General features: G+C 62.7%; 160 protein-coding genes, 2 tRNA genes, 1 other RNA gene, 1 pseudogene and 1 riboswitch. Of the genes and pseudogenes, 101 read left to right on the forward strand and 63 right to left on the reverse strand.

What is annotated here, in order from left to right; translation table 11 throughout:
- Window positions 1-180, forward strand: a 180-nt coding sequence (locus AC3WLT_RS12155; protein WP_492592000.1) for a hypothetical protein, incomplete at its 5' end; no start/stop codon positions are given.
- Window positions 181-208: 28 nt separating this feature from the next.
- Here the strand turns inward: AC3WLT_RS12155 and AC3WLT_RS12160 are convergent.
- Complete coding sequence (locus AC3WLT_RS12160) at window positions 209-685, reverse strand: hypothetical protein (RefSeq protein WP_492592001.1); 477 nt, start codon at window positions 683-685, stop codon at window positions 209-211.
- A 530-nt stretch (window positions 686-1,215) separates the two neighbouring features.
- On the opposite strand from AC3WLT_RS12160, the gene AC3WLT_RS12165 reads away from it, so the two are divergent.
- The 6 genes from AC3WLT_RS12165 (at window position 1,216) to AC3WLT_RS12190 (ending at window position 8,407) form a co-directional block, all read left to right on the forward strand.
- Window positions 1,216-1,626, forward strand: a complete 411-nt coding sequence (locus AC3WLT_RS12165) for a GreA/GreB family elongation factor (RefSeq protein WP_492592002.1) — start codon at window positions 1,216-1,218, stop codon at window positions 1,624-1,626.
- 190 nt (window positions 1,627-1,816) lie between these two features.
- Window positions 1,817-1,935: riboswitch (TPP riboswitch) on the forward strand.
- Window positions 1,936-2,179: 244 nt separating this feature from the next.
- Complete coding sequence (gene thiC / locus AC3WLT_RS12170) at window positions 2,180-4,111, forward strand: phosphomethylpyrimidine synthase ThiC (RefSeq protein ID WP_492592003.1); 1,932 nt, start codon at window positions 2,180-2,182, stop codon at window positions 4,109-4,111.
- 295 nt (window positions 4,112-4,406) lie between these two features.
- Complete coding sequence (locus AC3WLT_RS12175; RefSeq protein WP_115105211.1) at window positions 4,407-4,619, forward strand: YMGG-like glycine zipper-containing protein; 213 nt, start codon at window positions 4,407-4,409, stop codon at window positions 4,617-4,619.
- 229 nt (window positions 4,620-4,848) lie between these two features.
- On the forward strand, window positions 4,849-5,313 hold the full coding sequence (locus AC3WLT_RS12180) for a hypothetical protein (protein ID WP_492592004.1): 465 nt from the start codon (window positions 4,849-4,851) through the stop codon (window positions 5,311-5,313).
- Window positions 5,314-5,512: 199 nt separating this feature from the next.
- Window positions 5,513-7,111 (forward strand): L-lactate permease, encoded by a 1,599-nt coding sequence (locus AC3WLT_RS12185; RefSeq protein ID WP_492592005.1) that lies wholly within the window; start codon window positions 5,513-5,515, stop codon window positions 7,109-7,111.
- A 369-nt stretch (window positions 7,112-7,480) separates the two neighbouring features.
- On the forward strand, window positions 7,481-8,407 hold the full coding sequence (locus AC3WLT_RS12190; protein ID WP_492592006.1) for a DMT family transporter: 927 nt from the start codon (window positions 7,481-7,483) through the stop codon (window positions 8,405-8,407).
- Between the two features lie 96 nt (window positions 8,408-8,503).
- On the opposite strand, the gene AC3WLT_RS12195 is transcribed toward AC3WLT_RS12190, so the two are convergent.
- Together AC3WLT_RS12195 and bamC are read right to left on the reverse strand one after the other, a co-directional pair.
- The gene (locus AC3WLT_RS12195) at window positions 8,504-8,656 is read right to left on the reverse strand and encodes a hypothetical protein (RefSeq protein ID WP_492592007.1); all 153 of its coding nucleotides are present in this window, start codon (window positions 8,654-8,656) and stop codon (window positions 8,504-8,506) included.
- Between the two features lie 202 nt (window positions 8,657-8,858).
- Entirely contained in the window at window positions 8,859-10,091 is a 1,233-nt protein-coding gene (gene bamC / locus AC3WLT_RS12200) for an NlpB/DapX family lipoprotein (RefSeq protein ID WP_492592008.1), read from the reverse strand.
- A 564-nt stretch (window positions 10,092-10,655) separates the two neighbouring features.
- Between bamC and AC3WLT_RS12205 the strand changes: the two genes are divergently transcribed.
- The 3 genes from AC3WLT_RS12205 to AC3WLT_RS12215 all read left to right on the forward strand — a co-directional run bounded on the left by AC3WLT_RS12205 (window position 10,656) and on the right by AC3WLT_RS12215 (window position 14,482).
- On the forward strand, window positions 10,656-11,123 hold the full coding sequence (locus AC3WLT_RS12205; protein WP_492592009.1) for a DUF2844 domain-containing protein: 468 nt from the start codon (window positions 10,656-10,658) through the stop codon (window positions 11,121-11,123).
- 49 nt (window positions 11,124-11,172) lie between these two features.
- Window positions 11,173-12,456, forward strand: coding sequence for a DUF3443 domain-containing protein (locus AC3WLT_RS12210; protein ID WP_492592010.1), 1,284 nt, complete (start codon window positions 11,173-11,175; stop codon window positions 12,454-12,456).
- Window positions 12,457-12,610: 154 nt separating this feature from the next.
- On the forward strand, window positions 12,611-14,482 hold the full coding sequence (locus AC3WLT_RS12215) for a glycosyl transferase family 1 (RefSeq protein ID WP_492592011.1): 1,872 nt from the start codon (window positions 12,611-12,613) through the stop codon (window positions 14,480-14,482).
- A gap of 122 nt (window positions 14,483-14,604) precedes the next feature.
- Here AC3WLT_RS12215 and AC3WLT_RS12220 read toward each other — a convergent pair whose 3' ends face one another.
- The gene (locus AC3WLT_RS12220) at window positions 14,605-15,216 is read right to left on the reverse strand and encodes a hypothetical protein (protein WP_492592012.1); all 612 of its coding nucleotides are present in this window, start codon (window positions 15,214-15,216) and stop codon (window positions 14,605-14,607) included.
- A 174-nt stretch (window positions 15,217-15,390) separates the two neighbouring features.
- Here AC3WLT_RS12220 and AC3WLT_RS12225 point away from each other — a divergent pair, with 174 nt between their 5' ends.
- Together AC3WLT_RS12225 and leuA are read left to right on the forward strand one after the other, a co-directional pair.
- The gene (locus AC3WLT_RS12225) at window positions 15,391-16,260 is read left to right on the forward strand and encodes a class I SAM-dependent methyltransferase (RefSeq protein WP_492592013.1); all 870 of its coding nucleotides are present in this window, start codon (window positions 15,391-15,393) and stop codon (window positions 16,258-16,260) included.
- Window positions 16,261-16,522: 262 nt separating this feature from the next.
- Window positions 16,523-18,241: a 2-isopropylmalate synthase gene (gene leuA / locus AC3WLT_RS12230; protein WP_492592014.1), complete on the forward strand. Its 1,719-nt coding sequence runs from the start codon at window positions 16,523-16,525 to the stop codon at window positions 18,239-18,241.
- A gap of 49 nt (window positions 18,242-18,290) precedes the next feature.
- Here the strand turns inward: leuA and AC3WLT_RS12235 are convergent, their stop codons facing one another.
- The 8 genes from AC3WLT_RS12235 to AC3WLT_RS12270 all read right to left on the reverse strand — a co-directional run bounded on the left by AC3WLT_RS12235 (window position 18,291) and on the right by AC3WLT_RS12270 (window position 28,425).
- Window positions 18,291-19,058 (reverse strand): amino acid ABC transporter ATP-binding protein, encoded by a 768-nt coding sequence (locus AC3WLT_RS12235; RefSeq protein WP_492592015.1) that lies wholly within the window; start codon window positions 19,056-19,058, stop codon window positions 18,291-18,293.
- Window positions 19,058-19,735, reverse strand: a complete 678-nt coding sequence (locus AC3WLT_RS12240) for an amino acid ABC transporter permease (RefSeq protein ID WP_492592016.1) — start codon at window positions 19,733-19,735, stop codon at window positions 19,058-19,060. The genes AC3WLT_RS12235 and AC3WLT_RS12240 overlap by 1 nt, the downstream gene beginning before the upstream one ends.
- 22 nt (window positions 19,736-19,757) lie before the next feature.
- Window positions 19,758-20,540 (reverse strand): amino acid ABC transporter substrate-binding protein, encoded by a 783-nt coding sequence (locus tag AC3WLT_RS12245; RefSeq protein ID WP_492592017.1) that lies wholly within the window; start codon window positions 20,538-20,540, stop codon window positions 19,758-19,760.
- 336 nt (window positions 20,541-20,876) lie between these two features.
- On the reverse strand, window positions 20,877-22,328 hold the full coding sequence (hydA, locus tag AC3WLT_RS12250) for a dihydropyrimidinase (RefSeq protein WP_492592018.1): 1,452 nt from the start codon (window positions 22,326-22,328) through the stop codon (window positions 20,877-20,879).
- 193 nt (window positions 22,329-22,521) lie between these two features.
- A complete protein-coding gene (locus AC3WLT_RS12255; RefSeq protein ID WP_492592019.1) occupies window positions 22,522-24,033 on the reverse strand; it encodes an NCS1 family nucleobase:cation symporter-1 in 1,512 nt (503 codons plus the stop codon).
- 117 nt (window positions 24,034-24,150) lie between these two features.
- Window positions 24,151-25,500, reverse strand: coding sequence for an NAD-dependent dihydropyrimidine dehydrogenase subunit PreA (gene preA / locus AC3WLT_RS12260; RefSeq protein WP_492592020.1), 1,350 nt, complete (start codon window positions 25,498-25,500; stop codon window positions 24,151-24,153).
- A gap of 116 nt (window positions 25,501-25,616) precedes the next feature.
- Window positions 25,617-26,966, reverse strand: a complete 1,350-nt coding sequence (locus AC3WLT_RS12265) for an NAD(P)-dependent oxidoreductase (protein WP_492592021.1) — start codon at window positions 26,964-26,966, stop codon at window positions 25,617-25,619.
- A gap of 124 nt (window positions 26,967-27,090) precedes the next feature.
- Complete coding sequence (locus tag AC3WLT_RS12270; RefSeq protein WP_492592022.1) at window positions 27,091-28,425, reverse strand: Zn-dependent hydrolase; 1,335 nt, start codon at window positions 28,423-28,425, stop codon at window positions 27,091-27,093.
- A 302-nt stretch (window positions 28,426-28,727) separates the two neighbouring features.
- Between AC3WLT_RS12270 and AC3WLT_RS12275 the strand changes: the two genes are divergently transcribed.
- The 3 genes from AC3WLT_RS12275 (at window position 28,728) to AC3WLT_RS12285 (ending at window position 30,179) form a co-directional block, all read left to right on the forward strand.
- Window positions 28,728-29,486 carry a TetR/AcrR family transcriptional regulator gene (locus AC3WLT_RS12275; protein WP_492592023.1) on the forward strand — a complete coding sequence of 253 codons (759 nt, stop codon included), beginning with the start codon at window positions 28,728-28,730 and terminating at the stop codon, window positions 29,484-29,486.
- Between the two features lie 64 nt (window positions 29,487-29,550).
- Window positions 29,551-29,787, forward strand: a complete 237-nt coding sequence (locus tag AC3WLT_RS12280) for a type II toxin-antitoxin system Phd/YefM family antitoxin (RefSeq protein ID WP_492592024.1) — start codon at window positions 29,551-29,553, stop codon at window positions 29,785-29,787.
- The gene (locus AC3WLT_RS12285; protein WP_492592025.1) at window positions 29,784-30,179 is read left to right on the forward strand and encodes a type II toxin-antitoxin system VapC family toxin; all 396 of its coding nucleotides are present in this window, start codon (window positions 29,784-29,786) and stop codon (window positions 30,177-30,179) included. Before AC3WLT_RS12280 ends, AC3WLT_RS12285 begins: the two co-directional genes overlap by 4 nt.
- Before the next feature lie 55 nt (window positions 30,180-30,234).
- Here AC3WLT_RS12285 and boxA read toward each other — a convergent pair whose 3' ends face one another.
- The 4 genes from boxA to AC3WLT_RS12305 all read right to left on the reverse strand — a co-directional run bounded on the left by boxA (window position 30,235) and on the right by AC3WLT_RS12305 (window position 35,884).
- Window positions 30,235-31,467, reverse strand: coding sequence for a benzoyl-CoA 2,3-epoxidase subunit BoxA (gene boxA, locus AC3WLT_RS12290; RefSeq protein WP_492592026.1), 1,233 nt, complete (start codon window positions 31,465-31,467; stop codon window positions 30,235-30,237).
- A 56-nt stretch (window positions 31,468-31,523) separates the two neighbouring features.
- Window positions 31,524-32,951: a benzoyl-CoA 2,3-epoxidase subunit BoxB gene (boxB, locus tag AC3WLT_RS12295; RefSeq protein ID WP_492592027.1), complete on the reverse strand. Its 1,428-nt coding sequence runs from the start codon at window positions 32,949-32,951 to the stop codon at window positions 31,524-31,526.
- Window positions 32,952-33,103: 152 nt separating this feature from the next.
- Window positions 33,104-34,774: a 2,3-epoxybenzoyl-CoA dihydrolase gene (boxC, locus tag AC3WLT_RS12300; protein WP_492592028.1), complete on the reverse strand. Its 1,671-nt coding sequence runs from the start codon at window positions 34,772-34,774 to the stop codon at window positions 33,104-33,106.
- A gap of 117 nt (window positions 34,775-34,891) precedes the next feature.
- Complete coding sequence (locus tag AC3WLT_RS12305) at window positions 34,892-35,884, reverse strand: helix-turn-helix transcriptional regulator (protein ID WP_492592029.1); 993 nt, start codon at window positions 35,882-35,884, stop codon at window positions 34,892-34,894.
- Between the two features lie 184 nt (window positions 35,885-36,068).
- Between AC3WLT_RS12305 and AC3WLT_RS12310 the strand changes: the two genes are divergently transcribed.
- The 8 genes from AC3WLT_RS12310 to AC3WLT_RS12345 all read left to right on the forward strand — a co-directional run bounded on the left by AC3WLT_RS12310 (window position 36,069) and on the right by AC3WLT_RS12345 (window position 44,403).
- Window positions 36,069-36,536 (forward strand): DUF4863 family protein, encoded by a 468-nt coding sequence (locus AC3WLT_RS12310; protein WP_492592030.1) that lies wholly within the window; start codon window positions 36,069-36,071, stop codon window positions 36,534-36,536.
- Between the two features lie 19 nt (window positions 36,537-36,555).
- The gene (locus AC3WLT_RS12315) at window positions 36,556-38,166 is read left to right on the forward strand and encodes a 3,4-dehydroadipyl-CoA semialdehyde dehydrogenase (protein WP_492592031.1); all 1,611 of its coding nucleotides are present in this window, start codon (window positions 36,556-36,558) and stop codon (window positions 38,164-38,166) included.
- 90 nt (window positions 38,167-38,256) lie between these two features.
- Complete coding sequence (locus AC3WLT_RS12320) at window positions 38,257-39,849, forward strand: benzoate-CoA ligase family protein (protein ID WP_492592032.1); 1,593 nt, start codon at window positions 38,257-38,259, stop codon at window positions 39,847-39,849.
- Between the two features lie 8 nt (window positions 39,850-39,857).
- The gene (locus AC3WLT_RS12325) at window positions 39,858-40,700 is read left to right on the forward strand and encodes an alpha/beta fold hydrolase (protein WP_492592033.1); all 843 of its coding nucleotides are present in this window, start codon (window positions 39,858-39,860) and stop codon (window positions 40,698-40,700) included.
- Between the two features lie 318 nt (window positions 40,701-41,018).
- Window positions 41,019-41,204: a hypothetical protein gene (locus tag AC3WLT_RS12330; RefSeq protein WP_492592034.1), complete on the forward strand. Its 186-nt coding sequence runs from the start codon at window positions 41,019-41,021 to the stop codon at window positions 41,202-41,204.
- A gap of 1 nt (window position 41,205) precedes the next feature.
- Entirely contained in the window at window positions 41,206-41,733 is a 528-nt protein-coding gene (locus AC3WLT_RS12335; protein ID WP_492592035.1) for a hypothetical protein, read from the forward strand.
- Between the two features lie 150 nt (window positions 41,734-41,883).
- Entirely contained in the window at window positions 41,884-42,210 is a 327-nt protein-coding gene (locus tag AC3WLT_RS12340; protein ID WP_492592036.1) for a hypothetical protein, read from the forward strand.
- A gap of 81 nt (window positions 42,211-42,291) precedes the next feature.
- On the forward strand, window positions 42,292-44,403 hold the full coding sequence (locus AC3WLT_RS12345) for a phosphocholine-specific phospholipase C (RefSeq protein WP_492592037.1): 2,112 nt from the start codon (window positions 42,292-42,294) through the stop codon (window positions 44,401-44,403).
- A 210-nt stretch (window positions 44,404-44,613) separates the two neighbouring features.
- On the opposite strand, the gene AC3WLT_RS12350 is transcribed toward AC3WLT_RS12345, so the two are convergent.
- Together AC3WLT_RS12350 and AC3WLT_RS12355 are read right to left on the reverse strand one after the other, a co-directional pair.
- The gene (locus AC3WLT_RS12350; protein WP_492592038.1) at window positions 44,614-44,802 is read right to left on the reverse strand and encodes a hypothetical protein; all 189 of its coding nucleotides are present in this window, start codon (window positions 44,800-44,802) and stop codon (window positions 44,614-44,616) included.
- A gap of 159 nt (window positions 44,803-44,961) precedes the next feature.
- Window positions 44,962-45,861, reverse strand: coding sequence for a LysR family transcriptional regulator (locus AC3WLT_RS12355; RefSeq protein WP_492592039.1), 900 nt, complete (start codon window positions 45,859-45,861; stop codon window positions 44,962-44,964).
- Between the two features lie 140 nt (window positions 45,862-46,001).
- Here AC3WLT_RS12355 and AC3WLT_RS12360 point away from each other — a divergent pair, with 140 nt between their 5' ends.
- The 3 genes from AC3WLT_RS12360 (at window position 46,002) to AC3WLT_RS12370 (ending at window position 50,553) form a co-directional block, all read left to right on the forward strand.
- Window positions 46,002-48,122 carry a 3-hydroxyacyl-CoA dehydrogenase NAD-binding domain-containing protein gene (locus tag AC3WLT_RS12360; RefSeq protein ID WP_492592040.1) on the forward strand — a complete coding sequence of 707 codons (2,121 nt, stop codon included), beginning with the start codon at window positions 46,002-46,004 and terminating at the stop codon, window positions 48,120-48,122.
- A gap of 79 nt (window positions 48,123-48,201) precedes the next feature.
- Window positions 48,202-49,410: an acyl-CoA dehydrogenase family protein gene (locus tag AC3WLT_RS12365; protein ID WP_492592041.1), complete on the forward strand. Its 1,209-nt coding sequence runs from the start codon at window positions 48,202-48,204 to the stop codon at window positions 49,408-49,410.
- 12 nt (window positions 49,411-49,422) lie between these two features.
- Window positions 49,423-50,553 (forward strand): acyl-CoA dehydrogenase family protein, encoded by a 1,131-nt coding sequence (locus AC3WLT_RS12370; protein ID WP_492592042.1) that lies wholly within the window; start codon window positions 49,423-49,425, stop codon window positions 50,551-50,553.
- A 6-nt stretch (window positions 50,554-50,559) separates the two neighbouring features.
- On the opposite strand, the pseudogene AC3WLT_RS12375 reads toward AC3WLT_RS12370, so the two are convergent.
- The 6 genes and pseudogenes from AC3WLT_RS12375 to AC3WLT_RS12400 all read right to left on the reverse strand — a co-directional run.
- Window positions 50,560-51,360, reverse strand: a pseudogene (locus tag AC3WLT_RS12375) (NtaA/DmoA family FMN-dependent monooxygenase); the annotation flags it as partial.
- Between the two features lie 196 nt (window positions 51,361-51,556).
- Entirely contained in the window at window positions 51,557-53,581 is a 2,025-nt protein-coding gene (locus tag AC3WLT_RS12380) for a sigma-54-dependent Fis family transcriptional regulator (RefSeq protein ID WP_492592043.1), read from the reverse strand.
- A 366-nt stretch (window positions 53,582-53,947) separates the two neighbouring features.
- The gene (locus AC3WLT_RS12385) at window positions 53,948-54,454 is read right to left on the reverse strand and encodes an acetone carboxylase subunit gamma (RefSeq protein WP_492592044.1); all 507 of its coding nucleotides are present in this window, start codon (window positions 54,452-54,454) and stop codon (window positions 53,948-53,950) included.
- Between the two features lie 43 nt (window positions 54,455-54,497).
- Window positions 54,498-56,822 (reverse strand): hydantoinase B/oxoprolinase family protein, encoded by a 2,325-nt coding sequence (locus AC3WLT_RS12390; RefSeq protein WP_492592045.1) that lies wholly within the window; start codon window positions 56,820-56,822, stop codon window positions 54,498-54,500.
- A 10-nt stretch (window positions 56,823-56,832) separates the two neighbouring features.
- Window positions 56,833-58,980: a hydantoinase/oxoprolinase family protein gene (locus AC3WLT_RS12395; protein WP_492592046.1), complete on the reverse strand. Its 2,148-nt coding sequence runs from the start codon at window positions 58,978-58,980 to the stop codon at window positions 56,833-56,835.
- A 414-nt stretch (window positions 58,981-59,394) separates the two neighbouring features.
- A complete protein-coding gene (locus AC3WLT_RS12400; protein WP_492592047.1) occupies window positions 59,395-61,425 on the reverse strand; it encodes a sigma-54-dependent Fis family transcriptional regulator in 2,031 nt (676 codons plus the stop codon).
- A 549-nt stretch (window positions 61,426-61,974) separates the two neighbouring features.
- Between AC3WLT_RS12400 and AC3WLT_RS12405 the strand changes: the two genes are divergently transcribed.
- On the forward strand, window positions 61,975-62,217 hold the full coding sequence (locus tag AC3WLT_RS12405; RefSeq protein WP_492592048.1) for a hypothetical protein: 243 nt from the start codon (window positions 61,975-61,977) through the stop codon (window positions 62,215-62,217).
- 564 nt (window positions 62,218-62,781) lie between these two features.
- On the opposite strand, the gene AC3WLT_RS12410 is transcribed toward AC3WLT_RS12405, so the two are convergent.
- Both AC3WLT_RS12410 and AC3WLT_RS12415 read right to left on the reverse strand, forming a co-directional pair.
- The gene (locus AC3WLT_RS12410; RefSeq protein ID WP_492592049.1) at window positions 62,782-63,219 is read right to left on the reverse strand and encodes a hypothetical protein; all 438 of its coding nucleotides are present in this window, start codon (window positions 63,217-63,219) and stop codon (window positions 62,782-62,784) included.
- A 51-nt stretch (window positions 63,220-63,270) separates the two neighbouring features.
- Window positions 63,271-64,080 carry a type I restriction enzyme HsdR N-terminal domain-containing protein gene (locus tag AC3WLT_RS12415; RefSeq protein ID WP_492592050.1) on the reverse strand — a complete coding sequence of 270 codons (810 nt, stop codon included), beginning with the start codon at window positions 64,078-64,080 and terminating at the stop codon, window positions 63,271-63,273.
- 197 nt (window positions 64,081-64,277) lie between these two features.
- Here AC3WLT_RS12415 and AC3WLT_RS12420 point away from each other — a divergent pair, with 197 nt between their 5' ends.
- From AC3WLT_RS12420 to AC3WLT_RS12670, 51 genes are all read left to right on the forward strand, one after another.
- Window positions 64,278-64,574, forward strand: a complete 297-nt coding sequence (locus AC3WLT_RS12420) for a helix-turn-helix domain-containing protein (RefSeq protein WP_492592051.1) — start codon at window positions 64,278-64,280, stop codon at window positions 64,572-64,574.
- A gap of 47 nt (window positions 64,575-64,621) precedes the next feature.
- Window positions 64,622-65,143 carry a hypothetical protein gene (locus tag AC3WLT_RS12425; RefSeq protein WP_492592052.1) on the forward strand — a complete coding sequence of 174 codons (522 nt, stop codon included), beginning with the start codon at window positions 64,622-64,624 and terminating at the stop codon, window positions 65,141-65,143.
- A gap of 8 nt (window positions 65,144-65,151) precedes the next feature.
- Window positions 65,152-67,272 (forward strand): transposase, encoded by a 2,121-nt coding sequence (locus AC3WLT_RS12430; protein ID WP_492592053.1) that lies wholly within the window; start codon window positions 65,152-65,154, stop codon window positions 67,270-67,272.
- 18 nt (window positions 67,273-67,290) lie between these two features.
- Window positions 67,291-68,037 (forward strand): AAA family ATPase, encoded by a 747-nt coding sequence (locus AC3WLT_RS12435; protein ID WP_492592054.1) that lies wholly within the window; start codon window positions 67,291-67,293, stop codon window positions 68,035-68,037.
- A gap of 8 nt (window positions 68,038-68,045) precedes the next feature.
- Window positions 68,046-68,279, forward strand: coding sequence for a hypothetical protein (locus AC3WLT_RS12440; protein ID WP_492592055.1), 234 nt, complete (start codon window positions 68,046-68,048; stop codon window positions 68,277-68,279).
- Window positions 68,272-68,895 (forward strand): hypothetical protein, encoded by a 624-nt coding sequence (locus tag AC3WLT_RS12445; RefSeq protein ID WP_492592056.1) that lies wholly within the window; start codon window positions 68,272-68,274, stop codon window positions 68,893-68,895. The genes AC3WLT_RS12440 and AC3WLT_RS12445 overlap by 8 nt, the downstream gene beginning before the upstream one ends.
- Complete coding sequence (locus AC3WLT_RS12450; RefSeq protein ID WP_492592057.1) at window positions 68,882-69,211, forward strand: helix-turn-helix domain-containing protein; 330 nt, start codon at window positions 68,882-68,884, stop codon at window positions 69,209-69,211. The genes AC3WLT_RS12445 and AC3WLT_RS12450 overlap by 14 nt, the downstream gene beginning before the upstream one ends.
- Window positions 69,208-69,516 carry a hypothetical protein gene (locus tag AC3WLT_RS12455; RefSeq protein ID WP_492592058.1) on the forward strand — a complete coding sequence of 103 codons (309 nt, stop codon included), beginning with the start codon at window positions 69,208-69,210 and terminating at the stop codon, window positions 69,514-69,516. Before AC3WLT_RS12450 ends, AC3WLT_RS12455 begins: the two co-directional genes overlap by 4 nt.
- A gap of 1 nt (window position 69,517) precedes the next feature.
- Complete coding sequence (locus AC3WLT_RS12460; protein ID WP_492592059.1) at window positions 69,518-69,835, forward strand: hypothetical protein; 318 nt, start codon at window positions 69,518-69,520, stop codon at window positions 69,833-69,835.
- On the forward strand, window positions 69,835-70,461 hold the full coding sequence (locus AC3WLT_RS12465) for an HI_1489 N-terminal domain-containing protein (protein ID WP_492592060.1): 627 nt from the start codon (window positions 69,835-69,837) through the stop codon (window positions 70,459-70,461). The genes AC3WLT_RS12460 and AC3WLT_RS12465 overlap by 1 nt, the downstream gene beginning before the upstream one ends.
- Complete coding sequence (locus tag AC3WLT_RS12470) at window positions 70,454-71,071, forward strand: DUF3164 family protein (RefSeq protein WP_492592061.1); 618 nt, start codon at window positions 70,454-70,456, stop codon at window positions 71,069-71,071. The genes AC3WLT_RS12465 and AC3WLT_RS12470 overlap by 8 nt, the downstream gene beginning before the upstream one ends.
- Before the next feature lie 2 nt (window positions 71,072-71,073).
- Window positions 71,074-71,340: a hypothetical protein gene (locus AC3WLT_RS12475; protein ID WP_492592062.1), complete on the forward strand. Its 267-nt coding sequence runs from the start codon at window positions 71,074-71,076 to the stop codon at window positions 71,338-71,340.
- A 5-nt stretch (window positions 71,341-71,345) separates the two neighbouring features.
- Window positions 71,346-71,408: hammerhead ribozyme type II (locus AC3WLT_RS12480), an RNA gene on the forward strand.
- 9 nt (window positions 71,409-71,417) lie between these two features.
- Window positions 71,418-71,750, forward strand: a complete 333-nt coding sequence (locus AC3WLT_RS12485) for an ASCH domain-containing protein (RefSeq protein ID WP_492592063.1) — start codon at window positions 71,418-71,420, stop codon at window positions 71,748-71,750.
- An 83-nt stretch (window positions 71,751-71,833) separates the two neighbouring features.
- Window positions 71,834-72,235 (forward strand): gp16 family protein, encoded by a 402-nt coding sequence (locus tag AC3WLT_RS12490; RefSeq protein ID WP_492592064.1) that lies wholly within the window; start codon window positions 71,834-71,836, stop codon window positions 72,233-72,235.
- Window positions 72,232-72,669, forward strand: a complete 438-nt coding sequence (locus AC3WLT_RS12495; protein WP_492592065.1) for a Mor transcription activator family protein — start codon at window positions 72,232-72,234, stop codon at window positions 72,667-72,669. Before AC3WLT_RS12490 ends, AC3WLT_RS12495 begins: the two co-directional genes overlap by 4 nt.
- 354 nt (window positions 72,670-73,023) lie before the next feature.
- A complete protein-coding gene (locus AC3WLT_RS12500) occupies window positions 73,024-73,578 on the forward strand; it encodes a glycoside hydrolase family 108 protein (protein ID WP_492592066.1) in 555 nt (184 codons plus the stop codon).
- A 10-nt stretch (window positions 73,579-73,588) separates the two neighbouring features.
- Window positions 73,589-73,999: a putative holin gene (locus AC3WLT_RS12505; protein WP_492592067.1), complete on the forward strand. Its 411-nt coding sequence runs from the start codon at window positions 73,589-73,591 to the stop codon at window positions 73,997-73,999.
- A complete protein-coding gene (locus AC3WLT_RS12510; RefSeq protein WP_492592068.1) occupies window positions 73,992-74,387 on the forward strand; it encodes a hypothetical protein in 396 nt (131 codons plus the stop codon). Before AC3WLT_RS12505 ends, AC3WLT_RS12510 begins: the two co-directional genes overlap by 8 nt.
- Window positions 74,384-74,809, forward strand: coding sequence for a hypothetical protein (locus AC3WLT_RS12515; RefSeq protein ID WP_492592069.1), 426 nt, complete (start codon window positions 74,384-74,386; stop codon window positions 74,807-74,809). The genes AC3WLT_RS12510 and AC3WLT_RS12515 overlap by 4 nt, the downstream gene beginning before the upstream one ends.
- Window positions 74,775-75,080: a hypothetical protein gene (locus tag AC3WLT_RS12520; RefSeq protein WP_492592070.1), complete on the forward strand. Its 306-nt coding sequence runs from the start codon at window positions 74,775-74,777 to the stop codon at window positions 75,078-75,080. Before AC3WLT_RS12515 ends, AC3WLT_RS12520 begins: the two co-directional genes overlap by 35 nt.
- A gap of 202 nt (window positions 75,081-75,282) precedes the next feature.
- On the forward strand, window positions 75,283-75,837 hold the full coding sequence (locus AC3WLT_RS12525) for a hypothetical protein (protein ID WP_492592071.1): 555 nt from the start codon (window positions 75,283-75,285) through the stop codon (window positions 75,835-75,837).
- Entirely contained in the window at window positions 75,834-75,986 is a 153-nt protein-coding gene (locus AC3WLT_RS12530; RefSeq protein WP_492592072.1) for a hypothetical protein, read from the forward strand. The genes AC3WLT_RS12525 and AC3WLT_RS12530 overlap by 4 nt, the downstream gene beginning before the upstream one ends.
- Window positions 75,987-75,999: 13 nt before the next feature.
- Window positions 76,000-76,197: a hypothetical protein gene (locus AC3WLT_RS12535; protein ID WP_492592073.1), complete on the forward strand. Its 198-nt coding sequence runs from the start codon at window positions 76,000-76,002 to the stop codon at window positions 76,195-76,197.
- 5 nt (window positions 76,198-76,202) lie between these two features.
- Window positions 76,203-76,700: a DUF1804 family protein gene (locus tag AC3WLT_RS12540; RefSeq protein ID WP_492592074.1), complete on the forward strand. Its 498-nt coding sequence runs from the start codon at window positions 76,203-76,205 to the stop codon at window positions 76,698-76,700.
- Window positions 76,701-76,720: 20 nt separating this feature from the next.
- Window positions 76,721-76,921 carry a hypothetical protein gene (locus tag AC3WLT_RS12545; RefSeq protein WP_492592075.1) on the forward strand — a complete coding sequence of 67 codons (201 nt, stop codon included), beginning with the start codon at window positions 76,721-76,723 and terminating at the stop codon, window positions 76,919-76,921.
- A gap of 1 nt (window position 76,922) precedes the next feature.
- Window positions 76,923-78,695: a hypothetical protein gene (locus tag AC3WLT_RS12550; RefSeq protein WP_492592076.1), complete on the forward strand. Its 1,773-nt coding sequence runs from the start codon at window positions 76,923-76,925 to the stop codon at window positions 78,693-78,695.
- An 11-nt stretch (window positions 78,696-78,706) separates the two neighbouring features.
- Complete coding sequence (locus AC3WLT_RS12555; protein WP_492592077.1) at window positions 78,707-80,299, forward strand: DUF935 domain-containing protein; 1,593 nt, start codon at window positions 78,707-78,709, stop codon at window positions 80,297-80,299.
- Complete coding sequence (locus tag AC3WLT_RS12560) at window positions 80,289-81,596, forward strand: PBECR2 nuclease fold domain-containing protein (protein ID WP_492592078.1); 1,308 nt, start codon at window positions 80,289-80,291, stop codon at window positions 81,594-81,596. The genes AC3WLT_RS12555 and AC3WLT_RS12560 overlap by 11 nt, the downstream gene beginning before the upstream one ends.
- Before the next feature lie 97 nt (window positions 81,597-81,693).
- Complete coding sequence (locus AC3WLT_RS12565) at window positions 81,694-82,278, forward strand: phage virion morphogenesis protein (RefSeq protein WP_492592079.1); 585 nt, start codon at window positions 81,694-81,696, stop codon at window positions 82,276-82,278.
- 198 nt (window positions 82,279-82,476) lie between these two features.
- A complete protein-coding gene (locus AC3WLT_RS12570; RefSeq protein ID WP_492592080.1) occupies window positions 82,477-83,589 on the forward strand; it encodes a phage protease in 1,113 nt (370 codons plus the stop codon).
- A 44-nt stretch (window positions 83,590-83,633) separates the two neighbouring features.
- Window positions 83,634-84,044, forward strand: a complete 411-nt coding sequence (locus AC3WLT_RS12575) for a hypothetical protein (RefSeq protein WP_492592081.1) — start codon at window positions 83,634-83,636, stop codon at window positions 84,042-84,044.
- 45 nt (window positions 84,045-84,089) lie between these two features.
- Window positions 84,090-84,983: a Mu-like prophage major head subunit gpT family protein gene (locus AC3WLT_RS12580; RefSeq protein WP_492592082.1), complete on the forward strand. Its 894-nt coding sequence runs from the start codon at window positions 84,090-84,092 to the stop codon at window positions 84,981-84,983.
- 78 nt (window positions 84,984-85,061) lie between these two features.
- Entirely contained in the window at window positions 85,062-85,661 is a 600-nt protein-coding gene (locus AC3WLT_RS12585; RefSeq protein WP_492592083.1) for an HI1506-related protein, read from the forward strand.
- A gap of 6 nt (window positions 85,662-85,667) precedes the next feature.
- Entirely contained in the window at window positions 85,668-86,081 is a 414-nt protein-coding gene (locus AC3WLT_RS12590) for a gp436 family protein (RefSeq protein ID WP_492592084.1), read from the forward strand.
- A 4-nt stretch (window positions 86,082-86,085) separates the two neighbouring features.
- Window positions 86,086-86,754, forward strand: a complete 669-nt coding sequence (locus AC3WLT_RS12595) for a DUF1834 family protein (RefSeq protein WP_492592085.1) — start codon at window positions 86,086-86,088, stop codon at window positions 86,752-86,754.
- Window positions 86,751-86,942 carry a DUF2635 domain-containing protein gene (locus AC3WLT_RS12600; protein WP_492592086.1) on the forward strand — a complete coding sequence of 64 codons (192 nt, stop codon included), beginning with the start codon at window positions 86,751-86,753 and terminating at the stop codon, window positions 86,940-86,942. Before AC3WLT_RS12595 ends, AC3WLT_RS12600 begins: the two co-directional genes overlap by 4 nt.
- A 3-nt stretch (window positions 86,943-86,945) precedes the next feature.
- The gene (locus AC3WLT_RS12605; RefSeq protein WP_492592087.1) at window positions 86,946-88,367 is read left to right on the forward strand and encodes a phage tail sheath C-terminal domain-containing protein; all 1,422 of its coding nucleotides are present in this window, start codon (window positions 86,946-86,948) and stop codon (window positions 88,365-88,367) included.
- 29 nt (window positions 88,368-88,396) lie between these two features.
- Window positions 88,397-88,774, forward strand: a complete 378-nt coding sequence (locus AC3WLT_RS12610; RefSeq protein ID WP_492592088.1) for a phage tail protein — start codon at window positions 88,397-88,399, stop codon at window positions 88,772-88,774.
- Window positions 88,771-89,169 (forward strand): hypothetical protein, encoded by a 399-nt coding sequence (locus tag AC3WLT_RS12615; RefSeq protein WP_492592089.1) that lies wholly within the window; start codon window positions 88,771-88,773, stop codon window positions 89,167-89,169. The genes AC3WLT_RS12610 and AC3WLT_RS12615 overlap by 4 nt, the downstream gene beginning before the upstream one ends.
- A 130-nt stretch (window positions 89,170-89,299) precedes the next feature.
- Window positions 89,300-91,567 (forward strand): phage tail tape measure protein, encoded by a 2,268-nt coding sequence (locus AC3WLT_RS12620; protein WP_492592090.1) that lies wholly within the window; start codon window positions 89,300-89,302, stop codon window positions 91,565-91,567.
- 1 nt (window position 91,568) lies between these two features.
- Window positions 91,569-92,879: a DNA circularization protein gene (locus AC3WLT_RS12625; RefSeq protein WP_492592091.1), complete on the forward strand. Its 1,311-nt coding sequence runs from the start codon at window positions 91,569-91,571 to the stop codon at window positions 92,877-92,879.
- Window positions 92,863-93,987, forward strand: a complete 1,125-nt coding sequence (locus AC3WLT_RS12630) for a phage baseplate assembly protein (protein WP_492592092.1) — start codon at window positions 92,863-92,865, stop codon at window positions 93,985-93,987. Before AC3WLT_RS12625 ends, AC3WLT_RS12630 begins: the two co-directional genes overlap by 17 nt.
- Window positions 93,984-94,586, forward strand: a complete 603-nt coding sequence (locus AC3WLT_RS12635) for a phage baseplate assembly protein V (RefSeq protein WP_492592093.1) — start codon at window positions 93,984-93,986, stop codon at window positions 94,584-94,586. The genes AC3WLT_RS12630 and AC3WLT_RS12635 overlap by 4 nt, the downstream gene beginning before the upstream one ends.
- A gap of 69 nt (window positions 94,587-94,655) precedes the next feature.
- Window positions 94,656-95,006 carry a phage GP46 family protein gene (locus AC3WLT_RS12640; RefSeq protein WP_492592094.1) on the forward strand — a complete coding sequence of 117 codons (351 nt, stop codon included), beginning with the start codon at window positions 94,656-94,658 and terminating at the stop codon, window positions 95,004-95,006.
- Window positions 95,006-96,073, forward strand: a complete 1,068-nt coding sequence (locus AC3WLT_RS12645; protein WP_492592095.1) for a baseplate J/gp47 family protein — start codon at window positions 95,006-95,008, stop codon at window positions 96,071-96,073. Before AC3WLT_RS12640 ends, AC3WLT_RS12645 begins: the two co-directional genes overlap by 1 nt.
- The gene (locus tag AC3WLT_RS12650) at window positions 96,070-96,642 is read left to right on the forward strand and encodes a YmfQ family protein (RefSeq protein ID WP_492592096.1); all 573 of its coding nucleotides are present in this window, start codon (window positions 96,070-96,072) and stop codon (window positions 96,640-96,642) included. The genes AC3WLT_RS12645 and AC3WLT_RS12650 overlap by 4 nt, the downstream gene beginning before the upstream one ends.
- 2 nt (window positions 96,643-96,644) lie before the next feature.
- On the forward strand, window positions 96,645-97,853 hold the full coding sequence (locus AC3WLT_RS12655) for a tail fiber domain-containing protein (protein WP_492592097.1): 1,209 nt from the start codon (window positions 96,645-96,647) through the stop codon (window positions 97,851-97,853).
- A gap of 170 nt (window positions 97,854-98,023) precedes the next feature.
- Entirely contained in the window at window positions 98,024-98,818 is a 795-nt protein-coding gene (locus AC3WLT_RS12660) for a DNA adenine methylase (RefSeq protein ID WP_492592098.1), read from the forward strand.
- Between the two features lie 86 nt (window positions 98,819-98,904).
- Window positions 98,905-99,336: an STM2901 family protein gene (locus tag AC3WLT_RS12665; RefSeq protein ID WP_492592099.1), complete on the forward strand. Its 432-nt coding sequence runs from the start codon at window positions 98,905-98,907 to the stop codon at window positions 99,334-99,336.
- Window positions 99,333-99,704 carry a DUF1493 family protein gene (locus AC3WLT_RS12670; RefSeq protein ID WP_492592100.1) on the forward strand — a complete coding sequence of 124 codons (372 nt, stop codon included), beginning with the start codon at window positions 99,333-99,335 and terminating at the stop codon, window positions 99,702-99,704. The genes AC3WLT_RS12665 and AC3WLT_RS12670 overlap by 4 nt, the downstream gene beginning before the upstream one ends.
- A 207-nt stretch (window positions 99,705-99,911) precedes the next feature.
- Here AC3WLT_RS12670 and AC3WLT_RS12675 read toward each other — a convergent pair.
- The 15 genes from AC3WLT_RS12675 to AC3WLT_RS12745 form a co-directional block, all read right to left on the reverse strand.
- Window positions 99,912-99,988, reverse strand: a tRNA-Pro gene (locus AC3WLT_RS12675).
- Window positions 99,989-100,065: 77 nt separating this feature from the next.
- Window positions 100,066-100,473, reverse strand: a complete 408-nt coding sequence (locus tag AC3WLT_RS12680) for a MerR family transcriptional regulator (protein WP_492592101.1) — start codon at window positions 100,471-100,473, stop codon at window positions 100,066-100,068.
- 46 nt (window positions 100,474-100,519) lie between these two features.
- Window positions 100,520-100,930 (reverse strand): integration host factor subunit alpha, encoded by a 411-nt coding sequence (locus AC3WLT_RS12685; protein WP_492592147.1) that lies wholly within the window; start codon window positions 100,928-100,930, stop codon window positions 100,520-100,522.
- Between the two features lie 68 nt (window positions 100,931-100,998).
- Entirely contained in the window at window positions 100,999-103,434 is a 2,436-nt protein-coding gene (pheT, locus tag AC3WLT_RS12690) for a phenylalanine--tRNA ligase subunit beta (RefSeq protein ID WP_492592102.1), read from the reverse strand.
- 143 nt (window positions 103,435-103,577) lie between these two features.
- Window positions 103,578-104,591 (reverse strand): phenylalanine--tRNA ligase subunit alpha, encoded by a 1,014-nt coding sequence (gene pheS, locus AC3WLT_RS12695; protein ID WP_492592103.1) that lies wholly within the window; start codon window positions 104,589-104,591, stop codon window positions 103,578-103,580.
- Window positions 104,592-104,749: 158 nt separating this feature from the next.
- The gene (gene rplT / locus AC3WLT_RS12700) at window positions 104,750-105,109 is read right to left on the reverse strand and encodes a 50S ribosomal protein L20 (protein WP_006052502.1); all 360 of its coding nucleotides are present in this window, start codon (window positions 105,107-105,109) and stop codon (window positions 104,750-104,752) included.
- Window positions 105,110-105,138: 29 nt separating this feature from the next.
- Window positions 105,139-105,336 (reverse strand): 50S ribosomal protein L35, encoded by a 198-nt coding sequence (gene rpmI / locus AC3WLT_RS12705; RefSeq protein WP_006052501.1) that lies wholly within the window; start codon window positions 105,334-105,336, stop codon window positions 105,139-105,141.
- A gap of 256 nt (window positions 105,337-105,592) precedes the next feature.
- Window positions 105,593-106,117: a translation initiation factor IF-3 gene (gene infC, locus AC3WLT_RS12710; protein WP_115108343.1), complete on the reverse strand. Its 525-nt coding sequence runs from the start codon at window positions 106,115-106,117 to the stop codon at window positions 105,593-105,595.
- A 49-nt stretch (window positions 106,118-106,166) separates the two neighbouring features.
- A complete protein-coding gene (thrS, locus tag AC3WLT_RS12715; protein ID WP_492592104.1) occupies window positions 106,167-108,074 on the reverse strand; it encodes a threonine--tRNA ligase in 1,908 nt (635 codons plus the stop codon).
- A gap of 252 nt (window positions 108,075-108,326) precedes the next feature.
- A tRNA-Val gene (locus AC3WLT_RS12720) sits at window positions 108,327-108,403 on the reverse strand.
- A gap of 129 nt (window positions 108,404-108,532) precedes the next feature.
- Window positions 108,533-110,779: a RelA/SpoT family protein gene (locus tag AC3WLT_RS12725; RefSeq protein ID WP_492592105.1), complete on the reverse strand. Its 2,247-nt coding sequence runs from the start codon at window positions 110,777-110,779 to the stop codon at window positions 108,533-108,535.
- Window positions 110,780-110,842: 63 nt separating this feature from the next.
- Entirely contained in the window at window positions 110,843-111,196 is a 354-nt protein-coding gene (locus tag AC3WLT_RS12730; RefSeq protein ID WP_492592106.1) for a RidA family protein, read from the reverse strand.
- An 83-nt stretch (window positions 111,197-111,279) separates the two neighbouring features.
- Window positions 111,280-112,191, reverse strand: a complete 912-nt coding sequence (locus tag AC3WLT_RS12735) for an alpha/beta fold hydrolase (protein WP_492592107.1) — start codon at window positions 112,189-112,191, stop codon at window positions 111,280-111,282.
- A gap of 239 nt (window positions 112,192-112,430) precedes the next feature.
- On the reverse strand, window positions 112,431-113,072 hold the full coding sequence (locus tag AC3WLT_RS12740; protein WP_492592108.1) for a CoA transferase subunit B: 642 nt from the start codon (window positions 113,070-113,072) through the stop codon (window positions 112,431-112,433).
- A 2-nt stretch (window positions 113,073-113,074) separates the two neighbouring features.
- Window positions 113,075-113,779 (reverse strand): CoA transferase subunit A, encoded by a 705-nt coding sequence (locus tag AC3WLT_RS12745; RefSeq protein WP_492592109.1) that lies wholly within the window; start codon window positions 113,777-113,779, stop codon window positions 113,075-113,077.
- Window positions 113,780-114,089: 310 nt separating this feature from the next.
- Between AC3WLT_RS12745 and AC3WLT_RS12750 the strand changes: the two genes are divergently transcribed.
- The gene (locus tag AC3WLT_RS12750; RefSeq protein WP_492592110.1) at window positions 114,090-114,635 is read left to right on the forward strand and encodes a LuxR C-terminal-related transcriptional regulator; all 546 of its coding nucleotides are present in this window, start codon (window positions 114,090-114,092) and stop codon (window positions 114,633-114,635) included.
- Between the two features lie 76 nt (window positions 114,636-114,711).
- Here the strand turns inward: AC3WLT_RS12750 and AC3WLT_RS12755 are convergent, their stop codons facing one another.
- Window positions 114,712-115,143, reverse strand: a complete 432-nt coding sequence (locus AC3WLT_RS12755) for an acyl-CoA thioesterase (protein WP_492592111.1) — start codon at window positions 115,141-115,143, stop codon at window positions 114,712-114,714.
- Between the two features lie 187 nt (window positions 115,144-115,330).
- A complete protein-coding gene (locus tag AC3WLT_RS12760; RefSeq protein ID WP_492592112.1) occupies window positions 115,331-116,107 on the reverse strand; it encodes an SDR family oxidoreductase in 777 nt (258 codons plus the stop codon).
- 188 nt (window positions 116,108-116,295) lie between these two features.
- Here AC3WLT_RS12760 and AC3WLT_RS12765 point away from each other — a divergent pair, with 188 nt between their 5' ends.
- Window positions 116,296-117,969 carry an electron transfer flavoprotein-ubiquinone oxidoreductase gene (locus tag AC3WLT_RS12765; protein ID WP_492592113.1) on the forward strand — a complete coding sequence of 558 codons (1,674 nt, stop codon included), beginning with the start codon at window positions 116,296-116,298 and terminating at the stop codon, window positions 117,967-117,969.
- A 183-nt stretch (window positions 117,970-118,152) separates the two neighbouring features.
- Here the strand turns inward: AC3WLT_RS12765 and AC3WLT_RS12770 are convergent, their stop codons facing one another.
- The 4 genes from AC3WLT_RS12770 to AC3WLT_RS12785 all read right to left on the reverse strand — a co-directional run bounded on the left by AC3WLT_RS12770 (window position 118,153) and on the right by AC3WLT_RS12785 (window position 123,628).
- Complete coding sequence (locus AC3WLT_RS12770) at window positions 118,153-119,652, reverse strand: glycosyltransferase family 9 protein (RefSeq protein WP_492592114.1); 1,500 nt, start codon at window positions 119,650-119,652, stop codon at window positions 118,153-118,155.
- Window positions 119,653-119,712: 60 nt separating this feature from the next.
- The gene (gene aroC, locus AC3WLT_RS12775; RefSeq protein WP_492592115.1) at window positions 119,713-120,813 is read right to left on the reverse strand and encodes a chorismate synthase; all 1,101 of its coding nucleotides are present in this window, start codon (window positions 120,811-120,813) and stop codon (window positions 119,713-119,715) included.
- Window positions 120,814-121,046: 233 nt separating this feature from the next.
- Entirely contained in the window at window positions 121,047-122,984 is a 1,938-nt protein-coding gene (locus AC3WLT_RS12780) for an MFS transporter (protein ID WP_492592116.1), read from the reverse strand.
- A gap of 182 nt (window positions 122,985-123,166) precedes the next feature.
- Window positions 123,167-123,628, reverse strand: a complete 462-nt coding sequence (locus tag AC3WLT_RS12785) for a CBS domain-containing protein (RefSeq protein ID WP_492592117.1) — start codon at window positions 123,626-123,628, stop codon at window positions 123,167-123,169.
- 239 nt (window positions 123,629-123,867) lie between these two features.
- On the opposite strand from AC3WLT_RS12785, the gene AC3WLT_RS12790 reads away from it, so the two are divergent.
- The 3 genes from AC3WLT_RS12790 to AC3WLT_RS12800 all read left to right on the forward strand — a co-directional run bounded on the left by AC3WLT_RS12790 (window position 123,868) and on the right by AC3WLT_RS12800 (window position 126,621).
- Entirely contained in the window at window positions 123,868-125,238 is a 1,371-nt protein-coding gene (locus AC3WLT_RS12790; protein WP_492592118.1) for an O-acetylhomoserine aminocarboxypropyltransferase, read from the forward strand.
- On the forward strand, window positions 125,235-126,068 hold the full coding sequence (locus AC3WLT_RS12795; RefSeq protein WP_492592119.1) for an alpha/beta fold hydrolase: 834 nt from the start codon (window positions 125,235-125,237) through the stop codon (window positions 126,066-126,068). Before AC3WLT_RS12790 ends, AC3WLT_RS12795 begins: the two co-directional genes overlap by 4 nt.
- A 232-nt stretch (window positions 126,069-126,300) precedes the next feature.
- Window positions 126,301-126,621 (forward strand): Mpo1-like protein, encoded by a 321-nt coding sequence (locus AC3WLT_RS12800; protein ID WP_115103979.1) that lies wholly within the window; start codon window positions 126,301-126,303, stop codon window positions 126,619-126,621.
- Window positions 126,622-126,656: 35 nt separating this feature from the next.
- Here AC3WLT_RS12800 and AC3WLT_RS12805 read toward each other — a convergent pair whose 3' ends face one another.
- The gene (locus AC3WLT_RS12805) at window positions 126,657-127,970 is read right to left on the reverse strand and encodes a YihY family inner membrane protein (protein WP_492592120.1); all 1,314 of its coding nucleotides are present in this window, start codon (window positions 127,968-127,970) and stop codon (window positions 126,657-126,659) included.
- Window positions 127,971-128,089: 119 nt separating this feature from the next.
- Between AC3WLT_RS12805 and wrbA the strand changes: the two genes are divergently transcribed.
- From wrbA to AC3WLT_RS12830, 5 genes are all read left to right on the forward strand, one after another.
- Window positions 128,090-128,692 carry an NAD(P)H:quinone oxidoreductase gene (wrbA, locus tag AC3WLT_RS12810; RefSeq protein WP_492592121.1) on the forward strand — a complete coding sequence of 201 codons (603 nt, stop codon included), beginning with the start codon at window positions 128,090-128,092 and terminating at the stop codon, window positions 128,690-128,692.
- A 212-nt stretch (window positions 128,693-128,904) separates the two neighbouring features.
- Window positions 128,905-129,345, forward strand: a complete 441-nt coding sequence (locus tag AC3WLT_RS12815) for a DUF2069 domain-containing protein (protein ID WP_492592148.1) — start codon at window positions 128,905-128,907, stop codon at window positions 129,343-129,345.
- Window positions 129,346-129,395: 50 nt separating this feature from the next.
- On the forward strand, window positions 129,396-130,814 hold the full coding sequence (locus AC3WLT_RS12820) for an FAD-binding oxidoreductase (protein WP_492592122.1): 1,419 nt from the start codon (window positions 129,396-129,398) through the stop codon (window positions 130,812-130,814).
- A 41-nt stretch (window positions 130,815-130,855) separates the two neighbouring features.
- The gene (locus AC3WLT_RS12825; RefSeq protein WP_492592123.1) at window positions 130,856-131,662 is read left to right on the forward strand and encodes a metallophosphoesterase; all 807 of its coding nucleotides are present in this window, start codon (window positions 130,856-130,858) and stop codon (window positions 131,660-131,662) included.
- A gap of 214 nt (window positions 131,663-131,876) precedes the next feature.
- The gene (locus tag AC3WLT_RS12830; protein ID WP_492592124.1) at window positions 131,877-132,632 is read left to right on the forward strand and encodes an SOS response-associated peptidase; all 756 of its coding nucleotides are present in this window, start codon (window positions 131,877-131,879) and stop codon (window positions 132,630-132,632) included.
- Between the two features lie 164 nt (window positions 132,633-132,796).
- On the opposite strand, the gene AC3WLT_RS12835 is transcribed toward AC3WLT_RS12830, so the two are convergent.
- Window positions 132,797-132,958 carry a hypothetical protein gene (locus tag AC3WLT_RS12835; RefSeq protein WP_492592125.1) on the reverse strand — a complete coding sequence of 54 codons (162 nt, stop codon included), beginning with the start codon at window positions 132,956-132,958 and terminating at the stop codon, window positions 132,797-132,799.
- A 203-nt stretch (window positions 132,959-133,161) separates the two neighbouring features.
- Window positions 133,162-134,100: a LysR family transcriptional regulator gene (locus tag AC3WLT_RS12840; protein WP_492592126.1), complete on the reverse strand. Its 939-nt coding sequence runs from the start codon at window positions 134,098-134,100 to the stop codon at window positions 133,162-133,164.
- 155 nt (window positions 134,101-134,255) lie between these two features.
- Between AC3WLT_RS12840 and AC3WLT_RS12845 the strand changes: the two genes are divergently transcribed.
- From AC3WLT_RS12845 to AC3WLT_RS12860, 4 genes are read left to right on the forward strand one after another with little or no spacing between them, the layout of a single operon-like run.
- Window positions 134,256-135,773, forward strand: coding sequence for an efflux transporter outer membrane subunit (locus AC3WLT_RS12845; RefSeq protein ID WP_492592127.1), 1,518 nt, complete (start codon window positions 134,256-134,258; stop codon window positions 135,771-135,773).
- A gap of 11 nt (window positions 135,774-135,784) precedes the next feature.
- Complete coding sequence (locus tag AC3WLT_RS12850) at window positions 135,785-137,995, forward strand: FUSC family protein (RefSeq protein ID WP_492592128.1); 2,211 nt, start codon at window positions 135,785-135,787, stop codon at window positions 137,993-137,995.
- Window positions 137,985-138,185: a DUF1656 domain-containing protein gene (locus AC3WLT_RS12855; RefSeq protein WP_492592129.1), complete on the forward strand. Its 201-nt coding sequence runs from the start codon at window positions 137,985-137,987 to the stop codon at window positions 138,183-138,185. Before AC3WLT_RS12850 ends, AC3WLT_RS12855 begins: the two co-directional genes overlap by 11 nt.
- A 13-nt stretch (window positions 138,186-138,198) precedes the next feature.
- Complete coding sequence (locus tag AC3WLT_RS12860; protein WP_492592130.1) at window positions 138,199-139,059, forward strand: efflux RND transporter periplasmic adaptor subunit; 861 nt, start codon at window positions 138,199-138,201, stop codon at window positions 139,057-139,059.
- A gap of 78 nt (window positions 139,060-139,137) precedes the next feature.
- Here the strand turns inward: AC3WLT_RS12860 and AC3WLT_RS12865 are convergent, their stop codons facing one another.
- The 13 genes from AC3WLT_RS12865 to AC3WLT_RS12925 form a co-directional block, all read right to left on the reverse strand.
- Window positions 139,138-139,551 carry a group II truncated hemoglobin gene (locus tag AC3WLT_RS12865; protein WP_492592131.1) on the reverse strand — a complete coding sequence of 138 codons (414 nt, stop codon included), beginning with the start codon at window positions 139,549-139,551 and terminating at the stop codon, window positions 139,138-139,140.
- A 27-nt stretch (window positions 139,552-139,578) separates the two neighbouring features.
- Complete coding sequence (locus tag AC3WLT_RS12870) at window positions 139,579-142,155, reverse strand: ABC transporter permease (RefSeq protein ID WP_492592132.1); 2,577 nt, start codon at window positions 142,153-142,155, stop codon at window positions 139,579-139,581.
- Window positions 142,152-142,763 (reverse strand): DUF4126 domain-containing protein, encoded by a 612-nt coding sequence (locus AC3WLT_RS12875; protein ID WP_492592133.1) that lies wholly within the window; start codon window positions 142,761-142,763, stop codon window positions 142,152-142,154. The genes AC3WLT_RS12870 and AC3WLT_RS12875 overlap by 4 nt, the downstream gene beginning before the upstream one ends.
- 277 nt (window positions 142,764-143,040) lie before the next feature.
- A complete protein-coding gene (gene kdpE, locus AC3WLT_RS12880) occupies window positions 143,041-143,739 on the reverse strand; it encodes a two-component system response regulator KdpE (RefSeq protein WP_492592134.1) in 699 nt (232 codons plus the stop codon).
- Window positions 143,732-146,758, reverse strand: a complete 3,027-nt coding sequence (locus AC3WLT_RS12885) for a DUF4118 domain-containing protein (protein ID WP_492592135.1) — start codon at window positions 146,756-146,758, stop codon at window positions 143,732-143,734. Before AC3WLT_RS12885 ends, kdpE begins: the two co-directional genes overlap by 8 nt.
- 257 nt (window positions 146,759-147,015) lie before the next feature.
- Complete coding sequence (gene kdpC, locus AC3WLT_RS12890; RefSeq protein WP_492592136.1) at window positions 147,016-147,594, reverse strand: potassium-transporting ATPase subunit KdpC; 579 nt, start codon at window positions 147,592-147,594, stop codon at window positions 147,016-147,018.
- Between the two features lie 52 nt (window positions 147,595-147,646).
- On the reverse strand, window positions 147,647-149,758 hold the full coding sequence (kdpB, locus tag AC3WLT_RS12895) for a potassium-transporting ATPase subunit KdpB (RefSeq protein WP_492592137.1): 2,112 nt from the start codon (window positions 149,756-149,758) through the stop codon (window positions 147,647-147,649).
- 78 nt (window positions 149,759-149,836) lie between these two features.
- Window positions 149,837-151,642, reverse strand: coding sequence for a potassium-transporting ATPase subunit KdpA (gene kdpA / locus AC3WLT_RS12900; protein ID WP_492592138.1), 1,806 nt, complete (start codon window positions 151,640-151,642; stop codon window positions 149,837-149,839).
- Window positions 151,639-151,731 carry a K(+)-transporting ATPase subunit F gene (gene kdpF, locus AC3WLT_RS12905; protein ID WP_007583461.1) on the reverse strand — a complete coding sequence of 31 codons (93 nt, stop codon included), beginning with the start codon at window positions 151,729-151,731 and terminating at the stop codon, window positions 151,639-151,641. Before kdpF ends, kdpA begins: the two co-directional genes overlap by 4 nt.
- Window positions 151,728-151,841 (reverse strand): hypothetical protein, encoded by a 114-nt coding sequence (locus AC3WLT_RS12910; RefSeq protein ID WP_028196918.1) that lies wholly within the window; start codon window positions 151,839-151,841, stop codon window positions 151,728-151,730. The genes kdpF and AC3WLT_RS12910 overlap by 4 nt, the downstream gene beginning before the upstream one ends.
- Window positions 151,842-152,102: 261 nt before the next feature.
- Complete coding sequence (locus AC3WLT_RS12915; protein WP_492592139.1) at window positions 152,103-153,077, reverse strand: quinone oxidoreductase family protein; 975 nt, start codon at window positions 153,075-153,077, stop codon at window positions 152,103-152,105.
- A 53-nt stretch (window positions 153,078-153,130) separates the two neighbouring features.
- A complete protein-coding gene (locus AC3WLT_RS12920) occupies window positions 153,131-153,520 on the reverse strand; it encodes a methylglyoxal synthase (RefSeq protein ID WP_492592140.1) in 390 nt (129 codons plus the stop codon).
- Window positions 153,521-153,578: 58 nt separating this feature from the next.
- Window positions 153,579-154,358: an SDR family oxidoreductase gene (locus AC3WLT_RS12925; RefSeq protein ID WP_492592141.1), complete on the reverse strand. Its 780-nt coding sequence runs from the start codon at window positions 154,356-154,358 to the stop codon at window positions 153,579-153,581.
- Between the two features lie 232 nt (window positions 154,359-154,590).
- On the opposite strand from AC3WLT_RS12925, the gene upp reads away from it, so the two are divergent.
- From upp to rng, 9 genes are all read left to right on the forward strand, one after another.
- Window positions 154,591-155,241, forward strand: coding sequence for a uracil phosphoribosyltransferase (gene upp / locus AC3WLT_RS12930; RefSeq protein WP_410834401.1), 651 nt, complete (start codon window positions 154,591-154,593; stop codon window positions 155,239-155,241).
- Between the two features lie 468 nt (window positions 155,242-155,709).
- Window positions 155,710-156,438 (forward strand): YebC/PmpR family DNA-binding transcriptional regulator, encoded by a 729-nt coding sequence (locus AC3WLT_RS12935; protein ID WP_013339911.1) that lies wholly within the window; start codon window positions 155,710-155,712, stop codon window positions 156,436-156,438.
- Between the two features lie 230 nt (window positions 156,439-156,668).
- Window positions 156,669-157,967: a phosphoribosylamine--glycine ligase gene (purD, locus tag AC3WLT_RS12940; protein ID WP_492592142.1), complete on the forward strand. Its 1,299-nt coding sequence runs from the start codon at window positions 156,669-156,671 to the stop codon at window positions 157,965-157,967.
- 290 nt (window positions 157,968-158,257) lie between these two features.
- Window positions 158,258-159,181 carry an oxygen-dependent coproporphyrinogen oxidase gene (hemF, locus tag AC3WLT_RS12945; RefSeq protein WP_492592143.1) on the forward strand — a complete coding sequence of 308 codons (924 nt, stop codon included), beginning with the start codon at window positions 158,258-158,260 and terminating at the stop codon, window positions 159,179-159,181.
- A 49-nt stretch (window positions 159,182-159,230) separates the two neighbouring features.
- Window positions 159,231-159,986 (forward strand): nicotinate-nucleotide adenylyltransferase, encoded by a 756-nt coding sequence (locus AC3WLT_RS12950; RefSeq protein WP_492592149.1) that lies wholly within the window; start codon window positions 159,231-159,233, stop codon window positions 159,984-159,986.
- A 4-nt stretch (window positions 159,987-159,990) separates the two neighbouring features.
- Window positions 159,991-160,443, forward strand: coding sequence for a ribosome silencing factor (gene rsfS, locus AC3WLT_RS12955; RefSeq protein WP_492592144.1), 453 nt, complete (start codon window positions 159,991-159,993; stop codon window positions 160,441-160,443).
- Window positions 160,444-160,546: 103 nt separating this feature from the next.
- Window positions 160,547-161,017 carry a 23S rRNA (pseudouridine(1915)-N(3))-methyltransferase RlmH gene (rlmH, locus tag AC3WLT_RS12960; protein ID WP_115104009.1) on the forward strand — a complete coding sequence of 157 codons (471 nt, stop codon included), beginning with the start codon at window positions 160,547-160,549 and terminating at the stop codon, window positions 161,015-161,017.
- A gap of 251 nt (window positions 161,018-161,268) precedes the next feature.
- The gene (locus tag AC3WLT_RS12965; protein ID WP_492592145.1) at window positions 161,269-161,895 is read left to right on the forward strand and encodes a Maf family protein; all 627 of its coding nucleotides are present in this window, start codon (window positions 161,269-161,271) and stop codon (window positions 161,893-161,895) included.
- Window positions 161,896-161,904: 9 nt separating this feature from the next.
- Window positions 161,905-163,374, forward strand: a complete 1,470-nt coding sequence (rng, locus tag AC3WLT_RS12970; protein WP_492592146.1) for a ribonuclease G — start codon at window positions 161,905-161,907, stop codon at window positions 163,372-163,374.
- The last annotated feature ends 441 nt before the right edge of the window (window positions 163,375-163,815 follow it).

Raw genomic sequence — 163,815 nt, forward strand, 5'->3', positions numbered from 1 at the left:
GGCCGGCAAAGAAAAGTAGGTGCTCCCCCGCACAGGGGGAAAGCTAATAAACCAATATCAAATCAAGGAAAGGCCAAAGAAGCCAGAACAGCGAAAGGCACTGCCGTAGGAAAAAACACAACCAGAAAGCGCCGCACAGGCAAAAAAGCCAAGACCAACGCCATACGCAAACAGCCATAAGAAGCGCCGCGCAGGCAAAAAAAGAAAATCAATCGTAACTAACAATCACCGTCACCCGCGTCTCCTTGACCACCACCGCCCTCTGCTTCGCAGATAGCGACAACGACAACACCCCCCCATCGCGGCCCACGCGATAATGCCCATCCCGCGCAGCGGCAAAAACACGCCCGGAGCCGTCGACAAACCGCGTAGCAACCGCATCATCACGCGCCGTCGCGCCGCCGTTCACCTGCAAGGCAACCTCAGCACCCGACGCCACCCCCGACGGTGCATTGAAAGTCACCGTCCCCGCTGAAGAAGCCACCCGCGCGAGCTGCGCGCCAGTCGCCCCGACACTCGCCCCCGCAGCCGACGCCGCCGAAATCTCGAACTGCGGCGCCACAATCGCTCCGGAGAAAGTGATCGTCCCGCCACTTGAACCCGTCGCCATAGTCGGCGCAGCAGACATTGTCGCCATCACGGCCACCACGGTCAGCGCTCCGAATCGCCCTGTTCTCGTTTTCATCAGCACCTCTCCTTACGCCGTCTCAAATCGCATCGCGCTGTCAATGCGCCGCCAGCGCCCCAAGGGTCGCCCAGCGCCACCGGACAGCGACCTCTCGCCTACCAACGGGATAACGGCACGGGCCGCAACGCCCTTGAACCCATCGCAGCGAAAAACCCTCCGCCGCGCCACCCGCGCCCGGCATCGAATAAAGAGGCGTCCCGCCCGTGCTAACATTCACCTTTCGATCGCGCCGTTTTCGCCTACATCCGGCGCTCATCCGAACCTCCCTCTTTATCTGCCGGCTATTCCGATGCGTTTTCCGATCTACCGTGCCTTCACCCGCTTGCGCCCCCGCCGCGCAACCGGTTGCGCACGCGCGAACGTATCGCCGCAGCGCGCCGGCCAGCCGACCCGAACGCTCCCGCTTCTCGCCGCCCGGCGCCCGATCTGAACGCTGCGCCCCTTCGCCGGAGCCACGTCGCCGGGCTCCGGGCCGATCTCATCCGCACGCTGTCCCCTTACATGCAGATCGAATTGGAGAACCCGTCATGAAAAAGACCAAAACCTGTTACCTGACCGAACTCGACGTCGCCCGTCTTGAAAAGCACGCCGCCGCACCCGGCGCCGACGCCAGGTTGCACGACATGCTCGGCGACGTGCTGGAACGCGCCGTCATCGTCGAGTCACGCGACATTCCGGCGAACGTCGTCACGATGAATTCGCAAGCCACGCTAGTCGACGAAACCAGCGGCGAGCACATGACCTGGACGGTCGTCTACCCGCCCGACGCGGACTTCGCGCATGGCCGCCTGAACGTGTTTTCACCGGCCGGCCTCGCCTTGCTCGGCGCCAAACGCGGCGATCGCATCCGCTTCACGCCGCCAAGCGGCACGGAAAAAGTGCTGAAGCTCGAAAAGATTCTGTTTCAGCCCGAAGCCGCCGACGATTTCACACGGTAAATCAATCAACCCGCGTCAACCAACCCGCGCGAACCCGAACGCGCTTTAGCGGCGCGCCGCTCTGTTGCACCGCATCATGTCTGACGACCCAATCAACTTAAGAATAGTGCACGGCTGAGCGGCGTTATATCCGCCATCCAAAATTTCTAGACGGGTTGCCAAGCAGCGTCCGGCCGGTGTATTGTGTGCGCTGCTAACGCGGGGGTCCTGCGTCGCACGGAGGTTGGAGGTCCGTGCTGCGTGGGTGAGAAATACCCTTTGAACCTGATCTGGATAATGCCAGCGCAGGGAAGCGTACGGAGTTCGCACCCAAGTCTACTGTTTCATCTCTCGCGAATTCCGACGACATTCATCTCGTCTCCTGCTTAGCGGCCCCACATTGTTTTGTATGGGACCAGAGTAAGACGCTAAAGCACCAACTCTGGTCGACCGCAACGAATTGCATGGGACCAGAGTAAGACGCTAAAGCGTCAACTCTGGTCGACCGCAACGAATTGCATGGGACCAGAGTAAGACGCTAAAGCGTCAACTCTGGTCGACACAGGAGATATGCATGAACGCCAATCCGAAGTTCCTTTCCGCCGACGCCCACGTCGATGCCGCCGCTGTCGCCCCGCTGCCAAATTCCCGCAAGGTCTACGTGACCGGCTCGCGACTCGATATCCGCGTGCCGATGCGCGAAATCTCCCAGGCCGATACGCCGGATAGCTTCGGCGGCGAGCAGAATCCGCCGGTCTTCGTCTACGACACGTCGGGCCCCTACTCGGATCCGGACGCGAAGATCGACATCCGCGCGGGTCTGCCGGCGCTGCGTCAGCGCTGGATCGAAGAACGCGGCGACACTGAAGCCCTCGATGGCCTCACGAGCCAGTACGGCCGCGAACGCGCCGCCGATCCGGCCACCGCCGAACTGCGCTTCCAGGGCTTGCACCGCACGCCGCGCCGCGCCGTCGCCGGCAAGAACGTCTCGCAGATGCACCACGCGAGGAAAGGCATCATCACGCCGGAAATGGAATACATCGCGATTCGCGAGAATCAGCAGCGCGCCGCGTATCTGGAAAGCCTGCGTACGAGCGGTCCGAACGGCGAAAAACTCGCGGCGATGATGGGCCGTCAGCATCCGGGCCAGGCGTTCGGCGCAAGCGCGTTCGGTCCGAACGGCCTCACGGAAATCACGCCGGAATTCGTGCGTGAAGAAGTGGCCCGCGGCCGCGCGATCATCCCGAACAACATCAACCACCCGGAAAGCGAGCCGATGATCATCGGCCGCAACTTCCTCGTGAAGGTGAATGCGAACATCGGCAACTCGGCGGTGACGTCGTCGATCGGCGAAGAAGTCGACAAGATGACGTGGGCGATCCGCTGGGGCGGCGACACGGTGATGGATCTGTCCACCGGCAAGCACATCCACGAAACGCGCGAGTGGATCATCCGCAATTCACCGGTGCCGATCGGCACGGTGCCGATCTATCAGGCGCTGGAAAAGGTCAACGGCAAGGCGGAAGACCTGACGTGGGAAATCTTCCGCGACACGCTGATCGAACAGGCCGAACAAGGCGTCGACTACTTCACGATCCACGCGGGCGTGCGTCTGCAATACGTGCCGCTGACCGCGAAGCGCATGACCGGCATCGTCTCGCGCGGCGGCTCGATCATGGCGAAGTGGTGTCTCGCGCATCACAAGGAAAGCTTCCTGTACGAGCACTTCGAAGACATCTGCGAAATCATGAAGGCGTATGACGTGGCCTTTTCGCTGGGCGACGGCCTGCGTCCCGGCTCGATCTACGATGCGAACGATGAAGCGCAACTCGGCGAGTTGAAGACGCTCGGCGAACTCACGCAGATCGCATGGAAGCACGACGTGCAGACGATGATCGAAGGCCCGGGCCACGTGCCGATGCAACTGATCAAGGAAAACATGGACCTGCAGCTGGAATGGTGCGACGAAGCGCCGTTCTATACGCTGGGACCGCTGACCACCGATATCGCCCCCGGTTACGACCACATCACGTCGGGCATTGGCGCGGCGATGATCGGCTGGTTCGGCACGGCCATGCTCTGCTACGTCACGCCGAAGGAGCACCTCGGCTTGCCGAACAAGGACGACGTGAAGACCGGCATCATCACCTACAAGCTCGCCGCGCATGCGGCCGACCTGGCGAAGGGCCATCCGGGCGCGCAGGTGCGTGACAATGCGCTCTCGAAGGCGCGTTTCGAATTCCGTTGGGAAGACCAGTTCAACCTCGGTCTCGATCCGGACAAGGCACGCGAATTCCACGACGAAACGCTGCCGAAGGATTCGGCCAAGGTCGCGCACTTCTGTTCGATGTGCGGCCCGCACTTCTGCTCGATGAAGATCACCCAGGACGTGCGCGAATTCGCAGCGCAACAAGGCGTCTCCGACGACGAAGCGCTGAAGAAAGGCATGGAAGTGAAGTCGATCGAGTTCATGAAGAAAGGCGCCGAGATTTATCAGCGGCAGTAAGGTTCGTAGGGCGGGCGCGTTTTGCGCGCCCGCTGCCGGGCCGCCTGAACTACCTGATCTGGAACTACTGCGTTGCAGCGTCGAAGCCCGCCACTGGCGGGCTTTTGCGTTTCTGCAGCGTTTCTGCGCGAGCGGGCACGCCGCATGCTGCTCCATCGGAAACATTTGATTACGAAACCGACAGTCCGCTGACAAGCGCACACATCTGGATACCGGCTGCGGCGATAAGATCAAATAAACGGACGGCGCAAGCGTGTCCTGTTCCGAATAACCACTGACCACTGGAGTAGGCATCATGAAATCGATCCGACAAATCGGTACGTTCGCGGCGATCGTCGCTGTCGTGGCGAGTCTTTCGGCGTGTGACGGCATGACTACGCGGCAACGCGATACCGCAATCGGCGCGGGTGTCGGCGGCGTGGCGGGTGCCGCGATCGGCGGCAATGCGCTATCGACTCTCGGCGGCGCAGCAGCCGGCGGCATTATCGGCAATCAGGTCGGCAAGTAAACGACTCGAAGCGAGCGACTCAAAGCGAGCCGCGCCCATAGCTGCGGCTCGCGAATGACTGAGGCGGCGGCACTTCACGTGCCGCGGCATGATGGCCCGCCGTTTCGGGCACGCTGTGCAATGACGTGAAATAAGCCGTTACGGTTTTGCAATCCTGCGCGGGCGACCGCGGCGTAAGCTCATGGCATGACACCCGGATGAGGGCGTCCGATGCAAACAGGAGCGCGTCATGAAGTCCCGCGTCATCAATACCCTCAGCGCGATGAGCCAGCGGCTCCCCCGCGGCGTACCGCGCATTTCACAAACAGGAATTGCGCTGACCGGCGCGCTTTCCATTCTCACGCTGTCTGGGTGCTATTACCCATACGGCTACTATCCGGACTATTACCCGTACTACGCTACCGTGCCAGCCGATGCGGCTCAGCGCGAAGTACCGGTTGGACCCGACGGTTCGACCGCACAACAACAGGCTCAATCTGCACAGCAGGCGCAAGCCGATTCGCAGTACGCGCCGCCGGCCTACGTGGTCGCCCAACCGCCACCCGTCTACGTCGCGCCGATCTACCCCGCCTACTATCCGCCGCCCGTGTATCCGGCTTACTACGGCTATCCCGGCTGGTATGGACCGTCCCTGTCGATCGGCTTCGGCTATTGGTGGGGTGGCCACGGGGGCGGCCACGGCCGCCATCACTGAAGCGCGCTTCGCCGGTAGTTTCCCTTCTTGACGCGCCGCGCCCGGGCTCTATGCTTGGGATTGCCACACGCAGTACCCGTTTAAATAAGCGCCCCGGCGCATTTCACACGCGCCGCCGACGCCCATCCGTCACACCAGAGCGACGCGCCCGGTAGTGCGTAGTCCCGCGTCGAGTTCGAATAACAACGAAGGAGACGCGATGTTTCACCAACTACTCACGCCCGTCGGCAATTCGCTACTGCCGTCGTTCCTCGTCGCCGCATTGCCGATCATCGTCGTGCTGCTGTTGCTAGGCTGGGCCCGCCGGCCGGCGTGGCAGGCATCGCTCGCCGGCCTGATCGTCGGCTTGATTGTGGCGATTTTCGTCTGGCAGTTCCCAGTCAAGCTCGCGGTCGATTCGGTGGTGGCGGGCGCGGTGTTCGCCTGCTGGCCGGTCATGTGGATCGTGTTCGCGGCGATCCTGCTCTACAACATCGCGCAGCGCTCGGGCCGCTTCGCGGCGTTCCGCATGTGGATGATCGACAACCTGCCGAACGACCGGCGCGTCGTGCTGGTGGTGGTCGGCTTTTCGTTCGGCGCGCTGCTCGAAGGCATCTCCGGCTTCGGCACGCCGGTCGCGATCACCAGTTCGCTGCTGATCCTGCTCGGTTTTCCGACGCTCGAGGCGCTCACCTTCACGCTGATCTTCAACACGGCGCCGGTCGCGTTCGGCGCGCTGGGGGTGCCGATCACGGTGCTCGGCGCGGTCACGCACCTGCCGGCCGACTCGCTCGCCAAGATGGTCGGCCGCCAGCTGCCGTTCTTCGCGCTCCTGCTGCCGTTCTACGTGATCGGCATGTATGCGGGCTTTCGCAACATGCTGCGCGTGTGGCCGGTGCTGCTGGTGTCGGGCGCGAGCTTCGCGCTGACGCAATTCGTCGCGTCGAACTACGTGAACTACAGCCTGACCGACGTGTTGTCGTCGCTGGTGTCGCTGATCGTGACGATCGCGTTCCTGCGCCTCTGGAAACCCGTCGCCGATCCGCAATTCGCCGTCAACATCGACCGCGTCGGCGAGGTGCGCGGCAAGATCGGCGGCGGCCAGGGCTGGTATCCGTGGATCATCGTGTCGGTGGTGGTGATCGTCTGGACCATCGCGAAGGTCTTTCTGATCGGCGACGTCAAGGTGCCGTGGCCGGGACTCGACAAGGCCGTCTTCATCACGCTGTACAACACGCCGTACAGCGCAGTGTGGGACTTCCAGCCGCTTGGCACCGGCACGGCGATTCTAGTGGCCGCCATCATCACGTCGTTCGTGGTGGGACTCGGCGCGCGCGAATTCGGCGCGGCGATCGTCGACACCTGGGTCCAGACGCGCATCGCCATCCTGACGGTGGCGACCATCGTGGGGCTTGCGTATCTGATGAACTACTCGGGCCTCAACTACACGCTCGGCCTGGGCGTCGCGTCGGTCGGACCGTTCTTTCCGCTGGTGTCAGCCTTCCTCGGCTGGGTCGCGGTGTTCCTGTCCGGCAGCGATACGTCGGGCAACGCACTGTTCGGCAATCTGCAGGTGGTAGCCGCCAACCAGCTGAACCTCAACCCGATCCTGATGGCGGCGACCAACTCGTCCGGCGGCGTAATGGGCAAAATGATCTCGCCGCAAAACATCTCGACAGGCGTAGCGACCACCGACCTCAAGGGCAAAGAAGGCGTCGTGTTCGCGAAGACCTTCAAGCATTCGATTCTGTTGACGGTGATACTCGGCGTGCTCGTCTGGCTGCAACAAAACGTCTTGCAAGGGATGATTCCGCACTGAATGCGGAGCGGGTTTATCGGCGGGCGCGCAATTCGGACGGTGCGCCCGTCTGGTGTTGGGCGCCATGTCTGCCCCGCTCACGGAGGCTTGCGCAACTGCTGCGCTGCCGCAATAAAATTCACGTGCGCCCACCGCCTGCCCCATCGCACCGGCTTCGCCGGCTGCATCGCGCCATTTTCATCGCAATTTTTCTCACATCAGCGTGAGAATTACTCGTTTTGCGAGCGCACCGGCAGCGCTTACGATCACGCTATCAGACGCCTCTCCTCTCCCGGATCTTGCCATTTCATTCCAGCCTGAAACGTTTCGGGCGATTGCGCTGCTACGATGCGCTGGCGTCCCGACTCAACCGCGCGCGGCGCCACCACAATGAATGCTAAAAACCTGTTGCAGTTGCTGATCCTTGCCGCCCTATGGGGCGCGTCGTTTCTGTTTATCCGCGTCGGCGTGACCGACTTCGGCGTCGCGCCGCTGATGGCGCTGCGTGTCGGCATCGGCGCGGCCTTCCTTGCGATCGTGCTGATCGCGCGACGGCCGCTGCGCCAGTCGGCCGCGACGCTGCGCACGCGGGCCTTTCCGCTGCTGGTGGTCGGCATCCTGAATTCGGCGGCGCCCTTCTGTCTCTTCGCCTATGCGGAGTTGACGCTGTCGGCCGGCGTCACCTCGGTGATCAATGCAACCACGCCGCTGTGGGGCGCGCTCGTCGGCTTCTTATGGCTGCGCGATCGCCTGAGCGCGCTGCGCACGCTAGGTCTCGTGATCGGCTTTCTCGGCGTATTGATGCTGGTGTGGGATCAGATTGCCGCGCCGAACGGCTCGGCCGCCACGCCGCTGACAACCGCGCTCGCGGCCGGCGCCGCGCTCGGCGCCACGCTGCTGTATGGCATCGCCGCCAATTACACGAAACGGCACCTGACCGGCGTCGACGCATTGACCGTCGCGACCGGCACGATGACCGGCGCCACCATCGTTTTGCTGCCGCTCGCCGTGATCTACTGGCCGGCCACGCCGATCTCGCTGCATGCGTGGGGCGCCGTGATCGCGCTGGGTGTCGCGTGCACCGGCGTCGCGTATATGCTGTTCTTCCATCTGATCGCGGTGGCCGGGCCGGCGCGTGCAATCACAGTGACCTTCGTGATTCCGATCTTCGGCATTCTGTGGGGCGCGCTGTTTCTCGGCGAAAGCGTGTCGCCCGGCATGCTGGAAGGCTGCGGCGTGATCCTGGTCGGCACCGCGCTCGCCACCGGGGTGATCAAACGGCTGCCGTGGCTCGGAACGCGCCGCGCCGACACCTGAACTCCGCTTGGGCGATGTCCTCGACATCGCCACCTCACACGCAGCAGCTGCGAGGCCTTGCTTCAAGCGCCAGAACCGCCTTTAAACCGCCTTGATTCAAGGCACCGGCCATTTCGTACGCTGCGACGTATGCCGCATCCGCAGGCCGGTCGGCCGCCACGGTTCCCACAGCGCCAAAGCGGCTCCGCACACGAGCGCGAGGACGAGCCAGCTCGCAGCCCAGATCCAGTAAGGGATCACGTCGAACATGGCCAACTCCCGCAGGTATCCGCGTTGATTTCGCGTTGGTATCCGGTTGGTACCGGTGTTCCTGCGCGGAAGCAAAACGCGTGCGCAGCAACGAACACCGCCGTGCTCAATAGCGAGAAATAGCGAGAGGCATAAAAAAAACCCGCCCGATTTGCATTCCGGGCGGGTTTTCAGACTGCGTTTCTGCGTACTACGACTTCATTCAGCGCAGCTGGTCGACCATCAGACTCATGATCTGCCTGGCCGGCGCGCTCTGGTCGATCTGGCCGTTTTCGTCGACCACGGCCACACGCGTCTGGTCCGGCGTCACCGCGCGCACGTTCACGCGATACTGCTTGGCGACCTTTTCTTTCTTGCCGTGAAATACCTGGCTCCAGAAGCCCTGCTCGGCCGAGCTCATATCCTTCGGATCGACGTAGCGCACGAAGTACAGCCCCCGGTTGAGGTCGCGATCGTCGACGGTGAAGTTGCTGCGATCGAGCGCAAGGCCCACGCGCAGCCACGCACGGTCATACGGCTCGCCGAGCGTCAATTCGGTGGAGGAGAACTGCGCCGCGGTATTCGCCGAGTCTGCGTCCGGCAACGGCTGCTGCGCCGACAGCGCGACGTTTTGAGCCGCGGTGGCCGCAGCCGCCGACTTAGCCCCCGCCGTGGCCGCATTCGGCGCGGTTTGCGCGCCGGCCGGCGACAGCTCGCCGCTTCGCGTATCGCCCGACCCGGTGCGCGAATCGGCGAGCGCCAGCGCCGCCATCAGGCGCTTCAAATATTCCTGTTCGAGGCCGGGATCGTTCGGCTTCGGTTCCCACTTGCTCGAATCGTTGTTCGGGCCGGTGAGCGCTTCGCGCAAGCCTTTCTGGCTGATGAACACGTAAGTGCCGCCGTTCGGCGCCGCTTCGAGACGCGTACGGTATTTGTTACGCTCCGAGCTCACGTAGCTGTTGCCCATCGCCTTCGACAGCGTGCTGCGGATCAGGCCGTCGTTGATCTGCGCGTGAGTTTCGTTCCAGTCGGTTTCCATCACGCCCTTGTCGCGCTGGTCGACCACCAGCAGGAAGCCCTGTTCCTGCCAGAAGCGGCGGATCTGCGCCCACGCCTGGTCGGGCGCCTTGTTGTCGATCACCAGCCAGCTTTCGGTGCCGTCACGCTGGATATGCATGCCAGTGACGGGCGGCACGACGGTTACGCTGTTGGCGACCGGCGCTTGCGCCTGCACCTGCTTGAGCGTGGACAACGAGGTTTCGCCGCCTTGCGGGGGCAACGAACGCTGATCGGACGTCTCATCGATCATGTTCGGCGGTACGGCGAGTGACACCTGCTTCGATTTCGAGTCGCTCTTGTAGTCGATTTTGGTCGGCGACGACGTGCCGCAGCCGGCGACCAGCCCGCCTGCCATCAGCATTACTGCAAACCGCTTGGTAAGACGAAGATCAGTCATGTTCGGGGAATCCTTCCGCTACGCCACGGCAAGTTTCCGTGGATCAACCCAACATTTTACCGATCCCGGCGACACATGTGCAAAAAGAGGGGTTTGCCCGCGAATTGGATACTGTGCGACTAGCGAAATGCACGCGCTAATGGCTTGCCGGCAAGCCGCCAGACCGCCCGGGCCGGTGACCTCGCCGGTACCCCGGAACGGCCGGCGCCGGGCGTTGCCGGGTGGTTCGTTTGCTGCTCTTCTGCTGCCATCTCTGCCATCTCTGCCATCCCTGCCATCCCTGCCATCCCTGCCATCTCTGCTATCTCCTCCTCCGCCTCCTCTCCTGCTTCATCAAGCAGCGAAATTTAACAGTTCACAACACTTCCCGCTTGACTGTCAGGCATCCCCTACAAATTCGTCAGATCATTGTTTTGAAAGACTTTTCCCGTCCTCTCGGCGCATCTATTTTGAGATTACGGAAAACGGTGCCTGTCCCGTCCTACAAAGGTCAAGAATCCTCAGTGCTATCTTGAATTGGCCATCCTGATAAAAATCCGCGGACCACCTGCGGAGCACAAAGCCATGCCAAATCCTTTTTTCCGGCCCACCGTCACCGCCTCGACGCTGCTGCTTGTTCTGCTACTCGGCGGAGCCGATGCGCGCGCCGAACTGGGCGGCACGATGCCCGGCCAGGCAGATCCAGCGGCTGCATGGAGCGCGCCGCAAACCCTGCTGAACGGCGCGCTGCGCATGCGCACGCTGACCGATACGGGCAATACCACGGTCACCGAATACGCGTCGAGCACTGGCCAGATCGTCGCTTACACCTGGCAGGGTCCGACCATGCCCGATCTGCGCGCGCTACTGGGAAAGTACGCCGACTCCTACCGCGCGGGCGCCGCCTTGACGGCGGGCGGCAACCTGCACACCTCGCGGGTGGTCCGTCCGGACGTGATCGTTGAATCCGGCGGGCCGATGCGCGGCTATGCCGGACGCGCGTGGCTGCCGGCAGCCCTGCCGGCCGGCGTCACACCCGACGACTTCCGCTGACCAGCAAACTCGACAGAGAGACGCCAGAAAGAGACGTCACGAGGATGCCATGAAGACCTCCGTTCATCTCCACGCCTTGCCCCTGATTTGCGCCGCACTAGCGGGTTGCGGCGGCGGTGGCAGCACCCAGGCCGCCTCGACCGCGGCCAACCCGGCCAACCCTGCCAGCGCCGCGAGCGCACCGGCTGCCGCGGATCCTGCCTCGCCTGGATCCGGAACAGCCGTAGCCGGCCCATCCATCTCCGTGCCGCAGTCGACCACACCCAACGTCCAGCCGATCACGGTCAGCGCCGCGCCGGGCCTGACGCGCAATATGCTGACGACCAGCGTCACCGTCTGCCAGCCCGGCACCGGCAATTGCGCGACGATCGACAACATTCAGGTCGATACCGGCTCGCACGGCTTGCGGATCCTCGCGTCGGCGCTGCCGGCCAGCGTGCAGCTCGCCGCTGTCGCGTCGGGCAGCGGCATCGTCGGCGAGTGCGCTGTGTTCGGCGGCGGTTACGCGTGGGGCTCGGTGCGCAGTGCTGATGTCCGCATGGCGGGTCAGCTGGCCGCCTCGATCCCGATCCAGCTGATCGCCGACTCCGCGCTGCCGAGCGTGCCGACTGACTGCGCAGGCTCAGGACCGGCGATGCTGACGACGAACAGCCTGCGCGCCAACGGCATTCTCGGCGTCGGCCTGTTCGCGGCCGACTGCGGCAGCGGCTGCGTCGATGCGGCGTTGCCGCGCTGGTACTACCGCTGCGACGCCGGCGGCGCCTGTATCGCCAGCACGCAAGCCCTTGCGCAGCAAGTCGCCAATCCGGTCAGCCGCTTCGCGCTGGACAACAACGGCGTCATCATCGACCTGCCGGCGATCGCCGACAGCGGCGCGGCCAGCGTGTCGGGTTCGATGATCTTCGGCATCGGCACCCAGGCGAACAACACGCTCGGCGGCGCAACCGTCGTCAAGGCGAATCCGCAGACGGGCTATGTGCGCACCGCCAGCGCCGGCCAGACTTATTCACAAAGCTATGTCGACAGCGGCTCGAACGGGCTGTTTTTCGCCAGCACCCAGTTTCCGCAATGCGGCTACTGGTACTGCCCGAGTTCGACGCAAACAGCGAGCGCCGCGATGATGGGCACCGACGGCGCGTCGAGCACGGTGTCGTTTGCGGTCGGCAATTCGCGCGCGCTGTTCGCTTCGTCGAATGACGCGTTCAACGATCTGGCCGGGATTGCCAGCAACAGCTTCGGCTGGGGCCTGCCGTTCTTTTTCGGACGGCGCGTCTACACGGCGATCGCGGCGCGCGTCACGTCGGCCGGGCCTGGTCCCTTTTACGCGTTCTGAGCTCAGGACGACGGACATGCGGAATTCGCCGGCGCAGAAAATTCTCAAAATCGTTGCGCTGACAAATTTGACGCATAGCGGCTGCGATAATCGGCGATTCCGGCTAACTTCTTCTCGATTTAGTTAGCCATGCATATCTTAAAATATTCAAACGATGGAATTCACCTTTGCGCTCGACCGCTTCGAGCAACTCGTCTATACGCAACAGTATGCACAGGCCTCGGCCCAGCTGATCGCCGGGCTGGCGCTTCTTCAGGGTAAGCGCGGCGAGCTGGACGGCAGCTTCAGCGCTTCAGGCATGATCGACCTGCTTCCCCACGAGCAACGCAAGCGCTTCTGCACGCGTCTCGCGAGCGCGGTTTCCACGTTGTTCGCCGACCCGGATTTCCAGCCGTCTGCCGAGTGCGTCAGATTGCTTCTCACGCTGCATGAATGGATGGGCCTGCTGTTCTCCACCACAGCGTTCGGCAACACCGACCATGTCGCCTGCCATCTGAATCCCCGTGGTCAGGCGGACACACAGTTTCTGCCCGGGGACAGCTTTATCGAGAAGCTGTGCGTGCTCTATTCGACCGAATCCGAACTGGAACTCGACTTCGCCGCGCTCTGGGCGTACGACAAAACCATTGCCGCCTGCCTCGCCCTCGTCTTGCTGGCGCCGGTCTTCAAGGGTTCGGCGAGCGCGCACGGCAAGCGCGAAGCACTACTGGAATGGCTGCCGGGCAAGCTGCAACAAATCGACGACCTCGACGCCCTGCCAACCGCCTTGCTGCACAACGCATACATGTTCTGCAGCTACGCCGACACGCCGCAGCGGCATGCGATCAAACGGGACATCAATGTGCTGGTGCGCCGCAAGCTGACGCAACTGGGCCTGACCGACCTGCCCGCGCCGAAGCAGACGCCTGCCGGGGCGCGCGCGCGGCGCGGCAAGAAGCCGCTGATGGTCGTCGTGCTGGAGTGGTTCAGCGGCGCGCACTCGATCTATCGCACGCACTCGCGCACGCTCGAAGCGGCGCGCGAGCATTTCGAGGTGGTGGGCTTCGGCTTCGGCTATGCGCTCGACGACGCCGGGCGGGCGGTCTTCGACCGCTTCATCGAGCTCGAGCAGCCGGACTATGTCGGCGAATGCCTGAAAACGATTCGCGACTTTGCCGAGGCCGAACAGCCGGACGTGCTGTATATGCCCAGCGTCGGGATGTTCGTGCTGACGGTGTTCATGTCGAACCTGCGCGTTGCACCGTTGCAGATCGCGGGGCTCGGCCACCCCGCCACCACGCACTCCGACAAGATCGACTACATCAGCGTGGAGGAAGACTATGTCGGCGATCCCGCCTGCTTCAGCGAACGCCTGATGAAACTGCCGAAGGACGGCCAGCCATATCGGGCATCGCTTGCGCTGCCCGATATCGTCGCGCGGACGCCGGCGCGGCGCGACACGCTCCAGGTGATCGTGACCGCCAGCGCGATGAAGCTCACCCCCGGCTTTCTCGATGCTTGCCGCGAGATCGGCACGCGCGCCGCAACGTCCATCGAGTTTCACTTCATGACCGGCGTGCCCTCCGGTCTGCCGTTCGACCGGATCCGCGACGTTGTCGAACGCGCGCTGCCGGGCGCCGTCGTGCATGGTTTTCACGATTACGCAGCCTATCTGGCGCGCGTCAATCAGTCCGATCTGTTCCTCAGCCCGTTTCCGTTCGGCAATACCAACGGTATCGTCGATGCGCTCACGCTTGGCTTGCCCGGTGTCTGCAAGCGCGGGCCGGAAGTGTTCGAGCGGATCGACGGCGCGCTATTCGAGCGCGTGGGCATGCCGTCGTGGACCACCGCCGGCAGCGTCGAGGCTTACATCGCCGCGGCCGTGCGGATGATCGACGAGCATGATGAACGCACCGCGTTGCGCCGGCGCCTGATCGATACGCGGGCCGTGGAGCGCTGCTTCGAAGGACAGCCGCAGGCGTTCGGCGAAAGCGTGCTGAAACTGGTGCGCGAAAACAAAAGCCGCCGTGTGGAGGCGGCGGCTTGAGGTTTATCCGGAACTGGTCAGATCCGGCCGTGCTCGCTGAGCACTGAACTGAGCACTGAACTGCGCAATAAGCTGAGCACTGCGCGAAACACCAGGAGCAGCATTGAGCGCGGCGGGAAGCACTATTCGGCAGCTTCGCTGGCGCCTTCATCAGACGGCGTAGCCAGCGAAGCCGGCGCCAGCCAGCTGAATACGCTCAGCGCCGAACCGTGGAACGTGCACTCGGCGGCCGCCGCCTTGACGACCTTCTTCGGCTTGGCGGGTTTGAGCGAGACCGCTTCGGCCCCGGAGGGGGAAGCCGCCGACGCGGCAACGCTCGCCGATGCCCCCGCAACACCCGAAGCACCGGAAACAGCAGCCGCCGCAGAAGCCGCTAGCGCGCCCGACGACGCCGCGTGAGGCGCATGCGCCACCTGTGCGGTGGAAGCGGTGGAAGCGGTGGAAGCGGTGGAAGCGGTGGAAGCGGTGGAAGCGGCCGCAGTCGCGGACGCTGCCGAGGCTGCCGCGACTTCCGAAGCCGTCATCACATGCTCGATCGCCCCTTCGACGACCACCCGCGAGCCGTCGATGCCGGCGCCCGTATGGGCGATCTTCAGCGTATCCGACGACGTTTCAGCCAGCTTGCTTCGCATCAACTGCTCGCACGCATCCGAGTTCTTGTAGACGGCCGTGCAGGCGGCCAGCAGCGCGGCAGCGGTCGTGACGCAGGCGATAGAGAGAATCCGAATCTTCATTGATGTTCCGTTTTTCAGGCCGTCGGCAATTGTAGCTTACGGGCTCGCCGACCGGCACCGGCACCGGCGCGGGACAGCAGGGCACTGCGCAGGGATTGGGTTCGGCATCTGAAGCATATCGTTATAGCGATTCCCGATTTCTTTCCGGCCCGAACGCGTCCGATAATGAGGATCATGAACGCCCACTCCACTCCCCAAACCCGCATGCGGCGTCGCACGCTCACGGCATTGAGCGCCGCGCTGCTGCTGGCAGCATGCGCCGCACCGACAGCATCGCCGTCTTCAGCCGCGCCCGATCCTGTTTCGCTCGACGCAGCTATTGCCGGGCCGCAGCGCAGCGACGCCGCCCGCGCACGCGACGTGTACCGTCATCCGAAGGAAACGCTGCAATTCTTCGGGGTCGCGCCGTCGCAGAGCGTGCTCGAAATCGCGCCGGGCGGCGGCTGGTACACGGACATCCTCGCGCCCTATCTGCGCGACCACGGCAAGCTATACGAAGCGCAATACGACAGCCCGCTCGCGTCGGCGGCGCAGGAAGAACAGGCGGGACGGGCGGCGTTCGCGCGCAAGCTGGCGGCCACGCCCGCCGTCTACGGCAACGTGGTGGTCGGCACGCTGCGCGCGGGCCAGTTCAGCGGGTTTCCGGCGGATGGCAGCGTCGATCAGGTGCTGACGTTCCGCAATATCCACAACTGGATCAAGGACGGCCAGATCGACGCGAATCTGCGCGCCTTCTACGCGGCGCTGAAGCCGGGCGGCATCCTCGGCGTCGAAGAGCATCGCGCGGCGCCAGGCACCTCGTTGCAGCAGACCATCGACACCGGCTACGTGACCGAAACCTACGTGATCGAACATGCGCGCGCGGCGGGCTTCGAATTGCTCGGCAAGAGCGAAGTAAACAGCAATCCGCGCGACACCAAAAATTACCCGGACGGCGTGTGGTCGCTGCCGCCCACGTACGAGGGCAGCGACGTCGATCGGGCGAAATACGCGGCGATCGGCGAATCGGATCGCATGACCTTGCGGTTCGTGAAACCGAAGTAACGGGCGATCTGGCTCGGCGCTTGACGCGATCCCAATAATGTGGTCCTATTGCGCACTATGTACCGCGCCCAGACCCTCCTATCGCTACTACTAGCCCGCTCTACCGGGCTAGGTCTGCTGCTGCGCGCTTCCATCTGAAACACCCGAAGCACCGCTCAATTTCCCAGTAACTGACCCAGCCCCGGTTCCAGACCGGCGGCTATGCTTTTGTCTTTTCGTCGTCCGGTCGACTACCAGCTTGTCGAAACCCAGGATGACGAAAATGTTGAAAAACCCTGCTCTCAAATATCGATCGTTCAAACCCGTCAATTTGACGGACCGCCAGTGGCCGTCGCGCACCATCACGCGCCCGCCAATCTGGATGAGCACCGACCTGCGCGACGGCAACCAGTCCCTGTTCGAGCCGATGAACGCAGAGCGCAAAATGCGCATGTTCAAGACGCTGGTGCAGATCGGTTTCAAGGAAATCGAAGTTGCGTTTCCGTCGGCCTCGCAGACCGACTTCAATTTCGTGCGCGAACTGATTGAAGGCGGCCATATTCCCGACGACGTCACCATCGAAGTCTTGACGCAGGCGCGCGACGATCTGATCGAACGCACTTTCGAATCGCTGCGTGGCGTGCCGCGCGCCATCGTTCACCTGTACAACGCGACTGCGCCTGAGTTCCGGCGCATCGTGTTCGGCCTGGAAATGAGCGGCGTGAAGACGCTTGCGCAAGATGCCGCGCGCACCATGAAGCGTCTCGCCGATGCCACGCCTGAAACGCACTTCACGTTCCAATACAGCCCGGAAGTGTTCAGCGGCACCGAGCTCGAATTCGCGAAGGAAGTATGCGATGCGGTATTCGATATCTGGCAGCCGACGCCTGAGCACAAAGCGATCGTCAACTTGCCCGCGACCGTGGAAATGTCGACGCCGAATGTGTACGCGGATCAGATCGAATGGATGCACCGCAATCTCGCGCGACGGGATTCGCTGATCGTGTCCGTCCATCCGCATAACGACCGCGGTACCGCGGTGGCCGCCGCCGAGCTCGCGGTGATGGCCGGCGCCGATCGTATCGAAGGATGCCTGTTCGGCAATGGCGAGCGGACCGGCAACGTGGACCTCGTGACGCTCGCATTGAATCTGTACACGCAGGGTGTCGATCCTGGTCTCGACTTTTCGAACATCAACGAAGTCGCGCGCACCGCCGAGGAATGCACGCAGTTGCCGGTGCATCCGCGTCATCCGTATGTCGGCGATCTGGTGTTCACCGCGTTCTCCGGCTCGCATCAGGACGCCATCAAGAAGGGCTTTACTGCCCAACAACCCGATACGATCTGGGAAGTGCCTTATCTGCCGATCGATCCCAGCGATCTTGGGCGAACCTACGATTCGGTCATTCGCGTAAATAGCCAGTCCGGCAAGGGCGGCATCGCGTACCTGCTCGAGCAGGGTTACGGGGTCGTGTTGCCGCGGCGCCTGCAGGTCGATTTCAGCTCCGCCGTGCAACGCTATACCGACGACAGTGGGCAGGAAGTCACGCCCTCACAGATTTGGGAGCTGTTCCAGCAGGAGTATGTTCGGAACGATTCGCCCGTGCGGTATGTCGGGCATAGTCTGTCCGAGCGCGGCGATCGTGAACATATCAAGCTCTCGGTCGAGATCGATGGCTCGCGGCGCGTCTTGAGCGGTGAAGGGAACGGTCCTCTCGATGCGTTGATGCATGCGATGGGTGTGCCTGTGCGAATTCAGCACTATGAAGAGCGGGCTTTGGGTCAGGGTGCCGATGCTCGGGCTATCGCCGTTGCTGAGATGGCTGGTGCCGATGTCGCGGGTAGCGCGTTTGGGGTTGGGGTCGATGCAAATCTGGTGACCGCTTCTATTCGGGCGGTTATTAGCGGAGTCAATCGTGCGTACACACGGTGTGATGCTGCTGCGCGGGAGCGGTTTTTCGAAGTGGCTTTGAATGGGGAAGTTGCTCAGGAAGCGGTTTGATCCAGCGGTCTTTGTTCTGATGGGGGGCGTTTCGACGCCCCCCTTTACCCTATCGGGTCCACTCGTCCGGCAAGCTGTGCGTGAGCGTCGAAACGAAACGCGCCGTTTCCTCTTCACGCGGACTCATGAAGACATCGCGCGACGCTCCCGCCTCCACCACGACGCCGTTATTCAGGAACACCACGTCGCGCGCAATCGTCGCGGCGAGCCGCAGGTCGTGTGTCGCCATCAGCATCGTCATGCCTTCCCTGGCGAGTTGCTTGAGTACCTCCACCACTTCCGCAGCGAGGCCGGGGTCCAGAGCCGAGGTCGGCTCGTCGCACAACAGCACTTCCGGCGACGGCGCCAACGCTCGCGCAATCGCCACGCGTTGCTGCTGTCCGCCAGACAGCGTCGCGGGCCACACGTCCGCTTTGTGCGCGATGCCGACCTTCTCCAGCAATTCGTCCGCCCGTGCATGGGCTTTTTCCTTGTCCCACTTCAGCACGGTCAACAGGCCTTCCATCACGTTCTGCCGCACGGTCAGGTGCGGAAACAGCTGGAAGTTCTGAAACACCATGCCGGTGCGGCGGCGGATCGTCAGCACCGCCTCGCGCGATGGCTTGTACTCGCGGCTGAATTCGAGCCGCTGATCGCCGAGCTCGAGCGTGCCGGCCTCGGGAATTTCCAGCAGATTCACGCAGCGCAGCAGCGTGCTCTTGCCACTGCCCGATGGGCCGATCAACGCGGTGACGTTGCCCTGCGCCAGATGCAAGTCCACCGAATTGAGCACCCGGTGGCCGCTGAAATACTTGTCGATTTTCTCCAGCCGGATCATCAGTTGCCTGCCTGGAAAAGTGCGTGACGGCCGAACTTGCGCTCGAGCCTGACTTGCGCCGACGACAACACCGAACTGAACACCAGATAAACCAGTGCCGCCTCGGTATAGAGAATCAGCGGTTCATAGGTCACCGACGCAATCCGCTGCGCGGCCTGGAAGACTTCGGGCACGGTCAGCACGGCGGCTAACGAAGTGTCCTTCACCAGCGCAATGAACGAATTCGACAACGGCGGCAGCGCAACCCGCGCCGCTTGCGGCAGGATTGCGCGACGCAGCGCCTGCGCACGCGTCATCCCCATCGAATACGCCGCCTCCCACTGCCCTTTCGGAATCGATTCGATCACGCCGCGAATCACTTCGGAGTTGTACGCGCCGACGTTCAGCGAAAAACCGATGATCGCCGCCGTCAGCGGATCGAGCACGATGCCTACGTTGGGCAGTCCGTAGAAGATCACGAACAGCTGTACCAGCAGCGGCGAGCCGCGAAACAGCCATACGTAGAAGCGCACGATCGCCACCGCCGACGGCGGTCCGAACAGCCGGACCAGCGCGATGATGAACGCGAGCGCAAGCCCGATCGCGAACGATGCCAGCGTGAGCGGCACGGTGAACACGAGCCCCGCGTACAGCAGGGGCCACAGCGACTGCGCCATCAGATGCAACCAGGCCGGCATGATTCAGACTCGCACGTGACGCTTATTGGGAAACGTCTTTGCCGAAGTACTTCTGCGAGATCTTCCCGTAGGTGCCGTCTTTCCTGATGTCGGCGAGCGCCTTGTTGATCGCCGCCTGCAACTCCGGATTGCCCTTGCGAATGAGCACGGCGGACTTGTCGCTGCTGTCGGAGGACGTATCGAGCGCGGCGATCTTCACCTTCGCGTCCGGCTTGTGCTTCTTGAAGTCGAGGAACGACAGCGAATCGTTGACGGTCGCCTCCACCCGGCCCGAGGTCAGCAGATCGATCGATTCGTTAAAGCCCTGCACGGGGACCACTTCCGCACCGTGCGCCGCCGCGATCTTGCCGAAGTTGCTGGTCAGCGTATTGGCCGACTTCTTGCCCTTCAGGTCGTCGAAGGTCTTGATCGTGTTGTTGTCCGAGCGCACGATCAGCGCCGCGTGCGACGTGATGTACGGGTCCGAGAAATCGTACTTGGCCTTGCGCGCGTCGGTCACCGCGACTTCGTTGATCACCGCGTCGTAGCGGTTCACGTCGAGGCCGGCGATCAGGCCGTCCCACTTGCCTTCGACGAACTCCGGCTTGACGCCGAGACGCTGCGCGATCGCCGTGCCGATCTCCACGTCGAAGCCGGTCAGCTTGCCGGATTCATCGTGATACGTGAACGGCGCATAGGTGCCCTCGGTGCCGATCTTGAACACGCCGGCGGATTTGATCTGCGCGAGTTCGTCGGCGGCGAATGCAGAGCTCACGCTCACCGCTTGCAGCAGCGCAATCAGCAGAATGGAACGAATCGACTTCATCTGGTGGCTCCGTAAAGTTTGCTATGTCGGTTGCGTGGTCTTGTGTACGGCTCTTCCCGCCGGCCATCGAGCCCGGCGGACTGTAGCAAACGGTCCGTGTTTTTACAAAGGATCAGGTTTCCGATCAATATGCGCTTGGGTGCCAAGCGGACAGCCAAGGCATCTGATGCGGCGTGGAAATCGACTTTACAACAGATGAGACAGGTGCGGCATGCATCGCAACACGGACACGTGCCGGGCGCCATCGGGGAAAACGCGAGAGGCGTGCCGCCGCGGCGAACGCGCGGCGTTGAAAACCGGGCGGCGCGAGAGGCCGCCCGCCTGATTGCAAACCGCTTACCGTTCCACCGGCTGCGGCTCCTTAAGCTTGTTGGCCACCCGGATCGCATCGAAGTAAGCCGGATTCGGCGGCCGCTTCAGATAACGCCCAGCGCCGCGCACCGCCCGCAACTCGCCATCGGTCCACGCCAGCGCGCCGCGCGTCAGCGTATGCATCGCCACGCCCTGCACCGTCATCCCTTCGAACACATTGAAGTCGACCTTCTGGTGATGCGTATTCACCGAAATGGTTTTGCTCGCCGCCGGATCCCACACCACCAGATCGGCATCCGCGCCGACCTGTACCGCGCCTTTACGCGGATACAGATTGAAGATCTGCGCGGCGTTGGTCGAGGTGATACGCACGAATTCGTTCGGCGTGAGACGCCCCGAGTTCACGCCGTGATGCCAGAGCACCGCCATCCGGTCTTCGACGCCGCCACAACCGTTCGGGATCTTCGTGAAGTCCTCGCGGCCCATTGCCTTCTGCGACGCGCAGAACACGCAGTGGTCGGTCGCCGTGGTGTGCAACTGCCCCGCTTGCAGGCCGCGCCACAATGCCTCGCGATGCTCGGCGGAACGGAACGGCGGGCTCATCACGTGCGCCGCCGCCCGGGTCCAGTCGGGATCGCGATACACCGCTTCGTCGACCACCAGGTGGCCCGGCAGCACTTCGCCGAATACGCGCAGGCCTTCACTGCGGGCTCGCGCGATGGCATCGACCGCGTCCTTGGCCGATACGTGGACGATATACACCGGCACGCCCAGCACTTGCGCGATACGGATCGCGCGATTGGCCGCCTCGCCTTCCACTTCCGGCGGCCGGGACAACGGATGCGCCTCCGGACCTTTAAAGCCTTTCGCCAGCAACTGACGCTGCAACTGGAACACCAGTTCGCCGTTTTCCGCATGAACGGTGGGCAGCGCGCCGAGCTCGAGCGAACGCGAGAAGCTGTTCACCAGCACTTCGTCGTCGGCCATGATCGCGTTCTTGTAGGCCATGAAGTGCTTGAAGCTCGACACGCCGTGTTCGTGCACCAGCGTGCCCATGTCGCGATAGACCGAGTCGTCCCACCACGTTACCGCCACATGAAAGCCGTAATCCGCCGAGGCTTTTTCAGCCCAGCCGCGCCATTCCCTGAAGGCGTCCATCAACGGTTGCTTCGGGCTCGGAATCACGAAATCGATGATGCTGGTCGTGCCGCCGGATAAGCCCGCCGCCGTGCCGGTATAGAAATCGTCGCTGGCCGTGGTGCCCATGAACGGCAATTCCATATGCGTGTGCGGATCGATGCCGCCGGGCATCACGTACTGCCCGCCTGCATCGACGATCGTGGCGCCCGCCGGCGCCTCCAGGTCCGCGCCGATTTGCAGGATCGTGCCGCCGTCTTGCGGGTCCGCACACAACACGTCCGCACGATAGGTGCGCTCCGCGTCGATGACTGTGCCGCCGCGAATCAGGGTCGTCATGTTGCCGCCTCCTTATCAACTACTGGTTTCGGTGTTACGTATTTCATCTGCTTCATGAGTCTGCTTCATGGGCCTGCTTCATGGGCCTGCTTCGTGGGCCTGCTTCGTGGGCCTGCTTCATGGGCCTGCTTCATAGGCCTGCTTCATAGGCCTGCTTCATAGGCCTGCTTCACAAGCCTGCTTCAAAGCCGGTTCACGCGTTCGCCACTCGCGCACTCGGTCCCTTGCTGAACTTCATCCACGCGCTATATACGATCGAAGCCAACGCGAGGCCGACAAACCACGCATACGTATAGAGCGTATTGAAGAACGCCGGCACATTCGGAAACGCTGCCGGAAATGCGGTATGCAGGAAACCCGGCAGATTCGGCAGAACGCCGACCAGCAACGCGATCACCGCGCCGATATTCCAGCCGCCCGTGTAGCTGTACTCGCCGTTTTCGTCGAACAGTTCGCGCGCATCGAGCCGGGTGCCGCGAATCAGGAAGTAATCGACCATCAGAATACCCGCCACCGGCCCGAGCAACGCCGAGTAGCCGACCAGCCACGTGAAGATATAGCCTTGCGTGGTGGCGAGAATCTTCCACGGCATCATCACGATGGCGATCGTGGCGGTAATCATGCCGCCCGTGCGATACGAAATGCCCTTCGGCCACAGGCTGGAGAAATCGTAGGCAGGGCCGACCAGGTTTGCCGCGAGATTGCAGGACATCGTATCGAGCGTCAGGATGAGCAGCGCGAGGCCGACGCCGATGCCGGTCATGCGGCTCGTCAGATCGATCGGGTCCCAGATCGCCTTGCCGTAGATCACGACGGTCGCCGACGTCACCACCACCGAAATCACCGAGAGCAGCGCCATCGGCACCGGCAAGCCGATCGACTGGCCGACGACCTGGTCACGCTGCGATCGGGCAAAGCGCGTGAAGTCCGGAATATTCAGTGCAAGCGTGGCCCAGAAGCCGACCATCGCCGTGAGCCCCGGCCAGAACGTCGCCCAGAAGAGCCCTTCCTTTTTGCCGCCGGCGACGAACTGCGACGGCGCCGACAGCATCGTGCCAAGGCCGCCCGCTTTCGAGGTCGCCCACCACACCAGCGCGATGCACATCACGATCTTGATCGGCGCGGACCAGCTTTCGAGCCAGCGGATCGAATCGGTGCCGTGCACGATGAAGTAGATCTGCAACGCCCAGAAGACGAGAAAGCACACCAGCTGCGCGAGCGAGATGTCGAGAACCGGCAGCGCCGCGCCGTGCAGCGCGTTGCCGGTGAGAATGTTCAGCAGCGTATAGATCGCGCTGCCGCCGAGCCACGTCTGAATGCCATACCAGCCGCACGCGACGATCGCCCGCAGCATGGCCGGCAGTTTGGCGCCTTGCGTGCCGAACGACGAGCGCACCAGCACCGCATACGGAATGCCGTGCTTCGCGCCCGCATGGCCGATCAGCAGCATCGGCACCAGCACGATCAGATTGCCGAGCAATACGGTCAGCACTGCCTGCCACGGCGACATGCCCTCTTCCGTCAAACCGGCGGCGAGCATGTACGACGCGATGTTCATCACCATCCCCACCCAGAGCGCGGCGAAGTGATACCACTTCCATGTGCGCTGCGCGACGCCGGTCGGCGCGAGGTCGTCGTTATAAAGACTGCTGCCCTGCGCGCCGGCCGCAAAGTGCGGTTCGGCGGGTTGCGCTGTCTGCTTCATCGAAAGATCTCCACTGGATCGTTGAGGCCCGCGCATCTTCTGGTGGCGCGTCAGGCCTTTGGGGGGAAACAAGGGTTCAGTACAAACGCATCGTTGTTTTTATAGGGACTTCATGTTTCAGGCTGCTTTCGCCGCTGCCGCATCAGCCTGTGCCTGCACGGCAGCGTCCGCCGTTTCCGCGATTTCTGACGTTCCGCTCTCGCCGGCAGTCACGCGCGACGGATTGTTCGGATGCGTGGTCCAGTTCGCATACTCGCCGTTGTCCACGCGCTCCATCGTGATGCATTCTTCGACGGGGCACACGTGCATGCACAGATTGCAGCCGACACATTCGGAGTCCATCACTTCAAAATGCCGGACGCCATCTTTTTCTTTCATGATCGCCTGGTGCGCGGTGTCTTCGCAGGCGATGTGGCACAGGCCGCACTGGATGCACTTGTCCTGATCGATGCGCGCCTTGATGTCGTATTTGAGGTTCAGATACTTCCAGTCGGTGACGTTCGGCACCGCGCGGCCGCGAATATCGTCGAGCGTCGCGTAGCCTTTTTCGTCCATCCAGTTCGACAGGCCGTCGGCGAGATCGGCAACGATCCGGAAACCGTAGTGCATTGCCGCCGTGCAGACCTGTACGCTACCCGCGCCGAGCACCATGAATTCAGCGGCATCGCGCCAGCTCGAAATACCGCCGATGCCGGAGATCGGCAGATTCGGCGTTTCCACGTCGCGCGCGATTTCGGCGACCATGTTCAGCGCGATCGGCTTCACCGCCGGGCCGCAATAGCCGCCGTGCGTGCCTTTGCCGTCGACCATCGGCAAGGGCGACATCGCGTCGAGGTCGACGGCGACGATCGAGTTGATCGTGTTGATCAGCGACACGCCGTCCGCGCCGCCTTTATAGGCTGCACGCGAACCGAGGCGAATGTCGCTGATATTCGGCGTGAGCTTCACAAGGCACGGCAGCTTCGTGCCTTCCTTGACCCAGCGCGTGACCATCTCGACATACTCGGGCACCTGCCCGACCGCCGCGCCCATGCCGCGTTCGCTCATGCCGTGCGGACAGCCGAAATTCAGCTCGACCGCATCCGCGCCGGTGTCCTCGACGAGCGGCAAGATCCATTTCCAGTCGCGCTCGTTGCACGGCACCATCAGCGAGACGATCAGCGCTCGGTCCGGCCAGTCGCGTTTGACTTGCGTGATTTCGCGCAGGTTGATGTCGAGCGGACGGTCGGTGATCAGCTCGATGTTGTTCAGCCCGGCGATGCGCTGACCGTTCCATTGCACCGCGCCGTAGCGCGAGCTGACATTCACCACATGCGGGTCGAGACCCAGCGTCTTCCACACCACGCCGCCCCAGCCCGCTTCGAACGCGCGGTTCACGTTATAGGCTTTGTCGGTCGGCGGCGCGGAAGCGAGCCAGAAAGGGTTCGGCGACGTAATGCCGGCAATCGTACAGCGCAGATCGGCCATGTTCGGCTCCTTGGGGACTGCTGTTTTTTGTCTGGGTGCGGCGGTGAGCTTGTTGGCCCCTTATTGAGCCAACCAAGTGCCAGCTAAGTGCCAACCCAGTGCCAACTAAGTGCCAACTAAGCGGCTTTGACGGCCGTGCGGGCGAACAAAGCGTCGATCGCGGCCGCGGCGACCTTGCCGTCCTGCACCGCTTGCACCGTGAGATCGACGGCGCCGGTAGCCGCGCAATCGCCGCCTGCCCACACATCCGGCAACGAGGTTTGCCCATTTGCATCGACCGCGATGCGGTTGCCATCCAATGTCAAAAGCTCGCGCTCGATGCCGATCGGCACCAGCATCTGGCCGATCGCCTTGAGCACCATGTCGGCTTCAATCACGAAGCGTTCCTGATTGCCCTCGCCCGACGTGCGTTCGAATTCGACGCCCGTTACCACGCCGCCAACGCCCAGCAAACGCGTCGGTTTCGCATGCGTAATGAGCGTGACGCCGTTGGTCTGCGCGAATTCACGCTCGGCCCACGTCGCGCTCATCGACTCGACGCCGCGCCTATACACCATCGCCACCGACGTCGCACCAAGCTTGTGGCTCTGCACCGCCGCATCCACGGCCGTATTGCCGCCGCCGATCACGACGACGCGCCGCCCCACCGGCACCGTGCCGACATCCCTTGCGGTGCGCACCTGTTCGATGAAATCCACTGCGTTCATCACGCCGCTCAGGTCCTCGCCTTCCATTGCCAACGCGCGCACGCCGCTGAGGCCGATCGCGAGAAACACCGCGTCATGTTCGTGGCGCAGCGTGTCGAGGCTCACGTCACGTCCTAACGCCACGCCGTTTTTGATTTCGATGCCACCGACCGAGCACAGCCATTCCACTTCGCGCTGCGCAAAATCATCCACGGTTTTATAAGCGGCGATGCCGTATTCGTTGAGACCACCCGCCTTTTCGTGGGCGTCATACACGGTCACGGAGTGGCCTGCCAGCGCGAGGCGCTGCGCACAAGCGAGTCCCGCCGGCCCCGCGCCGACCACGGCGACATGCCGGCCCGTGTCGGCCGCACGCTTGAACAGCACCTCGCCGCGCGCCATCGCCCAATCGGTCGCATGACGTTGCAGCGCGCCGATCGCCACCGGCTTCGCGTCCTGATGGTTGCGCACGCAAGCGCCTTCGCAAAGAATTTCGGTCGGGCAAACGCGCGCACACATGCCGCCCATTGGATTAGCCGACAGAATGTCGACGGCCGCGCCTTTCAGATTGCCGTTGCTGATCTTGCGAATGAAGCCTGGAATGTCGATTTGCGTCGGACACGCCTGCACGCAGGGCGCGTCGTAACAGTAGTGACAACGGCTCGCGGCCGCGGCCGCGGCGCTCGCGTCGAGCAACGGCGCGATGTCGGCGAACTCGCACGAGAGCTGATCGGGCGACAGGCGCTGAGCGGCAATGTCGCCGGTTTGCTTGATGGCCATACACGTTCCTTCGTCGATGTGAGGACGTAGCCGTACCTGCCGGCTGCGAGAGACGCGGAGCCGGGACGGCGTGATTTATGGGCAATACGGTGAGGCTGGTGAGTCGACAGCTACCACTGAAGCGTTATGAAACCGGCTCGCACGCGCGCTCCAGCATCGCATGCAGCAATACGTTGGCGCCCGCCTCGATCCATTCGAAGGTGGCGTCCTCGATCTCGTTGTGACTGATTCCGTCGATGCAAGGCACGAACACCATCGAAGTCGGCGCGACTTGCGACAGATAACAGGCGTCGTGTCCCGCACCGGAAACCATGTTGCGATGCGGATAGCCGAAACGCTCGGCCGCGGCGCGCACGGACTTCACGCAGGCTTCGTCGAAAGCGACCGGTGCGTAGTAAAAGATCTGCTCGAGTTCGGTTTCCAGGCCGCTGCCGCCCGCAATCTTTGCCACGCCTTCGCGCAACGCGGCATCCATCTTCGCGAGCACCGCATCGTCCGGATGACGGAAATCGACGGTGAAAAACACACGGCCTGGTATCACGTTGCGCGAGTTCGGATAGACCTGCATCATGCCGACCGTCGCGCAACCGAACGGCGCGTTGTCGAGGCCGATGCGGTTGACCAGATCGACCACGCGCGCGGCGCCTAGCAACGCGTCGCGACGGCGCGGCATCGGCGTCGGACCCGCATGCGCTTCCTGCCCCGTCAGCGTGATTTCGTACCAGCGCTGACCTTGCGCATCGGTCACGACGCCAATGGTCTTCTGCTCCGCTTCGAGAATCGGCCCTTGTTCGATGTGCAATTCGAACGCCGCATGCAGCGGACGCCCCCCGCACGGCAGATCGCCCGCATAGCCGATGCGCTCGAGTTCCTCACCGATCGTCTTGCCGTCCACGTCCTTGCGCGAGAGGCCGTAGTCCAGCGTGAAGACGCCGGCGAATACGCCTGAAGCAACCATCGCCGGCGCGAAGCGCGAGCCTTCCTCGTTGGTCCAGATCACCACCTCGACCGGATGCTCGGTCTCGATGCCGTGATCGTTCAGGCTGCGGATCACTTCGAGCCCGCCCAGCACACCGTAAATGCCGTCGAAGCGGCCGCCGGTCGGCTGGGAATCCGCGTGCGAACCGGTCATCACCGGCAATGCACCAGGGTTGCGCCCGGCGCGGCGCATGAACACGTTGCCCATCTGATCGACCGAGACCGTGCAACCCGCATCCTTCGCCCAACTGACGATCAGATCGCGCCCCTGCTTGTCGAGATCGGTGAGCGCAAGGCGGCAGACACCGCCTTTCGGCGTCGCGCCGATTTTCGCCATCGTCATCAGGCTGTCCCACAACCGCTTGCCGTCGACCTTGATCGACGTAGCGGGTTCAGCGTCTCCCAAGGGGACTTCCTTCGGGGCGCCCCCCAAGAGGACTTCCTTCGGTGCGTGCTTCTGCGCTTCGGATCCCGCGTTCATTCGTCTCGCTCCTTTCGGTGAACCGACATGAAACTGGTGCATCGGCGGCGGGTTTTGGGGCGTGGCCGCACGGCGGCGGTGCACACTCGATGCCTTCGATCGCCTCTTATACAGAGGGCAAACCCTGGGGCATCGCCCGCTCTCTCAATCCTGTCCAGTTGGACAGGTTGTAGACGATTAAACCCGCCAAATCAATGCTTTTCGTACGGTAGGGAACATAGCGAGAAGCGTGCCATTGCGTTGCAGCATGCGTTGATCGCGCGCCGCGAATGCTTGTGTCCATCAGCGTCCAAACGACTAGAATGAAGCGCGACGCGGCGCACATGCCGCTCAAGGCGAACATGAGAGACGACGACGTGGCGGCCGACATCACCGAAAGCGACGAAATAAACGAAGCAACCCGCGCACCTTTGCGGCGGCGCAAGGCGCACATTCGCGAGTCGAACGAAGCGCATCTTCTGGCCTGCGCCGAAGCGGTTTTCGCGGAGCGGGGACTCGACGGCACCAGCACCGCGATGATCGCCGAACGTGCAGGCTTACCGAAAGCCAACCTGCATTACTACTTCCCGACCAAGCTCGCGCTGTATCGGCGCGTGCTCGAAGATCTGTTCGAAGACTGGTATCGCGCCGCCGATACGTTCGAATGCAGCGACGACCCCGTCGAAGCGATCGGCGGGTACGTGCGCGCGAAAATGGAATTGTCGCGCCGCCGGCCGCTCGGCTCGAAGGTGTGGGCGAGCGAGATCATTCACGGCGCGGAGCATATGCAGGACATCCTCACCGGGCGCGTGAAGCCGTGGCTCGACAGCCGCGTGACGGTGATCGACAGCTGGATCGCGCGCGGCCTGCTCGCGCCCGTGAACGCGCAAACGCTGATGTACATGATCTGGGCGACCACCCAGCATTACGCCGACTTCGACGCGCAGATTCGCGCGCTCAAAGGAAAGCGCGCGCTGTCGCAGAAGGCGTTCGAGGCGACGACGGAGGAGGTCGTGCAGTTGGTGATTCGGGCGTGCGGGGCGGTGTCGCCGGCGCAAACAAATATGCCATCAAAGAAATGACCTCTTTACTATAGTCATATAAGGCTATAATTATGCCTATAGGCAAATGACTATAGGAAAAATCATGCAAGGCAATCTGGTATCGAAGTCCGAATTCAAAGCGAAAGCCCTCGAATTCTTCAGGCAGGTCGAGTCATCCGGTGAAAGCGTCATCGTCACCGACCACAGCAAACCCGTGCTTGAAGTGCGGCCCTATCGCGGCGTGGAGCGCAGCCCGCTCGATGTGCTGCGCGGTTCAGTCGTGCGCTACGACAATCCCACCACCCCAGTCGGAGAGGATGACTGGGAGGCGGCGCAGTGATCGTTCTGGACACACATGCACTGGTCTGGTGGGTCACCGGCGATCCGACGTTGAGCAAGAAAGCTAAGGCTGCCATTGCGCACGAAATGGCCGGCGGCGAAATCATCGTCTCGGCGATTTCCGCATGGGAAATCGCCATGTTGGTGGAACGGGAAAAACTCGTACTCTCAATGGATGTCAGCAGTTGGCTCGCCACGGTTGCGGCCATCGAGGCAGTACGTTTCGTACCGGTCGATGTGGAAATCGCAATAAAATCAGTCGATCTTCCCGGCGAATTTCATAAGGATCCTGCCGACCGGATGATCGTCGCGACTGCTCGCAAGTTTGCGGTCCCGCTGGTAACAAAGGACGAAAAAATTCGCGCTTACTCGCACGTTAAAACCGTCTGGTAAAGCAATGCCGGGCCCGCATCCGTGCAGGCCCGTTCCCGGCGAGACGAACAACCAGTCAATACGTCTCCAGATGCAGCCGCCCTTCCCGCTTCAGCTTCACCCACAGCGCTTCCCAATCCATCTGGTGCTGCTCGCCGATTTCCTTGAGCGCCTGCAGCACACCGTCTTCCATACCCTTCAACCCGCACACGTAGATATGCGTGTTGTCGTCCTTGAGCATGTGCACGACGTCGGCCGCGCGTTCGCGCATCGCGTCCTGCACATAACGCCTGGGCTGCCCCACCGTGCGCGAAAACGCCAGATTCGTATCGATGAAGTCTTTCGGCAGATTCGTCAGCGGGCCGAAGTACGGCAACTCCTCTTTCGTGCGCGCGCCGAAAAACAGCATCAGTTTGCCGGTTGCGCCTTTCAGACGCCGCCGCCGGCGATACTCGGTCATCGCGCGCATCGGCGCTGAACCAGTGCCCGTGCAAATCATCAGCAGATGCGAGTTCGGATGATTCGGCATCAGGAAGGTGCCGCCGAACGGGCCGATCACCTTGACCACGTCGCCCTTCTTCAGGTCGCACAGATAGTTCGAGCACACACCGTCGAGGGCGTCGCCATGCTCCTGGCTCACGCGCTTCACGGTCAGCGAGACGTTGTTGTAGCCGGGACGCTCGCCGTCACGGGGGCTGGCAATCGAATATTGCCTCGCATGATGCACGCGGCCATCGGCGGTCGAACCCGGCGGCAGAATGCCGATCGATTGACCCTCCAGCACCGGAAACGGCATCGAGCCGAAATCGAGCACGATGTGATGAATGTCGCTATCGGTCGAACTGTCGGTGAGCCGGTAGTTGCCGACCACCGTTGCCGAGGTCGGATCCTTATGCGTGTAGAGATTCACATACGGCTTCGCGGCGGACCATGGCGGCACGACCGAACCGCGCACGGTATCGACTTCGATGCCGCTCGCCTGCGCAGCCGTGTCGCCCGATGCGCCGGCCTCATCCGCGGCGGGCACCGCCATCGTGTTCTGTTCGGGCAACACGTCCCACGTGAACTGCTCCTCGATGGGATACGCATCGGCCTTCAACACAGTGCGCCAGTTGTCGATCGCGCCGGTCGGACATGGCGGCACGCACGCCATGCAGCCATTGCAGATATCCGCCTTGACCACATAGTTGTTCTCGTCGTGCGTGATCGCGTCGACCGGGCAAGTCTCTTCGCACGTATTGCAGCGAATGCAGATTTCCGGATCGATCAGATGCTGCCTGAGAACCTCGATCGATACTGGGCCGTTCATGACTTCCTCCACCTTATATTCGTGCGAATACGACGCTGCACGTCCGGGCATCGTGCTCAGTTAAAGCGCACGTATTCGAAATCGATCGACTGACGATTCACCCCCATCGCCGGCGGTGCGATCCAGTTCGCGAACTTGCCGGGCTCTGTGACGCGGCCCATCAGCGAGGCGACAAACGCGCGGTCTTCCGGGGTCGCGAGCCACTTCGCTTCGTTGGCGGCCCATTCCGTCTCGCTGATGACGCGGCCGTCCGGCGATACACGAGTGCCTGCAAACGTGCCGATCTGCCGGTTGAATGCTTTATGCGGCACCGTCATGCGGAAGTCGATGCCGGCTTTTTCGAGCACCTTGTTCCAGCGCCCGACGCCCGCCACCGAGTCCTTGATGTAATCGTCGCGCAGCACTTCGTTCATGGCGTTGAGCATCGGCACTTCGCGCTCGACGAGTTTGCCGTCCTGCACGTCGAGCAGCTTGTAGCTCTGACCGTTCAGTCGATGATCGTCGTCGCGCTTGCCTTCTTCGTAGCGGCCCTTCAGACCCGAGCTGTAGAACGTGGCTGCATTGGACGAATGATCGGCGCCGAACAGGTCGATCGTCACCGAGTAATGGAAGTTCAGATAGCGCTGGATAGTCGGCAGATCGATCACACCCGCCGCGCGAATCTTGCTGACGTCGTCCGTGCCCAGTTCGTTCATCACCTGCGCGGTGCGCTGGATCACGCGCGACACGCCCGATTCGCCGACGAACATATGATGCGCTTCTTCGGTCAGCATGAACTTCGTGGTGCGCGCGAGCGGATCGAAACCCGACTCGGCAAGCGCCGACAACTGGAACTTGCCGTCGCGATCGGTGAAGTACGTGAACATGTAGAACGCGAGCCAGTCCGGCGTTTTCTCGTTGAATGCGCCGAGAATGCGCGGATTGTCTGCGTCGCCCGAACGGCGGCCGAGCAATGCCTCGGCTTCCTCACGGCCGTCGCGGCCGAAGTAGCGATGCAGCAGATACACCATCGCCCACAGATGGCGCCCTTCTTCCACGTTCACCTGAAACAGGTTGCGCAGGTCGTACATCGAAGGCGCGGTCAGGCCGAGGTGCCGCTGCTGCTCGACCGAGGCCGGTTCCGTATCGCCTTGCGTGACGATAATGCGGCGCAGATTCGCGCGATGCTCGCCGGGCACGTCCTGCCACGCGGCCTCGCCCTTGTGCTCGCCGAAATGAATCTTGCGGTCCTGCTCGCCGGGCGTGAGGAAAATGCCCCAGCGATAGTCCGGCATCTTCACATGGTCGAAATGCGCCCAGCCGCCCGCATCGACGCTCACCGCCGTGCGCAGATACACGTCATAGCCGTGCGAGCCTTCCGGGCCCATATCGCCCCACCACGACAGAAAATTCGGCTGCCATTGTTCGAGCGCGCGTTGCAGCGCACGGTCGTCGGCGAGATTGACGTTGTTCGGAATCTTTTCGCTGTAGTTGATCGTTGACATGGTCGGTTCCTTGGTCGCTTCCGTGGTCGGTTCCCGGACGGGAAACAGCAGTGCTTAAGGGTGAGAGGCGCGTGTCAGGCAGTTGGCGTTGCGTCGCGGCGATCAGGTCCAAACGTGCTTCGATCGCCTATCAATCGCGTATCAAACGCGTATCAAACGCGCGAGACGTCGAATTGCGCCTTGCTGCCCTTGCCGTACACCTTGAGCGCGCCCTTCTCGCCCACCGCGTTCGGCCGGTTGAAGATCCAGTTCTGCCAGGCGGTGAGACGGCCGAAGATGCGCGTCTCCATCGTTTCCGGCCCGTTGAAGCGCAGATTCGCTTCGAGACCGGTCAACGCATCCGGCGACATCGCCGCGCGCTCTTCGAGCGCGATACGGATTTCGTCGGCCCAATCGATATCGTCGGGCGATGCGGTCACGAGACCCAGACGTTCGGCTTCGATCGGTTTGATCGCCTGACCGATCTTCGAGCGCACGGCGTCGAGCGGGCCGGCTTCTTCATAGAAGCGGCGCGCGAGACGCGATTGATGCGTCACCATCGGATAGAGGCCGAAATTGACTTCCGAAAGCTTGATCGCCGGCTCTTCGTCTTCATTGCCCGGCAGCGCGGCCATATAAGTGCGGTCGGCGGCGAAGGCGAGTTCCGCGAACGTACCCGCAAAGCACGAACCCGGCTCGATCAGCGCGAACAGCGAGCGCGACGACACGTCGATGCGCGCCAGCATGCGGCGCAGCAGACCGATCGTCTCGCGCACGAACCAGTGGTTCCTGTGTTGCATCAGCACGGCGTCCGCGGCGAGCACGTTGCGCGCATCGCCTTCTGTCTTGAAGACCCACGTGCCGACCTCGAGCTCGTTGGTGCGCATCGACAGAATCGCGTCGTCCAGTTCACGGGCGAATTGCAGCGGCCACCAGTTCGCGCCTGCTGCGACGATTGCGTCGATGTCAGCAGGTTGTTCCGCTTGCGGCGCTTTGGCGGTAAACGTAGCGATGCGCCTGGAACGATCGATCGTGACGTCGAGCGTTTTGTAGGTGAGGCCGTCGTCGCGATCGGTGCGCTCGACCCGCGTCAGCGTCACGCCCCGCTCGTCCGACGGGCGATCGCTTTGCGCGGCAAGTTCGAGTGCGCGGGCCTGGATCGCCTGATCGAACTGGTTCGGCTTCACGACTTCGTCCACCAGACGCCATTCTTTCGCGCGTTCGCCGCGAATCCCTTCGACCACCGTGCAGAAAATGTCGGCAAGGTCGTGGCGTACACGGCGCTTGTCGGTCACGCGCGTCAGGCCGCCCGTACCAGGCAGCACGCCAAGCAGCGGCACTTCCGGCAACGACACCGACGACGAGCGGTCATCGACCAGATAGATTTCGTCGCAAGCCAGGGCGAGTTCATAACCACCGCCGGCGCACGCACCGTTCACGGCAGCGAGAAACTTCAGGCCAGAATGACGCGACGAGTCTTCCAGACCGTTGCGCGTCTCGTTGGTGAACTTGCAGAAGTTGACCTTCCACGCGTGGGTCGACAGACCCAGCATGAAGATGTTGGCGCCCGAGCAGAACACGCGGTCCTTCAGGCTCGTCAGCACGACCGTCCTGACTTCGGGATGCTCGAAACGGATGCGCTGTAGCGCGTCATGCAGTTCGATATCGACGCCGAGGTCATACGAATTCAACTTCAGCTTGTAGCCGTCGCGAATCCCGCCGTCCTCGGCGATATCGATGCCGAGCGTCGCGACGGGGCCGTTGAAGGTCAGCTTCCAGTGCTTGTACTGCGAGGGATCGGTGCGGTAATCGACCGACGCGATAGCGGTTTCTGCTGTGGACATGGGGCGTCTCCTGACTGGACGAAGCAAAACTTGTTTTTTGAACAATAGTGCATCGTCATACCCATGTAAAGCACTTTAGTGCATGTTCGCTAGTAAACCCTGGCACTCGGCTGCACTTCAGCTTACCCGTGCGTCGTCCGGCGTTTCGGCCGCGAGCCTTGCCGCAAGCCGGTCGCGCAATTGCAGGTAGGCGTCGGCGAGGGTTTTCTCGCTGGTGTCGAAGCTCATGTCGGCGCGGCCATATAGCTCGCTGCGCCCCGCCAGGATGCGCTTCAGGTCGTCCATCGCCTCCTTGTTACCCGACATCGGCCGCAGATCGCCTTGCGCGACCACCCGGCGCATATGCTCTTCCGGCGTGGCTTGCAACCACACCGTGAAGCAGTGCGAGAGCAGCGCGTTGAAGGTGCCCGACTCCGACACCAGGCCGCCGGGCGACGCGATCACAGCGCGCTCGTGCTCCTGAATCACCGCCTCGAGCGCGCGGTGCTCGTAGCGCCGATAAGCGCTTGCGCCATAGAGCGAATGAATCTCCGACGGCGGACAGCCCGCGAGTTGCTCGATCACGCGCGTCAGCTCGACGAACGGCACCTTGCGCTCCTGCGCCAGCATCCTGCCGAAGGTGGATTTACCCGCGCCGCGCAGGCCGATCAACGCAATCCGGTCCTTGCGATGCGGGTCGCGCGGCGCTTGCGCGAACATCTCGGCCAGCGCCATGCGGGCACGCTGCAACGCGGCCTGATCGCGTCCTTGCAGCAGTTCGCGGATCAGCAGCCACTCGGCGGAAGCGGTGGTCTCATCGCCGATCACCTCGGCCAGCGGGCAGTTCAGCGTCGCCGCAATCTGCCGCAGCACCAGCACCGACGCATTGCCCACGCCCGATTCCAGATTCGCCAGATGGCGCTCCGACAAGCCGGTCTCGGTCGCCAGCGTCTTGCGGGTCATGCCGCGGCGCGCGCGCAGCAGGCGCACGCGTTCGCCCATCGCAGTCAGAAACGGATCGCGCTCCTCGCGCTCGCCGCCGCGCTCGGCCCCGCTTTCGGCCCGACCTGCGCGGCTCGCGTCTTCACCGGCGGGTTCGTCCAGCGGCGCGGGAGTGTAATTTTGATTCATGTTTATCTACCTCTTGACCACGATATATGTACTATAGTGCTTGACACGCACTGGGTGAACGGTTAATTTTCGCCAAATATTGATCCAATAACAAACGCCGTCGAGATTTTTCGGCGGCGCAACGGAGACGGCGCTCGAATACGCATGAACTAAGGTGCGTGAGCGCGCATATCTGGAGGCTCGCATGTCCCCACATGATTTCCAACGCCTGATTGCGGGCGTGACAGAGCAACTCGCCGGCCGGCCGCTCGACAGTGCGCTGGCCACATGGCTGAACGACACCTATCCGGCCGACGGCGCAACCTTCCGCGAACTTGCGGAGGCCTGCCGCACGGGCGTCGCTGAAGGCTGGCTGTGCAATCGCGAAGGCGGCGGCATCCGCTATGGCCGTATCTTCAAGGCGCTGCCAGACACCCACGGCTTTTCCGTCGACGTGGTCGACATGAAGGATATTGCCGGTCCGCATCACGTTCATCCGCACGGCGAGATCGATCTGATCATGCCGCTCACCGAAGGCGCCACCTTCGACGGCCATCCGGCGGGCTGGTGCGTGTACGGCCCCGGCAGCGCGCATCGTCCGACCGTCGCGAACGGTCAGGCGCTGGTGCTGTATCTGCTGCCGCAAGGCGCGATCGAATTCACTTCTGCCTGACTACCGCGAGATCTGCGCCATGACCGAATTATTGAAGAACTACGTTGCCGGCCAATGGGTCGCGGGCGGCGGCGACGGCGTCACGCTCACCGATCCGGTGACCGGCGAAGAACTCGTGCGTGTCTCGAGCCAGGGCCTCGACCTCGCACAAGCATTCGATTTCGCCCGCGAAACAGGGGGCGCCGCGCTGCGTGCGTTGACCTACTCCGCACGCGCCGCCCGCCTCGCCGACATCGTCAAGCTGCTGCAAACGAAGCGCGACGGCTACTACGAGATCGCTACCGCCAACTCCGGCACCACGCGCAACGATTCGGCGGTCGATATCGACGGCGGAATTTTTACGCTGTCGTACTACGCGAAACTCGGCGCGTCGCTCGGCGACGCGCACGCACTGCGCGACGGCAACGCCGTCTCGTTGAGCAAGGATCAAACTTTTAGCGTGCAACACGTGCTCACGCCGACGCGCGGCGTGGCGCTCTTTATCAACGCCTTCAATTTCCCGTCGTGGGGCTTGTGGGAGAAAGCGGCGCCTGCGTTGCTGTCCGGCGTGCCGGTCATCATCAAGCCCGCCACGGCAACCGCGTGGCTCACCCAGCGCATGGTCGCCGACGTGGTCGACGCGGGCATTCTGCCGGCCGGCGCGTTGTCGGTGATCTGCGGCAGTTCGGCGGGTCTGCTCGATCAGGTGCGGGCATTCGATGTGGTGTCCTTCACCGGTTCCGCCGAAACCGCTGCGGCGCTGCGCGCCCATCCGGCATGCGTGCAGCGCGGCGCGCGTCTGAATGTCGAAGCGGACAGTCTGAACAGCGCGATTCTCTGCGCCGATGCAACGCCCGATACGCCGGCGTTCGAGCTCTTCATCAACGAAGTGGTACGCGAAATGACCGTCAAGTCCGGTCAGAAATGCACGGCGATCCGGCGCGCGTTCGTACCGGAAGCCGCGCTCGAAGCGGTGCTCGATGCGCTCAAAGCGAAACTCGCGAAGATCACGGTCGGCAATCCGCGCAACGACGCCGTGCGGATGGGCTCGCTCGTGAGCCGGGCGCAATACGAGAACGTGCTGGCCGGCATCGCCGCACTGCGCGAGGAAGCCGTGCTCGCCTATGACGGCTCGGCTGTACCGCCCATCGATGCGGACGCAACGATTGCGGCTTGCGTCGCGCCACATCTGTTCGTCGTCCACGATCCGGACAGTGCGACGCTGCTGCACGACGTCGAGGTGTTCGGACCGGTGGCGACCGTCGCGCCCTACCGAGTCGCAAGCACCGACGCAAACACCGACGCAAACGTGCTGCCCGAAGCCCACGCCGTCGCACTCGCGCGACGCGGCCAAGGTTCGCTCGTCGCCTCGATCTATTCGAACGACGATGCGCATCTCGGCCGGCTCGCACTGGAACTCGCCGACTCGCACGGTCGCGTGCACGCAATCTCGCCAGCCGTCCAGCAGAGCCAGACCGGCCACGGCAACGTGATGCCGATGTCGCTGCATGGCGGCCCGGGGCGCGCGGGCGGCGGCGAAGAACTGGGCGGGATTCGCGCATTGGGTTTCTATCACCGGCGCTCGGCAGTTCAGGCATCGAGCGCGGCAATCGACGCCCTGACGCAAACGACGAATTTGCCCACGGTGTAACAGCACCAGGTGCACACAGGCGGCAAGCAAGCATCGAGCGGATCATGAGCACATAACAGCCGGACCGCCCTCACCCGATGGAGGAGACATATGGAAGCCCTGCTGGAACCCGCTGCGAGTCAGCCCGCCGCGACGGTCGAGCCACCGCCCGCGCAATTCAATTTCGCGGCCTATCTGTTTCACCTGAATGAAACGCGCGCGGCCAAGACGGCTTATATCGACGACGCCGGCGTCATCACTTACGGCGAACTCGAAGACCGCGCCCGGCGCTTCGCGAGTGCGCTGCGCACGCTCGGCGTGCATCCGGAAGAACGCGTGCTGCTCGTGATGCTCGATACCGTCGAGTTGCCGATCGCCTTTCTCGGTGCGCTCCATGCAGGCGTCGTGCCGGTGGTGGCGAACACGCTGCTCACCGCCGCGGATTACGTCTACATGCTCACGCATAGCCACGCGCGCGCCGTGATTGCATCCGGCGCGCTGCTGCCGAACGTCACCCAGGCGCTGGCTTCCGCCGAACATGACGGCTGCCAGTTGATCGTCTCGCAGCCGCCGGAAGACCAACCTGTTGCGGCGCCGCTGCTGAAAGATCTGCTCGACGCCGCCACGCCCGCCGCCAAACCGGCCGCGAGCGGTGCCGACGACATCGCGTTCTGGCTGTATTCGTCGGGCTCGACCGGCAAGCCGAAGGGCACGGTCCACACCCACGCGAATCTGTACTGGACCGCCGAGTTGTATGCGAAGCCGATTCTCGGCATCGTGGAAAGCGACGTGGTGTTTTCCGCGGCCAAGCTGTTCTTTGCCTATGGTCTCGGCAACGGCCTGACGTTCCCGCTGTCGGTCGGCGCAACCGCGGTGCTGATGGCGGAGCGCCCCACCGCCGACGCCATTTTTACGCGCCTCGTCAAGCATCGGCCGACCGTGTTCTATGGCGTGCCGACCCTGTACGCGAGCATGCTGGTGTCGCCCAATCTGCCCGCGCGCGCCGATGTCGCAATGCGCGTGTGCACGTCGGCAGGCGAAGCGTTGCCGCGTGAAATCGGCGAGCGCTTTACCGCGCACTTCGGCTGCGAAATTCTCGACGGCATCGGCTCCACCGAGATGCTGCATATCTTCCTGTCGAATCGCGCGGGCGCTGTCGAATATGGCACCACGGGACGGCCCGTGCCCGGCTATGAAGTCGAACTGCGCGACGAAGCGGGCCACCTCGTGCCCGATGGCGAAGTCGGCGATCTGTATATCAAGGGGCCAAGCGCCGCGCTGATGTACTGGAGCAATCGCGAGAAGTCGCGCGCCACCTTTCTCGGCGAATGGATTCGCAGCGGCGACAAGTATTGCCGCCTCGCGAACGGCTGCTATGTGTACGCGGGCCGCAGCGACGACATGCTGAAGGTCAGCGGTCAGTATGTGTCGCCGGTCGAAGTGGAGATGCTGCTGGTGCAGCACGACGCGGTGCTGGAAGCGGCAGTGGTCGGCGTGGATCATGGCGGGCTCGTCAAGACGCGTGCGTTCGTCGTGTTGAAGCGCGAATTCGCGCCGTCTGAGATACTCGCGGACGAGTTGAAAGCCTTCGTCAAGGAACGGCTCGCGCCGCATAAGTACCCGCGCGATATCGTGTTCGTCGACGACTTGCCCAAGACCGCCACCGGCAAGATTCAACGCTTCAAACTGCGCGAACAGTCATAAGGTGATCCATGCAGAACCCCGCAACCGCAACCACGGATAGCGACTTCGCCGAACTTCCCGCTACGGCGGCACATGGGCCGTTGAGTATCGAATATTGCTGGGTGAATGAGGCAGCCGGCGAGACGCCCGGCGATGCGCCGATCGCCGTGTTCCTGCACGAAGGACTCGGTTCGATTGCGATGTGGCGCGACTGGCCGCAGCGATTGTGCGAGCGGCTCGGCATGCGTGGACTGGTGTATTCGCGTCCCGGCTATGGACGCTCGACGGCGCGTGCGCATCAGGTGAAGTGGCCCGTCGACTTCATGACGGCGCAAGCGCGCGATATCCTGCCCGCTTTGCTCGATGCGCTCGCTTTCGACATGCAGGAGCGCAAGCGCATGTGGGTGATCGGCCATAGCGACGGCGGCTCGATCGCGCTACTGTATGCGGCGCTGTTTCCAGATGCATTGGCGGGCGCGGTGGCTATTGCGCCGCACGTATTCGTCGAAGACATTTCTGTGGAGAGCATCGCGCAAACCAGGCAGTTGTACGAGACCACCGGTCTGCGCAGCAAACTCAGCCGCTATCACGCCGACGTCGACTCCGCGTTCTATGGCTGGAACGATATCTGGTTGAATCCGGCCTTCAGGGCGTGGACCATCGCCGGGGAACTGGTGGGTATCCGCAAGCCCTTGCTCGCGGTACAAGGCCATGACGACAACTACGGCACGATGGCGCAGATCGATACGATCGCCGAGCGCGCGCCCCATGCTGAACTGGTCAAACTCGATGCTTGCGGACACTCGCCGCATCGCGACGCGCCAGACGCGTTGAATGAGGCGATAGCGGCGTTCGTTGCGAAACAGCGTTAGCTGAAACCCGTTCGTTTGAACCGTTATGCAACTGCGCCACCCGCGCCGTTTTTTTTATGCGGCACAAATTAACAAGTGTGCTTCGTACAAGAGATATTATTGGGCAAGCATTCAAAACACTTGTAGACTTCCGCGCAACCTCGCTGATTTCCTTAATCGCCAGAAACATTAAAACAACAAATCCGCTTAATGACCCAACATCGGACCCAACATCGGACCGCGTATTGGACCGCGCATCGGACCGCGCATCGGATTTCACATCGATTCAATGCCAATGAAGCTGTCCGGTTTCGTGATTCCGCTCAGCCGCACGCTTCATTGAGCGCATTCATCCCGCTGCGTCAAACAGCTCGTCTGCTCAATTCACCATTTCCATTCCAGATTCACCGCTCGCTTTTCCCGCTTTCTGTTGCACGCATGCTCCGGGCCGGCCGCGCGAAGCGGATGATCCAGCCGGCCCTTTCTCTTTTCTCCTTTGTATTCTTTCACCTGACAGATTATTGATATGGGCCAGATCATCGTTGTTCTTTTCTTTGCATTCGTTATTGGCGCCGCAGCGGTATTCGCGTCGAAATCGCTACGTAAGGATCACCAGCCACAAATGCGCTACGGCGTGATTGCATTCGTCTTGGTCACGGCTGCCGGGCTTCTGTTTTCGTGCTTTACCCAGGTTTCGCAATCGCGCATCGGCGTGGTGACCACATTCGGACATATCGAATCCGAAACACTATCCGAAGGCCCGCATCTGGTCAGTCCGGTTTCGCGCGTGCATGAAGTGTTCATCGGGCTGGATGTCGCCAAGGTGGAAGGCGCTCAGGCCGAGCGCGAACTTGCGCGCGTGAAGTTCGAAGCGGACCAGCAGATCGCCAAAGCGCGCGGCGAAGCGGAATCGATCGCGATTCAGGCGCAGGCCGTCAAGACCAACGGTGGTCAGGAATATCTGCAGTTGCAGGCGATCAACCGCTGGGACGGCAAGCTGCCGACCTACATGGGTGCCGGCGCGCCGCTGCCGTTTCTGAGCATCGAGAAGTAAAACGCCGCGTTGCCGCTGCCCGACCCATGGGCAGCGGCACCTCCTCACCGCACCTTCACAAAAGTTACACGGGTCAGCGATTATTCTTCCGATCGCTGACCTGGGCACCTGCATGCCCTCGCGCACCGTCCCCCGTGCCGGAGACATTCCATGTCCGTCGTGTCGAAGCCTGTTGCTGCATCACGTCGCAAACGTTTGGCAGGAGCGCTGATTGCCGCGTCCTTCTGCGCGCTGATCAGCGCATGCAGCAACGACGACGACAAGGCGCCCGGCACCAGCACCGTTCATTCCAGCAGCACCGCCGATCAGAACAGCAACACCGCGCAGGTCTTGTCGGCGAACCCGTCTTCCGCCTCACCCGTATCACCCGCTCTCACGATTCAAACCCCCGCGCGGCTTGCAGCAGGCGCCGACACCGCTCTGCCGGCCGCCGCGTCGGCGCCACTCGCCACACCCGTCATTCACACCGTAGATTGAGTTCCGTGACCCTCGCGACGCGCGGCTCACGCCAAGGCTGCGCGTTTCGTTCCTCTCCAGTGAAGATCGAAAGCCAAAACCATGACCTTAAAAAATCGCCGTGATTTTCTGCGCTCCGCCGCGCATGCCGCCGGTTCCGTCACCGCGTTGAGCATGCTGCCGCCGGGCATCCGCAACGCTCTCGCGATCCCCGCCAACAACCAGACCGGCAGCATTCGCGACGTCGAACACATCGTCGTGCTGATGCAGGAAAACCGCTCGTTCGACCACTACTTCGGCACGCTCAAGGGCGTGCGCGGTTTCGGCGATACGCGCGCGATCAAGCTGCCCAACGGCAAGCCCGTGTGGTATCAGCCGCTCGCCGCCGATCTCGGCTATGTGCTGCCGTTCCGTCCGAGCGCGCCGAACCTCGGCCTGCAATTCCTGCAAGACCTCGCGCACGACTGGAACAGCACGCACGCCGCATGGAACGGCGGCCGCTACGATCAATGGGTGCCCGCCAAGAGCGCCACGACGATGGCCTACCTCACGCGCGACGACATCCCGTTTCACTATCAACTCGCCGACGCCTTCACGATTTGCGACGCCTACCACTGTTCGCTGATGGGCCCGACCGATCCGAACCGCTACTACATGTGGAGCGGCTGGGTCGGCAACGACGGCAACGGCGGCGGTCCGGTGATCGACAACTCCGAACTCGGCTACGGCTGGTCGACCTATCCGGAAGTGCTGCAAAACGCAGGCATTTCGTGGAAGATCTACCAGGACGCCGGCACCGGTCTCGACGCGAACGGCTCGTGGGGCTGGACGCAAAATGCGTACATCGGCAACTACGGCGACAACTCGCTGCTCTACTTCAACCAGTACCGCAACGCGCAGCCGGGCAATCCGCTGTACGACAACGCGCGCACCGGCACCAACGCGGCGAAGGGCGACGGCTACTTCGACATTCTCAAGCGCGACGTGCAGAACAACGCGCTGCCGCAAGTCTCGTGGATCGTCGCGCCGGAAGCGTATTCCGAGCATCCGAACTGGCCCGCCAACTACGGCGCGTGGTACATCGACCAGGTCTTGCAGGTTCTCACCTCCAATCCCGAGGTGTGGAGCAAGACGGTGTTGCTGATCAACTACGACGAGAACGACGGCTTCTTCGATCACATGGCGCCGCCGTTCGCACCGGCGTCGAGTGCGAACGGTTTGTCGACGGTCGATACCAGCAATGAAATCTATCCGGGCGACTCGAAGACGGTCGCCGGCCCGTACGGTCTCGGCCCGCGCGTGCCGATGCTGGTCGTCTCGCCGTGGTCGAAAGGCGGCTACGTGTGTTCGGAAGTGTTCGACCATACGTCGGTGATCCGCTTCATCGAAAAGCGCTTCGGCCAGCAGCACAATCTCGGCGAATCGAACATCACCCCGTGGCGCCGCGCGGTGTGCGGCGACCTGATGTCGGCGTTCAACTTCAGCAACCCGAACGATGCCTTCCCGACGCTGCCGAGCACGAGCGCTTATGTGCCGCCCGATCAGAATCGCCACCCTGACTATATTCCGCTCCCGCCGGCCGTCCAGGCTGTGCCCAGGCAGGAACCCGGCGTGCGCCCGGCTCGCGCGCTGCCGTACGAACTGTTCGTGCGGGTACACGGCGAGGGCGCGGCCGGCAAGCTGGCGATGCGTTTCGTCAACACGGGCCGCGCCGGCGCAGTGTTTCTCGTTTATACGGCGTATAGCCTCGACGCGCCGCGCACCTATACGGTCGAAGCGGGCAAACGCCTTCAGGACCAGTTGCCGCTGAATCCCGACGGCTCGTACGATTTCACCGTGCACGGCCCGAACGGTTTTCTGCGGCGCTTCTCGGGCACGCCGATTGCCAGAAGCTGGTGGAACGGGGGCGATATCGCACGGCCTGAAGTCGCCGAAGGTTACGACGTCGCGAACGGGAATCTGCAACTACGTCTGGAGAATGTGGGCAGCGCGCGTTGCCAGTTCACCATCGTCAACGCGTATGACCCGAACAACGTGATCAGGCATTCGGTGCGCGGCGGCGATACCGAACAGCTGTACCTCGATCTGCGCAACGCGCATGGCTGGTATGACCTGGCGATCACAGTCGATACCGATCCCACCTTCGCACGACGCCTTGCCGGACACGTGGAAACCGGCAATAGCAGCATGAGCGATCCGGCGCTGGGCGCTTGAGCTTCAGTTAAACGTCTTGCCGGAAACAACGGCCGCTGCGATAAAACGCAGCGGCCGTTTTTTCGCTCGTCATGCGCTTCCGGGCATCCGCCTCAAGCCGCGATACGGCGTCACGCACGGCGGATAGCGATCCAGTTGCGCCTGCATCAAATGATGCGGCCGTCCATACGCAAAATAGCCGACAGTGCGGGACCGGCGGCAGCCGGTCCTTTATCCTGCACGCTTGTTCCGGGCGGCGCGACTGGCGCGCCACCGAAGCAGCAATCCGACGAGAGCCGCGAACGCGGCGGTCGCTGCATAGCCGGCGAACCGGATGGCGTGTTCGCTGGGCAGGCGGGAGATCAGTACGACGATAACGGCTAGCGCAAGCAGCGCTAGAAATCCGATCATCAATTTCATCGCCGCCTCCACCCCGAATGTTTTGAAGTACTACCCCGCACCGCCGTAAAAAACGGCACAACCACGACAGGCACCCCTAGCATACCTGTGGGCGACGCACGCGGTGCAGTCGGGGAAACCAGACACAGAACCTCCGGGCTCAAGCGCTTAACCGCGCGCTCAACCGCGCCCACTCCCTCTCGCCTGCGCCAACATAAACTCGATAAACGTCGAAGCGGCCCGGGTGTGATGCCGATTCGGCATATACAGCATGTACATGTGCGTCCCAAAGATACTGAGCCGCCACTCATCGAGCGCAGTCACCACGTCGCCGCGGCGAAGATCCTCCTGCACCACATAATCAGGCACGAGCCCCACACCAAGACCCGCCAGCACAGCCTGACGCAAAAACAAAAAGTTCTCGGAAATGATCGTCGGCTCCAGCAGCACTTCATGCCGCTCGTCGCGCAGATAGGCTGCAACGCGCAGCTGTTTGCCGACCACTGCCGCGGTGATCAGCGGCGCGGTCCGCAGATCGTCGAGCTTCTCCGGCATGCCGTGGCTCTCGGCAAAAACCGGCGAAACGCAAGCAACATATCTCACCGGCCCCATATCGCGCGCGACCAGATTCTGCGGCGGCTCCGACATTACCCGCACCGCGATATCAACCTCATCGCGCATCAAATCTTCGACGCGATTCTCGAACATCACGTCCAGCACGATGCCCGGATAGAGACGCTTGAACGCAATCAGCCAGTCCGCCATCACCAGTTGCCCGTAACCGCTCGGCACGCTCAACCGCACCCGCCCCTGCAAGCTTTGCCCAAGCGTCGTGACCGACTCGTGCGCGGCGAGCAGCGCGTTCTGAATCGTGCGGCCGTGTTCGTACAGTTGCAGACCGATTTCGGTCGGCTCGACCCGGCGGGTAGTGCGCCTCACCAGTTGCAAGCCGATTGAGCGCTCGAGCTGGTTCAGGTGATAGCTCACGTTCGCGCGGCTCATCTTCAGCCGCCGCGCGGCTTCGCTGAGGTTGCCCGCGTCGAGGATATCCACCAGCAAGGTCAACGAATTGACGTCCATGGCGACACCTTTGTCAAAATAATTTTGACAGTCTGTCAACCGTCCATGTAATTGTCAACAAACCTTGTCCAACCGACAATCGGGACATTCGGAGAGTTCGCCAGACCGGCATGCCTCGATAACAGTCAGGAGACAAGACCATGACCCTCAACCCTTCGGCCGACGTCGTGACGCGCGAATTGCGCGGCAAAGTGCTGCTGGTGACGATCGACCACGCGCCCGTCAACGCGCTCTCCGCCGATGTGCGGCGCGGCCTGCTCGCCGCGATCGAGACCGCGGACGCCGAGCCGGCCGTCGAGGCGGTGCTGATCGTCGGCGCCGGCCGCAACTTCATCGCCGGCGCGGATATTCGCGAGTTCGGCAAACCGCCGGTTCCGCCTTCGCTGCCGGACCTGTGCAACCGCATCGAAGCGTGCGCCAAGCCGGTCGTGGCGGCGATTCACGGCGCCGCGCTCGGCGGCGGCCTGGAAGTGGCGCTGGCGGCACATTATCGGCTGGCCGTCGACGGTGCGAAGCTCGGTTTGCCGGAAGTGCAACTCGGTCTGCTGCCCGGCGCGGGCGGTACGCAGCGCACGCCGCGTCTGGTGGGCGCGCAGGCCGCGCTGGATCTGATCCTGAGCGGCCGCCATGTCAGTGCGAAGGAGGCGCACGCGCTGGGTCTCGTCGACCGGCTCGGCAGCAGCGGCGACATTCTTGCCGAAGCCCTCGCCTACACGCACGAACTGCTGGCCGCGCACGCGCCGGTGCGCTGCACGCGCGACGCCGGCGCGCTGAGCGATCGCGCCGCGAACCTTGCCGCGGTCGCTGCGGCGCGTGCGGAAACGGCGAAGAAATCGCGCGGCCTGTTCTCGCCGATGAAAATCGTCGAGGCGGTGGAAGCCGCCATCGAACAGCCGTTCGAAGACGGCCTGCGACTCGAGCGCAGGCTCTTTCTGCAATGTCTCGACAGCCCGCAGCGCGCGGGGCTGATCCACGCGTTCTTTGCCGAACGCGAGGTGCTCAAGGCGCCGGAAACACGCGACGCGAAACCGCGCGCGCTCGGCAAGATCGGCGTGGTCGGCGGCGGCACGATGGGCGCGGGCATCGCGGTCGCGGTGCTCGACGCGGGGCTGCCGGTGACGATGATCGAACGCGACGAAGCATCGCTCGCGCGCGGCCGTGCGCACATCGAAAAGGTCTACGACGGCCTGATCGCCAAAGGCCGCATGAGCACCGCCGCGAAAACGGACGTGATGACGCGCTGGAGCGGCAGCACTTCGTACGACGCGCTCGCCGACGCCGATCTGGTGATCGAAGCGGTATTCGAAGACATGCCGGTCAAGCAAGCGGTGTTCGCCGAACTCGACCGCGTCTGCAAAGCGGGCACGGTACTCGCGACCAACACCTCGTATCTCGACATCGACGCGCTCGCGGCCAGCGTGGCGCGCCCGGCCGACGTGATCGGCCTGCACTTCTTCTCCCCCGCCAACGTCATGAAGCTGCTGGAAGTGGTGGTGCCGAAGCAGGTCAGCGCGGACGTGGTCGCCACCGCGTTCGAACTCGCGAAGAAGCTGAAGAAGACGCCGGTGCGCGCGGGCGTGTGCGACGGGTTCATCGGCAATCGCGTGCTCGCCGTGTATCGCGCCGCTGCCGATGCAATGATGGAAGACGGCGCATCGCCCTATCAGATCGATGCAGCCGTGCGTGCGTTCGGCTTCCCGATGGGTCCGTTCCAGGTGGTCGATCTGGCGGGCGGCGACATCGGCTGGGCCGCGCGCAAGCGGCGCGCCGCCACGCGTAATCCGCAAGCTCGCTACGTGCAGATCGCCGACCGTCTTTGCGAACGCGGCTGGTTCGGCCAGAAGACGGGACACGGTTTTTATCTGTATCCCGAAGGATCCCGCAGCGGCACACCCGACCCCGAAGTCGAAGCGATCATCGACACCGAGCGCAAACGCGCCGGCATCACACCGCGCACCTTCACCGACGAAGAAATCATCCGCCGCAATATGGCCGCGATGATCAACGAAGGCGCCAACGTCGTACGTGAAGGCATCGCGCTACGGCCGCTCGATGTCGACGTCGCCTTCCTGTACGGTTACGGCTTTCCGCGTTATCGCGGCGGTCCGATGAAATATGCGGACATGGCCGGTCTGCCGACGATCCTTGCCGATATCCGTGAGTTCGCCAAGGAAGACCCGCTGTTCTGGCAGCCGTCGCCGTTGCTGGTGGAACTGGTCGAACGCGGCGCCGATTTCGCGAGCCTCAATCAGACGGTTTGAAACGGCGCGTCTAACAGCACATCGACAGGCGGCGACGCGCTCGCCGCCTGTCTGCCCAATATCTACGGAAGAACCCGCTATGGATCTGAACTTCAAGCCTGAAGAAGAAGCCTTCCGCGCCGAAGTACTCGGTTTTCTGCGTGACAAGCTCCCGCAGCGTCTCGCCGACAAGGTGCACGGCGGCCGGCGCCTGACGCGCGCCGACATGGCCGAGTGGCACGCGGTCCTCAACGCCCAAGGCTGGCTCGCCAATCATTGGCCGAAGGAGTATGGCGGTCCCGGCTGGAGCGCGGTGCAAAAATTCATCTTCGAGAACGAATGTGCATTGGCGGGTGCGCCGCGCGTCGTGCCGTTCGGCGTCAACATGCTCGGTCCGGTGCTGATCAAATACGGCAACGAAGCGCAAAAGCGCCACTGGCTGCCGCGCATTCTCGACGGCTCCGACTGGTGGTGCCAGGGCTACTCGGAACCCGGCGCGGGCTCCGACCTGGCTTCGGTTAAAACCACTGCCGTGCGCGGCGCCGATGCGCACGGCGAGCACTACATCGTCAACGGCCAGAAAACGTGGACCACGCTCGGCCACTACGCGAACATGATCTTCTGCCTCGTGCGCACCGCCACCGACGTGCGCAAGCAGGAAGGCATCAGCTTCCTGCTGATCGACATGAATACGCCCGGCGTCGAAGTACGGCCGATCATCACGCTCGATGGCGAGCATGAAGTCAACGAAGTGTTTTTTACCGATGTGCGCGTGCCGGCTGAGAACCTCGTCGGCGAAGAGAACAAGGGCTGGACCTACGCCAAATACCTGCTCACGTATGAGCGCACCAATATCGCGGGCGTCGGCTTCTCGGTCGCCGCGCTCAATCGGCTGCGCAAGATCGCCGCGAAACAGCAGCGCAATGGCCGGCCGCTCGCGGAAGATCCGCAGTTTGCGGCTCGCATGGCGCGCGTCGAGATCGACCTGGAGAACATGAAGACCACCAACCTGCGCGTGATCGCCGCGGTGGCCGGCGGCGGCGTGCCGGGCGCGGAGAGTTCGATGCTGAAGATTCGCGGCACCGAGATCCGCCAGGAAATCTCGTCGCTCACGCGGCGCGCGATGGGACCCTACGCGCAACCCTTCATCGAGGAGGCATTGCACGACGGATATGAAGGCACGCCTGTCGGCCCGGACGAAGCCGCAAGCGCCGCTTCCTTGTATTTCAACAATCGCAAGCTGTCGATCTTCGGCGGCTCGAACGAAATCCAGAAGAACATCATTTCCAAAATGATCCTGGGACTGTAAGAGGCGCACTCCATGAATTTCCTGCACACCGAAGACCGCCGCATGCTGGTGGATACGCTCAATCGCTTCATCAGCGAGCAATACGGCTTCGAGACGCGCGACAAGATCGCGCGTTCGGCGGAAGGCTTCAGCGCCGAGCTGTGGAATCGCTTCGCAGAACTCGGCATGATCGGCGCGTTGTTCGATGAAGCGCAGGGTGGCTTTGGCGGCGGCGGCTTCGATATCGCCGTGGTGTTCGAGAGCCTGGGCCGCGGTCTCGTGGTCGAGCCGTTTCTCGACACGCTGATCGTCGGCCAGGCCATTGCACGCAGCGGCAACGATACGCAGAAAGCGATGCTTGCCGGATTGATCGACGGCTCGCGGCTCGTCGCGCTCGCGCATGGCGAGCCTGATAGTCACTATGAACTGTCGCGCGTGACGACGCGTGCCGCGCGCAGCGGCGACGCATGGCGGCTGAACGGCGCGAAGGCGGTGGTTCAGCAAGGCGAGGGCGCCGGGTCATATCTGGTCTCGGCGCGCACGCACGGCGCGGACGACGATGAAGACGGCATCGCGTTGTTGCTCGTGCCTCGCGACGCAGCGGGCGTGAACGTGCGCGGCTATCGCAGGATCGACGGCGGCCGCGCGGCTGAAGTCACGTTCGACGACGTCGCGCTCGGTGATGACTGCTTGCTCGGCACGGCCGGCGATGGTTTTGCGACGCTCGAATACGGCATTGGCTGCGGCGTGCTCGCGCTGTGTTCCGAGGCAGTCGGCGCGATGGATGTCGCGAAGGACTCTACGCTCGAGTATCTGCGCACCCGTAAGCAGTTCGGCGTGCCGATCGGCAGCTTCCAGGCCTTGCAGCACCGGATGGCTGACCTGTTGCTCGAGATCGAGCAGGCGCGCTCGGCGGTGATCAATGCCGCTGCGGGGCTTGCGGGTGAGCGCAAAGTGCGGGAAAGGGCGCTCTCAGCGGCCAAATACAGCATCGGGCGGATAGGCGCGCTGGTTGCCGAGGAGTGCATCCAGTTGCATGGCGGCATTGGCATGACTTGGGAGTTGCCGCTTGCCCATTATGCGAAGAGGTTGGTGATGATCGATCATCAGCTTGGGGATGAAGATCACCATCTCGAACGGTATATCTCGCTTGGCCGCGGTTGAGGGCCGTCAAGCCGGCGCCCTTCGCCTCAAACTCGCGCCAATATGCTCATCGGGCAAATACGCGCGCCCACGCCCAAACAACTTTTCACGCAGCGTCCCTTCGGCGTAAGCCGTCTTGTAAGCGCCTCGTTCCTGCAACTCGGGAATCACCAGATCGATGAAAGCGCTGTAGCATTCCGGCGTAACAGTCCGGGCCAGATTGAATCCGTCGATATCGGTTTGCTCGATCCACCCGATCAGCTCATCGGCAACTTGCGCGGGCGTGCCGACAATCGCCGGATAGCGGCCGCCCAATTGCAATTCTTCGCGCAGAATCTGCGCGACAGTGCGCTCCTTGCCCGCGCCGGTGAGATTCTTCATCACTGATTCGATCGCGTTGTTCTTTGCGTAGCGAATCGGCTCGTCCGGCGCGTAGCGGGAAAAATCGATGACGCTCGAACTGGCATAGTGCGCAAGACCCGCTTCCGGGCTCGCATAGCGCGCGTATTCGGCGTACTTCTCACGCGCTTCTTTCTCGGTCGGCGCCACGATGACGGACAACCCCATGAAGAACTTGATGTCCTCGGGATTGCGCCCTTCGTTGCGCACGGCCGCGCGCACGTCGGCCACCAGCTGCCTCAGCGCGGCTGGCTTCTGCTGCGAAACGAACACGCACTCCGCATGGCGCGCCGCAAACTGCTGGCCGCGCCCCGACGAACCCGCCTGAAAAAGAACCGGCGTGCGTTGCGGCGACGGCTCGGACAGGTGATAACCGTCGACGTTGTAGTAACGCCCGTGATGCTCGATCCGATGCACCCTGGCAGGATCATCTTTTGTCTCTGTAACCCATCGTAAAAACGAGTTTTTCAATCCATGCGCAGCCGTCATCGCGTTGACATTGGGAATAGTGGTCCCGCCTCGCGTCGACTCGACCGTGATCGGCCGGGTGACCAGACTGGCTACGTATAACCGCGATATGCAGGTCTTTGCGCCGTACCGCGCGCCGCGCGAGCGCGCTCCCCGTCTAATGGCTCTCCTCACGCGCATCGATCAGCGTGCGATCCAGACCGTATTTCCTGAGCTTCTGATACAGCGTGCTCTTCGCTATGCCCAGGTGCCGGGCTGCGGAGGTCAGGTTCCCACGAGAGATGATGATCGCATTGCGAATCGCACTATGCTCCGTCGTTTCCAACGTCACGCGACCATCGCGCGAAACCGGCTCGTCACCTCTGGAGCTCACCTGCCCGTTGCTCGAGCGCAGCTCCGGAGGCAGATCATCGAGCGTCAGCCTCTCCGCGCTTGCTGTGAGAAGCATGCTCTCGACCACGTTGTGAAGCTCCCTGACGTTGCCAGGCCATGAATACGCGTCGAGCGCCGCAATAACGCCGGCGTCAATCTCGGGGTTTGCCCCGCCTTGCTCGGTCGCGAACTGACGGACGAGATGTTCGGCCAGGCGGCGAATGTCCCCCGGCCGGTCGCGCAATGGAGGAATACGGATACTCGTGACGGCGACGCGATAGAAGAAATCCATCCGGAAGCGCCCTTCTGCGACCTCCTTTCTCAAGTCGCGATTGGTCGCCGCAACGAGCCGAAAAGTCACTTTCCTCGGAACGTTTTCACCGAGCCGATAGATTTCCCCCTGCTCGAGTACCCGCAGGAAATGCGGCTGCAGATCCACCGGCATTTCGCCGATTTCGTCGAGAAACAAGGTCCCGCCATTGGCCGCTTCGATCTTGCCAAGTGCGCCGCCGCGGCGCGCGCCAGTGAACGCGCCGTCGCCGTAGCCGAACAATTCGCTCGCCAGGAGTTCGCGCGACAGGCCGCCACAGTTGAGCGCAACGAAGGGGCCATCGTTCGCCTCGCTTGCCTGGTGAATTCCTCTCGCAAACAGTTCCTTGCCTACTCCAGTCTCGCCTAGCAGCACGACCGGTGCGCGTGAACGGGCGATCTGGCGAGCCCTGCCGACGGCATCGAGCAGTGCCGGGGCTTCGCCAAGAATGCTCTCGAAACCGGCCGCCGCCTTGTCGTCGGCACAGCCACGTAGTGTGCTGACCGCCCTGCGCACGGAGGCCGTGCGACGCACGAACGGAATGATAAGCAAACTGCCGATGCGCCTGCCGTCGTCGATCACCGGCTCGATCCAGTCGGGCTGGATCCAGTGAGGCAGATCGGCGGGCGAAATGTATGCAACTGAGGCGTCTGTGGCGAGTGCGAGGATGCGCCTCGGTCGGGTGAGAGAAAGATCGCCGCCGGCGGCCGCAATCGCAGCTTCGGCGTGTTCGTTGACCTTGATCGGATAGCCGCCGTGATCGAACACAACCGCACCATCGGTCGCGAGCTTCGCCATTCGGCTCACGCAGCGATCGAGTAGCCGATAGCGAAGTTCCATTGTCCGCGCAGCCAGACGGCTTTCAATACGGCTGGCGGCCGTGACGACCAGTGCCAGGCTATGACGATTGTAGGATTCAGATAACCCGGACACATCGATGACGCCAATGATCGTGCCGTCGCGCGGATCACGGATCGCGTTGGCCGAGCAGGTCCAGCGCTTGATGCCGACGCAGAAGTGCTCGGCAGAATGGATCTGCACGGGCTGGCCAACCTCGATCGCAGTACCGATCGCATTGGTGCCACAAATCATCTCGTTCCAGGACGCGCCGGGCAGGAGCTGGATCCCGTGGGCCGACGCGATGGCGGCCGGGTCGCCTTCCAGGTTAAGGATGGTGCCGGCCGGTTCGGCAAGGGCCATGATCGTTTCGGTTTGAGCCAGAAAATCGCGGGCGTGCGCCATTACCGGCGCGCTTGCCTCAACCAGATCGCGGTGATTGCGTTGCAACGAGTACAGCAGGTGCTCGTCCAGTGGCGGCGGCGCGTGACCCAACCTGGGATCGACCTGTCGCTCGACGCAGCGTTGCCACGATGTGTCAACGAGGTGCCGCACGACACTGTGCGGTACTTCCCCGCCGTTCAGGAATCGCTCCCATGCAGCCATGATGACCGCTTCGTCGCCGGGGTTCGAGAACATCTGTGTGGCATCCGACATGCCCATACTTGTCTCCTTTTTTATATCGCCTTGTACTAGCGGTTAGGCGTGTCATGCGGCTTGCGCGGTTATCGCTGCCGCGCCGCAACATGGCAAACCCATTCGGCTCACGCAAGGAGAAGGGCAAGATCGATGCCATCGATTGAATGCCACAGGAGAATGTTCAGTGCGCCACCCGGCGTTCGATTTCCGGACGACGGACGGATCAGACACCGTTCGATTTTCAAACGGTGTCTGCGCGCCGGCGCGCTCGTTCGGATAATCCTTTTTGCGCCGCATCAAACTGCGCTCGTGGAGCGGCTTATGAACGCAGCAACGTCTCTCAGTCGACTGCGGGCCGGGCGCGGTAAAAGCCGCGCCCTGCCCTTTACGCTAGTCAACGCGCTCGGGAACCGGCAACTGCAACCACTCCTTGTAGAACGCCTCGATATCCGGCTCGAAATCGTGAATCACCGGATACCACGGCGTTGGCGCTTCGACGTCGTGCATGGTTCCGCAACTCGGGCAGTAGTACTCGCGGTAGACCTGCCACTGGGTGTCGGGGGCCATGAGCTTCGGATAGACCTCGAGCATGGCCTCTTCGGTGTCGCGCACATAGACGTTGGCGTACAGTTTCCAGTTCTCGCGGTAGTCGCAGAACTCATGGCCACAGTCGCACTTGACTAGCCAGTGCTTGCTCTTCACGGCCTGCACGATATGCAGGTGCGGCCCAAGCGGCAAGACGATCTTGTCGGGCCATGCGACCTTGCCCTGCAATACTTCGAGGTACTGGCTAAAACGCTCCTGATCTTTCGGCATGGACAACATGCGCACGGTCGTGTCCCAGTCGAGTCGCCCCTCGACCAGATTGCTGACCTGTTCTTTCGTGTAAGCAGACATTTCGATACTCCTTGATTCGCTTCGATATCGATACCGGTATGGATTACTCTTCGACCTGAACCACCGTGGTCACGTCGGGCAGCAACGAGAGATCCATCCGGTATTTCGAGCCGTAGGACGGCACGTCCAGCTCTGCCTCGGTCATATTCCAGTCGGCAGGGAGGTCCCAGAACTTGCGGAAGTCGTTGAGGAATTTCTCCGACAACCCGAAGCTGGTCGCGAACATGTGACGCACCGGGCGCGACGCATGTTTGGTGAGAACGCGCTCGCGCTCTTCCTTCATCCATTCCCGCGTCGGCAACGAGCGCGCAAGCCGCTCCGCGCGAATTTCTCCGCGGCGCTTCACGGTCTTTTGCGCATCGACCGCCCAGATTCCCGTGGCGTCCTGTGACAACACCGCGCCGTATACCTTCCCGGCAAATTCGGGGAGCAGGAAGCCGTTGTTGAGATCCTTCGCAATCGCTTCAGCTTCCCGATCGAGCGGGTCACCAAAGCCCGGACCGCCGCGCAGATAATTGAGGTACAGGTCGTGGTTTTCGTAGCAATCCTCCGTCGTCATGCATTGCTTGTCGCGCTTGACCCTGGAAGTCGCATCGATGTGCCGCTCGTAGTCCGGCGCGTCGGGATTCGTGTCGCCGCCGAGGGGCAGCGAGAGCCCCTGCGCAATGCGCTCTTTCAGGCCCGTCTTGTGAGCCTCGAACCGGTAACCGGTAGCAGACGGATAGCCGCCCATGAACCCCCAGTCGCTGTTCATGTAGCCATTGCCCATGAAGAACATGGTCCAGTCCTGGGCTTTCCAGACCATGCGCAGGGTTTCGAAACCACACCCACCGCGATACTTGCCATAGCCGCCGGAATTGGCTTTGACGTTGCGCCCGAGATAGAGCAACGGTTCGGCCATCTCCCAGATCTCGATGTCGCCCATGTCGCCTTCGGGGTTCCAGATCGCAGCCGCGTGATTGAGACCGTCCTTGATGGCGCCGGCGCCCGTGCCACACGACGAGGCCTCGAAGCTGTTGACCGCGTGCACCTCACCGTCCTGGTTGATGCCGCCGCCTTGCAGCCAGTTCGACGTATTGGCATTGCCCGCGTTGACTTCTTCCAGATAGCCACGGCTGAAGTACGCCTGGCCGAGCCCCCGCCACATGGCACTCCACCCCGACACCAGGAAGTGCCATGCATAGGCGTGCCCGGTGCGGCGATCGTCCGGATTCATCCATGTGCCCTTGGGCAGGCGGAACTCCGTGCCGAAGTAGGCGCCGTCGTTGATGCGCTGGGTCGGCACCAGGGTCTGGGTCATCATGACCCAGATGCCGCTCGTGAACGCCACGTGGTGCGCGTTATAGGTGTGCCATCCCCAGCGGCTCGCGCCTTCGAAATCCAGCCGCCACGTAGCGTCGGGGCGGATCGTCATTTCCACCGGCGAGTGCATGATGGTGTCGATCTTGGCGAAGGCCGAAGGCGTCTGGATATCTTCGTGGGCGTAGGGCACATCCACAAAGGCGACCTTGCGGTATTTGCCGGGCAGCGTCATTGCCTTGATGCGGCTTTGCAGGCCACGACGACCCTCTTCGATGACCTCATAGCTGAACTTCTCGTAGGCTTCCAGCCCCTCGGTGGCGATGACCTCTTCGACCATGTCGCGGATCATGTGGCAACCGGCGATCCGGGTGCGCTCGTCCAGGATCCAGTATTTCGGCGTGCGTACCGAGCGCTGGCTTTCATGCAGCCAGTCGCGCAACGGCTGGTCGTTCACGCCGGTCTTGCGGCAGGTGATCTGGTAGCCGTCGCCGAAGCGCTGGACCTGGCCCGTCGACATCGAACCCGGCGTCACCGCACCGGTGTCGATCACGTGCGTCACGCCACCCACCCAGCCGATGAGTTTGCCGGCCCAGAAAATCGGCACGATCGTCGCAATATCGCAAGGGTGAACGTTGCCGATCGAGCAGTCGTTATTGGTGAACATGTCCCCCGGGTTGATGCCTGGGTTGTCCTCCCAATTGTTCTCGATCATGTACTTGATCGCGGCGCCCATCGTGCCGACGTGGATGATGATGCCGGTCGAGGTCAGCACACAGTCGCCAACCGCGTTGTACAGCGTGAAGCACAATTCGCCTTCCTGCTCCACGATCGGCGACGCGGCAATCTTCTTCGCGGTTTCGCGAGCGTGCACCAGACCGCCGCGGATCTTGGAGAACAGTTTCTCGTAGCCGATCGGATCCTTCTCGCGCAACTCGAGCCGGGCGAGCCCGTTGTAATGGCCCGTCTTGCTGGTGCGCGCCATGATCTCGGCGCGGAACGCTTTCAGGGTCTTGCCGTTGGCGAGCAGTTCGGGCTGGCCGACTTCCTTGGATGACATGAGGTTCATTTTCGTCTCCTTACTTCACTTCTTGCAGATGGAACAGACGGTGCTTGTCGAGCGTGGTCTCGAAACCATCAGGCACGACGAAGGTGGTGGACGCGGACTCGATGATGGCCGGCCCCACGATGTGGTTACCCGCCATGAGAGACTCCATCTGCCAGATGTCGGCTTCGACCCATGTCTTGTGGCGATAGAACGGGCGCTTGCCGAGATACGCAGATTTGGGCGGTGTTTCGCCTGCTTCCGGGTCCTCCGGCAGCACCGGCTTCTGCGTGGCGACAAGGCCGCGCATGATCGCGCCGGTAGCGCTGAAGCCCAGTTCCGGTGAGCGGGCGGAACTCGCGTACACCCTCGAGTAGGTTTCCTCGAACGCGTCGGTGATCTTCTTCCAGTCCGCCGCGGTGATGGCGGCGCTGATCGGCGAAGTGATCTCCAGATCGTTCAGTTGTCCCATGTACTGCATCCGGTAGCCGGGCAACAACGTGATGTCTTCCAGCTTGAAGCCGTTGATGACGAACTCCTCCACGACCTTGTCGGCCAGTTCCTTCCACGCGTCCTGAATCACCGCACAGGCCGCCGCTTTCTGTTCATCGGGGGCGTCCGGCGCGACCGCGATATCCACGCTCTTGTCGTAGCGGTACTCGAAGTCCGCGCATGCGCAACCGAACGCAGAGAATCCGGCTGCCCATGCAGGGACGATCACGTCCTTGAAGCCCAGGCCTTCCGTATATCCGTAGGTATGCACCGGCCCTGCCCCGCCGTACGAGAAGCACACGAAGTCGGTGGGGTTGTAACCCTTCGCGCTGATGTTGGCGCGCAGGTACTCGTGCAGGCTGAGGTCGAGCAGTTCGATGACGCCCGCAGCGGCATCTTCCACAGAGAGGCCAAGCGGATCGGCGATCTGGGCCTTGATGTGTTGCCGTGCGCGTTCGACGTCGAGCTTGATCGCGCCGCCGAGGAAGTTGTGGGGGTTGAGATAGCCCAGCACCACATGGCAGTCGGACACCGACACCGTATCGAGTCCGCTTTCCGGCCAGCATGTACCCACGCGATAACCCGCGCTATCGGGCCCGAGCTTGATGGAACCGCTATAGGGGTCGAGCCGCACAAAGCTGCCCGCTCCTGCGCCCACCGAATCCATCGCTACCAGCGGCAGCGACAGCACGAGACGAGCCATGTCCGGATCGGAGGCGATCGCAAAGTTGCCCTTGGTGATCAGCGCCATGTCGAAACTGGTGCCGCCGATATCGCTGCATGCGATGTTCTCGTAGCCCAGTCTTTCGCCAAGCAGCCGCGATCCGATCACGCCCCCGATCGGACCGGAGACGATCGTGCGGGCGAGCTCCCTGGCCTTCCAGCTGATCGTCCCGCCGTGCGTGGCCATCACCCGCAGATCGAACTTCGCGCCGTGCTTCCTGAAACGGTCACTGACCTTCTTCAGCGTCTGCCGGGACGGTTCGGCCGCGTAGGCTTCGAGAATGGTGGTGTTGGTGCGGTGGCTTTCCTTGCGCGACGGGTAGTAGTCGACTGACGCGAAGACCGGAATGTCCACGCCGATTTTTTTCAGTTCGTCGCGGCAGACATCGCGAGCGCGTTTTTCGCTCGATTCATTCTTGTGGGACTGCAGGAGACAAATGGCAATCGCCTTCGATCCGGCATCCACGAGTTCCCGCGTCGCCTTGCGCACTTCGTCTTCGCGCAGGGGGATGACGATTTCACCCTGGACATCGGTGCGTTCCGTCACACCGCGGGTGCGCGAAAGCGGGACCAGCGGTTCGTCGTAGCGGTGGGTGTTGAGGTGGATGCGCTCTTCGAGCGCGTAGCCGAGATAGCTCTGGATGGCACGCCCCATCGAGTGAATCTGTTCGAAGCCTCGATTGCAGATGAGCCCCACATCCAGGCCTTTGCGCTGAACCACGCGATTGAGCATCGCCGTACCGGAATAGACGCACGTCACCAGTTCGGGGTAGACCTCGTCCACTTCGCGAGCCCACTGCGTCAGCGCGTCTTTTGACGATTCCAGAATGGCCAATGACTCGTCCGCCGGATTGCTTTGGGCTTTGCCGACCACGAAGCGGCCATCTGAACGCACGAAGAAGGTATCGGTCATCGTGCCGCCGGCATCGATGCCCAATACCTGGACGTGTGAAAGTTGCTGTTCCATTAGTGTCTCCAGCTCTCCTTGATTGAACATCGCCTCAACGACGAGGCGCGATGCGAAGCGAGCATTGCGATTCGCTTCGGAGGAGATAAGTGCAAGGGGTATGCCACTGGACGGCCGAACCCGCGCGGAATCGGCAAGCCCTTGACTGGCTTGGCTCTTCAGGGCGTCTGCTGACGGACTGGAAATGGCCGACGCGTTCGTGCAGCGACCGATTCCTGGACGGTCGGCCGTTTGGAGAGCGGATTTCGAACGCAGGTCTGAAGGGGTGAGCGACGTGCAGGAGGACCTGCGTGAATGCGTGTTACTGCGGCCGCGGTAGGGTGAACCGCGAGGTTCGGTGGCGCGTCGCCTCAGCCAACGCGAGCGGGGACGTAGCGCAGCGGCGTCATGATCCCCTGTCGCAGTCGACGATGCTCAATGTCGCCGGGTAATCTGCCGGGTGGTTCCAAGGTCCTGCATCAGCGCGTACTTCCTGATCTTCTGATACAACGTGCTTTTTGCTATGCCGAGCTGCGCAGCCACCTGGGTCAGATTGCCCCGGCTTTGCTGGATCGCAACGCGGATCGACTCGGCTTCTGCCATTTCCAGCGAGCGGACCTTCTGGAGTGCAAGCGCGGACTGCACCGAGGGCGCCGTATCCTGAGCGCCTGCCAGAACGGCTGAAGCGCCGATTTCGGGCGGCAGGTGGTCCACCGTTATTGGACCATCCCGGGCCATGAGCACCGCGCCCTCGATCGCGTTGCGCAACTCGCGAACGTTGCCGGGCCATGCATAGTTCAGCAGACATTCGTACGCGACATCATCGAAGACGGCATGGGCCACGTTGTAGCGTTGACGCGAGACACGCACCCAATGCGCGATCATGTCGGGCAAGTCCGCCTTGCGTTCGCGCAGCGGTGGTATCGAGATGTTCGTGACAGCCAGCCGGTAATACAAATCCATGCGGAATTTGCCATCGGCCACGTCGGCACGCAGGTCGCGATGCGTGGCAGCGATCAGACGGAAGTTGACCTTGCGAGGCGTGTTCTCGCCCAACCGGTAGATCTCCCCTTCCTCCAGCACGCGCAACAAATGCGGCTGGATGTCGAGCGGCATTTCGCCGATTTCGTCGAGGAACAGTGTGCCGTGATTGGCCGCTTCGATTTTCCCCGTCATGCCGGATTTGCGCGCGCCAGTGAATGCCCCTTCCGCGTAACCGAACAGCTCACTGGTCAGCAGGTCGCGGGACAAGCCGCCACAATTCAGGGCGACAAAGGGGCCGTCAGCCCTCGCGCTGGCCTGATGGATGCCTTGCGCAAACAACTCCTTGCCGACGCCCGTTTCGCCGAGAAGCAGCACCGGGACCGTGGCTTTGGCAAGCTGCTGCGCTTTCTGGACAGCCGCACGCAGTGCGGGACTCGTGCCGACAATGCGCGAGAACGCCGGCGCAGGCGTGGTGTCAGCGGCCGGCATCGCGTCAGGCAGCGCAGCGGCGCGCCGACTGGCGGCCGGCGCAATCAGCATGAAGCCGAGTGTGTCGGCGTCTTCCTTGACCCGCTCGATTCGTGCGACGCGCAGCCACGCCGGTGATTGTAGCGACATCGCGCCATCTGCAATCTTCGCGATGTCCGGGATGGGAAAAGCACCCTCCAACGCGCCAGACAGACCGAGACGAGCAAATGCGGCTGGCGCCTGCGGGTTGGCTTTGACAAGCCGACCGCACTCGTCCACCACCACGACACCATCCACACGCCCGGAGCAATAGACCATGCATCGCTCCATCAGGCGCAGGCGCCGCTCCATGGCGAATTTGGCGAGCCGACTCTCGATACGCCCTGCCATTGAGACGATGAACGCCAGACTATGCTGGCTGTAGGTTTGCGCAAGCCCCGAGACGTCCAGCACGCCGAGTACCCGGCCATCCAGCGGATCGCGGACCACCGTGGCGGAGCAGGTCCACCGCTTGATGCCTGCGCAGAAATGCTCGGAACCGTGGATCTGCACCGGTTGCCGCAAAGCGAGGGCCGTGCCGATCGCGTTGGTGCCGCAATTGAGTTCTGTCCAGTTGCAACCGGGTATCAGGCGGACTTCGCCTGCCGGCTCAACGATGCGCGTATCGCCAGCCAGTTCGAGGATCATGCCGTCGGGATCGGCGAGCAGCAGGATGGTTCCCGTCTGCGAAAGGAACTCCCGTGTCTGCTGGATAAGCGGCACGCTGGCATGCATCAGGCGGTCGTTCCTGGCTCGCAGGTCGAACAGACGCCCTTCTTCCAGAGGCGGGGGCGCAGAGGTAGTACCGGGGTCCACGCTTGCGTCCAGGCAGCGGCGCCAGGAATCGTCTACCACCCCACGCAGGGCACCATTGGCCGACTTGTCACCTTGAATCAAACGTTCCCACGCCGCCATGACACTGGCGTCGCGATCCGGACTGGAGAACCAGTCCACTGGCGTACCTGTCTCTTTCATGCCGTCTCCGTATGAGCATGACTTTCTCTCCCGACCAGCGGGCTCACCCCCGCCTGATAATGTTTTCCTTTTTTGGGTCGTGAAGCGCGATTGGCCCGGTTGATAGCCCGACGACTCCTGTCCACGGCGATGAGCGCTGGGACGGCCTCGATGCTTCGAGCGTAGTGTTTTCGAACGCTTCGCTGTCCGATACAGGCCGAGGCGCTATCAGGGCCGTCGGTCGGACCGTTCCTGACGCCATGGCTGCTCTCATCAGCGCTCTGTCACGACGCAGGCGCCATGCGGACACGGGCCTCCGTTCAAATTCTATCCCTGAAAAACAGGACCGTCCGGAAATCGAACGCTTGGTACATCTGGCGCCCGCCCCGGCGACGGACCGCCAGAAAAATCTACATGGAATCAATCGCTTACACGGACCATGAATGCTGGCATAGCCCATGCGTTTAACTGGGCGGAGGCGAGCCGCAATGGTCGCTTCCAGGTTCGGTCCGATAGCCGAAGCAGCGGTTGACGGAGCACTTGACGGGAATGAGGTCGAAGGAGAAGGCGATGAACACCGGTCAGATGTCCTTGCGTTTGCTGGTCGACAAGTGGTTGGCGCCGACCCCGGCGATGCCGGTTCGCGTCACACGCTTCGGTCGCACGAGTGCGAATCACAAACGCTATGTGCGTGTCGAGGCATTGCGTTCGACCGGCCTGCTGGCGATTCTTTTCTTCAGGCACGATGACGGCTCGTGGTGCGTATTCCCGCCGAGCGTCGAAAGCGGAAGGCCAGCCATGAGGGTGTATTAGTCTGGATAGCGAACTCATGCGCCGGGCGCCCGCAGGTAATCACCGCTGAATCACTAACGATCGTCCGGGCCGAGCTAGGCTGCCGAATCTGACTATCTTGGCAGGCACCGAAGCAAGCCTGCAACGGATAGCTCAACGGCGGTTGGACAACTTCTAGCGGCATTGACGAGCAGATGACCAAGCATCGCGGGGGCAACCCAAATTGAAGAAGCGCCCGGACGTACAAAGAACGTCCAGGGGAATCCGATGTTAATTTGATGGTCGCTGTGCAGGTCGCGGAAAAACAAGACCGCGCAGAGCCTTGACTCTGCGCGCTTCCACCCGCCATCACTGGCGGAGACTCCCTCTGGCAAAAGATCGATAGGCCGCGCTAGTGCCCATCACACGTCCTTGCTTCTCGGAGGCGAATCAGTTGCTCTTCCCGGTCGACGTACATTTGGACGGTTAGCAGTCCCATCCGAAGCCGTCAAGAATGACCGCGCGTTACCGGCATGACCGGTTCCCGTGCGCGCAGCACGGGAACCGGTACGCGAGCGAGCAAAGTTGCCCGGAACGCCTAAGCAACTATGGGGTGGTGCTCAGATTGGCACTATGAGTATCAGACGGAAAAAGCGAAAAAAATCCGGAAAAACAAGCGACTAGCGCTGCACGCCGCCGCTTGTCCGAGACCGCGAAATTAGCGCGTTCTAGCGAAGAACGGATAAATTTTGCGCAACTTTTGGCACAGTCCAAGCAGGAATTGAGCAGATCGGCGCGGGACACGTGTCTTAAATCTCCGCCCCTTTTTTTAGGTAGCCACGAAAAGTCGTTGGCGGCCTCTCTCATCCACTGCTGCGGCCCACAGACCGGACGGAAAGGCGGCCGCAGCTCCCTTTCCTGCAAGGCTTTCCGGCCGTATTGGTCTTTCAGAATTTGGTCAATGACCAGCGTAATTTCTTCTTTTAGTGCTCTCACTTGCAACCCCAGAATTGGCATTACTGCACGTTTACGTTCGCATTTCATTTTTCTTTCGGAAATGCAATGTAACCGAACCACGCGGGGACTGCATTTTGACTAGCCTACCTTCCTCAGCATATCTGTCAGCTTCTGCTGATCGACCTTTCCCTCCTCAAGAAAGTATCGGTAAAACAAAGAGATAAGTGTCGCTTTACGCTGTGGGTTCAGAGCTTCGCCAACCTCGGCACCGAACCGCTCCACTCCCTCGATGATCGCCTCAAGCAGGTCAGCGTCCGCCATACCGACAGCTTTTTGCACTTCCCGAAGCCCTGAGATTCGCTCTTCCGGTCCGCTACCACTGGCTGGAACGGCTTCAATTGGAAGCAGCAGGGGCTCTCTGTCGCGCTCGGCCAACTGGAAGGCTGAACTCTCACGACCGTTGGTCAGAACCGCGTAGCGGGCATTCGGCAGCGCCGATACCAAACGTATCAGTTGTTCTTCGGCATGCTTTGACAGCGGCATGTTAGGCGGCTTGCACTCAACAATCATCAGCACGTTATCGGCTGTATGTGCCGCGCCCTCTGCAAAGACAACGATATCCGCGCGGATGGTCAAGCGGCCCCGCTTCACCTGGAAGTGGGTCTGAATACGATCAGACGGATAGCCAAGCGCTTCCAGCATGTTCAAGCCGAAAGCCGATGGCATTTCGGAAAGGTAGTGGACCGGTACCTCGAACACCTTCCGTTGCCCCCCCAGGCCTGTCACCTCTTGGTACGGCCATCCTTCTCTTTCCGCACGAGCCAGCACGTTTGCCTTCGTCGTAGGTAGACCGGGCAAGCGGAGCTCAGCGATCTCGGACGCCGAGAGCAGCTTTTCATCCGATACGGTTTTAGTGTTCAAAGTGTGTTGACCCCCAATACTCTTCATTCCTGTGTCAAATCCTTGCCATCCACCACCCATAAAGCCTTCCGCTGACATGTGCCAGCGAGAAGTGACGAAGTGAAGTGTTTTGATAAAAGTGTATTGACTAACCACATCAATACACTTAACATCCCGTTAAACGTGACCTTTGGGATTAACGAACCCCAAAAAAACCGGCAAAACGCCGGGAATAAGGACAGCAAATGAGCAGCGAAAACCAACGTGGATGGCACAAGGAAGACATCAAAGCCGCGATCAGAAAGCGCGGAATAACGATGAATACGCTCGCGCAACAGTGTGACCTGCCCGCCTCAACTATCAGAAATGCCCTTGTGCGGCCGGTGTTCTCGGGCGAAGTCGCAATCGCACGCTTTCTTGGTGTCCCTGCTCACGAACTGTGGCCGGACAGGTGGACTCGCGACGGTCGCCGCATCCGGCCACGTTATGCCCAGAAGTATAGCGGCTCAAATGAGCCTGCCAACGCTAACTGTATTGCGTAGTTTTCCGCTCAGCATTTGCCAAACCGTATCGCCGTGGGGAAAGTGTCATGACAAGAAGAAATTCTGCATCGTCGCAGGTACTGCCTGGCCAACTGGCCTTGGATTTCAGCGTTTTCGCAGTCCGTCCGACTGGCGAGTCGGAAGTGGCATCCCATCAGAACGCTCTCGATGTTTCCATCCGAGGCGCACTGGCGTCGCTAATGGATAGCGCCGCTGGTCATGGTTTGTCGCGTGACCGCTTGGCTGACCAGCTTTGCGAGCGCCTCGGACGAAGCGTGTCGAAATCGCACCTCGATCAATGGGCGGCGCCCAGCCAAGCAGATCGGCGAGTGCCTGTAGACGTGTGGATGGCGCTGATGGCCATTTGTGACGACGTTGCTCCACTCGAATGGATGGCTATGCACCTTGGACGACGGGTGCTTACAGCCGATGAGGCACTTTGCGCTGAATTGGGGGCAATGGCAGTTCTCGATCGGCACATTAAGGCTAAATCCCGCGCAATCGAAGGCCTGATGGATGAAAAACTCCTCGGGCAATTGATGGCCCGGATCAAGCGGAACGCAAAGTGAGTTGCACGGTGAAGACGCACTTTAGCGCGGCGGAGTTGGCCAACCTGCGACTGCCCGGTTTGCCTGCCACGAAAGCCAACATCATCCTCTTTGCTGATCGCGCCGGCTGGCGATTCATTGAAATGAGCGGCCGAGGCGGAGTACGTCGTGAATACGAGCTGCCATCAGAACTTCGTGCAGCCATCGCGGTGAAGGTCGCGCTGACTGTCGGGACTGTCAATGGCGCCCAGTTGCCGAAGCGAGCAGACGCGAACCAACTAAATGACCGTCAGCGCATCGCCGAATCGGCCCGCAAAGCGGTTCTGTCAGCGCTTGACCGGCTAACCGCAGCGGGTGGCATTTCTCGCGAAGCTGCGATGACGACCCTGTTGACACAGGCCAAGCTCGGTCAGCTCGACGCGCAGCTTGAGACGATGCTGCGATCAGCCCGCGACGAGCGCGGCCGCAAGGGCGATGGCTTTCCGAGCGTTCGCACGCTGAAGCGTTGGTTGGCCCAAGAAAAAACTGGCGAACTGGCGCCGAAGATTGTGCAGGCCGACTACGACGTGCCGGCATGGGCGAAGGCGTTTCTCGGCTTCTATCAGCTGCCGCAAAAGCCATCTGTTGAGCAGGCATACCGCGAGTTCGAAAAGGCATACCGCATGCGTGATCATGCGTGGTCGTTCCCGACGATCCACCAGGTGCGGCGCTTTCTCGGCAAGCTCGGCAAGGTGTCGCGCGAAGTCGGCCGCATGGGACCCCGCGAGTTGAAGAATATCCGCCCATTCGTGCGCCGCACGTTCGACCGACTGCTTCCCAACGACGTATGGAGCGCTGACGGTCACACGTTCGACGCCGAAGTACAGCATCCGATGCACGGCCGTCCGTTCCGCCCCGAGATCACCACGATCATCGATATCGCCACACGTATGGCGGTTGGTTTCTCGGTGGGTCTCGCCGAGTCGAGCCTTGCCGTGCTGGAGGCAATCAGCCACGCCGCGATCAATCGCGGTGCGCCGGCCATCTTTTACGTCGACAACGGCTCCGGTTACGACAACCAGTTGCTCAAGCGTGAAGGCACGGGCCTGAAGGGACTGCTCGGCTTCGAAGTGTCGCACTCGCTGCCGTACAACTCGCAGGCCAAGGGCGTCATCGAGCGGTCGCACCAGACGATCTGGATTCAGGGCGCGAAGCTGCTGCCGAGTTTCATCGGGGCATCCATGGACCGTGAGGCAAAGCTCGCCCAGTTCAAAGTCACCTGCAAGGCGATCAAGCACGGCGGTGTGCTGCCGCTGATGAGTTGGGATGACTTCGTCCGCTTCTGCACTGAGCGAACCGACGAATACAACAACAAGCCGCACCGCTCGCTGCCGCAGATCGCTGACCCGGTGACGGGCAAGCGCCGCCACATGTCACCGCAGGAAGCGTACGAGTCGCATCGGGCGCGTGGATGGGAGCCGCTGCAGCTATCCGCGACCGAGGCGCAGAACGTGTTCCGCCCGCGTGTCGAGCGCATGGTGTCGCGTGGTGAGATTGCCCTGTTCAACAACAAGTACTTCAGCGGCCTGCTCGAAGAGTTTCACGGCGAGCAGGTACAGGTCGCGTTCGACATCCACGACGCGCAGCGCGTGTGGGTGCATCACATGGACGGCCGGTTTATCTGCACCGCCGAGTTCGGCGCGAACGAGCGCCACTACTTCCCCATGCCGTACGTCGAACAGGCGCGTGAGAAGCGTGCCGATGCAGCCCTCAAGCGGCTGAACGTACACCGCGAAACGATCGAGGCCGAGCGTCGCGGCGCTCCAGCGCTGACGATCGAAACGCCGGACGTGCTGACGATCCCGGGCTTTGGCGAGATTTCGCGAGCGGCCCTCGATGCGCGTGTCGTCGATGCGCAGGCGGTTGAAGTCACGCCCCAGGCGCAACCCGCGATCGCCATGCCGACGGCGACGATCATCGAAATGCCGGAAACGGCAGAACAGCGGTTTGCCCGCTGGCAAACCATGGATCAACACATTTCCAACAGAGGAACGCTCGACAACACCGACGACTTGAAGTGGTACGGCCTGTATCCGCAGAGCAAAGAATTCGCGGCGCAAAAGCGCCGCGCTGAAGAGGCTGGCGAGCTGCAACTCGCCAGCCAACGGTAACACCCAACGGGACAAATGATGACACAACACAACGAAACGCTCAAACCGGCCGCTGGCGGCATCGCGCAGATCACGAACCTTGGCCTGTGCGATCTCGCGATCGAGCGCGCGCTGTCACGCAGCGCAAACCTGCCCGGGCTGGTCTGTTTCTACGGCCCGTCCGGCTATGGCAAGAGCATGGCGGCGAACCACGTGGCCAACTCGCGCCGCGCCCGCTACGTGCAGGCGAAGTCGGTCTGGACGAAGAAGCATTTTCTGAAGGCCGTGCTGTTTGAAATGGGCATCAAGCCTGGCGGCACGATCCCCGAAATGGCCGATCAGGTTGCCGAGGAACTGGCGGTAAGCGGCCGGCCGCTGATCATCGACGAAATGGATCACCTCGTCGACCGCAACGCGGTCGAGCTGGTGCGGGACCTGTACGAATCCAGTCAGGCCGCCATCCTGATGATCGGTGAAGAGGCACTGCCGAACAAGCTCAAGCGCTGGGAACGCATGCACGGTCGTGTGCTTGCATGGGTGCCGGCGCAGCCGGTCACCGTCAGCGACGCAAGGCAGCTCACCGGCCTGTATTGCCCGCGTGTGAAGGTTGCCGACGATCTGCTGCTGCGTCTCGTCGAGTTGTCGCACGGCTCGGTGCGTCGCGTCTGCGTGAATCTTGAGCGCATTCAGGAGGAAGCGATGCTGGCCGGCAAAGATGCCATGGATCTCGCGCTGTGGGGCAAGCGCGAGCTGTACACCGGCGAAGCGCCGAAGCGTCGCGCGTGAGGTCAGGCATGAAGAAATCTCAACAGACCGAAGCCACGCGTGAGGCGCTCGACGCGGAGCGCTGCAACGTGTTCCTGTGCGCTCTCTCGGCGATGGCCGCTATCGGCATGTTCGGCGGACTGCTGTTTGCGAAGAGCTGGCTTGACCTGCTGCTGATCGTAGGCGCGTCCGCATGGGCAGTGATCGGCATTCTTGCGTTGGCTTTCATTGCAGGTGCTTGCGGAGGGCGCATTCGTGGCTAGAAAACCCGCACACCTCGAAATGGCAGGCGGTCGCGGCCCGCGCCAGCGTATCTGGGAAGTGATCCGCAAGCAGGCGAAAGACTTCACCGGCCCCGGCATCGAGAAGGCGACGTGCATCGATACGGCAACCATCCGGACCTACGTTCAGGTGCTGGAACGCGGTGGCTACATCGAACAGATAAGTGCGCGCGCGAAGTTCATCGAGCGGCAGCATTACCGGCTGCTGCGCGATGTCGGGGTGGAGGCACCGCGCCTCGACCGCAAGGGCAACGTGATCCTGCCGACCGGCAACGAGAACATGTGGCGAACGATGCGGATCATGGGTGACTTCACCGCCGCAGAACTCGCGATCCGTGCGTCGACTGCCGACATCAAGGTTGCCGAGCTGACGGCAAAGTCGTATGTGCGCGCGCTAGCCGTTGCCGGTTACCTCTCGATTGTGGAAGAGGGCCATCCGTTCATTCGCGGCGTTGGCGCGAAGCAGACGCGGTATCGGCTCTCGCCCACGAAGTACACCGGCCCACGCCCGCCGATGATCCAGCGCACAAAGTGCGTCTATGACCCGAACCTCGCGAAGGTCGTTTGGCAGGAGGAGCCGGACCATGACGCCTGCTAGTGACTGGCTGCAGATGCTGCGAGACGCCGTTGGTGCCGCGTCGCAAACCGCTGTCGCAGAGAAGCTCGATGTATCCCGTACCACCGTTTCTCTCGTTCTCGCCGGCAAGTATCCGGGCAAGACCGATCGCGTTGCCGCACGTGTGATGAACGTGTTCGGCCAGGTGAAGTGCACGCATACCGGGCAGCCGATTTCGCTGACGGTATGCGTGTCCTACACCACGCGGCGTGCGCCCTTGAACAACCCACTTGAACTCAGCCACTGGCGCACGTGCCTCTCGTGCCCACTTCGTCCCGTTAAAGGAGACACCAAATGACACCAGGTTTTAACGCCATCAATCCCGCAGTGCCACCGATCAACCGGTTGATGGAGCTGACTGCGCTGCGCATCGCTGCGACGATTGGCCAGCTCACCGAGCGAGGATTCACCGTGATTGGAATCGAGTTTTCAAACGGCTCGAAGCCGACGATTCAGATTCAGAGCTGCGCTGCGTGCGCAGAGCTGATCGAGAAAGGTGAAGCCACGTATTACCGCACGGGTGGCTCCGGCTCCGGTCGGTATCGCGTGGGCCAGTTCAAGGTCGGCGAGATCCGCGTGCTGTGGAACGAACAGGGGCATTGAAATGGGACTGAAGCAATCAGCCATCCTGGTGTTCCAGATGCCGACGATGGCCAATCCTGAAGCGTTCGATAGCGTGGTGGAGCTGCGCCGCGAATTGCACCGTACGAATCGGGATCTACTTGATCTCGCCGCCACTGCGCAGAACTATCAGGAGGTGGGCATGGAGGTGTCGGTGACGCTCCACAAGATCCTGCTTATGTACCTGACGGGTTTTGCACAGTTGTCGGAGTACCTGCAGGTGTATCTCGATGAGCGTCCTCGCCTACGCGAGACGCTTCAAGATGCGCTTGAATCAACTCGAATGCAGAAGGTGCACTGATGCCACTGCCTCAACTCTGCTGCCCGAATTGCCGTGCTGTGATGAGCCTCGACATCTTACTGGCTGACGATGCGCCGCGTGAGGCGTTGAACGCGATCATCGAGGCGCATCCGGCTGGCGACTCATTTGTCAAACCAATGCTGCGCTACATCGGTTTGTTCTCTCCGGCAAAGAGTCAGATGAGCCATTCGCGCATGGCCACGCTGTTGCATGAAATTACTCCCATGATCCGCGCCGCGCAGATCGAGCGCAACGGGCGCACGTGGGTCTGTCCGGTCGAGTACTGGCGTCAGGGCTTCGAGCACATGCTCACGCAGCGTGATCAGGGGCGTCTCAATCTCCCCCTGAAGACCCACGGGTATTTGCTCGAAGTACTGGCCGGTCTTGCAGACAAGGCTGAATCGCGCGCCGAGACACATATCGAGCGACAGCGCCAGGGGCATGCCGGCCTTGGCACGCCGGAGGCGCGCGCATCGCCCGCCGCCCCCGTTGTACCCATCCAGCCCGTCCCACATGCGGATGGCGAACGGCAGGTGACGCCGGCCATTGCCGAAAGCCTCAGCACTCTGCGGCGGCTCACCAAGGAAATGAACGGATTTTCGAAGGAAGGAAAGCTCCATGACTAAAGAACACATCCAGCCCGGTTACGTGAAAGACGCACGCGGCCGTCTCGTTCCCGAATCGATGGTGAAGCCCATCGACCAGCTGCGCGATCAGACCGTGCAATCGCTCGTCGAGCACGCGAAGCGTCTGCAGGCGCAGCTCGCCGAGTTCAAAGCTCGCGCCTTCACCGATATTGCCGCGTTCGTCGAGACGAGCCATGAACAGTACGGCGTGAAGGTCGGCGGTAGCAAAGGGAACATCTCGCTGATCACATTCGACGGCCGGTACAAGCTGGTGCGACAGATCGCCGAACACATCCAGTTCGACGAACGCCTGCAGGCCGCGAAGGAACTGATCGACGAGTGCATCCGCGAGTGGACACAAGGCAGCAGTGACGAAATCAAGGCGCTCATCAACGAAGCATTCCAGGTCGACAAAGAAGGCAACGTGAATACCGGCCGCATTCTCGGTCTGCGCCGTCTCGCGATCGAAGATCCGAAGTGGACCACCGCCATGCGCGCGATCGTCGACAGTATCCGTGTGACGGGCAGCAAGCCATACGTGCGTCTTTATGAGCGCGTTGGCGAGAGCGAGGAATACCGGCCTATCAGCCTCGACCTTGCGGCGATCTGATCATGGCCACAAGAAAAAACACAGTGCAGAAACGTGACCTCGCGTGCGTGCGGATCGGATTCCACGAATACCTGATCGATGCCGACAAGGCGATGCAGGTGATCAAGCTGTTCCGCGAATCGTGCCAGTGCGAAATGCGCTACGTGGGTGGAACAGGTTACCAATACGTCGTCGGCAAGAAGCCCGAACTGGAGATGACGCTCGTCGAGCCAGGCGATGTCGTGATGCCGGGCGACCGTGGCCGCCCGCTGGCAATCGAATCGGAATAGCGCCGCTGCGAAACCGCCGCGAGGCGGTCTGCGTGGCGTGGTGGTCATGCACTGAAGAGCAACCAGGGGAAACTTTAATGGAATTTACGATTGCACAACGTCGCGGAGAGTCACCGGTAAAGCGTGTTCTCACGCTGCCGTTAAAAGCCGAGTACTTCGATCAGATCAAGGCGGGGACGAAGCTTCGCGAGTACAGGCTTGTCACGGAATTCTGGAAGCGCCGGCTCGTCGGCAAAACGTTCGCCCACGTCGAGCTGACACGCGGCTATCCGGCGAGGCACGACAAGGAAAATCGTCTTGTGCTTCCATGGAAAGGCTACTCCATCGAAGTCATTGAGCATGCGCACTTCGGCGCTGCTCCGGTTGCGGTCTTTTCCATCGACGTGTCGGGTGGAGCCATCCATGGTTGACACGGTCATCATCGTTGCAGGGCTCATCTTCCTCGTGGCTTTGTGCCGCAAGGAATTGCGCCGCGCGTTCCGGGGGCAATGACATGATTGCCAAGGTGGTACTTGCAAAAATCCACGTCGCGAAAAAACAGCTCGCACTCGACGACGACACCTATCGGACGATGCTGCGCAGTGTCGCAGGTGTCGACTCTGCGAAGGATCTGACGCCGGAGACCGCAGACAGGTTACTCAAGCACATGGAGCGCTGCGGCTTCAAACCTGCGACATCGAGGGGACGCCGTCCGCGCGTGGCCGCATCGCGCGAGGCACAACTGCGCAAGATCGAAGCGCTGCTCGCTGACGCTGGCCGGACATGGGAATACGTCGGCGGCATGGTCAAGCGTATCTGCAAGGTCGACGCGCTTGAGTTCTGCGATGACCTGATGCTGGCCAAGCTAATTGCAGCACTCCAGATTGACGCGGCACGCCGGGAGAAACGTGCATGAACTTTTCGGGCGTTGAGCACCTGCTGCCCGAAGCCATTCAGGTGATGACACGCCTGATCGGTATTCCGGCATCCATCCGGCTTGTCGAGAAGCTGGGAGGCACGACGTTCCCGGTTGCACTTCGAAAGTCGCGCCTGGGAGAAATTCGCTACGAGGCGCTTTCCGAAGTTGTCGGTCCAAATGCGGCCGATGCAATAACGAAACACTTCGGCGGCGACAGTCTGTACATTCCACGTTGTGCTGCTGCGTTGCGCGAACTGATGCACCGGCAGATTCGCAGTGACTTTGACTCGATGACACGCGAGCACAGTGCAATTTACGCCGTCAACCAACTGGCAATTCGCTACGGGATGTCAGATCGACACGTGTGGCGTGTGTTGAAACGTGTCGATCTCGTTGCACCTCAGTCGATCCAGCAACACGGACTGTTCTGACGGCGCTAAAGATCCCGCGCAAGCTAACACTGACAGCGCGCCCGTCAGTGTGTACGATCTCAACTCCAATAACAAATAGGATGCCTTTTTGAGATGGGATATTTTCTTGGATTCCTGATCATTCTTCCGTTCTGGATGCGGGAACTGACAAGGAGCCGTTACCGGTGGTACGAGGCGCTCGGCCTATGGATTTTAATGGCGACGGTATTGTCAGCCGTGTTCAAATTTCTGTTTCATTGAGTTGCTATTTTCCAGGCCCCGCCCCGTGCGGGGCTTTCTATTTGCACTGACCCCCATCCACTAAGCCGCCAGGCACTCGCGCTTTAAAGTCGTGCCATCCAAAGGAGAGCCAGGATGGACATCACGAAAGAGGTAAAAGCACTGGTACAGCGCGAAGGCGGCTACGACAAGGTGACCGACAACCCGTCAGACCACGGCGGTCTGACGCGGGCAGGCATCACGCAAAAGACGGCTACGGCGTTGCGCTATGGCGACATCCGCCAGTTCACGCACGACCAGATCGACAACTTTTACATCACCGAATTCTGGAGCAAACCCAAATTCGATCAGGTGCAAAAACTGTCTGACCTGATTGCCGCCAAGCTGTTCGACATCAAGGTCAATGGCGGAAGCGGCGTCCAGTGGATGCAGCGCGGGCTGAATATCCTGAACCGGATGCAAAAAGACTATCCCGACATCGCGCCGGACGGCGGGATCGGCCCGGCGACACTCGGTGCCCTGTCGAGTCTGCTGCGCGTGCGGGGAGCCGATGGCGAGAAGGTATTGCATTTCATTATTTGCAGCCTGCAGGGTGCCCGCTTCGTGGCTATCGAGGAGGCTGACCCGACTCAGGAGGTCTTCGCATTCGGATGGATTCGCGAGCGCGCCATGTTTGGCCTGAGCCAGTAACGGGGGACGAATGGCCGAAATCGTTTCGACTTCCGCTTCGGTAACCTCCGGCACAGCCAGCGGCATCGTACTCGCGCTGGCGTCGGCGGGTACGATGCCGCTCGATCCGCACATGATCGGTGGAGTGCTGTGTGGGGCGCTGATCTTCCTGATGCGCTCGCGAGAAGAGCACAAAACCCGTCGAGTCATCTACTTCCTTCTTTCACTGCCGATCGGATACAGCACCGCGTCATGGCTGGTTCTCCACTGGCCCAACGCACCGCCGAGCCTTCTTGGACTCGCATCCGGCGCACTGATCGTACTGGTGGCGATCAACACCATCGACTGGGCGTCCGCTGCGCTACCGGGGCTGTTTAACCAGCTATCACAGATCGCGCTCGACCGTATCCGGACATTCTTTGGCGGGGGTAAAAATGGGTGAAACGCTAACTACCTATCTGCACATCGTGTTTATTTGGCTGATGGTGCATACGCGCGCTGTGAGTGGATTGGATCTGACGCTTCTGATTGTCAACGGCCTGATCTGCACGGCGATTGCGGCGCTGCTGGCTTTTCCTGATACGACGCCAGGCGAGCATACACGCTGGCCAGTACGCGTGTTGCGTCTCGCGCTCGCGTGGGTCTATGGATTGATCGCGCTGCGAGTATGGACGGGGCACTATCTGACGCCCGTCGAATGGAGCGAACTGGCCGCCAATGCCGTCATGTTGCTGCAGGCCTGGCTGGTACGCGGAGACGTGCAGTTCCTCGTCGATGTCTACAACGAAATCAGCCGTCGGCGTGCGTTCGCCCGAGGTGACCAGCCATGATGACATGGATCACCAGCAAGGTTACCGGGCCGGTGGCCGGCGCCATTGCCTTGGCCCTGGCTATCGCATGCGGCGTGCAGTACTTCGAATTGCGCGGCGCGCGGGCCGACTATGCGACGCTGCAGACGACGCAACGGGCCGACGGTCAGACGATTGGCACGCTGCGCGCGCAGTTCGCCACGTCGCAGGCCGATCTCAACTCAGCGGTGGCCAGCGCACGGGCCTGCTCGGCATCGGTCGGCCAGGCTGCATCCGAGGCGCAGGCCGTCAAGGCAGCGGCCGCAGTGGCTCAGTTGAAAGCCGTTGCGCAAGGGCAGTCATATCAGCGGGAAATCGACACGCTCACGCAGCGCCTGCAGAACCCCGCCAACCAAGGAGAAACGTGTGATGCAGCGCTTGATCGTCTGCGCAGTGGCATGTAGCGCCCTGCTCATGCAGGGTTGCGGGACGGCACCGTCCGCGCCGGTTTCTCCGGTAGTTCATGCGCAGACGGTCGAGATCAAGGTACAGGTGCCGGTACCCTGCATCGATACGTTGCCGGTCGGCCCCGTGTTCCTGAGCGACACCGAACTGCTCGCCGCGCCAAACGGTTCGGCCGTTGACAGGATCTGGCGCGACCATCTGCAGCGTCAAAAATGGGACGCCGAATTAACAGCGCTGCTCGCGGCCTGTCTCGCTCATCCACCGCAGTAAGAACAGGAACATGGAACATGGTCAGATACAAACTCTCACCGGCCGCTGCTGCACGTCGCGACATTGTCGGCTATTTTGACCCGGACTCCCTTGCGCACACCTATACCTACAACGGTCCACACGGTGCGATGGATACGGATAGCTGCACGGACGGTGTGTACGTGTATGTCAAAACAATCACGTACACAGGATCAGAACTGACATGCGAAAGCATGTGGGTAAAGCAATGACGGCCGGCCAGTTCATGAAAATGCTGGCGCTGTGCGGCTATCCGGCGAACGGCAAGAACATCAGCGGCGGCGGCATCGGTCTGAAGTCGCCCGGCATCCTCGCCCAATCAGCCGCCCCCGTCAGTGTAACGGGGACGACAGCGGAGACGGTGCTGGCCTCGCCCCGTGTTCCGGCCTACGCGATCGGGAAGATCGGGGCGCTGCGTATTACTGCCCTGTGGTCCTACTCGAACAACAGCAACGTCAAAACTATTAGGGGGCGTTTTGGCGGCGAGGCTTATTTCAAGCTCCTTGCCAGCACACAGCTATCACTGACGTTCGTAAAGAGCATTCGAAATCGAAATTCGTATAACGCTCAGGTGTCAGAGAGCATGTGGTCAGCGGGCCTGGCCACGTCCACCGGGGAGATTTGTACCCTGTCGGTCGACACGACCAAAGACCAGCTACTGACCTTCACGGCAGAGCTAGCGAACGTGACGGACACCGTGACCCTTGAAGGCTACACCGTGGAGCTTCTGAACCCATGATTACGATTCCTGTAGTGACTGATGCAAACGGAGTGCAATCGCCCGCAGGTCCGATTCCGGAAACTGCCACAGCAGTGGTTTGCGACGGCGAAAACTACATCGTGTACGAACCCGGCGACAGCTATCCGCCGGCGGCGGAGCCGGAATAAAACAGGACAACCCATGAGCGATATCGAGGAAAAAGAAAGTCCCGAGCTGCGGCTGCTCAAGAAGATCGACCGACGCCTGGAGCAGCAGATCAGCACCATCGAGAAGCGGGCGATCAAGTATGGCGCAGCAGCCGGCGCAGGCGCGGGTGCGGTCGCCGGAGCCATCGTGTCGATCGGTGTACAGGTCGCACGCGCAAAGCTGGGACTGTAACCAGCATGGCCTATCCCAAGGAGGTTCGCGACAAGGTACGGCGATCGTTCGTATTCGATCGCCTGTCGCTGGAGATCGCGAGCGCGAAGAACGGTGTCGCGTATTCAACGGCCCGGCGCTGGAAAGAGGATGCGCTTGAGGTGGGCGATGACTGGGAGAAGGCGCAAGCCGCCCAGCTACTCGCTGGCGGTGGCATCGAGGGCGCCGCACGCCAGATGCTGGCCGGTCTGATCACGCAATATCAGGCGACCATGGACGAGCTGGACCAGGTGCAGATGCGGCCGGCCGAGAAGGTCGCGATGCTCGCGAGCCTGGCTGATGCCTATAACAAGACGATTAACGCGTCGAAACGTATCCTGCCCGAGACAAACGAACTGGCGATTGCGATGGGCGTTGTGCAGCGCCTTGCCGCTTTCATCAAGAATCGGCACCCCGAACACATCGCAGCATTCGCCGACGTACTCGGCCCGTTCGGAGAAGAGCTGGCAACGGCCTACGGCTGACACATACAGGGAGAATTTCCATGCTGGTACAGCTTGATCGATATGAGGCGATCAACACCGATCACATGGTGTCGGCAAAGATCGACGCCTGCGGCGACACCTGTCTCGTCCTCGAGATGGTGACCGGGCACACGATCAGGGTAAAGCACACCGCGCATTGCCTTGACGGTGTGGATGTGTACGCCGCGTATCGCAGGATCGTCGAGGCGACGGAAAGCTGACATGCCGCAGAAGTTCACCGAAAAAGACTTCCACAAGGAAATGGCCGAGCTGGCCGCCGAGCTGCGCCGCGACATCGAAGCGCATGCCACGGGCCTCGATGCATCTCCGGAAGCACGTCTTGAGCGGCGCAGGCGCGTGCTGGTCGACGGCGACTATCAGTTCTTCGCGTATACCTATTTTCCGCATCACATACGCGGTACGCCCTCGCTATTCCAGGCGCACTTCTGCACACGCTTCCCCAAGCTGCTGCGTCAGGTCGGCGGCACGCGCGAATGGTGGGTCGCGCCGCGCGGCGAAGCAAAGTCGTCGATGGCGACGAAGATCGGACCTGTGTACATCATCGTACAGGGGCTGTTGCAACGGGAAGAGGTGCGCCGGGAGGTGGGCTGGACGGGCGACACGCCGCAGTTCCTCGACTACCTGATCCTGCTCGGCGCGGAAACGTCGCTGCCGACCAAGCTGCTCGAAGTCGTTAAAACGGAGCTGCTCGCTAACTCGGCACTCGCGCTCGACTTTCCGGAAGTGTGCGGCAAGGGGCCGATGTGGAAGGTCGGCGAGTTCATCACGAAGAACGGCGTGAAGGTGGAACCGTTCGGTGCCGAGCAGGCGATTCGCGGCACCTTCCACGGTGCGAGCCGCCCCAAGGTGCTGTTCGGCGATGACCTGATCACCGACGCCGAGGCGAAGAGTCCGACCGAGCGACAGAATCGATGGACATGGCTGGAAAAGGCTATTGATTACCTCGGCCCTCCAGACGGAAGCGTGAAATACGTGGGCGTCGGCACCGTACTGGACAAAGACGATCCGATCTCGCGCGCAAAGCGCAGCATCGGACACGTGGTGCATCACTTCCGCGCGATCGCGCAGATGCCGGCCGACATGGATCTGTGGTCGCAGTGCGAGGAGCTGATGCTCAACGCGGACAAGGGCGCAATCGCCGAGGCGGCGCAACGCGGTGAGATGTTGCCTGACACCGAGCTGCCGTCGTATCGCTTTTACCTTGCACGTCGTGTCGACATGGATGCGGGTGCCATCACGTCGTGGCCGTCCGTGCGTACCCTGTTCTGGTTGATGCGTCAGCGGGCGAAGTCGCCACGCGCGTTCGCCACTGAGATGCAGGGCGATCCTCGCACGGACGAAGACAAGGTTTTCGGCAACATCACCTTCTGGGTGCAACGGCTGCAAAGCTGGCTGATGTTCGGCGCATGTGACCCGTCCATGGGCAAGGGCGAGAAGTCCGACCCGTCCGCGATTGTCGTGGGCGGCCTCGATACCGTGAGCCGTCGACTGCATGTTGTGTACTCGTCGATCAAGCGCCGCGTGCCGTCAAAGCTCGAAGCGGATCTGATTGCCGTGCAGCGCGAATATCGCTGCATGGCGCTCGGCTTTGAGAACAACAACGCATACGAGTGGGCACGGCAGGATCTCGTCAAGGCGGGATTGCGCGCAGGCGTGCCACTACCGCTTGTTGGCGTGACGGCGACGGTGCCGGCCGAGGTGCGCATCGACTCGCTTGAACCGTACATCACCGATCGCATCACCCCATCGATCCTCCTGCATCCGTCGATGACAGGTCTGCTTGCCGAGCTGGATTCGTGGCCGGAACCGCAAGGCGTTCACCACTACGACGGACTAACCGCATTACACATCCTGTGGATGATCGCCCAGTCCCGCGGCTATGCGATCAGCGATGGATATACCCCCGTTAAAACCCGCACCGACGATCGCGGCGACGACAGCGACTATGCGTTCTCGCGCGACCGGGGCTTTTGAGGAACCGAACCATGGTGCAGATTGTTGATGTGAACGGCCAACCGATCCAGCGCGATGCGCTGGCTGAGCCGCAGACCTCGAAGCTGGGCTGGATCACACGTGACTTTGCGCAGCATCCGTCGCGCGGGTTGACGCCAAAGAAGCTGTATTCGATTCTGGAAGCGGCCGAGTACGGTGACCTGATGGCACAGTCGGATCTCTTCGTCGATATGGAAGAGAAGGATGCGCACCTGTTCGCGGAGATGAGCAAGCGCAAGCGCGCGCTGCTCACGCTTGACTGGCGCATCGTCGCACCGGCCAATGCCAGCGCGGAAGAAAAGAACCAGACTGCACAGCTGCAGGAATGGCTTCGGGATCTGCCGGACTTCGACGACGTGCTGTTCAATTGCATGGATGCGGTCGGGCACGGTTTCTCTGCGCAGGAGATCGAGTGGCAGCAGCTCGGCAAGGTGTGGCTCCCGAAGAGGCTCACCCACAGACCGCAACGCTGGTTCCGCACGCCGCTGTATGACGGCAACGATCTGCGCCTGCGTGACAACTCGTCGGAGGGGCAACCGCTGTGGCCGTTTGGGTGGCTGGTGCACAAGCATCGGGCCAAAAGCGGATACCTGACTCGCGGTGGCCTGCATCGTGTGCTTGCATGGCCGTACCTGTTCAAGACGTATTCCGTCGCGGATCTGGCCGAGTTTCTCGAAATCTACGGCCTGCCGTTGCGGGTAGGCAAGTATCCGGCCGGCGCGACGAAAGATGAGAAGGCCACGCTGTTGCGTGCTGTTGCGGAGATTGGCCACAACGCGGCCGGCATCATCCCCGAAGGCATGGTGATCGACTTCCAGACGGCGGCTGAGGGCAGCAAAGATCCGTTTGAGGCGATGATCACATGGTGCGAAAAGAGCCAGTCGAAAGCGATCCTCGGCGGCACGCTCACGTCGCAGGCCGATGGCAAGACATCGACCAATGCGCTCGGCAAAACACATGATGGCGTGCGCCGCGATCTGCTGACTTCCGACGCGAGACAGGTACAGAAGACCCTCACGGCCGGGCTGTGCTTCATGGTATCCGCCCTGAACTTCGGTGCCGCCGATCCGCGCCGTGTGCCTCGTTTCGAGTTCGACACGCGTGAAGCTGAAGATCTGGAGCTTTACTCCAACGCTTTGCCGAAACTTGTGGCGGCTGGCGTCAAGGTGCCGCGCCAATGGGCGCAGGACAAGCTGATGATTCCGGAGCCGCAGGCCAGCGAAGAGATTCTCACGGTGCCGAAGCCGCAGATGGCGCTGCCGCCCGAGGAGCGTCCGGACACGCCGCCGCGCACCGCTGCCATGCGCTACCGCGCGGTGTTGACGAATCAGGCCGGCGAGATCGTGTATCCCGATCAGCACGCCCTCGATCAGACCATCGACGCATTGCCGGCCGACGCGATGACCGAGGCAGTGCAAAAGGCGATCGCGCCGGTGATCGCGGCGCTGCGTGCGGGATCGACGCCCGACGACGCATTCGAGCAACTGCTCGCAGCCAATCCGCAGATGGATGAATCTGCGATCGCCGAGCTGCTCGCGCGCTGCATCTTCGTCGCTGATGTGTGGGGCCGCGTGAATGCCGGCTGACCTGTCATACGCGATCGGCCTGCCTCCAGCAAAGGCAATCGAATACTTCGAATCGAAGGGTTACAAGATCGGTTTCCGATGGCAGGACGTGGCAGCCGAGGCGCACGCGAAGGCATTCACGGTCGCGGGCGTCATGAAGATCGACGTGCTGCAGGACGTGCGCCATGCGCTCACCGACGCGTTAAAAAACGGCACGACATTCGAGGATTTTAAAAAGCAGCTTTCGCCTGTGCTGGAGCGAAAGGGCTGGCTCGGCAAGGGCATGATCGTCGACGACGAGACAGGCGAGATTGAAGGCAAGCGGCTGACGCCGCGCCGGCTCGACACGATCTTTCGCACGAACATGCAATCGGCATATATGGCTGGCCGCTACGCGGCGCAGCTCGAACAGGTCGATACACACCCGTATTGGGAATATGTCGCGGTGCTCGACAGCCGCACGCGACCCGCACACCGGGCACTCGCAGGTTGCGTCTGCCGCTACGACGATCCGTTCTGGCAGACGTTCTATCCGCCAAACGGATACCGCTGTCGCTGCCGTGTACGTACCCGCACGATGGGTTATGTCGAAAAGAACGGCGTGACCGTGCGCGCCAGCGCCAATGACCTGAAGGAGGTTGAACAGGTTACCGGCCGCGACAACCAGACCCAGCCCGCGATCGCCTATAAAGACCCGGCGACCGGCAAGCTGGTCCTGCCCGATCCGGGCTTTGGCGCGAATCCGGGCGCTGCGTGGATGAAGCCTTTCACGCCCCCGCCGCTCGATACGCTGCCGCAGACGTTCCCCCACGGCGCGGAACTGCCCCCGCTGCCGGTGGCAACCCGCGTACGGCCCGAGGCTATGTTGCCATCCGGCCAGGCGCCGGAGCATTACGCGCAGGCATTCATGCAGCAGTTCGGCGCCGGCGTCGGCAAGCCCGTCACTTTTGCCGATGTCACGGGCGAACAGCTGCAGATCAACGAGTGGCTATTCAAGGATGGGGCGGGACACTGGAAGGCCGACAAATTCTCGCGAGGCCCCTACATGCAGCTACTCGCCGACGCGGTCAAAGACCCCGACGAGATCTGGCTTGGCTGGGCGCAGATCGGTGACACCTGGTCGTTGCGTCGACGCTACGTCCGCGCCCTTGAGACCGCAGCCGGCGATTGGGGGCTGGCGATATTCGAGCAGGGACAGGACGGCTGGACCGGCGTGACAACGTTTCCGGCGAAGGTTGGCAAGTCGGAAGACGCACGCCGCAACTATATAGACAGGCAGCGTGGGACGTTTCTGCGCTATCGCCGGCCGCAGAAATGAGAATGGCCGCTCTCGCTCGCGGCCATTCGTCACGCAGCCCTTCATCGATCCGGAAGCGAGTCCGGCATATACGACTGCGTTAAAAGGAGTATAAGGCATGCGCGACATCGAGATAGATCTCACCGCATTCGAGCAGGCGATGCAGCGCGTGGACGCGCTCCTGAGAGATGCCTCGCCCGTCATGTCGCTGGTGTCGGCGCTGATGGCCGATGCCGTCGAGGAAAATTTCGCACAGCAGGGCCGTCCCAAATGGCTCGGCCTGAGCAGGAGCACGCTCAAGCGCCGCCGCGAGGATGCCGGCACGGGCAAGATCCTGCAGCATAGCGGCCGGCTCGCGGGCAGTATCTCGCAGAGCCATGATGCGACGAGCGCGCGCGTCGGCACGAACGTCGTCTATGCGGCGATCCACCAGTTCGGCGGCACGATCCAGCGGCACCCGATGTCGGGTTACGTGCGCCTGCGCAAGGCGAGGAACGGCATGATCATGCGCCAGGCCGATCATCCGCACCTCGCGGTGTTCGCGAAGAATGGCCACAAGCGCGTCAAGGTGGTTAAATGGACCCGCTCCCAGGGGTGGACGATCAAGATTCCTGCACGCCCATTCCTGGTACTGTCGGAAGCTGACAACGTCGCAATCGAGGATGAGGTGACTGGCTACCTTCGGCGTCTGATCGATGGCTGACCCGCGCCCGATTCAAGCGATTCTCGCCCCCTGGGGAACCCCGACATAGCGACCCGACGCGCGAAGGCCGTTAAACCCCCGTTAAAATCGCTCGTAACGCCCCTCACATCCCCAAACCTCCCCTGCGTTTCCACCGCAACCGGTTGTACTGACACCGGTTGACTAATTCTTTGGCACGCCGACCGTCACCATGGCGGCATGGCAAATCCATTTTTCATCGCGGCGCTCAGCGCACAGATCGACTCGGCAGGCAGCACGCTCAAGTTGCTACCGGCGGGTAAGTTTCGTGCGCGTGACGGCCGTCCTGCCGAATGCTCCGACTGGTATGTCGACGAGGATATCGCCAAGCGCCTCGTCGCTGCGGCCTCAGCTCGTGTCGTGCCATATGTAATGGACTACGAGCACCAGACGCTGAACGCGGCACAGAACGGTCAGCCTGCGCCGGCCGCCGCGTGGTTCAAATCACTTGAATGGCGCGAAGGCGATGGCCTCTATGCGGTCGACGTCGACTGGACCGCGCGTGCGTCAGCCATGATCGATGCGAAAGAGTACCGCTACCTCTCTCCGGTCTTCGCATACGACAAAGCCGGCAATGTGACCGCGATCCTTCACGCCGCCCTCACCAACAATCCCGCGCTCGATTGCCTCGACGAAGTGCAGCTCGCTGCAGCATCGGTGATGGCGGGCGCGTCCGCTTCTGCCGCAGTGGCGGCCCTTTCCACTGAAACCCCTTCTGAGGATCACAACATGGATGAACTTCTGGAGCAGCTGCGCTGGCTGCTGAATATGCCGGTCGGAGCGACGGCCGACGACGTAACCGCCCAGCTCAGGAAGCTAATCGAGTCGCTCTCCGGTGGGCAGGGCGTTGCCGCCGCGAGCGTCGATCTTCCGGTACTCATTAGCGCGCAGCGCGACCAGATTGCCACGCTGTCGGCCAATCAGGCCGACCCGGCCAGGTTCGTGCCGATCGCCGTGATGACGGATCTGCGCACGCAGCTCGACGCCGCTAACGCGACGCTGGCTGGTAACGAGGTCGGCGAACTGGTGATGGTCGCGCTGTCGGACGGCCGGCTGCTGGCCGCCCAGGAATCGTGGGCGCGCGAGCTGGGCAAGAGCAACGTCGCGGCGCTCAAGACGTTCCTTTCGACCGCGCAGCCGATCGCGGCGCTGCGCACCACGCAAACCGGGGGCACTGCGCCCAGCGGTGACAAAACCGGCGCGAATGAGGTGGACGCGTCTGGCCTCGCTGTGTGCAAGGCGCTCGACATTTCGCCCGAAGCCTTCGCCAAATCGTCGGCACCCGCCGCCTGAGCGGCTTGAAGTTCAGCCCCCGATCCACTCCATAGGAGAACAGCATGACTGCATTGACCGCCGACCGCGATACCCAGAACCGGGCCGGCCTCCGCTACAGCTATCCGGCCAAGGGTGGTTTGATGTTTTTCGTCGGCGCGATCGCCGCGATCGACGCTGCCACGGGCCTCGCGACCAGGGGCGCTGCATCAACGACGCTCAAGGGCGCCGGGATCGTCCAGGAGCAGACCGACAACACGGCCGGCGCCGACGGTGCCGTGAACGTTCCGCTCAAGCGTGGCCTGTGGCGCGTTGCCAACTCGGCCGGCGCGGACCAGGTCACGTTCAAGGATGTTGGCGCAAACGCGTACATCGTCGATGACCAGACGGTGGCCAAAACGGACGGCGGTGCAACGCGCTCGATCGCGGGCATCGTGCGCGATATCGATCCGGCCGGCGTGTGGGTCGAGTTCTGATCCGCACGTAGCAATAACCCCATCGCCACTCTGTAAGGAAAGTTCATGGAAATCAACCGCGCCAATCTGCGCACCCTGTTCACGGGTTTTAACACCGTGTTCCAGCAAGCCTTCGATGGTGCCCAGTCCGACTGGCAACGTGTCGCAATGCCAGTCCCCTCGGCAACTTCGCAGGAAGTCTATCCGTGGCTCGGCCAGACCACGCGCTTTCGCGAATGGATCGGCGATCGCGTGATCCAGAACCTGAAGTCGCACGACTTCACGATCAAGAATAAGCCGTTCGAAAACACTGTCGGCGTCGATCGCGAAGCTATCGAAGACGACACCTATGGCGTGTACAAGCCGGTGATCGCGCAGCTCGGCCTCGATGCGAAACAGCATCCGGATGAGCTGGTGTTCAGCCTGCTGTCGCAGGGCACCGCGAAGACCTGTTACGACGGCCAGTACTTCTTCGACACAGATCACCCAGTGGATCAGGCCAATGGCTCGACGGCATCCGTGTCGAACTTTCAGGCTGGCACTGGGCCGACCTGGTATCTGCTGGACATGACGCGCGTCGTGAAGCCAGTCATTTTCCAGACGCGCAAGGCGTACAACTTTGTTGCGATGGATCAGGAAACCGATGAAGTCGTCTTCTCGGCGAAGACGTATCGCTATGGCGTGGACGCCCGTTGCAATGTTGGCTTCGGCCTGTGGCAGCTCGCGTACGCATCGAAGGCTGATCTGTCCGAGGAAAGCTACGAAGCTGCGCGCGCTGCGATGCAGGAATTTAAGGGCGACAACGGCCGGCCGCTCGGTATCCGTCCGTCGCTGCTGGTGGTGCCGCCGTCGCTCGAAGGCATCGGTCGCAAGATCCTGCACGCCGACGCCAACAACTACGGCGCGACCAACGTCTGGAAGGGTTCGGCGGATCTGCTGCCGACGTCCTGGCTCTCGTAACCGGATACACCCCGCGAGAGACTGCCGCGCGACGCCGATAAGCGCGGAGGAAGAATGTCCCGGAGCTGCGGCATAACGGTGGGCTCCGGTAACGAAACTGAAATGACAGGAGTGGTAATGAGCAAACACAAGCATCCCGCCATCAGCGTGGCCGCGACGAAGGAGAATTTTCGACGGGCTGGCCACGTGTTTGGCACGAAGCCAGTCACGCTCGCGCTGGCAGCGCTTTCTCCGGACGCACACGCTGCGATCCTCGCAGACGCAGCTCTGGTCAAAGTCGATACCGTCGTGCATCTCGACCACGCGGAAGCAGCGGCGCTCCCGCACCACGATGCGCCGCACGTGAAGCAGGCTGCGGCGAAGATCGACTCGCTGCCGGCGGCCGTCGACGAGGACCACGCGAAGCGCGCCGCGACGCTGACCGACATCGAGACGGATCTCAAGCGGCAGGCTGTCGATCTCGAAGAGCGGGAAGCGGCGCTCGCAGCCCGGGAAGCTCAACTTGGCGAGCGGGAGCGCGACCTGCGCGCCGGCATCGCAGATATCGGGGATAAGAGGATCGAGCTGAGCGAACGGCTTGCAGCCTTCGAGCGCGAAAAGGCCGACTTCGAGGCTGCGAAGGTTGCGGCGTCCACCAATGCCAAGGGCGCAGCACCGGCCCAGGGCACGAAGAAGTAACGCGGCATGTACGCAACCGCCGACACCATGACCGCCCGTTTCGGGCAACGAGAGGCGCTCTCGCTATCTGATCGCGACCAGACTGGCGAAGTAAACGTGATCGTGCTCAGCGATGCACTGGACGATGCGTCCAGCGAGATCGATACGTATCTCGCCGGCCGCTACGCGTTGCCGCTTGACCCGGCCCCGAAGATGCTGGCCGGGATCTGTTGCGACATCGCACGGTATCGCCTGTGCGGCGGTGAGACCGTCATGACCGAAGAGATCCGCCAGCGCTACAAGGACGCGGTCAGCTTTCTGAAGCTGGTCGCATCCGGTGACGTGACGCTCGGCGTGACCGTCGCAGGTGCGGTCACGCAGCCCGACAACCCTATCCAGTTCGTCACCGGCACGCGCGTGTTCGGTCGCGAGAACCGGTAACGCCATGGCTTACGTACCGGTCATCACTGCGGTTGAGCTGGCCATGGTCGATCGTCTGACGCGTGGGCTGGGGAAGATGGTCACCGAGGTGCAAACCTACGGTGGGGAATTCGATGACGACGAGCTGGAGACGGTTGTGAGGCGCTTCCCCGCCGTGTGGGTGACGTTTGGCGGGGTCAAGCGCACCGACCCCGTGTCGACCAGCCGATCGAAATGGAAGGCCGAAGCGGTCTTCGTGGTCATGGTCGGATCTCGCAGCGTGCGCAACGAGCAGACGAGCCGCCATGGTGGTCCTGCGCAGTCTGAGGTCGGGACGAACCTGCTGGTGTGCGCAGTCCGGCATCTGCTCAATGAGCAGGATATGGGCTTACCGATCCGCAATCTTCAACCGGGATCAATTCGCACGCTTTTTAACACAAGGGTCCGCAGCGAAGCGATGTCTGTCTACGCGCTCGAGTTCCGGACCGCGTGGGTCGAAGACACGCTGTTTCTTGGCGCGTTCCCGCAGGGCGCGGCCGAAGGGCCGCTCGGCGAACTGTTCGAGCAGTACGGTGGCCAGATCGATCCGCAGACGCCCGACTGGAAAACGACGCTGCTGCGCTACTACCAGAAGCCCGGTACTGATCGACCGGCCGATGCGGAAGATCGAATTCAAATGAAGGAGAAGCCATGAAAGTGATTGCCCGTTCCGGGCTGCGTGTCCCGAAGGAACACGCGTCGCGCCAGTACATCACGGATGCCGAAGCCGTCGACGTACCGGACACCGCCTATTACCTGCGCCGCATCGCCGAGGGCGACCTGACCGTGGAAAACACGACGGCCGTCGAACCGGGTGCCAAAAAAGGCGCGAAAGGAGCCTGACAGATGGCAAGCAAGAATATTTCGTTCGACACGATCCCGTCGGGCATTCGCAAGCCGGGCAGGTACTTCGAGTACAACACGAAGCTCGCTGTTCGCACACTGCCGACCAACGAGCAGACGGTGCTGATCGTCGGCCAGCGTACCGCTGACGGCACCGCCGCGGCGCTGCAGCCGGTCGACGTATTCTCCGGTGACCAGGCAGCGCTGTTTTTCGGTGCCGGGTCACTGGCGCACATCGCCGCCGTCGCAGCGATCACGGCGAACAGGTATGTCGCGCTGACGGTGATCGCCGTCGACGATGCGGCAGCCGGCCAGCCTGCCAAGGGCACGGTCGAGTTTTCCGGGGCCGCGACGGCGGACGGCGCGTTTGCCCTGTACATCGGCAAGACGCGCATCGACATCGCCGTGTATGCGTCCGATCCGGCTGAAGCAATCACCGCCCGGCTCGCGGAACAGATTCAGCAGACGACGGCGCTGCCCGTCGAGGCTGAAGCGGTCGATGCCAGGCTGACGCTGACTGCGAAGAACAAAGGCGCGGCCGGCAACGGCATCACGGTGTCGCAGCTCAACCAGGCGAGCGGTGTCACCGCGATAGTCATGCCATTTTCCGGCGGTCTGAACGATCCCGACATCGCTCCGGCACTCGCCGTCGTGTACGGCGCGAAGTACAACCTGTACGCAACATGCTGGCCGACGAAGGAATCGCTGACGAAGCTGCGCACGCATCTGGACAGCATCTCGGGACCGCTCGAACAGCGTCCTGCAATCGGGGTGACCGGCACGCCGGCAACGCTTGCCGCCGCCACGACGCTTGCGGGTGATCTCAATGCAGGCCGTATCAACCTCGGTTGGCATCCGGGGTCCGTGTGCCTGCCGGCAGAGATCGCGGGCACCTACGCGGCGGTTATCGCAAGCGAAACGGACCCGGCCCGGCCGCTGAACACGCTCGCGCTGACGGGGCTGGATGTGACGCCGATCGCGTCACAACCGGGGCGCACCGAGCAGGAAAAGGTATTGCACAACGGTGTGACGCCATTCGAGATCGGTCCGGGCAATGTGGTGCAGATCGTACGTTCGATCACGACGTACACGAAGGACGCACAAGGGATCGACGATCCGGCGCTGCTCGACATCACGACGATTCGCACACTCGACTACGTTCGTAAGGCTTGCCAGCAACGAATTGCATTGCGGTTCCCCCGCGAGAAGTTGTCGGAAAAGACGCCGCCGAAGGTGCGTAGCGAGTTGCTCGACGTGCTCTACAAGCTCGAAGAGCTGGAAATCATCGAAAACGTCGAAGCGAACAAAGACAAGCTGATCGTCGAACGCGACCTGCAGGACGTCAATCAGCTCAATGCCGCGATTCCGTGCGATGTCGTGAACGGGTTGCATGTGTTCGCCGGCCGGATCGACCTGATCCTGTAACACCCTTCGCAACAAGATAGGAGCCAGCTATGGCATTGGAAGAATACGTCGGCGCGATCGTGCTCGAGGTCGACGGCCGCGAGGCCGAGGTCGTCAGCGTGTCGCCGACGTCGAAGACCGGCAAGAAGCCGGTCAAGACGATGAACCGCACGGGCCGGGTCAAGGGTTTCGCGCGTGGCGTCGAGGAGCACGAGCTGAAAGTCACGGTCGTCATTCCGCTCAACGGCGATGAAATCGACTGGTTCAACATGGAAGGCGGCAAGCTGACCACGTTCCCCGTTTCGCCGGGCGGCCAGCGCGTGAGCTATTACGACTGCGTGACGCTCGACATGGGCGATCAGTACAGCGTGGAAAACGAGGCGCGTCGCGACCTCTCCATTTTTTCAACTCGACGGGGGACGGAATGAGCATCATCACGGAAAAAGATTCGCTGGAATACGGTATCGAATACCCGGCTGGCAGCGGCCAGTATCACTATGACTTCGAGATCCGCCTCGCGACGGTCGATGACAACATCGCGGCGTATGAGCATCCGACGATCCTCGGCGGTGGCGTGTCGAACATGCGGGTCAATGCTGCAATCATCGCGACGTGCCTGCTTTCGCTCGGCTCGATCCCGAAGGAGGACATCACGCCCGAACTGGTCGGCTCCGCGATCGATACCGACTACGACAAGCTGTATGCCGTGCAGGAGCTGCTCAAAAAAAAGCGGAAAGAAATGAAGCCCACTTCCGCAACTTCCGGCTCGCGGTCCTCATCCTCGGCCAGCACGGCATTAGCGAAGAGCGGGTCCGTCGACTGACCGTACCAGAAATGGAAGGTTACCTTTCCGCGCTCGCAGAGCTGCGCGGAAAGCGTCCAGGCGGTCGATCCAGGAAGACCGGGCCGACCGTTAAAAGTTTGCGGCGTACACGCCACAGGGATAAATAGGAATGTCGTCTCGCGATCTACAGGTCGGACTGACCGTCCGGATGCGCGACCAGGTGTCGGCACCGGCGCAGCAGTCCGAACGCAATGTCCAGCGCAGCGTGCGCCAGACGACGCAGACCTACACCGATGCTTCGCGCGTCGCCGTGTCGACGAGCCGGATGCTGTACAACGTCCGCATGACGCAGAGCGCGCAGGCCGAACAGGCGGTGCAGCGCAACGTCGCGCAAACCGAAGCCGCCTATCAACGCGCGAACCGGAATGTGCTGACGGGTTCGCAACGCCTCGCCAACGCACGGCAGCAGCTCGACGTGCGCTCGGAACAAACGATCCGGCGCGAGATCGACCAGACGGTCGCTGCATACAACCGGCTCGCGCGTGCCGGTTTTTCGTCGTCGAACGAACAGGCACGCGCACTGGCCGCCGTGCAACGCAAGGTCGCCGACCTGAACAAGGAACTCGGCAAGACGGTCGAAAAAGAGGGACTGCTGGCGCGCGGCACGCATGGCGTGTTGCGCGTTGGCGAAGGGATCGCGGGAGCCTATGCCGGAGCGCGTGTACTGTCTGGCCCGGTCGGTCAGGCGATGCAGTTCGACCAGCACCTGGCGATGATCGCGAACACCAGCTATCGCAATCTCGCCCCGAAAGAACGCGTGAACGCGACCGGAGAGCTGCGCGCTGCAATCTACCGTGCCGTGCGCGAAGGCGGCGGGACACTCGAACAGGCGATGGAGTCGCTCGAAAAGCTGATGGCCCACGACACCCTCGGGCACAAGGCCGCATTCGACCTGCTGCCGAAATTGCAGAGAGGTGCGATGGCCGAAGGCGCGGACCCGGTCGACCTCGGCAACGTTGCGGTCAAGGCCGTGCAGAACCTGCGCTTCAACGAGCACGACACGGGGCGCGTGTTGGACATGGGCGCAGTCGCCAGCCACATGGGCGAATTCAAGTTTCCGGACCTGAGCCATTACCTTCCGGCGCAGATGGCGGCCGCAGGCAACGCCGGCTTCTCCGGTCCGCGCGGCTACGCGAAGATTCTCGCGCTGAACGAAACCGCGATGTCCACGGCCGGAACGGCGGGGCAGGCCGGCACGAACGTGACGGACCTGCTCAACCAGATGTCGAGCAGGGAGCTGGGGCATGCGGCGAAACGCGCTGGCATCAAGAATTTCGACGAAGTCAAGATGCGAACCCTCGCTCGCGGCGGGGACACGCTCGACGCGATCGAGGCGACGATCCAGACCATCTTCAAGAGCGACAAGAAGTATCAGGAAATCCAGCGCAAGCTGAAGACCGCCAAGCCGGGCGAAGACAAGGAGCTGCTGACCGACATGTCGAACCTTCTGCAGGGTTCGGCGATCGGCAAGCTGTTCGGCAACCAGCAGTCGGTCATGGCGCTGACAGGCTACATCACGCAAAAGCACAAACGGCAGGAAGTATACGAAGGTGCGATGCGCGAATGGGAGCGCGGCGGCGGCACCATCGCCGGCGACTTCGAGGTGATGAAGTCGATGGACGGCTTCAAGATGCAGCAAGTCAAGAATGAAACCGAGATCGCCGAGATGGATGCGCTGCGCGGGCTGAATCACCAGCTCGGCGATGCGGCGTCCAAGCTGGCGGATTACGCGAAGGAATACCCCGGCCTTGCGAAAGCGATCGCCGGCACCACGCTCGCTTTCGAGGGGCTAACCGGCTTGCTCGCAGGAGCCGGTTTGATGCGACTGCTGACCGGCGGACGTGCTGCCGGCGCAGCGGCCGGCGCGGTGACGGCCGCAGAAGCTGGCCTGGCTGGCGCCGGCATCGCGGGCGCAGCCGGTGCAGCAGGATTCGGTGCGCGGTTCTCCGGCATGGCGAAAACCATCGGCACGCGTGGTGGCCCACTGCTGGCTATCGCGAGCGGCCTCGAAGCGCTTTCGATCGCGGGTGACAAGACGAAGACGGCCGACGAAAAGAAGGCCGCTTACGTCGGTGTTGCGGGCGGCGCTGCCGGCGGTCTCGCTGGAATGGCGGCCGGTGCTGCAACTGGCGCACTGGTAGGTTCGGTCGTTCCTGGCGTCGGTAACGTGGTCGGTGCGGGCGTTGGGGCCGTGGCCGGTTACTTCGGACACGAATGGGGCGAGAAGCTCGGCAAGATGATCGGCGATGCGATCTTCGCGCAGAAGAAGGATGAGAAGCCGCCCGTCGTCGAGAGCCACATCACCGTCAATCTCGACGGTCAGCATCTGTATGACTTCGTGACAGCGTCCGGCCAGAAGGCCGCCCGGAGATTCTGATATGGCATGGAAAGACACGCTGCTCGACGCTTCGTTTCGGGGCGTACCGTTCGACGTGCAGCGCACGGACGATACGATCGACCGCGACACCGCTGAATACGCGGTGCCGCACGTCGACGGCGAAGACGTCGAAGATCTCGGCCTGAAGGCTCATGCCGTCAGCATGACGGCGATCTTCTTCGGGGACGACTACGAGGATCGGATGCAGGCGTTGCTCGGCGCACTCGCGATCAAGGGACCGGGAGAACTGATCCATCCGGTCTTCGGGTCACTGCCCGACATGCAGCTTCTCGGCGCGCACGTCGCGCACGATGCAGAGAACGTCGATGCCTGCGTGATCGAGATGCGCTTCAAGCGTTCGACGCCGGGCAACCCTTTCTTCGTCGAGCAACTGCCAACGCAGACTGCCGACGCGGCCGCGCAGCTTGCGACCGCCGCGCAGAACGCGGGCGCGAGCATGTTCGCGATGGCGGTCGACGCGCTCAAGACGATGAAGGCCGGTCTTCGCCGGCTCAATGCCTTGCGCGATGTACTGAGCGAAACGCTCGGCCCGATCAAGGCGCTTGTCGTCGGCTTCCGCAGCGCGACCGTCGACTATCTGTCCTGGCCGGGCGCGTTTGCGTCGGACCTGATCGGCCTGGTCAGCGGCATCGCGGATTTTCGGTCGTTCGATTCCGGTCTCATCATGTCCGACTGGAACAACATGCGGGACCAGATGAAGACGATCGTGAAGCTGCCCGCAGCTTCGGCCGCTGGTCAGCCGCTCGTCATTCCCGGCACTCAGACGACGCCAGTTACTCCGAACGGCCCCGTCGATCCCGCCGCACCGTACATCCCGGCTCGTCCCGGTACCGTCGCGGCGGAACCCTCCGACGTCCAGCTTGTGACGGCCATCGCGGCGGTCGCCGTGGCCACCGTCACTGCAGGCGTCGCATCCGACGTGATCGCCAACGAAGTCGACGCACCGACCCTGACGCCCGGGCAGATCGAACAGATCGCGAACGACGCGCGGGAGTTGATCCAGACCGCGATCGACGAAGTGCGCGCAGCCGTGCCAGTCGAACAGGCTCGCCTGGTCATCGAGCCACTGAAGGATGCGGCGCTGTCGGTGCAGGCGCTGGCGATCAAGGTGATCGACGTCCTGCCGCCGATCATCTCGCGTACGGTCGATGCGCCGTCCAATCTGACGTTGCTGGCACACCGCTGGTACGGGGACTATTCGCGTTCGGCCGAGCTGCTTCGCCTGAATCCGCAGATCCGCAATCCCAACTTCATCGAACGGGGAGACGTCGTCCGTGGCTTCGCCCAATAACGACATCACGCTGCTGATGGGCGGCAAGGCACATACCTACTGGTCGTCGTACTCGATCGACTCAGATCTCCTGACGCCGGCCGACGCATGGGAGGTTCGTCTCACGCGTCCCGCCGGGAAGATGCCGGCCACCGTTAAAGCCGGCGCGCACGTCGAGGTCAAGGTGGGCGACGAGACGGTGCTGGTCGGCTACGTCGACCAGGTGCGCCGCCGTACCAGCAAGACAGAAAAAACGCTGATGATCAGCGGCCGGGATTACGCCGCGATCCTGCGTGATTGCTCGGCCCCGATCTTCACGGCCAAACAGGTGACGCTCACCGAAGTGGTCGCAAATATCGTCAAGCCGCTAGGCATCAGGAAGATCCGCATCGACACCGCGCGTTCGCAACCGACCTGGGACAAGATCAGCGTCGATCCTGGCGACACGGCATGGGACACACTCGCCCACGCTGCTGAAGGCGAAGGTCTGTGGCCGTGGTTCGACCCGGACGGCACGCTGGTGGTCGGTGGGCCGGATTACAATGCCCCGCCCGTCGCGAGCCTGATCCTGCGCGAGGATGGCAAGGGCAATAACGTCGAATGGTTCGACGAAGACCTGTCGATCGCGGAGCGTTATTCGGAGGTCACGGTGCTCGGCCAGGCGCACGGTACAGGGTCATCGGCCGGCAAGCACGCCATCAGGACGACCGTGAAAGACAAAGACGTGACCGTGTACCGCCCCAAGGTGCACGTCGATCACGACGCACCCAATCTCGCGGCGGCCGAAGCGCGTGCGCACAAAATCATTTCCGATTCGGCGCTCGCCGCACACACGCTGCGCACGAGCGTCAAGGGACACCGGACCTCGGACGGTGTGCTTTGGAAGCCCGGGCAGCGCGTGCATGTCGTGTGGGAGGAATACGATATCGACGCCATTTACTTCCTGATGGCGCGGCGTTTCACGGGCGGCCGTCCCGGCGGCACGCACACGACGCTCACGCTCAAGGAAGACGGCGTCTGGATTCTCGACGCACACCCCCATTCCGGGCGCAAGCACCGGAAGAAGAAAGACGGTGGCCCATCGCTCGAAGTCACGGACGCTACCATCAACGCGAGCATCATGAAATGATCAAGGATATCGACAAGCGGATTGCCCGCGCACTGGCCGGTGTCAGGCAAACCTTTCGGGGTGTGATCGGTGGCGTGAATACCGATGGCCCGGTCGTCCTGGTACGCGGCGAAGGTCTCGCCGGCGAGAACATGGTTGATCAGGAGCTGTTCCAGCACTACGGTTACACCAGCGCGCCACCGGTCGGCACCATGCAGATCATCGTGCCGGTCGGTGGCAAGACGAGTCACGGCATCGTCATCGCGACCGAACATGGTCAGTATCGGCTGAAGGCGTTGAAGGCCGGCGAGGTGGCGCTGTACACCGACGAGGGCGATTCGATCGTCCTTGCTCGTGGTCGCATCATCGACATCAAGACGAAGACGCTCAACATCAATGCCGAAGAATCGGTCAACATCGACACGCCGAAAGTCAACGTGACGCATCAACTTAACGTGGCCGAGCAGATCACTGGTCAGGGTGGCATGTCGATGTCGGGTGGCGATGGCGCGCGCATCGACAGCTTGAACGTCGAGAAAGATGCGGTGATCGGTGGCAAGAGTTTTAACGGCCATAAGCATCCAGAGACCGGCAGCATCACCGACACCCCGGTCATCTGACGCCGACGGAAACAACTCACTGACCTCCATCAACTGAAGCGTCCGCGCGCGCGCGATGACAATCGCATCATGGACGCACTTCTCAATCCCCAGACAGGCGGATATACCGGCACGCAGACCACGACGCTTGCGAACGTCGTGTATATCCGTCTTTCCACGCCGCTCGGATCATGGTGGGCCGCGCCGGACGTCGGCTCACTGCTCCACACGCTGGCCCGTGAGAAGGACACGCCCCGTGTTCGCCGTCTCGCCGTTCAATATGCCGAGCAGGCGCTCGCGCCGCTAGTCAAGGATGGCCGCGCGAGCAAGCTGTCGGTGACGTCTGCATCCGGCGAGAAAGGCTGGCTCATCCTCTTCATCGAGGTGGTCGACGCGACGGGCGACGTGCACCATTTCCAACACCCGATCAAGGTGTCGTAATGCCGGCAACCGTTCTCACTCTCGATCAGATCCGCGAGAACATCCTTCGCGAGATCAGGAACCAGCGTCCGGAAGCCGACGTCGGTAACGATTCCGATCACTACGTGCGCGCGAGCGGTGTGGCCAGCGCGGTCGAAGGTCTGTACGCGCACCAGGTCTGGACCGCCAGGCAGATTTTTCCCGACACGGCGGACGAAGACAAACTTATCCTGCATGCGCGTCTGCGCGGCATCGATCGCAAGCCCCCTGTAGTGGCAAGCGGAACCGCACGCGCCACGGGTAAGCCGGGCGTCACGATCGCGAGCGGTTTGAGCAACAGGTATCAGGACGGGACTTCGTATGTGACGACGAGTGGCGGCACCTTCGACGCGTCGGGAAACCTGATCGTCGACGTTGCTGCCGTTACGGCCGGCGTGAGTGGCAATCGGCAGGAAGGCGACGTGCTCACGCTGACCGTTCCACCGATCGACGTCGATGCGTCCCTGACGATCATCAGCCTGCGGGGCGGTACCGCGATCGAAACGCTCGACAGCCTGCTTGCTCGTCTGCTGCAGCGCATTCGCCGGCCGCCCGCCGGTGGCAACAAGTACGACTACTGGCAGTGGGCGATGGAAGTGCCGGGCGTGACGTCCGCTTTTGTTTATCCGTTGAGGCGTGGTCTCGGCACGGTCGACGTCGTGATCGCAACCGACGACGGTCTGCCTTCGGATGACGTGCTGAAGGCGACGCAGGCGCATATCGACGATCAGCGGCCGGTTCGCGCGAAGGATACGCGCGTCGTTGTGCCTTCGATCAAAACCTATGACGTTGACGCAGCCGTCAAACTGGACGGGATCTCAATCGAAGCTGCACAGGTAGCTGTGGCAAGTGGCCTGAATGCGTACAACGCAATCATCACCCCGGGTGAGACGGTGATTCGAAATCGTATCGGTGGCGTCATCAACGACACGCTCGGCATCATCGACTATTTGCTCGACAGTCCGGCAAGCAACGTCGTTCCGATCGCCGATGCGAAAGTCATCGAGTGGTGCCGTCTCGGCAAGGTGACGTTGAGGCCGATGACATGAAAGACCACGCGGACTTGCTGGGGCGTCTCCTGCCGCCGGTGTCCTACGACCCGCGCGAGCCGCAGCTCGCGACAGAGCTGGTAGCCGAGGGGAAAGCACTCGATCGTGCGCTTGGCGACGCAGAGACGGTCGTCAACGGAATCACGCCGTTCTTTGCGCACCAGCTCCTGCCGGATTGGGAGCGCGTGTGCGGCATCACCCCGCCCGAGGACTCGACGTTGCAGCAACGCATCTCGACGGTCGTCGCGAAGATCAACGAAACGGGCGGCATGTCGATCCCGTATTTCACGCGCCTTGCGGCCGCGCTCGGCTATCGCATCGAGATCGCCGAACCCGATCCCTTTCGCGTCGACGAAAGCTCGGTGGGCGACGCGCTGTGGATCGAGGACATCATCTATGAGTGGGGTGTCGTGGTTCATGGCGCACCGTCGCTCGAAATCTATTTCCGCGTTGACGAGAGCGTGGTCGGTGAGCCACTCCTGACATTCGCAGACCCTGTCATCGAAGCCGTGTTCGAAGATCTGAAGCCGGCCGATACGTTCGTCTACTTCACCTATCTGGAAGAGTAACCATGCAGCGAATCAACACCCCTGACGGAACCTTTCATGCCGGCGATCCGTCTGCCGGCGTGAAAGGCTCGGTAGTGACACGCGACTTCATGCAATCGATGCAGGAGGAGCTTGCGGCCGTACCGGAAAGCGTTGGAATCAAGCTTGACCCAGCCGACAACAAGCAGGTGCTCAAGGCGATTCAGAAGATCCTCGCGGACGCCTTGAAGAACTATCAGCCCGGCCTTGGTTTCACGCCTGTCCAACAAGGCACGGGGGCGAACCAGAACCCGAATGCCGTGAAGATTGGCTGGGGGAAAGACGGCAGCGGTTTGCGCGTGACGGTCGACAGCACCGATCTGGGCGTCGTTGTATTCGGTGGTCAACTCGCGGCCTACGCGACGCAGGCGTGGGTGAATCAGACCCTTGGAGCCTATGCGACACAGCAATGGGTACAAGGGTACGCAGTCAAAAGCGGCGATGGCGTGCCGTACATGCTCACGACGAACAACGAGAAAACTGCTGGGTGGCTTTCGATCAACGGCCAGAATCGCGGCATGCTGTGGACGGATCAGAATTTCAATCCGGCCAGCAAGGCTCCCGTTCGCGTCAATAACGGCGGTTATGGTTACGTGGTCAGCGATTCCGGCAACGTTATTACGCAGAACTGGAATAGCCGCGATCGTGTCGACGTGTACATCGACGGAAATTTCCAAGGTGCAATAGCGTACACGCGCGATGTTGAAGTCAAGGCCGACTTTAGCTGGACGAGTGGCCAGCTATCGGACATTCGCAACCAGGTGAACGGCAAGGTCGGCGCGGCGTCTGGAAACGTGATGGGGGTCGGATGGGACGGCTCGGCTCGACACATCAACTTTGTTGTCGACGGGCAGCTCATCGCCTATGTTGCCGCGAACGTGTCAGACCGGATGCTCAAGGAAAATATCCGACTGGCGATGGACGTCGATTCACTTGCCAAGATCGACCAGGCGAAGTTCTATTGGTACCAGTGGAAGAACGGTGCTGGCGACGAATCGTTTGGCCCGATCGCGCAGCAACTGCAGTCTGTGGAGCCGAGATGGACCTATAGGGCCGCCAACACCGATCCGCTAGCTCAACCGCTCATGCTCGATACGACGAACATGCTGATCGACGCAATGCACGCGATTCAGCAGCTGTCAAGCAAGGTGCGCGAACTGGAACAAACCGTCGCGGCACTCTCTGCAAAGTAATCCGGAAGCCCGGGCGGCATTCAATAGTTCACCCGGATTTCGGAACAAGGCGACCGACGCGAGTGTTGAAGCACCCGCGCCGGCCACTCGCTCACTGAACGGAACAGTGAGAAGCCAAGGCCCTGCCACCTCCCGGGAGGCGGGCGGATTCTATCAAATTCGCGTACTTTATGGCACAACCGATCATTCCGTGGCTTGGCGGCAAACGCCGTCTGGCCGATCAGCTCATTCCGCTTTTCCCGCAGCACGAGTGTTACGTCGAGGTGTTCTGCGGCGGTGCCGCGCTGTATTTCTTGCGGCCAATGCCGGCCCCGGTCGAGGTGCTGAACGACATCAACGGTGAGCTGGTGAATCTGTACCGCGTCGTGCAGCATCACCTCGAAGAGTTCGTGCGCCAGTTCAAATGGGCGATTTCCAGTCGTCAGGTATTCAAGTGGCACCAACAGACGCGCGCGGAAACGCTCACCGATATCCAGCGAGCGGCCCGCTTCTACTACCTGCAGCAGCATGCGTTCGGCGGGAAGGTCAACGGTCAGACGTTCGGTACGGCCACGACCGCGCCTTCGGTCAACCTGCTGCGCATCGAGGAGAGTTTGTCGGCCGCACATCTACGCCTGGCTGGCGCGCATGTCGAGAACCTGCCCTGGGTGAACTGCGTGGAGCGCTATGACCGCTCGCATACCTTCTTCTATTGCGACCCACCGTACTGGCAGACCGAGGGCTATGGCGTGCCGTTCCCGTTTGAGGAATATGAACGGATGGCCGCGATCATGCGTTCGTGCAAGGGCAAGGTAATGGTCAGCATCAACGACCATCCGGACATCCGGGAGGCGTTTGATGGCTTTCCGATGCTCGGCGTCGACATCAAGTACGCCGTCAATAACACGAACGGCGGGCCGCAGACCAGCCGGGAACTGGTGATAACAAACTGGGAGCTTGGCACGCAAACAAACGGTCTGTTTTAACCAGTGCAGTAGAGTATCGTTTTCGCGGAGTATTTGGCACATCGGGAGATATAGCATCTCCCTTTCGAAGACCGGAGATAAGAACAATGGATAACCGATACACCTACGGTAGACATCGAAATCTCAGTGCTGCCGACCTGTTCGTTTACGTAGCGCTGGACGAAACCACCAAGCAACTCGGACTGGACGATTTGACCGCTGCTGCTGCCGTGTTGCTGGGCCAAGCTGATGTCCCTGTTCCCGGCAAGATCGCCGGGGCTACCGAGGGCACATCCGTCGCATCGCTTGCCGCTCGCAAGCTGCTGCCTTTCAAGGTGGCGGTTCGTTTGCCAACTATCACAAAGGTCGGGCTCAAGGGCGTTCGGATCGCTTTCACGCGGAACTTGGGTGCGTTCGTTGGCCGGGCCATTCCAGTCGTCGGGGAGGTGTTTCTGGCGCGAGACGCCTTCCTGATCATGCGGCACACGCTAGCGGCTTATAACCGGATTGCGAAGCCAGAGGATAGGGTGCTTTCATGAAAGACGATACTTGGACGCAACTGGAGGCATTTGCACGGACCGAACTCGGTCGCCCGCTGCTCGGCGGCCGACTCGATCTGCAGCCTTCGTCACGTCTGGAGCAGGATCTCGGTCTGACGGGCCTTGATGCGATCGAATTCATTGACAATTGGGCGAAGACGTTCAATGTACAGGCGGAGGGATTCCCCTATAGGCGCTACTTCGGCCCGGAAGGCCAGGAATTGCTGTCGTCGGTCTTGGGACTGTTTTCTGAGCGTTTCCGCCGGCCGGCGCAGGTCCCGCTTACGCTGGGGATGCTGGCTGAGGCAATGCGTCATGGGCGATGGGATACCGCTGAGGTCGAGGCAGCGGCGGCCAGGGACAAATGATGCGCGAAAGGCACTCGTTTGGGTAGGACAAAACCAGCGCGAAACGGTGCCAAAACGCGCGCGTCGCTACAGCAACAAATGCGGACCCCTCGCCCCGCGGAAAACTCCGCTCTGTTCCCACGAGAACCGTCCGCCGTGTGAGGGCAAACGTGGGGGCAAACCATGAAAAAAGGCCTTACGGCTTTCACCGTAAGGCCTTGATTTCTTTGGTCGGGGCGAGAGGATTTGAACCTCCGACCACCTGCACCCCATGCAGGTACGCTACCAGGCTGCGCTACGCCCCGAACAGCACAAAATTATAACAGACACTTCATTCGATTAGAACCGCCACGCACCAACAAAGCAAACTTAGTGGCCAAACTTAGTGACTCAACAAATCGATCACCTGCAGCAACTCTTTGCGTAACTGGTCTACATCGACCGCGGCCGTTGATGCAGCCGGCGCCGCTACGCCCTCGCCTTCCTCGATCACATCGGCCGATTCACCAAGCACGCCGCCGCCAGGTGAATCAAGCCGATTGCGTGCCCCGTTGATCGTGAAGCCCTGCTCATACAGCAACTCACGAATCCGCCGGATCAACAGCACCTCGTGGTGCTGGTAATAGCGGCGATTGCCGCGCCGCTTGACCGGCCTCAACTGCGTGAACTCCTGTTCCCAATAGCGCAGCACATGCGGTTTCACACCGCACAGTTCGCTGACCTCACCAATCGTGAAGTAGCGCTTCGCCGGAATCGGAGGCAAGACGACTTTTTCGATCGTCGCTGTCATCGTCAGTTAGCCGTCGTGGTGGGTTGCGCAGGAACGCGCCGGTCGATCAGCGCGTGAAGCTCGCTTCAGCGCCGTTCTCGACCAGCGCCTTCAGCTTTTGACTTGCATGGAACGTCACGACGCGGCGCGCGGCGATTGGAATCGCCTCGCCGGTCTTCGGATTTCTGCCGGGGCGCTGGGGTTTGTCGCGCAACTGGAAGTTGCCGAACCCCGACAGCTTCACGCTATCGCCACTCTCCAGCGCATCGCGGATCACCTCGAAGAACGCTTCGACCATGTCTTTGGCTTCCCGCTTGTTGAGCCCGACGTTGTCGAACAGCAACTCGGCAAGTTCCGCCTTGGTGAGCGTCGGCGTTTCACTGGAAACGGCGGCGGGTGATGTCGGAATATCGCGAATCATGGCGCTGCGTTGCGCCGTAAGAAGGGCTTCGAAATCACTCGAGTTCATTTCATTCATATCTATCAAATGGCGCGCCAAGCAGAAACGGAGGTTGCGAAAAATGCCGTGCAAATGTTAAATGCGGGTTATCCACGCAACCGTGCGCCATATACTCGAGCCAGACGTTCCACCAGAGTTTGAATGGCCAAATCGACCGTTTCATCCTGAAGGGTTCCGCCAGTATCTTGCAAGGTCACACGGAACGCAAGGCTTTTCTCATGCGCGGCCAGACCACCGGAAGTGTTTGATTTTGGACGGAATTCGTCAAAAAGCGCAACCCTCTGAACAGTCTTGCAGGCCTCCTCGGACTGGGCTTTTTGCAGCTCGTCCAACAGCGCCTGAACCTCGATTTTCTGATCGACGACCACGGCAATATCGCGGCGCACCGGCGGGAATTTAGACACTTCCGTCGGCGTCGGCAATACACGCTGCATTAATGCTTCCGCTTCGATTTCAAAAAGAATCGGCGCATGCGGCAAATCATATTTCTGCATCCAGCGAGGATGCAATTCGCCAATCCAGCCGACCGCGCGCCCATCCAGCTCAATACGCGCGCTGCGGCCCGGATGCAGCGCCGGATGCTCCGCCTTCACGAAACGCGCCACCGCCGGCGCGAGCAGCGCTTCCAGATCGCCCTTCACATCGAAGTAGTCGACCGTGCGGGTTTGCGCGCCCCACTGCTCGTCGAGCGCGGGACCATAGGCGAGCGCACCGATCATCTTCGACTGTGCGAAACCTTCGACCGCCAGTTCGCCCGCCTTGATCGACGGATCATTCAGGAACACGCGGCCGGCTTCGAACACGCGCACGCGATCGGCCGCGCGGCGGTTCAGATTCATGCGCAGCACGTCGAGCAGACTGCCGAACAACGTGGTGCGCATCACCGAATACTGGCTCGCGATCGGATTCAGCAGACGTACAGGCTTGTCATTGCCCGCGAAGTCCTGCTCCCACTCGGCATCGACGAAACTGAAATTGACCGTTTCCGCGTAATCACGCGCAGCGAGCGCGTGACGAATCACGTGGATCGAGTGCTGGGTTTCGTTGGTCGCGCGCATTTCGCTGGTCGCAACGGGCGGGCGCGCCGGAATCTTTTCGAAGCCGTAGATGCGCGCGACTTCCTCGATCAGGTCTTCTTCGATTTCGATGTCGAAGCGGTACGACGGCGGCATCACCGAGAACGTATCGCCATCGCGTTCGAACGTGAGGCCGAGGCGCGTGAAGATCTGCGCGATTTCGTCCGCATCGATCCTGATGCCGATGATGCGGTTCGCACGCGCGACACGCATCTTCACCGGCGCGCGTTGCGGCACATTGACGGTTTGATCGTCGACCGGGCCGGCTTCGCCGCCGCAGATGTCGAGGATCAGTTGCGTGATGCGCTCGATATGCTCGACGGTGGTCGCATAGTCGACGCCGCGCTCGAAACGATGGCCTGCATCGGTCGAGAAATTGTACTTGCGCGAGCGGCCGCGAATGCTGTCGGGCCACCAGAATGCGGCTTCGAGATAGATGTTGGCGGTGTCGAGCGTGACGGCGGTGCTGTCGCCGCCCATGATGCCCGCGAGGCTTTCGATGTGCTGCTCGTCCGCGATCACGCCGACGGTTTCATCGAGTTCGACGGTGTTGCCGTTCAGCAGCTTGAGCGTTTCGCCTTTGCGGCCCCAGCGCACGTCCATGCCGCCGTGGATCTTGTCGAGATCGAACACGTGCGACGGACGGCCGAGTTCGAGCATCACATAGTTCGAGATGTCGACGAGCGCTGAAATGCTGCGCTGACCCGAACGCTCCAGACGCTGGACCATCCATTGCGGCGACTTCGCGTGCGCGTTTACGCCGCGAATCACGCGGCCAGAAAAACGGCCGCACAGATCGGGCGCCGAGATTTTGACGGGCAACGTTTCGTTGAGCTTGACGGGCGCCGGCTTGATTTCGAGTGGACGCAGCGGAGCGCCGGTGATCGCGGAGGTTTCCCGCGCCACGCCGAACACCGACAGGCAGTCCGCCTTGTTCGGCGTCAGCTTGATTTCGAAAATCGTGTCGTCGAGTTTGAGCGTCTCGCGGATGTCCTGGCCGATCGGCGTATCTTCCGGCAGGATCATCAGCCCGCTATGATCCTCCGACAGCTTCAGTTCGCGCGCCGAGCACAGCATCCCCTGGCTTTCCACGCCGCGCAGCTTCGAGAGCTTGATCGCGAACGGCGCGCCGCCCTCTTCGGCCGGCGGCAGTTGCGCGCCGACCAGCGCGACCGGCACCTTGATGCCCGGCGCGACGTTCGGCGCACCGCACACGATGTTCAGCGCCGCGCCCGTGCCGGCGTCGACCTGACACACGTTGAGCTTGTCCGCGTCCGGGTGCTTGACGACTTCCAGCACCTGGCCCACGACGATCTTCGAGGTCGGCGGCGCGGCCGGCCGCAGGTCTTCGACTTCGAGACCCGCCATCGTCAACGCGTGCGACAGTTCATCGGTCGTCAGTTGCGGGTCGACAAAGGTTCTCAGCCAGGATTCCGGGAATTGCATGGTTCTGTGTACGTTCTGATCAGGTTAGGTCCACGTCCGGCGGTGCTTCGATAGGCTCGATTCGCCGAGCACTGCCGGGGACGCTGCGGGCGGCACTGCGTGCAGTGCCGCGCTCTATGCTTGTCGCGTTCGTACGCGCCGGTTCATGCGAATTGACGCAGGAAACGCAGGTCGTTTTCGAAGAACAGACGCAGGTCTTGCACGCCGTAACGCAACATCGTGAGCCGTTCGAGACCGCTGCCGAAGGCAAAGCCGATGTAGCGCTCGGGGTCGAGGCCCATGTTGCGGATCACCGTGGGGTGAACCTGGCCGGAACCCGAAATTTCGAGCCACTTGCCGGCGTTCTTGCCCGTTTCGAACAGCATGTCGATCTCGGCCGACGGTTCGGTAAACGGAAAGTACGACGGACGGAAGCGCACCTGAATATCGTCGCGCTCGAAGAATTTCTTGAGGAAGTCGGTATAGACGCCCTTCAGATCCGCGAAGCTGATGTTCTCGTCGATCCACAGGCCTTCGACCTGGTTGAACATCGGCGAGTGGGTCGCATCGCTGTCCACACGATACGTGCGGCCCGGCACGATCACCTTGATCGGCGGCGTGTTGGTGCGCGCATAGCGCACCTGCATCGGGCTGGTATGCGTGCGCAGCAGCAGCTGGCGGCCGTCGGCATCTTTGCCGTCGACGTAGAAAGTGTCCTGCATCGAACGCGCCGGATGGTTTTCCGGGCTGTTCAGCGAGGTGAAGTTGTACCAGTCGGTTTCGATCTCGGGGCCGTCGGCCACGTCGAATCCAATCGTACGGAAAATCTGTTCGACGCGCTCCCATGTGCGCATCACCGGGTGCAGGCTGCCTGCACCGGTGCCGCGGCCGGGCAGCGTGACGTCGATGGCTTCAGCGGCGAGGCGCTGGTTCAGCAACGCGTCGGCCAGCGCCTGACGGCGGGCCGTCAACGCGGCTTCCACTTGTTGCTTGACGAGGTTGATCCGTGCGCCTTCGGTCTTGCGCATTTCGGGATCGAGTTTGCCAAGGCCCTTCAACAGCTCGGTCAGCGCACCCGATTTGCCGAGAAAGCGTGCTTTCTCGTTCTCGAGGGTGGTGACGTCGGAGGCTTCTGCGAAGGCTTTTTGCGCGTCGGCGACAATCTGGTCCAGATCCATTGATCCCATCATTTCAACGTCAGTGTTCAATCGAAGCAAAACGGGTTCTACCAACAAAAACGGGGCTCGGTGAGGAGCCCCGTTTTTGCTGCAGCGTCACCGAGACTACCGGATGTTCGCTGCAACGAACCACGCAGTACTAGTTGCCAAATGCGCAATCAGGCTGCAACGGCGGCTTTCACCTGCTGAACGATCGCAGCAAAAGCGGCCTTGTCGAACACAGCCATGTCGGCCAGCACCTTGCGGTCGAGTTCGATCGAAGCCTTCTTCAGGCCGTTGATGAACACGCTGTACGTCATGTCGTGCTGACGCACCGCCGCGTTGATACGCGTGATCCACAATGCACGGAACACACGCTTCTTGTTGCGGCGATCGCGGTAGGCGTATTGGCCTGCGCGCATGACCGCCTGCTTGGCGATGCGATAGACGTTATTGCGACGGCCGCGGTAACCCTTGGCCAGCTTGATGATCTTCTTGTGACGGGCCCGTGCGGTAACCCCACGTTTTACTCGAGGCATGTTTCGCTCCTATGAGTTTCAGTTAAGGGTTAAGCGAACGGCAGCATTGCGCGCACGGAGTTCAGATCGGAATCATGAACTGCCGTCGAACCGCGCAGATGGCGTTTGTTCTTGGTGGTCTTCTTGGTAAGAATGTGGCGCTTGAAGGCTTGACCGCGCTTGACGGTACCACCCGGACGCACCACGAAGCGCTTTGCAGCACTCTTCTTGGTCTTCATCTTAGGCATGACGAACAACTCCATTATTAGATGGATATGGGTGTGCGGTCGGCCTGATGGCCACAGCCCGCCCTTCGAAACCCACTCCACTTGGTATGCAGACCGCCGATACCGCCGACGGCCGCTTTTCAGGAACGATGCCCATTTGCATAAGCGCCGCTCCGAAACCTGCCGATGCTGTACCGGACACCCGGCGCAGCATCGTTTGAATCCTGTGCGACGAATCCTGTACAACTGAAGCGCGCGCCACATGGCGCGCAGCCACTTACTTCTTTTTCTTCGGAGCGAGCACCATGATCATCTGGCGCCCTTCCATTTTCGGCATCTGTTCGACCTGACCGACTTCGTCGAGGTCCGTGCGCAGGCGCTCGAGCATGCGCATACCGATTTCCTGGTGAGCCATTTCGCGGCCACGGAAACGCAACGTGATTTTCGTCTTGTCGCCGTCTTCGAGGAAGCGGACGAGGTTGCGCAGCTTGACGTTGTAATCGCCGTCATCGGTACCCGGGCGGAATTTGACTTCCTTCACCTGGATGACCTTCTGCTTGAGCTTGGCCTCGTGCTGTTTCTTCGCTTCCTGGTACTTGAACTTGCCGTAGTCCATCAAACGGCAAACCGGCGGGACCGCCTGCGGAGCGATTTCGACGAGATCCACGTCCTGCTGCTCAGACAAGCGGAATGCATCAGCAAGTTTCACGATGCCGAGCGGTTCGTTCTCGACTCCGACCAGACGCACCTCGGGTGCAGTAATTTCACCGTTGATGCGGTGCGCAGACTTATCAGTAGCGATGTTACGTTTCCTCTAAAAATTAAAAAAACGAGCCGCGCTGCCAAGTGGCTCAGTTGAACGACTGCACGTCCTGGCGCAGACGCTCAATGAAGATGTCGAGAGGCATCACGCCCAGATCGACACCACCACGGGCACGCACGGCTACCGTTTGGGCATCACGCTCTTTATCGCCGACCACAAGGAGATACGGCACCTTTTCCAGCGTGTGCTCGCGTATTTTATAGCTAATCTTCTCGTTGCGCAAATCGGCCTCGACTCTAACCCCTTGTTTTTGCAACGATTGAGCTACAGACTGTGCATATTCGGCCTGACTTTCCGCGATATTCATCACCACAACCTGCATCGGCGCAAGCCATGACGGCATTGCACCAGCATGGTGCTCGATCAGAATACCGAGAAAACGCTCCATTGATCCGACGATTGCCCGGTGCAGCATGATCGGCCGCCGGCGGCTGTTGTCTTCTGCCACATACTCGGCGCCCAGACGCTCCGGCAGCACCATATCGAGCTGCAACGTGCCGCATTGCCAGGAACGGCCAAGCGCGTCCTTGATGTGGTACTCGACCTTCGGGCCGTAGAACGCGCCCTCGCCCTGCAACTCTTCCCATGTCACGCCGCAGGCGGTCAGCGCTTCGCGCAGACCCTGCTCCGCGCGATCCCACGTTTCATCCGTGCCGGCGCGCGCATCCGGGCGCAGCGACAGCTTGATGTCGATGTGATCGAAGCCGAAGTCCTTGTACACGCTCATCGCCAGCGTGTTGAACGCGATCGATTCGCCGATGAACTGGTCTTCGGTACAGAAAATGTGCGCGTCGTCCTGCACGAAGCCGCGCACGCGCATCAGGCCATGCAGCGCGCCCGACGATTCATTGCGATGGCACGAGCCGAATTCCGCGTAACGCAGCGGCAGATCGCGATACGAGCGCAAACCGTGATTGAACACCTGCACATGCCCCGGACAGTTCATCGGCTTGATCGCGTAGTCGCGCTTTTCCGATTCCGTCGTGAACATGTTTTCACGATAGTTCTGCCAATGACCCGACGCCTCCCACAGCGAGCGGTCCATGATCATCGGCGTCTTGATTTCGAGGTAGCCCGCATCGTTCACGCGGCGGCGCATGTACTGCTCGACCTGCTGCCACAGCGTCCAGCCGCGCGGATGCCAGAACACCATGCCCGGCGACTCGTCCTGCATGTGGAACAGGTCGAGCTGCTTGCCGAGCTTGCGGTGATCGCGCTTCTCCGCCTCTTCGAGCATGTGCAGATACGCCTCCTGGTCTTCCTTCTTCGTCCAGGCCGTACCGTAGATGCGCTGCAGCTGTTCGTTCTTCGAGTCGCCGCGCCAGTAGGCGCCTGCCACCTTCATCAGCTTGAAGACCTTCAGCTTGCCGGTGGACGGCACGTGCGGGCCGCGGCACAGATCGGTGAAGCCGCCGTGCGAGTACAGCTTGATTTCGTCCGTGGCAGGGATCGATTCGATGATCTCGGCCTTGTACTTCTCGCCGATGCTCTTGAAGTAGTCCACCGCTTCGCCGCGCGACACTACGCGGCGCGAGACCGCCTCGTCTTTCTTCGCGAGTTCCTGCATGCGCTTTTCGATCTTCTCGAGATCTTCCGGCGTGAAGGGACGGCTGTACGCGAAGTCGTAGTAAAAGCCGTTGTCGATCACCGGACCGATCGTAACTTGCGCTTCAGGGTACAGATCCTTCACCGCGTACGCGAGCAAGTGCGCCGCGGAGTGACGAATGATGTCGAGACCGTCTGCATCTTTTTCGGTGACGATGGCGAGCGCCACGTCGTGATCGATCAGCGTGGACGTATCGACGAGCTCCCCGTCGATCTTGCCGCCGAGCGCGGCTTTCGCGAGGCCGGGGCCGATCGATGCGGCCACTTCGGCGACAGTCACCGGATGCTCGTACTGTCGAACAGACCCGTCAGGCAGACGTATCGAAACCATTGTGTTCTCCGTGGTGCCGACCGGCGGCGGCACATACAACCAGGTCAAAAAGCCAAAAAAAAATGCGGCCCCGCTTTCGAGGGGCCGCATTCACATTTCCTGCAAACTACATTGGCGAAAGTGGTCCTCGACTAGCGTCGCTCCGAAGTGGTTTCGGTCAACGTTCGCGGTGTCATAACCGTATTCGCCTTTTGCGCCGAGGCGCTTACTGCAGCTTGCGAAATCCCGGCAAAACCGGAATTTCTCTTTCGTTGGTAGGCTCGATTGGACTCGAACCAACGACCCCCACCATGTCAAGGTGGTGCTCTAACCAGCTGAGCTACGAGCCTGAAGAAACGAGATTATATGGAGCCCCACACCGCTTGGCAAGTACTTTTATGCACCGACTTTAAATTTCCACTCGCCCGCTCGAGCGTGCCGGCGAATGCCTGCTCACATCCGCCCGCCTCACCCGCACGTCAATGCTTGCGCGAAGCGCGCACCACGCCCGTCACTTCGCCGAGCAGCGTGCACGCGCGCTGAATCTGCGCGGCACTCGACACCTCGACGGTGAACTGCATGAACGCGGCATTGCGACGCGTCTGCGTCTTCACGCCGATCACGTTCATCTTTTCGCGCGCGAACACTTCGGAGATATCGCGCAGCAGACCTTGCCGATCCGTGGCTTCGATGCTGAGGTCGACGGGATAGACGGACTGGCCGCGGCCGCTCATCACGTCCGCGGACCACGCGGTTTGCAGCACGCGCTCCGGCGCACGTTCAGCCATGCGCAGGAAAGTCGGGCAATCGCTGCGATGAATCGACATGCCCTTGCCACGCGTGACAAAGCCGCTGATCTCATCGGGCGGTGCAGGCCGGCAGCAGCGCGCCAATTGCGTCAGCAAGGCGTCGACGCCGACCACCAGCACGCCCGTGGAAGCTCCGCGCGCGACGCTCGCGCCGCTGCTGCGCTTCTCGAACTGCTCCGGCGCTTCGACCACGGGCTCGGGCGGCGGCGCATCGTGCAGCGCCTGCTCGACGAGCCGCAGACTGAACTCCTCCTTGCCGACCACAGAGAACAGATCGTCGGTAGTCTTGAAGCCCAGTTTCGCCGCAAGCTGATCGAGATTGACCGATGTCTTGCCCTCGCGCTGCAAGGTTTTTTCGACCATCGCCCGGCCGCTCGCGATGTGCTCCTGCACTTCGACCGCGTTGAACCACGCGCGCACTTTCTGCCGTGCCCGCGGACTCTGCAGATAACCCAGCTGTGGGTTGAGCCAGTCGCGCGAAGGACCACCTTCTTTCACCGCGACGATCTCGACCGTCTGACCGTTTTGCAACGGCGTATTGAGCGGCACCATCGCGCCGTCGACACGCGCGCCGCGGCAACGATGCCCGAGTTCGCTATGCAGGTGATACGCGAAGTCCACCGGCGTGGCGCCGTGCGGCAACGGAATCACGCGCGCTTGCGGCGTGAGCACGTAGATGTGGTCGTCGTCGAGCGTGGCCTGGCGCAGTTGCTCCCACGGCTGCGCGGCGCGCTTCTCGCCGTGCTCGCCTTCGGATACTTCGTCTTTCCACGCGAGCAGCTGACGCAGCCATGCAATCTTCTCGTCGTACTTCTCGTTGGCGCTGAACTGGCCGCCGTAACCACGCGTACCCGCTTCCTTGTAGCGCCAGTGCGCCGCCACGCCGTACTCGGCGAACTGATGCATTTCATGCGTGCGGATCTGCACTTCGAACGCGCGGCCGTCGTCGCCGATCACGACCGTGTGCAAGGATTTATAGCCGTTTGGCTTGGGCCGCGAGATGTAGTCGTCGAATTCTTTCGGCACCGGCTGCCACAGGTTGTGCACGATGCCGAGCACGGTGTAGCAATCCTTGATGTCCGGCACGATCACGCGAAACGCACGCACGTCGTACAGCTCGGCGAAGTCCAGCTCCTTGCCGCGCATCTTGCGCCAGATGCTGTAGATATGTTTTGGCCGGCCGCTCACTTCCGCGCGAATATGCGCGGCAGCCAGTTCCTGCTGCAAGCGCTCGATTGCCTGCGCAACATAGCTTTCGCGCTCGACACGCTTCTCGTCGAGCAGCTTGGCGATACGCTTGTAGGTGGCAGGTTCTTCGAAGCGGAACGCGAGGTCTTCGAGCTCCCACTTCAGTTGCCAGATGCCGAGACGATTGGCAAGCGGCGCGTAAATGTCGAGCGTCTCGCGTGCCACGTCCGGCGACGGCGTCACTTTCGCCGCCGCGTAATAACGCAGCGACTGCAGGCGCGACGCGAGCCGGATCAGCACCACGCGAATGTCTTGCGCGAACGCGAGCAGCATCTTGCGCAGCGCCTCGACCTGCTGGCGGCGCGCCGCTTGCGCGTCACGCCCGGCCTCGGGAATCGCATTCTGCGCGGCGCGCAAGCTCACCGTGCCGAGGCGCAGCAACTTGCGCACGTCGCCGACAAGTTGCGCAACCTCTTCGCCGAAGTTGTCGGCGATCACGCGCTCCGGGTCTTGCAGATGCGGCGTCAGCGCGAACAGCGCCGCCGCCAGCACCGCCGGCGGATCGACGTTGAGCGTGCGCATGATCGACGCCGTTCCCGCCGCATGATCCGCCAGCAACTCGCCCGACGACAGCCGCACCTCGCCCGCATGTTCGCGCACGAACTCCATCGCTTCGTCGAAGGAAGGAAGAGGCGTTGGCGTGTGTGGAGCAGATGTTTCGGTAGTCATGGTGCGGCGTGCCGCGAGGCGGAACGGATCAACGGAATTTTCAACAACAAGAACAACAACGGCTTAGCTGCGCTGCGCAGCAACCACGACGACTTCGACGAGACACTTCGGGTTCGCGAGCCTGGCTTCGACGGTGGCGCGCGGCGGCGTGGCGCCTTGTGCGACCCATTCGTCCCACACGGCGTTCATGCCGGCAAAGTGCGCCATGTCCGAAATGAAGATCTGCACCGACAGCAAGTGCGCTTTGTCACTGTTCACTTCAGCCAGCAGACGGTCGATGTGACCGAGCACTTCGCGCGTCTGGCCCGTGATGTCCTGATCCGCGTCTTCGGCAATCTGGCCGGCGAGGTACACGGTGCCGTTGTGCACGGCGATTTCCGAAAGGCGCTTGCCGACGTGGTGACGAATGACTGCCATGAAGAATCCTGAATTCGGTTGAGAGTTGATCGAAGATGCGTTCCGCATTGCGCGCCGCCGAAGACGCGGCATGCAACTGCATATTATGACGCGTCGGCGGCTGGGGCGATAAAGAACTGCCTCGCGATGCCGATCTGATCGGCCGACAGAAACGCCGGCGCATGCCCGACGCCTGCGATTTCCACGCTCGATACCGCGCGCCCGGTCTCGACCATCTTCGCCACGGATTCACGCGACAGGAGATCCGATTGCTCGCCGCGCACCACCAGCACCGGCCCCTGGAATGCGGCCAGCGAATGCCATAGCGCGGCCTCGCCGAGTTTCGTCGCCTCTTCGGTGGTTGCGGCAAACGGCTGCGCGATGCGCGGGTCGTAGCGGAATTGCCAGCCGCCGTCCTGCTCGTGCAAAAGCGGCGTGTTGATCTCACGCCATTCGTCCGGCGTGAGCGGGCCGAAAGTTTGCGCGAGCAACGCGGCGTAGTCGATGCCTTGCTGCAGCGTTTCGAAACGCACCGGCTTGCCGAGATAGTCGCCGATGCGCTGAACGGCCTCCGGCTCCAGATGCGGACCGACATCGTTCAGCAGCATCTTGCGGATCGGTGTTTCCGGCAGACCGGCGAGCGCGAGTCCGATCAGCCCGCCCATCGAGGTGCCGAACCAGTCCACCGTTTCGACGTTCAGACGCGCGATCAGCGTGACCATGTCGGCGACGTATTGCGGCACGCCATAGAAGTTGGGGTTGGCGAGCCACGATGACAAGCCCCGCCCCGCCACATCCGGACACACCACGCGATAGGTGGCGGCGAATTCCGCCGCGAGGCGGTCGAAATCGCGCCCTGAGCGCGTCAAGCCATGCACGCAGACCAGCACGCGCGGATTGGCCGGATCGCCCCACTCGGTGTAAGCGATACGATGCAAACTGGCGGCGCTCGCGCACTGCACATAACGCTGGCGCGGCGCGGGCCGCTCGGCGGCGGAAGCGAACGTTGCGGTCATCGGGAGTTCCTTGCAAAAGCGCTGCGCGGTCCAAAGGCAGAGCGGATGAATGAGCGTCCAAGCTGCAAACGATTGTAAACCGCTTCGCCGCGCGGCACGGATCGGCCGAACGGCCTAATACGAGCGACCCGGAACAAACACGCGCCGCACGAAACAAAGCGGGCGAGACTCACGCCTCGCCCGCTTCGGATCAAGCCTGCCGCGCCGGTCACATGGCCCGGGGCCGCTCACGACGCCATTCAGCTCACCGCGCTCACATCGAGCGGCGCGCCAGTCTTCGCCTTGATTTCCTCGACGCTGACACCCGGCGCCAGCTCAGTCACCTTCAGACCGTCGTCCGTCACCTCGATCACGCCGAGGTCGGTGATGATCTGATCGACCACGCCCACGCCCGTCAAAGGCAGCGTGCATTCCTCGAGAATCTTGTGCTGGTCGCCCTTCGCGACGTGCTCCATCAGCACGACCACGCGCTTGACGCCCGCCACCAGGTCCATCGCGCCGCCCATGCCCTTGATCATCTTGCCCGGGATCATCCAGTTGGCCAGATCGCCCTTCCTGCTGATCTGCATCGCCCCGAGAATCGCCAGGTTGATGTGGCCGCCGCGGATCATCGCGAACGAATCCGCCGACGAAAAAATCGACGAGCCCGGCAGCGTGGTCACCGTCTGCTTGCCGGCGTTGATCAGATCGGCATCCACTTCGTCTTCGGTCGGCGACGGGCCGATGCCGAGCAGGCCGTTTTCCGACTGCAGCCACACTTCGACGCCCGGCGGCACGTGGTTCGCCACCAGCGTCGGCAGGCCGATGCCAAGGTTCACGTAAAAGCCGTCCTGCAATTCCCGCGCCGCGCGCGCGGCCATTTCGTCACGAGTCCATGCCATGATCAGTCTCCTTTCGCGCGGACGACGCGTTGTTCGATGCGTTTTTCCGGATGCGCATTGAGCACGATGCGCTGCACGAAGATACCCGGCGTATGGATCGCGTCCGGGTCGAGCTCGCCCACTTCGACGATTTCCTCGACTTCGGCGACGGTAATCTTGCCGGCCATCGCGCACATCGGATTGAAGTTGCGCGCCGTGCGGCGATAGATCAGGTTGCCCGACTTGTCGGCTTTCCAGGCCTTGACGAGCGCGACGTCGGCGGTCAGCGAACGTTCGAGCACGTAGTGGTTCTCGCCGAACTGGCGGGTTTCCTTGCCTTCGGCGATCAGCGTGCCGTAACCGGTATTCGTGAAGAACGCCGGAATGCCCGAACCGCCGGCGCGCAGCTTCTCGGCGAGCGTGCCTTGCGGCGTGAATTCGAGCTCGAGTTCGCCGGCCAGATACTGACGTTCGAACTCCTTGTTCTCGCCGACGTATGACGAGATCATTTTCTTGATCTGCCGCGTCTCGAGCAGCAAGCCGAGGCCGAAACCGTCCACGCCCGCATTGTTGCTGATGCAGGTGATGCCTTTGACGCCCGAATCGCGCAGCGCCGCAATCAGCGCTTCCGGTATGCCGCACAGCCCGAAGCCGCCGACGGCAAACGTCTGCCCGTCCTTGACGATGTCTTTCAGCGCTTCAGCCGCGCCTGGATAGACCTTGTTCATCGTTTGTCCCTTCCTTTATGGAAACCCGAAACCGGATCATTGCGGCTGGGTATGACGTTCAGCGGGCCCTGGCCCGACACGTCATTCTAGTCATCCACGGCCGGCCGTGCGCTCAGACTGCCAGGATTGCCCGCCGGGGTGGCCTGACCGGGGGTGGCCTGACCGGGGGTGGCCTGACCGGGGTGACCTGACTATTGGCGCCGATGACCGCCGCGGACGGCTTCGCCGCGTTGTGATGTGCCCGAAAGAGTACGCTGGGCGCGCCGTACGGCACAATACGCAAAAATACATAAGTACTTGCCGCCTGACCATGCCCGCACTGGATTACCAAACCGCGTTTCAACTCGCCCCGATCGGACTCGTGCTGTCGCGCGAACGAATCATCGAAGACTGCAACGACGAGCTGGCGTCGATATTCGGCTGTCCGCGCGAGGCGCTGCTCGGCCAGTCGTTCCAGGTGCTGTATCCGTCCGAGGACGAATTCGAGCGGATCGGCGCGCGGATTCCGCCGATCATGACCGCGCAAGGCAGTTACGCGGACGACCGCATCATGAAGCGGGCCAACGGGGAATTATTCTGGTGTCATGTGACAGGCCGCGCGCAGCGGCGCGCCGACCCGCACGCAGCCGGCGTCTGGACCTTCGAGGATCTGAGCGCCACCCGGCGCGTCGCGGTCGAGTTGACGCCGCGCGAACGGGAAATCGCCGCGCAACTGGTGACCGGCAAAACCAGCAAACAGATCGGACGGGCGCTGGATATCAGCCCGCGCACGGTCGATGTCTACCGCGCACGGCTGATGCGCAAATACGATACGGGTAACGCCACCGAGCTGTTGCAGCGTTTGCTCGGGCATTGAGGCGCGGCCGCCCTGGCGCCGCCTGCAACACTGCCGGACGGTTGGCGGATTGGGCTACGGGTTGGCGGGTTGGCTATCAAGCCGCTCTGACCAGCGCGGCGCGTTCGATGGTCGCGCGCAACAGATCGGGAACCGGCACCGACTTGCCTGCCGCGTAGTCGATCCACACGCAGCGCGCGGCGCCGCGCGCATAGACGGTGCCCGGGTCGTCGGTGCGCACGAGTTCGAAAGCCGTGTCGAAGCTGCTGCGGCCGGGCGTGGCCACCGTCATCCGGCCGATCACGTCGCCGGGATAGTGCAGTTGCTTGAGGAACTCCATCGACGCATTGACGATTACCGGCCCCTGCCCGTCGGCATGGCTGCCGGCGAAACCCAGTTGTTCGAACCAGGAAATCCGCACCTGCTCCATGTAACGGAAATAGACCGTGTTGTTCACATGGCCGAATGCGTCCATGTCGCCCCAGCGGATCGGCATCGACATCTCGAAAACTGCGTGAAAATCGCTCATGGCACTTCTTTTACGGGTTGAAACGAGGTTAAAACCGGCGTGTGAGCCGGTGCAGAAATGTCAGGCAGGATAGCGTGGGTCTTCGCCATGCGAAAAGACCCGTGCGCATGAAGCGGTATCTCGAGCACGCGCCAATCCGGGGCGGCGCTGAGCCGCACAAAGGCGCGCAAAGCGGCACAAGCCGCGTTCAGGCCAGTCCGAAACCGTCGTCGGCGGCGATCACCGAGCCGTTGATGAACTGCGATTCATCCGCCGCCAGCAGCAGCAACAGGCCGTCCAGATCCTCGGGCTTGCCGACGCGATGACGCGGCAGCATCGACACCAGCTTCTGCCCCTGCTCGGTCGACCAGTGGTGATGGTTGATCTCGGTATCGATATAGCCCGGGCAGATCGCGTTCACGTTGATGCCGTGCTTGCCCCATTCCAGCGCCATGGCCTTCGTCATATGGACGACGGCCGCCTTGCTAATCGAGTACAGGCCGATCTGAGGCAGCACGCGCAAGCCCGCCATCGACGCGATATTGATGATCCGGTACGACGGCTTCTGCGCGTTGTTGCCGCGCATGATCATGCGCTTGGCGACTTCCTGAGCGACGAAAAACGCGCCGCGCGTGTTGGTATCGAACACGTATTCGAAATCCGCCGGTGTGACCTCCGAGAGCTTCTGCGTGGTCGATACGCCTGAATTGTTCACCAGGATGTCGATCGTGCCCGCTTCGGTTTCCGCGTGGGCGACCGCTGACTTGATGCTCTGATAATCCGTCACGTCCAGCGAGACCACGTGCGCTGCGCCACCGGACGCCTCGATCTCGGCGCGCAGTTCCTTCAAGCGCTCGGTGCGGCGGCTTGCCAGCACGACTTTGGCGCCTGCTTGCGACAACACCTGAGCAAAGCGCTTTCCCAACCCGCTCGAGGCGCCTGTAATCAGCGCGACCTTGCCTTCCAGATTGATCGAACGGCCCATTGTCGTTCCCTTGTTCGGTTGTAATGCAGATGCGGTTGACAGGTGTGGTAAGACCGTTAGTACGGGTCAATACCGTATCACTGAAATAGAACGATCGTGCTAATCACTATTCATTTGGTTGCAGTGCAGGAATCGATCGCCCACAATACGATCCCGAAAAAAGCATTCTAACGGTAAGAGGAGCATCAATGACCCCCGCAAGTCTCATTGAGCAGTACGGCCCGCGCGAGTCGATGGAATACGACGTGGTGATCGTCGGCGGCGGCCCGGCCGGGCTGTCCGCGGCGATCCGCCTGAAGCAGCTGGCGCAGGAAAAAGGCGTTGAAATTGGCGTCTGCGTACTGGAAAAAGGCTCGGAGATCGGGGCTCACATCCTCTCGGGCGCGGTGATGGATCCGCGCGCGATCACCGAACTGATCCCCGACTGGAAGGAAAAAGGCGCGCCGCTGACCGTGGACGTGACCGAAGACCGCTTCCTCTTCCTGACCGAGACCGGCTCGAAGAGCGTGCCGACCTGGGCGCTGCCGGACAACTTCAAGAACCACGGCAACTATGTGATCAGCCTCGCGAACGTGACGCGCTGGCTGGGTCAGCAGGCCGAGGCGGCGGGTGTCGAGATTTTCCCGGGTTTTCCCGCGGCCGAAGTGTTGTACAACGACGACGGCTCGGTCAAAGGCGTCGCGACCGGCAATCTGGGCATCGGCAAGGACGGCCAGCCGACCGAGAACTTCCAGCTCGGCATGGAATTGCACGCGAAATACACGCTGTTCTGCGAAGGCGCGCGCGGGCACCTCGGCCGCCAGCTGAACGACAGGTTCAAGCTGCGCGAAGGCGTCGATCCGCAGGTGTACGGGATCGGCATCAAGGAACTGTGGGAAATCGATCCGTCGAAGCACAAGCCGGGTCTGGTGATGCATACGGCCGGATGGCCGCTGGAGAACGACACGTACGGCGGCTCGTTCCTCTACCACATGGACAACAACCAGGTGGTGGTGGGCTTCGTAGTGGGCCTTGGTTATACGAATCCGTACCTGTCGCCGTTCGAGGAATTCCAGCGCTACAAGACGCATCCGGCGATCCGCGCGGTGCTCGAAGGCGGCAAGCGGGTATCGTATGGCGCGCGGGCGATCACCGCGGGCGGCCTGATGTCGCTGCCGAAGCTGGTGTTCCCGGGTGGCGCGCTGGTCGGCGACGATGCGGGGTTCCTGAACGCGTCGCGGATCAAGGGCAGCCATGCGGCCATCAAGACGGGGATGCTGGCGGCTGAAGCGGCGTTTGACGCCTTGCAGGCCGGACGCCAGTCGGATGAACTGGTGGCGTATCCGGAAGCGTTCAAAACTTCGTGGCTGCATACGGAGTTGCATCGGGCGCGCAACTTCAAGCAGTGGATGAGCAAGGGCCTGTACCTCGGCACGCTGATGGTCGGCCTCGAGCAGAAGGTGCTCGGCGGCAACGTGCCGTGGACGCTGCATCACCAGCATTCCGATCACGAGATGCTGAAGCCTGCTTCGCAGTGCAAGCCGATTGTTTATCCGAAGCCGGATGGGAAGCTGACGTTCGACCGGTTGTCGTCGGTGTTCATCTCGAACACCAATCATGAAGAGAACCAGCCGGCTCACCTCACGCTGAAAGATCCGTCGGTGCCGGTGAACGTGAACTGGCAGACCTATGCCGGTCCGGAAGCGCGGTATTGCCCGGCAGCAGTGTATGAGTTCGTCAGGAACGACGATGGCAGCGAGCGGTTGGTCATCAACGCGCAGAACTGCGTGCACTGCAAGACCTGCGATATCAAGGATCCTACCCAGAATATCGTTTGGGTCACGCCTGAGGGCGGCGGTGGGCCTAATTATCCGAATATGTAATTCTGTTTTTCTGCCTCTCCGGCGCTACTGGTCGTATGCCCACGGCGTTGGCTTTTTCTTTTCTTACTGGTTATTGGCGCTGCCCCTGTGCGGAGCGCACGCTAATAAGCCCAATATAAAAAGAAAGGCCAACGCCAAAAAACACAGACAAATGGCGCCGCCCAAGGCAAACAAACCAGGCAATCAAACCCCGCAAAGCATCTCAATCCGCCTACGCACCTGGGCCACAACCGGTGCCCAAACACCGATGCCGGGCTGGCGAAACAGCTCAACCGAATCGTACCAACCCGTGCGTTGCGTCTGATCGCCCCAAAACCATGCCGACACATGATCGATCATCAAACACGTCGGCACACCGAGTGCCCCTGCCAGATGCGCGGGCCCGCTATCGACGGTGACAATCAGATCGAGATTCACCAGCAACGCAGCAACATCATCGAATCCGGACTGGAAATGATGCGTCAGGTCGACAACGTCGGCGCCCCTCGCGCGCCACTGCGCGACCGTCGAGCCCCGCCCAGGCGACAACGCGAAGTAAGTCGTTCCCGGTACGCTCAGCAACGGCTCGAACTGTTCGACCGGCACCGAACGACGTATGTCACGGACATGCTCCGGATTCCCGTTCCACACCAGGCCGACCTTGCGATTGCTTCGTTTGCCGGCGGCAAGTGCGCCGGGTTTGCAGGCAGCATGAATACCAACCCGCTCGCGCCACGCCTGAGCAAGCGCCGGCGCCGCGCTCAGGTACGGTGAGCCCCACCCCGTCGCGTCGAAAACGCCAAGCCGCAGCGGCAGGCTCATCAACCCGCAATGAAAATCCGGCCGCGTTTCAAGAGCGGTTTCGAGCGGCAAATCCGCGGGCAACATCCGCTCGAACAAATGCCGCAGGGGTCCATCGTGACCGAAGATCACGCGGCCGCCTTCACGTCGCGCCCGCTCGGCTAGCCGCGGCAGAAAACGCGCCGCCCACAGGCAGTCGCCATTGCCTTGCTCGCCGTACACCACCAGCGTTTTGCCGGCTAGCGATTCGCCCTGCCAATACGCACTGATCTCAGCCAGCGCATGCTGCGCGTCGTTCAGATCGTCGCCGAACGCCACGCGCGATTCGTAACGCGCCCAGCCCTCGGCATAGCGTCCGGAGCGGATTTCGAGTTCCGACAGATCGAACAGCGCGTGCATGTTATTCGGCGACAACGCCAGGACCCGCCTGAGCAACCCTTCCGCCTCGCCGAAACGCGCCTGTTCCTTGACGCACAGCGCCAGCTTGTGCAACGCCACCGGATTGCCCGGCACAATGCGCACCGCTTCGCGCAGCAGTTGCTCGGCCAATTCGAAGTCGTCGCGCTGCTGCACGGCAGCCGCGCGCCAGATCAGCGCGTTGGCGTCTTCGGCGTTCTGCGCGAGAAGCAGCGCGGTGGCGGAGTCGACCAGCGCCCAGTCGCGCACGATGAACGCCGTTTGCGCAATCGCATGGAGCAGCGACGGATCGCAGGAAGGATCGAGTTGGTAAGCGCGCACCAGAGCGGCGAGCGCCTCGCGTTGACGGGTCTTGTCGCGACCGGCGTCTTGCAGCAGCTTGTGCCCGAACGCGAGACAGTCGGCAGCGCCGGCCTGCGGCGCGGCGACACGTGCGCGCAGGCGCGCGAGTCGGCTATCTGCCGGCCCGGCGTTCGAATCTGTCATCGGAACAATGCTGCGCGGGTTGAACGACGGGGTTGAGCGACGGGGTTCAACGAGCGCACTTCAAGGCGCGCTCGCCGCGATCTTCGGCGTGGCCACGCAGACGTCGCCACATTGCGCGCGGTGCCGCAGCGCGTGGTCGATCAGCACCAGCGCAAGCATCGATTCGGCGATCGGCGTCGCGCGGATGCCGACGCACGGATCGTGACGCCCAAACGTTTCGACTATCGCCGGCTGACCCGCCTTGTCGATCGAGCGGCGCGGCGTGCGAATACTCGAGGTCGGCTTGATCGCGATCGACACCGTAATGTCCTGCCCGGTCGAAATGCCGCCGAGCACGCCGCCCGCGTGGTTGCCGACAAACCCCTCCGGCGTCAATTCGTCGCCGTGCACCGAACCGCGTTGCGCGACGCTGGCAAAGCCCGCGCCGATCTCGACGCCCTTCACCGCGTTGATGCCCATCATGGCGTGCGCGATGTCCGCGTCAAGGCGGTCGAACAGCGGCTCGCCGAGTCCAACCGGCACCCCGGAAGCCACGACGTTGATGCGCGCGCCGATCGAATCGCCGTCCTTGCGCAGCGCGTCCATGTAGGTTTCGAGTTGCGGCACGATATCCACATTCGGCACGAAGAACGGATTCTCGCGCACGTGCGCCCAGTTGACGAACGGCACGTCGATCTCACCGAGCGCCGCCATATAGCCGCGAATCTCTGTACCGAAATGCTCGCGCAGCCATTTCTTCGCAACTGCGCCGGCCGCCACCGTCGGCGCCGTCAGACGGGCCGACGAACGGCCGCCGCCGCGATAGTCGCGAATGCCGTATTTCTGCCAGTAGGTGTAGTCGGCGTGACCCGGGCGGAAAGTTTCGGCGATGTTGCCGTAGTCTTTGCTGCGCTGGTCCGTATTGCGGATCAGCAGCGCGATCGGCGCGCCGGTGGTCCGGCCTTCGAACACGCCGGACAGGATCTCCACCTTGTCTTCTTCCTGACGCTGCGTGACGTGGCGCGACGTGCCGGGTTTGCGGCGGTCGAGTTCGAGCTGGATGTCGGCTTCGCTCAGCGCCATACCCGGCGGACAGCCGTCGATCACGCAGCCGATTGCGGGACCATGCGATTCGCCAAAGGACGTGACAGTGAAAAGCGTACCGAGAGTATTGCCGGACATGGGCGTCGTCCAAAGAAAAGCGGGGAAAGCGCTATTATGCCAGCCCCACGGGGGCCGGGTCCGCGTCGCGCGCCGCGCTATGCCTGCTGGACAAGGTGCGGGCAGGATCTCCTTTGACCTCTGCGTTGCCGTGCCCGCCCTGCCGCGCATACGCGCCGTGCTTGCCCCGCTACACCGAACCCGTTGGCAAGGCTGAGCACCCGCTCCGCGTGCCGGCCTCGCGCTATTTCCCGCTACTTCCGCGCGCCGCGCAGTTCGGTGACGATCTGCTGCAATACCTCCGGCGTCGCAGCCGCCGGATCGAGCGGCTCGCCGACGGCCAGCGTCAGCCGGCTCATCACGCCTTTGTGGACCGGCCGCGGCCAGCGCGCGTCGTTGGCGCGCGAAAACACGCTGCCCCACAACCCGCGCAGCGCCATCGGCACGACCGGCGCCGGCGTGCGGCGAATGATCTCGGTCACGCCGTGACGGAACGGATTCATCTCGCCGGTCTTCGTCAGCTTGCCCTCCGGAAAGATGCAGACCAGATCGCCTTCGGCGAGCGCCTGCGCCAAGCGCTCATAGGCGCGCTTCAGCAATTCCGGATCCTGATGCGCAGGCGCGATCGGAATCGCCTTCGCGTGGCGGAATACCCAACCGGCGAACGGCGTCTTGAAGATCTGATGATCCATCACGAAACGGATCGGCCGCGGGCTCTCGGCCATGATGACGATCGCGTCGACAAAGCTCACGTGGTTGCACACCAGCACGGCGGCGCCCTCTTCCGGAATGCGTTCGGCATGCACCAGACGAATCCGGTAGAACGTATGCACCAGCACCCACGCGACAAAGCGCAGCAAAAACTCGGGCACGAGAGAATAGATGTAGGTCGCCACCACGATGTTGAGCAGTGCGGTGACGAGGAAAATCGCCGGAATGCTGAAGCCGGCGGCGGTCAGGCCCATCGCCATCAGCGCTGAGACGATCATGAACAGCGAGTTCAGAATATTGTTCGCGGCAATGATGCGCGCCCGATGGCTCGGCTGGCTGCGGCTCTGGATCAGCGCATAGAGCGGCACGCTGTAGAAGCCGCCGAACATCGCCAGCAGGAACAGGTCGGCCAGCACGCGCCAATGGGCGGGCCGCGCAAGGAACTCGCCGACGCTCAACAGATGACCCACGGCCGGCAACGCGTGGCTGGCGAAAAACAGATCGATCCCGAACACGCTCATGCCGATCGAGCCGAGCGGCACGAGGCCGATTTCGATACGCCGCTGCGAGAGCTTTTCGCACAGCAGCGAACCGATGCCGATGCCGATCGAGAACGTGCCCAGCAGCACGGTCACGACATCCGGATTGGCGGACAGCACGTCTTTCGCGAAGCGGAAAAACGACGACAGAAAGGTCGCACCGACGAACCACAGCCAGGAAATACCCAGCAGGCTCAGAAACACCGTGCGGTTTTCGTGCGCCAGTTTCAGGTTGCGCCACGTCTCGCTGACCGGATTCCAGTTGATGCGCAAATCGGGTTGCGGCGCCGGCGTGACCGGCACGAAGCTCGACATGGCCCGCCCGACCAGCGCAATCGCGACGCAGGCGCAAGCCAGCAGCACCGCGCCGTGCTCGGCGAAACCCGCCCCCGCACCGCCCACGATCGTCCCGATCAGGATCGCGACGAAGGTGCCCATCTCGACCAGGCCGTTGCCGCCGACCAGTTCCGGCTTCGACAGATGCTGGGGCAGGTACGAATACTTGACCGGCCCGAAGATGGTCGAATGCACGCCCATCAGAAAGGTGCACAGATACAGCAACGGCGCGCTATGCAGCCAGAAACCCGCGCCGCCAATCAGCATCACGACGATTTCGAAGCTTTTGACGAAGCGCGTCAGCATCGCCTTGTCGTACTTGTCGGCGATCTGACCGGAGGTGGCCGATAGCAGCACGAAGGGCAGGATGAAGATCGCCGAAATCAGGAACGCCGCGGTCTTCGGATCGACGCCGGAAAACCGCGCCGCCTGATAGGTGACGAGCGACGTGAAGCCGATCTTGAAGACGTTGTCGTTCATCGCGCCGAGGAACTGGGTCCAGAAAAACGGCGCGAAACGGCGCTGGCCGAGCAGGCGGAACTGGGACTCGTGCGCGTTGTGAGCGCGGGCGGCGCGGCGGGCGGCGGGTAACGGACGATCGCTCATGAAGGTCGGAGAACGGGCTAAAAGAGCAACGATGGACGAAGGAACGTGCGCAAACCCGGCGCGAGGCAGAACACGGAGTCGACGCTAAACCGGACACAAAAAAGCGCACGCTTTCGCGCGCGCCTTCGGTGCACCTTCAAGCTCGCGGCAACGGATCGAGCGCCGCGGCGAGCCATCATGAATCAGCGCGCCGGTTGCTGTTCCTGCTGTTCTTCCGGCCAATCACGGATGTATGCCTTGAGCATACGGTTTTCGAAGCCCTGCTCTTCGACCACGGCGCGCGCGACGTCGTAGAACGAGATGATGCCCATCAGCGTGCGGCTTTCCATGACCGGCAAATAGCGCACGTGATGCTCGAGCATCATGCGCCGCACTTCGTTAACGTCCGTTTCCGGCGTGCAGGTGAGCGGATGATCGTCCATTACCTTGCGGATCGTCGAGGTGCCGACGCTGCCGCCGTTCTCGCTCAACGTCAGAATAATCTCGCGAAACGTCAGCATGCCGACGAGGTCGCCGTATTCCATCACGACCAGCGAGCCGATGTCGTGCTCGGCCATCGTATTGACTGCGTCGTGCAGCGTCGTATCCGGCGTGACCGTGAAAAGGGTGTTGCCTTTGACTTTGAGGATGTCGCTGACTCGCATGATCTGTCTCCGTAACGCCCGCTAAGCTTGCAAAGCATGAATGATTTTCGATCCTAGCGGAAAGACCCATAAAAGGAAAGCGGCCCGCCCGCCAAGGCGCAGCGGGGGTTCGCGCGCCGCGCCCGGCAAAACCCGGGCTGCGCCCATCGGGAAAACCGCGCTTGAAGCGATTCGTGCCGGTGATAGGATGGCCGCCACTTTCACCTTTCGCGAGGCCGTCCGTGGCTTCGCCGCCCAGGATGTCCGCCAACCGTTTCGATACGCTTGCGCTGCACGCCGGCGCAGCTCCCGACCCCGCGACAGGCGCACGCGCCACGCCCATCTACCAGACTACCTCGTTTTCGTTCCGCGATTCGGACCACGCCGCGGCACTCTTCAATATGGAGCGCGCCGGCCACGTCTACTCGCGAATCTCGAACCCGACCGTGGCCGTGTTCGAAGAGCGCGTCGCCGCGCTGGAAAACGGCGCGGGCGCGATCGGCACGGCCAGCGGCCAGGCGGCGCTGCATCTGGCGATCGTCACGCTGATGGGCGCAGGCTCCCATATCGTCGCCTCCAGCGCGCTGTACGGCGGCTCGCACAACCTGCTGCACTACACGCTGCGGCGCTTCGGCATCGAGACGACCTTCGTCAAACCGGGCGATCTCGACGCGTGGCGCGCGGCGCTGCGCCCTAACACGCGCCTGCTGTTCGGCGAGACGCTCGGCAATCCGGGCCTCGACGTGCTCGATATCGCCAAGGTCGCGCAGCTTGCGCATGAGCACCGCGTGCCGCTGCTGGTCGACTCGACGTTCACCACGCCCTACCTGCTCAAACCGTTCGAGCACGGCGCCGACTTCGTCTACCACTCGGCGACCAAATTCCTCGGCGGCCACGGCACGACGATCGGCGGCGTGCTGGTGGACGGCGGCACGTTCGACTTCGACGCATCGGGCCGCTTTCCCGAATTCACCGAGCCCTACGAGGGCTTTCACGGCATGGTGTTCGCCGAGGAAAGCACGGTCGCGCCGTTCCTGCTGCGCGCGCGCCGCGAGGGCTTGCGCGACTTCGGCGCCTGTCTGCATCCGCAGGCCGCCTGGCAGCTGCTGCAAGGCATTGAGACGCTGCCGCTGCGCATGGAGCGGCACGTCGCGAATACGCGCAAGGTGGTCGACTTCCTCGCCGCCCATGCGGCAGTGGAAACCGTCGCCTATCCGGAACTGCCGACGCATCCGGACCATGCGCTCGCCCAGCGTCTGCTGCCGCGCGGCGCGGGCGCGGTATTCAGCTTCAATCTGCGCGGCGACCGCGCCGCCGGACGCAGCTTCATCGAAGCGCTATCGCTGTTCTCGCACCTCGCGAACGTTGGCGACGCGCGCTCGCTGGTGATCCATCCGGCATCGACGACGCACTTCCGCATGGATGCCGCCGCACTGGCCGCAGCCGGCATCGCCGAAGGCACGATCCGCCTCTCGATCGGCCTGGAAGATCCCGACGATCTGATCGACGACCTCAAACGCGCGCTGAAAGCCGCGCAGAAAGCGAGCGGAGCCACCTCGCCCAAAGCCGGCCCGTCCGGTCAATCCGCCGCGTCCGCTGCCGGCGGCGCGCCGCGCCCGGAGTCCGCATGATCCTTACCATTCAAGGCAAACCCGCCTACGCCTATACCGGCGGCAAACTGTTCGATGCCAGCTTGCCGACCGCCGTATTCATTCACGGCGCCGAGCACGACCACAGCGTATGGGCGCTGCAAACACGCTACTTCGCGCACCACGGCTTCGGCGTGCTGGCAGTGGATCTGCCCGGACACTGCCGCAGCGACGGTCCGGCGCTTGCCACTGTTGCGGCCATGGCCGACTGGCTGGCCGCCCTGCTCGACGCCGCCGGCGTGCAACGCGCATTCGTGGCCGGTCACAGCATGGGCTCGCTGGTCGCACTCGACTTCGCCGGCCGCTATCCGGAACGCGCGACGCACCTTGCTCTGCTCGCCACCGCCGTGCCGATGACCGTCTCCGACGCCTTGCTCGACGCCGCGATGCATCGCGAGCCCGATGCAATCGGCATGGTCAACCAGTGGTCGCATTCGACGCTCGCCGCCAAGCCTTCGTGCCCTGGCCCCGGCTTCTGGCTGCATGGCATGAACCAGCGGCTGATGGAGCGCGTCTCGGCGGGCGGCGAAGCACATCTGTTCCATACCGACTTCACCGCCTGCAACACTTACGCGGACGGCCTCGCGCGCGCCGCGCAGGTACGTTGCCCGACACGGCTGATAGTCGGCAGACGCGATGCGATGACGCCGCCGCGCGCGGCCAAAGCGCTCGCCGACGCTCTCGCGCAAGCCGGGGCACAGGTCGACACCGTCACGCTCGAAGCCGGTCACGCGCTGATGACCGAGCAGCCCGATGCCACACTCGACGCCCTGTTCAGCTTCGCCTCAAAGGCGGCAACCGCCGCCCGATAGTTGCCACGAACGCCACGAATAGCCGCCGCTAACCATCACGAATGTCACGATAGCCGCGCCGATGGGCGCGCGCCATCGGCCAAATGGCCAGGTTGCGCGCATGGCCCGATAGCCGCACAATGGATTCAAGCCTGTCCGCTTTCGAGCGCGCTTTGAGCACGTCGGCGCGCGGCGAAGCATCTTCTGATGCGACAGGCATGGAGTCGACAAGAGTCGAAATTCGGAGGCTGTGATGGCTCAAACCGCGCACACCGATCACTTCGCGAGTTTTGCGGAGTTCTATCCGTTCTACCTGAGCGAGCATCGCAACATGGTCTCCCGCCGGCTGCATTTCGTGGGTTCGCTAGGCGTGATCGGCTGTCTTGCCATGGCGCTCGCCACCGGCGACTGGCTATGGCTGCCGGCCGCCGTCGTCTGCGGATATGGCTTTGCCTGGGTCGGGCATTTCTTCTTCGAGAAGAACCGGCCGGCTACTTTCCGGCATCCGCTCTACAGCCTGATGGGCGACTGGGTGATGTTCAAGGACATCTGCATCGGGAAGATTTCGCTGTAGTTTCGCTGTCTTTTTGCCGCAGTCTGGCTGCAACTTCAGGCGGCTTGATGCGGCATTGAAGAAGTGCCCTGCTCGTTTTCCTCGGCACGCGCCGCACGCGCGGCGGCGCGCGCCGCCAGCAGCGTGGCAAGCGTCACTTTCAGCCTGTCGTTCTCGAGTGCGGCCAGAAGCGTTGCGCCATCCACGCGCGTCGAGTTGAGTCCGAGCTGATATTCGAGTTCCGCGTGATCCATCACGAACAGGTTGAACAAGCGCTCGACGGTGATCTGCGCCGGATTCGCCAGCAAAAGAAAATGCGGCCGCATGCCGTCTTCCTGCAAGCACGCGATCCATTCGGTCTCCTCGAGCTTTTGCAGCAGATTGATCGTCGTGTCCATGTCGCGGCGAAGCAGGCGCGAGAGTTCCTGCAACGTGTAGCCGCGCTTGCCCGCATCGCGCGCTTCCGAAAGCCGGGCGAGCAGTTCGAGCGAGTCGAACAGATCGCTGCCTTCGAAAGTGGGCCGGTGGAACTGGCCGATGCGGATCGCCGGCAACGCGGACGCAATCATCGCGCCCGCCAGCGTGATGAACCAGCACAGGTACATCCACAGCAGGAACAGCGGGACCGCGGCAAATGCGCCGTACACCGCGGTGTAGGTGGGAATGCGCCGCACGTAATAACCAAAGCCGCGCTTGGCGAGTTCGAACGCAATCGCGGCGGTGATGCCGCCGATCACCGCGTCGCGCCATTCCACCCGGCAGTTCGGCAGATAGACGTAAAGAATCGTGAAGGCGAGCGCCGTCAGCGGCAGCGCGGCGCCGGTGAGCGCCCAATCGATCATCGCCGGGATACGCTGGGTCGCCGTGAACGCCATCGATTGCGTGAACAGATAGGACGAGATCGACAGGCTCACGCCAATCAGAATCGGCCCGAGCGTAATGATCGCCCAATACACCAATACGCGCTGCGCGAGCGGCCGCGCCTTGCGCACCCGCCAGATCACGTTGAAGGCGGATTCGACCGTCATCATCGTCATCACGGCGGTGAGGAACAGCAAGATCATGCCGATCGTGGTGAGCCCCTTGGCCTTCGACGCGAACTGGTTCAGATACTTGAAAATCTGACTATTGAGTTGCGCGGGCATCAGATGCTCGGCAAGAAAGAACTGCAGCGACTCCTGAAACGAGCTGAAAATCGGAAACGCGGTGAACAACGCGAACGCGACCGTGGCGAGCGGCACGAGCGCGAGCATGGTGGTGAACGTGAGACTGCCGGCCACCTGCGGAATGCGATCTTCGCTGCTGCGCTTCGCGGCAAACTGCGCGAGCCGTTTTAGCGTATCGAGATCGAAACGCACCCTGGACAACAAACCTACCTCCTCGCTTCATGAACCGGTGTCTGGGACAGCGCGCCAAGCCTGGCCGAACGGCTATACGTGGCCTGTGCAGCGGACCCAACCCCTATAATACCCGTTCACCAATGAGGCCTATGAAAGACATTCTCGTGCTCTATTACAGCCGCCACGGCGCCACGCGCGAGCTCGCGCTGGCGATCGCGCACGGCGTAGACAGCGTCCCCGGCATGCAGGCGCGCGTGCGTACCGTGCCGGCGGTGTCGACCGTCTGCGAAGCGACCCAGCCGGACATCCCCGCCGAAGGTCCACCCTATGTCGAACTGCGCGACCTCGAGGAATGCGCCGGTCTGGCGCTCGGCTCGCCAACCCGCTTCGGCAACATGGCCGCGCCGCTCAAATACTTTCTCGACGGCACCACGCCGCAATGGTTGTCAGGCGCACTGGCGGGTAAACCGGCGTGCGTGTTCACGTCGACCGGCAGTCTGCACGGCGGCCAGGAATCCACGCTGCTGTCGATGATGCTGCCGCTTCTGCATCACGGCATGCTGATCGTCGGCATTCCCTACACTGAAGACGCGCTGACTACCACGCAAACCGGCGGCACACCGTACGGCGCATCCCATTTCGCACGCGCGGGCAGCGCCGAACAAGGCATCTCCGCCGACGAAAAAACGCTCGCAATCGCGCTGGGCGCACGCGTCGCGCGCACGGCGGCGTCGATGAGCGAACGTCCGTGAGCGGGTCTGACGCCCGAACGTCCGTGAGCGCACCTGATACCCGGACGTCCGTGAGCGGGCCCGATGCCCGAACGTCCGTGAGCGCGCCTGATACCCGAACGTCCGTGAACGCACCTGATACCCGAACGTCCGTGCGTGGACCGGATGCGGCAGGCGCCGGGGCATCGACAACAGATGCGACAGCGGCCAACGCATCAGCAACCGCAAGCGCCATACCCGTGCAGCAAAACCACACAGCCGCGCTCGGCGCCACCGCGGCGCTACTCGCGCTGATCGTGTTGTCGGTTGCCTGGGAATGGCGGCTCGCGCCGCTGCGGCCCGGCGGCTCGGCGCTGGTACTCAAAGCATTGCCGCTGCTGATCGCGCTGCCGGGCGTCTGGCGGCGCCGGCTTTACACGCTGCAATGGGCGTCGATGCTGATCTTGCTGTATTTTGCCGAGGGCATCGTCCGCGGCTGGAGCGACCACGGTTTGAGCGCGCGACTCGGCTGGCTGGAAACCGCGCTCTCTGTGGTTTTTTTCGTCTGCACGCTCGCGTATGTCGCGCCGTTCAAGCGCGCGGCAAAACAGGCCGCGAAACAAGCCGCCAAGCGAGCCACAAGGCAGACAACGAAGCAGGCAACCAGTCAGCAGGCCCCGCCCGGCGCCGAGTGAGGACAGCGCTCCCCGCATAACCTATCCGCCGAACACCCTGACCGACCATCATGACCGAAGCCGTATTCCTCGCCGCCTGCCGCGACGCCATCGGCGCCGCCCACGTGCTAACCGACCCGCACGACACCGCCCCCTACCTCACCGACTGGCGCCGCCGTTACACCGGCGCGGCCTGCGCGGTGCTCTGCCCGGCCACATCTGAAGAAGTCGCGGCGCTCGTGAAGCTCGCCGTCGAACATCGCATCGCGCTGGTGCCGCAGGGCGGCAACACCGGCCTCGCCGGCGGCGCGACGCCGGATGCGAGCGGCGCGCAAGCGGTCGTCAGCCTGCGGCGTCTGAACCGCGTGCGCGACATCGACCCGCACAACAATACGATCACCGTCGAAGCCGGCGTCATCCTTGCCGAGGTGCAGAAGCACGCGGAGGAAGCGGGCCGGCTGTTCCCGCTGAGCCTCGCCGCCGAAGGCAGCTGCACGATCGGCGGCAATCTCGCCACCAACGCGGGCGGCACCGGCGTGCTGCGCTACGGCAACACGCGCGAATTGTGCCTGGGCCTCGAAGTGGTGACACCGCAAGGCGAACTGTGGGACGGCCTGCGCGGACTGCGCAAGGACAACACCGGCTACGATCTGCGCGACCTGTTCATCGGCGCAGAAGGCACGCTCGGCATCATTACCGCCGCCGTGCTCAAGCTGCATCCGCAGCCGGCCGCGCGCGTCACGGCGCTCGCCGCGCTCGCGTCGCCGCATGCGGCGCTCGATTTCCTGTCGCTGACGCAACGCGTCGCCGGACCGCTCCTGACCGGTTTTGAACTGATGTCGGACTTCTGTCTGCGGCTGGTCGGCCGGCATTTTGCGCAGATGCGCTATCCGTTCGCCGAGCCGCACGCGCAAGTGGTGCTGCTCGAACTGTCGGACAGCGAAAGCGAGGAACACGCGCGCGGTCTGTTTGAGCGCCTGATGGAAACCGCGCTCGAAGAAGGTCTGGTGGAAGACGCGGTGGTCGCGGAAAATCTCGCGCAATCGCAAGCCTTCTGGAATCTGCGCGAACACATTCCGCTTGCGCAGGCGGAAGAAGGTCTGAACATCAAGCACGATATCGCGGTGCCGATTTCGCGCATCGGCCACTTCATCGAGGAAACCGACGCGGCGATCGCGCAGGCAGTGCCGGGCGCGCGAATGGTCACGTTCGGCCATCTGGGCGACGGCAACCTGCACTACAACGTGCAGGCGCCCGAGGGCGTCGACGCCAAGGCGTTCCTCAAGGAATTTCAGAGCGCAATCAATCAGATCGTGTACGACAGCGTGCACCGTCACCGCGGCAGCATCAGCGCGGAACACGGGCTCGGTCAATTGAAGATCGACGAAGCGATGCATTACAAGCAGAACGTCGAGGTGCAGTTGATGCGCGCCGTCAAACGCGCGCTCGATCCGCTGAACCTGATGAACCCGGGCAAGGTGCTACGCTAACGTTAGAGGCCTCCGATTCGGGGCCGCCGCAGGAGCCGTTCGTGAAGATTCGAGTGCTGTCCGATCTGCATCTGGAGAACGACGAGCCCGAGCTGATCCCGCATGCGCAGGCGGATCTGATCGTGCTGGCCGGCGACATCCACAATCACGCGGCCGGGCCGCGCTGGGCCGCGCAAACTTTCGACGGCGCCGTGCCGGTGGTCTACGTGCCCGGCAATCACGAGTACTACGACGGCGAATTCGGCGCGCTCGAAACGGCGCTCTACGACGCGGCGGCCTCGGTCGATAACGTGTACGTGCTGAACAACGCCGCTCTGGTCGACCCGCAGGGCCGCTGGCGCGTGCTCGGCACGACCCTGTGGACCGACTTCGCGTTATACGGCGCCGACGAAGCCGCGCTCGCCCAATCCATCGAAGCGGCGCGCCGGGTGATGCTCGACTTCCGCGGCCTGATCCAGATGAACTGGCCGCACGACATGCTGGATGCTCCGCGCGATTTCACGCCCGCCGACTCCATCGCGCTGCACAGGCACGCGCGCGCATGGCTCGAGAGCGAACTGGCCAAACCGTTCGACGGCAAGACGATCGTCGTCACGCATCACGCGCCGCACCGGCTGAGTCTGGCCGGGCGCTACGCGGAAGACCGCGTGTCGGCCGGCTTCGTCAATCATTTGCCGGAACTGGTGCGTGCGCCCGTCGCGCTGTGGATTCACGGACATACGCATACACCGTTCGATTACACGGTGAACGGCACGCGCGTGGTGTGCAATCCGCGCGGCTATCTCGACCGGCGCACCCGTCAACTGGAAAATCCGCAGTTCGCCTGGGACAAGGTGGTAGAGATCTAGGGCCGGCTCGGGCCGATCCGGGTAGCCGGGCTAAGCGGCGCGCACTACGCTGTTGTCGTCGGCCGGGGTCGGCCGGGTAGTGACTGACGCGCCGACGCCCGTCGGCTTGATCGGCTTGATCGGCTTGATCGGCTTGATCGGCTTTATCGGCTTTATCGGCTCGATCGGCCGAATCAGTCATGCAGGTCAAGCCGGTCGCGTCCGGAGGTCGCTCATGTGTGGTCGAATCAGCCAGTACCGCGATCCGCTTCGTTATGCGCAGCATCTCGGCCTCAGCGATCCGCTGATGCTGTTCGACGCCGCCGACCGCCGCCCCGGCTACAACCTGTCGCCCGGCACGCATCCGCTCGCGATTTATCCTGACCAAACGCTGCGTGCGATCCACTGGGGTTACTGCCCAAACTGGGCACGCGCGCAACATCTGCCGCAAACGATCAACGCCCGCGCCGAAACTGCGGCGCACGCCCGCTATTTCAAGGATCTGTGGAAAACCGGACGGGTATTGGTGCCGGCGGACGGCTGGTTCGAATGGCGCGTGGAGGCGCCACCCGGCACGGATACCGGCGATGAAGCGGTACAGAGCGCGGTACAGGGCACGACCCGAGGCACAACCCAGGGCGCGGGAACGATCCGCCAGCCCTACTTCGTGCGCCTGAAAAGCGATGCACCGATGTATTTCGCCGCGCTATCGAGCGTGCGCGGCACCGCGCCGCAAACGGAAGGCATGGGATTGGTGATTGTGACGGCCACCGCCGACGCGGGCCTGATCGACGTGCATGACCGCCGTCCGCTAGTGTTCGCGCCGGATGCGGCGCGCCGCTGGCTGGACCCGGCGCTGCCGCCGGACGAACTCGAGCAGCTCGCGCGCGGCGCCTGCGTACCCGCCGGGCGCTTTCGCTGGCACCGCGTGAGCCCCGAGGTGGACCGCACGCTCAATGACGAGCCGGGTCTGATCGAAGTGCTAGACTGAAACCGCGGTGCACCGGCCCCCCAAAAAACTCAATAGCTAAAGCGTGCCTGCTGAATGCGCCAGCTGAATGTGCCAGCCAAGGCGGCAGTTAAGCGTGGCAATTAAGCGCGGCAGTTAAGCGAAGCGCGACAACCAGGCGTGCCAGCGAGGCACGCCACCAAAACTCAGCGGTCGCGTCTTTGCGCAGACAAATCCGCCGGACGCTCGACCTTGATCGGCACAAGTTGCGGCTGCTGTTCACGCAGGCGGCGCAGCAAATCGCGCGATGCGGCGATGCCGATCAGTCCCAACATGACGGCCACGCCGATCATCAGATGCGTATCCATGAATCCCTCGTTCTTCCAGTTGTTGCGATTTGCCGAACGGCGGCTGACTGAACGCCTCCGGCTGAAGTCGGCAGCGCATGAACGACACGTTAGCAAATCGACCGCGGCGCAGAAGTAAGGAAATGTTGCGACGCCGCACTTCTGTAACAAGGCGTCACGGCCGGCGCGACCGATCTGTCAACGGGCGGCGGCGCCGCGCCGCATCAGGTGCGCGCGAATTTGCGCAGCTCGGCCTGGTCGACCGCCAGCGTCGCGGGCAGCTCGTCGCGCAGAAATTCGACCCAGGTGCGGATTTTCGCGTCCAGATATTGCCGCGACGGATACAGCGCATACAGATTCATTTCCTGCGATGTGTACCCCGGCAACAGCCACACGAGTTCGCCGCTGCGCAAACCGCTGATCGCCGAGTAGATCGGAATCAGGCCGACGCCCATGCCGCAGCATGCCGCGACCGCCATCGCTTCCGCCACGTTCACCTGGAACGTCGCCGGTCCCAAGGCGATCGTTTCCTCGCCGTTCGGGCCGTCGAAAGTCCATTTGTCGGTCGGAAATACTGGCGTGACCATTTGCAGACAGGTATGCCGCACCAGGTCCGCGGGCGTCTGCGGCACGCCGTGCCGCTCCAGGTAAGCCGGCGAAGCGCACGCAATGCTGAACGCGCTGCCGAGGCGCTGCGACACCAGCCCCGAGTCCGGCAGACCGGTGGCGAGCGTCAGCGACACGTCAAACCCTTCGTCGAGCAGATCGGGCATGCGCTGCGCAAGCGTCAGCTCGATATGCACGTCCGGATAGCGCTGCCGATAGCGGCCGACGGCCGGCACCACATAGTGCTGGCCGAAGCTTGTCATTGCGTGGACCTTGAGTTTGCCGGACGGCCGCGCGTGGGCGTCGCTCGCTTCCGCCTCGGCCTGATCGACGTACGCGAGGATCTGCTCGCAGCGTTGCAGATAGCGCTCGCCGGCCTCAGTCAACGCAATGCGGCGGGTGGTGCGGTTCAGCAGCCGCGTGCGCAGGTGCGCTTCCAGATCGGACACCGCGCGCGACGCGTACGCCGTGGTCGTGTTCAGGTGCTGCGCAGCACCCGTAAAGCTGCCCGCTTCGACGACGCGGACAAATACGCGCATGTTTTGAAGCGTATCCATACCATTCCTTGATGATCCGGAGCGATTGTTACACGATTCGCAAAGGCGATTATCTCATCTTCCGTAAAAATGCCTTGCACCTTTACCGGTTATTCCCCAATCAATCAAAAAATATAATGACGCACAAGGTTCTATAGCTATTTATGGAGGAAATCGTGCAGTCTCCGGTACCGAAAGGGGTCGCCGCCGCCGCGGTTCTTACGATCCTATTAACAATCGCCGGCTGTGCCAATACCGGAGGCATCGCGCCGCAAGCCAGCGGAATCGAGCCCGCGTCGCTCGACGCGGGCAACGCCATCCGGGCAGCCAATGCCGACGCGCAATGGCCGGCCGCCGACTGGTGGCGCGCTTATCACGACCCGCAGCTCAATCAATGGATCGAAGCCGCGCAGGCGGGCAATCCGACGCTGGCCGTGGCGCAGGCGCGCGTGCGCGAAGCCGTGTCGATGGCGGGCGTGGCCCGTTCGGCGCTGTCGCCGCAGGTCAACGGCAGTCTGTCGATCCAGCGTCAGAAATGGGCCGACAACCTGTACTACGGCCCGGGCCCGCTCGCGGGCGAGCAATCGTGGAACAACACCGGCACGCTAGGGCTCTCGTATCACCTGGATATCTGGGGCAAGGACAGGAACGCCGCCGAACGCGCGCTCGACGCCGCGCATGCAAGCGCCGCGGATGCCCGCGCTGCCCAGCTCGAACTGGAAGGCAATGTGGTGCGCACGTACATCGAGATGTCGATGAACTACGCGCTGCTCGACACCGCCAAGGCCACGTTGCAGCAACAGCAGCAGATCGCCGATCTGGCCACGCGCCGTCTGAAGGGCGGCATCGGCACGCAGCTCGAAGTGAGCCAGGCCGAAACGCCGCTGCCGGAATACGAACGCCAGATCGATGCAATTGAAGAACAGATCGCGCTCGGCCGCAATCTGCTGGCCGCGCTGGCCGGCAAAGGTCCGGGCGCGGGCGATTCGATCCGCCGTCCGGCACTCGCGCTCGACGCGCCCGCCGGCCTGCCGGGCACGCTGCCCGCGGATCTGATCGGCCATCGGCCCGATGTGGTCGCGGCGCGCTGGACGGTGGCGGCACAGGCGCGCGGCATCGACGTCGCCAAGGCCGACTTCTACCCGGACATCAACCTGCTGGCGTCGATCGGCGGTTATGCGGCGATGGGGCCGCTGTTCCAGTTCCTGAAGAATCCGTCGCATAGCTGGAGCGCCGGGCCGGCGCTGTCGCTGCCGATCTTCGACGGCGGGCGGCTGCGCTCGCAACTCGGCGCGGCGTCCGCGGGCTACGACGAGGCCGTGGATCGCTATAACCAGTCGATCGTCAGCGCGCTGAAGGACATCGCCGACCAGGTGGTGCGGATCCGCTCGCTCGCCACCCAGGCCGACGACGCCGATCGTTCGGTTGCGGCGGCCCGCAAGAACTACGAATTGTCCCGCGAAGGCTACCGGCGCGGCCTGACCGACTATCTGAACGTGCTGGTCGCGCAAAGCCAGTTGCTGCGCGCGCAGGAAGGCGTCGCGAAGATTCAGGCCGAGCGCCTCGGCGCGCATGCGTCGCTGATGACCGCGTTGGGCGGCGGCCTCGACGAACCGGCCAACGGTCCGCAGCAAAACGAAACACTGCCGGGCCCCACGAGCCGCTTGTCCGCCAACGCAAACGCGGCCGAGTGAGGAAGCCGACCATGTCCGCCGCCCCTTCCCCCTCCTCGCCGCCGGCATCGTTCGCCGCGCTCTGCACGGCCGTCGCCGACTGGGCTCGCACCGACGGCCGCACATGGGTCTATCTGTTCAAAGCGCTCGCCGCCTGTTTTCTCGCGCTCGGCATCGCGATGAAGCTCGACCTGCCGCAACCGCGCACCGCGATGACCACCGTCTTCATCGTGATGCAGCCGCAAAGCGGGATGGTGTTCGCCAAGAGCTTCTACCGGATCTGCGGCACGCTGGTCGGCCTCGTCGTGATGCTCGCGTTCATCGGCCTCTTTGCGCAGCAGCCGGAAATGTTCATCGTCGCGACCGCGATCTGGGTCGGCATCTGCACCGCCGGCGCCGCGCGCAACCGCAATTTCAGGTCGTACGGTTTCGTGCTGGCCGGCTATACCGCCGCGCTGATCGGCATTCCGGCGTCGCAGCATCCGGACGGCGCGTTTCTGAGCGCCCTCACGCGGGTCGCCGAGGTGGTGGTCGGCATCGTTTGCGCGGGCGCGGTCAGCGGTCTCGTGTTGCCGCAATACGCCGGTTTGCAGATGCGCAGCACCGTGCGGGCGCGCTTCTCGGCGTTCGTCGAGTACGTGTCCGCGTCGCTGGCGGGCCGCAACGACCGCGCGCAGATCGAGGCGACCAACGCGCGCTTTGTCGCCGACATCGTCGGCTTCGAAGCGGCACGCAGTGTGGCCGTGTTCGAAGGCCCCGACTCGCGGATGCGCGGCGGCCGCCTCGCGCGTCTGAACAGCGAATTCATGACGGCATCGACGCGCTTTCACGCGCTGCATCAACTGATGAACCGGCTGCGCGACGCCCAAACGAGCGGCGCGGCCGTTGCGATCGAGGCGCTCGAACCGTACTTCAAGGAGATCGCCCCGCTGCTCGCGAAGTCCGGCGAGCCCGTGCTGAGCGCCGCCGACGCCGCGCATGCCGCCGCGCAACTCGATGCCTACAAGGCCGCCTTGCCCAAGCGTGTGCGCGAGACGCGCGCCGCACTGGAAACGCATGCGGACGCGCCGCTGCTCGACTTCGACACCGGCGCCGAATTGCTGTACCGCTTCGTCGACGATCTGCATGCGTACGCGGCGACTTACGCGTCGCTTGCTGTCGACAAGCACGAGCGCGAGCGCTGGATCGAGCGTTACGAGCCCAAGACCAACTCGATTGCCGCAGGCGTGGCCGGCTTGCGCGCGACCATCGTGATGATGGTGCTCGGCGCGTTCTGGATCGCGAGCGCGTGGCCGAGCGGCTCGACGCTCGTGCTGACTGCGGCAGCCACCTGCGCGCTGGCGTCGTCGTCGCCGAATCCGATGCGCACCGCGTTCCAGATGGCCGGCGGCACGCTGGCCGCCTCCGTGCTGGGGATGATCGCGGTGTTCGGCGTGTATCCGCACATCGACGGTTTTCCGCTGCTGTGCGCCGCGCTCACGCCGTTCCTGCTGCTCGGCGTATTCATGACGACGCGGCCGTCGCTGGCCGGCTACGGGATCGGCTACTGCATCTTCTTCTGCTTCCTCGCAGGACCGGACAACGTGATTCACTACGATCCGAGCGGCTTCATCAACGATTCGATCGCGCTGCTGCTGTCGATGCTGGTGGCGTCGATTGCCTTCGCGGTGCTGCTGCCGCCGTCGACGCCGTGGCTGCGCAATCGCCTGCTGACGGACCTGCGCCGCCAGGTGGTGGTGGCGAGCCGCGCGGGCATGAGCCGGGTGCGTTCGCGTTTCGAGAGCGGCGCGCGCGACCTGATGTCCCAGATCAACGCGCTCGCGCCAAGCGAGCCTGCGCTCAAGCGCGACACCTTGCGCTGGCTTTTCTCGGTGCTCGAAGTGGGCAACGCGATGATCGATCTGCGCCGCGAAGTGGCGGCCCTGCCCGCCGACGCGCGCTATGCGAAGACGATGCCGTGGCGCGTATCGCTGCGCGCGATGCGCGACGCGGTGACCGCGCTCTTCGAGCGGCCGCGCGCGGACCGCTTCGACCGCGCGCTGGCGGCGACCACCGATGCGATCGCCGCGGTTCAGCAGATGCTGGCGGTCTTTGCGCCGCCGCGTGAGGAGCGGCATCGGCTGCAACGCATCCTGAGTCAACTGCATTTCATTCGTACCGCGCTGCTCGATCCGCAATCGCCGCTTGAACCGCTGATGAGCGGACCTGCCGACGCGTCTGAAGGAGTTCGTCATGCCACGTGATATTGCCGTTTTCGACGCCTACGTGCCGGCCATCGTGCTGCTGTTTATCGCGGGCGCCGCGCTTACCTGGGTGTTGGACCGTGTGATTGCCCATACGGGCTTGTATCGCGTGGTGTGGCATCCGTCCCTGTTCCGGGCCAGCTTGCTCGTGTGTGTGTGCGGCGTGCTGGGTCTCGCCGTTTATCGTTGATCAGAATCGAAACATGACCATTCGAAATATTGTGGGCTTCGTCGCGACAGCCATTATTTTTATCGTCGCGATTTTGATTGGACGCGTGCTGTGGGTTCATTACATGGATGAACCCTGGACGCGCGATGGGCGCGTGCGCGCCGAGATCGTCAATGTGGCGCCGGACGTGTCGGGTGCGGTGGTCGATATGCCTGTCAAGGACAACCAGTTGGTGAAAAAAGGCGATCTGTTGATGCAGATCGATCCGTCGCACTATGAGATCGCAGTGGAGCAGGCGCAGGCGGCGGTTGCCGCGCGCAAGGCCGAATTGCAGATGCGGCGTGACGATGCGCAGCGGCGCGCGGATATGGATGCTTTGGTCGTGTCCAGGGAGAGCCGCGAGAACGCTACGCACACTGCGTCGGCGGCTGACGCTGCCTATCAGCAGGCTCTGGCCGCGCTCGATGCGGCCAGGCTGAACCTGGCGCGCACGCGGGTGGTGTCGCCTGTCGACGGTTACGTCACCAATCTCAATGTTTTTCGCGGCGACTATGCGACTGCTGGTTCTGCCAGGCTGGCTATTGTCGATAGCCATTCCTTCTGGGTTTATGGGTACTTTGAGGAGACGAAGCTTCCTCATGTTCGCGTCGGCGACAAGGCTGAAGTTCGGCTGATGAGCGGTGGCACCCTGCAAGGACATGTCGAGAGCATCTCTCGAGGAATCTATGATCGGGATAACCCCGAAAGCCGCGAGTTGCTGGCGGATGTCAATCCGACTTTCAACTGGGTGAGATTGGCACAGCGCGTGCCTGTCAGGGTGAGGATCGATTCTGTGCCCGATGATGTCGTGCTTGCAGCCGGGATTACTTGTACGGTTGTTGTCAAACCCAGCTGATGTGTTTTGCCATGCGGCGGTGTTGGCCTCGGTGTTGGCCTCGGTGTTGGCCTCGGTGTTGGCCTCGGTGTTGGCCTTTTAGCCATTCCGGTTCCGCATCCAGTCGGCGGTCTCGAAGAACGACCCCAGCAGCCTCTCGCGCAGCGATTCGGCAAGCCCCACGTCCTCCATGGCCCAGGCCATACACCTGAGCCACTGATCCCTCTCGCTGGAAGCGATGGCGAACGGCAAATGCCGAGCCCTCAACCGAGGATGCCCGAAGCGGCTGATGTAATGATCAGGCCCGCCCATCCATCCGCACAGAAACCAGAAAAACTTGTCCCTCGAACCATCGAGCGACTCCGGATGCAAAGCCCGAATCCCGGCGAATTCGGCTTCGAGATCCATCAAGTCGTAAAACCGGTCGACCAGCTCGCGCACGCGAGCTTCGCCACCCACCAGTTCGAAGGCCGTCGGTCCCGCCGCGGACACTTCGTCGTTAAGATCGCTCATACCCAGTCACACGACAGAAGAGAAAATTCACGCATCCCGCAGCGATTGCAACGCCGGCCGCGACAGCACATGCCGCAAGCTGAGCCAGCCGCCGACACCGGCGCAGGCAATCCCGGCAGCAACGCCCGCCGGCAACAACCACGGATCGAAACTCAGATAAAACTCGAACACGCGGGTCGCCAGCACCCACCCGATCGCCTGCGCGCCGATCGCCGCCATCAGCCCCGCCAGCGCACCCACCGCGACAAACTCGGCAATCTGCACCGCCCGCACCTGGCGATGCGACGCCCCCAGCGCACGCAGCAGCGCGGATTCTCGCATACGCTCATCGCGTGTGCCGGCCAGCGCCGCATACAGCACGAGCACGCCGGCCGCGAGCGTGAACGCAAACAGGAACTGCACCGCGCCGATCACCTGCTGCAACACGCGCTGCACCTGCGCGAGAATCGGCCCGGTGTCGATCGCGGTGAGGTTCGGATACGCGGCAATCAGGCCGTCGATCGTCGCCCGCTGCGAAGGCGGCAGATGAAAACTGGTGATGAACGTCGCCGGGAAATCCTGCAAGGCAGCCGGCGGCATCAGCACGAAAAAGTTGACCTTGAACGAACCCCAATCGAGCTTGCGCACACTCGTCACGGGCGCGTCGATCTGCAAACCCGTCACGTCGAAGCGCAGCGTGTCGCCAGGCTTCACGTCGATCAGTTTCGCCAGCCCCTGCTCGATCGAAATCTGCGGCGTTTTCGTGTCGCCGTACCACGTGCCCGCAGAAAGCCAATTGTCTTCGGGCAGCGTCGTCGTGTAGGACAGATTGAATTCGCGGTCCACGAGGCGTTTTGCATCGTCGCCTTTGAACGCGTCCGGATTCACCAGCTTGCCGTTGATCGCGATCAGCCGGCCGCGCACTGTCGGCGAGAGCACGGTGCCGGGCACGCCGTGCGCGCCCAGATATTGCGTGACGGCTTCGCGTTGATCGGGCTGGATGTCGATGACGAATTCATTCGGCGCATCGGGCGGCGTCGATTTGCGCCAGCCTGCTACCAGGTCGTTGTGCGTCATCGCGATCAGCAACAGACACATCAGGCCGATGCCGAGCGCGGTGATCTGCAGCGCGCTCGCACTGCTGCGCCGCTCCAGCGACGCCAGCGCATACCGCCAGCCGACCCCCGCATTGACGCGCTCGCTGCGCACGAAACGCGAGGCGCCCCACAACGCCAGCCGCGCGATGCACGCGAACACCAGCAAGCCGCCCGCAAAGCCGCCCGCGACAATGCCGCCGAGCTTCAGCTCGCCCGCCGCGACGATCAGCAGCGCAGCGAACAGCGCGATGCCGAGGGCGTATGCGGCCCACGCGGTGCGCCCCGCCTCGCCCCATTCGCGCCGCAGCACCCGCACCGGCGGCACGCGCGTCAACGGCAAGAGCGGCGGCAACGCAAAGCCGAGCAGCAACACGAGACCCGCCGCGATGCCTTCGAGCGCCGGCCATGCGCTCGGGTACGGCAGCACGACATCGATCAGACTGCCGAGCCACGTCAGCAGCACCAGATGCCCCGCATAGCCGAGCGCCACGCCCGCCGCGCCGCCCATCAAACCGAGGCCGGCGAATTCGAGCGTGAAGAGCGCGCGCAGCGTCGCTTGACTGACGCCGAGGCAGCGCATCGCCGCGCAGCTGTCCAGATGCCGGCGCATATAACGGTGCGCGGCCATCGCAATCGCGACGGCCGCGAGCAATGCCGTGAGCAGCGAGACGAGCGTGAGAAAGTGGCTCGCGCGGTCGAGCGTCTGGCGCACTTGCGGCTGGCCGTCCTGCAACGACTCGAGCGCGACGCCGCGCATCTTGCCGCCGTCGACCCTGTCATGCGCGAACCGGGCGAAGCGCGCGACCGACTCATCCGCGCCCGCCACCAGCAGCCTGTACGTCACGCGGCTGCCGAGTGTGATGAGGCCGGTCGATTGGACCTCGTCGGCGCGCACCATCAAACGCGGCGAGAAATTGACGAACGAGAAGCCGCGATCCAGTTCGCGCGTGATCACCGCGCCGATCGTGAAGCTGCGGCTGCCGACCTTGACCGCGTCGCCGACATGCAGCTTCAACGCGTCGAGCAGCGCCTGATCGACCCAGACGGTGCCCGGCGGCGGGATCGATTGCGCGGGATGATCCGCCACACCGGGCGCGGGTGCGATCCGCAACGCGCCGCGCAACGGATAACCCGGCGACACCGCCTTGATCGCGGCGAGGCGCGAAACCGGCTGCGCGCCGCTCGAATTGATCATGCTGGGAAAGATGGCGGTGCTGGCCGTATTCAGACCGAGCGCCCTGGCTTGCTGAGAAAACTGAGGATTGACCGGATGATCGGCGCGCACGATGAAATCGGCGGCGATCATCCGGCGCGCGTCGCGCTCGAGCCCCTGGTGCAACCGGTCGGCCAGAATACCGACACTCGACAAAGCCGCGACGGCCAACACCAGCGCCAGCAGCAGCATGGTCAGTTCGCCCGCGCGCCAGTCGCGCGCCGTCATGCGGATAGCCTGGCGCAGCAAATCGGTGCCGCTAAACCGGCGCTTTGGTACGACGCGCGCCGTCGAACCTCGTACCGTATCGCTCAATCGTGCCTGCTCCTGACCAAACGCGACACCATGTGCGTCGCCATCCCGCGAAAACCGCCCTGAACCCCGCGCCAGAGCCGCGGCAACGCCCAACTCGCCAGCATCAGGAAACCCACCATCAGCACCAGAAACACGAGCGGCACGAACAGCGCAAGCAGCACGCCGCCGACCACGAGACCGTCTTCAGCGGTCGAGGTCACGACATTGGACACCGGTTCCGGCGACAGATTGATCAGCGCGCGTGTGCCCGCTTTCGCCAGATGCGCCGTGCCCGCCAGCGTGCCGCCCGCGAGTGCGGCGACCGTCAGCAGCGCCGGGTCGGCATGGCCGAGCGCGCCGGCGGCCAGCATGGCGCCGGCCGGAATTCGGATAAAGGTGTGGATCGCGTCCCACAACGAATCGAAGGCGGGGATTTTGTCGGCGAGGAATTCGGCAACCGTCAGCGCGGCTGCGACGCCGATCACCCACGGCGAAGACAGTGCGGACAGCGTGTCGGGGAGATGGATGAGGCCGAGACGTTCGAATACGCCGGCCAGCAGAACCGTCAGATAGAGGCGCAGCCCGCTGCCCCACGAAAGGCCAGCAGCAAGCGAAAGTGATTCAAGCATGGCCGCCTCCAGGCGCGCTGTGCGTGCGGGGCGCTCCGACGGGCAAGGGAGCCGCCGCACCGAAGTCGTCAGACCCGCGCCAAGCCGGCCGCGCCAAATGGGCCGCGGGCAATTTCAGGTTGGATTCAACTTCATTATAGCCACGTTAATTCGCAGACCGCAGAGCGGCTAACAAATGGCGGTCTCTCATAGGGCGCGAGCAGCACACCCGGTCTGCGGCAGCAAGCCGGTCGACGGCGATCGACGGCGGTCGACGGCAGACGGGCTCCGGACAGCGTCAAACCGCGCCGACCAGCCGGTATCCGACGCCCGTCTCGGTGACGATATGTTCGGGCTGCGCCGGATCCCGCTCCAGCTTGCCGCGCAAATGCGCCATATAGATACGCAGATAGTGATGGCTCTCGACATGCGACGGCCCCCATACCTCGCGCAGCAGTTGCCGGTGCGTGAGCACGCGGCCGGCGTGGCGCACCAGCGTCGCCAGCAGCCGGTATTCGATCGGGGTCAGATGAACCGCGGCGCCGTCGCGGCTCACCTGGCGCAAGGCCAGATCGACGGTGACCGTACCGAAACGCACCAGCGGCGATTCGTTGGCGCCGCCTTGATTGCGTCGCCGCATATGCGCGCGAATCCGCGCCAGCAATTCGGAGACGCCGAACGGCTTGGTCAGATAGTCATCCGCGCCGGCGTCGAGCGCGGCGACCTTCTCGCTTTCCTGGGTGCGCGCCGACAGCACGATCACCGGCAATTCGCTCCAGCCGCGCAGTTCGCGGATCACGTCGAGGCCGTCGGTGTCGGGCAAGCCGAGGTCGACGATCACCAGATCGGGCTTGCGCGTCGCGGCTTCGACGAGACCTTGCTTGCCGGTTTCGGCGTCGTGCACCACGATGCCCTCGCCTTCCAGCGCCGTTCGGACGAAGCGGCGGATCTGCTTTTCGTCTTCGATCAGGACGACGGTGATGCTGGGGTCACTCATGGGTCGGCTTGGAAAGCGGGTTGTGAGGTGAATTGCGTTCGAGCGGCGCCTCGGCAGCGCGCTCCCGTGGTTGCGGCGATTCCGCCGCCGCGGCGTCGGGCTTGCCTTGCGCCGTCGTGCCGTCGGGCGCCGTCGATGCCGATCCCGGTGCCGCTTCCGATGCCGGTGCCGGTGCCGGTGCCGCTTCCGATCCCGGTGCCAATGCCGCTTCCGATGCCGCTTCCGAATCACCGGGCAACGCGCCGATGTCCTCGTCTTCCAGCGCGTCAGGCGCGGCGGGCGGCGTTTCCACCGGCAGCATGAACCAGAAGCGCGCGCCTTCGACGCGACCGTCCGCCGTCATCCGGTTGAGCGCGCCGATTGTACCGCCGTGCGCCTCGACGATCGCGCGGCAAATCGCGAGGCCGAGACCGATGCCCGGCTTGGCCGACTCTTTCTCGCCGCGCGTGAACTTCTCGAACACGCGTGCCTCCATGCCGGCGGGCAAGCCCGGCCCGCCATCGTCGACAGTGACGCGCACGAACTGCTTGCCGCCTTCCTCGATCACTTGCGCGCCGATCGTCAGAGGTGTGTCGGCGGCCGTGTACTTGGCCGCGTTCTCGAACAGATTCGAAAAGAGCCGCTCCATCAGCACGGCATCGAGATGCAACAGCGGCAAATCCGCGGGCAGCTTCACCTGTACCGGATGATCCGCCAGCACGCGCCTGCAGGCACGCAACGCGGCGCCAACCGTCTCTTCGAGCAGGGTCCATTGCCGGTTCAGTTGCAAACTGCCCGCCTGCAGGCGCGCCATGTCGAGCAGATTCGTGACGATGCCGGTCATGCGCAGCGCTTCTTCGTGGATCGCTTCCACCAGATCGTCGCGAGGCTGCGCGCCGGAGTGTGCTTCACGCGACTGCGCGAGCATCGACGAGAAGCCGACGATTGTCGTCAACGGCGTGCGCAAGTCATGTGAGATCGCCGACAGCAGCGAATTGCGCAAGCGCTCCGACTCCATGTTGACCAGCGCATCGCGTGCGATTTCGACGTAATGCACCCGCTCCAACGCCAGCGCGATCTGCGCGGCGAACGCGTCGAGCATCCGTTGCTGTTCGGGCACGTCGAGTTCGCCTTCGTTGCGCATCACGACGGCGAGCACGCCGCGCGTGCGCATCGGCGCCTTGAGCGGCAGGTACAGCGCAGCGGCGGCAGGCAGCGTATCGGTGCCATGTCCGGCCGGTTTCTGCTGATCGTAGACCCACTGGCCGACGTCGATATCGAGCATCTCGCCTTCGAGCGTAATCGCCGCGTCGGGGTCTTCGATCTTCTGCTTCACCTGGTCGGCGCTGTCCGGCAACAGGATCGCGACACGCGCGCCGAACACCTCGCTGACGTGCCGGCTGCCGATGCCGACGATCTGCTCGGTCGCCAGCGCCGCGGCCAGTTCACGCGCCATCGCGTACATCGCGCCGGTGCGCTGTTCGCGGCGGCGCGCGACGCTCGCCTCACGGCGCAAGCTCGAGGTCAGATGGCTGATCACGAGCGAGGTCAGCAACATGCCGAAGAAGGTCAACAGATACTGCGTATCGGAGACCGACAGCGACATCCGAGGCGGCACGAAAAAGAAATCGAACGCGGCGACGCTCAGGAACGACAGCACGACACCCGGTCCGCGGCCCAGCTTCACGGCCGTGAAAATCACGCCGAGCAGGTACAGCATCACGAGGTTCGTCAGATCGATATGGTCGATCAACTGGCTCGACAGCAGCGTGATGCCCGCGCAAATGGCCAGCGCGAAACCGTAGGCGCGTGGCGGCGAACGACGCTCGCGCGCCGCGCTCAATGCCTCGCGCCACGCGTTCGCCGTGGTGTTCAGCAAACGGCGCTGCTCGCCGCCATCGCGTTCCGACGACGCGCGGATCAAGGTGAGATCGAGGTCGCCCGCGCGTTCGGCGATGCGCTCCCCAAGCGGTCGACGCAGCTGGCGCCGCACGCCGGTGCGCGACGACGCCCCCGCAACCAGCTTCGACACGTTGCGCGCCTGCGCATAGCCGATCAAGGCGGCGACCGCATCGGTGCCCGCGAGCGTCGCGGTTTCCGCGCCGAGTTCGGCCGCAAGCTTCAAAGCGTTCAGCGTGCGTTCGCGGCGCGCGGCGGGCAAACGCTGCAGCGCCGGCGTTTCGACATACACAGCGATCCAGTCGGCTTTCAAACTGGCCGCGAGACGCGCCGCGGCCCGCACCAGCATCGGCGCTTCCGGGCCGGGACCGACACACACCAGCAAGCGCTCACGCGCCTGCCAGATGCGCTGGATCGAACGGTCCGCGCGATATTCCCGCATCTGCGCGTCGACGCGATCCGCGGTACGGCGCAGCGCGAGTTCACGCAGCGCAATCAGATTGCCTTTGCGAAAGAAGTTGCGCACTGCGCGCTCGGCCTGCTGCGGCATATACACCTTGCCGTCGCGCATCCGGTCGAGCAGTTCCTCGGCGGGCAGGTCGACCAGCGTGACTTCGTCGGCGCGATCGAACACACGGTCGGGCACCGTCTCCCAGACGCGAATGCCGGTGATCTGGCCGACCACGTCGTTCAGGCTTTCGAGGTGCTGGACATTGACCGTCGTGTAGACGTCAATGCCCGCGTCGAGCAGTTCGTAGACGTCCTGCCAGCGTTTCAGATGCCGTGCGCCCTGCACGTTCGAGTGCGCGAGTTCGTCGACCAGAATCAGTTGCGGCTTGCGGGCGAGCGCGGCGTCGAGGTCGAACTCGCCGAGCTTGCGGCCGCGATGCTCGATCTGCATGAGCGGCAGCACGTCGAGACCGTCGAGCAGCCTGGCGGTTTCGTCGCGGCCATGCGTCTCCGCAATGCCGACCACCACGTCCGCGCCTTCATCCAGACGGCGGCGTGCGGCCTGCAACATCGCATAGGTCTTGCCGACCCCTGCGGACGCGCCGAAAAAAATCTTCAGCTTGCCCCGCTGACGTTTCTCTTCGTCGCGTTGCAGCTTGTCGAGCAATTCGTCAGGATCGGGGCGGTTCATGCTCAATGGTTCTCATAGTAAGGCGAGCGCTGGCGCATGCATGGTGGCACGGTAGCAGCCAGGCTGCAAACGACGGACCGCCCGCGAACGGCGGCTACCGCATTGGCGACCACCGCGTTGACGGCCACCGCGTTGACGGCCACCGCGTTGGCGGCTACCGCGTTGGCGACCACCGCATTGGCGGCCACCGCGAATGCCGGGCGCAACAAATGGCGAAGGCGGCGTCACATGGACGCCGCCTTCGCGAACCACAGCGTTTAACCTTGCTTCATCTCATCCAGCGCCAGATTCAGTTGCAGCACATTCACGCGCGGCTCGCCCAGAATGCCGAACTGGCGTCCGCTCGTATAACGCTCGACCAGCGCCTGCACATCGTTCGGCGCGAGCTGACGCGCTTTCGCCACGCGCTCGATCTGATACGCGGCGGCGGCCGGGCTGATCTCCGGATCGAGACCGCTGCCTGAGGACGTCACCAGATCGACCGGCACCGGCTTCGACATATCGGTGCCGGCGGCCTTCAACGCGTCGATGCGGCCTTTGACTTCATCGGTCAATGCCGGGTTGGTCGGCCCGAGGTTCGAACCGCCCGAGTTCGTCGCGTTGTACGGCATCGGGCTGGTGGCCGACAGGCGTCCCCAGAAATACTGCGGCGCATCGAACTGCTGGCCGATCAGCTTCGAGCCGACCACCTTGCCGTCCTGCTCGAGCAGGCTGCCGTTGGCCTGATCGTGGAAGGCCGCCTGGCCGACAGCGGTCATCACCGCGGGATAGGCAAGTCCGGTAACGGCGGTCAGTACCGCGAAGATCACGATCAACGGACGGAACAGATTTTTCATGATTGGCAATTCCTTTTAATGGCTTCCCAACTGGCTTCCCGACGCGCGCTTCTCAAACCCAGCCGAACGCGGCCAGCACCATATCGATCAGCTTGATGCCGATGAACGGCACGATGATCCCGCCCAAACCGTAGATCAGCAGATTGCGGCGCAACAGGATCGCGGCGCCGAGCGCGCGATAACGCACGCCTTTGAGCGCGAGCGGAATCAGCAGCACGATGATCAGCGCGTTGAAAATCACCGCCGACATGATCGCCGAGGCCGGCGTGGCCAGGTGCATCACGTTCAGGGCGTTCAGTGCCGGATAGGTCGTCGCGAACGCGGCCGGAATGATCGCGAAGTACTTGGCGACGTCGTTGGCGATCGAGAAGGTGGTGAGCGAGCCGCGCGTCATCAGCATCTGCTTGCCGATTTCGACGATCTCGATCAGCTTGGTCGGATTCGAATCGAGGTCGACCATGTTGCCGGCTTCCTTCGCCGCCTGCGTGCCCGTGTTCATCGCCACCGCGACGTCGGCCTGCGCGAGCGCCGGGGCGTCGTTGGTGCCGTCGCCGGTCATCGCCACCAGGCGCCCTTCGGCCTGATGCGCGCGAATCGTCGCGAGCTTGGCTTCCGGCGTGGCTTCGGCGAGGAAGTCGTCGACCCCCGCTTCAGCAGCAATCGCCGCTGCCGTCAGACGGTTGTCGCCGGTCACCATCACCGTCTTGATGCCCATCTTGCGCAGTTCGGCGAAGCGCTCCTTGATGCCACCCTTGACCACGTCCTTCAGTTCGATCACACCGAGCACGCGTGCGCCCTGCTCGCTTTTCTCCGCGACCACCAGCGGCGTGCTGCCACGACGTGCGACTTCGGCGACCGCGTTGCTGACTTCAGTCGGAAAACGCCCGCCGTTGGCTTCGACATAGTTCTTCACCGCGTCGGCCGCGCCCTTGCGAATCTCGCGGTTCGGCGCCCCGGAGGAAGTCCCCTTGGGGGACAGATCGACACCGCTCATCCGCGTTTGCGCGGTGAAGCCGAGGAATTCGGCATGCAGCGACGCCATATCGCGCTGACGGATATTGAAGCGCTGCTTGGCGAGCACGACGATGCTGCGGCCTTCCGGCGTTTCGTCGGCAAGCGACGAAAGCTGCGCGGCATCGGCAAGCGCTTCTTCGGTCAAACCGGGCGCCGGCACGAAGGTCGAAGCCTGGCGATTGCCGAGCGTGATCGTGCCGGTCTTGTCGAGCAACAGCACGTCGACGTCGCCGGCGGCTTCCACCGCGCGGCCCGAGGTGGCGATCACGTTCGCCTGCATCATCCGGCTCATGCCGGCCACACCGATCGCCGACAACAACCCGCCGATGGTGGTCGGAATCAGGCAGACCAGCAGTGCGACCAGCGCGGTAATCGTCACCACGTGTCCCGCTTTTGCGGCTTCGACGGAGAACATCGAAAACGGCAGCAGCGTGGCGGTCGCCAGCAGCATCACGATCGTCAGCGCGACCAGCAGAATCGTCAGCGCGATTTCGTTCGGCGTTTTCTGACGCTTCGCGCCTTCGACCATCGCGATCATGCGGTCGAGGAACGCCTCGCCGGGATTCGCCGTGACGCGCACGACGATCCAGTCCGACAGCACGCGCGTGCCGCCCGTCACCGACGAAAAATCGCCGCCCGATTCGCGGATCACCGGCGCGGATTCGCCCGTGATTGCCGATTCGTCGACCGACGCGACGCCGTCGACCACTTCGCCGTCGGCCGGAATCACGTCGCCGGTTTCGACCAGCACGACGTCGCCCTTGCGCAGATCGGTCGCCGCGGTGATGCGGATCGGCGACTTCGGGTGCGGCTCGTTGAGCTTCTTGGCCATCACGTCTTTCTTCGCGCTGCGCAGCGACGCCGCCTGAGCCTTCGAACGGCCTTCGGCCAGAGCCTCCGCGAAGTTCGCGAACAGCACCGTGAACCACAGCCACAGCGTGACCGCGAGAATGAAGCCCGCGGGCGCCTCGGCCTGGCCGGCCAGCGCGGCGACCCACAGAATGGTCGTCAGAATGCTGCCGACATACACGCAGAACATCACCGGATTGCGGAACTGCGTGCGCGGCGTGAGCTTCTTGAAGGAGTCCACGATCGCCGGGCGCAGCAGCGCCGGGTCGAACATGGACCTGGTTGCATTATGTTCAGTCATTGAATCCTCGAATTTCCCGTGTGCGCCTGATTTACGCCTGAATTGCGCCTGTTCGCTCGTCGGTTCGAATGGCGCGCCTCAATGGGCGCCCATCATCATCAGATGTTCGACACCGGGGCCGAGCGCGAGCGCGGGCACATAAGTCAGCGCACCGACCAGCAGCACCGTGCCGAGCAGCAGCACGACGAACAGCGGACCATGAGTCGGCAGCGTGCCGCCGGTCACGCCGATGCGTTTCTTCGCGGCGAGGGAACCGGCTATCGCCAGCACCGGGATGATCGTGCCGAAGCGGCCGAACCACATCGCGATGGCCGTGAGCCAGTTGTAGAACGGCGTGCTCACAGTCAGACCGGCGAAGGCGCTGCCGTTGTTATTGGCGGCCGAGCTGAACGCGTAGAGAATTTCAGAGAAACCGTGCGCGCCTGGGTTGGCAATACCCGCCTTGCCCGCCTCGGTCAGCACCGCGATCGAGGTGCCGACGAGAACCAGCAGCGGCGTGAGCAGCACCACGATCGACACCATCTTCATCTCGTACGCTTCGATCTTCTTGCCGACGTATTCCGGCGTGCGGCCGATCATCAGGCCCGCCACGAACACGGCCAGCAGCGCGAACACGAGCATCCCGTACATACCGGAACCCACGCCGCCGAAGATCACTTCGCCGAGCTGCATCAACAGCATCGGATAGAGGCCGCCGATCGGCGTCAGCGAGTCGTGCGTGTTGGCCACCGCGCCGCACGAGGCCGCCGTGGTCGCCACCGTAAAGATGCCCGACTGCGCGATACCGAAGCGCGTTTCCTTGCCTTCCGCATTGCCGCCCGACTGCAGCGCATTTGCCGATTGATCGACATGCAACGCGGTCAACGCCGGATTGCCCGCCTGCTCCGCGCCGATCTCGCCGAACACGCACACGCCGAACGCGATCGTCATCGCCGCGAGCACCGCGACGCCCTGTTTGCGGTCCGCGATCATGCGACCGAACACGAGGGCCAACGCCGCCGGAATGATCAGGATCGAGAAGATCTGCAGGAAGTTCGAGAACGGTGTCGGGTTTTCGAACGGATGTGCCGAGTTGCCGTTGAAGAAGCCGCCGCCGTTGGTGCCGAGCATCTTGATCGCTTCCTGCGAGGCGACCGGACCCATCGCGATGGTCTGCGTCTTCACGGGCGTATCGACCGTCACCGGATTGCCCTTCGCATCCTTCACCGGATTGCCTTGCGTATCGAGCTTCGGTGCGGCGTACGTCGTGGTTTGCAGCGTCGGTACGTCCTGATACGCGTTGAAATTCTGGATCACGCCCTGGCTCATCAACAGGGCCGCGAGGATTGCCGCCATCGGCAGCAACACGTAAAGCGTCACGCGCGTGAGATCGACCCAGAAGTTGCCGATGGTTTGCGCCGTGTGACGCGCGAAGCCGCGAATCAGCGCGATCACCACCACGATGCCGGTGGCTGCGGAAAAGAAGTTCTGGACCGTGAAGCCGAGCATCTGCGTCAGATAGCCGACGGTCTGTTCAGGCGTGTAATCCTGCCAGTTCGTATTGGTCACGAAACTGACCGCCGTATTGAACGCGCCGTCGACCGTCATCGGGCCGAACTGCTGCGGATTGCCCGGCAGCCAGCCTTGCACGCGCAACAGCCCGTAAAGGAACAGCGCGCCGAGCGCGTTGAACGCGATCGTGGCGATCGCGTAGTGCTTCCAGCCCATTTCCGTCGACGGATCGACGCCCGCGAGGCGATACAGCAAGCGCTCGATCGGGCCGCCGAAGCGCACCACGCGCGAGCTGCCGTCCATCACGCCGCTCAGATAGCGGGCCATCGGCACCGCGGCTGCCAGCAGTACGACGATGAAAAGCCCCGCTTGCAGGACATTGTTCGAGTTCATTCAATGTCCTCCGCGCGCAACAGCGCATAAACGAGGTAAGCGAACAGCAGCGCGGTGGCCGCGCCGGATAACCAGAGAATCCAGTTCATGAGCGCGCTCCCTGGCCACGGCGGAACTGCATCAACTTCTCGCAGCCGGCGATCAATGCAAAGGTCAGCGCGAAAAACAGCACCAGCCCCCCGACATACAGCACATCCATTTTTTTCTCCATACACGGATTTTGGATAGATCGGAACGTTATGCCGAAGCGCGTAAAGGCCTGGTCAAAGATGTCGGGACGCGTGTAAAAATCGCGTAAACGGAAAAGGCCGTTCCACCGTGAAGTGGAACGGCCTTATGCCTGTGCGCCTTGGGATAGCGGGTGTCGACGCGACGCGCGTCGCGCAGCCCGCTGCCGTGCGCGTAAAAGCAGCGTGGTTCTTTATTTCTGCGGCGCTACAGCGCGCTTACGTCATGACGCTCATGGCAGCAGGATCGTCGAGCCCGTCGTGCGGCGGCCCTCGAGATCGGCGTGCGCCTGGCCGACGTCCGCAAGCGCATAGCGCTGGTTGATGCTCGTTTTCACCTTGCCTGACACCAATACGTCGAACAGTTCGGCGGCCATCGCCTCGTAATCGTGGCGCTTGCCGATATAGGTGAAGAGCGTCGGGCGTGTGAAGAACAGCGAACCGCGCCCGGCGAATTCCGACGAATCGATCGGCGGCAACGGCCCCGACGCATTGCCGAAGCTCACGAACATGCCGAGCGGCGCGAGGCAATCGAGCGATGCGGTAAACGTGTCTTTGCCGATCGAGTCGTAGACCACCGGCACGCCTGCGCCGTTGGTGATCTCGCGCACACGCTTCGTAAAATTCTCGCGCGTGTAGACGATCGCGTGGTCGCAGCCGTGCGCCTTGGCAATCGCGGCTTTTTCATCGGAACCGACCGTGCCGATCACCGTTGCGCCGAGCGCCTTCGCCCACTGGCAAACCAGCAGGCCGACGCCGCCCGCCGCGGCCTGGATCAGGATCGTGTCGCCGGCCTTCACCGGATACGTTCGGCGCAGCAGGTATTGCGCGGTCAGCCCTTGCAGCATGACGGAGGCCGCCTGCTCGTCGCTCAGCGCGTCCGGCACCTTGACGACCTGCGCGGCCGGCAGCACGCGTTCCTGCGTGTACGCGCCGGGCGGACGCGCGACGTACGCGACACGGTCGCCGGCCTTGAGACCGGTCACGCCCGCGCCGACCGCTGTCACCACGCCGGCCGCTTCCATGCCGAGGCCGCCCGGCAGCGGCAGCGGATACAAGCCGGTGCGGAAATACACGTCGATGTAGTTCAGGCCGACCGCATTTTGCTTGATGCGGATCTCGCCCGCGCCCGGCTCGCCTACTTCGACGTCGACCCATTTCATCACCTCCGGGCCGCCCGTTTTATCGAATCGAATCGCTTTGACCATCACGTCTCCCTGGTTCGTGATTGAGTTTGATTTTGACCGTGAGGCAAGCGCGTTCAGACCGGCGGCGTCAGGCGCATAGTCAGCACGTCGAGGATCATCCGCGCAGTCGAAATATTGGTCGCGCACGGGACGTTGTGCACGTCGCACGCGCGCACCAGCGCGTTGATGTCCGGCTCGTGCGGCTGCGGCGTCATCGGGTCGCGCAGAAAAATCACCATGTCCACGCGCCCTTCGGCGAGCTGCGCGCCGATCTGCAAGTCGCCGCCATGCGGGCCGGACAGCATGCGCTCGACCGTCAGCCCGTGGGCGTCGGCAATACGCGAGCCGGTCGTGCCGGTGGCGATGATGTCGCAGCGCCTGAGCGTATCGACGTATTCGCCGGCCAGTTTGACGATGTCGTCCTTCTTGTGATCGTGCGCGATCAGCGCAATGCGGGTGGTCATGACGTAAGACTCCTGAACCGTGGTGAGCGTCGTTGTTGTGGTGATGAAAGCAGGCGGGTCAGAACGTGCCCGGGTAAGCGCCGCCGTCGAGCAGCCAGTTCTGGCCGGTGATATATCCGGCATGCACGCTGCACAGGAAGGCGCAGGCGCGGCCGAATTCGTCGCGATTACCGAAACGGCCGGCGGGAATCGACTTCATGCGCTGCTGGCGCGCTTCTTCGATGGACATGTTTTGCGCCTTGGCTTGGGCGGCGAACGTGGTGCCGATGCGGTCGGTGTCGAACAGGCCCGGCAGCAGGTTGTTGATCGTTACGCCGGTCGGCGCCACCTTGCGCGCGAGTCCCGCGACGAAGCCGGTCAGCCCCGAGCGCGCGCCGTTCGACAGGCCCAGCACGTCGATCGGCGCCTTCACCGCCGAACTCGTGATGTTGACGATGCGCCCGTAGCCGCGTGCGCTCATCCCGTCGATGGTCGCGCGGATCAGCTCGATCGGCGTCAGCATGTTGCTTTCGAGCGCGCGGATCCAGTCTTCGTGCGTGAAGTTGCGGAAGTCGCCCGGCGGCGGGCCGCCTGCGTTGTTGACCAGAATGTCCGGTTGCGGACAGGCGGCAAGCGCCGCCGCCCGGCCCTCGGGCGTGGTGATGTCGCACGCCACCGCCGTCACTTCCACTCCGCTCAGCTTGCGGATCTCGGCGGCGGTCGCCTCCAGTGCCTCCGCGGTGCGCGCGACGATCGTCAGGTTGACGCCCTCGGCGGCGAGCGCTTCCGCGCAGCCGCGCCCCAAACCCTTGCTGGCGGCGCAAACCAGTGCGGTGCGCCCGGCGATTCCCATGTCCATGTGTGTGTCCTTGTGACGAAGTCTTGACCGCTCGTTGCAAAGTTTCCCCCGATTCTAGAAGAATCGGTGCCGGACTGTGCCGGGCGGCTGCAATCTCCGGTATCTTCCGGCCCCACTCTTTCGGTAAACTTGCAGCCGTGGCGCGCCCGCCAGCCGGATTTCCGGCCGGCGCCGGCCGCCGAACCGATCTCCGATCCCCGATCCCTCTTGCCGCCGCTTGCGCGCCCCCGCCATGACTCAGGACAGCCGCTTTCCCAATCTCTTCATCCTCGATCACCCTCTGATCCAGCACAAGCTGTCGCACATGCGCGACCGGGACACCTCCACCCGCACGTTCCGCGAACTGCTGCGCGAAATCACACTGCTGATGGGCTACGAAATCACCCGCAATCTGCCGATGACCACGCGCCGCATCACCACGCCGCTGGTCGAGATCGACGCGCCGGTGATCGCCGGCAAGAAACTGGCGATCGTGCCGGTGCTGCGCGCCGGCATCGGCATGTCGGACGGGCTGCTGGAACTGGTGCCGTCGGCGCGCGTCGGCCACATCGGCGTGTATCGCGCGGAGGATCATCGCCCGGTCGAATACCTGGTGCGCCTGCCGGATCTGGAAGACCGCGTTTTCATTCTGTGCGATCCGATGGTGGCGACCGGCTACTCGGCCGTGCACGCGGTGGACGTGCTCAAGCGCCGCAACGTGGCCGGCGAGAATATTCTGTTCCTCGCGCTGGTGGCCGCCCCGGAAGGGGTGCAGGTGTTCCAGAACGCGCATCCGGACGTCAAGCTGTACGTGGCGTCGCTCGATTCGCATTTGAACGAGCACGCGTACATCGTGCCGGGTCTCGGCGACGCCGGCGACCGCCTGTTCGGCACGAAAAACTGAAAGCGGCTTGAAAAGAGCGCGAGCGGCGGGCGGAAAACGCCGCCGCCACGCACGTTCCGGCATTGCTCCCCCCTGCTGCCGCCCCGCGGCATGATAAAATTCGCATCCGCTCAAAGAGCGGCTCAACTTGCACAACTGCCTGACTTGCACAACTGCCTGGCGCATCGCGCCTTTCGCGGAGCCCGCCGGGACCGGCGCGGCGTTTTCAGTCCGCTGGCCGCACCGCCCTGACCCGCCCGCGCTGCAACTTCGGTCCCGCCAGCCGGGCGTGACGGACACAACCGGGCGGCCGGAACGGACGTAACCGGGCATGACCAGGCATCACCCGGCCGGGCATCACCAGGCATCACCGGGCGTTGGGCAAGCTGAAACCGTCTGACATCGAGGCGCGCAAAACGCAAGCGCCCGACATCGCAACGACAATTGCACTATGCGTGCGCCCCGCTGGCGCGCGCGATGGAGAAAGGTATGGCGGGTCATTCGAAATGGGCCAACATCAAGCATAAGAAAGCAGCGGCCGACGCCAAGCGCGGCAAGGTCTGGACGCGGCTCATCAAGGAAATTCAGGTCGCGGCGCGCATGGGCGGCGGCGACATCGACTCGAATCCGCGTCTGCGGCTCGCGGTCGAAAAGGCGTACGACGCCAACATGCCGAAAGATAACGTCAACCGTGCGATCCAGCGCGGCGTAGGCGGCGTCGACGGTGCAAACTACGAAGAAATCCGCTACGAGGGCTACGGCATCGGCGGCGCGGCAGTGATCGTGGACACAATGACCGACAACCGCACGCGTACGGTGGCGGAAGTGCGTCACGCGTTCTCGAAGAACGGCGGCAACATGGGTACGGACGGCTCGGTGTCGTTCATGTTCGATCACGTCGGCCAGTTCCTGTTCGCGCCCGGCACGCCGGAAGACAAGCTGATGGAAGCCGCGCTGGAAGCCGGCGCTGACGACGTCGTCACGAACGAAGACGGCAGTATCGAAGTGCTGTGCCCGCCGAACGATTTCCCGAAGGTGAAGGCCGCGCTCGAAGCCGCGGGCTTCAAGGCCGAAGTGGCCGAGGTGACGATGAAACCTCAGACGGAAGTCGAATTCACCGGCGACGACGCGGTGAAAATGCAGAAGCTGCTCGACGCGCTGGAGAATCTGGACGACGTGCAGGAAGTCTATACAAACGCCGCGATCGCCGACGAATGAGCGTGTCCCGGCGGCGCACGGGTTCGCATCGAATCGCTGCCCAAAGCCGCCGGCCGACCCTCGCGTTGCTGCTGAGCGGGCGTTTGCATCGTTTCCACACCGCTTCCACACGGGTTCGCAATGTGGCCTGCGCCACCACCGGGCCATTCGCCCTGTGCGAACCTTGCTGCTATTGCACGGCTGAGCGCGCTGCGTCAGCCGTTTATGGTTTTTAAGTCTCGGGGATTCACATGAAGTTACTCGTCGTCGGTTCCGGCGGTCGCGAACATGCGCTCGCATGGAAGCTCGCGCAATCGCCACGGGTCCAGCTTGTCTACGTTGCTCCCGGCAACGGCGGCACGGCCCAGGATGAGCGTCTGCGCAATATCGACATCACCGAGCCGGCCGCGCTCGCCGATTTTGTCGAGAAAGAACAGATCGCCTTCACGCTGGTCGGGCCGGAAGGGCCGCTCGCCGCGGGTATCGTCAATCTTTTCCGCTCGCGTGGCCTGAAGATTTTCGGACCGAGCAAGGAAGCCGCGCAGCTCGAGAGTTCGAAGGATTTCGCCAAGGCGTTCATGAAGCGCCATGCCATCCCGACCGCCGAATATGAAACCTTCGCCGACGTCGCCGCCGCGCACGCGTATCTCGACGCCAAGGGCGCGCCGATCGTCATCAAGGCCGACGGCCTCGCCGCCGGCAAGGGCGTGGTGGTCGCGCAAACGCTGGAAGAAGCGCACGCCGCGGTCGACATGATGCTGTCGGACAACAAGCTCGGCGATGCGGGGGCGCGCGTCGTGATCGAGGAATTCCTCGCCGGCGAAGAAGCGAGCTTCATCGTGATGGTGGACGGCAAGCATGTGCTGCCGCTCGCGTCGAGCCAGGATCACAAGCGTCTGCTCGACGGCGACCAGGGTCCGAACACCGGCGGCATGGGCGCTTATTCACCCGCGCCGATCGTCACGCCGCAACTGCATGCCCGCGTGATGCGCGAAATCATCCTGCCGACAGTGCGCGGCATGGAGAAGGAAGGCATCCGCTTCACCGGCTTCCTGTATGCGGGCCTGATGATCGACCCGCAAGGCAACCCGAAAACGCTCGAATTCAACTGCCGGATGGGCGACCCGGAAACGCAGCCGATCATGACGCGCCTGAAGGGCGACTTCTCGAAGGTGGTCGAGCAGGCGATTGCCGGCACGCTCGATACGGTCGAACTGGAATGGGACCGCCGCACCGCGCTCGGCGTGGTGCTGGCCGCGCGCAACTATCCGGACACGCCGCGCAAGGGCGACCGGATCAGCGACATCCCGGCCGAAACGGCGGATTCGGTCACGTTCCACGCCGGCACCACGCTCGCCGACGGCAAGCTGAGCACCTCGGGTGGCCGCGTATTGTGCGTGGTCGGTCTGGCGGATTCGGTGCGCAGCGCGCAGTCGGTCGCGTACGAGACGATCAATCAGATCTCGTTCGACGGCATGCAGTATCGCCGCGACATCGGCTACCGTGCGTTGAACCGCAAGCACGACGCCAGGACCGAAGGCAAGCACTAAGCCACGCCCCCGCTCGCCCGCAATGTGGCGCCATCGGCGCTACACTGCGGGTTTTCAGCGGCTGTTCCAGAGCCCGCCGCACTATGCGGGCGCCCATTGGGTACTGCCCTGGCTACGGCCAAATGGGTTCCAGGCGGGATCCAGACGCGAGCCCAAAACGAACAACCGCCCGAACAACCGCGCGAACAACCGTACCGCCGCGCTTTTGCCGGACGATCCGAACAACGCCGGCCGTCCTTCACGAAGAACCCGCGGCACGACGAGCGTACCGCCCTCAGCATCTACATTTCATGACCGAATCGAGCTATGACGCACAGGCCGTGCGTAGCTGGCTACAAGGCCTGCAAACGCAAATCGCGGACACGCTCGGCGCGTTCGACGGTACGCCGTTCGCCACCGACACATGGCAGCGCGCCCCCGGCGAAAAGCTGCGCGGCGGCGGCTGCACGCGGATTCTCGAAGGCGGGAAGTTCTTCGAGCGCGCCGGCATCGGTTTCTCGGACGTCGCCGGCGACGCCTTGCCCGGCTCGGCGAGCGCGGCGCGTCCGCAACTGGCCGGCCGCGGCTTCGAAGCAATGGGCGTCTCGCTTGTGCTGCACCCGCACAATCCGCACTGCCCGACCGTGCATATGAACGTGCGTCTGCTGATCGCCACCAAGGCGGGCGAAGAGCCGGTGTTCTGGTTCGGCGGCGGCATGGATCTGACGCCGTACTACGGCTACGAGGAAGATGCACAGCATTTCCATCGGGTCTGCCGCGACGCGTTGCAGCCTTACGGCGCGGACCTCTATCCGAGTTTCAAGCGCTGGTGCGACGAGTATTTCTTCCTCAAGCACCGGAACGAACCGCGCGGCATCGGCGGGATTTTCTTCGACGATTTCTCCGCGCCGGGCTTCGATCAATCGTTCGCGATGCTGAAAAGCGTCGGCGATGCGTTCCTCAAAGCGTATATGCCGATCATCGAAAAGCGCCGCAACATTCCGTACGGCCAGGCCGAGCGCGATTTCCAGGCATACCGGCGCGGCCGCTACGTCGAGTTCAATCTGGTCTTCGACCGTGGCACACTGTTCGGGCTGCAGAGCGGCGGACGCACTGAATCGATTCTGATGTCGATGCCGCCTGTGGTGAACTGGCGCTACAACTGGCACCCCGAACCGGGCACGCCGGAAGCGCGCCTCTACAGCGATTTTCTCGTGCCGCGCGAGTGGGTGTGAGGCTCGCGCCCGCACCGTACCCGGCATCGTCACGACAAAGGATCTTCACCTGAAGCCGAACGCTCATCCTGTCGCCCTGCCTCGCCGGATCGGACTGCTCGGCGGCACTTTCGATCCGATCCACGACGGCCATCTCGCACTGGCGCGGCGTTTCGCCGACGTGCTGCAACTGACCGAACTGGTGCTGCTGCCGGCCGGCCAGCCGTGGCAGAAATCGGACGTGTCGGCGGCCGTGCATCGCCTCGCCATGACGCGCGCGGCGGCAAGCGAACTCGTGCTGCCGGGCGTCACGGTGCGCGTCGCGACCGACGAGATCGATCACGACGGCCCCACTTACACGATCGACACGCTGCAACGCTGGCGTGAACGCGAAGGTCAGGAGGCGTCGATTGCGCTGCTGATCGGCGCGGATCAACTGGTGCATCTCGACACATGGCGCGACTGGCGGCGTCTGTTCGACTTCGCGCATATCTGCGCGGCCACTCGTCCCGGTTTCGACCTCGCGTCGATTCCGCTGGCGGTCGCGAAAGAAATCGACGCGCGCCGCGCCCGCGCCGTGGTGCTGCAAGCCACGCCGTGCGGCCACTTGCTGATCGACACGACGCTTGCGTTCGACGTCTCGGCCACCGACATTCGCGCGCATCTGCGCGAACAGGTGGCGCAGCGGCTCGCCCAGCATGCGGGCGGCGAACGACAGGACAAACAGCAGGGCGAGCAGCAGGACCCGAACCCGGCCCGCGCCGCGAGCCATGTCCCCGCCGCGGTGTGGGACTATATTCTTCAACATCATCTGTACCACCGGTAACCCCATGGATATTCGCAAACTGCAACGCGTGATCGTCGACGCTCTCGAAGACGTGAAGGCGCAAGACATCAAGGTGTTCAACACCACCCACCTGACCGCCCTGTTCGATCGCGTGATCGTCGCGAGCGGCACCTCGAACCGCCAGACCAAAGCGCTCGCCTCCAGCGTGCGCGAGAACGTCAAGGAAGCCGGCGGCGACATCGTCAGCACCGAAGGCGAGGACATCGGCGAATGGGTGCTGGTCGATTGCGGCGACGCGATCGTGCACATCCTGCAACCCGCGCTGCGCCAGTACTACAACCTCGAAGAAATCTGGGGCGAGAAGCCGGTGCGCATCAAGCTGTCGGCGCCGAGCCCGTTCGGCGGCGCGAGCGCAAGCGAGCCGCTCGACGACGAGGAAGAAGACGAAGCGCCGGCTGCGAAGCCCGCACGCAAGACGCCGGCACGCCGCCGCTAAGCGCTTTGGCTCGCCCGTCGCCTGATTTGCCATTGCCTCCGCGATTGCCTCTGCGATTGCATCCGCGATCGAATCCGCGATCGAATCCGCGATTACATCCGTGATGAAACTGCACATCCTCGCCGTCGGCCACAAGATGCCGGACTGGATCGCCACCGGCTTCGACGAATACGCGAAGCGCATGCCGCCCGAGCTGCGTATCGAACTGCGCGAGATCAAGCCCGAGCAGCGTTCGTCGGGGCGGCCGGCGGAAAGCGTGATGGCCGCCGAACGGCAGAAGATCGAGGCCGCGCTGCCGAAGAACGCACGCATTGTCGCGCTCGATGAACGCGGCAAGGACTGGACCACGATGCAGCTTGCCGCCGCCCTGCCCGGCTGGCAGCAGGACGGCCGCGACGTGGCGTTTCTGATCGGCGGCGCCGACGGGCTCGACCCCGATCTGAAAGCGCGCGCCGATATGCTGCTGCGTGTCTCGAGTCTGACGCTGCCGCACGCGATGGTCCGTGTGCTGCTCGCCGAACAGCTTTACCGCGCGTGGACCATCACGCAAAATCACCCCTATCACCGCGCGTGAGCGAACGAGGCTGCCGGCAGATCGCGCGTTTTTAGTCTCGTTGCCTGCGGCGCTTGTCGACGTGTTCATTGACGTGTTCATTGACGTGTTCATTGACGTGTTCATTGACGTGTTCATTGACGTGTTCATTGACGTGCGTCGATTGACGCGCTTGTTGCCCCGCTTATCGACGTGCTTATCGACGCGCTCGTCGATGCTTGAAAGACAAGCTCATCGCCCGTTCATGCAATCCGCTTCATCGAGACCTGTTCATGCCAACCTCCGCCGCGCTGCACCCGTTCGTCTACCTCGCCTCTCAAAGTCCGCGCCGCCAGGAGTTGCTGCAGCAACTCGGCGTGCGCTTCGAACTGCTGCTGCCGCGTCCCGATGAAGATGCCGAAGCGCTCGAGACCGAGCTGCCCGGCGAGCGAGCGCGCGACTACGTGCAGCGCGTCTGCATTGCCAAGGCACGCGCCGCACGCGCGCGCCTCGTGGCCGGCGAGCATGCTGTGCGGCCGATCCTGGTTGCGGACACAACCGTCACGATCGACGACGCGATCCTCGGCAAACCCGTCGATGCCGACGACGCGTTCGCGATGCTCACGCGTCTGGCCGGCCGCGATCATGAAGTGCTGACGGCGGTGGCCGTGATCGACGCGGAAGGCACGTTGCTGCCCGCCGCGCTATCGGTGTCGAAAGTGCGCTTTGCTGCACTGCACGCGGATGCGATTCGCCGCTATGCGGCGAGCGGCGAGCCGCTCGGCAAGGCGGGCGCGTATGGCGTGCAAGGACGCGCCGCCGAGTTTATCGAGCATATCGACGGGTCCTATTCAGGTATCATGGGTTTGCCGCTTTTTGAAACCGCTGCCCTCCTGCGTGCAGCGCGCATCGACTTCTAAAACAACACCATGAATGAAGAAATCCTGATCAATGTCACGCCGCAGGAAACGCGCGTCGCGCTCGTCCAGCAAGGCGCCGTCCAGGAACTTCACGTCGAACGAACGCTGTCGCGCGGGCGCGTCGGCAATGTCTATCTCGGCAAGGTCGTCCGCGTGTTGCCGGGCATGCAATCCGCCTTCATCGACATCGGCCTGGAACGCGCCGCGTTTCTGCACGTCGCCGATATCTGGCATCCGCGCATTGCCGGCGAGCCGCAGCATCAGGCGCCGCATCAGCCGATCGAGAAGATCGTGTTCGAAGGCCAGACGCTGATGGTGCAGGTCGTCAAGGATCCGATCGGCACCAAGGGCGCGCGGCTGTCCACGCAAGTGAGCATCGCCGGGCGCACGCTCGTGTATCTGCCGCAGGAACCGCATATCGGCATTTCGCAGAAGATCGAAAGCGAAGCCGAACGCGAAGCCGTGCGCGCGCGTTTGACCGCCGTGTTGCCCGCCGATGAGAAAGGCGGCTACATCGTGCGCACCATCGCCGAAGATGCGACCAGCGAAGAACTGGCCGGCGACGTCGCGTATCTGCGCAAGACGTGGGCGACGATTCTGTCGCAAGCCCAGCGTATGCCGCCTACCAGCCTCCTGTATCAGGACCTGAATCTCGCGCAGCGCGTGCTGCGCGATTTCGTCAATGACGAAACCTCGCGCATTCAGGTCGACTCGCGCGAGACGTATCAGATGCTCGCCGACTTCGCGGCCGAGTTCACGCCGGCGGTGTCGTCGAAACTGCATCACTACACCGGCGAGCGGCCGCTCTTCGATCTGTACAACATCGAGGCGGAAATTCAGCGCGCGTTGTCACGCCGCGTCGACCTGAAGTCCGGCGGCTATCTGGTGATCGACCAGACCGAAGCGATGACCACGATCGACGTGAACACCGGCGGTTATGTCGGCGCACGCAACTTCGACGATACGATCTTCAAGACCAACCTCGAAGCCGCGCATACGATCGCGCGGCAATTGCGGCTGCGCAACCTGGGCGGCGTGATCATCATCGACTTCATCGATATGGAAAACGTCGAGCATCGGGAGCAGGTGCTCGGCGAATTGAAGAAAGCGTTGGCGCGCGACCGCACGCGGGTGACGGTCAATGGTTTCTCGCAGCTTGGGTTGGTGGAGATGACGCGCAAACGCACGCGCGAATCTTTGGCGCATGTGCTGTGCGAGCCCTGCCCGGTTTGCCAGGGCAAGGGCCAGGTCAAGACTCCGCGCACGGTGTGCTATGACGTGCTGCGCGAGATTCTGCGCGAGTCGCGGCAGTTCAATCCGAAAGAGTTTCGCGTGGTGGCGTCGCAGCAGGTGATCGATCTGTTTCTTGAAGAGGAGTCGCAGCATCTGGCGATGCTGATCGATTTCATCGGTAAACCGGTGTCGTTGCAGGTGGAGTCGAATTTGAGTCAGGAACAGTACGACATTGTGCTGATGTGAATCTCAAAACCCTTATCCATCAAGGGTTTCATGCAATTTTTCGACCTCAAATTCCCTCCTGGCTACCCACTGACCATGAGCGACCACGTCGACGACCAAACGCGAGCCGAATTGCTGCGCCATCTCGTTGTCGGGCAACTAATCGCGAAGCGCCCCCGCCCCGGCGCTCCTCATTTACATTCCCTTAACGCTTCTTGGCGCGGCAGGTGATGCGATCACCCCCGCTTCGCCGACTTGGCAATCAAAGCCTCGGACAAGGGATCAACCATCATCGCGGTCTCTATGCCAACCATCGGCACAACAGTGGCAACGGTGGCGGCTGAAAAGTCTCCCCTAACAACGAAAGGACTGATATGACTCCCGGTGTCAATCGGGATCGGTTTTTCGGTTGCTCGAATTCATGTTTGCGGAATTTCCTGAGGGCGACGTAGCAGTACATCT

The organism is Paraburkholderia sp. FW306-2-2C-D06C (genome assembly GCF_058781505.1).

Bases quoted from the DNA above. Each gene is read 5' to 3' on its own strand.
- AC3WLT_RS12160 (WP_492592001.1), bottom strand. From the start codon at position 685: ATGAAAACGAGAACAGGGCGATTCGGAGCGCTGACCGTGGTGGCCGTG.
- AC3WLT_RS12165 (WP_492592002.1), top strand. From the start codon at position 1,216: ATGAAAAAGACCAAAACCTGTTACCTGACCGAACTCGACGTCGCCCGT.
- thiC (WP_492592003.1), top strand. From the start codon at position 2,180: ATGAACGCCAATCCGAAGTTCCTTTCCGCCGACGCCCACGTCGATGCC.
- AC3WLT_RS12175 (WP_115105211.1), top strand. From the start codon at position 4,407: ATGAAATCGATCCGACAAATCGGTACGTTCGCGGCGATCGTCGCTGTC.
- AC3WLT_RS12180 (WP_492592004.1), top strand. From the start codon at position 4,849: ATGAAGTCCCGCGTCATCAATACCCTCAGCGCGATGAGCCAGCGGCTC.
- AC3WLT_RS12185 (WP_492592005.1), top strand. From the start codon at position 5,513: ATGTTTCACCAACTACTCACGCCCGTCGGCAATTCGCTACTGCCGTCG.
- AC3WLT_RS12190 (WP_492592006.1), top strand. From the start codon at position 7,481: ATGAATGCTAAAAACCTGTTGCAGTTGCTGATCCTTGCCGCCCTATGG.
- AC3WLT_RS12195 (WP_492592007.1), bottom strand. From the start codon at position 8,656: ATGTTCGACGTGATCCCTTACTGGATCTGGGCTGCGAGCTGGCTCGTC.
- bamC (WP_492592008.1), bottom strand. From the start codon at position 10,091: ATGACTGATCTTCGTCTTACCAAGCGGTTTGCAGTAATGCTGATGGCA.
- AC3WLT_RS12205 (WP_492592009.1), top strand. From the start codon at position 10,656: ATGCCAAATCCTTTTTTCCGGCCCACCGTCACCGCCTCGACGCTGCTG.
- AC3WLT_RS12210 (WP_492592010.1), top strand. From the start codon at position 11,173: ATGAAGACCTCCGTTCATCTCCACGCCTTGCCCCTGATTTGCGCCGCA.
- AC3WLT_RS12215 (WP_492592011.1), top strand. From the start codon at position 12,611: ATGGAATTCACCTTTGCGCTCGACCGCTTCGAGCAACTCGTCTATACG.
- AC3WLT_RS12220 (WP_492592012.1), bottom strand. From the start codon at position 15,216: ATGAAGATTCGGATTCTCTCTATCGCCTGCGTCACGACCGCTGCCGCG.
- AC3WLT_RS12225 (WP_492592013.1), top strand. From the start codon at position 15,391: ATGAACGCCCACTCCACTCCCCAAACCCGCATGCGGCGTCGCACGCTC.
- leuA (WP_492592014.1), top strand. From the start codon at position 16,523: ATGTTGAAAAACCCTGCTCTCAAATATCGATCGTTCAAACCCGTCAAT.
- AC3WLT_RS12235 (WP_492592015.1), bottom strand. From the start codon at position 19,058: ATGATCCGGCTGGAGAAAATCGACAAGTATTTCAGCGGCCACCGGGTG.
- AC3WLT_RS12240 (WP_492592016.1), bottom strand. From the start codon at position 19,735: ATGCCGGCCTGGTTGCATCTGATGGCGCAGTCGCTGTGGCCCCTGCTG.
- AC3WLT_RS12245 (WP_492592017.1), bottom strand. From the start codon at position 20,540: ATGAAGTCGATTCGTTCCATTCTGCTGATTGCGCTGCTGCAAGCGGTG.
- hydA (WP_492592018.1), bottom strand. From the start codon at position 22,328: ATGACGACCCTGATTCGCGGCGGCACAGTCATCGACGCGGAGCGCACC.
- AC3WLT_RS12255 (WP_492592019.1), bottom strand. From the start codon at position 24,033: ATGAAGCAGACAGCGCAACCCGCCGAACCGCACTTTGCGGCCGGCGCG.
- preA (WP_492592020.1), bottom strand. From the start codon at position 25,500: ATGGCCGATCTGCGCTGTACGATTGCCGGCATTACGTCGCCGAACCCT.
- AC3WLT_RS12265 (WP_492592021.1), bottom strand. From the start codon at position 26,966: ATGGCCATCAAGCAAACCGGCGACATTGCCGCTCAGCGCCTGTCGCCC.
- AC3WLT_RS12270 (WP_492592022.1), bottom strand. From the start codon at position 28,425: ATGAACGCGGGATCCGAAGCGCAGAAGCACGCACCGAAGGAAGTCCTC.
- AC3WLT_RS12275 (WP_492592023.1), top strand. From the start codon at position 28,728: ATGAAGCGCGACGCGGCGCACATGCCGCTCAAGGCGAACATGAGAGAC.
- AC3WLT_RS12280 (WP_492592024.1), top strand. From the start codon at position 29,551: ATGCAAGGCAATCTGGTATCGAAGTCCGAATTCAAAGCGAAAGCCCTC.
- boxA (WP_492592026.1), bottom strand. From the start codon at position 31,467: ATGAACGGCCCAGTATCGATCGAGGTTCTCAGGCAGCATCTGATCGAT.
- boxB (WP_492592027.1), bottom strand. From the start codon at position 32,951: ATGTCAACGATCAACTACAGCGAAAAGATTCCGAACAACGTCAATCTC.
- boxC (WP_492592028.1), bottom strand. From the start codon at position 34,774: ATGTCCACAGCAGAAACCGCTATCGCGTCGGTCGATTACCGCACCGAT.
- AC3WLT_RS12305 (WP_492592029.1), bottom strand. From the start codon at position 35,884: ATGAATCAAAATTACACTCCCGCGCCGCTGGACGAACCCGCCGGTGAA.
- AC3WLT_RS12310 (WP_492592030.1), top strand. From the start codon at position 36,069: ATGTCCCCACATGATTTCCAACGCCTGATTGCGGGCGTGACAGAGCAA.
- AC3WLT_RS12315 (WP_492592031.1), top strand. From the start codon at position 36,556: ATGACCGAATTATTGAAGAACTACGTTGCCGGCCAATGGGTCGCGGGC.
- AC3WLT_RS12320 (WP_492592032.1), top strand. From the start codon at position 38,257: ATGGAAGCCCTGCTGGAACCCGCTGCGAGTCAGCCCGCCGCGACGGTC.
- AC3WLT_RS12325 (WP_492592033.1), top strand. From the start codon at position 39,858: ATGCAGAACCCCGCAACCGCAACCACGGATAGCGACTTCGCCGAACTT.
- AC3WLT_RS12335 (WP_492592035.1), top strand. From the start codon at position 41,206: ATGGGCCAGATCATCGTTGTTCTTTTCTTTGCATTCGTTATTGGCGCC.
- AC3WLT_RS12340 (WP_492592036.1), top strand. From the start codon at position 41,884: ATGTCCGTCGTGTCGAAGCCTGTTGCTGCATCACGTCGCAAACGTTTG.
- AC3WLT_RS12345 (WP_492592037.1), top strand. From the start codon at position 42,292: ATGACCTTAAAAAATCGCCGTGATTTTCTGCGCTCCGCCGCGCATGCC.
- AC3WLT_RS12350 (WP_492592038.1), bottom strand. From the start codon at position 44,802: ATGAAATTGATGATCGGATTTCTAGCGCTGCTTGCGCTAGCCGTTATC.
- AC3WLT_RS12355 (WP_492592039.1), bottom strand. From the start codon at position 45,861: ATGGACGTCAATTCGTTGACCTTGCTGGTGGATATCCTCGACGCGGGC.
- AC3WLT_RS12360 (WP_492592040.1), top strand. From the start codon at position 46,002: ATGACCCTCAACCCTTCGGCCGACGTCGTGACGCGCGAATTGCGCGGC.
- AC3WLT_RS12365 (WP_492592041.1), top strand. From the start codon at position 48,202: ATGGATCTGAACTTCAAGCCTGAAGAAGAAGCCTTCCGCGCCGAAGTA.
- AC3WLT_RS12370 (WP_492592042.1), top strand. From the start codon at position 49,423: ATGAATTTCCTGCACACCGAAGACCGCCGCATGCTGGTGGATACGCTC.
- AC3WLT_RS12380 (WP_492592043.1), bottom strand. From the start codon at position 53,581: ATGGGCATGTCGGATGCCACACAGATGTTCTCGAACCCCGGCGACGAA.
- AC3WLT_RS12385 (WP_492592044.1), bottom strand. From the start codon at position 54,454: ATGTCTGCTTACACGAAAGAACAGGTCAGCAATCTGGTCGAGGGGCGA.
- AC3WLT_RS12390 (WP_492592045.1), bottom strand. From the start codon at position 56,822: ATGAACCTCATGTCATCCAAGGAAGTCGGCCAGCCCGAACTGCTCGCC.
- AC3WLT_RS12395 (WP_492592046.1), bottom strand. From the start codon at position 58,980: ATGGAACAGCAACTTTCACACGTCCAGGTATTGGGCATCGATGCCGGC.
- AC3WLT_RS12400 (WP_492592047.1), bottom strand. From the start codon at position 61,425: ATGAAAGAGACAGGTACGCCAGTGGACTGGTTCTCCAGTCCGGATCGC.
- AC3WLT_RS12405 (WP_492592048.1), top strand. From the start codon at position 61,975: ATGAACACCGGTCAGATGTCCTTGCGTTTGCTGGTCGACAAGTGGTTG.
- AC3WLT_RS12410 (WP_492592049.1), bottom strand. From the start codon at position 63,219: ATGAAATGCGAACGTAAACGTGCAGTAATGCCAATTCTGGGGTTGCAA.
- AC3WLT_RS12415 (WP_492592050.1), bottom strand. From the start codon at position 64,080: ATGAAGAGTATTGGGGGTCAACACACTTTGAACACTAAAACCGTATCG.
- AC3WLT_RS12420 (WP_492592051.1), top strand. From the start codon at position 64,278: ATGAGCAGCGAAAACCAACGTGGATGGCACAAGGAAGACATCAAAGCC.
- AC3WLT_RS12425 (WP_492592052.1), top strand. From the start codon at position 64,622: ATGACAAGAAGAAATTCTGCATCGTCGCAGGTACTGCCTGGCCAACTG.
- AC3WLT_RS12435 (WP_492592054.1), top strand. From the start codon at position 67,291: ATGACACAACACAACGAAACGCTCAAACCGGCCGCTGGCGGCATCGCG.
- AC3WLT_RS12440 (WP_492592055.1), top strand. From the start codon at position 68,046: ATGAAGAAATCTCAACAGACCGAAGCCACGCGTGAGGCGCTCGACGCG.
- AC3WLT_RS12450 (WP_492592057.1), top strand. From the start codon at position 68,882: ATGACGCCTGCTAGTGACTGGCTGCAGATGCTGCGAGACGCCGTTGGT.
- AC3WLT_RS12455 (WP_492592058.1), top strand. From the start codon at position 69,208: ATGACACCAGGTTTTAACGCCATCAATCCCGCAGTGCCACCGATCAAC.
- AC3WLT_RS12460 (WP_492592059.1), top strand. From the start codon at position 69,518: ATGGGACTGAAGCAATCAGCCATCCTGGTGTTCCAGATGCCGACGATG.
- AC3WLT_RS12465 (WP_492592060.1), top strand. From the start codon at position 69,835: ATGCCACTGCCTCAACTCTGCTGCCCGAATTGCCGTGCTGTGATGAGC.
- AC3WLT_RS12470 (WP_492592061.1), top strand. From the start codon at position 70,454: ATGACTAAAGAACACATCCAGCCCGGTTACGTGAAAGACGCACGCGGC.
- AC3WLT_RS12475 (WP_492592062.1), top strand. From the start codon at position 71,074: ATGGCCACAAGAAAAAACACAGTGCAGAAACGTGACCTCGCGTGCGTG.
- AC3WLT_RS12485 (WP_492592063.1), top strand. From the start codon at position 71,418: ATGGAATTTACGATTGCACAACGTCGCGGAGAGTCACCGGTAAAGCGT.
- AC3WLT_RS12490 (WP_492592064.1), top strand. From the start codon at position 71,834: ATGATTGCCAAGGTGGTACTTGCAAAAATCCACGTCGCGAAAAAACAG.
- AC3WLT_RS12495 (WP_492592065.1), top strand. From the start codon at position 72,232: ATGAACTTTTCGGGCGTTGAGCACCTGCTGCCCGAAGCCATTCAGGTG.
- AC3WLT_RS12500 (WP_492592066.1), top strand. From the start codon at position 73,024: ATGGACATCACGAAAGAGGTAAAAGCACTGGTACAGCGCGAAGGCGGC.
- AC3WLT_RS12505 (WP_492592067.1), top strand. From the start codon at position 73,589: ATGGCCGAAATCGTTTCGACTTCCGCTTCGGTAACCTCCGGCACAGCC.
- AC3WLT_RS12510 (WP_492592068.1), top strand. From the start codon at position 73,992: ATGGGTGAAACGCTAACTACCTATCTGCACATCGTGTTTATTTGGCTG.
- AC3WLT_RS12515 (WP_492592069.1), top strand. From the start codon at position 74,384: ATGATGACATGGATCACCAGCAAGGTTACCGGGCCGGTGGCCGGCGCC.
- AC3WLT_RS12520 (WP_492592070.1), top strand. From the start codon at position 74,775: ATGCAGCGCTTGATCGTCTGCGCAGTGGCATGTAGCGCCCTGCTCATG.
- AC3WLT_RS12525 (WP_492592071.1), top strand. From the start codon at position 75,283: ATGCGAAAGCATGTGGGTAAAGCAATGACGGCCGGCCAGTTCATGAAA.
- AC3WLT_RS12530 (WP_492592072.1), top strand. From the start codon at position 75,834: ATGATTACGATTCCTGTAGTGACTGATGCAAACGGAGTGCAATCGCCC.
- AC3WLT_RS12535 (WP_492592073.1), top strand. From the start codon at position 76,000: ATGAGCGATATCGAGGAAAAAGAAAGTCCCGAGCTGCGGCTGCTCAAG.
- AC3WLT_RS12540 (WP_492592074.1), top strand. From the start codon at position 76,203: ATGGCCTATCCCAAGGAGGTTCGCGACAAGGTACGGCGATCGTTCGTA.
- AC3WLT_RS12545 (WP_492592075.1), top strand. From the start codon at position 76,721: ATGCTGGTACAGCTTGATCGATATGAGGCGATCAACACCGATCACATG.
- AC3WLT_RS12550 (WP_492592076.1), top strand. From the start codon at position 76,923: ATGCCGCAGAAGTTCACCGAAAAAGACTTCCACAAGGAAATGGCCGAG.
- AC3WLT_RS12555 (WP_492592077.1), top strand. From the start codon at position 78,707: ATGGTGCAGATTGTTGATGTGAACGGCCAACCGATCCAGCGCGATGCG.
- AC3WLT_RS12560 (WP_492592078.1), top strand. From the start codon at position 80,289: ATGCCGGCTGACCTGTCATACGCGATCGGCCTGCCTCCAGCAAAGGCA.
- AC3WLT_RS12565 (WP_492592079.1), top strand. From the start codon at position 81,694: ATGCGCGACATCGAGATAGATCTCACCGCATTCGAGCAGGCGATGCAG.
- AC3WLT_RS12570 (WP_492592080.1), top strand. From the start codon at position 82,477: ATGGCAAATCCATTTTTCATCGCGGCGCTCAGCGCACAGATCGACTCG.
- AC3WLT_RS12575 (WP_492592081.1), top strand. From the start codon at position 83,634: ATGACTGCATTGACCGCCGACCGCGATACCCAGAACCGGGCCGGCCTC.
- AC3WLT_RS12580 (WP_492592082.1), top strand. From the start codon at position 84,090: ATGGAAATCAACCGCGCCAATCTGCGCACCCTGTTCACGGGTTTTAAC.
- AC3WLT_RS12590 (WP_492592084.1), top strand. From the start codon at position 85,668: ATGTACGCAACCGCCGACACCATGACCGCCCGTTTCGGGCAACGAGAG.
- AC3WLT_RS12595 (WP_492592085.1), top strand. From the start codon at position 86,086: ATGGCTTACGTACCGGTCATCACTGCGGTTGAGCTGGCCATGGTCGAT.
- AC3WLT_RS12600 (WP_492592086.1), top strand. From the start codon at position 86,751: ATGAAAGTGATTGCCCGTTCCGGGCTGCGTGTCCCGAAGGAACACGCG.
- AC3WLT_RS12605 (WP_492592087.1), top strand. From the start codon at position 86,946: ATGGCAAGCAAGAATATTTCGTTCGACACGATCCCGTCGGGCATTCGC.
- AC3WLT_RS12610 (WP_492592088.1), top strand. From the start codon at position 88,397: ATGGCATTGGAAGAATACGTCGGCGCGATCGTGCTCGAGGTCGACGGC.
- AC3WLT_RS12615 (WP_492592089.1), top strand. From the start codon at position 88,771: ATGAGCATCATCACGGAAAAAGATTCGCTGGAATACGGTATCGAATAC.
- AC3WLT_RS12620 (WP_492592090.1), top strand. From the start codon at position 89,300: ATGTCGTCTCGCGATCTACAGGTCGGACTGACCGTCCGGATGCGCGAC.
- AC3WLT_RS12625 (WP_492592091.1), top strand. From the start codon at position 91,569: ATGGCATGGAAAGACACGCTGCTCGACGCTTCGTTTCGGGGCGTACCG.
- AC3WLT_RS12635 (WP_492592093.1), top strand. From the start codon at position 93,984: ATGATCAAGGATATCGACAAGCGGATTGCCCGCGCACTGGCCGGTGTC.
- AC3WLT_RS12640 (WP_492592094.1), top strand. From the start codon at position 94,656: ATGGACGCACTTCTCAATCCCCAGACAGGCGGATATACCGGCACGCAG.
- AC3WLT_RS12645 (WP_492592095.1), top strand. From the start codon at position 95,006: ATGCCGGCAACCGTTCTCACTCTCGATCAGATCCGCGAGAACATCCTT.
- AC3WLT_RS12650 (WP_492592096.1), top strand. From the start codon at position 96,070: ATGAAAGACCACGCGGACTTGCTGGGGCGTCTCCTGCCGCCGGTGTCC.
- AC3WLT_RS12655 (WP_492592097.1), top strand. From the start codon at position 96,645: ATGCAGCGAATCAACACCCCTGACGGAACCTTTCATGCCGGCGATCCG.
- AC3WLT_RS12660 (WP_492592098.1), top strand. From the start codon at position 98,024: ATGGCACAACCGATCATTCCGTGGCTTGGCGGCAAACGCCGTCTGGCC.
- AC3WLT_RS12665 (WP_492592099.1), top strand. From the start codon at position 98,905: ATGGATAACCGATACACCTACGGTAGACATCGAAATCTCAGTGCTGCC.
- AC3WLT_RS12670 (WP_492592100.1), top strand. From the start codon at position 99,333: ATGAAAGACGATACTTGGACGCAACTGGAGGCATTTGCACGGACCGAA.
- AC3WLT_RS12680 (WP_492592101.1), bottom strand. From the start codon at position 100,473: ATGACAGCGACGATCGAAAAAGTCGTCTTGCCTCCGATTCCGGCGAAG.
- AC3WLT_RS12685 (WP_492592147.1), bottom strand. From the start codon at position 100,930: ATGAATGAAATGAACTCGAGTGATTTCGAAGCCCTTCTTACGGCGCAA.
- pheT (WP_492592102.1), bottom strand. From the start codon at position 103,434: ATGCAATTCCCGGAATCCTGGCTGAGAACCTTTGTCGACCCGCAACTG.
- pheS (WP_492592103.1), bottom strand. From the start codon at position 104,591: ATGGATCTGGACCAGATTGTCGCCGACGCGCAAAAAGCCTTCGCAGAA.
- rplT (WP_006052502.1), bottom strand. From the start codon at position 105,109: ATGCCTCGAGTAAAACGTGGGGTTACCGCACGGGCCCGTCACAAGAAG.
- rpmI (WP_006052501.1), bottom strand. From the start codon at position 105,336: ATGCCTAAGATGAAGACCAAGAAGAGTGCTGCAAAGCGCTTCGTGGTG.
- thrS (WP_492592104.1), bottom strand. From the start codon at position 108,074: ATGGTTTCGATACGTCTGCCTGACGGGTCTGTTCGACAGTACGAGCAT.
- AC3WLT_RS12725 (WP_492592105.1), bottom strand. From the start codon at position 110,779: ATGACTACCGAAACATCTGCTCCACACACGCCAACGCCTCTTCCTTCC.
- AC3WLT_RS12730 (WP_492592106.1), bottom strand. From the start codon at position 111,196: ATGGCAGTCATTCGTCACCACGTCGGCAAGCGCCTTTCGGAAATCGCC.
- AC3WLT_RS12735 (WP_492592107.1), bottom strand. From the start codon at position 112,191: ATGACCGCAACGTTCGCTTCCGCCGCCGAGCGGCCCGCGCCGCGCCAG.
- AC3WLT_RS12740 (WP_492592108.1), bottom strand. From the start codon at position 113,072: ATGGCATGGACTCGTGACGAAATGGCCGCGCGCGCGGCGCGGGAATTG.
- AC3WLT_RS12745 (WP_492592109.1), bottom strand. From the start codon at position 113,779: ATGAACAAGGTCTATCCAGGCGCGGCTGAAGCGCTGAAAGACATCGTC.
- AC3WLT_RS12750 (WP_492592110.1), top strand. From the start codon at position 114,090: ATGCCCGCACTGGATTACCAAACCGCGTTTCAACTCGCCCCGATCGGA.
- AC3WLT_RS12755 (WP_492592111.1), bottom strand. From the start codon at position 115,143: ATGAGCGATTTTCACGCAGTTTTCGAGATGTCGATGCCGATCCGCTGG.
- AC3WLT_RS12760 (WP_492592112.1), bottom strand. From the start codon at position 116,107: ATGGGCCGTTCGATCAATCTGGAAGGCAAGGTCGCGCTGATTACAGGC.
- AC3WLT_RS12765 (WP_492592113.1), top strand. From the start codon at position 116,296: ATGACCCCCGCAAGTCTCATTGAGCAGTACGGCCCGCGCGAGTCGATG.
- AC3WLT_RS12770 (WP_492592114.1), bottom strand. From the start codon at position 119,652: ATGACAGATTCGAACGCCGGGCCGGCAGATAGCCGACTCGCGCGCCTG.
- aroC (WP_492592115.1), bottom strand. From the start codon at position 120,813: ATGTCCGGCAATACTCTCGGTACGCTTTTCACTGTCACGTCCTTTGGC.
- AC3WLT_RS12780 (WP_492592116.1), bottom strand. From the start codon at position 122,984: ATGAGCGATCGTCCGTTACCCGCCGCCCGCCGCGCCGCCCGCGCTCAC.
- AC3WLT_RS12785 (WP_492592117.1), bottom strand. From the start codon at position 123,628: ATGCGAGTCAGCGACATCCTCAAAGTCAAAGGCAACACCCTTTTCACG.
- AC3WLT_RS12790 (WP_492592118.1), top strand. From the start codon at position 123,868: ATGTCCGCCAACCGTTTCGATACGCTTGCGCTGCACGCCGGCGCAGCT.
- AC3WLT_RS12795 (WP_492592119.1), top strand. From the start codon at position 125,235: ATGATCCTTACCATTCAAGGCAAACCCGCCTACGCCTATACCGGCGGC.
- AC3WLT_RS12800 (WP_115103979.1), top strand. From the start codon at position 126,301: ATGGCTCAAACCGCGCACACCGATCACTTCGCGAGTTTTGCGGAGTTC.
- wrbA (WP_492592121.1), top strand. From the start codon at position 128,090: ATGAAAGACATTCTCGTGCTCTATTACAGCCGCCACGGCGCCACGCGC.
- AC3WLT_RS12820 (WP_492592122.1), top strand. From the start codon at position 129,396: ATGACCGAAGCCGTATTCCTCGCCGCCTGCCGCGACGCCATCGGCGCC.
- AC3WLT_RS12830 (WP_492592124.1), top strand. From the start codon at position 131,877: ATGTGTGGTCGAATCAGCCAGTACCGCGATCCGCTTCGTTATGCGCAG.
- AC3WLT_RS12835 (WP_492592125.1), bottom strand. From the start codon at position 132,958: ATGGATACGCATCTGATGATCGGCGTGGCCGTCATGTTGGGACTGATC.
- AC3WLT_RS12840 (WP_492592126.1), bottom strand. From the start codon at position 134,100: ATGGATACGCTTCAAAACATGCGCGTATTTGTCCGCGTCGTCGAAGCG.
- AC3WLT_RS12850 (WP_492592128.1), top strand. From the start codon at position 135,785: ATGTCCGCCGCCCCTTCCCCCTCCTCGCCGCCGGCATCGTTCGCCGCG.
- AC3WLT_RS12855 (WP_492592129.1), top strand. From the start codon at position 137,985: ATGCCACGTGATATTGCCGTTTTCGACGCCTACGTGCCGGCCATCGTG.
- AC3WLT_RS12860 (WP_492592130.1), top strand. From the start codon at position 138,199: ATGACCATTCGAAATATTGTGGGCTTCGTCGCGACAGCCATTATTTTT.
- AC3WLT_RS12865 (WP_492592131.1), bottom strand. From the start codon at position 139,551: ATGAGCGATCTTAACGACGAAGTGTCCGCGGCGGGACCGACGGCCTTC.
- AC3WLT_RS12875 (WP_492592133.1), bottom strand. From the start codon at position 142,763: ATGCTTGAATCACTTTCGCTTGCTGCTGGCCTTTCGTGGGGCAGCGGG.
- kdpE (WP_492592134.1), bottom strand. From the start codon at position 143,739: ATGAGTGACCCCAGCATCACCGTCGTCCTGATCGAAGACGAAAAGCAG.
- AC3WLT_RS12885 (WP_492592135.1), bottom strand. From the start codon at position 146,758: ATGAACCGCCCCGATCCTGACGAATTGCTCGACAAGCTGCAACGCGAC.
- kdpC (WP_492592136.1), bottom strand. From the start codon at position 147,594: ATGAAAAATCTGTTCCGTCCGTTGATCGTGATCTTCGCGGTACTGACC.
- kdpB (WP_492592137.1), bottom strand. From the start codon at position 149,758: ATGACTGAACATAATGCAACCAGGTCCATGTTCGACCCGGCGCTGCTG.
- kdpA (WP_492592138.1), bottom strand. From the start codon at position 151,642: ATGAACTCGAACAATGTCCTGCAAGCGGGGCTTTTCATCGTCGTACTG.
- kdpF (WP_007583461.1), bottom strand. From the start codon at position 151,731: ATGAACTGGATTCTCTGGTTATCCGGCGCGGCCACCGCGCTGCTGTTC.
- AC3WLT_RS12910 (WP_028196918.1), bottom strand. From the start codon at position 151,841: ATGGATGTGCTGTATGTCGGGGGGCTGGTGCTGTTTTTCGCGCTGACC.
- AC3WLT_RS12915 (WP_492592139.1), bottom strand. From the start codon at position 153,077: ATGGTCAAAGCGATTCGATTCGATAAAACGGGCGGCCCGGAGGTGATG.
- AC3WLT_RS12920 (WP_492592140.1), bottom strand. From the start codon at position 153,520: ATGACCACCCGCATTGCGCTGATCGCGCACGATCACAAGAAGGACGAC.
- AC3WLT_RS12925 (WP_492592141.1), bottom strand. From the start codon at position 154,358: ATGGACATGGGAATCGCCGGGCGCACCGCACTGGTTTGCGCCGCCAGC.
- upp (WP_410834401.1), top strand. From the start codon at position 154,591: ATGACTCAGGACAGCCGCTTTCCCAATCTCTTCATCCTCGATCACCCT.
- AC3WLT_RS12935 (WP_013339911.1), top strand. From the start codon at position 155,710: ATGGCGGGTCATTCGAAATGGGCCAACATCAAGCATAAGAAAGCAGCG.
- purD (WP_492592142.1), top strand. From the start codon at position 156,669: ATGAAGTTACTCGTCGTCGGTTCCGGCGGTCGCGAACATGCGCTCGCA.
- hemF (WP_492592143.1), top strand. From the start codon at position 158,258: ATGACCGAATCGAGCTATGACGCACAGGCCGTGCGTAGCTGGCTACAA.
- rsfS (WP_492592144.1), top strand. From the start codon at position 159,991: ATGGATATTCGCAAACTGCAACGCGTGATCGTCGACGCTCTCGAAGAC.
- rlmH (WP_115104009.1), top strand. From the start codon at position 160,547: ATGAAACTGCACATCCTCGCCGTCGGCCACAAGATGCCGGACTGGATC.
- AC3WLT_RS12965 (WP_492592145.1), top strand. From the start codon at position 161,269: ATGCCAACCTCCGCCGCGCTGCACCCGTTCGTCTACCTCGCCTCTCAA.
- rng (WP_492592146.1), top strand. From the start codon at position 161,905: ATGAATGAAGAAATCCTGATCAATGTCACGCCGCAGGAAACGCGCGTC.